Origin of the sequence: Rhodococcus sp. DMU2021 (genome assembly GCF_019641445.1) — a bacterium.
GTDB lineage: Bacteria > Actinomycetota > Actinomycetes > Mycobacteriales > Mycobacteriaceae > Rhodococcus > Rhodococcus pyridinivorans.
Map to the genome: position 1 here is coordinate 1 of NZ_JAIFKB010000003.1, position 230686 is coordinate 230686.

The following is a 230686-nucleotide window of genomic DNA, read 5'->3' on the forward strand; positions in this document are numbered from 1 at the left end:
CCTGAGCCAGGATCAAACTCTCCGTTGAAGACTCACAATCACCCCCAAAAAAGGGGCAATCAGTCAAAGACAAAAGAGTCAAATCACTAGCAAAAAAACTCAAACTAGCTCAAACACTGGACCACCGCAGACGGAAGAATGCGATGTCCAGCAACAACCACCCACAAAAGTGAAGTGGCCGCACCAAATATTATTTGGCACTGACATTCATCGGCACACTGTTGAGTTCTCAAAGAACACGCACACATCATCACGTTACCGGACACCTGTCCGGCTCGCTCCGAGGCAACCGTTCTAAGCTATCACGTCCGATTTCAGGGACGCAAATCGCTGCTTTCCCGTTCTCTTCTGTGAGAGCCGATCGATGCGACATCGAACATGCCTGTTTCCGAACCTCTCGGTCCGGCGGGCTGTTCGGTGTCGCTCGAACGACGACTAAGTTACGCCGACGCTAACGCGCCGTCAAATCCACTGGTCAGGGGCTCGCCAGCGTCGGCAAAGGCCTCAGTCGCGGACGACTCGCACACCGGCGAAGTTCCGCTTGCCCCGACGCAGGACGAGCCAGCGTCCGTGCAGCAGCTCTCCGTCGCGCGGGGTCCACTCCTCCGAGGCGATACGGACGTTGTTGACCGACGCGCCGCCTTCCTTGATGGTGCGACGCGCAGCTCCCTTGCTCTCGCACAGCCCCGACGCGACGAGCAGGTCGATGATCGTGTCCGGCTCGCCGGCGCGGAGCTCCGTCACGGACGCCTCGGTCAGGGCGGCCGCGAGCGTGGGCTCGTCCAGCTCGCCCAGCTCGCCTCGCCCGAAGAGGGCGCGGCTGGCCAACTCGACCGCTGCGGTGTTGTGCGCTCCGTGCACGAGCGTGGTCATCTCGGCAGCGAGTCGCTTCTGGGCCTCCCGTGCGTGCGGACGCTCCGTGGTGGCGGTCTCGAGTTCGGCGAGTTCGTCCTTGTCGAGAAAGGTGAACCAGCGCAGGTACTTCATGACGTCGGCGTCGGCAGCGTTGACGAAGTACTGGTACCAGGCGTACGGGCTCGTCATCTCCGGGTCGAGCCACAAGCTGCCACCACCGGTGGACTTGCCGAACTTCTTGCCGTCGGACGAGGTCACGAGCGGGACGGTCAAGGCGTGCACACTCTCGCCGTCGGTACGGCGGTTGAGCTCGACGCCGGCGATGATATTGCCCCACTGATCGGAACCGCCGACCTGAAGCGCACATCCGTACTCGCGGCGGAGCTGCACGTAGTCGTTGGCCTGCAGGAGCATGTAGCTGAACTCGGTGTACGAGATGCCGTCACCTTCGAGGCGGCGCTTGACGGTGTCGCGGGCGAGCATCACGTTGATCGAGAAGTGCTTCCCGATGTCGCGCAGGAAGTCGATCGCGGACAGCTTGCTGGTCCAGTCGAGGTTGTTCACGACCACGGCTCCCGTCGGGGAGTCGTCGAAGTCGACGAACCGCTCGAGCTGCCCACGGATCCGCCCTGCCCATTCGGCGACGGTGTCGGCGGAGTTCATGGTGCGCTCCCCCACGTCCCGCGGGTCACCGATCATGCCGGTCGCGCCACCTGCGAGAACGATGGGCCGATGGCCGGCGCGCTGGAAACGCTTGAGTGCGAGGAGCGGAACGAGGTGACCGGCGTGCAGGCTCGGGCCGGTCGGATCGAAACCGGCATAGAGGGTGATCGGACCCTTGTCGAGTTCGCCTCGAAGTGCGTCGAGATCGGTCGATTGCGCGATGAGCCCGCGCCAGGTCAGTTCGTCGAGAATGTGCTCAGTCACCGTTCGATCATCCCATCACGCTCGAGGCGCAGCGGGCGCGCGTGGGCTGCGCCGGTACGCGGAGACCCCGATCGCCCCGGGAACCCACAACCGCCACGGTCTGTCGGCCGCCACGCTGATCCCCACCCGCGGCCCCCGCGCGGCCTCCCCGACCAGCGGTTCGGCCGGGAGTTCCACCCGCACCCGAGCGTCGGAACCATCCACGTCGATGCCGTTGTCGGCCAGATCGAGACCGAGCGCAGCAGCGAGATTGCCCGGACCGCGCGCAAGGTTCGCGAACGGCGTGCCGGACGTGCGCCGGGAACGGACGGCCTGCTCCCCCGCGATCACCTCACCACCGCGCAACAGCACCGCCGCGGCGGTGCCGTCGGGACCGAGGGAGACGTTCGCGCAGAAGTGCAGTCCGTAACTGCGGTAAACGTACAGATGTCCCGCTGGTCCGAACATGACCGAATTGCGCGGGGTCGGTCCGCGGTACGAGTGCGCGGCCGGGTCCGGCCACGGTCCGTCCTCGGGGCCGCCGTAGGCCTCGACCTCCGTCAGCAGGACGGCGGTCTCCCCCACTCGGATGGTTGCTCCGAGCAGCGCTTCGGCAGCCTCGACCGGATCGAGTCTTTCGAGTTCGCCGCGGACGGATCGATGATTGCGGCTCAGTCGGTGCTCCATCCGGCGACACCGCGCGCGGTGAAGTCCTCGTGCTCGGCGTCGCTGACCTCGCGCGCCTCGTCGACGAGGAGGACGGGAATACCGCTCTCGATCGGATACGCCCGCCGCAGTCGCGGGTTGTACAGGACGGCGTCGTCGACGAGAAGCAACGGCCCCTTGTCCTCCGGACAGGCCAGAATGCTCAGCAACGTGGGATCGACAGCCACGGATGTCCTTTCGAAGGGCGGAACCGAACCGGACCCAGGCTACCGCGCCCCGGCGGGCGAACCGGCCGTGCCCGCCTTCCACGCCGTGGCCACGGCCTTGGTGAACCGCTTGTACGTCCCGGTGTCGGGGTTCAGGTACCAGGTACGGACGGTGGGCACGGGCAATCCCTGTTCGCGCAGACGATCGGCGGACGGGCGATAGGACGGGCCCAACGGGATGTCGGGCACGACGTGCACGAGATCGGGTCGCTCGTCGGCCGGGACCGAGTCGAACGCCGCAGTGATCTCCGCGGCCGTCGGTGCACGGTTGCCCCGCAGCGAGCAGCCGGCCACTGCGATGTCGCGACCTCCCACCGAGATGCCATAGGCGACGGCGAGATCGACACGCGGGATCGCTTCGAGCACGTCCGCCACGCTCTGGGTGAAAACCGGGCCGTGGAAGGTGGGAATCACCGTCCCCCGACTGTCGAGCAACCAGTAGTCGCCGTCGTCGTCGCGTCGGAACAGGTTGTCGGTGGGCACCCACACGTCGCCCGGTTCGAACACGCCGCGCATCACACCGGTGATTGCCGAGGCTGCGGGACCGGGTCTGCCGAGCAGCAGTCCGACCTCGCCGACCTGCGCCTCCCGCACGAAGCCGCGTTCGTCCTCCACGAGTCGGCCGACGCCGGCGTCGTAGGCAGCGAGGCGCACATCGGCGCTACCGGGCAACGGCCGGCCCTTCGAGCCGATCTTCGAACCGGAGACGTTCGCGAGCACGACGTCGCCCTCGGTCGACGCGTAGAACTCGAGAACCCGGGCGGGCTCAAACCGGTCGAGGGTGCGGCGCCACAGGCCCGGTGGCATGCCGGAACCGATGAACAACCGGATGGGATGGATGGCGTCGATGTGCAGCGACGGGCTGTCGAGCACCTCACGCATCATCGACCAGGTATAGGTGACGACGGTGACGCCGTAGCGGTGCACTTCGTCGCTGAAGAGCGACGGATTCAACCCGCGCGACAGTGCGATACGCGCCCCGCCCGCGAGCGCCCCGCCGAAACTGACCAGCAGACCGGACGAATGATGCAGGGGCGCAAGGCAGTACATGGTGTCACCGCGGCCGAGCGAGGCGGCGGTGGCGGTACCGAAGGCCGACAGCGCCCACCGGTAGTTGGTGACCCGCCGCACCGCGAGCGTGTCGCCACCACCGGAGAACAGGATGAATGCGAGTTCGCGCGCGAGTCCGGGATCGGGGACGTACCAGCCCGGCAATTGCACGGAGGAGATGTCGAGTCGTTCGAGATCGACGACGTCGGCGCCGGGCTCGACGTCGAGGTCGCGGACGTCGCCGCCGCCGAGGACCAGCACGGGAAGACCGGTCGCGACGGCCGCGTCGAGGTTCTCGGGATCGGCGACGATCTTTTCGACACCGCCCAGTCGCACGGCCTCGGCGATGTCCGGTCCCGGGGGGATGAGGGCGGAGACGGCGCCGAGGCGGGAGATCGCCGCGACCGCCGCCATTGCGCTGGGGCGCACGTCCATGAGGATGCCGACGTGCATCGCGGGACGGATGCCGTTGTCGGCGAGCCCGAGGACGACGTTGTCGATCCGCCGGTTGACGGCCTCGAAGGTGTAGACCCGGTCCTCGAAGATGAAGCACTCCCGCTTCGGCGACTTGCGGCCGATCTCGGCGAGCAGACCGCCGACGGAGATGCGGGTGCGCGGCTGGATCTGCCCGAGCCGCGCGAGGCGGGGAAGGGCGCGGGCGGCCTCCCCGGTGAGATCGCGTGCGCCGCGGACGGCACCGACCGCGATCCCCGCGAGCCCCTTGCCGAGATCGGTCCCGACGTCGGCGAGCGTTGCGGCCGTGTGCGTGATGCGGGATGCGACCGAGACGCCCGTGCCCTCGTCGGTGGGGTTCGGCACCGCCATCGGCGCGATGCCGACGGGCCGGTCCCCGACGCCCTCGCGCCACTGCACCCATTCCCCGACCGACGGCCACGTCTGCTGGCCGGCGACACTGCCCACGACGAGTCCGAAATGACCTGCGCGCAAGGTGTATTCGTAGACCTCCGCGCGGGGTGCGGCCTTGCGGATGCCGCGCACGGCGAGCGGTTGCCCGATGTCGTCGACCTCGCCGACGACTGCGAGGACGGGACAGGTGATCTCGGCGAGGCTCACGGCCCGGTCATTGATGACGAACCCACCGCTGACCATGCGGTTGTGGGCGATGAACTGGCGCAGTACCTCCGCGACGGCGGGACCGGACCACGCCACCCATCCCTCGGTGTCGAGGAATCGGCGCTGCGGCTCGCGCGGCAACAGCGCCTCCCGGTCGTGGAGCTGGAGCAGGAAGTCGATGCGCGATCGCAGCGTCTTGACCGGATCGAGCAGCTGGAAGCCGGTGCGCGCCATCCATCCGGTGATCGCGAGGCGGTTGAAGACGTGGTCGGCAAGGAAGTCGGCGGAGTGGGTCGCGACGATCTCCGGGATCCCGAACGGCAGGGCGGCGAGGGTGTCGACCGGGCTGCCGAAGGTGATCAGGCTCGCGATGCCGCGGCTGCGCCGATAGGCCGCGACCTGATAGCAGAACATGCCACCCTGCGAGTATCCGCCGAGATGCACGTCGCGACCGGTGTAGGCACGGACGCAGTCGACGACCTCGTCGAGGGCGAGGATGTGATCGGTGAGGGTGCGCTTCCAGCCGCCCTCCTCCTGGTCGGGCGATCCGAAGTCCACGACCCACGGATCGAGACCCGCTTCGTGGAGGCTGCCGACGGCGCCGGCGTCACGGGTGACGTCGTACACCTCGGCGGACACCATCATCGGTGGTACGAGAACGACGGGGATGCCCGTGGAGGCGGTGTCGGATTCGGGGAAGTACCGGCGGAGCCGGTACATGGAGGTGCGCTCGACGACCTGATAGGGCGACGACGACCGGCCGGGTTCGAGGCCACCGAAGCGCAGGACTTCGAGACCGTTCTGGGCAGTGGCGACGAGCCGTCGCACCGACTCGGTCACTACATCGGCGTCCAGTCCCACGGTCCGTTCCCCTTCTCGACGATGTATCCGCACCGGTCCCCGGCACCTGCGGTTCTACACCGGTACCCGCTGCATGCCGAGAGTATGTGCCAGCCTGCCACACGGCCCTCACCGTCCCGGGCAACTCGGGGTGTGCCCGGGACGGCAGGCGTGTCAGTCGCGAACCCGGTCGCGCAGTTGTGCCGCGGCGTCGCGCACGCGGCCGAGTTGCTCGGCCACCCGCACGCCCGCGGTGCCGCCGCGAGCGTCGCGCGAGGCGATGGAGCCTTCGACGGTGAGCACTTCCCGCACCTGCGGGGTCAGTGCCGGATCTACACCGGCCAACTCCTCGTCTGTGAGGTCCTCGAGGCCGGCTCCGCGGCCTTCGGCGACCCGCACGCACGCCCCGGCCGCCTCGTGGGCGACGCGGAACGGCACACCCTGGCGGACCATCCACTCGGCGATGTCGGTCGCGAGGGTGAATCCGGCGGGTGCGAGCTCGGCCATGCGCTCGGTGTGGAAGGTCAGCGTCGAGACGAGCCCTGCGATCGCCGGGAGCAGCAGCTCGAGCTGAGCGACGGAGTCGAAGACCGGCTCCTTGTCCTCCTGCAGGTCGCGGTTGTAGGCCAACGGCTGCGCTTTGAGCGTGGCCAGCAGACCGGTGAGGTTGCCGATGAGGCGACCGGCCTTACCGCGGGTGAGCTCGGAGACGTCCGGGTTCTTCTTCTGCGGCATGATCGACGACCCGGTCGACCATTCGTCCGCGAGGGTGACGTACCCGAACTCGGGGGTGCTCCACAGGATGATCTCCTCCGCCATGCGGGAGAGGTCGACGGCGATCTGCGCGAACACGAACGCCGCTTCTGCAGCGAAGTCGCGGGAGCTGGTGGCGTCGATCGAGTTGTCCGCCGCCGAGTCGAAGCCCAGGTCGGCCGCAATCGCGTCGGGGTCGAGACCGAGCGACGATCCGGCGAGCGCTCCCGACCCATACGGCGAGACCGCCGCGCGCTTGTCGAAGTCGCGTAACCGGTCGACGTCGCGCAGCAACGGATGCGCATGGGCGAGCAGGTGGTGCGCGAGCAGCACGGGCTGCGCCGCCTGCAGGTGCGTCTTGCCCGGCATGACGGCATCGGGGTGCGCCGCGGCCTGGTCGGCGATCGCATCGACCACATCGAGGACACCGTCGGCGATGCGCCGCGCGCTGTCGCGCAGCCACATGCGGAACAGCGTCGCGACCTGGTCGTTGCGGGAGCGGCCCGCGCGGAGCCGGCCGCCGACCTCGGGGCCGACCCGTTCGATGAGTCCCCGTTCGAGCGCGCCGTGCACGTCCTCGTCGGACTCGGCGGGGCCGAACGCACCGGAGGCCACATCGGCGGCGAGCCGGTCGAGGCCGTCGAGCATCGTGGCGAGGTCGTCGTCGGTGAGGAGTCCGGCACGGTGCAGAACCTTGGCGTGGGCCTGGGAGGCGCGCACGTCGTACGGGGCGAGCGCCCAGTCGAAGTGCGTGGACTTGCTCAGCGCCGCCATGGCGGCGGCCGGTCCGGATGCGAACCGGCCGCCCCACAGGGCACCTTCGTTGGTGCCGTGAGCCGTCATGACTACAGGCCCAGATCGCGCTTCGCGGCGACCTTCGACGACAGGCCGTGGATCTGCACGAAGCCCTTGGCGTTGGACTGGTCGAAGCTGTCACCCTCGTCGTAGGTGGCGAGGTTGAAGTCGTACAGCGACTCGGGGCTGCGACGGCCGTTGACGGTGATGTGTCCGCCGTGGAGCACCATGCGGATGTCGCCGGTGACGCGCTCCTGAGTGTTCTTGATGAAGGCGTCGAGGGCGGTCTTCAGCGGCGAGTACCACAGGCCGTCGTACACCAGCTCGCTCCAGCGCTCCTCGACGCGACGCTTGTAACGGCCGAGTTCGCGCTCGAGGGTGACGTGCTCGAGTTCCTGGTGCGCGGTGATGAGGGCGATGGCGCCGGGGGCCTCGTAGATCTCGCGGCTCTTGATGCCGACGAGGCGGTCCTCGACCATGTCGAGGCGGCCCACACCCTGAGCGCCGGCGCGACGGTTGAGTTCCTGGATGGCCTCGAGGACGGTGACGTGCTTGCCGTCGATCGCGACGGGGCGACCGGCCTCGAAGCTGATGATCAGCTCGTCGGGGGCCTGCCAGTGGGCGGTGGGGTCCTCGGTGTAGTCGTAGACGTCCTTGGTGGGGGCGTTCCACAGGTCCTCGAGGAAGCCGGTCTCGACGGCGCGGCCCCAGACGTTCTGGTCGATGGAGAACGGCGAACGCTTGGTGACGTTGATGGGCAGGCCGTTCTCCTCGGCGAAGGCGATGGCCTTCTCACGGGTCCAGGCGTAGTCGCGGACCGGTGCGATGACCTGGAGGTCGGGTGCGAGGGCGCCGAAGCCGACCTCGAAGCGGACCTGATCGTTGCCCTTGCCGGTGCAGCCGTGGGAGACGACGGTGCCACCGTGCTCGCGGGCGGCCTGCACGATGTGCTTGACGATCAGCGGGCGGCTGATGGCCGAGACGAGCGGGTAGCGATCCATGTAGAGCGCGTTGGCCTGGACGGTGGGCAGGCAGTACTCGTTGGCGAACTCGTCCTTGGCGTCGACGACGATCGATTCGACGGCACCGCAGTCGAGGGCGCGCTGACGCACGACCTCCATGTCCTCGCCACCCTGGCCGAGGTCGATGGCCACGGCGACGACCTCCTTGCCGGTCTCCTTACCGATCCAGCTGATGGCGACGGAGGTGTCCAGCCCGCCCGAATAGGCGAGTACGACGCGTTCGGCCATTGTCTTTGTGCTCCTTCGTATTTCGACGTGCGTCTATGAGTGGTAGGTCAGGCGAGTGATTCGATTTTCGCGGCCAGTTCGGCTCCCGTCGTCGGTTCGCGGGCGATGACCGCGATGGTGTCGTCGCCGGCGATCGTTCCGACCACCTCGGGTAATGATGCCCGATCGAGTGCACTGGCCAGATAGTGCGCCGCCCCCGGCGGGGTGCGCAGCACGGCGATGTTGCCGCTGGAGTCGGTGGACACCAGCAGTTCGCCGAGCAACCGGGACAGGCGGTCGGTGCCTCCGGTCACGCCGCGCACAGGGCTGCCGTCCTCCGGGACGACGTACACCCCGGCGCCCCCATCGGCCGCGCGGAGCTTGACGGCGCCGAGTTCCTCGAGGTCGCGGGACAGGGTGGCGGTGGACACCTCGATGCTGTCCTCGGCGAGGAGTGCGGCGAGTTCGGTGTGGCTGCGCACCGGGTGCGCGGCGAGCAGTGCGACTATGCGGGCCTGCCGCGCCGCGCGCGTCGGCGCGGTCGCCGCACTGTCCGCATGGTTCGCCGCGGTGCTCACGGTCAGCTCCGGCTCTGCTCGAGCAGCCACACCAGCAGGGCCTTCTGTGCGTGGAGGCGGTTCTCGGCTTCGTCCCACACCACAGACCGCGGTCCGTCGATGACCTCGGCGGTGATCTCCTTGCCGCGGTAGGCCGGCAGGCAGTGCAGCACGATCGCGTCGGTGTCGGCAAGGGAGACGAGGTCGTCGTTCAGCTGGAACGGCCGGAAGGGTGCCTCGCGATCCTTGCCGTCGTCCTCCTGCCCCATCGACACCCAGGTGTCGGTGACGAGCACATCGGCGCCGCTGGCTCCGGTACGCGGGTCGTCGGTGACGGTGACGCTGCCGCCGGTCTCCTCTGCCCGTGCGCGGCTCGCGTCGACGACCTGCGAGTCGGGGGTGAACCCGGCCGGGGACGCGATGGTCACGTGCATGCCGGCGGTGACGCCGCCGAGCATCAGCGAGTGCGCCATGTTGTTGGCGCCGTCGCCGAAGTAGGTCATCCGCAGGCCCGCGGTGGCGCCCTTGTTCTCGCGGATGGTCTGCAGGTCGGCGAGGACCTGGCAGGGGTGGAAAGTGTCGGTGAGCGCGTTGACGACGGGCACGGTCGAGTGCTCGGCGAGCGTCTCGATGCGGTCCTGGCCGTAGGTGCGCCACACGACCGCTTCGGTGAACCGGGAGAACATCCGGGCGGTGTCCTCGAGGGTCTCACCCTTCCCGATCTGGGTGGAGCCGGTGTCGACGACGACGGCGTGCCCGCCGAGTTGGGCGATGCCGGCGTCGAAGGAGAAGCGGGTGCGGGTGGAGGTCTTGTCGAACAGCACGGCGACGCTGAGGGGCCCTTCGAGGGGGCGGCGGGACAGCGGCGCCTTCTTCAGTTCGGTGGCGAGTTCGAGCACCTCGGTCTGTTCGGCCGGGGTGAGGTCGTCGTCGCGCAGGAAATGGCGGAGCACGGGTCGTCAGTTCCCTTCCCGGTCGGCGGTGTCGAGGACGGCGGGCAGCGCCGTCACGAAGCTCTCGGCCTGCTGTTCGGTGAGGATCAGCGGGGGCGCGAGGCGGATCACGTCCGGTGCGGCGGCGTTGACGAGGAAACCGGCCTCGCGGGCGGCGGTCTCGACGGCCGGCGCCTTCGCGGCGGTGAGGACGACACCGAGGAGCAGCCCGGAGCCGCGCACGTGCGAGACGAGCGGGTGCCCGAGTTCCTCGATGCCGGCGGCGAGGGTCTTCCCGACGGTGTTCACGTGGTCGAGCAGGTTCTGCTCGTCGATCGTGCGCAGCACCGCGAGGGCGGCCGCGGCGCACACCGGGTTGCCACCGAAGGTGGTGCCGTGCTTGCCGGGCCGGAACAGCTCGGCGGCCGGACCGGTGGCGAGGACCGCACCGATGGGCAGTCCGCCGCCGAGGCCCTTGGCGAGGGTCATCACATCGGGGGTGATGCCCGCTGCCTGGTGGGCGAAGAAGGTACCGGTGCGGGCGATACCGGTCTGGACTTCGTCGAGCACGAGCAGGGCGCCGCGTTCGGTGGTGATGCGACGCGCGCCGGCGAGATAACCCTCGGGCGGGACGACGACGCCGGATTCGCCCATGATCGGTTCGAGGAAGACGGCGGCGGTGTTCTCGTCCACCGCGGCCTCGAGGGCGTCGAGGTCGCCGTAGGGCACGAACTCGACGCCGGCGGGCATCGGTTCGAAGGGGGCGCGCTTGTCGGGCTGGCCGGTCAGGGCGAGGGCGCCCATGGTGCGGCCGTGGAAGGCCTTCTCGCACGCGACGATCCTCGGCCGTCCGGTGAGCCGGGCGATCTTGAAGGCCGCCTCGTTGGCCTCGGTGCCGGAATTGCAGAAGAAGGCGCGGCCCTCGTGACCGAAGCGATCGAGGAGCTTCTCGGCGAGTTCGAGCACCGGCGGCGAGGCGTACAGGTTCGACACGTGGCCGAGCTGGTTCAGCTGGGCGGTGACGGCCTCGATGATCGCCGGGTGGCGGTGGCCGAGGCTGTTGACGGCGATGCCGCCGAGCAGGTCGAGGTACTGCTTGCCGTCGGCGTCGGTGAGCACGGCACCGTCGCCCGCGACCAGCGCGACCTTGGGCACGCCGTAGTTGTTCATCAGCGAACCCGCCCAGCGCTGCTGGAGGTCGGACGTGCCGGTCATGCGGGGCCTTCCTTCTCGGAGGACGGCACCACCATGGTGCCGATGCCTTCTTCGGTGAACAGTTCGAGGAGCACGGAGTGCGGCTGGCGCCCGTCGATGACGTGCGCGGTGGGCACTCCCCCCTGAACGGCGCGCAGGCACGCCTCCATCTTCGGGACCATGCCGGAGTCGAGCGACGGCAGCAGCGCGGTAAGCGCGTCGGCGTCGATCCGCGAGGTGAGCGAGCTGCGGTCGGGCCAGTTCGTGTAGAGGCCTTCGACGTCGGTGAGCACGACCAGCTTCTCCGCGCCGAGCGCTGCGGCAAGGGCGGCCGCGGCGGTGTCGGCGTTGATGTTGTGCACCACGCCGTCGGCGTCGGGCGCGATCGTGGAGACGACGGGGATGCGCCCGGCGGCGATGAGGTCGAGCACCGCGCCGGGGTCGACGCTGGTGACGTCGCCGACGAGCCCGATGTCGGTGGCCTCGCCGTCGACGACGACCGTGCGGCGGGTCGCGGTGAACAGTCCGGCGTCCTCGCCGGAGGTGCCGACGGCGTAGGGGCCGTGGCTGTTGATCAGGCCGACGAGTTCGCGTCCGACCTGCCCGAAGAGCACCATCCGCACGACGTCCATGACCTCGGGGGTGGTGACACGGAAGCCGCCGCGGAATTCACCTGCGAGGCCGAGTCGCTCGAGCATGGCGTTGATCTGCGGGCCGCCGCCGTGCACGACGACGGGGTGGATGCCGACGGTGCGCAGGAACGCCATGTCGGCGGCGAAGGCGGTCTTGAGGGTGTCGTCGATCATGGCGTTGCCGCCGTACTTGACGACGACGATCTTGTCGCGGAACTTCTGCAGCCACGGCAGGGCCTCGGCGAGGACGAACGCCTTCTGGTGCGAGGTGAGGTCGGCGATCAGTGCGTCGGTCACGTCGTCTCCTGTGTTCGTTCCGGTCACGACGAGTACGCCGAGTTCTCTTCGACGTAGGCGTGCGAGAGGTCGGTGGTGCGGATGGACACCTGCGCGTTGCCGAGGCCGAGGTCGATGTCGAGTGCGATGTCGGCCGCGGACAGGTCGACCTCGCGGGCGCCGGGCGCACCGACACCGTCGATGCACACCGGGTTGCCGTTGAACGACACGGAGATCTTGTCGGGGTCGAGTTCGATCGGTGCGATGCCGATGGCGGCGAGCACGCGGCCCCAGTTTGGGTCGGAGCCGAACAGTGCGGTCTTGACGAGGCTGTCGCGGGCGACGGTGCGGGCACCGATCAGGGCGTCGGCCTCGCTGGCGGCGCCGCGGACGGTGACGGTGACCCGCTTGGTGACGCCCTCGGCGTCGGCCATCATCTGCTCGGCGAGGTCGTCGCACACGGCGAGGACGGCGGCGTTGAGCTCGTCCTGGCTCGGGGTGATCCCGCTCGCGCCGGAGGCCAGCAGCAGCACGGTGTCGTTGGTGGAGGTCGCGCCGTCGACGTCGAGGCGGTCGAAGGTGAGCCGGGACGCGTGGCGCAGCGCGGTGTCGAGCTGATCGGCGGTCGCGACGGCGTCGGTGGTGACCACGCACAGCATCGTCGCCAGGGCGGGGGCGAGCATGCCGGCGCCCTTGGCCATGCCGCCGACGTTCCACTTGTCGGCGTGGTGCAGGGCGGCCTGCTTGGGCACGGTGTCGGTGGTCATGATCGCGTAGGCGGCGTCGGTGCCACCGGAGATGCCTCCGGCGAGTTCGTGGACGATCTCCTGCACCCCGGAGAGCACCTTGTCCATCGGCAGACGGTCGCCGATCAGGCCGGTCGAGCACACGGCGACCTCACCGGCACCGGTCTCGGTGCCCCAGTTGCTCAAGGCGTTGGCGACGGCCTCGGCGGTGGCGTGGGTGTCCTGGAAACCACCGGCGCCGGTGCACGCGTTGGCGCCGCCGGAGTTGAGGATCACCGCGCGCAGGCTGCCGGACTTCAGTACCTGCTGGGACCACAGGACGGGGGCGGCCTTGACCTTGTTGGTGGTGAACACACCGGCGGCGGTGAGTTCGGGGCCCTCGTTGACCACGAGCGCGAGGTCCTGTCTGCCCGAGACCTTGATGCCGGCGGGGATGCCGGCGGCCCGGAAGCCGGCGGGACTGGTGACACCCTGGGTGCGGATCAGGCGTCCCCCGGCGATCTCGGTGGCGCCGGTGTAGACGTCGTCTGCGTACTTGTTCTCGGTCACGGAGCCACTCCCACGGTGGACAGGCCGGCGGTCTCGGGCAGGCCGAGTGCCAGGTTCATCGATTGCACGGCGGCACCGGCGGTGCCCTTGGTGAGGTTGTCGAGCGCGGCGACGACGATGAGCAGTCCGGCGTCGGTGTCGACGGTGACGGCGATCTGGACGGCGTTCGAGCCGACCACCGCGCCGGTGGCCGGTAGTGCGCCTTCCGGCAGCAGCTGCACGAACGGTTCGTCGGCGTAGGCCTTCTCGTAGACGGCGCGGGCCTCGGCGGCGGTCACCGTGGTCGGTGCGGTGCAGGTCGCGAGGATGCCGCGCGGCATGGGCGCGAGGATCGGGGTGAACGAGACCTTCACGTCGGTGTCGGCAAGAGCGGAGAGGTTCTGCTTGATCTCCGGGGTGTGCCGGTGGGCGCCGCCGACGCTGTAGGCGCGGACCGAGCCCATGACCTCGGAGCCGAGCAGGTCGACCTTCGGGGACTTCCCGGCGCCGGAGGTGCCGGAGACGGCCACGACGTTCACGACGGGTTCGACGATGCCGGCGGCGACGGCCGGTGCGAGTGCGAGCAAGGCGGAGGTCGGGTAGCAACCGGGGACCGCGATGCGGGTGGCGCCGACGAGGGCGTCGCGCTTGCCGGGCAGCTCGGGCATGCCGTAGGGCCAGGTGCCGGCGTGGTCGCTGCCGTACCAGCGCTGCCAGTCGGCGGCGTTCTCGAGCCGGAAGTCGGCGCCACAGTCGATGACGACGGTCGTCTCGGGCAGCTGCTCGGCGATCACGGCGGAGTGGCCGTGCGGCAGGCCGAGGAAGACGACGTCGTGCCCGAGCAGGGTGTCGATGTCGGTGGCGCCGAGCACGCGGTCGGCGAGCGGCAGCAGATGGGGATGGAACTCGCGCAGGGTAGCGCCCGCGTTACCCCCGGCGGTGAGCGCGCCGATGACGAGCGAGCCGTCCTGGTAGGCGGGGTGGCCGAGGAGCAGGCGCAGGATCTCGCCGCCCGCGTAGCCGCTGGCGCCGGCCACGGCGACCCGTAGCGGCGACTCGGAGGTGGCGGTGAAGTCCGGTGAAGTACCCATACGAATGATTATGCACCCTCATGCAAATCATTTCATAGGGGGTGTCCCTTTCGGAGGATTCACTCCGACCGCAACGACCGCCGGATCTCCGCGAGCCGGTCGGCAGCGGCCGCCTTGCGCTCCTCGTACTGCTCCTCGAGCGTGCGACCCGCACCCGTCGCGTGCGCGAGTTCCTCCGCGCCGAGCGCGGTCGCCGAACGCTGTTCGATCTTCTCACGCACCGATTCGAAGGTCGGCACCCCGTCCGCGGTGTATCCGGTGATCTCCTCGATCGTCGGTGCGCGGACCGGGCCGTCGACGGATCCGGTGTCGACGACACCCGGTTCGACGATCTCGGCGTCGTGGACCTGAGCGTCGTGGACGTCTTCCTCGCGTGGGGTCACGTCGGGATCGGGGCTCGGCTCGGGGTCGATCGGCGGCACGTCCGGGATGTCCGGGGCCGGGGGAATATCCGGCACTGTCGGCGTCTCCGGCCCGGCCGGGGTCACGTCGGGGACGGGCTGCTCCGGCTTGTCGGGCTCCTCGGGAGACGGCACCCGGCCGGCTTCGTCCTTGCTCATGCCTCCAGGCTACGTCGCCCGGCTGCCACTGAGTCCTCTTCGGCGCGAGCCAGCAGATACGCCTCGAGGGCCTCCCGGCTCGTGTACCGCAGGGGCACACCGAGTTCCTCACGCAACCGCCGGTTGTCGAGCACCGGACGGTACTGCAGGAAGGCGACCCGCTCCGGGCCGTGCTCGGTCGATCCCCACGCGCGCCCGATCCTCAGGGCGAACTTCAGGACCGCGCCGGGCACCGTGAGGGATTTGCGGTTCGTCATCGCGGCGATCTCGGGCACGGTGACCGTCGAGGTGCCGTGGGCGGGCGCCGACCTGGGGAAGCTGCCCGGCGTTGCGTCGATCCGCACCCACGTGGTCTCGGAGTGGTTCACCGAGGGCGGGGCGTGGCGGCTGAACGCGCTCGGTCCGGGAGAGCGAGGGGAACTGACGTCGGGCTCCCGGCGGGTGGGTGAGCGGCGCGGACGCACGACGATCTCCGCCACCGACCGCGCGATCCTGTCGGCGCTCGCGGTCGACGGCCGCACCCCGATGCGCACCCTCGCGGAGATCGCCGGGCACATCCTCGACCGGGCGGTCCGCAAGGTCACCACGGTCCCGCCCGAGGTGTGGCTGCCGGGCGGGGACGCGGGCGGCTCAGGCGCGTAGTTCGGCACCGACCGCGGTGGCCGCGGCGGCCACCGCTGCCTCGCGGGCGGCGCTGGCCTCGTCCTCGGTGAGGGTGCGATCGAGGGCGCGGAAGCGCAGCGCGAACGCGAGGGACTTGCGGTTCTCCCCCAGCTGGGCGCCCTGATAGACGTCGAACAGACGGATGTCCTCGAGCAGCTCGCCGCCACCCGAGCGCAGGGCGCTCTCGACGTCGGCGGCCGGCACATTCGCGTCGACCACGACCGCGACGTCCTGCAGGACCGCTGGGAACGGCGAGACCACCGGCGCCGGAAGCGATTCCACGATCGGTAACGCGTCGAGGTCGAGTTCGAAGGCGCACGTGCGTGCGGGCAGACCGGCCCGTTCGATCACCGCGGGATGCAGTTCACCGGCGTGGCCGACGACGACCCCGTCGACAAGCAGTTCGGCGCAGCGGCCGGGATGCCAGGGCAGGTACTGCGCGGCGCGGCGCTCGAGGCGCACCCCGGCGGCACGTGCCACGGTCTCCGCGGCGGCGAAGGCATCGAAGGCATCGGCGGCGCGTCCCGTGCCCCACGGCCCGGCCGGTTCGCGCAAACCGGCGAGCACACCACCGACGTGGACCGGCTGCTTCGGCAGCGACCCTTCGAGCAGGGCGATCTCGTCGTCGGTGGGACGACGGTCGACCGGGAGCGCGTCGACCGGCTTGGTCTCGGAAGTGGGATGCACGACCTGCGCGATTGCGTAGAGCGACAGGTCGCGCTGGCCGCGCGAGACGTTGCGGCCGAGGATCTCGAGCAGGCCCGGCAGCAGCGTGGTGGCCAGCTCCGGACGATCGGCTTCGAGGGGGTTGAGCACCTTGGTGGTCACCCGGCGCGGGTCGTCGGCGTCGAGCTTCCAGGTATCGAACACGCCGGCCGGCAGGAACACCGGGGCCAGGACCTCGACATAGCCGTCGTGGGCGAGCGCGCGGGAGACGGCGCGGCGGCGCTTCTGCGTGGCCGTGAGACCGCGGCCGGCGGGAGCGGTGGGCAGCACCGACGGGATCTGCTCGAGGCCTTCGAGGCGCAGCACCTCCTCGACCAGGTCGGCAGGCTGGCGCAGGTCGGGGCGCCAGGTCGGCGGGGTGACGACGAGCTGGCCGTGGCCGTCCTCGCCGACACCGACCTCGACCGCGCATCCGATCTGCGTGAGACGGCGGGCAGCGGTGCCGTTCGGGTAGCTCACCCCGGCCATGCGGTCGGGCAGGTCGATGTCCATGCGGATCGTCGGACTCTCGGTGGGCACGACGATGTCGGTGAGGGTCGACTCCACGCGGCCGCCGGCGATCTCGACGAGCAGGCTCGCGGCCCGGTCGAGCGCGGCGCGGGCCAGGGCCGGATCGACGGTGCGCTCGAAACGCTTGCCGGCCTCGCTGCTGACCTTGTGCCGACGGTTGCCGCGGAAGACGGCGAGCGGATCCCAGGTGGCGGCCTCGAGCAGCACGTCGGTGGTGCTGTCGCCGACCTCGGTGGTCGCGCCGCCCATGATGCCGGCGAGGGAGATCACCCCGGAGTCGTCGGTGATGACGACGTCCTCCGGATCGAGATCGCGCTCGACACCGTCGAGGGTGGTGAGCTTCTCCCCTGCCCGGGCGCGTCGCACGACCAGCTCACCCTGCAGGCTGGCGGCGTCGAAGGCGTGCAGCGGCTGGCCGAGTTCGAGCATGACGTAGTTGGTCACGTCGACGGCCGGGGAGATCGGGCGGACACCGGCGGTGTGCAGGCGGCGCTGCATCCACCACGGGGTGACGGCCTTCGGGTCGATGCCGGTGACGCGGCGTGCGGCAAACCGGGTGGCCTTCGTCTCGGACTCGAGCCGGATCGGGTAGGCCTCCCCGCCGTCGGACGGCAGTGCCGGCACGGCCGCGGGATCGGCGAATTCGAGGTCGAAGCCGCACGCGAGTTCGCGGGTGAGGCCGCGGACGGAGAAGCAGTATCCGCGGTCGGGGGTGATGTTCAGTTCGACGACGGTGTCGCCGAGACCGAGCAGATCGTTGGCGTCGGTGCCGGGTTCGGCCGTGCCGGGCTCGAGCACGAGGATGCCGGAGTGGTCCTTGCCGATGCCCAGCTCGGACAGCGAGCAGATCATGCCGTCGGAGATGTGCCCGTAGGTCTTGCGCGATGCGATGGCGAAGTCGCCGGGAAGCACGGCGCCGGGCAGGGCGGCGATGATGAGGTCGCCCTCGGCGAAGTTGCGGGCACCGCACACGATGCCGCGCGGTTCCTCCTCACCGACGTCAACCTTGCAGAAACGGATGGGCTTCTTGAACTCGGTGAGCTCGGTGATCTCCACGACCCGTCCGACGACGAGGTTGTCGATGCGGCCGAGGGTCTCGATGTCCTCGACCTCGAGTCCGACCCGGACGAATCCCGCGTCGAGTTCCTCGGCGGTGACGTTCCACTCCGGGGTGGCGCGCTGCAGGATCTCGGTCAGCCAGGACTGCGCTACTCGCACTTGTGCTCAGCTCTTTCGTTCGGTCGTCGGTCGGTGGAGTCGGTGTCGGGAGCGGGCTGTCAGCCCTGCACGCCGAACGGCAGGGTGAAGCGCACGTCGCCCTCGACGATGTCGCGCATGTCGGGGATGCCGTTGCGGAACTGCAGGGTGCGTTCGAGGCCCATTCCGAACGCGAACCCGGTGTACACGTCGGGGTCGATGCCCGAGGCCCGGAGCACATTGGGGTTGACCATGCCGCAGCCGCCCCACTCGACCCAGCCGGCGCCGCCCTTCTTGTTCGGGAACCACACGTCCACCTCGGCGGACGGTTCGGTGAACGGGAAGTAGTTCGGGCGCATCCGGGTGCGGGTCTCCGGCCCGAACAGCGCCCGCGCGAACGCGTCGAGGGTGCCGCGCAGGTGCGCCATGGTCAGGCCCTTGTCGACGGCGAGACCCTCGACCTGCGAGAAGACCGGGGTGTGGGTGGCGTCGAGTTCGTCGGTGCGGAAGGTGCGGCCGGGGCACACGACGTAGATCGGGATGTCGCGGTGCAGCATGGTGCGGACCTGCACGGGCGAGGTGTGGGTGCGCAGCACCTGCCGCGAACCCTCCGGGGCGATGTGGAAGGTGTCCTGCATCGTGCGCGCCGGATGGTCGGGCAGAAAGTTCAGGGCGTCGAAGTTGAAATGCTCGGTCTCGACCTCGGGGCCTTCGGCGACCTCCCAGCCCATCGCGACGAAGACGTCGGCGACCTCGTCGGAGATGATCGAGATCGGGTGGCGGGCGCCGAGCGCGCGGCGGGTCGCGGGAAGGGTGACGTCGACGGCTTCGGCGACGAGGACCGCGGCGTCGCGTTCGGCCTGCAGCACGGCCTTGCGGTCGTCGAAGGCGGCCTGCACGGTGGTGCGGTGGGCGTTGACCCGCTTGCCGGCGTCGGCGCGCTCGTTGCCGGGCAGCGAGCCGAGGGCGCGCTTGGCGAGGGAGATGGGCGCCTTGTCGCCGAGGTGGTCGATCTTCGCCTGGGCGAGTTCGTCGAGGTCGGTCGCAGCGGCGAACGCGTCGATCGCGGACTTCTCGGCGGCGGTGAGCGCGTCCTCGGTCAGGGCGCTCGGATCGACTGCCGGCGGGGTCCCGCCCTCTTTCTTGGCCACGACCGGTGCATCTCCTTCTTCGGACGAACGGGTGATCTCGGTGGTGCGGTCCGGGCCGGAGGCCGCGGCGCACCCGGGAAATCCTATGTGATGGGCCGAGCGGCCCGATGTTGTACCCGCGCGCTCGCATACAGGCAGATCGAGGCGGCGGTGGCGAGGTTGAGCGATTCGGCGCGTCCGCGGATGGGGATGCGGACGCGGTGGTCGGCGCGGGCGGCGACCTGCGGATCGAGTCCGTGGGCCTCGTTGCCGAACAGCCACGCGGTGGGCGCGGCGAGCAACTCGTCGGCGTCGTCGAGGTCGATCTCCCCGTCGGCGGCCGTCGCGAGGATCTGCACGCCGGCCTCGGCGAGCGTGGCCAGTACCCGGTCGGTGTCGCGTTCGCGCGCGACCGGCAGGTGGAAGATGCTGCCGGCCGAGGAGCGCACGCACTTGCCGTTGTGCGGGTCGACGCTGTCGCCGGCGAGGACCACGGCGTCGGCGCCGACGGCGTCGGAGACGCGGATGAGGGTGCCGGCGTTGCCGGGTTCGGCGACCGCGACGGGCACGGCCAGCAGCCGCGACCGCGGGGTCACCGCTTCGGCGAGCGGCACGTCGAGGGTGTCGCACACGGCGACGAGGCCGGGCGGGGTGACGGTGTCGGACAGCCGGGCGGCGGCCCGCTCGGTGACGATCCCCACGCGCACACCCTTGTGGCGTGCTTCGTCGACGACCGTCGCGTACCGGCCGGCGGCCGCCTCGGTGACGAATAGTTCGTGCACGCGTGCAGCGGCGAGCGCCTCGGTGACGGAGTTCTCACCCTCGGCGAGGAACCGCCCGGTCTTGCGACGCTCGGCGGTCCGGAGCAGTTTCACAGCAGAAACGACCCGTGGTGTGCGCTCGGTGAGCGTGTCCACGGGTCGTTCCTGGATGTTGTCGTAGCTCAGGGCAGCACTCAGGCAGCCGGAGCGTTGACGTCGGCCGGAAGGGCAGCCTTGGCGACGGCCACGAGGCCGGCGAAGGCTTCGGCGTCGGAGACGGCGAGCTCGGCGAGGATCTTGCGGTCCACCTCGACACCGGCGGCCTTAAGGCCCTGGATGAAGCGGTTGTAGGTGATGTCGTTGGCGCGGGCAGCAGCATTGATGCGGCTGATCCACAGCTTGCGGAAATCACCCTTGCGGGCGCGACGGTCGCGGTAGGCGTAGGTCAGCGAGTGAAGCTGCTGCTCCTTGGCCTTGCGGTACAGACGCGAGCGCTGTCCGCGGTAGCCCTTCGAGGCCTCGAGAATCGAACGACGCTTCTTCTGGGCGTTGACGGCCCTCTTCACGCGTGCCACTGGTTATGTGTCCTGTCAGAGTTCGGGGGACGAACGAGGTGTCCCCGGATGGATCGGTCGGAGAGGCTCAGAGCCCGAGCATGCGCTTGACGCGCGGAGCGTCGGCATCGGCGACGACGGCCTTGCCGTCGAGGCGACGCGTCACCCGCGAGGACTTGTGCTCGAGCAGGTGGCGGCGACCCGCCTTCTGGCGCAGGACCTTTCCGCTACCGGACACCTTGAATCGCTTCGCGGTGCCGCTGTGGGTCTTCGACTTGGGCATGGAGTCCTCAGTTCTTGTCGTGTGCGTACATCGGTGCTCACGGACAGCACCGGATGTGCTGCCTGAGCGGGCTAGTTGCTCGGGGCGTCGCCCGTCCCGGGAGCCGGCGCGGATGGCGCGGACTCCGTGGTCGGGGCAGCGGAGGCTGCCGGGCGCGGTGCGGCCTGCGCCGGTGCGGCCTGCGCGGCTTCCTGAGCCTTCGCACGGGTCTTCGCACCCTTGTGCGGGGCCAGCACCATGGTCATGTTCCGGCCGTCCTGCTTCGGACTGGTCTCGATGAAGCCGAGGTCGGCGACATCGGCGCCGAGGCGCTGCAGCAATCGGTATCCGAGTTCGGGGCGCGACTGCTCGCGGCCGCGGAACATGATCGTGACCTTGACCTTCGAACCGGCCTCGAGGAAGCGCACGACGTTGCGCTTCTTGGTCTCGTAATCGTGGTCGTCGATCTTCGGACGGAGCTTCTGCTCCTTGATCACGGTCTGCTGCTGGTTCTTGCGCGATTCGCGCGCCTTCTGCGCGGCTTCGTACTTGAACTTGCCGTAGTCCATGATTTTGCAGACCGGCGGCCGGGCGTCGGGCGCCACCTCGACAAGGTCGAGGTCGGCTTCGATTGCCAGGCGGAGGGCATCTTCAACACGCACGATTCCGACCTGTTCACCGCCGGGTCCGACGAGCCGGACTTCGGGAACTCGGATGCGTTCGTTGATGCGGGTCTCAGCGCTGATGGGGCCTCCTAGGTAGAGCGGTGTGGTCGGTTTGACCGCACCGCAGCACGTGGCCCTACTCCTCGACAAGAAGACCCCGCTGTGGTGCCGAGGCTCCACGCGGGGTCCGATACCGACCGGTCGACGGCACCCAGCTCACGCTGCGTGATCCGCACCGCCCGATGCAGGGCGGACATCCGGGCTTCTACACCCGGAGGACCGGACCTCTCAGCTGCATCGATGTGCCGCCAGAGGTGGGAGTCGGACTCCACTTTGCTGCCCACGGAGGATCACCGCGGGCGGTCGTGGGATCAAGTCTAACAAAAAGCCACGTCGACGACGAATCGGCGCGTCGGCGCCGCACCCGCACGGTCGGCGCCGAGCGGCGCGACCCTATGCTCGACGCTATGACGGATGCTCCCGAGACCCCCGATCAGGACGCTGCGGCGGAGGATGTGCGCGAACTCGCCGACATCCCGGCCGTCGAGGTGATCAGCCGCGCAGCCGTGATGCTCATGAGTTCGGCTGCCGAGAAGCTCGGTCTCGCTGACGAGGATCCCGACAGCAGCGCGCGACGTGACCTCGACGAGGCCCGCCGCGTGATTACCGCACTCGCCGGCCTGATCACCTCGTCGGTGGAATATCTCGGTCCGCACGCCGGCCCGCTGCGCGAAGGACTGCAGGCACTGCAGCGCGCCTTCCGCGAGGCGTCGGCGGTGCCCGACGAGCCCGGCAAGGGCCCGGGCGAGAAGTACACCGGCCCGGTCTACTGAGCCGAACCGGAGTCCCGCCCACTTCACGCTCCCCGGCTGCTTCACGAGCCACGAGATCGAGCCGCCCGCCTCTTCCGAGGCGGGCGGCTCGATTCGTCAGCTCGCGGCCGCCACCTTCTTCTTGGCGGTCTTCGCCTTCGTGGCCGACTTCGTAGCGGCAGTCTTGGTCGCGGTCGCCTTGGTCGCCTTCGTCGCGCGCTTGCGTACCGGCGCGGAAGCAGGTGCAGTGATCCGCCCGTCGAGGATCTCCGCAAGGAAGCGTCCGGTGTAGCTCTCCTCCACCGTGACCACCTCTTCCGGAGTGCCCTCCGCGACCACCGTGCCGCCACCGGAACCGCCCTCGGGACCCATGTCGATGATCCAGTCGGCGGTCTTGATGACATCGAGGTTGTGCTCGATGACGATCACGGTGTTGCCCTTGTCGACCAGACCGTTGATGACCCCGAGCAGCTTGCGGATGTCCTCGAAGTGCAGGCCCGTGGTGGGCTCGTCGAGGATGTACGCGGTGCGCCCGTTGGAACGCTTCTGCAGTTCGGCGGCGAGCTTGACGCGCTGCGCCTCACCGCCGGACAGGGTCGTCGCCGGCTGGCCCAGGCGCACGTAACCGAGACCGACCTCCGCCAGCGTGTTGAGGTAGCGGTGGATGGAGGTGACCGGCCGGAAGAACTCCGCCGCCTCCTCGATCGACATGTCGAGCACCTCGGCGATGGTCTTGCCCTTGTAATGCACCTCGAGCGTTTCGCGGTTGTAGCGGGCGCCGTGGCACACCTCGCACGGCACGTACACGTCGGGCAGGAAGTTCATCTCGATCTTCAACGTGCCGTCGCCCGAGCACGCCTCGCACCGCCCGCCCTTGACGTTGAACGAGAACCGACCCGGCTGGTAGCCGCGCACCTTCGCCTCGGTGGTGGAGGCGAACAGGCTGCGGATCTTGTCGAATACACCCGTGTAGGTCGCGGGGTTCGAGCGCGGGGTGCGGCCGATCGGCGACTGGTCGACCTGCACGAGCTTGTCGAGCTGGTCGAGTCCGTTGATGCGGGTGTGCCGTCCGGGAACCTGCCGCGCGCCGTTGAGCTTGTTGGCCATCACCGTCGCGAGAATGTCGTTGACGAGTGTCGACTTCCCGGAGCCGGAGACACCGGTGACGCACGTGAGGACGCCGAGTGGGAACGCCACGTCGATCTCGCGCAGATTGTTCTCGCGGGCGCCGACGACGGTGACCTGCCGGCCCTTGTCGATCGGCCGCCGGAGCGCGGGGATCTCGATCTCCTCGCGTCCGGACAGATAGGCGCCGGTGAGCGATTCCGGGTTGTCGAGCAGCTCCTTGTAAGTGCCGCTGTGGACGACCGTCCCGCCGTGCTCGCCCGCGCGCGGTCCGATGTCGACGACCCAGTCGGAGGCACGGACGGTGTCCTCGTCGTGCTCGACGACGATGAGCGTGTTGCCCAGATCGCGCAGTCGCGTGAGGGTATCGATGAGACGACGGTTGTCGCGCTGATGCAGACCGATCGACGGCTCGTCGAGCACGTACAGAACGCCGACGAGACCGGATCCGATCTGCGTGGCGAGACGGATGCGCTGTGCCTCACCACCGGAGAGGGTGCCCGCGGCGCGCGAGAGGGTGAGGTAGTCGAGTCCGACGTCGAGCAGGAAGCCGAGCCGGGCCTGGATCTCCTTGAGGACCTGCCCAGCGATGGCGGCCTCGCGGGCGCCGAGGACGAGACCGTCGAGGAAGCGTGCGCACTCGGCGATCGACAGGTCGCTCACCTCGGCAATGGACATCGCACCGAAGTCGCCCGCGCTGACCGTCACGGCCAGAATCTCGGGACGAAGGCGGGCACCGGCGCAGGCCGGGCACGGGATCTCCCGCATGTAGCCCTCGTAACGTTCCTTCGCCTGCTCGGACTCGGACTGCTCGAGACGGCGGTGCAGGAACGGCATGACGCCCTCGAACTCGGCGTAGTACGAACGGACGCGGCCGTAGCGGTTCTTGTAGCGCACGTGCACCTGCTCGGTGCTGCCCTCCAGCACGGCCTTGCGCACCTTGACGGGCAGTTTCCGCCACGGGGTGTCGATGTCGAATTCGAGGGCGTCGGCCAGGCCGGACAGCAGTCGGCCGAAGTATTCGGCGCTCTGGCCCATCGACCAGGGCGCGATCGCGCCGTCGGCCAGGCTCAGATCCGGGTCGGGCACGACGAGATCGGGATCGACCTCCTTGCGCACACCGAGACCCGCACACTCGGGGCACGCACCGTAGGGCGAGTTGAAGGAGAACGACCGCGGCTCGAGTTCGTCGATCGACAGCGGGTGCGCGTTCGGGCACGCCAGGTTCTCGGAGAACCGACGCTCGCGATCGGGGGCATCCTCCTCACGATCGACGAAGTCGAGCACGACGACACCCTCGGCGAGCCGCAGCGCGGTCTCGATGGAGTCGGTGAGTCGCTGCTGCGCGCTGGGCTTGACGGCGAGGCGGTCGACGACGACCTCGATGTCGTGCTTCTCCTGCTTCTTCAGCTTCGGCGGATCGGACAGCGGGTGGACGACCCCGTCGACACGCACGCGGGAGTAGCCCTGGACGGTCAGCTGCTCGAAGAGGTCGACGAACTCGCCCTTCCGGGTGCGCACGACGGGCGCGAGGACCTGGAAACGGGCCCCGGCCTCCATCTCCAGCACCTGGTCGACGATCTGCTGCGGCGTCTGCCGGGAGATCTGCTCGCCACAGACCGGGCAGTGCGGAGTGCCGGCCCGGGCGTACAGCAGACGCAGGTAGTCGTAGACCTCGGTGATGGTGCCCACGGTGGACCGCGGGTTGCGGTTGGTGGACTTCTGGTCGATCGACACCGCAGGCGACAGGCCCTCGATGAAGTCGACGTCCGGCTTGTCCATCTGACCGAGGAACTGGCGGGCGTAGGCCGACAACGACTCGACGTAGCGCCGCTGCCCCTCGGCGAAGATGGTGTCGAACGCGAGGCTCGACTTGCCCGAACCCGACAGCCCGGTGAACACGATCAGACTGTCGCGCGGCAGGTCCAGGTCGACACCACGCAGGTTGTGTTCCCGGGCTCCACGCACGATCAGGCGGTCTGCCACGCCACATCCTTCCTGTAGACAAGGCCGGAATTCGGCCCTCAGCCATGGTAGGCGCGGGTACCGACACGTTTCCGTGACGAACAACCGCGCGCCTCAGGCTCACGCGCGCGCACCCGAAGGTAGGTTTGGCTGCATGCCGCAGCAGCCCGTGATCATCGAAGACACCTACACCGGCGACGTCACTCCCGGCGGACCCGCGCAACGCCGAAGGATTCCCGGAGCGAGCATCGTCAAACTTGCCGTCGGCGAGATGAACAACAACACCTATCTCGTCACCGACGACGCCACCGGCAAGTCCGTCTTCATCGACGCCGCAAACGAACCCGACCGTCTCGTGCAGTTCCTCCGCGACAACGCGCCGGAGCTCGAGCTCATCGTCACCACCCATCAGCACTGGGATCACTGGCAGGGTCTCGAGCGGGTCGCCGCGGAGACCGGTGTGCCTACCGCCGCACATGAACTCGACGCCGATCCCCTGCCGGTGACGCCCGACCGGATCCTGGCCGAGGGCGACACCGTGCAGATCGGTGAGCTGAATCTCGAGGTGATCCACCTCTCAGGACACACTCCGGGGTCGGTTGCGTTGGTCCTCACGGAACGGGGCACGGGTCGTACGCACATCTTCACCGGCGATTCACTGTTCCCCGGCGGCGTCGGCAAGACCCCGAACGACGACGCCTTCCGATCGCTCCTCGGCGACGTCGAGTCCAAGATCTTCGACCGCTTCGACGACGAGACGATCTTCTACCCCGGACACGGCAAGGACTCGACCCTCGGAGCCGAACGTCCGCATCTCGGCGAGTGGCGCGAGCGGGGCTGGTGACGGTCCGTCTCGGTCCGCCTCGGGCCGGACGGCACTCGGTACGAGGCCTAGCCTGCGACGGCCGGATCTGTGACACCCGAGCGTGCTCGCACGACGTCTAGTCGGGGGCACCGTCCCTGTCGGCCGACCCTTCGCCCTTGCCCGCTCCGGCGGGTTCGTCCCTCGAGCGCTCGCCCGCCATATCCGCGAAGGCCGTTCCCGAGACCATCCCGTTCGTGCCCGGCACGACCGTGGTCGGCCGCGCTCCCGGTTCGTACATGCGGTCGATCTCCTCGGCCTTCTCCCTCGCCTGCCGTTTCTCTTCGTCGTCGAGCCGATCCCAGCGGGTCGGATTCTCCGCGTCGGTCATGTCCGGGCCCCCTTCCAGCACGCGGCAACGACCCGAGCGGGCCGCTTGTGCTGCGTCCGTTCCAGCGTGCGCCCCGTCGCAGAGGCGCGGAGGCCGAACGAGGATCGGAGTTCGCCGGAATCCTCCTGTGCTCCACTGCCGCGAGTACGCTCGAAAACCGGACGAGCTCGCACGAGCACGGAGGCCTGACACTGTGGCGGATCTCGTACTGGGGCCGGTGCTCAGGCACATCGGCGATACGGACGCCACGATCTGGGTGGAGACGTCCGAGCCGTGCACGGTGCATGTGCTCGGCAGTTCCGAACACACGTGGACCGTCGCGGGGCACCATTACGCGCTGGTCACCGTCCGAGACCTCGAACCCGGATCGGTGACGCCCTACGAGGTGGATCTCGACGGCCGGGTCGTGTGGCCGCCCGTCGGTGTTGCATCGCCGCTGATCAGGACCGCGGAAGACGACCCCGAGGAGTTAGTGCTCGCCTTCGGGTCGTGCCGGGTGGCCTCGGAGAGCGCGGAACCGACAGCCGTCCTCGGAAAGGACGCTCTCGTCGCCTACGCGCAGCGCATGCGTTCCCTACCGGTCGACGAATGGCCCGACGCGCTGTTGCTGCTGGGAGATCAGGTCTACGCCGACGAGCTGTCGGAGGAGATGAAGCGACGGGTCGGTGAGCGTCACGATCTGTCGGAACCGCCCGGAGACCAGGTACGCGACTTCGAGGAGTACACCTGGCTGTACAGCCGGTCGTGGTCCGAGGACAACGTCCGATGGCTGTTGTCGAACGTGCCGACCTCGATGATCTTCGACGATCACGACGTGCACGACGACTGGAACACCTCCTATTCGTGGCGCAGGGAGATGGAGGCCTCCGCGTGGTGGGAGGAACGCATCGTCGGGGCGTTGGCGTCGTACTGGATCTATCAGCATCTCGGTAACCTCGCTCCCTCGGAGCTGGACGAGGACCCGCTCTACGACCGGGTGCGGAACTGTGCCGGGGACGCCGAACCGATCTTGCGTGCGTTCGCGTCCGGCGCCGACGAGGAAGCCGACGGCAGTCCGGGAGTGCGATGGTCGTATCGCCGCGATTTCGGACCGGTGCGTCTGCTGGTGATCGATTCGCGGTGCGGGCGGGTGCTCGCGCCCGACCGGCGCGACATGGTGTCCGATCCAGAATTCGACTGGATCGAGGAGCAGACCGACGGCGACTACGACCACCTCCTGATCGGCACGTCGCTGCCGTGGCTCCTCCCCCGCACGATGCACGACCTCGAGGCGTGGGACGAGAAGCTCGCGTCCGGTGCGCGCGGTGACCGATGGGCGCGGTGGGCCGAGAAGCTCCGGCGCGCCGCCGATCTCGAACACTGGGCGGCCTTCCGCGATTCGTTCGAGCGACTCGCCCGTTTGTTGCTGGATGTCGCTGCCGGGCGTCGCGCCGAAACGTCCGGCTGCGCGCCCGCGACAATCTGTGTCCTTTCGGGCGACGTGCACCATGCCTACGCCGCCCGCGTCCGATTCGCGACGCCGACCGCCGGCACGGTGTACCAACTGACTTGTTCGCCCCTGCACAACCACGTCCCCGCAGCTGTCCGGGTCGCCTTCCGCGCCGCATGGGGACGCAAGGCGGAGCGCGTCGTGCGGTTGCTGCTCGGTCCGGTGACGGCCGTTCCCGAGACGTCGTTCTCGTGGTCGAAGATGGCAGGTCCGAGCTTCGGGAACCAGATCGCCACCCTGCGGACGCGAGGACGCGTCGCGCACCTGACCATCGAGCGCAGCGTCGACACCGCCTCGGGTCCGCACCTGTTCGAGACCGTCACGGATCTGCCGCTCACTACTGAGGATCGGCCGCCCGAGATTCCGACGTCCCGCGCGGCGAGTCGGCCGTCGAGGTGATGTCGGGGGCGCTCGTCGACGACGAAATTCGGGTTTTTTCGAGTTTCCGTATGGTCCGAAATATCGTTTCGTGCCCTTCGGCCCTGCTTCGTGCATATTCCCGTGACGCTTGGGGTACCTGTGTCAGGGTTTGGAAACACAGCCGACCACGGGAGGAACCACATGCTCGTCCGGAGAATTGCGCGGCCCATGCTCGCGTCCATCTTCATCGCCGGGGGTATCGACGCCCTGCGGAAGCCCGAGCCGAAAGCAGGTGCCGCGCAGCCCGGGCTCGATCAGGCTGTGAACGCCTTGCCGGCGTCGATCACCGACCGGCTTCCCAGCAATCCCGAGACTCTTGTCCAGATCAACGCCGCAGTGCAGATCGGCGCCGGGACCCTGTTCGCTCTCGGGAAAGCACCTCGTCTGTCCTCTCTCGCGCTGATCGGCAGCCTCGTGCCGACGACCGTCGCGGGCCATGACTTCTGGAACGTCGAGGACCCCGAGGCCCGCGCCCAGCAGCGCACCCAGCTCATCAAGAACGTGAGCCTGATCGGCGGTCTGCTCATCGCCGCCGTGGACACCGAGGGCAAGCCGTCGCTGGGCTGGCGGAGCCGTCGCGCCGCGCGTGCCGCGCAGAAGTCGGTGGCGGCTGCACTGCCGGGTCATTCCTCGGACGGTCACACGGCCGAAACGCTGCACACCGTCGCCGAGCGGGTCAAGACGCTGACGGAGGAAGCCGGCGAGCAGGGTGGACACATTCTCGAGATCGCCAAGGAACGTGCACCCGAACTCGCAGAGGCCGCACGCGAGCGGAGCAGCGGACTGCTCGAGGTCGCCCGCGACCGCGGTCCGGTGCTGACCGAACGGGCGCGCGATCGCAGCGCCGAGATCCTCGGTGTCGCGCGTGAGCGCGCCCCCGAGCTCGCCGAGGGCGCCCGTGAACGCGGCACCGAACTGCTCGGGCTGGCGCGCGAGCGCACCCCTGAGCTCGCCGACGTCGCCCGCAAGCGTGGCTCGAAGCTGTGGGACACCACGGTCGATCGCAGCTCGGAATGGGCGAAGCTCGCCGAGGAGCAGTCCGCGATCCTGAACGCTCGGGCTCACGTCGCCGCGGAGAAGGCCCGTCTGCGTGCCGAGGCCGCGCGCAAGCAGGGCACGAAGGCGGAGAAGAAGCTCACGAAGAACCTGAAGGCGCTCGAGAAGAGCATCGAGAAGAAGAAGTAGTCCGGTACGGCACCGTGGTGCGGGCGTGCGAGGGAATCGCACGCCCGCACTGCTGTGATCAGGCTTTCTGCCCGCTTTCCTCCTGCGGCGACTAGACTTCTCGGGCACTTTCGTCGACGCGTCACCCCTGCGGCGGCGAGCGATCTCGTCCTGTCTATCCCCGAGGAGTCCCTGTGCCGGTTGATGGCGCGTCCCATCCGGAGCTCGATCGCGAGCAGGCCTACGTGGCGATGCTCTACACGCATCTCGACGGTCTGCGCGACTACGCGAAGACCCGGCTGGCCCGCGTGCTGCGCGAGACCGGAGGCACCCCGCAGGCGCGCAGCGAACGCGAGTCGTACACCCACATGTACACCGAGGACATCGCGAAGTACGACGCCGCCGAGCACGGCTTGTGCTTCGGCCGCATCGATGTGCGGGACGACGGGACGGACACCTCCGGCCCCGTGACGGAGGACGGCGCGGAGACCCGCTACATCGGTCGCCTCGGCATCCTCGACGAGGACAACGACTACGAGTCGCTGCTGCTCGACTGGCGCGCACCCCAGGCCCGCCCGTTCTACCTCGCGACCCCCGCCGCTCCGGACGGTGTCGTGCTGCGCCGCCACATCCGCAGCCGCGGCCGCTCCGTCACCGCACTGCACGACGAGTACCTCGACCTCGACGCCGCGCTCGAGCACGCCGACACCCCGCCGGCCGGTGGCGTGGCCGGAGAATCGGCGCTGCTCGCCGCTCTGAACGCCGCGCGTACCGGGCAGATGCACGACATCGTGGCGACGATCCAGGCCGAGCAGGACGCGGTCATCCGGTCCGAGCATCGCAGTGTGCTCGTCGTCCAGGGTGGTCCGGGCACCGGCAAGACCGCGGTCGCGCTGCACCGCGCGGCCTACCTGCTCTACACCTACCGCAAGCAACTGGCCAAGAGCGGCGTGCTGATCGTGGGTCCGAACAGCCGCTTCCTCGACTACATCGGTCAGGTGCTGCCCTCGCTCGGTGAGACCGGCGTGCTGCTGTCGACGGTCGGGGATCTGTATCCGGGGGTCACGCCGACGATCGAGGACGATCCGATGGCCGGCGAACTGAAGGGCTCCCTGGACATGGTGAAGGTGCTCGAGAAGGCGGTCCGCGACCGGCAGGAGGTGCCCCGATCCCCCGTGCAGCTGAGTTTCGACACCTACGCGCTCACCCTCGACCGCACGATCGTGACCCGTGCGCGGGGTCGCGCCCGGTCGTCCCGTCGGCCGCACAACCTGGCCCGGCCGATCTTCGTGAACGGTGTGATCGATGCCCTCGCCGACCAGTTGGCCGGGATCATCGGATCGAACCCGCTCGGTGGCGCGAACCTGTTGAGCCGGGAGGACATCCACGACATCCGGTCCGAGATGCGTTCGGATCCCGACATCGTCGGTGCGATCGACGCGCTGTGGCCGGAACTGTCCCCGCAGCAGGTGCTCTCGGATCTGCTGGCCTCCCGCGACCGGATCGCGTCGGCGGCTCCGGCCCTGACCGACGAGCAGATCGATGCGCTGCACCGTCCCGATGCACCGGGACACTTCAGCGCCGCCGACGCTCCACTGCTCGACGAGCTCGCCGAACTGCTCGGGGTGGACGACGCCGCCGAACGCGAACGCGCGAAGCGGCGCTGGCGCAAGCAGATCGCCGACGCGCAGGGCGCACTCGACATCCTCACCGGTTCGGCACCGCAGGATCTCGAGGACGACCTCGATCCCGAACTGCTCATGGCGTACGACCTGATCGACGCCACCCAGCTCGCCGAACGACAGAACCACCGTCGTCACGAGACCACGGCGGAGCGGGCGGCCGGCGATCGCACCTGGACGTACGGTCATGTGATCGTCGACGAGGCGCAGGAGTTGTCGGCGATGGCGTGGCGAACGATCATGCGCCGCATCCCGAATCGCTGGATGACCCTGGTGGGCGACACCGCGCAGACCGGGGATCCGGCGGGAACCGAGTCGTGGCAGCAGATTCTCGAACCGTATGTCGCGAACCGGTGGAAGAAGACCGAACTGACGGTCAACTACCGCACGCCGGCGGAGATCATGCGGATCGCGCACGCGGTGCTTGCGGAGATCGATCCCGACCAGGTGCCGCCGCAGTCGGTGCGCGAGTCCGGTTTCGAGCCGTGGTCGCAGCACGTCGAGGCGGACGCGGTGCTCGCCACCGTGCAGGCAGCTCTCGAGGCGGAGACCGGCCCGGGTACGACTGCCGTGCTCGCCCCGGCGCGACTCGTGGGTGCGTGGGAGCACCTCGCGTCCGAGTCGGTCACGGTCGCGACCGTCAAGGAGGTCAAGGGACTCGAGTTCGACGCGGTGCTGCTCGTCGAACCTGCGGAGATTCTCACCGATTCCTCACGCGGGATGAACGACCTGTACGTGGCATTGACCCGCGCCACCCAGCGTCTCGGGGTGGTCCACTCGGAGGCGTTGCCGGAGGTGCTGGCCGGTATCGCCGGACCGACACGCTGCTGAACCGACACGGTTCGGCCGACACCGCCGAGCGGACCCCGGGACCGGCCACCGGACGGTACCGTCCTTCGGGGCAAGGAGATGGGACGGATCATCCGCGGAGGGAACGAACACGTGGCCTATCGGGCAGCGCACCACCGGATACGTCGAGCGGGGTGCGCTGCGATCGCGGCGCTGAGCGGGTTCTTCGTCTCCGCCGCGTGCGGATCGGTCACGCCGACCCAGGACGAGGCGCAGGCCGCGACGTCCACGACGTCGGTATCCCCTACCTCGTCGACGCCGCCCGACGCGCGTTTTCTGCGGGTGAAGGAGGCACTGGAGGCGTCCGGTCTGGTCGCCGACGTCACGGACGACACGGTGCTTGCGGTGGTGCGAGGGGTGTGCGACCAGTTGCGCGCGGGCGTGCCGGAGCACGACGTCCTCGTCACGCTCCGGCCGATCGCCGCCTACGCCGCGGGCGCCTCGGGTTCGCGCATGTCGGCGGACGACGCCGCCGCGCGCTATCTCGAAACCGCCCGCGAGGAGTACTGCTGATCCGTCAGCGGACCGTGTGCACTACCAGCACGTCGCACAGGGCCTTGCGGGCGACGTCCGAGGGGACGGAGCCGAGCAGCCGCCCGGTCAGCGTGTTGAGGCCGCGATTGCCGATGACGATGAGATCGGCTTCGACCTCCTCGACGAGCGTGAGGAGCGATTCGACAGGTGCACCGACGATGGGCCGCTCGGTGATCTTGCGGGCGCCGGCGACGGTTGCCTTCTCCCGTGCGGTGCGCAGGATCTCGTAGGTCGGTGCCGAGCCGGTGACCTGGTACGCCTCGTCGCGCAGCGCGTCGGCGGCCTGTGCGGTGTCCTTGGGGTCGGCCGGGTAGTAGGCGCAGGCGATCACCAGTTGGGCGCCCGCGTCGCCGGCCAGAGCAGCTGCCTTCTCCACGGCCCGATACGACGATTCGGAACCATCGGTTCCGACGACTATGGTCCGGTAGGCGCTCATTCATCCTCCATCGAGTGTGTGGTCCATCGACGCGGGCCGCCGATGCCGTCGTCGACGGAGGACACGCACGCTCCCCCGCCATACGCTGCGTCGACAGTAGCGGGATGGGCGGCCCGGGTGGGAGGTTTGGGTCTCATCCCACAATCAGGTTTGATGTTACCGCGCGTCACCGTAACGCGGGCCGAACAGGCCGGCAGGGAATACCTCGGCGTCGACGAAGGCGTCGCGCCACGGCAACGCGAGTTCGAGCAAACGTTCCACCCCCTCCTCACCGAGCGCAGTCCACGGCGCGACCGCCAGGTCGTCGGTGAGATCCTCGACGAGTTCGCGAACCTCGAAGCCCTCACCGGTGAGCTCGCCGCGCTTGTCGAGCAGGCCGCGCCCGCGCAATCCCTTCTCGGCGTCCGCCCACTCGTCCCGCGACCAGCCCCGCAGCTTCCGGGCCGGATCAGTGGCGAACCCGATACCGGTCGCCGTGTGGGTGACGAGCGCATCGAGCCCCGAAAGCCCTGCCGTCTGCAGGGCCGCGATATGACCGTCGCCGCGATACTCGCGCAGCAGGGTCAGGGCGTGCCACAGGCGCAGGTGCGCCTCCTCGGGCCAGGGCAGGTCGGCGTAGGCGGCGTAGAGCGGGCGACCGTCCGGGCCGGGAATCGCCCGCGCCGCGGTGGCCGCGAGGTCCGCCGCCTCGTTCATCTCCGCGGAGCCGAGTACGTCCTGCCCGAGGACCCGTCGATGGAGTGCGTCCAGAGCCCGCAACCGCGCCGCGATGATCGTGGCCGGCTCGGCCGTCTCCCACACTGCCGGGACGGCCGATGCCACCAGGCGGGGCGAGAAGCTGCAGAACGTCGCGGTCACGACCCCGGGGCCGACGGCACCCAGGGGTGCCGCGCGTCCACCGAAGTACTGCGCAGCCGGTCCGTCGACACCGAGCGCGGCGAGTTCACCCGCGATGTCCGGCGCGAAGTAGACGACCGAGTGCAGCAGCTCGAGTGCGCGGGCAGCACGCCCGGCGGAAGAGGGATCCATGGGAGTGGACCCTACCGAGTCGCCGGCGCCGATCGGGCCGGGCGACTACTTCAGACCCGCGGCGTCCATCCCGCGCAGTTCCTTCTTCAGATCGGAGATCTCGTCGCGAAGCCGTGCGGCCAGCTCGAACTGCAGGTCGCGGGCGGCCTGCATCATCTGGTCGGTGAGCTGCTGCACGAGATCGGCGAGCTCGGCGCGCGGCATCGTCGAGGTGTCGCGACCTTCCACGACACCGGAGCTGACGGCCCGTCCGGACTCGCCCTGGGCTCGGCGACCACGCGAAGCGTTGCGGCCGGAGCCGCCCACCTCGACGGCCTCGGTGTCCTCGGCCTCCTGATAGACCTGGTCGAGGATGTCGGCGATCTTCTTGCGCAGCGGCTTCGGATCGAGACCGTGTTCGGTGTTGTAGGCGATCTGCTTCTCGCGCCGCCGTTCGGTCTCCTCGATGGCCCGCGCCATCGAGTCGGTGATCTTGTCGGCGTACATGTGCACTTCACCCGAGACGTTGCGGGCCGCGCGGCCGATGGTCTGGATCAGCGAGGTCGTCGACCGTAGGAAGCCTTCCTTGTCGGCGTCGAGGATCGCCACCAACGACACCTCGGGGAGGTCGAGACCCTCGCGGAGCAGGTTGATGCCGACGAGCACGTCGTATTCGCCCAGGCGCAGTTGTCGCAGCAGTTCGACGCGGCGCAGGGTGTCGATGTCGGAGTGCAGATAGCGCACCCGGATACCGAGTTCGAGCAGGTAGTCGGTGAGGTCCTCGGCCATCTTCTTGGTGAGGGTGGTGACGAGGACGCGTTCGTCGCGCTCGGCACGTTCGCGGATCTCGTGCACGAGATCGTCGATCTGCCCCTTGGTGGGCTTGACGACGACCTGCGGGTCGACGAGGCCGGTGGGCCGGATGACCTGCTCGACGAACTCGCCACCTGTCTGTCCGAGCTCGTACGGGCCGGGGGTGGCCGACAGGTAGACCGTCTGCCCGATGCGGGCGGCGAACTCCTCCCAGGTCAGTGGCCGGTTGTCGACCGCCGACGGGAGACGGAAACCGAAGTCGACGAGGTTGCGCTTGCGCGACATGTCGCCCTCGTACATCGCACCGATCTGCGGCACGGTGACGTGCGACTCGTCGATGACCAGGAGGAAGTCCTCCGGGAAGTAATCGATGAGCGTCGCGGGCGCGGATCCGGCGGGGCGCCCGTCGATGTGGCGGGAGTAGTTCTCGATGCCGGAGCAGAAGCCGACCTGCCGGATCATCTCGATGTCGTACTGGGTGCGCATGCGCAGACGCTGCGCCTCGAGCAGCTTGCCGCGGTTCTCCAGATCGGCCAGGCGCTCCTCGAGCTCGGCCTCGATGCTCGCGACGGCGCGTTCCATGCGCTCGGGACCGGCGACGTAGTGGGTGGCCGGGAAGATGCGCAGGGAGTCGACCTTGCGCACGACGTCGCCGGTGAGCGGGTGCAGGTAGTACAGCGCGTCGATCTCGTCGCCGAAGAACTCGATCCGCACGGCGAGTTCCTCGTAGGCGGGGATGATGTCGACGGTGTCGCCCTTGACGCGGAACGATCCGCGGGTGAACGCCATGTCGTTGCGGGCGTACTGGACGTCGACGAGCAGGCGCAGCAGCGCGTCGCGCGGCACCTCCACACCGACCTCGAGCTGGATGGACCGGTCGAGATAGGACTGCGGGGTACCGAGACCGTAGATGCACGAGACGGACGCGACCACCACGACGTCGCGGCGGGACAGCAGCGACGAGGTGGCGGAGTGCCGCAGCCGCTCGACGTCGTCGTTGATCGACGAGTCCTTCTCGATGTAGGTGTCGGTCTGCGCGATGTACGCCTCGGGTTGGTAGTAGTCGTAGTACGAGACGAAGTACTCGACTGCGTTGTTGGGCAACATGTCTCGCAGCTCGTTGGCGAGCTGCGCGGCCAGGGTCTTGTTGGGCGCCATCACGAGGGTGGGTCGCTGGACGCGTTCGATGAGCCACGCGGTGGTGGCGGACTTGCCGGTACCGGTGGCACCGAGCAGGACGACGTCCTTCTCCCCCGCCCTCAGCCGGCGCTCGAGCTCGTCGATGGCGGCCGGCTGATCGCCGGCCGGTTCGTACTCGCTGACGACCTCGAAACGGGCCTCGGTGCGCTCGATCTCACCCACCGGCCGGAACTCGGAGTGTGCGACGACGGGATGCTCACTTGCGAACGCCATGGAATCCAGAGTAAGCGCTCCCACCGACACGCATCGCGGTCCTGCGTGCGGCGCGGTTCGCACGCTAGCGTGCATCCCGTGTCCGCGACCCCGCATCCCGTGAAGACCGAGATCTTCGACGTCGCCACGAAGACCAACATCGACCCCAAGGGCTTCGCGCGGGCTGTCGACGAGTACCGCGTCGAGGAGTGGGGGCTGTACATGGCGCGATCGTCCGACCACCCGCAGTTCCACTATCTCGAATCGTGGTTGCTGCCGGACCTGCGTCTGCGGGCCTCGATCTTCCATTTCACGCCGGGCAACGAACGCGACCAGGACCGCTACGTCGACGTCGGTGAGTTTCGGCGCGACGGCGACGTCTGGTACTCCCACGACCACTATCTCGACCTGATCGTCCGCACGGGCCGCGACACGACGGTCGAGGACATCGACGAACTGGTGGTCGCAGTCACCACCGGGATGATCGACGCGGCGGCGGCCGAGACGGCGATCGACACGGCACTGCGGGCGGTGGACGGCATCGCCGCGCACGGCCACGACCTCGACGCGTGGCTGCGGGAGCGGGGCGCGCCCGTCTCCTGGCGCTGACGCGCACCACCGCTGCGCAGGTGCCGTCACCTGCGCAGACAGCGGGGGCGCAGGAGCGAAAAAGTTACTGCCGCAAAGGACATGGTAATCTGCCCCGGCCGGCGAAGCAGTGCACCGAGAAGGCGACCATCGGGGCCGGCCCGGATCGCCCCTCCGCGTGCACATCACCCGACCGAGGACACCCCTCGCGCCGGCGGCGCGCGCCCGTGCAGCCCACGAGCGCCGACGAGAACGCCGCCGATCACTTCGTCGGCACACGCCCGGATCCGGGCGTGCCCTGCTGGAGCGGTATGCCGCGCCCGCCGGCCCGTGGCCGATCGGGCGCCCGACGCATGCCCACCGTCCGGCGGTGGATCGGACCGACGCCGCAGCGGAACCGACAGACAGGACGCGTGCAGCGCGCCCTGCGTTCCACTGCGCTCCGACGACCGCGGACGTGACGCGAACACGAAAGAGGTCGCAGTGAACGGCACCGAGCTCGTTCAGTTCAGCGCCGCGACGATCGTTGCCCTGCTCGTAATCTTCTACGGCGGAACGCTTCTCGTCTCCGCCCGAATCGGGAAGAAGGACGAGAACGCCGACGGCTACATGACCGCCGGCAACAAGGTCGGTTTCGGGGTGTCGGCGGCCAGCATGACCGCCACCTGGATCTGGGCGTCCTCGCTGTACGCGTCGGCGACCTCCGGATACACCTACGGCATCTCCGGCCCGATCCACTACGGGCTGTGGGGCGCGTTGATGATCCTGTTCATCTACCCCTTCGGGAAGCGCATCCGCGCGGTCGCCCCGAAAGCACACACCCTCGCCGAGGTCATGTTCGCCCGGCACGGGCGGTCGAGCCAGCTCATGCTGGCCGGTTCGAATCTCGTCGGCAGCCTCATCAGCCTGATGTCCAACTTCATCGCCGGCGGTGTGCTCATCTCGCTGATCTCGCCGTTCGGCTTCGTCCAGGGTGTCGTCTTCATCGCCGCCGGTGTGCTGCTCTACACCCTGTGGTCCGGCTTCCGAGCGTCCGTGCTCACCGACTTCATGCAGGTCGTGGCGATGCTCGGTGCGGTCGTTGTCATCATCCCGGCGGTCTTCTTCATCACCGGCTTCCCCGACGCGTTCGACGGTGGTTCCGGGAACCTCACCGACCAGCAGAGCGACTTCTTCTCCAGCGATGCCTTCCTGAACCAGGGCGCGCCGTACATCGCCGCCGTGCTCGCGTACGCCATCGGCAACCAGACGATCGCGCAGCGCCTGTTCGCGGTGCGGGAGGATCTCATCAAGCCCACCTTCGTCACCGCGACGATCGGCTACGGCGCCACCGTCATCGGCGTCGGCATGTTCGGTGTGCTCGCGCTGCACCTGGGCATCGACCCGATGGACGGCGACGTCAACAACATCGTGCCGCAGATGGTGGCGTCCTTCCTGCCCACGGCTCTGGTCGTCGTGTTCTTCGTCATGATCATCGGTGCGCTGTCGTCCACGGCCGATTCCGATCTGTCGGCGCTGTCGTCGATCGTCATGGCCGACATCTACGGCCAGAACATCGCCGGCGGCACCCGCAATGCCGATCCCAAGCGGATGCTCTTCATCGGGCGCGCCACGATGGTCGTCGCGACCGCAGCCGCCGTGGCGTTCGCGAGCATGAGATTGAGCATCCTCGACCTGCTCGTGTTCGTCGGCGCGCTCTGGGGTGCGCTGGTCTTCCCCGTCATCGCGAGCTTCTACTGGCACAAGGTCACCAACAAGGCGTTCACGACGTCGGTGCTCGTCGCCCTGGCAGCGTTCCTGCCGGTGCGTTTCGGGTGGTTCCCGATGGACGGGGTGCTCGCCTGGACGGTGGACATCGCATCGGTCGTCGGTGTCGGCGTGATCGCGGGTCTGATGGCATTCGGCTTCTTCGGACTCCGGGCCGCACGCGTCATCGGTGTCGTCGCCGCGGGGGTCGTGGCGCCCTTCGCGCTCGGCTCGGTCCACGACTACGCCGTGCTCAGCGCCTCGCTCGTCGCCTACGCGGTCAGCACGGTCGTGTGCTGGGCGATGTCCGTGAACTCCGACGAGAACTTCGACTTCGAGGTCATCGCGCAGCGTGTCGGTGACTTCGACGTGGCTGCGGACGACGTGACACCCGAAACCGACCCTGACTCCCCGAACGCCCCTGCCTCGGCGAACGTCCCTGCCTCGCCGAACGTCCCTGCCTCGGCGAAAACCCCTGCGTCCGAGACGGACGCCGCGGCGACCACTCCGGAGAAGGAGAACCGATGAGCACGCTCGCACTGACCGTCTACGTCCTGATCTGGCCCGTACTCGTCGCCGGTGTGCTGGCGGCGCTCTGCCGCGGGTTCTTCAAGGAGTGGCTGCAGGCCCGACGGGACGGCGAGGATCTGATCTGACCGTCACCGCAGGATTCCCTCCCGCACGGCTCGGAGGACCGCATTCGTGCGGTCCCGGGCGCCGAGCTCGAGCAGGATCGACGACACGTGGTTCTTCACGGTGCCCTCGGCCAGGAACAGCACGTCGGCGATCATGCGGTTGCCGAAGCCCTCGGCCATCAACCGCAGCACCTCGAGTTCACGTTCGGTCAACTCCTGCACGACCGGGGTGTCGTCGGGCTGTGGAGCGGAGCGGATCGCGCGCAGCAACCGGTCGGTGATCGAGGGGGCGACGAGCGTGCCACCCTCCTCGAGGGTCCGTACCGCACGGGCGAGTTGCTCGAGCGTGACGTCCTCGAGGAGATATCCCCGGGCTCCGGCACGTAGGGCCGCGAGCACGAGTTCGTCGTCGCCGAAGGTCGTGAGCACGAGCACCGGGACTTCGAGGCTGCGCTCGCGGAGACGGTCGATGGTCCACGAGCGGTACGTGGCCGAACTCTCGGGCTGCGGCCGGTGGAGAACGAGGCTCCCGAGAACGACTCGCTTCGTACGATGTCACAGCGCTTGGCCACCCAGTACGTGAAATTCGTCCGCTCCGAGGAGATAGGCTTGGGCGAGAACTGATCTCGCGGTATTGTCGACGGGTGGTCGACGCTGCCCCCGACGGCGTCGACCACTTCGGGCCGCGAAACGTTCGTAACTCCGCCGCCCGTCGAACCGAGTCTCGAATGCGCATGTGGGGCAATGTGACTGCTCGGGATGGCGAGGGGGCTCGATGGACGAAGCCGAGTTGATCGAGCGGTGCCGGGCAGGCGATCGGGCAGCGTTCGCCGAACTCGTCGCACCGTCACGGGAACGCGTGTGGGCGGTCTGCGTCCGGATCACAGGAAACCGGCACGACGCCGAAGATGCACTGCAGGATGCGCTGGTCGCGGCGTGGCAGAATCTCGGCAGATTCCGTGGCACAGCAGCATCCGGAACGTGGTTGTATCGCATCGCGAGCAATGCGGCGCTCGCTGTCGTGCGGACGCGACGTGGTGAGGTCCTCGACGAACGGCTCGGGGACGAATACGTCTCCGGGGAAACGCCTCTCGCCGAGAGCGTGGTCGACGGTGATGTGGTCCGGCGAGCTTTTCTCCTTCTCCCCGAACAGTTTCGGGTTGTCATCGTGTTGCGTGAGTATGCGCAGCTCGGTTACGCCGAGATCGCAACGCACCAGGGCGTGGGTGTGCAGACGGTGAAGAGCCGGATCAGGCGTGCCCGTATGCAACTCGCCGATCTACTGAGTCCGGAACTGCTCGGCGCCGAAGAGGTTGCCCTCCGACCGACGGTCGGGTACGCCGACACGGAGGGCACCGAACCGCCGAGGACAACCCGGAAGGATGAGCAATGACGCAGAGCGAACCGATTTCGTTGCCCCCGTCAAGGGAATCGCTGGGACTCGATCCGATGGACCGGATTCCCGAACTACCCGAGGACGCCTGGCGTCGGGTGCTCCATATCGCCACCGATCCCCTCACCCCTCGCATCGGAACCGAACTGGTTCCCGTCGAGGGAATCGATGAGAACGATATCGAGCACCCCGCCATCGACGACCTGCCGATCGAACAACTCGATGATCACGGCAACGACGAGCTGCCGAAGCCGGAATTCGTCGTCGACGCAACCGATCCCGACTCGAGGTAGCCGGCCCTGCAGAGATCCGGCCCGCATCATCGCAGTCCCATCCCGGTCGATCCGAGATCGGCGACCACCTCGTGCAGTGGTCGCCCGACCGGACCGACCGCCAGTAGACCTCGGATCGTCGCCGTGAGGACTATCGTCGAGAATCCTTCGTGGTCGAATTCCGGAAGGTCGCGATGGGCCTCACCCAAGCGTTCGTCGGTGCTCAGCCGTTCGGCGACGTCGTCGCGTTGCTGCCGGAGCCCCGAGATACGCTCGAGCTGCGCTTCCTCGGCGACCGCGAAGTTGATCGCGGCGCTCGCCACCGCACTCGCCAGTGCGACCGCGACGTCGGGTGTGTACCCGCGGCGCACGAGAGCCTCGACCTCGCTCACCATCAGCCGCTGCCCCGCTTCCCCACGCGGGAAGAGGGTCTGCATGTAGGTTCCCAGGCCCGCATGGGCAAGAACGAACGCGCGTAGCTGCAGACCGAACGACAGCAGGTGCCGTTCGATGTCGTGCTCCGGATCGTCATGCAGAACGAGATCGCCGAGCAGACTCTCCCCCCACGACGAGTTCGAGTCCCCAGCGACCGTCCACGTGGCGGTACAGCGCCGTTGTGGAGACGCCGAGTTCCGCGGCGACAGCGTTGAGGCTCAACTGTCGCAGCCCGATCGCTCGACCGACACGGATGATGTCCTCCATGTCGATCTTGCGTACACGTCTGCGGACGCCGGCCACCCCGCTCGTTCCTCCGGTCACCTTAAGTTAGACCCCATAACTTAAGGAACTATAGGTGTGGCTTCAGGGAACGACAAGTCGCCGATTCGTTCTCGGCGGGCTGCACCGGGCGAACGGCCCGGCGGCCGAGCTTCGCTCTCGCCGCGAACCTGCTCAGCGCGCATCCGCCGGCGGACGACCGAACCGGTCCGCGACGTCGGGGCTCACCCCAGGTGACGTCCGAGCAGTTCCCGGAAGGACGGCCCGTCCGTGCGGACCGCGTTTCCCGACACGCGCGGCCGTCCGGCGGGCACGGCGTCCGAGAACCCGCGGGGTGATCCCGTGCTGCGGGTGATCTGCTCGGCGAGTTCGTCCGCCGCCCTGCCGATCCGCCCCTTCAGTGCCGTGGCCGCCTCGCCTGTTCCGAAGTCGTCGGTGGTGGCGAAGACGCCGGTGGGCACGACGAGCGCACGCAGATAGCTCAGCAGCGGCCGCATCGCATGGTCGAGGACCAGTGAGTGTCGGGCGCTACCCGCGGTCGCGGCGAGCAACGTGGGCACACCGGTGAGCGTGTCCGGATCGAGCGCGTCGAAGAACATCTTGAACAGACCCGAGTAACCGGCGGCGAAGACCGGGGTCACCGCGATCAGGCCGTCGGCAGTCGCGAGTTGTTCACGGGCTCGTGCGACCGCTGCGGTAGGGACACCGGCGGTGAAGGTGGTGGCCAGATCCATCGCGAGGCTGCGTAATTCGATGACCTCGGTTTCCGCGTCGTCTCCGCGCGTGCCGACCGCGACACGAGTGGCCTCGGCGATGCGGTCGGCGAGCAGACGGGTGGTGGACGGCTCGGCCAGGCCACCGCTGACGACGACGATACGGCGGGTCATCGGGCGTCCACCTCTTCCGGCACGAGGTCGACGCGGGCCGGGATCACCTGACGGTGCGCCGAGTCGGCTCCCTGCGCGGCGAGCGTGCTGTGTGTGGGCGGGTCGGACGGCACGTGGGCGGGGCGGCGGCGTTCGAATTCCGCTCGCAGTACCGGCACGACCTCCCGGCCGAGGATCTCGATCTGCTCGAGCACGACGTCGAGCGGCAGGCCGGCGTGGTCCATGAGGAACAGCTGACGCTGATAGTCGCCGGCGTAGTCGGCGAAACCGAGCGTGCGTTCGACGACCTGCTCGGGTGTGCCGACGGTCAGCGGTGTCATCGTCGAGAAATCCTCGAGCGACGGGCCGTGGCCGTAGACGGGGGCGTTGTCGAAATAGGGACGGAAGATCCGTTTCGCCTCGGCCTCGGTCTCCGCCATGAACACCTGGCCACCGAGCCCGACGACGGCCTGGTCTGCGGCACCGTGACCGTACTGCTCGAACCGCTGCCGGTAAAGAGCAATCATCTGCTGGATGTGTTCCTTGTTCCAGAAGATGTTGTTGTGGAAGAAGCCGTCGCCGTAGAAGGCGGCCTGTTCCGCGATCTCGGACGAACGGATGGAACCGTGCCAGACGAAGGGCGGGGTGTCGTCGAGCGGCCACGGGGTGGAGGTGTAGCCGTGCAGCGGTGTGCGGAACTTGCCCTCCCAGTCGACGACGCGTTCGCGCCAGAGCCGTCGCAGCAGGTGGTAGTTCTCGATGGCGAGCGGGATGCCCTGCCGGATGTCCTTGCCGAACCACGGGTAGACCGGTCCGGTGTTCCCGCGTCCCATCATGAGGTCGACGCGGCCGCCGGACAGGTGCTGGAGCATCGCGAAGTCCTCGGCGATCTTCACCGGGTCGTTGGTGGTGATGAGGGTGGTCGCGGTCGAGAGGATGAGCTTCTCGGTCCTCGCGGCGATCCAGCCGAGCATCGTCGTCGGCGAGGACGGGACGAAGGGGGGATTGTGGTGCTCGCCGGACGCGAAGACGTCCAGGCCCACCTCCTCGGCCTTCAGCGCGATCTTCGTCATCGCGACGATGCGCTCATGTTCGGTGGGGACCCGGCCCGTCGTGGGGTCGCGCGTGACGTCGCCGATGGTGAAGATGCCGAACTGCACGGTCGAACCTCCGTCAAGTAGTTGAACTGTCAACTATTCTAACGGGCGGGTCGCCCGGAAGATTCCCGGGCGGGTCTCCGCCCGGGATCCGGACCCCCTAGGCCGACCAGCCGGTGCTCTCGGCCCACTCCCACGCGTGGTGATGCGCCCGGTCGAACCACGGCGCCTTGAGCGCTGCGTAGGTGGCCGCCGCCTCGGCACGATCCGTCTTCTGCGACGCCCCGACTGCGGCATCGGCCTTGAGGTCGGCGTACTCGCGCTTCGCGGTGTCGACCGCGGACAGCCAGTCGCGCAGTAGCAACGCGAACTGCTGGGCGGGCCAGCCGTCCACCCGGACCGCCACCCGCGCCGGACGGCCGGGATCGGCGCTGCCGTGCAACCGCATCTCCCACACCGCCGGGTCGGTCTCTCCCCCGGCCCCGTAGGACGGTTTCGGATCGTCGGTCACCACATGGTCGATGCGCGGGAAGCCCGCAGCAGCCAAGGCGGGTGCGAGCGCATCGGCTGCCGCGAGATCGCCGACGGTGATCTGCAGGTCGATGACGTCGACGCCGGCCAGACCGGGCACCGCGGTGGAGCCCACGTGGTCGATACGCTTCGCCGCGCCCCCGGCTGCGAGGGCCAGCCGGGCGACGAGCCGCTGCGCCTGCCGATGCCATTCCTCGCGCGCGGGCACGAGAACCGGAGCCGCCTCGACCACCACACCGGTGCGCAGATTTTTCTCGAACGGCACCAGGCGATCGTTCCACAGCGTCCGGACCTGCTCGACCAGCACCTGCTGATCACCGGTGTTGTCGAGCCACACGTCGGCGACCTCGCGTCGCTGTTCCTCCGTCGCCTGCGCCGCGATCCGCGCGCGGGCGTCCGTCTCGGGCATGCCGCGCAGTTCGACGAGACGCCGGATCCGCTCCGCCTCGTCGGCGTGCACGACGGCGACGAGGTGGAAGGCCGGCGCCATCCCGCCCTCGACGAGCAACGGGATATCCTGCACGACCACCGCGTCGTCGGGCGCAGCGGCGACCAGCTCGGCGGTGCGGCGCCCGACCCGGGGATGGGTGATGGCGTTGAGAACCGCGCGCGCGTCCTCGCTGGCGAACGCCTTCGCGGCGAGGGCAGGACGGTCGAGGGTGCCGTCGGGCTGCAGGATGTCCTCACCGAAGGCGTCCACGAGCTCGGCGAGGCCCTCGGAGCCGGGAGCGACGATCTCCCGGGCGACGACATCGGAGTCGACGATCACCGCCCCGAGTTCGACGAGCTCCTTGGCGACGGTCGACTTGCCCGCGCCGATTCCTCCGGTCAACCCCATTCGCAGCACGTTGCCCAGTCTCGCATCACTACGTCACCGAGGCACCTTCGCGGTCCCTACGAGGCCTCGCGCATCGTCAGCCCCGACAGCGCGAGGACATACTCGCCCGCCTGTTCGTCGAAGTCGACGGTGTACACCGTCGGGTAGTAGCCGGTCCGCCGGTAGGACGACGGTTGTTTCACGATCTCCCGCAGGGACGGCTTCGTCGCCAACCACTCCCGCGTCATCATCGGCTCGATGAAGATGAACTCCCCGTCCCACGATCCGTTGAGCAGCATCTCGGTGAACTCGAAGGAGCCGGGGATCACGTCGTCCGCGGTGTCTGTCCAGTGCATGCCCATGAACGGCACGGTGTTCTCGACGGGTGGACCGGGTGGTGGGATGTATCCCTCCGGAACGTACTCGGGTTCGGGGAGCCGCGCCGCGCGCGCCGCGAAATCGGGTGCGGCCGGGTCCACCTCGTGGTCGGCGTCCGTCGTGTAGAAGTGCATGTCGAAATGGGGCGCGCCGTAGAGGATCTCCGGGTCGTGCCCGTTCGGGTTCCAGCCCAGCATCACGTGGTCTGAACCGGTGTCCGGAGCACCCGCGGGAAGAGCCGGCATGAGCATCGTCGTGCCGACGCCCGGACCCTCGGGAAGGCCGGTGAGCACGGACTCCGACATCCGGATACCGACCTCGCGCGGTCTCCCGCCGTGATCGACGACGATATATGCGCGGGAGATTCCCTCCCCCAGTTCGTTTTCCGGCCCGTAGAGGGTGGTGACACCGTGGTCGTGCCCTGCCGTCTCCGCACCCTCGGCGGTCGGGACGGATCCGTCGCTGCAACCCGCGATGGTCAGAACGGTGCAGGTGGAGAAGGCGAGTGCGGTGATCGATCGAGAAGTGCGCATTGCCTGCCTTGCGTGAGTGGATGGGTTCGCGGTGGGAGGTGTCGGTCTCATCGGGGTCGGCGCACGACCTGCCCGACGCGCAGCACACCGTGGGTGTCGTGCTCGTCGGCGAGAGCGCCGAGCCAGTGCGTGGTGTCGTCGTCGTAGGTCCGCGCGATGCGGTCCGGATCCGAGGTGGCGGTGAAGTTGGGCAGCGACGTGCCCGTGGCCCACGGTGCCAGTGCCCGATCGATGACCTGGATGTGCGCGACGACGACGTCGGCCGAGGGTGGCGCGAGGACGCCGCTGACGAAGAGGGAGAAGGCGGCGTCGCGGTGGCAGAAGGCGCTGCGATGCCGTGGTTCACGTGCCAGCGCTCCGCCGAGGAGCCGCATCTCGATGATGGTCTGCGGCGAGTGGGAACCAGGTCCCGCCACCGAGAGCAATACGTCGATCGCGTCGTGCGTCAGTTCGCGTGTCAGCGCACTGTGTTCGTGGACGGGCATCGGGTCGACCGGGTCGGCGTGCACTGCTCCCAGTGCCGTGTACGGCAGGGTGCCGATGCCGTCGAGGATCGGGGTCGCGACCGTGCGCAGCGCGCCGAGGATCTCCTCGGACTCGGCTTCGCCGGCGACGCTCGCGAAACGGACGGCCACGGTGGCGCGACCGGCCAGCGGTTCCGGGACTCCCGGCAGCGGTGGCAGTTGAAGGAAGGCCAGCGAGGTCGAACTGTGCTCGGGCAGGCCAGCGCACAGGTCCAGCCAGGCGTGCGCCACCGCGTCCGCGTCGGCGCCGTCGAAATACAGCGCGCCACCGTAGAAGTGCGGCAGGAGCACGAGATCGATCTCCACCGCGGTGACGATCCCGAGGGTCGCCTTGCCGCCGCGCAGGCCCCAGAACAGTTCGGCGTGCTGTTCGGAAGTCACCCGGAGCAGGTCTCCGTCACCGGTGACGAGATCGAAGGCCAGCACGTGGTCGGAGGAGAGTCCGTAGGTGCGGACCAATGGGCCGATGCCCCCGCCGGTGAGGAAACCGGCCACGCCGACGTGGGGTGCCGATCCGGCGAGCGGGGCCAGGCCGTGGGGTGCGGCGGCGTCGACGACCTGCTGCCACACCAGGCCGGCGCCGAGACGGGCGGTGCGGGTGTCGGGGTCGATCGAGCATTCGGTGAGGCGGCCGGTGTGCACGAGCAGCACATCGTCGCCGAGTGGCACGGCGCCGTGACCGGTGCGCTGCACGGCCACCTTCAGGCCGTGTTCGCCCGCGAACCGGACGGTGGCGCTGACGTCGAGGGCGTTCTCGACCGCGATCACCGCGCGGGGACGGACCGGCACCGCCACGTTCCACGGGGTTGCGACGTCGTAGCCGGGTTCGCCCGGAAGGGAGATCGATCCGGTGACCGCGGTACGGAGAGCGTCGATGGGGTCGGTGCCGACGGTGGGCGTCCGCTGGTTCATGTGCACTTCCTTTCGTCGCACTGGATGGGGTGCGACGAAAGAGTGCCGGGACCGGCTTGGCGGCTTCTTGCGGTGGCGCGGGCCGCCGTCCAAGCGGTCGCCAGGAACCGGTCAGGTGGGGATCGAGCGGGCGTAGGCGGCGAGTCCGAGCATGCCGGTGTGGGCCGCTTCGTCGGCGATCGCGGCGATCTCCCGGCTGCGTTCGGGCGCGTCCGGCCGCAGTTGGGCACGCAGTAACCGGCACCGCAGCAGCGTCGGGGGGCTCGATGTGCGGGTCGCGAGGTCCTCGGCCCGATCCAGCAGCGCCGCGGCGTCGTCGGTGCGCCCGAGCAGTGCCTGCAGGCGTGCGCAGACCTCCGCCACCGAACCGATCACCCCGACCTGTCCCACCGTCGCGATGCGATCGGTGAACGGATCGAGGAGCTCGAGGAACATCTCGGCGTAGTCGACGAGGGCGAGGTCGGCGACGACGCGCGCGATGAGTGTGCGATGCCCGAGGGTCGTCCAGGTGAAGGGTGCGCCTTTTGCCGCCCATTGTTCGATGTCGCGGATCACCGTCCCGGTGTCCCGACGGGCGCCGGCGATCGCGATGCTCCAGGAATCCGGTTCCACGGTGCCGGGATCCGCGTCGGCGAGGGTGCCGTACTCCCATTCGAGGGTGTTGGTGGCGAGGTCGGAGCTGCCCGCCGTGTACAGCTCGGTCTGCAGGTGGAACTGAGTGGCGGTGTCGTAGTGGCGCCGGGTCTCGGCGAAGTCGCCGTGCCATGCCGCGAGCGTCGCTTCCATCCATCGTAGTTGTACGCGCAGCACGGGCAGACGCAGCAGATCGCAACCGGCGATGCCCAGGCGGACGTGGGACGTCGCGGCGTCGACGTCGCCGAGGTTCGTCAGTGTCATGCTCGCAACGGCGTGGGCGATCACCTCGTCGAACCGGGCCTGCTGGTGCGGCAGTGCGAGGAGTTCGTCGGTGAGCCGGGCGGATTCGCGGCTGTGTGTCGCGACCCCCGAGTAGAGGAGGATGCGGCCCAGCAAGGCGTCGGCGACGACGTCCGGGTCGGCGAGTTCGCGTGCGATCTCCAGCGCGGTGCGGCTCATCCCGTCGGGGACGGACGAATCGGGGTGATAGCAACTGCCCACGGCGAGCGCCGCGAGTACCCGTGCGTGCGCCGCGCGGTCGGCCGCGACGAACGGTTCGAGTGCGGCGAGGCGGTCGAGGACCGGTCCCGGATCCTTGCCGTAGGACACCCACGGCCATGCACCGGCTGCGCGCAGCAGCGCTGCGGCCAGGCGACCGGCCGTCGACGTTCGGCCGTCCCGGACCGCGTCGAGCAGGCCCGCGTCGACGACGTCGAGTACGGTCTGGCCGCGCCCCGCCCGGGCGAGTGCCTCGACACGCGCGACGAGCAGATCGTCGCGATCGCCCGGGGATCGTTCCGCGGCGGGCAGCAGGTCGAAGGCCCGGACGGCATCGTCCCACCAGCGTGCCGCCTCCTCCGAGTTCCATCTCTCGGTGGCCTCGCGGGCGGCGATGACGCAGGCGTCGAGCACGACGCGAGCGTCGACGAGCGGCAGTGCCGCCATGAGATGCCGGGCTCGTCTGCCGGCACGATCCGGGTCGCAGGAGTCTGCCAGGACCTCCGCGACGCGTGCGTGCATGCGTTGGCGGCGGAGGGCGGGAATCGCCGCGAGGACCTCGTCGCGGAGCAATCCGTGGGCGAAGGCGTACCCCCGCAGTCCCGGATCGGCGACGATGATGCGCTCGTCGGCGGCGTCGTCGAGGTAGTCGGCGAGGGTGTCGGGATCGAGGCGCGTCGCACCGGTGAGGATGTCCATCTCGATGGTGTCGCCGACGACCGCGGCCACCCGGAGCACCTGCAGCACGGCCGGTTCCACCGCGGCGAGCCGCCGCGCGAGGACCGACCGGACCGCCATGGGGATCCCACCGTCGAGGCGTTCGTCCCGGGGAAGTCGCGCGTATTCGGACACGAACAGCGGGTTGCCGCCGGTGCGTTCGGCGAGCAGGCGCGCCTCGTCGGAATCGAGCGGCGCGCCGCTCACATGCCCGGCCAGGGCGGCGACCTCGGGTTCGGCGAGCGCCGGGACGTCGATGTGCCGGTTACCCTCGCCGTGCAGCACGGCGTCCACGAACCGCTGGACGCCGGGGGTCGTCTCCGAGTCGCGGAGTGTGCACACGATCCAGACACCCCGCTTGTGCAGGGCTCCCACGAGGTACAGCAGGCAACGCAGAGAGGTCGGGTCGGCCCACTGGATGTCGTCGAGCACGATGGTGAAGACGGGAGTCTGCGTCGCGGCCGTTTCGACGACGCCCAGAACCCGTTCGTAGACCGCGAAGCGGGCTTCGTCGGACTCCACTCCGGTGGGCGGGATCAGGGTGGTGTCGGCGTCGACGCCGAGTTCGCGCAGGATGCGCCGGATCGGCCACCAGGCGGGTGCTCCGTCGTCCTCGAGACACCGCGCCCACACGGTATTCCCGCCGATCGCGGCGGTCCGGGCGTCGCATTCCTCGGCGAGGCGGGTCTTGCCGATACCGGCGGGCCCGGTGAGGACGACCAAGCGGGTGGCGCCGGAGCGGACCTCGTCGAGCATGCGGTCGAGGACGCCGGTCTCGGAGGTGCGTCCGACGAAGATGCGTCCGGGGCCCGGCGCCGGGGTGGGTACGGGAATGGTGGGCGCGGCCGGTGTCGGAACCTCCTCCGCGCCCGTCCATCCCGGGGTTCGGGGCCACGCGGCGAGTCCCGGTTCGTGCCGGAGGATCGCGCCCTGCAAGTCGGTGAGTTCGGTGCCGGGCCGCAACCCCAGCTCGGTGTCCAGCCTTGTCTCGTGGACGCGGAACTGTTCGAGTGCTTCCGACGAACGCCCCGCTCGGTGCAGGGCGAGCATGCGCAGCCAGCAGGTGCGGTCGCGGAACGGGAACTCGCTGCACAGTTCGGTGGCGTCGACGAGAGCGGGCGCGAGGCGACCGAGGGCGAGCAGTGCGGTGATCCGGGTCTCGCGGCATTCGGTGCGCACCTCGTCGAAGGATGCCGCCGCGACCTCCACCCAGTGTTCGTCGCGCAGGTCCTCGAGGAGATGCCCCCGCACGGAGTCGAGGGCACGGTCGGCGGTGTCGAGTGCGAACTCCCATTCCCCGTTCTCGGCATGCCGACGGGCGGTCTCGGCGTCGTCGAGGAAGCGGGCCAGGTCGACCGACTCGGCCGGGATATCGAGGACGTAGCCGGGCGGCTGGCGCACGATCGGGGAGGCCGCACCGCTCTCCCCTCTCAGCACCCTGCGCAGATTGGAGATGTACGCCTGGATACTCGCCATCGCACTGGCAGGCGCCTCGTCCTGCCACAGGGCGTCGATCAGCCGGTCGGTGGAGACCACCCGCCCCCGGTTGAGCAGCAGGACGGCGAGGACCGCTCGCTGCTTGCGCGGCCCGAGATCGACCTGCGACTCCGACGAGGGCACCGCCGGATCGGCCGTCGACGCGACCCGGACCACCTCCAGCGGTCCGAGCAGTCGGTACATCATGTGGTGAGCCCCCTCGACCCCGGCCGAACTACGCGATCGTTGCAGTGTAAGGAGGTTTTCGCCGGGTGCGCGGCGACTTCTCATCCCGTCACGGCCGGGAGTTCGACCGTGTCGCTCTCGGCGTCCCCGAACACCGGTGCGGTCTGCGGCCGGGGACGCAGGCAGACTGCACACACCACGGTTCCGAGAGCCGCAACGAACGCCGCCGCCACGAGCGCCCCCTGCAGGCCCGACACGAAGTCCTGCGGTGATCCGCCGGGCAACAGCGACTCGGCCGGCAGGAACATCCCGAGCACCGCGACGCCGACGGCGATGCCGGTCTGACGGAAAGCGTCGTTGATACCGGCCGCGAGACCGGAATGCGCCGCGGTGCTCTCCCCGAGGACGATCCCGCTCATCGCCGGGTTGAACACGCCGGCGGCCGCGCAGGCCACGACGAGTCCCGGCAGCAGTACGTACTTCGAACTGTCCGCCTCGGCGACCGTCATCATGAGCAACCCGACGGCGACGAGCGCCAGTGAGCACGACAACGAGACCCACACAGGGACGACACGATCGAGTTTCGCCGTCGCACCGGCGACGACGAACATGGCGACGGTCGCGGGCAGGTACACCAGCCCGGCCTGCACCGGCGACAGCAGCAGGACGTTCTGCAGATACAACGTGGTGTAGACGAATACCGCGAACAACGACGCCGAGATGGCGAAGGCCGCGACCTGCGCTCCGACGAAGGCCCGGTTGGCGAGCAGGTACGGGGGCAGCATCGGTTCGGCGGTGCGCATCTCGTGCGCGACGAAGGCGACGAGGGCACCGACAGCGAGCACGAAGGCGATGACGGCCTGCGCATCGGACCACCCGATCTCGTGGCCACGCAGCACGGCGAACACGAACGCCCCACCGATGCCTTGCACTGCCCGGGCGAGATCGAGGACCCAGATCGTCGGTGCGAGGGCGCACAGGAGCGAGGCGCCCGTGAACCAGACGAGGCCGACGACGAACACTTGGCGGCGGCCGCGACGATCGGCCCACGACCCGGCGCCGAGGACGGCTGTGGCCAGGGCGAGGGTGTAGGCGTCGATCACCCACTGCAGTGAACTGACGCCCGCGTCGAGGTCGACGGCGATCGACGGCAGTGCGGTGTTGACGACGGCGATGTCGAGCATGAGCATCGCCGTCGTCACGCACACCACCAGCAGCGTGATCCGTTTCGTCGCGGTACTTCTCGCGGGGGTCGGTGTGGTCATCGAGAATCCTTCCGTGTCGAGGTGTGTGGACCTCGGACATGGTGCGCCGCGTCGCTTGGGACGAACCGGGTGTACTTCTTGGACGGCCGAGAGAACCGTCGACGTCTCCCCTCGGAGGGGCGCCGGGGATCACACATCGATCACGGCGGGGTCACGAGGCGGTCGCAACGCCGCTCGGAAACTGGACACACCCCCTTCTACCTGGGGTAAATGCGGAGAATTCGACCGACTGTCCGATATCGTCGTTGCGAAGCATCCGTCCCGGCTCGTCCGGAGCATTCGAGAAGGCAGGCCATGCGATCCTCCACCTCAACCACAGGTCGGCATCGCCTCGGCATGGAAAACGGTGTTCACTGCATCCTCATCCCCGAGGTCGCTGCCGCCCTCGCCGAGCACCGGCGGAACTGGTTCACCGCGCTGCTGACGAACGCGCGCCACAGCCACGCCGCGATGCGCAAGCGAGCGACGGCCCTACCCGCGCAGTGGGCCACTCCCGCCGTGGGATGAGCTCGCCGTGAGTTGAGCACCTGCTATCGACGACACACGAAGACCGGCCCCCTCCGATTCGGAAGGGGGCCGGTCCCGTTGTGGCCCGGGAGCCCTTGTGCCACAGCAACAATGACCCCCCGGAACGCGGACGACCCCGCACCGAACAGTGCGGGGTCGTCCGTCGAAGCGCTGTATCAGGCGTTACCCGACAGCTTCTCGCGCAGAGCGGCGAGCTGGGCGTCGCTCGCGAGCGATCCACCGGTGGTCTCCGGAGCCGCCTCGGCACCCGACTCGGAGGAGTAGTTGCTACCGGACACGCCGGCCGCAGCCTCGGCGGCCTCGTCGGCAGCCATCTTCTCGATCTGAGCGGTGTGCATCTTGTGGCGACGCTCGGCCTCCGCGTAGCGGGACTCCCACTCCTCACGCTGCTTCTCGTAGCCCTCGAGCCATTCGTTGGTCTCGGGATCGAAGCCCTCGGGGAAGATGTAGTTGCCCTGCTCGTCGTAGCTGTCGGCCATGCCGTACTTCGACGGGTCGAACTCGGCCGTGTAGTCCTCGTTCGCCTGCTTCAGCGACAGCGAGATACGACGACGCTCGAGGTCGATGTCGATGACCTTGACCATCGCGTCGTCGCCGACAGCAACGACCTGGTCCGGGACCTCGACGTGGCGCTCGGCCAGCTCGGAGATGTGGACGAGGCCCTCGATGCCCTCCTCGACGCGGACGAACGCGCCGAACGGAACGAGCTTGGTGACCTTACCCGGCACGATCTGACCGATCGCGTGGGTGCGGGCGAACTGACGCCACGGATCTTCCTGCGTCGCCTTGAGCGACAGGGAGACGCGCTCGCGGTCGAGATCGACGTCGAGAACCTCGACGGTGACCTCGGTGCCGACCTCGACGACCTCGGACGGGTGATCGATGTGCTTCCAGGACAGCTCGGAGACGTGCACGAGGCCGTCGACACCGCCGAGATCGACGAAGGCGCCGAAATTGACGATGGAGGACACGACGCCCTTGCGGACCTGGCCCTTCTGGAGCTGGTGCAGGAACTCGCTGCGAACCTCGGACTGGGTCTGCTCGAGCCATGCGCGGCGCGACAGGACCACGTTGTTGCGGTTCTTGTCGAGCTCGATGATCTTGGCCTCGATCTCCTTGCCGACGTAAGGCTGGAGGTCGCGGACGCGTCGCATCTCGACGAGCGACGCGGGCAGGAAGCCACGCAGGCCGATGTCGAGGATCAGGCCGCCCTTGACGACCTCGATGACGGTGCCCTTGACGGCCTCGTCCTTCTCCTTGAGCTCCTCGATCGTGCCCCAGGCGCGCTCGTACTGAGCACGCTTCTTGGACAGGATCAGACGGCCTTCCTTGTCCTCCTTGGTGAGAACAAGAGCCTCGACCTCATCGCCCACCGACACGACCTCGTTGGGGTCGACATCGTGCTTGATGGAGAGCTCGCGGGACGGGATGACGCCTTCGGTCTTGTAACCGATGTCGAGCAGCACCTCGTCGCGGTCGACCTTGACGATGGTGCCCTCGACGATGTCGCCATCGTTGAAGTACTTGATCGTGGCGTCGATGGCGGCGAGGAAATCCTCGGCGGAGCCGATGTCGTTGACGGCTACCTGCGGCGAGGTGACGGTGGTGGAGGCCATGTGTTGAGTTGCTCCGGACGGGTTGATAGTCGGTTGGTCAAATTCGGTCGGGCACGTGAAACACCCACTGCGATACGGCGATGTGCGAGTCACGGCGAGTTCCTCGTTCGAGCCTGGGGCCGAACTGCGGACACTCGCGATCACCAGGCTACGCGCTTCGAGGGGACCCGGGCAAACCGATATCGGGACCGCTCCCCCGCACCCGATAGGCTCACACCCATGCCGGGCTCCGCGAACCCCCCTTTTCCAGACCTTTCGGGCGTCCCGGAGGGAACCGACGACGAGGCCGCGCGGCACGCGGACGCCGAGACGATCCTCGGCGAGACCCGACCCACCCGGACCCGCCTCGGCTCCCTCGAGAGCGAACGCGCGAACCGGGTCTGGTGGGACGCCGACACCGACGACTACCACCGCACGCACGGCGAGTTCCTGGGCGTGGACTCGGCCGCCGGGGAGTTCGTGTGGTGCCCGGAGGGCCTGCACGAGGGCGATGTGCAGTTGCTCGGCCCGGTTGCCGGACGCGACGTCCTCGAACTCGGGTGCGGTTCGGCGCCGTGCGCCCGCTGGATCGCCGGGCAGGGTGCCCGGGCGGTCGGGCTGGACATCTCCATGGGGATGCTGCAGCGCGGACGCGCGGCGATGACCGGTTCCGGCCCGACGGTTCCGCTCGTACAGGCCGGCGCCGAGAACCTGCCGTTCGCCGACGGAAGCTTCGACATCGTGTGCTCGGCGTTCGGCGCGGTGCCCTTCGTCGCCGATTCCGCCCGGGTGATGCGCGAAGTGGCGCGGGTGCTGCGACCCGGCGGACGGTGGGTGTTCTCCGTGAACCACCCGATGCGGTGGATCTTCCCCGACGATCCGGGCGAACAGGGCCTGGTCGCGATGTTCCCGTATTTCGACCGGACCCCCTACGTCGAGGTGGACGCGACGGGCCGGGCGACCTACGCCGAGCACCACCGCACCGTGGGCGACCGGGTGCGCGAACTCGTCGCCGCCGGCCTCGAGGTCTACGACATCGTCGAACCCGAGTGGCCCGAGCATCTCGACCGCGAGTGGGGACAGTGGAGCCCGCTGCGCGGTTCGATCTTCCCGGGCACCGCCATCTTCTGCAGCCGCAAACCCACCTGATCCCGACTCACAGCAGCCGGGACAGGAACTCCCGGGTCCGGCTCTCCTTCGGGTCGGCCAGCACCTGGCGGGGATCACCGGCCTCGACGACCACGCCGCTGTCCATGAACACGAGCCGATCGGCGACCTCCCGCGCGAAGCCCATCTCGTGCGTGACGACGACCATCGTCATGCCGCCGTCGGCGAGATCGCGCATCACCGCGAGCACCTCGCCGACGAGTTCGGGGTCGAGGGCCGAGGTGGGCTCGTCGAACAGCATGAGCTTGGGATCCATGGCGAGCGCGCGGGCGATCGCGACGCGCTGCTGCTGGCCGCCCGAGAGCTGCGCGGGATAGGCGTCGACCTTGTCGGCCAGCCCGACCCGCGCGAGCAGGTCCCGGGCCTTCTCCACCGCCTCGTCACGCTTGAGCTTCTTCACGAGGATCGGCGCCTCGATGATGTTCTCGAGCACGGTGCGGTGCGGGAACAGGTTGAAGTGCTGGAACACCATGCCGATGTCGCGGCGCTGCTTCGCGGCGGCCCGCGGGTGCAGTTCGTACAGTTTCGAACCCCGTTCGGCGTAACCGACGAGATCGCCGTCGACGTACAGGCGACCGGCGTCGACGCGTTCGAGGTGGTTGATGCACCGCAGGAAGGTCGACTTGCCGGATCCGGACGGACCGATCAGGCAGGTCACCTGGCCGCGCCCCACCTCGAGCGAGATGCCCTTGAGCACCTTGACGGCGCCGAAACTCTTGCAGACCCGGTCGGCCCGCACCATCGGCGTCTCGACGGACGTCATATGTGTTCCTCCCCCGGTGCGCCGGGCTTCGGCGTCGGCTTGCCGGCCTCGGCGACCGGTACGTTCTGTGCGTCGGCGAGTGCCTGCAGCTGACGGGCCGTGAGCTGCCGGCTCAGGCCCTTCGAGTAGTGCCGCTCGAGGTAGTACTGGCCGATCATGAGCAGGCTGGTGATCGCCAGGTACCAGGTCGCGGCGACGAGCAGCAGCGGGATCGGCTGGAAGTTCGCACCCGAGATGTCGCGGGCACGGCCATACAGCTCGAGGCTGTAGGGCACGGCGGCGACCAGCGAGGTGGTCTTGAGCATGCTGATCAGCTCGTTGCCGGTCGGCGGGATGATGACCCGCATCGCCTGCGGCAGGACGGTGCGGCGGATGGTCTGCGACCACGACATGCCGAGCGCCGTGGACGCCTCCAGCTGCCCCTCGGGCACGGAGGTGATGCCGGCGCGCACGATCTCCGCCATGTAGGCCGCCTCGTTGAGTGCCAGGCCGATGACGGCGAACAGGAACGCCGCGTTCAGACCCTGCACGTCGATGTGGACGAACTGGTGGACGAACGGGATCCCGAGGTCGATCTGCTTGTAGATCGACGGGAACAGTCCCCACAGCACGAGTTGGACGTACACCGGGGTACCGCGGAAGACCCACAGGTACAGCCACGCGACGGAACGCAGCACGGGATTCGGGGACAGACGCATCACCGCGAGCACCACGCCGAGGACGACGGCGATGGCCATGGCGAGCACCGTCAGCTGCACGGTCTTCCACGCGGCTGCGGTGATGCGGGCGTCGAACAGGTACCGGGCGTAGATGTCCCAGCGGTAGGCCTCGTTGGTGGCCGCTCCCCAGGCGAACAACCCGAGTGCGATCAGGACGATCGCGCCGGAGATCCATCGTCCGGGATGTCGCAGGGGTACTGCGCGTATCGGCTCCGGGTCGTCCGGTCGCGGTTCCGCGGATCTCGCGGACGTGGACTCGCTCATGGTTCCCTTTCTCAGCTCGTCGCGCCGTTGATCTGCGAGGCGGTGATCGCGCCGTCCTCCATGCCCCAGCGCGCGGTGATCTCGTCGTACGCACCGGAATCGATGAGGTACTGCACTGCCTGCTGCAGTACGGGACCGAACGGCGACCCCTTCGCGACGACGAATCCGTAGGGCGCGGCGTCGAAGACCTCACCGGCCGGTTCGAGTCGTTCCTCGCTGCGGGCGATGACGTACGCCGTGACCGGCGAGTCGGCGGACAGTGCGTCCACCCGGCCGAGGATGAGGGCATTGGCAGCCTCGTCCTGGCTGTCGTACTTGACCTTGTCGATGGGCGGCAGCCCGCGGGCGACGCATTCCTCGCTCTTCGCGGGGACCTCCTCGAGGTCCTCGATGGTGGTGGTCTGTACCGCCACCCGCAGTCCGCACGCGTTGTCGGGGTCGACGGATTCGCCGGTGCGCTGCGCCCACTGCACTCCGGCGCTGTAGTAGGTGACGAAGTCGACCGATTCCTCGCGTTCCTTCGTGTCGGTGAACGACGACGAGCCCATCTCGAAGGTGCCCGCCTGGACGGCCGGGATGATCCGGTCGAAGTCGGCTTCGTTGAGCACCGCCTCGAGTCCGAGGACGTCGCCGAGGGCGTGGACGAGTTCGACGCCGAAGCCGACGATGGTGCCGTCGTCGTCCTTGAACTCGTTGGGGGCGTACGGGACGTTCACCCCGACCTCGAGGGTGCCGCCGTCGGCGATGTCGGGCGGCAACTGCCTCGCGATGGCGTCGACCTTCTCGACGGTGACTCGGTCGCCGGGCGGCACGGTCGATTCGCTGTTCACCACGCACCCGGTCGCGAAGGCAAGCACCGCCGCTCCCGCCGCCAGCCTGCTCAGGGTCCGGACACGACGACGCCCCCACGAGATCACGCGGCGGGTGTGCACTGCTCGATTCACAGTCGCACAGTATCCAACCAGGGAGGGGTCCGAATGCAAACCCGAAGCTCAGGCTTCGAGGCGGGCGATGACGGCGGCGGTGAACTCGTCCGTCGACGCGGTGCCACCGAGGTCGGCGGTCGCGACACCCGCCGCGACGGTCGCGCGCACGGCGTCCTCGATGGCGCGGGCGGCCGCGGAGAATTCGATGTCCGCGCGTGCACCGACACGGTCGAGAAGCATGGCGGCGGAGAGGATCAGCGCGATCGGGTTGGCGCGGCCCTGCCCGGCGATGTCGGGTGCGGCGCCGTGCGCGGCCTGGGCCATGGCCTTGGTGCGCGACGCGTTGATCGACGCCGCGGTACCGAGCGAGCCGGACAGTTCGGCGGCGAGGTCGGACAGGATGTCGCCGAACATGTTCTCCGTCACGATCACGTCGAACTCGGCGCCGCGGCGGACGAGCAGCGCGGCCATCGCGTCGACGTGCTGGTCGTCGACAGTGACGCTCGGGTAGAGACGACCCACTTCCTGGCACACGTCCCGGAACAGGCCGGTCGTGCTGGCGAGCACGTTGGCCTTGTGCACGATGGTCACGCGCTTGCGGCGACGCGACGCGAGGTCGAAGGCGGTGTGCGCGATGCGTTCACAGGCGGCGCGGGTGATCACTCCGACCGCGAGTGCGATGTCGGGTGTGGGCATGAACTCGTCGCTGCCGACGGCCATGTTCCGGTCGGCGTAGAAACCCTCGGTGTTCTCCCGGACGACGACGAGATCCATCTTCGGTGACACCGACGCCGCTCCCGGCAGTGCGCACGCCGGCCGGATGTTCGCGTACAGGTCGAAGTGCTTGCGGATCCGACCGCCCGGAGTGAGCTGACCCCGGAACTCGGGTGGGTACGAGGCGCTGTCGTGCGGGCCGAGGATCCACGCGTCGAGCTCGGCGAGGGTGTCGAGGGTGACCTGCGGCAGCGGGCTGCCGTGCGTCTCGATCGCGGAGGCACCGACGGGCAGCGGCACCCAGTCGACCGCGACCCCGGCTGCCGCGACGGCGGTGTCGACGATCCTGCGGGTCGCCGGCACGATCTCGGGACCGATGCCGTCCCCCTCGAGAAGTCCGATGCGATGGGTCTGAAGCGTTGCGGTGTCGTCGGTCACCCGGTCATCATTGCCTACCGTGGTCCAGTCGGTGGAACTCCTCCTCGACGCCCCGCTCGACACGGCGGTGCGCGACGAGTGGACCCGGCTGCTCGACGCCGGCCTGCACAGTCAGGGACGCGTCCGTTCCGAATCCAACCGTCCGCACGTGACGCTGTTCGTCGCCCATGCCCTGCCGGACGAACTCGAGGACGCGCTGCGGGCCACCATCACGGTCCGGCGGATCACCCTCCGGCTCGGTGGCGTGGTGATCTTCGGTGGCCGGTACGCGACGCTCGCCCGCACGGTCGTGCCGTCGATCGAACTGCTCGAACTCCAGGCGCGGGTGTTCGAGGTGCTCTCGGAGTGCCCCGGCATCCCCGCACACATCCGGCCGGGCGAGTGGACGCCGCACGTCACCCTCGCACGGCGGGTGCCGGCCGCGCGCATCGGTACCGCGGTCCTGGCGGCGCAGACGCCGGAGCGGCAGCTGACCGGATCGAGTGCAGGAGTGCGGCGCTGGGACGGCGAGGCCAAGCGGGAGTGGCTGCTCACCTGAGCAGCGGGACGGTGCGCCGTTCAGAAACGGTAGTCGCCGAACTGCGTCACTTCCATATGGGTGTCGGGCGTGCGTCCGGTGAGGGCCAGCACGTCGAGGAGGAGAAAGACCGCCAGAAGTACGAGGACCAGCAGGATCATGCTTCGAGCCTGCCGCGCCGGGGTCCCACCCGACAGTGGCAGAGCCGTCGGAGAACATCGATTTTCTGCCACCACGGTGTCACACTGGGTTGCGTGTCCGGAACACCTGGAACCACCGGCCGGCTCGAGAAGGTGGTCGTCCCCGTCCTTCCCTACGTCGAGACCTTCGAACTCGGCGTGGCGTGCGAGGTGTTCGGCTTCGACCGCTCCGACGACGGCCTGCCGACCTACGACTTCCACCTCGTCGCCGCGACCTCCGATCCGGTGCGCACCCGCTTCGGCTACACCATCGAGGTGCCTCACAGGCTCGATCTCCTCGACGACGCCGACCTGATTCTCCTGCCAGCGGTGAACAGCGACGGCATCGCGCTCGACGACGGGCGCCTCGAACCGTTGTTCGCGAAACTGCGGGCCGCCGTCGACCGCGGCGCGCGCGTGGCGAGCATGTGCACCGGGGCGTTCATCCTCGGTGCGGCCGGGTTGCTCGACAGGCGTCGCTGCACGACCCACTGGATGCACGCCGACCGTCTCGCCCGGACCTATCCGACGGCGCAGGTCGACCGGGACGTGCTCTACGTCGACGACCATCCGGTCCTCACCGCCGCAGGCACCGCGGCCGGCATCGACCTGTGCCTGCACATCGTCCGCTCCGCCCAGGGAGCCCAGGTCGCCAACACGATCGCCCGGCGCATGGTGGTGCCACCGCACCGCGACGGTGGGCAGGCCCAGTACGTCGCGATGCCACTGCCCGAATGCAAGGACGAGTCGCTCGCGCCGTTGCTCGACTGGATGAGCGAGCACCTCGACCGGGAACTCCCGGTGGCCGCACTGGCGCAGAAGGCGCACATGTCGGCGCGGACCTTCGCGCGGCGGTTCGTCGCCGAGGTTGGGGTCACGCCCGCGCGCTGGCTCCGCGATCAGCGGGTCCTGGCCGCGCAGCGCCTGCTCGAGGAGACCGACCTTCCGATCGACGTGGTGGCCGACCGCGTCGGTTTCGGCACCGCTGCGGTGCTGCGCCAGCATTTCCTGCGCCTGCGGCAGACCACTCCGCAGGCCTACCGACGGACCTTCCGGCGGTCCGTCGAACCGGTCGGCGTGTGACGCGTCCCTCGATCGGCATCTCCCGACGACACCCCCGGATCGGACACGTCACGTAGCGTGGCAGAAGGAACCCCGTCACGACGCGTGACGGCGGGAACGAACGGGAAGAAACAGCGGCGGCCGGATGTTGGACCCGTCGACACGCCCGACCGAAAGGATTTCCGTGGCAACCAAGGCTCTCACCCAGCAGGACTTCGACGAGGTCGTCACGAGCAATGACATCGTGCTCGTGGACTTCTGGGCCGACTGGTGCGGCCCCTGCAAGCAGTTCGCGCCCACCTTCGAGGCATCGTCGGACAAGCATCCCGACGTCGTGCACGCGAAGGTCGACACCGAGGCCGAGCAGGCCATCGCGGCGGCGGCGAACATCCGCTCGATCCCCACGATCATGGCGTTCCGCGAAGGCATCCTCGTCTACAACCAGGCCGGTGCTCTTCCGCCCGCCGCTCTCGAGGATCTCGTCTCGCAGGTCAAGAGCCTCGACATGGACGATGTGCGCAAGCAGATCGCGGAGGCTGGCGCCGAGCAGAGCTGACCCACTCGTCGCGTCGACGGCGCCCGTCCCCGGTGATCCGGGGGCGGGCGCCGTCGTACGTACGGTGTGTGTACCTGCGGCCGGTGTCCCTGCGACTCGGTGTCCCCGCGACTCAGTGTCCCCGCGACTCAGTGCGCCGCGGCGTCCCAGCTGCGGCCGTAACCGACCGAGACCTCGAGCGGCACCGACAATTCGATGACGGAGTCCATCTTGTCGCGCACGAGCGCCTCGACCTGTTCGCGCTCGGCTTCGACCACTTCGAGCACGAGTTCGTCGTGCACCTGCAGCAGCATCCGCGACCGCAGTCCGGCCTCATTCAGCGCCTTCTGCACGTCGATCATCGCGACCTTGATGATGTCGGCGGCCGTGCCCTGGATGGGGGCGTTGAGCGCGGCGCGCTCGGCGATCTCCCGGCGCTGCCGGTTGTCGCTGTTGAGGTCGGGCAGGTACCGGCGGCGGCCGTAGAGGGTGGACGTGTAGCCGACCTTGCGGGCCTCCTCGACCACGTTGTAGAGGTAGTCGCGCACGCCGCCGAAGCGGGTGAAGTAGGCCTCCATCTGCTCGCGGGCCTCGTCGGTGGAGATCTTCAGCTGCTGGGCGAGACCGTAGGCGCTCAACCCGTAAGCGAGACCGTAGGACATCGCCTTGACGCGGCGACGCAGCTCCGGGGTGACCTCCTCGAGCGGCAGCCCGAACGCCCGCGACGCCACGAAGGTGTGCAGGTCCTCGCCCGTACGGAATGCCTCGATGAGCCCCTCGTCGGCCGACAGGTGCGCCATGATGCGCATCTCGATCTGGCTGTAGTCGGCGGTGAGCAGCACGTCGAATCCGTCGCCCACCACGAAACCGTCGCGGATCCGGTGACCGGCCTCGGTCCGCACCGGAATGTTCTGCAGGTTCGGCTCGGTCGACGAGAGCCGGCCCGTCGCCGCGACGGTCTGGTTGAAGGTGGTGTGGATGCGACCGTCGTCGGCGATGGACTTGATGAGTCCGTCGACGGTGGTCTTCATCTTGGTGTGCTCACGGTGCGCGAGCAGGTGTTCGAGGAAGGGATGGCCCGTCTTGTCGAACAGGTTCTGCAAGGCATCCGCGTCGGTGGTGTAGCCGGTCTTGGTCTTCTTCGTCTTCGGCATCTCGAGCTCGTCGAACAGCACCACCTGCAACTGTTTCGGCGAGCCGAGGTTGATCTGCTTGCCGATCACCTCGTAGGCGGCGTTCGCGGCGGCGGCGACCTGGGCCGCGAATTCGGACTGCAGGTCGTGCAGGTGCGCCGAGTCGACGGCGATGCCGGTGGCCTCGAGTTCTGCGAGGACCTCGAGCAGGGGCAGTTCCATCTCGGTGAGCAGGCGCACCGATTCGATCTCGCCGAGTTCGGTGTCGAGGGCCGCGGCGAGGTCGACGACGGCGCGCGCCGCGAGGATCTGCGCCTCGGCCGCTTGCGCGTCGGCGGCGTCCTCGTCGTCGAGCAACGAGAGTTGTTGCGCGCCGGTGTCTTCCACTCGCAGCTCACGCTTGAGGTAGCGCAGCGACAGATCGTCGAGCTTGAACGAGCGCTGGCCGGGCCGCACCAGATAGGCGGCGAGCGCGGTGTCGCTGGTGATGCCGGCGAGCGTCCAGCCGCGTCCGCGCAGCGCGTGGATGGCGAACTTCGCCTCGTGCACGCCCTTCTCCACGGCGGGGTTCGCGAGCCATGCGGCGAGGGCGTTCTCGTCCTCGGGCGTGAGCGCCACCGTGCTCACATAGGCGCCCTCACCGTCGGCCCCGGCGACGGCGATCGCGGTCGCGTCGCCTCCGTAGGGAGTGCCGGTGCCCACCACGGCGAGGCCATGACGTCGACCTGCCGGGGCGTGCTCGGCGAGCCAGTCGCCGAGGGCACCCGGCTCGACGATCCCGCCGCGCACCTCGAAGCCCTCCTCGGCCTCGGGCTCGGCCGACGAGAGCGTCTCGAACAGCCGGTCACGCAGCACCTTGAACTCGAGGTCGTCGAACAGGCGGTGGATGCGGTCGCGGTCCCACGGGGCGAGGGCGAGTTGTTCGGGGGTGTACGGCACGGCCACGTCGCGCACCATCTCGGTGAGCTGGCGGTTGAGCAACACGTTGGACAGGTTCTCGCGCAGCGCGTCGCCGGTCTTGCCGCGCACCTCGTCGACGCGGTCGACGAGTCCGCTCAGGCTTCCGTACTCGCGGATCCATTTCGCGGCGGTCTTCTCGCCTACGCCGGGGATGCCGGGCAGGTTGTCGCTCGGGTCGCCGCGCAGCGCCGCGAAGTCCGGATACTGCTGGGGGGTGAGTCCGTACTTCTCCTCCACCGCGTCGGGGGTGAAGCGCGTCAGGTCGGAGACGCCGCGCCGCGGATACAGCACCGTGATGTCGCCGTTGACGAGTTGGAGCGCGTCGCGGTCGCCGGTCACCACGAGCACCCGGAAGCCCTGGGCGTGCGCCTGCGTCGCGAGCGTGGCGATGATGTCGTCGGCCTCGTAGCCCTCGATCGCCATCACCGGGATCCCCATCGCGCCGAGGACGTCCTTGGTGAGGTCGATCTGCCCCTTGAAGTCGTCGGGTGCGGCGCTGCGCTGGGCCTTGTAGGCGGCGAACAGTTCGGCACGGAAGGTCTTGCGGCTGACGTCGAATGCCGCCGCGACGTGCGTGGGCTGCTCGTCGCGCAGCAGGTTGATGAGCATGGAGGTGAACCCGTAGACCGCGTTCGTGGTCTGCCCGCTGTGGGTCTTGAAGTTCTCGGCGGGCAGCGCGTAGAACGCGCGGAACGCGAGGGAATGGCCGTCGAGGAGCAGCAGGGTCGGGCGGTCGTCGGTGGCCGCGGTGGACGTCGCGGAAGTGGATGCACGGGTCACGCGTGCCAGTCTAGGGACCGAGGACGACAGCGTCGGCCACACCGCCCGACCAGCACCTCTCCGGTATGTGCGAACACTCGTTGTCCGAAGAAGCGAGACCGAAACGTCCGGGTGATCCAATTTTTCCCGTGGACGTGCGATCCAGCCGCTAGAGTCCCCTGTCACGACACCGTAGTCCGGCGTCATCGAGGTTGACGATGATGCCCCGGGCGCAGTGCCGCGCTCGATGACAGCGCACCCACCGGGAGGACCTGCGTGGCCCCTACCTCGGGATGTCGGCGACGACCGACCTCGACCCTCCACCGATCGGTCCGCGCCGCACTCGTCACGCTCGCGAGTGTCCTGTTCGTCCTCGTCGGCTCCGGCCTCTCCTCCGCCCAGGATCCGCCGGACCCACCCTCACCGCCCGCGAACACGGCACCGGCCGCACCCGACGAGGAATCCGCGGAGGGGGTGACCGTCCGCGGAACGCTCAACAATGCCGGCGAACGACTCGACGGTGTCGTCGTCCGTGCGACCACCGAGAGCGGCGAGGTGGTCACCGAGACGGAGTCCGCCGACGGTGGGCGCTGGGAACTCACCGTTCCGCCGGGCACGTACGTCTTCGAGGTCGACACCGAGAGCCTGCCCGACGACGTCACCGTCCAGACCTCGGTGACCCGCGATGTCGCTCCGGGACGGGCGAACACGGTGATTTTCTCGTTCGGGGAGGCGCGTAGCGGTTCGACGGTCGCGTGGGGCGAGACGCTGGTGCGCACGATCGTCGACGGTCTGCGTTTCGGTTTGGTCATCGCGATCGCCGGAGTGGGCCTCAGTCTGATCTTCGGCACGACCGGCCTGACGAACTTCGCCCACGGCGAGCTGGTCACCCTCGGGGCGGTCGCGGCGTGGATCTTCAATGTCACCCTCGGTGTCCAGCTGATACCGGCCACGATCCTGGCGGTGATCGTCGGCGTCATCATCGGCCTGCTCAACAACGCACTCATCTGGGCTCCGCTCCGGCGCCGCCACACGGGCCTGATCGCCCAGCTGGTGGTGTCGATCGGCCTCGCGATCTCGTTGCGCTATCTCATCCTGGCCTTCTACTCCGACCGCACCCAGCCGTTCGACGACTACCAGGCACAGCAGCAACTGGTGTGGGGGCCGATCGCGATCACCCCGGTCAACCTCGCGTGCATCGTGATCAGCCTGGTGGTGCTCGTCGGGGTCGCCCTGCTGCTGCAGCGCACCCGGATCGGCAAGGCGATGCGCGCGGTGGCCGACAACCGCGACCTCGCGGCATCGTCGGGGATCGACGTCGAACACGTCATCCGCTTCGTGTGGGGTCTCGGTGGCGGGCTCGCCGCGCTCGGCGGGGTGCTGTTCGGCCTGTCGGAACTCGGCGGGCGCGTGCAGTGGGAGATGGGCTTCAAGCTGCTCCTGCTGATGTTCGCCGGCATCATCCTCGGCGGCCTCGGCACCGCCTACGGCGCACTGGTCGGCTGCGTCGTGGTGGGACTGCTGGTCCAGTTGTCCACCCTCGTGATCAACCCGGACCTGAAGTACATCGGCGGTCTGCTCGTACTCATCGTCATCCTGGTTATCCGCCCCCAGGGCATCCTCGGCAGTCGGACAAGGATCGGTTGACCCATGGATATCGTGTCGGTACTCCAGGTTTCCTTCGCCCAGCTCATCGGCCCGTCGGCGATCTTCTACGCACTGCTCGCGATCGGCCTGAACCTGCACTACGGCTATGCAGGGCTGCTGAACTTCGGGCAGATCGGTTTCGCCCTCCTGGGCGGTTACGGCGTGGGCATCATGACCGTCACCTACGACCAGCCGTTGTGGGTGGGCATCCTCGTCGGCCTCGCACTGGCAGGTCTGCTCGCGCTCGTCCTCGGCATCCCCACCCTGCGGTTGCGGGCCGACTATCTCGCCATCGCGACGATCGCCGCGGCGGAGATCCTGCGGCTGATGTTCCGCTCGACCGCGTCCGACTCGGTGACCGGATCGACCCGCGGCCTGTGGGGTTTCGCCGACCCGTTCACGTCCCTGAGCCCGTTCGATTCGAGTCGCCAGTACAACCTGCTCGGTATGCGGTTCTACGGCGACGACCTGTGGGCGATGGTCGTCGGCTGGACCCTCGTGCTGTTGCTGTGCGGGCTGGTCTACCTCCTCTCCCACAGTCCGTGGGGGCGGGTCCTCGAGGCGGTGCGTGAGGACGAGGACGCTGCCCGCGCGCTCGGCAAGAACGTCTTCGCCTACAAGATGCAGGCCCTGGTACTCGGCGGCATGATCGGCGGTCTCGGCGGCGTCTTCAACGCCCTGCAGACCAAGTCGATCAACCCCGACTTCTACTCGACCGCGCAGACCTTCTTCGCGTTCGGCGCGCTGATCCTCGGGGGTGCGGGAACGGTCTTCGGACCGGTGCTCGGCGCCATGGTGTTCTGGTTCCTGCTCACCCTCCCGGATGCCTTCCTGCGTCAGGCGATCACCGGACCCGACCCGCTGCTCCCGCTCACCGAACAACAGGTCGGCGCGATGCGGTACGTGCTGCTCGGCGTCCTCATCGCGGTGATGATGGTCTTCCGGCCACAAGGCATCCTGGGAAGCAAGCGGAAGGTGCAACTCGATGCCTGACACGATCCGACCCGACCCGACACCACCGCGCACGGTCCTCGGCGCGGACGAACGCGCCGCGCTGTTCGCCGGCGTCGACCGCGCCCCCGGCGCCGCCAAACCCGACCCGATCCTCGTCGTCGACGATCTGTGCCGCACATTCGGAGGCCTCAAGGCCGTGGACGTGGCCCACCTCGAGATCCAGCGCTCGTGCATCACCGGCCTGATCGGCCCGAACGGCGCCGGCAAGACCACCCTGTTCAATCTCCTCACGGGCTTCGACCGGCCCGACACCGGCACCTGGGCGATGGACGGCGACGCGCTCGGCCGGCTCCATCCCCATCAGGTGGCGCGGCGCGGGATCGTGCGCACCTTCCAGCTCACCAAGGCGCTGTCGAAGATGACGGTCCTCGACAACGTCCGCCTCGGCGCCCGGCACCAGACCGGCGAGCGCATGGCCGGTGCACTGCTGCCGTGGACGTGGCACCGCCAGGAACGCGAGATCACCGCGCGCGCATACGAACTGCTCGACCGTTTCGGTCTGGCCGCGAAGGCCGACGACTTCGCCGGTTCACTGTCCGGCGGTCAACGCAAACTGCTCGAGATGGCCCGTGCGCTGATGACCGAACCGACCGTCGTCATGCTCGACGAGCCGATGGCCGGCGTCAATCCGGCGCTCACGCAGAATCTGCTGGGACACATCAAGACCCTGCGCGACGACGGGACGACCGTGGTATTCGTCGAGCACGACATGGACGTCATCCGCGACATCTCCGACTGGGTCGTGGTGATGGCGCAGGGTTCGGTGATCGCGGAGGCACCGCCGGACGCCCTGTCGTCCGATCCGGCCGTGGTCGACGCCTATCTCGGCAGTCACCACGACCAGGCACTCGAATTCGACGACGAGGGCAATCCCGTGGGCGCGACCGCCGAACTCGCCGACGCCCTCGCGGACGCGGAAGCGCAGACCCTCGAGGCCGGAGGCGACCTGTCCGATCCCGATTCGGCGTCGACCGACGCGACGGCCACGACCCTGGAGAAGCCTTGAGCGACAACATCACTCCTGCACTCACCGGGACGACGCCGGCGGAACGTGCCGCGACCCCGGAGGAACATGCGCGCCTGGCGACCGGAGCTCTCCTGCGCGCCGACGATCTCGTGGCCGGTTACTTCCCCGGGGTCGATATTCTGCGCGGTTGCAACTTCTACCTGCGCGACGGTGAGATCGTGGGCATCATCGGCCCGAACGGAGCCGGCAAGTCGACCCTGCTCAAGGCGTTGTTCGGCCTCATCCCCATCCGCAGCGGCACCGTCACGCTCGGCGGGGACGAGATCACCTCGGCGCCCGCACACATCCTGGTGCGCAAGGGGATCGGCTACGTGCCGCAGACGCAGAACGTGTTTCCCTCACTGACCATCGAGGAGAACCTCGAGATGGGGATCTATCTGCGTCCGAAGGACTTCGAGAAGCAGTTCGAGCGGGTGGCGTCGTTGTTCCCGTTGCTGTCCGAGCGCCGGAAGGTCAAGGCGGGAGCGCTCTCCGGTGGTGAGCGGCAGATGGTCGCGATGGGCCGCGCGCTGATGATGGAGCCGTCGGTGCTGCTCCTCGACGAGCCGTCGGCGGGACTGTCGCCGATGTTCCAGGACGAGGTCTTCATCCGCTGCAAGAAGATCAACGCGGCGGGGGTGTCGATCATCATGGTCGAGCAGAACGCGCGTCGCTGCCTGCAGATCTGCGATCGCGGATACGTTCTCGACCAGGGCCGCAACGCGTACACCGACACCGGCAGCAATCTCATGCACGACCCGAAGGTCGTCGAACTGTATCTCGGCACTCTCGCCGGCAGCCGGGAGAAGCGGAAGGGGTGACCGCCTACCGGCGATCACCCCTTCGCTCACGACCGGCGGGTCACTCACCCACCACGATGTAGTCCTCGGTGGTCAGGGTGTTGTCGGGACCGAACACGAGTCGGCCGTACGAGCCCACGCCGGGTTCGCCCGCGTCCACGAAGGTGAGTTCGCCGGTGGCACCGTCGTAGTCGATGTCCTGATCCGCACGGAGCAGGTCGAGGCACTGCTGGTAGCTGGTGCACTTCTCCCCGTCGCGGGTCACCGAGTTGATGTTCGCGGCGATGTCCACCCCGGCGGTCGACCCTGCCTGTTCCGCGGCCAGCGCCGAGACGATCACGGCGTCGTAGGACTCTCCGGCGTAGTTGAAGTCGATCAGACCCGGATCGACGCCGAGCAGTCGCTGCTGGAACTCCTCGCCGGTGTCGGTCAGCGGCGTGGTGCCGGCCATGCCGTCGAGCAGTCCTTCGGCGACGTTCTCGCCCAGCGCGTTCCCCATGTTGCCGTCGACACCGAAGACCGCCATGCCGTCGGACGGGCCGATACCCACCTCGTGCATGCGAGTGATGATCTTCGCCGACTCCTCGAAGCCGATGAGTGCCACAGCATCCGGTGCGAAGTTGGCCACCTGGTCGACCTCCGCGTTGAACGACTGCGCGTTGGGGTCGTAGATGATCTTCTGGATCTGGTCCTCCGGGATACCGGCGTCGACGAGGTTGGTCACGGTGTTCTCGGCGAGGCCGGTGCCGTACGGATCGTTCAGCGCCAGGATCGACACGCGCTGCGCCCCGTCCTCGGCGATCAGCTGCGCGAGCGCCTGCGCCTGGAGCACGTCGGTCGGGGCGGTGCGGAAGTACAACCCGCGGTCGGCGTAGCAGACGAACTGGTCGGAGGTGTTCGCCGGCGAGAACTGCACCACGCCGGCACTGACGATCTTGTCGATCACCTTGAGCGAGACCGACGACGAGGCGGCGCCGACGATCACCTGGGTGCCGTTGGCGAGATGTCGGTCGACGGTGGTGTTCGCGGTGTCGGTCGTCGTGTCCCCGGAATCGCCCGGGAACAGTTCGACCGGCTGGTCGAGAACACCGCCCGCGGCGTTGATGTCGTCGACGGCGAGCCGGACGGCAGCGACCTCGGGCGGTCCGAGGAAGGCGAGACTGCCGGTCTCGGGGAGAATCGTGCCGATCTTCAGCGGTCCCGTGGCGGGAGTCGCCCCTGCTGTGGCCTGCTGTGGTTCGCAGTCGGTCTCGACGGTCGTCGCGGCCGCCGACCCCTCGTCACCGGCCGACGTACCGGATGCCGAATCGTCGCTGTCCGAACCACACCCGGTGAGGGCGAGCGTCGCAGCACCGAGTACCGCTACGGCGCGGACCAGAGTCCGTCTTGCCATTCAACTCTCCTTCGAACGCCTGACACCGCATCCGGCGGATTCCGGATGTGGTCGAAACATAGCGGTCGGAAGCACCCCGCGAACCCGGCCGAAATCCTTGTGATACGACCGTTATCTGCGGGGCGGAGATTTGATGTGGCGGTAACGCGTCGGGCGCCGTGAGCACTCGAAACCGGTTCGCGCGGCTAGCCGGCGGTGTCGCTTCCGAGGGTCTCGAGGACGACCACCGCGACCTGCTTCATGGTGGTGCGGCGGTCCATCGCGGCGCGCTGGATCCAGCGGAACGCCTCCGGTTCGGTCATCGCATGCTTCTCCATGAGCAGTCCCTTGGCCCGGTCGACGAGCTTGCGGGTCTCGAATCGCTCGTTGAGCCCTTGCACCTCGCGCTCGAGCTCGCGCAGCTCGGCGAAGCGGCTGACGGCCACCTCGATGGCGGGCACGAGATCGCTCTTCGAGAACGGCTTGACGAGATACGCCATGGCGCCTGCGTCGCGGGCGCGTTCGACGAGTTCGCGCTGACTGAAGGCTGTGAGAATGACCACAGGGGCGATGCGCCGCTGTGCGATCTCCGAGGCGGCGTCGATGCCGTCGCGGCGCGGCATCTTGACGTCCATGATCACCAGGTCGGGCCGGAGTTCCTCGGCGAGTTCGACGGCACGCTGTCCGTCGCCGGCCTCACCGACCACCTCGTAGCCCTCCTCGCGCAGCATTTCGACGAGATCGAGCCTGATCAGGGCCTCGTCTTCCGCTACGACGACCCGACGAGGAGTTGGTGTGCTGTCGTGCGGCGCGGAGGTCATGGTCGGGCCTTCCCCTCGGTACTGGCGGTCCCCGGTGCAGGGTGGAACGTAAGAAGGGTACCGGTGCGCGCCCACTTCGCCCGATCCTCTACAGTGGTGTCCGCAACGCCCCCGTATCCCAATTGGCAGAGGAAACGGATTCAAAACCCGTCCAGTGTGAGTTCGAGTCTCACCGGGGGCACCACTTTTCGGTTCGCGCCACACGGCCGGAGCACGCCTTCCGCATCCCGCCGATTCCGGCTCCGCTGTCGTAATGTTCCGGCGTGAGTATCTGGGTTCCCGTCGTCGTTGCACTCGTCACCGGGGTGGTGTCGTGGGCGGCCGCACGTCTGTCGCGCGAGCTGTCCCGTCGAAACCTCCGGACCCGGATCGCAGCCGATCTGGCCATCTACAACGGACTCGGCGACGAGTTCCGGAAGCGCCCCCTGCGGGAGAGCGTCGATGCCCGGTTGTGGCAGCTCGCGGCCCAGTCGATGCCGTTGGCGCCGGGATCGCGTCCGAAGCCCAGGATCCGCCAGATCCTGGCCCTGATCGCAGTGGTGTTCGTCGCCGTCGGAGCGCTCGTGTTCGTGGAACTCGTCCTGGGCATCCGGGAGGGCGACTCGGCGCGGGTGGCGCTCGCACTGCTGGCAGGTGCCCTGGTCGGATTCTCGATTCCCGGCCTGTCCGCCGATCCGGCGGAGTTGCAGGAGCGGCAGCTCATCCGGGCGCTGCGGGAGCGACGGGCCATGGAACAGCTGCAAAACGGGCAGAGCTCCTCCGCAGGTACTCCCCCGGACCTGGCGGAGACCGCGTAGCTACGATTCTCCGGGTGACCGGTTACGACGAGTTCGACATGTTCGGGGGCCTCGACCCCGCGTCCCTGCCGCTGCGCCAGCAGCAGATCCTGGCCGCGATCCGCGACTGGATCGTTGCGCAGGGATCGTCGCCGAGCACCCGGCAGATCGCCGATTCGGTGGGTCTGCGGTCGACGTCGACGGTCTCGAAGCATCTGAAGAGCCTCGCGGACAAGGGTTTCCTCCGCCGCGGCACCGCTGTGGCGCGCCAGCTCGACGTGCGCCCCTTCCTCGGCTCGTCCGGCGGTGAACGCGCATCCGACGACACCGTGACCGTGCCGGTCGTCGGCGACATCGCCGCGGGCGCACCGATTCTCGCCGAGGAGCACACCGACGACCTGCTCACCCTCCCCCGCGGTCTGGTCGGCTCCGGCACGGTCTTCGCGCTTCGCGTGCGAGGCGACTCGATGGTCGACGCGGCGATCTGCGACGGCGACACAGTGGTGGTTCGGCGGCAGCACGAGGCCCACTCCGGTCAGATCGTCGCGGCGATGATCGACGGCGAGGCGACGGTCAAGGTGTACCGGCGCCGAGGCGGCCACGTCTACCTCGAACCCCGGAATTCCGCCTATCCCGTCCTCGACGGCGACGAGGCGGTGGTGCTGGGCACCGTCGTGTCCGTCATGCGCCGCATCTGATCCCTGCCGAGATCAGCCGCAGATCCGATCGGTGACGACCGGCGGTAGTCCGTCGAGGAGATCCTGCGCGAGCGGTCCGAGGAGCGGATCGCCGGCGAGCCAGCCCAGCGGCGGGCAGTCCTGCAGGCGAGGACCGGGTTCCGGTCCGGGCGGAACCCCTTCGGTGAATGCGCCGAGGACGTGCTCGGAGAGCTGCGCCGCCGATCCGTAGGTCGACGCCGCGACGGAGAAGTCGGGGCCGAACGAGGCGGAGGCGTGGAACGAGCGGTCGTCGCTCCAGCCCCATTTCGTGCCGACGACACCGGCGATCAGCGCCGTGCCGTAGTCCTGCGGATATCCGTCGGCGGCGGTGTCGTAGGCCGTGGCCATCGCGGCGAGCACCGGCGAACCGGGGTCGGTGCGCTTCTTCGTCTCGAGATAGGTGACCATGTCGTGCGTCGACGTGGTGCCGACACCCCAGTAGCCGGGCACGTGGGTGTCGGTGAGCCCGAACTCCGCCACGGTCGACGAGATCGCCTGGGGGTATTCCGCGTGCAGGCGGTCCGCGATCGCGTCGTTCGACGACCGGATCATCTCCGTCGCGTCGGCGTGATCCGCAGGATCGACGTAGGTGAAAACGTACTCGGCCGGATACATCTTGACGATCGACACGTCGGCGCGGGACTCGTGCTCGTTCGCAGTGCCGGCGCGCAGACCGGTCGGGGTGTGCGCGAACGAGATCTGGGTACTGCTCGGAGCAGCGATCGCGCCGGTGTCGTCCACGATCGGCACGGGCGCTGCGGAGGCGATGTGACCGCCGAGGGCGGTGAGGGCGGCTACGGCGAGGGCTGTCGCAATCGGGCGGTTACCCCGAAGCGGACGAGCAGTGACGGCCGCGACCTGCACGCGGCCGTTCCTGTCGGTGCCCGCCTCTACAGTTCGGTCGTCCGAGGATCGCTCCGGAACCAGCGACACGAAACGGATCCACCATGTCGATGCCCGCCACTCCGCCCACTCGTCGACCGTGTCGATCGTCTGTCCCGGTGCGCCCCGCTCGCGGACCGGGCTCCCGGGTGATCGCGTGCCGGACGACGATCCCGTTCGGGCGCGACAACGACGGCACGCCCGTCTCGTGGGATCTGTCCGCCGGACGGCACCTGCTGATCCGACGCGACGAGCGCCGCTCGTCGCCCAGCGTGTCGCTCGACCTGATCGCGATGACGACACTGACCGGCGGCACCCACGACCTGGTGGTCATCGATCCGCACCGTCGTCATCGCTGGCTCGGTGGCTCCGCCTCGCTCCCCACGGGGCCGTGTTGCTGGGCCACCACCACCGATCAGATCACCGACGTGGTCGCCGAACTCGATTCGCCGGTCGTCGACCCCCCGCGCGTGTTGCTCGTCGCCGATCTCGCCGCGACGGTCGCGGCGCTCGACGACGAGGGGCGCACCCGGCTCGCCCGGGTAGCCGTGGACGCACGCGAACACCAGTTGCTGCTCGTCGCCACCACCGCCGACACGAATCCCCGCTGGTATCCCGAGGGGCTGATCGACGCGTTCGACGACATCGTCGCGCGGCGGCGCGAGGAGAGTCCGTCCTTCGGCCTTCGCTGATCGCTCGATCGGCCGAGGAAGTTCTCGATACCCCGCAATGCTCGATTGACGCCGAGAAAGACCGATCGAGCTGCCACAATCGTTCTACGAACACCCTCCCGTAGCGACTCGGTGATCGTCACGGTGCGCGGAGGACGGATCGATGAACGTCGGCAAAGTGGTCATGCTGGTCGTCGGTATTCTCCTCGTGCTCCTCGGAGGCGCTGCCGCGGTCGGAGCGCTCATTCTGGGGTGGTTCTTCGTCGTCCAGCGCGCCGACGGTTTCATCACCGGTCCCGAGGGGACCCTCCGGACGCAGACGCACGCGTTGGTCTCCGAACGTCTCGACCTCGTCACCGACGATCAGAGCCCCACGGGTCTGCGCAGTGAGGACATCGGCCGGCTTCTGGTGCAGGCCACCGCACTCGATCCCGCATCGGCGGTGTTCGTCGGGATCGCTCCCGTCGGGGAGGTCGAGGCCTATCTCTCAGGGGTCGCCCACGCCGTCGTGACCGATCTGCGGTTCGAGCCGTTCGAGGTCACCTACCGTGACGTTCCCGGGGGCGACACTCCGGCTGCTCCTTACGCGCAACAGTTCTGGGTCGCATCGGCGGAAGGGACCGGCACCCAGCAAGTGGAATGGGATCTGCGCGACGGCACATGGACCGTGGTGGTGATGAACGCCGACGCATCCGCAGGGATCGGCGTGGACGTGCGCGCCGGGATCCACATCGACCTGCTCGGACCGGCCGTGCTCGCCCTGCTGATCCTCGGTCTGGTTCTTCTCGCCGTCGGTGTCCCTCTGCTGCTCGCCGGCGCGGTCGGACTCGGTCGGCACGGGCCTCCGCCGCCCAGTCCGGTGTCCGCTCCCGCTACCGGCGCCACTCCGGTCACCGCACCTTCGCACCCGGCGGCGGTGCCCTATCCGGTGCATCTGCGCGGCGATCTCGACGAACCGTTGTCGCGGTGGCTGTGGCTGGTGAAATGGCTGCTGGCGATCCCCCATTTCCTCGTGCTGTTCTTCCTGCACATCGCGTTCGTCGTGGCGACCTTCGCGGCCGGGATCGCGATCCTGTTCACCGGTCGTTATCCGCGCGCACTGTTCGACTTCGACGTCGGCGTGCTGCGGTGGACCTGGCGCGTCGCCTTCTACACCTATTCGGCGCTGGGCACCGACAGGTACCCGCCGTTCGGCCTGCACCGCACCGATTACCCGGCCGACTTCGACGTCGAGTATCCGGAACGGCTCTCCCGTGGGCTCGTCCTGATCAAGTGGTGGTTGCTCGCGATCCCCCATTACGTCGTACTGGCCGTGCTGGCCGGAGGATGGCTGGGCGGGTGGACCCTCGGTATCGCGGCCGGCGACGGCAGCGACGGTGCTACCGGGAACGGCATGTGGGCCTTCGGATCGCTGCTGGGCGTGCTGGTGTTGTTCGCCGCGATCGTGCTGCTGTTCACCGGCACCTATCCGCGATCGCTGTTCGACTTCGTCATGGGCATCAACCGGTGGCTGTACCGTGTGTGGGCGTATGCGGCACTGATGCGCGACGAATACCCGCCCTTCCGTCTGGACCAGGGCGCGCGCGAGCCGATCGAGCAGGTCTCCGTCACTCCCCCGGCCGGCCCGACCGGCACCGGTCAGCCCTGATCACGCGGTATATCGATGAGGCCTTCCCGGATCCTCTCCGTCCACGCGTCGACGTCGACCCAGTCCCGGGCATCGCCGTAGTGTCCGCCCATCAGCCGGAAGACGATCCGCCCGATTCCGGCCCAGTCGCCCGAAGCGATGGCACCGGCGAAGAAACGGTGATCACGCACATCGGTGATCGAACGGAGGTTCTGCACCGCCCGAGGTTCCGGCGTGACCCGTCGCAGATATGCCGCCACCCGGGGCGAGAGAATCGTGCTGGTCGCTCCGATCGACGAGACGGAGAACGCCCACACCGGTCGCCCTTCCGATTCGGTGCCCAGCCGATAGATCGCATCGGAAGCCTCGGGGAGCCACTGCCCGTTGTGGATCGCACTTCCGACGATCAGCGCCTCGTACGTTCGTACCGACGCGACATCGCCGAGCGCGCGCAGTTCCACGGCACCGCGGCTTTCCAGTCCCGCAGCGATGCGTTCGGCGATTCCCCGCGTCGACCCTCGAGCGGTCGCGTAGCCGATCAGGACGGACATGGCGGGGCCTTTCGGCAGTGGGTGATTGCGCCGGATGCAGTCTCCAGTGTGAGAAGCGGCGTGCACGGCACGTGAGGGTCTTCGGTCACTTCCTGCGGGCAGGTCGGGACCGTCGACTCTTGTGCGACCGACCGGTCCGAGCGTGTGCTGGCAGGGTCCCGAAACCGCAGGATCCCGGAAAAGCAGGGCCCGAAACGGCCGTGCCCGCAGCTCGGACAGGCACCGAGGTGATCGTGATAACAGCACACCACCCCATCGTCGCCGGAGTGGACGGATCGAGAGCGTCCCTGCAGGCCGTGGTCTGGGCAGCTCGCGAGGCGGAACGGTGCCGGCTCCCGTTGTCGCTGGTCACCATCGTGTCGGTCCGCAACACGTTCGGTGTCCCGATCGGCATGCCCGCCGGATTCTTCGAGTAGGAGGGATCCGAGGGACGCGACATGCTCCTCGATGCCGCCGAATACGCGCGCCGCGCGGTGCCCGAGGATGAGCTCGACATCGAGACCCACCTGTGCACCGATTCTCCGTCGCTCGAACTGGTGGACCGATCGAAGTCGGCGTCGATGGTCGTGGTCGGGGCCGGGGCCGGGGACAACCGGTTCGGCTGGGAGCGATTCGGTTCGGTCAGCCGCGCGGTGGTCACGCGTCCGGTGGTCGTCGGCGTCGACGGTTCGGAGCACAGTGTGCGCGGTGTCCGCCGCGTTCGAGGAGGCCTCGCTGCGCGGCACCGACGTGGTGGCAGCCCACGCGTGGTCCGACCTCGATGTGCGCGGTCCGTTCCGATTCCGGATCGAGTGGGACAGCGTGGAGAACAAAGGAGCGGGCACTGTTGTCCGAGAGTCTCGCCGGGCACGGCGAGGAGTTCCCCGACGTGCGGGTGCACCCGGTGGTGGTGCTGGACCAGCCCTCCCACTATCTGGCATCGCACGCTGCCGATGCGCAGTTGCTCGTTCTCGGCCGTCGTGGTCGAGGCGGGTTCCCGAACCTGATGCTGGGATCCACCACATGGGCGCTGCTGCACACGGTGACCTGGCCCGTGATGGTCGTCCCGTAGTGCGCGGCGCCCCTGACGAAGGACGGTTCCCCGCCGGTCATGCCCCGGCGCGCCGGGCGCGGTCGAGCAGGATGCGTTGTTCCGCTCGCGCCACCGTCCGTCTCGTCTGCGCCGCGGCGTCGGGCGCGACCGACACGGAGGTGATGCCGCGCCGCACGAGATGCTCGGCGAGGTCGGTGCTCGTCGACACGGCCTGACCGCACAACGACGTCGTCAGTCCCGCGGCCGAGGCCCGTTCGATGATGTGGTCGATCGCGTCGAGCACCGCGGGGTCGAGGGTGTCGAACAGGTCCTTGCACACCTCCGAGTCCCGGTCCACGCCGAGCATCAACTGCGTGAGGTCGTTGGTTCCGATGGACACGCCGTGGATGCCGAGCTTCGCGTATTCCGGCAACCAGTAGACGACCGACGGGACCTCGGCCATGATCCAGCGCTGCATGCGCTGGTCGGAACCGAGCGGATGCCGGTCGAGTTGGGCGAGGCAGTCCCGCAGCTCCCAGCGGGTGCGCACGAACGGGATCATCAGATGCACGTTCGGGTGTGTGCGCCGAACCCGGTGCAGCACATCGAGATCCAAGGAGAACAGTTCCGGATCCCGGATGTACCGGAAGCACCCGCGGTAACCGATCATCGGGTTCTCTTCGTGGGGTTCGACCTCCCCACCCTCGAGATCGGCGAATTCGTTGCTGCGCAGGTCGATCGCACGGTATACGACCGGACGCGGGGCGAATGCCGCCGCGATCCGCGCCAGGCCACCCGCCATCTTCTCCACGTACTCGTCGCGGCGTCCCTGCGCGATCATGTGCGAAGGGTGTTCGCCCGCGAGTGCTTCGGTGATCATGAACTCGGCACGGAGCAGACCGACGCCGTCGACATCGGTCGCGGCGACCGACTCCGCGGCATCCGGAGTCGCGAGATTGACGTAGACCGCTGTGGCCGTAACGGTTTCGGCGGCGACGGCCGACGCCGCAGACGCGGATACCGTCGCGACGGGCCGTTCCGCCGTGTGGACTGCGCCGTCGAACACCACACCGGCGTTGCCGTCGACGGTGATCAGTTGCCCGTCCTTCAGATCCTTGGTGGCGGTACGTGCACCGACCACGACGGGCTTGCCGAGTTCGCGTCCGACGATGGCCGCGTGGCAGGTGATACCACCACCGTCGGTGACGATGCCGCCGGCGCGGCGCAGAATCGGCAACCAGTCGGGTCTGGTCATCGGCGCCACGATGATCTCGCCGTCGCTCAGCTTCTTCCCGTCGACCAGTTCGTGGAGCACCCGCACTCGGCCGGTCGCCGTCCCGGGGCCGGCACCGAGACCGGTCAGCAACGGTCGCGCTTCGCCGTTTCCGGACGGGGCGGGCGCCGCCGGTTGATCGAGCGTGGTGATCGGGCGGGTCTGCACGATCCACAATTCGTCGTCCGCGAACGCGAACTCGAGGTCCTGGGGGCGCCCGTAGTGCTCCTCGACTCCGGCGGCCAGGCGCGCGACGCGCACGAGCTGATCGTCGTCGAGCACTCGGGTGCGGCGCGTGGGATCGACGGCGACGCGACTGTCCCCGCTGTCGGTGGAGGTGATGCGGAACTCCTGATGACCGAGACGCACGTCGAGCACCTCGAGGCCGTCCTTCGCGACGACATAGGTGTCGGGTTCGACCTGCCCGCCGACGACGACCTCTCCGAGACCGAGAGCTGCCTCGATGACGATGCGATCGAGTTCGCCCGTGCGCGGGTCGGCCGTGAAGGCCACGCCCGACAATTCGGACTTCACCATCACCTGGACCACCACCGCGATGGACGGCTCGTCGGTCACCCCGCGCAACCCTCGGTAGGTGCGGGCGCGTTCGGACCACAACGAGGCCCAGCACGCCTGCACCGCGCGGATCACCGCGTCCGGACCGATGACGTTCGTGTACGACTCGTGGATCCCGGCGAACGATGTGTCGGAGGCGTCCTCCGCGGGAGCCGACGACCGCACTGCAACCGGCGCGTCGGGACCGAGGCTCTCGTAGGCGGAGACGATCGCCGCGCGCATCCCGGCCGGGACGGTCGAACCCGTCACCAGGGCGGCGAGTTCCGCGGAGGTACGGATGAGGGTGGCGTCGTCGATATCGGGGTCGGGCACGGCCTCGGCGGCCAGTCGGGATCGGATGCCGGCTGCGTCCATCGCGTCGAGATAGGCGGCGGTGGTGACGGCAAACGCCGGCGGTACCGGAAAGCCTGCGCGGGTGAGCTCTCCGAGGTTCGCGGACTTGCCACCGACGGTCGGCGCGTCGGCGGCGCCCACCTCCGCGATCGGTCGGACCCACAGTTCGTGTTCGGTCATCGACGACTCCCCACACTCCCCGCCCGCGTCGACCTTCCGGGCCGGATCGGATACTCGGTCTTCCCATCGTCGCCCCGGCCCGATCGATACCGTAGGGGCAAAGGTCATCATTCCGGGACGGGGACGACCGTGGCCGATCCTCCGCGCACACCTGATCCGCGGGAGCGGAAACGGTTGATCCTGACCGCGATAGCGCGTCCGACGCTCACCGCCTTCGTGCTGGTCAGCGTTTACTTCGTGATTCCGGTCGAGCATGTCCGCAGCACGTCCGAGGTCCTGACCCTCGTCGGTGGTGGCACTGCGGTCCTGATGGTCGGCTGGTGGCAGATCCGCAGGATTCTCGCGTCCGAGTACCCGGCGGTCCAGGCCGTCGAGGCACTCACCACGATCGTGTCCGCCTATCTCGTGGTCTTCGCAACCCTTTACCTCCGCATGTCCGTGGCGCATCCGGACAACTTCACCGAACCACTGTCCCGCGTCGATGCCCTGTACTTCTGTCTGACGGTCTTCTCCACGGTGGGATTCGGGGACATCTCCGCTGTAACCGAGACCGCGCGAGCCGTCGTGTCGGTGCAGATGATCGCAAATCTGATCTTCCTGGCTCTCGGGATCCGATTGCTCACGGCCGCCGTGCAGTGGCGTCGTCGCAATCGCGGGGACGAGGAGTGACCGATCACGGGATCGACCTACGCGATTCGGCGTCCGGGTATTCCCCAACCGCTGCGCGGGGTGATCCTTGAAAGGACTCGACGTCCACTGGCAGATGTCGGAGGTCCGAGATGCTGAATGGGAACCGTCGTCGACAGCGTCATGTTGACCGCGAAAGCGCCTCGGAGTTCGCAAATCGGACAACAATTCTCACTTCGGCGGGAAATCGGGCGTCCGGACTTGGCGATATGGCCCGGTATCGCGTAGTAGTTGTGTCGCGTCATAAACTTGTGATGGGGGTCATGGTTTGACGCACATGTCGGCGGGGCAGCAGGGGGCCTCGCCACGAACTGCCCGGCGATCCGGGTGGAGGAAATGTGCCGATGCGTCCACCCATGTCGCCCACCGATTCGATGTTTCTCCTCGGGGAGTCCCGTGATCATCCGATGCATGTGGGCGGACTGATCCTTCTCCGGCCTCGTGAAGGCACGACCGCCGCGGATCTGGGAGCACTGTTCACCGCCGCCGCGGAGGACGGCGAGGTCGCTCCGCTGTGGCGTAAGCGCGCGGTCCGCTCCCTGGGCACCTTCGGCCAGTGGGCCTGAGAGGAAGACGGGAACTTCGACCTCCCCCACCACGTGCGACGCAATGCGTTGCCACAGCCCGGCGGGCTCGACGAACTGTGGGATCTCGTTTCTCGGCTGCACAGCACGCTGCTCGACCGGAGCCGACCCTTGTGGCAGATGCACATCATCGAGGGTCTGGCGGACGGGCGCCTGGCCGTCTACACCAAGATCCATCACGCCCTCGCCGACGGCGTGGGCGCGATGAAGTTGCTGCGCCGCGCCCTGAGTCCGGACTCCGAGCAGACCGGCATGCCGGCACCGTGGGCGCCCTTCGACGCGCCGAGCCGCTCCCACTCGTCCGGGACCGCGCTAGATCTTCCCGAAGCCGCCATGCAGGCGGTGCGGACGGCGACGTCCGAGGTCACCGGCTTCGTGCCCGCGCTGGCCGGCACCGTGAACAGGGCGCTGCGCGGCGGTGGCGGATCGCTGTCGCTCGCCGCGCCGAACACCATGATCAACGTGCCGATCTCCGGGACGCGCCGGTTTGACGCGCGCTCGTGGCCGCTGACCCGCCTGCGCGCTGTGTCGAGAGCGGCCGACGCGACCGTCAACGATGTCGTGCTGGCCATGTCGTCGGGAGCACTGCGCGCCTTCCTGAGCGAGCAGGGGGCGTTGCCCCACAAGTCGCTCGTGGCCATGGTCCCGGTGTGCCTGCGACCCGACAAAGATTGCGCCGGAAACGAACTCGGTGTCCTGATGGCTGATATGGGTACGGATCTCGCCGATCCGGCCGACCGGCTGGCCAGGGTGTCGGCATCGACGACGCAGGGCAAGGCCTCCATGCAGGGGATGTCCTCCCTGTCCCGGTTGGCGGCCAGTGCACTCGGCGTCGCGCCTCTGGCGGTGGGGATCCTCACCCGCAATCGTGCACTCCCGCGACCGCCCTTCAACGTCATCGTCTCGAACGTGCCGGGAGCTCCGGATCCGTTGTACTGGAAGGGCGCTCGCGTGGATGCGGTGTATCCACTGTCCGTGCCGGTCGACGGTCAGGCACTGAACATCACGTGCACGAGCACCGACGACGCGATCGCTTTCGGCCTGACCTCGTGCAGTCGCAGCCTGCCGCAGCTGCAGCCTCTGCTCGACCACTTCGATACCGCCCTCGGAGAGCTGGAGGACGCGTTCGACATCGTGCCGGTCGCCGACGAGACATCCGTCCGTGCGGGCTGACACCACGGAATAACGGCAGCACGCCGGTGCCCGAGTCGGACATCTGCCCCAGGAATCGCCGTCCCCGTGTGAGAAGGCGCTCTGCCGGAGCACTATCGACCGATAGCGGTGTATGGCCGGGACGCACCGACGCCCCGCACCGGAACTCGCGGCCCACTCCTCGCGGAGAGTAGGTCCGAATGCAGCAACTGACGCCGTTCTACGAGAAGGTCCAGACCCACTACGACCTGTCCGACGACTTCTTCGAACTGTTTCTCGACCCCACGCGCACGTACAGTTGCGCCTACTTCGAATGCGACGACATGAGCCTCGAGGAAGCTCAGATCGCAAAAGTCGATCTTGCTCTCCGTAAGTGCGATCTCCGGCCCGGGATGACGCTGCTGGATATCGGTTGCGGTTGGGGCTCGACGATGATGCGGGCGGCGGAGCGATACGACGTGCACGTCATCGGTCCGACGTTGAGCCGCAACCAGTACGAACACGTGTCCGGTCTGCTCTCGGGCATGGCCTCCGGAGGCCGTACCGCGGAAGTGCGTCTACAAGGCTGGGAAGAGTTCGACGAGTCGGTGGTCCGCATCGTCAGCATCGGAGCGTTCGAGCATTTCCGTCGACAGCGGTACGACACTTTCTTCGACCGCGCCTCTCGCATCCTGCCAGACGACGGCAGGATGCTGCTGCACACCATCGTGGGCCATTCCCGCGCCCAGTTCGAGGCGATGAAGGTGCCGGTTACCCGCGAGGACGCACTGTTCCTGCGGTTCATCATGAGGGAAATTTTCCCCGGAGGACAGCTCCCCGACCGGGATCTGGTCATCACCGGCGCACAACGCAACAGCTTCTGGGTGCAGAACATCGAGTCTCTGCAACCTCATTATGCTCGCACGCTCGACCTGTGGGCGCGAGCCCTCGAGGCGCGGCGCAACGACGCGGTGCGGATGGCCTCCGAGGAGGTCTACCAGCGATACATCAGGTACCTCACCGGGTGCGCCGCGAATTTCCGACGTCGCCTCATCGACGTCCAGCAGTTCACCCTCGTGAAGCAGCAGCACCGCTGAGGCTCGGTCCCGAGGGACCGGCGGCACAACGAAACCGGTGAGCCTGCACGCCGATCCGCTGCCCGGGTGGACAACGGATCAGCGAGGGGCAGATCAGTGCGAGCCGCGGCGCTTCTGCTGCAGCTTGGCGAGCATCTCCTTGGCCTTGCGCTGATTCTCGGGCTTGGCCGCTTCGCGTCGGGCGACCTGGATCGCCTTGACCACGGCGGCGCTCTTCATAGCCTTGCCGAACATTCCCATCGAGCACTCCTCCGCAGTGGCGTCACAACCTGTACCTCCACGATACGGATCCGCGGAAGGAACCACCCGTGCGCGTGATTCAGTTCGCCGCGTCGGCGATGCGACTGTTCGGCAGCCTCCAGTCCGGCCGCGGGAAGTGGCAGGTGTACCCGTTCGGGTAGTGCTGAAGATAGTCCTGGTGCTCGGGTTCGGCCTCCCAGAAGGTGCTCGCGGGAGTCACCTCGGTGACCACCGTGCCGGGCCACAGACCCGACGCCTCGACGTCGGCGATGGTGTCCACCGCGACCTGCTTCTGCTCGTCGTCGAGGTAGAAGATCGCAGAACGGTAGGACGCCCCGACGTCGTTGCCCTGCCGGTTCAGGGTGGTCGGATCGTGGATCTGGAAGAAGAACTCGAGCAGCGCCCGGTAGTCGGTCCGTGCGGGGTCGTAGACGATCTCGACGGACTCCGCGTGCCCCGGATGGTTGCGGTAGGTAGGGTGATCGTTCTGCCCACCGGTGTAGCCGACCCGCGTCGACACCACCCCGGGCTGTCTCCGGATCAGCTCCTCCATACCCCAGAAGCATCCGCCTGCCAGAATCGCGTTGCGTGTATCGGTCATTACGCCTCCTCGGGAGGTGGAACCGATACGACGGTCGCGACATTCCCTGCCCGCGCCCGCTCGTGGTCAGAGGACGAACACCGCCGCCCGTTCGGCGAGGTCGAGGACGGGTTGCGGCAGGATGCCGAGCAGCACCGTCGCCACCGCCGCGAACGCGATCGCCGCGCTCGTCGCCACGGTCGAGGTCGCGAGCCGCGGGGCGTCGTCGGTCGGGTCGGTGAAGAACATCAGCACGATCACCCGCACGTAGAAGTAGGCGGCGACCGCACTGACCAGCACACCGACGATCACGAGCGGAGCCGCACCGCCCTCGATCGCCGCACCGAAGACCGCGAACTTCGCGATGAACCCGCTGGTGAGCGGAATGCCCGCCAGCGACAGCAGGAACAGCGCGAACGCCCCGCCGAGCAACGGTGAGCGCCGCCCGACACCGGCCCAGCGCGACAGCTCCCACGTCTCGCCTTCCGGGTCGCGCACCAGCGTCACCACGGCGAACACACCGACCGTCCCGATCCCGTAGACGAGCAGATAGAACAGCGTCGACGACACCCCGGACGCGGTGCCGGCCACGACACCGGTGAGCACGAATCCGGTATGGCTGATCGCCGAGTACGCGAGCATGCGCTTGATGTCGTTCTGCGTCACCGCCAGAACCGCGCCGACGACCATCGTCGCGATCGCGACGGCCCACAGAATCGGCCGCCACTGGTCGGCGGAACCGGGAACCGCGACGTAGAGCACACGCAGCAGTGCACCGAAGGCGGCGATCTTCGTCGCGGCGGCCATGAACGCCGTCACGGGGGTCGGTGCCCCCTGGTAGACGTCCGGAGTCCACGAATGGAAGGGCACCGCCCCGATCTTGAAGAGCAACCCGACGGCCAGCAGACCCACCCCGACGAGCGCGGTGGTCTCGCTGCCCGCACCGGTGTCCATCGCCAGGGCGATCCCACCGAGGTGGACGGTCCCGGCGTAGCCGTAGAGCATCGCCACCCCGTACAGGAAGAACGCCGACGAGAACGCGCCCAGCAGGAAGTACTTCAGTGCTGCTTCCTGGGAGAGCAACCGCCGGCGCCGCGCCAGACCGCACAGCAGGTACAGCGGCAGCGACAGCACCTCGAGCGCGACGAACATCGTCAGCAAGTCGTTCGAGGCCGGGAACACGAGCATCCCGCCCACCGCGAACAGCAGGAGCGGGAAGACCTCGGTCCGTGCGCCGCCCGCCGCGAGCGCCTGCCGTTCGGCCGCGGTACCCGGAATCGCCGACGCCTGGGGCGCGAATGCGTCGAGATGCGCACCGGCCGCGGCGCGGGAAACTGATTGCGCGCGAACCTGTTCGATACTCCGTTCCGCGACGAGCGCAACCGACAACACCGCCACGATCAGGACCGATCCCTGCAGGAACAGCGCCGGTCCGTCGATCACGACCGCCCCCGACAGGGTGGTCGCACGGGTTCCCGCGAGCATCACCACGGCGACGAACGCCGCCACGAGCGCACCCGTCGTCAGGAGCACGTGGGCGAGGTAGCGTGCCGAGGTCGGCGCGAACGACTCGATCAGCACACCGACGACGGCGGCGGCGAAGACGATGAGGATCGGTGCGATCAGTCCGTAGTCGATCGCCGGGGCGGGAATTGATGCGGCTAGAACGACGATGCCCTCGGAGGGGTTCATTCGGCTTCACCTTCCTCGGAACCGTTCGCGGGAACACCACTCTCGGCGACGGGTCGCTCGGCGGGCACCACCGGTTCGGGCCGGGAGATGTCGATCGAGACGAGCGTGTCGTCGACCGCCGGGGTGATGACATCGAGCGCGGGTTTCGGATAGATCCCCAGAACGAGCAGCAACGCGATCAGCGGCGCGACCACCGCGACCTCACGAGGCACGAGATCGGAGAGCCTGCGGGCGTGTTCGGCACCGCCGTTCCCGTCGTCACCGTCGTCCCCACCGGGCAGGCGCACGGGTCCGCCCATCATGCGCTGGTAGAGCCACAGCACGTAGAGCGCGGACAGCACGAGCGCGAGTGTCGCGATCACCGCAGCCACCTGGTAGCGCGGATAGGTGCCGACGAAGACGAGGAACTCGCTGACGAACGGCGCGAGCCCGGGCAGGGACAGGGTCGCCAGTCCGGCGACGAGGAAGGTTCCGGCGAGGACCGGAGCGACCTTCTGCACCCCGCCATAGGCGGCGATGGTGCGGTCTCCGCGCCGCGAGACGAGGAAACCGGCAATGAGGAACAGTGCGGCCGTGGAGATCCCGTGGTTGACCATGTACAGCGTCGAGCCGGCCTGCCCCTGCGAGGTCAGCGCGAAGATGCCGAGGACGATGAACCCGAAGTGCGAGATGGAGGTGTAGGCGATCAGGCGCATCACGTCGGTCTGACCGATCGCGAGCACCGCGCCGTAGACGATGCCGATGACGGCGAGAGTCACCACGACCGGCGCGAAGGTCACCGAGGCGTCGGGGAAGAGCTGCAGGCAGTAGCGCAGCATGCCGAAGGTGCCGACTTTGTCGACCACTGCCATCATGAGCACCGCCGCGACCGGCGTGGTCCGCACCGCCGCGTCGGGTAGCCACCCGTGCAGCGGCCACAGTGGAGCCTTCACCGCGAAGGCGACGAGGAAACCGAAACACAGTGCGGCGAGCACGGCGGGGGTTGCGTCGAGATCACCGGCGACGGCGGCGGCGGTGACGGTCCGGACGTCGAAGGTGCCCACTCCCGCGGTCTCCCCCAGCCCGGATCGGGCGGTGACCACGTACAGGCCGATCAACGCGGCGAGCATCACCAGTCCGCCGAGCAGGTTGTACAGCAGGAACTTCACGGCGGCTCGTGCCCGGTCGGCACGCGGTGTCCCCGGCGACCCGAACCCGCCTATGAGGAAGTACATCGGGACGAGCATCGCCTCGAAGAAGACGTAGAACAGCAGGATGTCGAGGGCGGTGAACGACACGAGCACCATCGACTCGACGAGCAGGATCAGCGCCACATAGGTGTGCGCGGAGCGTGGGCGGGCCGCGCCGGCGTCCTCGTCGGCGGCGCGGTGATCGTGCCATCCGGCGGCCAGGAGCAACGGCACGAGCGCGGCGGTCAACAGGACCAGCACCAGGGCGATGCCGTCGACGCCGAGCCGGTAGCCGGCGCCGAACGAGGGGATCCAGTCGTGCGATTCGACGAACTGGAAACGCTCTCCCGCGCGGTCGAATCCGACGGCAACGATCACCGCGACCACCAGAACGGCGATCGACACCGTCAGGGCGATCGACCGGGTGGCGGAACCGAGGCGTGCGGGCAGGGCCGCGATCGCGGCGGCGCCGAGCAGCGGGAGCACCCACAGGATCGTCAACCAGGGAACGGTGGTCACCAGTACACCCCCATCACAGCGTCATCAGGACGAGCGCGCCGACCACGACGGTCGCGCCGGCGAACATGTACAACGCGTACGAACGGACGAAGCCGGTCTGCAGCCGGCGCAGTCCGCGCGAGAGCGCACCGATCCCGGTGGCGGCGCCGGTGACGGAGCCGTCGATGCCGGTGGATTCCACGCCGTCCAGGGCGCGCACCAGACCCTGACCGGGACGCATGAACACCGCTTCGTTCACGGCGTCGCCGTAGAGGTCGCGACGCGCGGCGACGGTCAGCGCCGACACCGCTTCGGGTGCCGTCGCCGGGACCGGTGCGCGCACGTACTGCCGGTAGGCGACGGCGACACCGGCGAGCACGACCGCCAGCGTGACGGTGGTGACGAGCCAGACGGGCAAACCACCTTCGTGATGGTCGTAGCCGACGACGGGTTCGAGCCAGTGCTGCAACGCGCCACCGAACACCAGCAGACCGCCGGCACCGACCGAGCCCATGGCGAGAGCGATCATCGGCCAGGTCATCGAGGCCGGCGACTCGTGCGGGACGGCGTCGGGCGCCCATCGCCGGTCGCCGAAGAAGGTCAGGATCATCACGCGGGTCATGTAGAAGGCGGTCAGTCCCGCACCGAGCAGCGCGACGACACCGAGCACGATGCCTTCGACACCGCCGGCGGCGAAGGCCACCTCGATGATCTTGTCCTTGGAGAAGAAGCCGGCGAACGGCGGGATCCCGATGATGGCGAGGTACCCCAGCCCGAAGGTGGCGAAGGTGATCGGCATGACCGCGCGCAGTCCGCCGTAGCGGCGCATGTCGGTCTCGTCGTTCATCGCGTGCATCACCGAGCCGGCGCCGAGGAACAGTCCGGCCTTGAAGAAGCCGTGGGTGAGCAGGTGCAGGATCGCGAAGGCGTACCCGGCGGGACCGAGACCGGCGGCGAGCACCATATAGCCGATCTGGCTCATCGTCGATGCCGCGAGCGCCTTCTTGATGTCGTCCTTGGCGCAGCCGATGATCGCGCCGAAGAGCAGCGTCGCTGCGCCGACGATCACCACCGCGAGTCGCGCGGCCGGTGCGGCGTCGAAGATCGCGTTCGCGCGGACCACGAGGTAGACACCGGCGGTGACCATGGTCGCGGCGTGGATGAGCGCGGAGACGGGGGTGGGGCCCTCCATGGCGTCGCCGAGCCACGACTGCAGCGGCAGCTGAGCGGATTTCGCGCACGCGGCCAGGAGCAGACACAGGCCGATCGCCGTCACCGTGCCTTCGGTCGCGGCGGGGACCGAGGCGAAGACGGTGTCGTAGTCGAGGCTGCCGAAGGTCGCGAACATGATCATGAGAGCGATGAGCAACCCCATGTCGCCGACGCGGTTGACGACGAACGCCTTCTTCGCGGCGGTCGCGGCGGTGGGCTTGTACTGCCAGAAGCCGATGAGCAGGTAGGAGGCGAGACCGACGCCCTCCCACCCGAGGTACAGGACGAGGAAGTTGTCGGCGAGGACGAGCACCAGCATCGCCGCGAGGAACAGGTTGAGATAGGCGAAGAACTTCCGGCGTTCCGGATCGTGCGCCATGTAGCCGATCGAGTAGAGGTGGATCAGCGAGCCCACGCCGGTGATGAGCAGTACGAAGCAGATCGACAGCGCGTCGAGCCGGAGGCCGAGATCGACCTGCAGCTCGCCGACCGGCACCCAGGTGAACACGGTCTGCTGTGCGAGCCGGGCGTTCGCGTCGAGTCCGAGCAGTCCGGCGAACATGACGGCTCCGACGACGAAGGAGGCGATCGCCGTGGCGCATCCGAGCAGATGTCCCCAGCGGTCGCTGCGCCGCCCGAGGAGCAGCAGTCCGAACGCGCCGGCCAGGGGCAGTGCCGGTATCGTCCACAGCGCCGAGTTCAGGAACGACGTCATGTCGCGTGTCCTCTCGGTTCGTCGTGAGCTCTCACACTCACCGTCCTCGTGGAATCGTCAGTACTTGAGCAGGTCGGCGTTGTCGACGGAGGCCGATCGCCTCGTCCGGAAGATGGTCACGATGATGGCGAGACCGACGACGACCTCGGCGGCCGCGACGACCATCGTGAAGAAGGCGAACACCTGTCCGTGGAGGTTGCCGTGCATCCGCGCGAAGGTGACGAAGGCCAGGTTGGCGGCGTTGAGCATCAGTTCGACGCACATGAATACGACGATGGCGTTGCGGCGGACGAGAACTCCCACTGCGCCGATGGTGAACAGCAGTGCGGACAGGTAGAGGTAGTTCTCAGGGTTCATCGCCGATCCTTCCTCGCGTCGTCACCGCCGGGTTCGCGCAGGCCGAGCTCGGTGTGGTCCCAGTCGCGGCCGATGCGGCCGAGCAGCTCACCGACCGACAGTTCGGAGAACGAGCCGTCCGGGAGCAGGGCCGGAACGTCGGCGGCGTTGTGGCGGGCGTAGACACCCGCAGCCGGCAGCGGAGTGACCCGTTCTCCTTCTCGGAACCGGCGTGCGGCGAGTTCGCGTTGGGTCTGCTTCGGCTGCAGACGTTCCCGGTGGGCGAGCACCATCGCCCCGACGGTGGCGGTGATGAGCAGCGCTCCGGTGAGTTCGAACGCCCAGACGTAGTCGATGAACAGCAGCACCGCGATAGCCTCGACGTTGCCGCCGGCGTTGGCGGCGTCGAGTCCCGCGAAGCCGGAGACCGCGGTGTTCCCGATGCCGCCGATGAGCATCACCGCGAATCCGATCGCCACGACGATCGCGAGAACGCGCTGGCCCTTGATCGTTTCGACGAGGGAATCGGACGAGTCGATGCCGACGAGCATGAGCACGAACAGGAACAGCATCATGACCGCGCCGGTGTAGACCACGACCTGCACCACACCGAGGAACACGGCGTCCTGCGCGATGTAGAAGACGGCGAGCACGATCATCGTCATGGCGAGGAACAGCGCCGAGTACACGGCCTTCGGGGCGACGACGACACCGAGCGCCCCGAGTACCGCGACGGCACCGAGGATCCAGAACTGCACGGCCTCCCCGGTGGAGGTCGTGGTGAGTTCGGCGGCGAGCAGGGCAGTGGTCACCGGCTCTCCTCCCCGTCGGCGGCGGACGCGTGTTCCGGGACGGGGATCGTGCCCCGGTAGTAGTCCTCGTCGGTGGCGCCGGGCGCCATGGGATGCGGAGGTGGCTGCATTCCGGGTTCGAGGGGGGCGAGCAGGCGGTCCTTCTCGTAGATCATGTCGGTGCGGTTGTCGGCGGCCATCTCGTACTCGTTCGTCATCGTCAGCGCGCGGGTCGGGCACGCCTCGATGCACAGTCCGCAGCCGATGCACCGCAGGTAGTTGATCTGGTAGACGCGCCCGTACCGTTCGCCGGGCGAGTACCGCTCCTCGTCGGTGTTGTCGGCGCCCTCGACGTGGATGGCGTCGGCCGGGCACGCCCACGCGCACAGTTCGCAGCCGATGCACTTCTCGAGTCCGTCCGGATACCGGTTGAGCTGGTGGCGTCCGTGATACCGGGGTGCGGTGGGTCTCTTCTGCTCCGGATACTGCTCGGTGTTGGGCTTCTTGAACATCGTCGTGAGCGTCACACCGAAACCGGCGAGCGGGCCGCGGAATTCGACCATCACGATCCTCCTGGGAGACGACCCGCCGGGGCGGGCGGACTCGATCGGGTGCTCGACCGAGCAGGTAGTGGCGGCACGGGGAAGCCCCCGGCCATGGCGTCGAATTCCGCGTCGACGTCGGCGGGTGGTTCTGTCGCCTGGGCGATGCGCCGGGTCCGCCGCCCCTGCAGGGTGAGGTAGGCGAACAACAGGGCGGTGGACAGCACCCCGGCGACGATGAGGCTCGCGGTGCCGGGCAGGACGTCGTCGGTGTCGAGGATGCGCAGCGCGGCCACGATCATCACCCACACCACCGAGACGGGGATGAGCAGTTTCCAACCCAGGGCCATGAACTGGTCGTAGCGCAGTCGCGGCAGGGTGCTGCGCAGCCACACGAAGACGAACAGCACGACCCACACCTTGATCACGAACCACAGCAGCGGCCACCAGCCCGAGTTCGCGCCGCTCCACAGCGTCAGCGGCCACGGCGCGTGCCAGCCACCGAGGAACAGCGTGGTCGCGAGCGCGGAGACGGTGACCATGTTGACGTACTCCGCGAGCATGAACATCGCGAATCGCAGCGACGAGTACTCGGTGTGGAAACCGCCCACCAGTTCGCCCTCGGCCTCGGGCAGGTCGAAGGGAGCGCGGTTGGTCTCCCCCACCATCGACACCGAATACACCAGGAAGGACGGCAGCAGCAGCACGACGAACCACAGGTCGTTCTGCGCGGCGACGATGCCCGAGGTCGACATCGTGCCCGCCTGCAGGAAGACCGCGGCGAACGCGAGTCCCATCGCGATCTCGTAGGAGATGACCTGCGCGGTCGAGCGGAGGCCACCGAGCAGCGGATAGGTCGAACCCGAGGCCCAGCCGGCGAGCACGATGCCGTAGACGCCGACGGAGGTGATCGCCAGGACGTAGAGCACCGCGACGGGAAGATCGGTGAGCTGCAACGGCGTCCGGTTCCCGAAGATCGACACCTCCGGCCCGAAGGGAATCACCGCGAACGCCATGAACGCCGGGGCCGTCGCGATGATCGGGGCGAGCATGTAGATCGGCTTGTCCACCCCGGTCGGGATGATGCCTTCCTTGAGGGCGAGCTTCAGGCCGTCGGCGACGGTCTGGAACAGTCCCTTCGGTCCCACCCGGTCGGGTCCGACCCGCATCTGCATCCGGGCCATGATCTTGCGTTCGGCGAGGATCATCACGAGCGTCGTCAGGACGAGGAACGCGAAGATCGCCACGGCCTTGACGACGACGAGCCACCACGGGTCGATGCCGAACATCGACAGATCCACGGGCTGGGCGATAACGCTCATCGCGGATCCTCCTCGTCCGATCCGGAACCCGTCGTGGCGGCGGCCCGGATCCGCACCACATCACCGGCGGTGACACCGAGATCGACGTGCACCATCGATCCCGGCGAGGCGGTGGGCAGCCAGACCACGCGGTCGGGCAGGTCGTCGACCACCAGCGGCAGAGTGATCGAGCCGCGCTCGGTGGAGACGGTGAGCGAATGATGTTCGGCGGCACCGATCTCCGCGGCTGTCGCGGCCGACAGCCGGGCGACGGGTTCGTGCGCCGTTCCGGCGAGGTGCGGTTCGTCGTCCTGCAACCGGCCCGCGTCGAGCAGCATCCGCCAGGTGGCCAGGACCGCTTCCCCGAGGACGGGACGTCGCGCAGGTCGCGGGGACACTTTCGGCGACTCGGGGACGGTGCCCGTCCATCGTCCGAGCTCGGCGAGTTCGTGGCGCAGGGTCTCGACGTCGTGGGGGCCGGGATCGTCGAGACCGGCGCCGAGGTCCATCGCGTCGGCGATCGCCGCGAGCACCCGGTGGTCGGGCAGTGCTCCGGTGTCGCGGAGCGCGATCGGGAAGGCACGTTCGCGTCCCTCCCAGTCGAGGAAGCTCCCGGCCTTCTCCACCACCGGCGCGACGGGGAAGACGACGTCGGCGCGGTCGGTCACCGCGCTGTGTCGCACTTCCAGACTCACGACGAATCCGGCGCCGTCGAGACCGGCGAGTGCGGCATCGGGTTCGGGCAGGTCGGCGGGGTCGATGCCGGCGACCACGAGCGCATCCACGTCACCCTCGGCGGCGGCGGCGAGGAGGGCGACGGTGTCGCGACCCGGTTCCGTCGGCAGGGTGTCGGCCGGGAGGCCCCACGCCGACTCGACGTCGCGCCTGGCCTGCGGGTCACCGACCGGACGGCCGCCGGGGAGAAGTGTCGGGAAGGCGCCGGCTTCGAGGGCTCCGCGATCACCGGCGCGGCGCGGGATCCACGCGAGGCGGGCTCCGGTCTCGTCGGCGAGGACGGCGGCGGCGGACAGCGTGCCGGGCGAGGCTGCTGCCCGCTCCCCCACCAGCACGATCGCACCGGGAGCCCGGAGCGCGGCCGCGGCGTCGGCGGATGCGCCGGTGCGGATCGCGTCGAGCGCGCGTGCCTCGTCGCCCGGGACGCACTGTTCGACCCGCCCCGACAGCTTGTGGACGCTGCGCGAGGCGAACGGTGCGATCGTGAAGACCTGCAGCCTGTTCCGCCGGACCGCCTTGCGCAGCCGCAGAAAGACGATCGGCGACTCCTCCTCCGGCTCGAATCCGACGAGGAGCACCGCGGGCGCGCGGTCGAGGTCGAGGTAGGTGACGTCGAGACGCCGTCCGGCGACCCTCGAGGCGAGGAAGTCCGTCTCCTCCTCCGACAGGGCTCGGCTACGGAAGTCGATGTCGTTGGTGCCGAGCGCCGTTCGCGCGAACTTCGCGTACGCGTAGGCGTCCTCGACGGTGAGTCGGCCACCGGTGAGGACTGCGGCTCTGCCGTGCGCCGCCGCCAGCCCGCGCGCAGCGACGCCGAGCGCCTCGATCCACGATGCGGGAACGAGCGCTCCGGTGTCGTCGCGGACGAGCGGCGTGGTGAGGCGGTCGTCGGCGGTGGCGTAGGTGAACGCCCAGCGTCCCTTGTCGCAGTTCCATTCCTCGTTGACCGCGGGGTCGTCCCCGGCGAGTCGGCGCAGCACGGCTCCACGACGATGGTCGGTGCGCTGGGCGCAGCCGCTCGCGCAGTGTTCGCACACACTCGGCGTGGAGACCAGATCGAACGGGCGGGCGCGAAACCGGTAGGCGGCGCCGGTGAGCGCGCCGACCGGACAGATCTGGACGGTGTTGCCGGAGAAGTACGACTCGAACGGTTCCTCGGTGTAGATACCGACCTGCTGCAGCGCCCCGCGGTCGAGCATGTCGACGAACCGGTCGCCCGCGATCTGGTCGGCGAAGCGGGTGCACCGCGCGCACAGCACGCACCGTTCGCGGTCGAGGAGCACCTGCGAGGAGATCGCGATGGGTTTCGGGTAGGTGCGTTTGGTGTCCTCGAAGCGGGACTCGGCGCGTCCGTTGGACATCGCCTGGTTCTGCAGCGGGCACTCGCCGCCCTTGTCGCATACCGGACAGTCGAGCGGATGGTTGATGAGCAGCAGTTCCATCACGCCGCGCTGGGCCTTGTCGGCCACCGGTGAGGTGAACTGGGTGCGCACGACCATCCCGTCGGTGACCACGGAGGTGCACGAGGCGAGCGGTTTGCGCTGGCCCTCGACCTCGACGAGGCACTGGCGGCACGCACCGACCGGTTCGAGCAGCGGGTGGTCGCAGAACCGCGGGATCTGGACCCCGATCAGTTCGGCGGCGCGGATCACGAGAGTGCCCTTGGGCACGGCGATCTCGGTGTCGTCGATGGTGACGTTCACGAGGTCGGTAGTCTCGGACTTCTCCGCACCGGCACCGGACACTGCGGTCATCGCTCGCCTCCTTCCGCGGGGGCGTCGGCGGCGAGCGTCGACAGGTGCGGGTCGAACGGGCAGCCGCCGTGCTCGAAGTGGGCGACGTATTCGTCGCGGAAGTACTTCAGCGACGACGTGATCGGGCTGGTCGCGCCGTCCCCGAGCGCGCAGAACGCCCGGCCGAGGATGTTGTCGGAGATGTCGAGCAGCTTCTCCAGGTCGGCTTCGGCGCCCCGGCCGTGTTCGAGCCGCTCGAGGATCTGCACGAGCCACCAGGTGCCCTCGCGGCAGGGGGTGCACTTGCCGCACGATTCGTGCGCGTAGAACTCGGTCCAGCGCAGCACCGTGCGGACGACGCAGGTGGTCTCGTCGAAGATCTGCAGGGCCCGGGTCCCGAGCATCGACCCGGCGGCGGCGACGTTCTCGTAGTCCAGGGGGACGTCGAGGTGTTCGTCGGTGAAGATCGGGGTCGACGAACCGCCGGGTGTCCAGAACTTGAGCCGGTGGCCGGCGCGCACACCCCCGGCGTAGCCGAGCAGCTCGCGCAGGGTGATGCCGAGCGGGGCCTCGTACTGGCCGGGGGTGGTGACGTGCCCGGAGAGCGAGAACATCGCGAATCCCGGTGATTTCTCGGTGCCCATCGAGCGGTACCAGTCCACACCGTTGCGGATGACGAGCGGGACGTTCGCGATGGATTCGACGTTGTTGACGACGGTCGGGCATGCGTACAGGCCGGCGACGGCGGGAAAGGGCGGGCGCAGGCGTGGTTGGCCGCGGCGGCCCTCGAGGGAGTCGAGCAGCGCCGTCTCCTCACCGCAGATGTATGCGCCCGCACCGGCGTGGACGACGAGTTCGAGGTCGTATCCGGAGCCGAGGATGTCGCGTCCGAGACAACCGGCCTCGTAGGCCTCGGCGACCGCCGCGTGCAGGCGCCGCAGCACCGGGACGGCTTCGCCGCGGAGATAGACGAACGCGTGCCGGGCGCGGATCGCGTAGGCGGCGATGATCACGCCTTCGACGAGGGCATGCGGGGTGGCCAGCATGAACGGGATGTCCTTGCAGGTGCCCGGTTCGGATTCGTCGGCGTTGACGACGAGATAGTGCGGCTTGTCGTCGCCCTGCGGGATGAACGACCACTTGGTGCCCGTGGAGAATCCGGCGCCGCCGCGACCGCGGATCCCGGAATCCTTGACTGCGACGATGACCGCATCCGGGTCCATGCCGAGCGCGATGGGCAGGGCTTCGTATCCACCGTGCCGCCGGTAGGCGTCGAGGGTCCACGCCTGTTCCTCGGCCCAATAACGGGTGAGTACGGGGGTCAGACCTGTCGGTGATTTCCCGACGGCGACGACGGCCTCGTCATTCTCCGGCGGTTCGGGTGCCCGCATGTCGTGCTTGCGGGCGACCTCGAGCCCGGCGAGGGAGGCCGGCCCGGCGGTACCGGCGGCCTCGAGCGCACCGGGCCGGTCGTCGGGGATCCCCGCGAGCAGGCGTGCGGTGTCGCGGAAGCTGCGCAGCGGGGCGCCGCGCGTCGGTGCGGGGGTGCCGCCGGCGAGCAGGTCGTCGACGAGTTCGATCGCGGACTCGATAGTGCGGTTGTCGAACAGTTCCCAGTCGACGGTCATCACGGGGGCGTAGTCGCACGCCGCGTTGCATTCGATGTGCTCGAGGGTGATCGCGCCGTCGGCGGTGGTCTCGTCGTGTCCGATGCCGAGCCGGGTGCACAGCGCGGAGAAGATCTCGTCGCCGCCCATCGTCGCGCACAACGCGTTCGTGCACACTCCGACGTGGTGGCGGCCGGTCGGCGAGCGGCGGTACATGGTGTAGAAGGTGGAGACGGCGGCGACCTCGGCGCCGGTGAGTCCGAGCCGCCGGGCGCAGAACTCGATGCCGGCCGGCGTGATGTAACCGTCCTCCGCCTGCACGAGGTGCAGCAGCGGCAGCAGCGCTGATCGTGGCTGCGGGTAGCGCGCGATGATCCGGTCGGCGTCGGCGTCGAGGCGGGCGCGCGCGTCGTCGGGATAGCGGCGCGGTGCGTCAGGTGGGGTGAGATAGGTGTCCTCGTCGGGTCGCGGCCCGAGCGGCACGAGGACGGGTTCGCGTCCGGCCGGTTCGGTCATCGGCACGGCGGCGGTGGTCTCGCTCGTGGCCGCGGTGCCGGTGGTCTCCGCGCCCGCAGCCCGCACGAATTCGGTGCTCATCGGTCCACTCCCCCCATCACCGGGTCGATGCTGGCGACGGCAGCGATCACGTCGGAGACCATGCCGCCCTCGCACATCGCCGCGACGGCCTGCAGATTCGTGAACGACGGGTCGCGGTAGTGCACGCGGTACGGGCGTGTGCCGCCGTCGCTGACCATGTGGACGCCGAGTTCGCCGCGTGGCGATTCGACGCCGATGTAGACCTGTCCCGCCGGGACACGTATGCCTTCGGTGACGAGCTTGAAGTGGTGGATCAGACCCTCCATCGACTCGCCCATGATGTGCCGGATGTGGTCGGGCGAGTTGCCGAGTCCGTCCGGTCCGAGCTGCAGTTCCGACGGCCAGGCGATCTTGCCGTCCTGGACCATCACCGGTCCGGGGCGGAGCCGGTCGAGGCACTGTTCGACGATCTTCAACGATTCGTGCATCTCCCCGATCCGGACGAGATAGCGCGCGTAGCAGTCGGATCCCTCTGCGGTGACGACGTCGAACTCGTAGGTCTCGTAGCCGCAGTAGGGTTCGGCGCGGCGCAGGTCGTAGGGCAGTCCGGTGGACCGTAGGATCGGTCCGGTGATCCCGAGGGCCATGCAGCCGGTGAGGTCGAGGCAGCCGATGTCGCGGGTGCGTGAGATGAAGATGGGGTTGTCGGTGAACAGGGCTTCGAGATCGGCGAGCCGGCCGGGTAGGAGGGCGAGCAGGTCGCGGATCATCGGCACGGCTTCGTCGGGCAAGTCCTGGGACAGTCCGCCGGGCCGGATGTAGGAGTGGTTCATCCGCAGTCCGGTGATCGTCTCGAAGACGTCGAGGATCAGTTCGCGTTCGCGGAAACCGAACAGCATCGGGGTGGTCGCGCCGAGTTCCATGCCACCGGTGGCCAGCGCCACCAGGTGCGAGGAGATGCGGTTGAGTTCCATGAGCATCACCCGCACGACCTGCGCGCGTTCGGGGACGAGATCCTCGATGCCGAGCAGCTTCTCGACGCCGAGGCAGTAGGCCGTCTCGTTGTGGAACGGGGCGAGGTAGTCCATGCGAGTGACGAAGGTGACGCCCTGCGTCCAGTTGCGGAATTCGAGGTTTTTCTCGATTCCGGTGTGCAGATAGCCGATTCCACATCGGGCCTCCGTGACGGTCTCGCCGTCGATCTCGAGGATCAGGCGCAACACTCCGTGGGTGGATGGGTGCTGGGGGCCCATGTTGACGACGATGTGGTCCTCGCCGCTGTCGCGTACGGCAGCGGTGATGCCGTCCCAGTCGCGTCCGACGGCGTCGAAGACGGTCTCGGTCGCGGGTTCGCTCGTCACGTGTACGCCCTCCGTTCGTCGGGTGGCGGGATCCGGGCGCCCTTGTATTCCACCGGGATGCCGCCGAGAGGGTAGTCCTTGCGTTGGGGATGTCCGTGCCAGTCGTCGGGCATCTCGATGCGGGTGAGCGCGGGGTGCCCGTCGAAGACGATTCCGAAGAAGTCGTAGGTCTCGCGCTCGTGCCAGTCGTTCGTCGGGTAGGTGCGGTAGAGCGAGGGGACGTACGGGTCGCTGTCGGGGATCGCGACCTCGAGCCGTATCCGACGGTTGTGGGTGATCGAGACGAGCGGATACACCGCGTGCAGTTCGCGGCCCGTCTCCTGCGGGTAATGCACCCCGCTGACCCCGAGGCACAGCTCGAAGCGGAGGTCCGCATGGTCGCGCAGGGTGCGGGCCACGAGCGGCAGATGTTCGCGGCGGACGAAGACGGTCAGCTGGTGGCGGTGCGCGACGACCTTCTCGACCGCCTGGGCATAGCCGACGCCGGTGTCGCCGGATCGCTCGTCGAGGACGTCCTCGAGCGTGTCGACGAGGTCGTCGAGGTACCCGCCGTAGGGTCGCTCGGTGCTGCCGGGCAGCGTCACCCGGCGCACGAGGCGGCCGTAGCCGCTGGTGTCACCGGATCCACGCACCCCGAACATGCCGCGTCGGACGGCGATCACCTCGTCGGCGCGGTCGTCGTGGTCGGATCCTGTCCGTTCGAGATCGGTCATCGCGGCGGCACCGTCAGTTCGATGAGGGGACGTTGGGCCAGGGCCGCTTCCTCGGCGGCGCGGATCGCCTCGGCCCGGTTCACACCCAGTGGCATCTGCGCGATCTTCTCGTGCAGCATGAGGATGGCGTGCAGGAGCATCTCGGGCCGGGGCGGGCAGCCCGGAAGGTAGATGTCGACGGGGACGACGTGGTCGACCCCCTGAACGATCGCGTAGTTGTTGAACATGCCGCCCGACGAGGCGCACACGCCCATCGCGAGCACCCACTTCGGTTCGACCATCTGGTCGTAGACGCGGCGCAGGGCGGGAGCCATCTTCTGGCTGACTCGGCCGGCGACGATCATGACGTCGGCCTGTCGCGGGGAGGCCCGGAAGGCCTCCATACCGAAGCGGGCGATGTCGTAGCGGCCACCGGCGGTGGCCATCATCTCGATGGCGCAGCACGCGAGCCCGAAGGACGCCGGCCACAAGGAGCCCTTGCGCGCGAAACCGGCCAGGGTCTCGACGGTGCTGAGCAGAAAACCGCTGGGGACCTTCTCCTCGATGCCCATCGCCCGTCACCTTCCCCGGAATCGGACCGGACGCCCGGTCGTTTGTCGTCCGCTCTCGTAACCCCTTCGCTGGCAGGACATCCCGTCGTACACGCGGGTCGTCAGTCCCATGTCAGGCCTCCTCGTTTCCACTCGTAGGCGTAGGCGACGAAGACGTTGAACATGAACAGCGCCATCGCCGCCAGACCGAAGACGCCGAGCGTGTCGAAATGGACCGCCCACGGGTACAGGAAGACGATCTCGATGTCGAAGATGATGAACAGCATCGCGGTGAGGTAGTACTTCACCGGGAAGCGACCACCTCCCACCGGCTGGGGTGTGGGGTCGATGCCGCACTCGTACGCATCGAGCTTGGCGCGGTTGTATCGGCTCGGGCCCGCGAGGCTCGCCACCGCGACGGAGAAGACCGCGAAGGCAAGCGCGATGCCACCGAGTACCAGGATCGGTACGTAAGCGTTCATGCGACCTCCGGTTGCTTGCGCGAATCCGGCCGCGGGTCTGCTCGTCGCCCGCGAACCCACCCCCGCCGTGCACCGGGCGGTTCCGTCCCGGCCCAGGGTTGTGAGTCACGGCACACACTAGTGCTGTTCGCGTCGGACTTGTCGCGATTTCACGCCCTCGATTCGGGGCGGCGTGTCGGGCTGCTCGACAACGGGAAGGAGGGTAGATTTTCCGGCCCCACATACGAGTTCGCGGCCGGGCGGTCGCGCGTCGGAAGGGTCAGGAGGGGCGGGAGCGAGGGGTGAGCAGCGCGAGGACCTGCCGGCCGAGCCGAATCGGGTCGACGGGATGACGCAGCACCACCTCGGCGCCCGACCAGCGGGCGAGCCATTCGTCGTCGGCCCGGGCGATCAACACGATGATCGGCGGGCACGAGTCGAGTTCGTCCTCGAGTTGTTTCGCGAGGCCCATGCCGCCCGCGGGGGCGGCCTCACCGTCGAGCACGGCGAGGGCGATGTCGCCGGCGTGCATGCGTTCGACGACGACCGGCGGTGTCGCGACCTCGACGTAGTCGAGTGGAGGCAGATCCGGGTGCAGCCGGGTACCGAGGGCATCACGAACCTGTTGCCGCACGGTCGCATCGTCGCTGTAGACGAGGATGCGCAGCGAGTCGGTCACGGGCAAGATGCTAACCGAGCACACCCGCCCGTCCGGGGAACCCGCGTGTCGCGGCGGTGCCGCGACGTCGGCGGGCCGGGACGAGCTCAGGATCCGCTACCGAGCGGATGCCACCGCTCGCGGATCTCGGGACGGATGGCCGTCTCCGTCTCGTCGTCGTGGATGATCGAGGCGGGCGCGATCATCAGGTGCGCCAGCACGATGCATGCGCCGGTGAGCATGGCGAATGCGGCACCGATCAGATACGACGCGGTGAACACCGCAGCCAGGAATCCGATCGTGAGCATTCCCGTGAGCGCGATGATCGCGAGAATCCGCCGGTTCGAGCGTGGCATCGAATCGGACCTCTTATCCGTGGATGCAACCATGAGTATCTCCGTTCCTCCCCGGAACGACGCATCCGGTACCCCCGCATCCACTCATCGTTCCCGGTCGACGAATCGTCGGTGATGAGCGAACCCCCGCGGTGGCCGAGTGCGGCCGTCCCCTTTCCCGCTCGGGGCGTGAGCGGTTTCGATAACAGAATACTATCAAATGTGACATCCGTCTCGTGATCTGTTTGTGGGACATCACGAAGTTGCGGACGGCCCGGAAATCTGCCGATAACCGTCATCCCCTTCAGAAGGTTAGGCTCACCTCTCGAACCGGTCCGATCAGTGAGAGGTATCCATGAAATTTCTGTCCCCGCGCCGCCTCGGGTCACGCGCGGTAGTCGCGCTCGCCGCCGCCGTCGCACTCACCGCCTGCTCGTCCGGCAGTGGCGACAACTCGAACGGTTCTCCGACGGGCGACTTCGAACCCGTCGCGATCGAGCACGCACTGGGCACCGCCGAGATCGACGCGCAGCCCGAAAGGGTCGTCACGCTCGGGATGGGTTCGGCCGAGACGGCGATCGCACTGGGTGTCACCCCAGTGGGGATGGAGGAATATCCCTGGGGCAGCGACGAAACCGGATATCTGCCCTGGATCCACGAGGAACTGACCGAACGCGGCGAGCCGCTGCCCGAGCAGTTCACCGGTGGCGCCGAGGTGGACGTCGAGGCGATCGCCCGACTCGCCCCGGACGTCATCCTCGCGCCGTGGTCGGGCATCACGCAGGAGCAGTACGACCTGCTGTCGGCGATCGCCCCGACCGTCGCCTACCCCGAACTGCCCTGGACGATCACCTGGCAGGACCAGATCGAGACCGTCGGCACCGCACTCGGCAGGCACGACGAGTCGCTGGATCTGATCACGGAGATCGACGACACCTTCGAACGCACCGCGGCGGAGCATCCCGAATACGCCGGGGTGACGTTCTCGTATATCTACAACACCGGCCCCAGCACGCTGGGCGTGTTCATGCCCGACGAGCAGCGCGTGGCGATGGTCCGCGGACTCGGGCTGACGGTCGACCCGGTCGCGGAGACGCTCGAGGAGACCGAGGGCACCGACTCGGCGGTCATCGGGCTCGAGAACGCCGGACTGCTGAAGGACTCGGATCTGATCTTCACGTTCTATTCCGACCCGGCGAACCGCGCGGAGATCGAATCGCAGGCCGTCTACCAGCAAATTCCGGCGATCGGGCGCGGCTCGCTCGTCGCGCCGGAGGAACAGCCGTTCGTCACGGGATCGTCGATGATCAATCCGCTCACCGTGCCGTGGTCGATCGACCGCTACGTCCCGCTCGTCGACGAGGCGATCGCGAAGCTCGACCGCTGAGCCGGACGCACCGGTGGTGCGCCCGGCTCTCGGGCGTCACCGCCGGTGCGCGAGCCTGCGGACCATGAGATCACCGATCGACTGCATGATCTGCACCATCACGATGAGGACGACCACCGCGAGCAACAGCACCGGCGTGTTGAACCGCTGGTAGCCGTAGACGATCGCGAAGTCGCCGAGACCGCCACCACCGATGACACCGGCCATGGCCGAATAGCCCACCAGCAGCACGAGGGTGAGGGTGGCACCGGCGATCAGCGGGGACAGTGCTTCGGGCAGCAGCACCTTGCGCACGATCTGCCCGTTGGTGGCCCCCATCGCCTGGGCCGCCTCGACCCGGCCCCGGGGCACCTCCCGCAGAGCGGATTCGACGATCCGGCCGAAGAACGGGATGGCACCGATGGTCAACGGCACGATCGCCGCGGTCGGCCCGATCGCGGTACCCACGATGAAGCGGGTGAACCCGATCAGCGCGATCAGCAGGATGAGGAAGGGCAGCGACCGGAAGAGGTTGACGATCACGCCGAGGACGGTGTTGAGCGTCCTGCGCGGCCACAGTCCGGACGGGGACGTCAACTGCAACACGATTCCGACCAGCACACCACCGACGACGGTGAGCACGAAGGACACCGCAACCATGTAGAGCGTCTCGAGGGTGGCTTCCCACACCTCCGGGAAGGCGTCGTACCACTGCAGTTTGTTCATCGCGCCTGCACCGTCATTCCGTGAGTCCCTCCAATTCGGCTTCCGTCCCCCACGCCAGGCTCAGATACGGGCGTTCGGCCACGAACCCCTCGATGAGTGCCCGATCGGTACCCGCCGTGAACCGAAGGCGCATCCGGCCCACGGTGACGCTGCCGACCTGTTCGACCCGGCCGCCGACCACAGCGATGTCGGCGTCGATCGCGCGGATCATCTCAGCGAGCCACGGTCCGTGCGCGGCATCACCGATCGCGGTGACCAGAGCCGTGTCGGCACCCGAACCCGTCGACGGGTCGGTGCCGACCGGGACGAGCGCATGCCCGAGCGCCGACTCGGGATCGGCGACGAGATCGACGATCCGGCCCGTCTCGACCACCTGTCCGGCGGCGAGCCGAGCTGCCGAGCTGCAGATCCGGCGCAGCACCCCGAGTTCGTGGGTGATCACCACGACCGTGACGCCCAGTCGTCTGTTCACCTCGGCGACGAGATCGAGGACCTGATCGGTGGTGTCCGGGTCCAGGGCGCTCGTGGCCTCGTCGCACAGCAGTACCTCGGGTTCGACGGCGAGTGCGCGGGCGATGCCCACGCGCTGCTGCTGTCCACCGGACAGCTGCGAGGGATAGCTCTCCCCCTTGCCGGCCAGGCCGACGAGATCGAGCAGCTCGAGCGCCCGCTTGCGGCGCTGTTCCTTGTCGATCCCCGCCACTTCGAGCGGGAATTCGACGTTCCGGATCACGGTGCGCGAGTGCAGTAGGTTGAACTGCTGGAAGACCGTCCCGATCCGGCGACGCGCCGCTCGCAGTTCCGCGCCGGACAGGGTCGACAGGTCGTCCCCGCCGAGCAGGATCCGTCCCGAGGTAGGCCGCTCGAGCAGGTTCAGACAGCGCAGAAGGGTGGACTTGCCGGATCCGGACGGGCCGACGATGCCGTAGATCTCGCCGTCGGGGATCTCGAGCGACACCCCTCGCAACGCCGCGACCTCCCCGGAGCGCCCGGCTCCGGGGAAGGTCTTGACGAGGTTCTCGACGACGATCATCAGTTCGTCGAGTGGACCGGCAGCACGGCGCCGGAGTAGGTCTCCTCGATCCAGGCAGCCGTCTCGGGCGACTCGAGGGCCTCGGCCAGCGCGGTCACTGCCGGGTCGTTCTCGTTCTCGGCCCGCACGACGAGCAGGTTGGAGAAGGGGTTGTTCTCGACCTCTTCGGTGACGATGGCGTCCTCGGCCGGGTTCAGGCCGGCTTCGAGCGCGTAATTGGAGTTGATCACGGCGGCGGTGATCTGCGCGTCGTCGAGCTGACGGGCGAGCTGCGGACGCTCGATGCTGACGAGGTTCAGGTTCTTCGGGTTGGCGGTGATGTTCGATTCGGTGACCACCGACAGGTCGGCCTCCTCGAAGGGCACGTCCATCTCGAGCAGACCGGCCGATTCGAGCAGGTACAGCGCGCGGGCGTAGTTGGTGGTGTCGCGCGGCACGGCGACGGTGTCGCCGTCCTTCAGCTCGTCGAGCGAGGCGATCTTGTTCGAGTAGAGGCCGATGGGCTCGAGGTGCACGTCGGCGACGGCGACGAGGTCGTCGATACCCTTCTGCTTCTGCCAGTCCGTCAGGTAGGGCTCGTGCTGGAAGAAGTTCGCGTCGACGTCACCGGCCTCGAGCAGTTCGTTGGGATCGACCTCCCCGGTGATCTCGACGATGTCGAGCTTGTAGTCGCCCAGCGCCCCGGTGCTCACGATCTGGTCGAGGATCTCGACGTGCGGGGTGGACGACGCCGAGATCCGGAGGGTGGTGTCGTCACCTTCGGACGACGAGCAGGCCGCGAGACCCGCAGCGAGGGTGAGCGCGGCGGACGCGACGACGATACGACGCAGTGACATCGGGTGGATACCTTCCGTTGGGAATGCGGGGACGTTGGAAATACGGGGACGGACAGATCGATTATCGGGGTGCGGCGAAGCGGGCGAGGAGATCCGCGTGAAAACGCTCCGCCACGTTCGGATGTGCCCGCAGGCGGGACTTGAGTGCGTTGAGGCCGTAGACGGCGTGCAGCGTGCCGCCGTGTGCGTCGGGGCCGACGCCGCGGGCGGCCGCGGCCAGATCTGCGGGCAACTCCACCGCCGGGAGTTCGCGGTCGAGACCGGGATTGAGGAAGAAGGGCAGCGACACCCGGTCGGTGCCCGCCGGGGGCGGCAGCACACGATGGACGGTCGCCTGGAGGTAACCGCCGGTGGCGACCTCGAGGAGTTCTCCGATGTTGACGATGAAATGCCCTGGGAGCGGGTCGATGTCGACCCAACGTCCGTCGCGTTCGACCTGGAAGCCGGTGCTGCCGGGTTCGGGATACAGCAACGTCAGCGCGCCGACGTCCTTGTGGCTGCCGACCCCTTGATCGGTGACCGAGCGGTCGTGCCCGGGATACCGCGCGATCTTCAGCAGCGGGTCGGGATCGGCGAAGGCGTCCTCGAAGTGATCGGCGGGGGCACCGAGGGATTCGGCCCATGCACCGAGCAGTCGGCGTCCGACGTTGCCGGCCTCGTCGATCCACCGCAGGGCCAGTTCGCGTAGTCGGGGGACCTGCTCGGGCCACAGATTGGGGCCGTGCAGCACCTCCCAGGGGCGGTCGGGGTCGACCTCGGCGACGGCATCGCGTTCCGGGCCGATGTCGAGTTGTTCGCGCCAGTCGACATAGCCCTGGGTGCGTTCGCCACCGACACGGGTGTAGCCGCGGAAGTGGGGCGAGCGGATGTTCTCGATCGCGAGCTTGTCCGCCTCGGGGAGGGCGAAGAATTCGCGTGCCGCCGCGACGAGCCCGTCGGCGAGCGCGGGCTCTATCCCGTGACCGGCGAGATGGAAGAACCCGATCTCGTGGGTGGCCTCCCGGAGGCGATCGAGCAGGGCGTTGCGTGTGGTGTCGTCGCCGTCGAGATCGGACAGATCGATGACGGGCAATACTGTCGAATCGGACATGATGTGCCTTTCGAACCGCATCGGATGCGAGGAATTCCCGGTCACCGCCGGATCGTCGGTCACAGCGGACTCAGGGGAATCGTGAGAGCAGTGCGAGCAGCCCCGACAGGGGTGATCAGCGGCAACGACAACACGCAGGAGCCACGGCGCTTCGAGCGCGTGTGCTCACAGTCTGCGCGTGAGTGTTGCCCATGTTCTCCTCCGATGAGGTCGCGTGCGACCTTCGACGACAGTGGCGCCACGACGTGGTCCTGATCAAGGCTAATCGCCGCCTGGACCACCCGGCAAATCATCCTCGACCGGCAGTGCGACACCATTGACAGCAGGCTGTCGTTTTGTCAGCATACTGTCATGACCGAAACAGTTCACGTCGCCGTGTACGACACCCTGGCGGACTGGGAGATCGGATACGTCACGCCACATATCGCAGATCCCGAATGGCAGCGCAGCCCCGGCCGGTACCGCGTCCGTACCGTCGGAGCCACGACGGAACCGGTCACGACCAAGGGCGGACTCCGCATCCTTCCCGACGCCGTGCTCGCAGACATCACGCCGGAGGACAGCGCGATGCTGATCCTCGCGGGCAACGACATCTGGCCGACCGACGCCTACGCCCCGTTCGTCGACAAGACCCGGCAATTCCTCGACGCCGGCGTTCCGGTGGCCGCGATCTGTGGCGCGACCGGAGCGCTCGCGGCTGCCGGCCTGCTCGACGAGCGGCCGCACACGAGCAACGCTCCAGAATTCCTGCAGAGCGTCGGATACGGTGGCGCCGATCTGTACCGGGACGAACCCGCGGTCACGGACGGCGATCTCATCACCGCGAGCGGCATCGCCCCGGTCGACTTCGCCCGCGCGATCTTCACCCGGCTCGACATGTACGAACCGCGCGTCCTCGACGCCTGGTACGCCCTCTACGGCGAGCGCGACCCGCGCGGCTACTACGAGCTCATGTCCTCCGGCTCGTGACGGAGCAGAACGCGGCCGAGCAGCACCCGGCGGAGGCCGAACTGCTCAGCGCGGCCGCACTGACGGCCTTCCGGCTCAACGGCCAGTTCTTCGCGCTGGCCGAGACCCTGGCGCGTCCGGTGGGCCTGACCGCGGCCTGGTGGCAGGTCCTCGGCGCGGTCTCCTCCGCTCCGCTGCCGGTGTCCGCGATCGCCCGCGAGATGGGCATCACCCGGCAGAGCGTGCAGCGCATCGCCGATCTCCTCGTCGACAAGGGCCTGGCGGAGTACCGGCCCAATCCGGCGCACCGTCGCGCCAAGCTCGTCGCGATGACACCGGCCGGTCGCGACGCGATCCGTGCCATCGGCCCCGCTCACGCCGACGCCGCGCGGGCACTGTGCGAGGAGACCGGATCCGAGAACCTGGCGCGGATCGTGGAGGGCATGCGCGCGCTGTCGGCCGCCCTCGACCGATCGGCCGATCAGCTCCCCGACGGACGACGCGGCGGGAAGTGACGGATGAGCCCTTCCTGCACGACGGTCGCGACGAGTTCGCCCTCGATGGTGAAGTAGCGTCCCGTCGCCATACCACGGGAACCGGCCGCTACCGGGGATTCCGTGGCGTACAGGTGCCATTCGTCGAAGCGGAGCGGACGGTGGAACCAGATCGAATGGTTGACCGTCGCCGCCACGATCCGGTCGAGTCCCCACGACAGGCCGTGCGTGGTGAGGATCGAATCGAGGACGGTCGTGTCGGACGCGTAGGCCAGCGTGGCGACGTGGAGCAGCGGATCGTCGGGCAGTTGCCCGTCGGCGCGCATCCACACGCGGTTGTGGCCGAGCTTCTCCCCCGTTCCCCGCAACACCCAGGCGGGGTCGTTGGCGTACCGCATGTCGATCGGCTTGAGCGCGCCGACGAAATGCGGCAACTGCTCCTCGAAGCCGCGCAGGCGTTCGCCGATCGGCGGAAGCGCTTCGGGCAGGGGAACATCGGGAACGGTCACCGAGTGTTCGAGGCCTTTGCCCCACCGCTGGAAGGCGGCGAGCATGACGAACAGTTCCTGGTCGTCCTGGTAGGCGGTGACCATCCGGTTCGCGAAGTCGCGGCCGTCCCGGTGGGTGACGACGTGGTAGTCGATGGGCCGCTTGACGTCGCCGCCCCGGATGAAATGGGCGTTGATCGCGTGCACAGGACGATCACCCACGGTGCGTCCGGCCGCAATGAGCGCCTGCGCGACGAGCTGACCGCCGAAGGTGCGGCTGCCGACCTGCTCGGGATGACCACCACGGAAGACGTTCTCCTCGACCTGCTCCAGATCGAGGAGGCCGAGGAGAACGTCGAGATCCGTTGTGTCCGACAGTGTCACCGGGTGTCTTTCTCACCCAACCGGTGCACGTGGATGAGGTTGGTCGAACCCGAGCGTCCCGGAGGCGCTCCGGCGACGATCACCACGAGGTCGCCGCGCTGGTACCGGCCCAGCGACAGCAACGCCGCGTCGACCTGTTCGACCATCTGGTCGGTGGTGTCGACCGGCTCGACCGAGAAGGTCTCGGTGCCCCACGTCAGCGCCAGCTGGTTGCGGATGTGCGGGACGGGCGTGAACGCGAGCAGCGGCAGCGGGGTGTGCAACCGCGCGAGTCGTCGCACGGTGTCGCCCGACTGGGTGAACGCGACGAGCGCCTTGGCGTCGAGACGCTCGCCGATGTCGCGGGCGGCGTACGAGATGACACCGCGCTTGGTGCGCGGAACGTGCGTCAGCGCAGGCACTTCCGTCGAATCCGACTCGACGGCGGCAATAATGCGCGCCATCGTGCGGACCGTTTCGACGGGGAACTTGCCGACGGAGGTCTCACCCGAGAGCATCACGGCGTCGGTGCCGTCGAGCACGGCGTTGGCCACGTCGGAGGCCTCGGCTCGAGTGGGACGCGAGTTCTCGATCATCGATTCGAGCATCTGCGTCGCGACGATGACGGGCTTGGCGTTCTCACGTGCTATCTGGATCGCGCGCTTCTGCACGAGCGGTACTTGCTCGAGCGGAAGTTCGACGCCGAGGTCGCCGCGCGCCACCATGACCGCGTCGAAGGCGAGGACCACGGCCTCGAGATTCTCGACGGCCTCGGGCTTCTCGAGCTTGGCGATCACCGGCACGTGCCGCCCGACACGGTCCATGACCTCGTGAACGAGTTCGACGTCGGCCGGCGACCGCACGAACGACAGGGCGATGAAGTCGACACCGAGGCGCAGTGCGAACTCGAGATCCTCGATGTCCTTCTCCGACATGGCCGGAACGGAGACGTTCATCCCCGGCAGGGAGACACCCTTGTTGTTGCTGACGGGTCCGCCCTCGATGACGCGACAGACGACGTCGTTGCCCTCGACCGCCTCGACGACGAGACCGACCTTGCCGTCGTCGACGAGCAACCGGTCGCCGGCGACGGCGTCCTGGGCGAGTTCCTTGTAGGTGGTCGAGACGCGGTCGTGGTCTCCGACCACGTCGTCGACGGTGATGCGGACCACTTCACCGTGTTCCCACACGGTGCGGTCCTCGGCGAATCGTCCGAGCCGGATCTTCGGCCCCTGGAGATCGGCGAGGATACCGACGGCGTGCCCGGAGGCCTCCGACGCAGCGCGGACCCGGTTGTAGTGGCCCTCGTGGTCGGCGTGTTCACCGTGGCTGAAATTCAGGCGGGCGACGTCCATTCCGGCGTCGACGAGATTCCGCAGGACATCGGGGTCGGCGGTGGCCGGCCCCATAGTGCAAACGATCTTGGTGCGTCGGGTCACGCTTCGAGCCTAGCCTCCGAGCCTGCGACCCTCCATCCCAGCACCCCGGTGCGTGTCGCCGGGGTGCCGATGGGACGGAGACGTCGGGATGTCACAGGCGACGGAGACGTCGGGATGTCACGGACGGAGCTGGCGTCCGTTCTTGTCGCGGACCTTGCCGGTGAGCATGAGGATGCCGTCGATCAGCGGCCAGATGCCCCCGATACCGCAGGTGAGCCACGTGACGGCGATCTGCGCGACCGCCGTGCCCGGCTGGTCGAGGTAGAAGCGTCCGGCACCGAAGGCGCCGAGCAGGATCCCCAGCACACCTGCGGTGACCTTGCTCTTGTCGGAGTACGGCTCGCCGGTGTAGGGATCGCGTCCGAAGGGCGCTGCGGCGTCGTGACCGTACGGGTTCGACGGGTCGGGGTAGCCGTAGGCGGGCATCACCCCGTAGCCGGGCGGCGGACCGTATCCCTGTCCGCTCTGCGGAGGCGGACCGTAACCCTGCCCGCCCTGCGGAGGCGGACCGTAACCCTGCCCGCCCTGCGGAGGCGGACCGTAACCCTGCCCGCCCTGCGGAGGCGGACCGTAACCCTGCCCGCCCTGCGGAGGCGGACCGTAACCCGGCTGCTGCGTTCCCTGCGGACCGGTGTACCGGCCCTGCGACGGGTCCTGCTGCGGGGACCCGATCGGGTAGTGCGGGTCGGGTGTCCCGTAGACCGGTCCGGTGCCGGTCTCGGGCCGGCCCTGATGCTCGCCGTAGGGGTAGTCGCCCGGGGACGGATAGTCGGACTCGTGCTCGGCCGGCGGCGGGTAGCTGGGCGTGGTCCCCCAGCCCGGTCCGTTGCCGACACCCGAGTAGGTGTCCCATCCCGGTCCCGGAGTGCCGGTGGCGCCACCGAGGGAGTCGAGTGTGGGCGGTTGAGCGGACAACGAGGCCTGCGCGGTGGCGTCGTAGTCGAACGCGCGTCCGAGATCGGGCGGCGGGGTGTGCTCGCTGTCCGAGGACCGCTCCGGCGTGTCGGCGCCGGAGGCGGACTCGCTCCGCTTCGTCAGGTCGGGCTGGGCAGGCTCCGTCTTGTCGGGCTCCGGCTTGGCAGGCTCCGAATCGGATGCTCCCGAAGCTTCCGGGTCCTGTCTGGTCACGAGTGATCCCCTTTGCTGTCTCCGGACGTCGCTTCGTCGACTCTACCGGCGGCGGACGACGAGCTGTCCGACTCCGCATCCGCCGACTCCGAAGTGGGCGCGGCCTCGTCTGCGGCCGCCCCGCCCTCGTCCTGTGCGGCCGGCTCTGCGTCCGCGTTCCCGGCGACCGGATTCAGCGTCGCAGGGTCCTCGCGGCCCTTACGTGCGAGGACGAAGTAGGCGACCGCAAGCACGAATACGATGCCCGAGGTGAACGAGTTGATCCGGATACCGGCGATCTGGGTCGCCGCATCGGTGCGCATCAGCTCGATCCAGAACCGGCCCGCGCAGTACCCGGCGACGTAGAGGGCGAACAGGCGTCCGTGACCGATCGTGAACTTTCGGTCGACGAACACCAACAGCAGCACGACGGCGAGGTTCCACAGCAGCTCGTAGAGGAAGGTCGGGTGCACGACGAAGGCCACCTCGCCGGTGGACACGCCGTCGACCAGCCCGGGCGCGACCTGACCTGCGTCGTTGCGCCGTTCGTAGATCTCGAGTCCCCACGCCACCGTGGTCTCGCGACCGTAGAGTTCCTGGTTGAACCAGTTGCCGAGGCGTCCGATGGCCTGCGCCAGCAGGATCGCCGGGGCGAGGGCGTCCCCGAAGGCCGGCAGCGGGATCCCCCGCCGACGGCACCCGATCCACGCACCGAGCGCACCGAAAGCGACCGCACCCCAGATGCCGAGGCCGCCCTCCCAGATCTTCAGGGCGTCGACCGGGTCGTTGCCGTCTCCGAAGTACTTCTGCCAGTCGGTGGCCACGTGGTAGAGCCGCCCACCGATCAGACCGAAGGGCACCGCCCACACGGCGATGTCGAGGACGGTGCCGGCCTGTCCGCCGCGTGCGACCCAGCGGCGGTCGCCCCACCAGATCGCCACGACGATCCCGACGATGATGCACAGGGCGTAGGCGCGGAGGGCGAACGGTCCGAGATACCAGACGCCCTGCGGCGGACTCGGCAGATAGGCCAGAACAGACGCAGTGGATGTCACGAGTGCACGTTAGCGGAGCGAACGCCCTTCGCGAGATCCCGAGTCAGTGCGAGCAACGCGTCGGGCCCTTCGGCGACGGCGGAGACCAGCGCCGAACCGACGATCACGCCGTCGGCGTAGCCCGCGATCTCCGCGGCCTGGGCACCGTTGCGCACACCGAGACCGACACCGACCGGGATGTCGGAGTGCGTGCGCACCCGGGCGACGATCTCCGGCGCGCGGTTGTCGACGCTGTCGCGGGCGCCGGTGACACCCATGGTCGAGGTGGCGTAGACGAAGCCGCGGCACTTGTCGAGGGTGGTCGCGAGGCGCTCGTTGGTCGACGACGGTGCGACCAGGAAGATCCTGCCGAGTCCGTACTTGTCGGCCGCGGCGATCCATTCTTCCGCCTCGTCCGGGACGAGGTCGGGCGTGATGATGCCGAGTCCACCCGCGGCCGCGAGGTCGCGCGCGAAGTTCTCGACGCCGTACTTGAGCACGAGGTTCCAGTAGGTCATCACGACCGCGGCGCCGCCGGCGGCGGTGATCGCCTCGACGGCCGGGAAGACGTCGCGGACCCGGACGCCGTTGGCGATCGCTTCGAACGCCGCGTTCTGGATGGTGGTGCCGTCCATGACCGGGTCGCTGTAGGGGATGCCGACCTCGATGAGATCGCAGCCGCCCTCGACGAGCGTCTTCATCGCCTCGACGGAGCGCTCGACGGTGGGATAGCCGACCGGCAGGTAACCGACCAGTGCGGCGCGGTTCTCGGCGCGGCAGGTCGCGAAGATCTCGGTCAGGCGTTCGTGCGGGGCGCTCACTGGGCTGCTCCTTCGGGGCCGGTCCGGTCGGCGGACTCGTCGGTCGGCAGGTAACCGAACCACTTGGCGGCGGTGTCGACGTCCTTGTCCCCGCGGCCGGAGAGGTTGACCAGGACGATGGCGCCCTTGCCGAGTTCGGGGCCGAGTTCGACGGCACCGGCGACGGCGTGGGCCGACTCGATAGCGGGGATGATGCCCTCGGTGCGGCACAGCAACGCGAAGGCCTCCATGGCCTCACTGTCGGTGACGGCGCGGTACTCGGCCCGGCCGGTGTCGGCGAGCCAGGCGTGTTCGGGGCCGACGCCGGGATAGTCGAGACCGGCGGAGATCGAATGCGATTCGATGGTCTGGCCGTCCTCGTTCTGCAACAGGTACGAGAACGCGCCGTGCAGGGCACCGTGAGTGCCGCCGCCGATGGTGGCGGCGTGCCGTCCGGTCTCCACCCCGTCTCCCCCGGCCTCGCAGCCGACGAGCTTGACGGACGGGTCGTCGATGAACGGGTGGAAGATGCCGATCGCGTTCGATCCGCCGCCGACGCAGGCGACGACGGCGTCGGGCAGGCGACCGGTGAGTTCGCGGATCTGTGCGCGGGCCTCGAGGCCGATGATGCGCTGGAAGTCGCGGACCATCGCCGGGAAGGGGTGCGGGCCGGCGGCGGTGCCGAAGCAGTAGTAGGTGTTGTCGGCGTTGGTGACCCAGTCGCGCATCGCCTCGTTGATCGCGTCCTTGAGGGTGCGCGAGCCGGTCTTGGCGGCGATGACCTCGGAGCCGAGCAGACGCATGCGCGCGACGTTGAGGGCCTGCCGTTCGGTGTCGACCTCGCCCATGTAGACGCGGCATTCGAGACCGAGCAGCGCGCATGCGGTGGCGGTGGCGACGCCGTGCTGGCCGGCGCCGGTCTCGGCGATCACGCGGGTCTTGCCCATGCGCTTGGCGAGCAGCACCTGCCCGAGCACGTTGTTGATCTTGTGCGAGCCGGTGTGGTTGAGATCCTCGCGCTTGAGGAAGATGCGCGCTCCGCCGGCGTGTTCGCTCAGGCGGGTGGCCTCGTAGACCGGGGACGGGCGGCCGGTGTAGTCGCGCTGCAGGCGGTCGAGTTCGGCCAGGAAGCCGGGATCGACGCGCTCCTTCTCGTAGGCAGCGGTGACCTCCTCGATCACCGCCATGAGCGCCTCGGGCACATAGCGGCCACCGAAGACTCCGAAATGGCCGCGGACGTCGGGTTCGTGCGCGGTCGGAGTGGCGAGAGCTTCGCTCATCGAGGGAAGCCCTCGGCCCTTGGCGGAAAGTGCGGAATCGTCTGCAGTCACGCGTCCAGTCTGCCCCACCACGCGACGCGGATCACGTGGGGGTCCGGACCTGCCGGGACGGTCAGCGTGCGGGCTTGGGGCACGACGGATGCGTGCCTACCGTCACCAGTTCGGCGACTGCCTGGCGCGGATCCCCACTGGTCACCAGTCCCTCTCCGACGAGCACCGCGTCGGCACCCGCGCCCGCGTACGCGAGCAGATCGGCCGGGCCGCGAACACCCGACTCGGCGATCTTGAGCACGTTGCTGGGCAGGCCCGGCGCGATGCGCGAGAAGGTCGTCTTGTCGACCTCGAGGGTCTTGAGGTTGCGGGCGTTGATCCCGATGACGGTGGCGCCCGCCTCGAGGGCACGGTCGGCCTCCTCCTCGGTGTGCGCCTCGACCAGCGCGGTCATGCCGAGCGACTCGACGCGGTCGATCAGCGCCGTCAGGACGGTCTGCTCGAGGGCCGCGACGATGAGGAGCACGATGTCGGCGCCGTGTGCCCGCGCCTCGTGGATCTGGTAGGGACCGACCACGAAATCCTTGCGCAGTACGGGAATACGGACAGCGCGACGGACGGCGTCGAGGTCGGCGAGACTGCCGTGGAATCGGCGTTCCTCGGTGAGAACGCTGATGGCGCGAGCGCCTCCGGACTCGTACGCTGCTGCGAGTTCGGCGGGATCGGCGATGTCGGCGAGAGCACCCTTCGAGGGGCTGGCACGCTTCACTTCGGCGATGACCGCGATGCCCGGTTCGCGCAGCGCGGCCTTGGCGTCGATCGGTGGGGGCGCGGCTGCGGCGGCAGCCTTGACGGACGCGAGATCGAGGGCCGCCTCACGGGCGGCGACGTCTGCTCGCACTCCTTCGAGAATCGAATCGAGAACTGTCATCGTGGCTCGAGTCCTTTCCCACCCTGCTCAATCCCGATGTGATCAAGCTCATCGGATCTGTCTAGAAGAGTAGTGAAGTGGTTTACAGCGGTCACCGGCGGGTGCCCGTATCACCCTCGCCACCGTCGTCGGTGGGATCCTCACCTGCGTCCAGTGCGTCCCACAGACCGCGTTCGGACAGGGGTTCATCGTTCTCGGCGCGCCGGGCGGCCGCCTCGCGACGTGCTGCCGGGGCGTCGTACTTCGACGACAGTCCGGCCGCCTCGCGCGGGGTGCGCCACAGCGTCACCGCCGCGGCGAGGGCCGCGACGGCGCCGACGATCGCAAGGACGGCGGGCAACGGATAGGTCTCGACGGCGGTCACGGTCGCGCGGTCGGGCAGCGCAGCGACACCGGCCGCGGTCTCGGGGTCTGCGTCGCCGGTGAGCAACCGGACGGCGGGGATCGCGGCGGCGACGGCGACGGCCGCGACCACGAGCGAGACGAGACGCAGCGCGAGTCCGCGCACCGCGAAGACGGCGGCGACCGCCGCGAGCAGCACGAGAGCGAGCGGGGTCAGTGCCGCCGCCCAGCGGCCACCCTCGAGGTCGTCGACGCGGTCGATCCCGAGTCCGTCGGACGAGACCGCGGTGACCCATGCCATTCGGCTCGACGCCCAGAACAGGGCCGCACCGACCCCGAGCAGCAGGGCGGCGATGACGGTCGGCCGGCGCCGGCGTCCGGTGGTGGGGCCGGCGTCCGGCGTCTCCGCGGTCACCGTGCGTCACCGCCGTAGGTGGTGAGGGTGGACGCGGCGGCCACGGCGGCGAGGGCGGACATGGCCTTGTTGCGGGCCTCGGTGTCCTCGGCCTCCGGGTCGGAGTCGGCGACGATGCCGGCACCCGCCTGCACGTAGGCGACGCCGTCCTTGACGAGCGCGGAGCGGATGGCGATGGCGGTGTCGGCGTCGCCTGCGAAATCGAGATAGCCGACGATGCCGCCGTAGATGCCGCGGCGGGTGGGTTCGAGTTCCTCGATCAGTTCCATCGCGCGCACCTTCGGCGCCCCCGACAGGGTCCCGGCGGGGAAACACGCCGTGACGGCGTCGAGGGCGTGTTTGCCCTCCGCGAGTCGCCCGGTGACCGTGGAGACGAGGTGCATCACGTGGCTGTACCGCTCGATGTGGCGGTAGTCGTGCACCTCGACGGTGCCCGGCGTGCACACCCGGCCGAGGTCGTTGCGGCCGAGATCGACGAGCATGAGGTGCTCGGCGTTCTCCTTCTCGTCGTGGACGAGGTCCTTCTCGAGCAGGATGTCCTCCTCCTCGTTCGCGCCGCGCCACCGGGTCCCTGCGATGGGATGGGTGGTGGCCATCCCGTCCGAAACCGTCACGAGCGCCTCCGGGCTCGATCCGACGATCGAGAAGGCCGTCTCACCGTCCGGGCCGGGGATGTGGAGCAGAAACATGTACGGGCTGGGGTTGGACGCGCGGAGCATCCGGTAGACGTCGATCGGCTCTGCGTCGCAGTCGATCTCGAAGCGCTGCGAGAGCACCACCTGGAAGGCCTCACCGGCCTCGATGTCGCCGATCAGTTTGCGGACGTCCGTGCAGAACGACTCGGTGGTGCGCTGGCGGCGGTAGTCGGGTTCGGGCCGCGAGTAGGTCGCGACGGTGGCCGGTGCGGGCGCGGCGAGGGCCGCGGTCATCCGGTCGAGGCGGGCGACGGCGTCGTCGTAGGCTTCGTCGACGCGCTCGTCGGAGCCGTCCCAGTTCACGGCGTTGGCGATGAGCCAGATCATGCCCTCGTGGTGGTCGACGGCCGCGAGGTCGGTGGCCAGCAGCATCACCATTTCGGGGATCTGCAGATCGTCCTCGGCGAGCGTCGGCAGCTTCTCGAGATGGCGGACGACGTCGTAGCCGAGATAACCGACCATGCCGCTGGTCAGGGGCGGCAGTCCGTGGATGCGGTCGGTGTGGAGCAACTGGAGGGTCTCGCCGAGGACGTCTACGGGGTTGCCACCCGTGGGCGCGCCGGCCGGGACGTTGCCGTACCAGGCAGCGTCGCCATCGACGACGGTCAGTGCGGCCGGGCTCCCGGCGCCGATGAACGACCACCGCGACCACGACCGGCCGTTCTCCGCCGACTCGAGCAGGAAGGTTCCGGGGCGGTCGGCCGCGAGCTTGCGGTAGGCCGACAGCGGGGTCTCCGCGTCCGCGAGCACCTTGCGGGTCACCGGGACCACGCGGTGCTCGGCGGCCAGCTGGCGGAACTGCTCGCGGGTGGTCGTCGAATCGGAACGGCCGCCACCCGAGGAGTCGGTGGTGGCTGCGGGAATGGTGGTGGGCTCGCCGGACATGCGCCCCATCATCCCAGGGACCTCGTCCGGCTCTGCAGCCGCCGTCAGGCGACCTGGAACGAGCGCTTGGCCAGGCCCATCCAGAAGCCGTCGACGACCTGGTCGATGCCGCGGCCGGGGGCGTCGGAGGCACCGAGGGTGACGAACAGCGGAGCGAAGTGCTCGACCGACGGATGCGCGTAGGGCATGCCCGGTGCGCGGTGCCGGAAGTCCAGCAGAGCGTCGACGTCGCCGCGCGCGAGTTGCTCGGCGGTCCAGTGGTCGAACTCCGACGACCAGCCCGGCGCGGCGGCCTCGGGCCGCGGGTCGCGCAGGAAGGGCAGACCGTGCGTGGTGAACCCGGACCCGATGATGAGTACGCCCTGCTCACGCAGCGGACGCAGCCGGGCGCCGAGGTGCAACAGCCGTTCCGGGTCGAGGGTGGGCAGGGAGATCTGCAGCACCGGGATGTCGGCGTCCGGGTACATGACGGTCAGCGGTACGTAGGCACCGTGGTCGAGTCCTCGGTTCGGCTGCTGCACCACCGGTTCGTCGTCGGGCATCAGTGCCGCGACCTGCCGGGCCAGTTCGGGCGCGCCGGGGCTGGTGTAGGTCACCTCGTAGAAGCGGCGCGGGAAGCCGCCGAAGTCGTACACGAGCGGGGTGCCGGTGATCGTCGACCCGATGGTCAGCGGAGCGGATTCCCAGTGCGCCGAGACCACGAGGATCGCTGTGGGTCGCGGCAGGTCGGCCGCCCAACGCTGCAGCTGCGAGACCCACAGTTCGCTGTCGACGAGCGGCGGGGCGCCGTGACTGAGGAACAGGGCGGGCGTGGTCGCGGAATCGATGGTCATGACATCCCCTCAAGTTGAAGCTTCAAGTATCATAGAGGAGAACCCGTCGCGCGGCCATTCCCATTCCCCGACCGGGTGCGACAGCGAAACCGAACGAGCGAGGAGCAGGCATGAGCAACGAGGACCCGCAGTGGCTCGATCCGGCGCAGCAGAACGCCTGGCGGGCGCTCGTCTCCGTCGTCACGCGACTGCCGGCCGCGCTCGACACCCAGATGCAACGCGACTCCGACATGACGCACTTCGAGTACTTCGTCCTCGCACTGCTCTCCGAGAACCCCGAGCGTCGACTGCGTCTCAACGCCCTCGCCGCCGAGGCCAACGCGTCGCTGTCGCGGCTCTCGCACGTCGTCACGCGCCTCGAGAAGCGCGGCTGGATTCGACGCGAACCCGTTCCGGGCAGTCGCGGTTCGTACGCAGTGCTCACCGATGCCGGCTACGACACAGTAGTCGAAGCGGCACCGAGCCACGTGAAGGCGGTGCGCAGGCTCGTGTTCGACGGCCTCGACGACAACCAGGTCCGCGAGCTCGCGCGTCTCGGTTCCGTTCTAGTCGAGCAGATCGACGAGGGGATCGCCGGCGGTATCGGCAAGGCCTGAGCCGTCCCACCGTCACGTGGTGGGGCGGCTCCTCGGTACGTCCCGGAACGACATGTTCGGGTCGTGGCTGCGCTCGTCCCGGACGGCACCGCTCGCGTCGGTGACCTCGTAACCGAGGGTGTTCAGCCGAGGGGAGTTCCACCCACACCCCAGTTCTCGCGGGGCACCTCGGTGATCGTCACCCACACCGACGACGGATTCTTGCCCGAGGCCTCGGCGTACGCGCGGGTCACTGCGGAGATCACCTCGGCCTTCTGCTCGTCGGACAGGCCCGGCGTCTGGCTGATCTGGATGAGAGGCATGCGGGCATTGTCGCAGCCCGCCGCACGACCCGCCGATCGGTCCCGGCTATTCGGCGATCTGCGGCGTTTCGAGCAGGACGTCGGTGTCGAAGCAGGTGTGCGTGCCGGTGTGGCAGGCGGCACCGACCTGGTCGACGACCAGCAACACCGTGTCGCCGTCGCAGTCGAGGCGCACCTCGTGCACGTACTGGGTGTGCCCGGACGTCTCGCCCTTGACCCAGTACTGCTGCCGCGACCGCGAGTAGTAGGTGGCCTTACGGGTCGCCAGGGTGCGGGCGAGCGCCTCGTCGTCCATCCACGCCATCATCAGCACGGCGCCGGTGGCCCGCTCCTGCACGACGGCGGCGAACAGACCGTCGTCGTTGCGCTTCAGCCGGGCGGCGATCGCCGGATTCAGGATGTCGCTGCTCATCGAACCGTGATCCCTTCCGCACGCATCGCGTCCTTGACCTCGCCGATCGTCAGCTCCCGGAAGTGGAAGACGCTCGCGGCGAGCACCGCGTCGGCACCGGCCTGCACGGCGGGCGCGAAATGCTCGACGGCTCCGGCGCCCCCGGAGGCGATGACGGGCACGTGCACGGCCCCGCGCACGGCCTCGATCATCTTCAGGTCGAATCCGTTCTTCGTGCCGTCGGCGTCCATCGAGTTGAGCAGGATCTCGCCGACGCCGAGTTCCTCGCCGCGCCGGGCCCACTCGACCGCGTCGATCCCCGTACCGCGGCGGCCGCCGTGCGTGGTGACCTCCCAGCCGCTCGGCGTCGGTTCCTGACCGGCGGGCACGGTGCGCGCGTCGACCGACAGCACGATGCACTGCGAGCCGAAGCGCTCGGACATCTCGCGCAGCACCTCGGGCCGGGCAATGGCCGCGGTGTTCACCGAAACCTTGTCGGCGCCGGCACGCAACAGACGGTCGACGTCCTCGACGGTGCGGACGCCACCTCCCACGGTGAGCGGGATGAACACCTGCTCGGCGGTGCGCGTGACGACGTCGAGCATGGTGCCGCGGTCACCGCTCGACGCGGTGACGTCGAGGAAGGTCAGTTCGTCGGCGCCCTGTTCGTTGTAGAGGGCGGCGAGCTCGACCGGATCACCCGCATCGCGCAGGTTCTCGAAGTTGACACCCTTGACCACCCGCCCCGCGTCCACGTCGAGGCACGGGATGACCCGCACGGCCAGCGTCATGTTCGATCTCCTTCGGAACCCAACTGCTCGGCCACGGACCGTTCCGTCGCCGACTGCACAATCTTCAGTATCTCGCCGTGTACTCCGGGCGCTGCAGCGACCACCGATCCGGACCCGATCCGCCAGGGCCGGCCCGCGAAGTCGGTGGCGATGCCACCGGCGGCCCGCACGAGTGCGACACCAGCGGCGTTGTCCCAGGGGTGGTGGCCGAACACGACGGCACCGCCGATCGCGCCTCCCGCGGTGAACGCGAGGTCGGCGCCGGTGGAGCCGTGCATCCGCAGCCGGGCGACGCGCCGGCTCAGCTCGGTGATGACGGCGAGACGCCGGGTGCCGGGTACCCGACCGCGACTGTCGATGTCGAAACTGCCGACCGCGATCATCACGTCCTCGAGCCGCGCCGGCTGCAGCGGTGCGGTGGGCTCGCCGTTCACGAGCAGCGGCCCGTCGGCGATTCCCGCGAAGCGCTGATTCGTCAGCGGCAGCCACGTGAGGCCGAGGATCGGTTCGCCGTCCTCGACGAGAGCGAGGAGGATCCCGGCCATCGGCAGCCCGGCGGAGTAGTTGATGGTGCCGTCGATCGGGTCGAGCAACCAGACGGTGCCCTCCCCCGCGGACGGGCCGCCGAACTCCTCACCGTGCACGGGGATACCGGTGCGCTCTGCGAGGGCACCGGAGATCCGCCGCTCGAGTTCGAGATCGAGATCGGTCGCGAAGTCGTTCGGTCCCTTGTCGACGGAGCGCGGCGCACCGTGCCCGGCGACGAACCGTTCCGCGACCTCGTCGAGTACACCGCTCGCGACGGCGAGCAGCCGGTTCAGGTCTGCGGGATCGGCCATGGGTCAGCGCGAGACGGCGTCGAGCGCCTCGGTCAACGTGAATCGGCCTGCGTAGAGCGCCTTTCCGATGATGGCGCCTTCGACGCCCTCCTCGGTGAGCGTCGCGATGGCACGCAGGTCGTCGACGGTCGAGACGCCGCCGGAGGCGACGACCGGAGAGTCGGTGGCCGCGCACACCTCGCGGAGCAGGTCGAGGTTGGGGCCGGAGAGGGTGCCGTCCTTGGTGACGTCGGTGACGACGTAGCGCGAGCAGCCGTCGCGTTCGAGGCGCTCGAGCACCTCCCACAGGTCGCCGCCGTCGGAGACCCAGCCGCGGCCGCGCAGTCGCCACTGGCCGTCGAGGAGCTTGACGTCGAGGCCCACGGCGATGCGGTCGCCGAACTCGCCGATGACGCGCGAGCACCACTCGGGATTCTCGATCGCGGCGGTGCCGAGGTTGACGCGGGCGCAGCCGGTCGCGAGGGCGGCGGCGAGGGTCTCGTCGTCGCGGATGCCGCCCGACAGCTCGACCTTCACGTCGAGTTCGCCGATGACCTCGGCGAGGAGGGCGCGGTTGTCGCCGCGACCGAACGCCGCGTCGAGGTCGACCATGTGCACCCATTCGGCGCCGGCGTTCTGCCATTCGAGGGCGGCGTCGCGGGGCGAACCGTAGCCGGTCTCGCTGCCCGCCTCTCCCTGAACGAGGCGAACTGCTTCACCGTTGACGACGTCGACTGCGGGCAAAAGGACCAGGCTCACTGCGTACACATTAGTGCCTGTACCTGTGACATCGCCAAACGCGTGGCCGGGGCGCCGGGAAAGCGCCGCGCGTCATGCCGACCGTGCTGCGTCGAGGGCCCGGCAGGTCGGGGTCGGACGGCCGGTGTACTCGTCGACGGACCCCTCGTACAGCACGGTTCCGCCGTGCCGTCCAGGTCCCGGCCCGAGGTCGACGATGTGGTCGGCGTGCCGGATCACGTCGAGGTGGTGTTCGATGACGACGACGGTGTGCCCTCGGTCGACGAGGTCGTCGAAGACGCACAGGAGGGTGCCGACGTCCTCGGCGTGCAGGCCGGTGGTCGGCTCGTCGAGGACGTAGAGGGTCGGCGTCTTCGCTCGTCCGAGTTCCTTGGCGATCTTCACCCGTTGACACTCGCCACCGGAGAGCGTGTCGAGCGACTGTCCGAGGCGGAGGTAGTCGAGGCCCACCCCGGCGAGCGCACTCAGTCGGTGCGCGATCTCCGCGTGCGGCAGTTCCTCGATGGCGCGACCGACGGTGAGGTCGTCGACATCGGCGATCGACAGGCCGTTCACGGTGTGCCCGAGCACCTCGGCGGTGAACCGGCGGCCGTGGCAGGTGTCGCAGACGACCTCGCGTCCGTCCATGAAGGCGAGGTCGATGTACACGACACCGGCCCCCGTGCAGGTCGGGCACGCACCCGCCGAGTTCGCGCTGAACAGGCTCGCCGGCACACCGTTGTGTTCGGCGAACATCCGCCGCAGGGTGGGTGCGATGCCGGCGTAGGTGATCGGGGTGGAGCGGCGATTGGTGCTCACCGGCCGCTGGTCGATCACCGTGGCGTCGTACTGATCGACGAGTTCGGCTGCGAGACTGGACTTTCCCGAACCAGCGACCCCGGTGAACACGGTGAGCACGCCGGTGGGGATCCGCACCGTCAGGTCGCGGAGGTTGTTGCGACACGCATCGGCGATCGTGAGACGACCGGTCGCCTCGCGGGCGGGGTGACCGCGGCCGATGTCGCGCCGCAGCGATCGGCCGGTGGGAGTGTCGGCCGTTCGGAGCCGGTCGAAAGTGCCCTGGAAGACGAGGCGACCACCGGACGAGCCCGCACCGGGACCGATCTCGATCACCTGGTCGGCCCGGGCCATCACGCTCGGGTCGTGTTCGACGACGAGGACGGTGTTGCCGCTGTCGCGGAGCCGTTCAAGGAGGTCGATCATCGTCTCCACGTCGGCGGGATGCAGACCGACCGTTGGTTCGTCGACGACATAGGTCATCTCCGTCAGGCTCGACCCGAGGTGCCGGACCAACTTGATCCGTTGCGATTCGCCGCCCGAGAGCGTGGTGGTCGCCCGGGCGAGCGCGAGATAGCCGAGGCCGATCGTCACCATCGCCTCGAGACGGCCCACCAGTGCGGACACCACAGGTGCGGCGCGCGAGTCGTCGATCGTGCGCACGAATTCGAGCAGCTCGATGATCTCGAGGCGGGACAGCTCCCCGATCGTGCGGCCGCGAAGGGTGACCGCCCGCGCGGCCGCGTTCAGCCGTTCTCCGGCGCAGTCCGGGCACGTCTCGGCGCGGGTGAAACGTCGGATGACGTCCTGTTTGCGTTCGGAGAGGTTGTCGGAGGTGTGCAGGTGGATGCGCTCGAACCTCTCGACGACGCCCTCGTATCCGTCCGGCGGTTTGTGGCCCAGCGCCGCTGCGGCCTCGCCGCCGTAGAGCAGTGCCTCCCGCTCGGCGGGCTTCCACTCGCGCAGGGGTGTGTCCGCGTCGAAGGAACCGATGTCGGCGTACTGGGAGTACCAGTACCCACCGTTGCCGAAGCCGGGCACCAGGATCGCGCCCTCGGCGAGGGACCTGTCGAGATCGAGGAACCGCTCGACGGCACTGACGACGATCTCGCCGAGCCCGGAGCAGGTCGGGCACATCCCGGTGGGGTCGTTGAACGAGAAGCGGTTCGACTCCCCGAGGACGGGTGTGCCCACACGGGAATACAGCAGCCGCAGATAGGTCCAGGTGTCGGTGATGGTGCCGACCGTCGAGCGGGCGTTGCCGCCGAGGCGGCGCTGGTCGACGACGATCACCGGCGTCAGACCGTCGATGTGGTCGACGTCGGGTCGTGTCCACTTCGGCAACCGATTGCGCGTGAACGGCGGGTACGTCTCGTTGAGCTGGTAGCCGGCCTCCGCGGCGATCGTGTCGAAGACGAGCGACGACTTCCCGGAGCCGGACACCCCGACGATCACCACGAGCCGGTTGCGCGGAACGATCAAATCGACGTCGGCCAGGTTGTGGGTGCGGACGCGACGGATCGTGATGGCGCGGCCTCGCACTGCCGCCTCGGTGGTCGTGACGGTAGTGGTCATGGATTCGACGCTACGACCGGTTGCGGCCGGATCCTGACCGCAACCGGTGGGAGGATGACGGTATGGCGGACGTCACCGAGCGGATGCTCGCGTTGTTGTCGATCCTGCAGACCGGACGCGCGATCGGCGGGGACGAGCTGGCCCGGCGGCTGCAGGTGAGCCGCCGGACGCTCCGCCGCGACGTCGACCGGCTGCGCGGCTACGGATATCCCGTCGAAACCCGCTCCGGGCCCGGCGGTTTCTACCGTCTCGCGTCGGGACGTTCGATGCCGCCGCTGGTGCTCGACGACGACGAGGCCGTCGCCGTGCTGCTGGGGCTCGGCGCTCTCGCCGCGACCGGGCCGGCCGAAGGCGGACTCGACGACGCTGCCACCCGCGCCTACGGCAAGCTCGACCAGTTCCTGCCCGCGCGGCTGCGCCCGCGGGTCGCGGCCGTCCGCAGCGCGGTGGAGACGAGTGCGCTGCAGGCGCCCAGCGTGTCGGCGGAGCTGCTCGGCACCGTGGCGGAGGCGATCGCGCAGTGCGACACGCTCACCTTCGACTATGTCGACGCGCAGGGCTCGCCGACCTCGCGCAGGGTCGAGCCGTACCGGCAGGTCCACCACCTGCTGCGGTGGTACCTCCTCGGATGGGACGTCGATCGCGAGGACTGGCGGGTCTTCCGCCTCGATCGTGTGCGCGACCTGCTCCGCACCGGCCGACGGTTCGCACCCCGCCGACTTCCCGCCGGGTCCGCCACGGAATACCTGCGGCAAGGACTCCGGCAGGGGCGGACACCGGTGCACCTGGACGTGGCGGCCTCGGCCACGCACGTCGCCGACGCGCTGAAGTACCAAGACGCCGAGATCCGGCCGACGGGTGACGACCGGACCGAGGTGCACCTCGCGGTCGAGTCGTGGCAGTGGCTCGTCCTCGCGCTCGCCACCCTCGACGCCGACGTCCGGATGCGCGCGGACCCGGAGATCGTCCGGGCCTGCGCGGTGTTCGCCGATCGTCTGCGCGCGGCGGCGCAGGACGCCGTCGTCCCCTCCGAGGACGGCGCGAGGTGAATCTGGGCGCGGCAGATCGATTTCGAGTTCCGCACAGCTGCGTTACGAAGCTCCTCGCGCGCCCGACCGGGGTTCGCTACCGCAACACGCCGGGCGAAATCCGGTTCGGCGCGTCAGCTTCCGGGGCGGTCGTCCTCGGCGGGACCGAAGGCGCGGCGGGCCGACCGCGTCGACACGACACCCATCGCCACGACGGCCACCACGATGCCGACGAGTGCGACGACCAGCCCGACGACCGGCGTGGGACGGACCGCCACGACGACGATCGCGGTGACGAGCAGCACGACGGTCGCCGTGCCGACGGACATCAGGGCGTGACGGCCGAAGGAGAAGTCTCCGCTCGACCGGCCGCGCCGCGGGTCGGTCACAACGAGTCGACCCAGTTCTGCAGCAGCTGCGCGCCGGCGTCGCCGGACTTCTCCGGGTGAAACTGGGTGGCCGACAGCGGACCGTTCTCCACGGCGGCGACGAACCGGCTGCCATGCTCGGCCCAGGTCACCTTCGGCGGGGCGAGACGCTCGGGAGCATCCAGTTCCCACGTGCGGGCGGCGTAGGTGTGGACGAAGTAGAAGCGGGTGTCGGCGTCCATGCCGGCGAAGAGCACCGAATTGGCGGGAGCCTCGACGGTGTTCCAGCCCATGTGCGGCAGCACCGGCGCGTCCAGACGCTCGACCGTGCCCGGCCACTCGCCGCAGCCCTCGGTCTCGATGCCGTGCTCGACGCCGCGTTCGAACAGGATCTGCATGCCGACGCAGATGCCGAGCACCGGGCGTCCGCCGGCGAGGCGGGTGCCGATGATCTTGTCTCCGCCGACGCTGCGCAGGCCCCTCATGCACGCGTCGAAGGCGCCGACGCCGGGGACGACGAGTCCGTCGGCGGCGAGCGCGATCTTCGGGTCGGCGGTGACCTCCACGTGCACGCCGGTACGGGCGACCGCCCGCGTGGCGGAGTGGAGATTGCCCGAGCCGTAGTCGAGGACGGCGACCGTGGTTGCGCTCATGATGTCGATTCTATGTGGTGGGACGGGGACGTTCCGACGGCCCGGCCAGTCGGGCCAGCAACGGCAGCGCCGGAACCAGGACGGCGGCCGCGGCGAAGGCCGCGGAGTATCCGGCCACGGCTGCCACCGCGCCGAGGGCGAACGACCCCGCACCCGTGCCGGCGTCGAAACCGATGTTCCAGGCGGCGCTCGCCGAGCCGGTGTTGCCGGCCCCGGCGCGCCTGAACGCGACGAGCAGCGCCTCGTTCTGCACGACACCGAAGCCGAAGCCGAAGGCGATCGCGGCGACGATCAGCAGTATCGCTCCCCCTCGGTCGTCGGCGACGAGTGCGAAGGGAATCATCGCCAGCCCCGCCAGGCCGAGACCGACGGGCAGCAATTTGCCGGCGCCGATCCGGTCGGCGACCGAACCGGCCGCGTACCGTCCGATCAGCGAGGCCGCGCTGAGCACGGCCAACGCCGCCGCGACGGGCAGACCGGCGACCGCGATACGCAACAGCGAGGTGAGACCGCCGTAGGCGATCGCACCCGCGCCGACCGCGACCAGCGGGAACAACAGCACGACCGGAGGCACTCGTCGCGCCGTCCGGGATTGTTTCGCGGTCAGCCGTGGCAGACGGATCGCGGCGAGCAGACCGGCGGACGAGATGATCGCGCCGAGCACGAACACCGGCGTGGTGGAGAACCGCTCGGCGATCGCCAGCCCGGCGGGCAGACCGATCGTCTGGGACGCGGCGATGGCGATGCCGAGCATGCCGGTGGCCCGGCCGAGCAATCGCGGCGGCGCGAGTTCGCCGACGAGGGCGGCCGCCGCCACGGTGATCATGCCGAAGCCGATACCGCGCAGCGCGGAGATCCCGAGCACGGCCGCCGGGGCCATCGACACGAGGAACAGCAGCGACGGCGGCCCTAGGAACAGGCAGCCGGCCACGAGCGTCGCGCGGTGACCGAACGCGCGCAACAGTCGCGGCATCGCGAGCTGGGTGAGGACGGTGGTGAACATGAACACCGCCGTCACCGACCCGGCGAGCATGTCGCTGCCGCCGGCCTCGGCGATCGCCCACGGCACGACCGGCAGCAGCAGCGAGAAGCCGCCGAAGGCCGCAGCGGACGTCGACCACGCCGGGATCAGACCACGAACGGTGAACAGTCCTTGTTGTTCCGCCACGTCAGAGCAGCCGGAAGACGCCCGCGGCGGCGGCCAGCACGGTCAGAGCCAGCAGCACACCCGCGAACAACGTGTTGCGCGCCTTCCACATCGACCACGTTCCGCCTGCCGCGAATCCGGCCACGATGAAGCACAGGTAGGTGAGGACGACATCCATATGTCAGAGACTGCCCTTCGTCGAAGGGATGCCGGTCACACGCGGGTCGGGTTCGACGGCCTCGCGCAGCGCGCGGGCGACCGCTTTGAACTCGGCCTCGGTGATGTGGTGCGGGTCGCGGCCGTAGAGCACCCGCACGTGCAGGGCGATGCGGGCGTGGAAGGCGAACGACTCGAACACGTGCCGGTTGATCACCGTCGAGTAGGGCACGCCGGGATATCCCCCGATCACCGAGTGCACCATGTAGTCGGGTTCACCGGTGAACACGCAGTAGGGACGGCCGGAGACGTCGACCGACGCGTGCGCGAGGGTCTCGTCCATCGGGATGAAGCAGTCGCCGAAGCGCCGGATGCCGCGCTTGTCGCCGAGGGCCTGACCGAAGGCCTGGCCGAGGACGATGGCGGTGTCCTCGACGGTGTGGTGGGCCTCGATCTCGATGTCGCCCTGCGCCTGCACGGTGAGATCGAACGAACCGTGCTGGCCGAGCGCGGTGAGCATGTGGTCGTAGAACGGGATCCCCGTGGAGATCTCGGTGCGGCCGGTCCCGTCGAGGTCGATCTCGACGGTGATGCTCGATTCCTTGGTGGTGCGTTCGACGCGCGCGATGCGGTCGCTCATCGGGTTTCCTCGATTTCCGTGGCCGCGAGCTTCTCGCTCACTCGCAGCAACTCGTCGTTCTCGTGGGTCAGGCCGATCGTGGTGCGCAGGTAGCCGGGGATCCCGACGTCGCGGATGAGTACACCCTCGTCGAGATACCGCTGCCAGGTGGCAGGGGCGTCCGCGAAGCGGCCGAACAGGATGAAGTTGGCGTCGGAGGGGATCACGTCGTAGCCGAACCGGGCGAGTTCGGCGGCGACGCGGTCGCGCTGGGCGGCCAGTTCCGCAACCGACGCGAGAGTTTCGGCGGCGTGCCGCAGGGCCGCACGCGCGGCGGCCTGGGTGATGACCGACAGGTGGTAGGGCAGGCGCACGAGCAGCAGCGCGTCGATCATCGCGGGGGCTGCGGCGAGATAGCCGAGCCGTCCACCGGCGAAGGCGAACGCCTTGCTCATCGTCCGCGAGACGACGATCTTCGTCGGGTACTCGTCGATCAGCGACAGAGCGCTCGGCTGCGAGGAGAACTCGACGTACGCCTCGTCGACGATCACGATGCCGGGGGCGGCGTCGAGGATCACCCGCAACTGGTCGAGCGGGATGCTGTGTCCCGTCGGGTTGTTGGGGCTGGTGACGAAGACGACGTCGGGCCGCCGCTCGCGCACGGCGGCGGCGGATGCGTCGACGTCGAGGGTGAAGTCGTCGCGCCGGTAGGTGGCCAGCCACTCGGTCTGGGTGCCGTCGGCGATGATCGGGTGCATCGAGTACGACGGCACGAAGCCCATCGACGTGCGCCCGGGGCCACCGAAGGCCTGCAGGAGCTGCTGCAGGATCTCGTTGGAACCGTTCGCGGCCCAGACGTTCTCGACGCCGAGGGCAACACCGGACGCCTTCGTCAGATAAGCGGCGAGGTCGGTGCGCAGCGCGACCGCGTCGCGGTCGGGATAGCGGTGCAGCTGCGTCGCCGCCTCACGCACGGCCTCGGCGACGTCGTCGACGAGCGCCTGCGTGGGCGGGTGCGGGTTCTCGTTGGTGTTGAGCTGGACGGGCACCGTCAGCTGCGGTGCACCGTAGGGCGACTTGCCGCGCAGATTCTCGCGCAACGGCAGGTCGGCGAGGGTGATGCGGGAGCCGGGGATCTGGGTCACTTCAGCGCCTCGAATCGCAGACGGACGGCTTCACCGTGGGCGGGCAGGTCCTCGGCGTTCGCGAGGGTGATGACGTGACCGGAGACGTCCTTCAGGGCCGCCTCGGTGTACTCGACGACGTGGATGCCGCGCAGGAAGGTCTGCACGCTCAGGCCCGACGAGTGCCGGGCGCAGCCGGCGGTGGGCAGCACGTGGTTCGATCCGGCGCAGTAGTCGCCGAGGGAGACCGGCGCCCACGGCCCGACGAAGATCGCGCCCGCCGACCGGACACGCGCGGCGACCTCGGAGGCGTTCTCGGTCTGGATCTCGAGGTGCTCGGCGGCGTAGGCGTTGACGACCTTCAGGCCCTGCTCGATGTCGTCGACGAGGACGATGCCGGACTGGCTGCCGGACAGCGCGGTGGTGACGCGCTCGCGGTGCTCGGTGAGCTCGAGCTGCGCGGCGAGCGCGGTATCGACGGCGTCGGCGAGGTCGGTGCTGGTGGTGACGAGCACCGAGGCGGCCATGACGTCGTGCTCGGCCTGACTGATCAGGTCGGCGGCGACGTGCACCGCGTCGGCGGTGTGGTCGGCGAGGATCGCGATCTCGGTGGGACCGGCCTCGGCGTCGATGCCGACGACCGCGCGGCACAGCCGCTTGGCGGCGGTGACGTAGATGTTGCCGGGGCCGGTGATCATGTCGACCGGGGCGAGTTCGGCGCCGTCGGTGTCGGTGCCGCCGTAGGACAGTAGTGCGACACCCTGTGCGCCGCCGACGGCCCACACCTCCTCGACGCCGAGCAGGGCCGCGGCGGCGAGGATCGTCGGGTGCGGCAGTCCGCCGAAGTTCTTCTGCGGCGGCGAGGCGATGACGAGCGATTCGACGCCGGCGGCCTGCGCCGGCACGACGTTCATCACGACCGACGACGGGTAGACCGCGTTGCCACCCGGCACGTAGAGGCCGACGCGTTCGACCGGCACCCAGCGTTCGGTGACGGTACCGCCGGGGACGACCTCGGTGGTGACGTCGGTGCGGCGCTGGGCCGCGTGCACGACGCGCGTGCGCGCGATGGCCTCCTCGAGAGCGGCACGGACGGCGGGGGCGAGTTCGGCCAGCGCGCGGCCGAGTTCCGCGGCGGGAACACGTACCGAGGCGGGGCGGACCCCGTCGAACTTCTCGCAGTAGTCGAGCGCGGCCTCGGCGCCGCGATCGCGGATGTCGTCGACGACGGGACGGACCTGATGGAGCACCGCGTCCACATCCACTCCGCCGCGGGGCAGTGCGCCCCTGAGCTCCGCAGTGGTGGGAGTACGACCGCGCAGGTCGGTGCGGGCAAGCATGAGGTGTCCTCTCTCGTCGAACAGGGGTCACCTTCTACTATCTCGCATCGAGTGGTGACGTTCGAAGTCGCGCCCGCGTGAGGATGCTCTCGACACGGATCACCGTGCTTATGCTGACGGCATGGACGAGGACGAGTCGCGCCCGAGCACGTTGGGCGAATTGATCCGCCGCCAGCGTGAGCTCGCAGAACTGCCCATGCGTCAACTCGCGGCGATGGTGGGCATTTCGAATCCGTACCTGTCGCAGATCGAGCGGAACCTGCGGGCGCCGAGCGAGCGTGTGCTGCAAGCGATCGCCGAACAGTTGCACCTGTCAGCGGACACCCTCGCGACCCACGCGCAGGCCGACGACGGAGCGGAGTCCGCGGTCCTGCGGGCGATCCGCGAGGATCCCGACCTGACCAATCCCCAACGGCGTTCGCTCGAGGAGATGTACGAGGCGTTCCGTGAGGTCACCGTCGCGCGCCGTCGGCGTGGTGGAGGACGCGAACCCGACGAGAAGTGAGCATTCTCACAATCGGTACCGAGTGCGTTCGTGCGCCACCCAGCGTCCGAGGTCAGCCCGATTTCGTCGCCTCATCGACGAACATGCAGGTAGCACGTACCTGGGGGTAAGGTGCGCACCTTTCTCGGCGACGTCACCATCGGCTCCGGACCATTCACCCAGTTCTGGAGTTGCTCGGTGCTCAACCATCTGCAGAAGAAGCTCACCTCCTCCCTCGACCCGATCGGGTGGGGACCGGCCGTCGCATCCGTCGCCGGCCGTGCAGTGAAGAATCCGCGGGCCGTGGCCGGCGCGACCACGGAGTACGCCACCCGCCTGGCGAACATCCCGGCAGCGGCGACACGCGTGTGGAACGCCGCCGATCCGCAGCCCCCGGTGCCGCTGGATTCGAAGGACCGCCGGTTCTCCGATGCCGCCTGGAAGGAGAACCCGGCCTACTTCTCGCTGCTGCAGAGCTATCTCGCCACCCGCGAGTACGTCGAGGATCTCGCCGACGCCGGCTCGGGCGATCCCGTGCAGGACGGCAAGGCCCGCCAGTTCGCGAACTTGATGTTCGACGCACTCGCCCCCTCGAACTTCCTCATCAACCCGGGTGTGCTCGTGCGCGCGCTCGACACCGGTGGCGCGAGCCTGTTCCGCGGCGCGAAGTACGCCATCGAGGACGTCGTGCACCGGAAGGGCCTGCCGCTCAAGGTCGACCGCGAGGCGTTCACCCTCGGCGAGAACATGGCCGCGACCCCCGGCAAGGTCGTCTTCCGCAACGACCTCATCGAGGTCATCCAGTACGCCCCCCAGACCGGTGAGGTGCACGAGATCCCGATCCTGGCGGCGCCACCGTGGATCAACAAGTACTACATCCTCGATCTCGCGCCGCAACGCAGCCTCATCGAGTGGGCCGTGCAGCACAACCGCACCGTGTTCGCGATCTCGTACCGCAACCCGGACGAGTCGATGCACGAGATCACGATGGACGACTACTACCGGCAGGGTGTCGCGGCGGCTCTCGACGCCGTCGAGGAGATCACCGGATCCTCGCGTATCGAGGTGCTGTCGATCTGCCTGGGCGGCGCGATGGCGGCGATGGCCGCGGCCCGCATGGGCAGGCTGGGCGACAAGCGGATCAGCGCGTTCACGATGCTCAACACACTCCTGGACTACAGCGAGGTCGGCGAGCTGGCACTGCTGACCGACCCGGCCACACTCGACCGCGTCGAGTTCCGGATGAGCAAGCAGGGCTTCCTCTCCGGCAACGAGATGGCCGGCAGCTTCGACATGATCCGCGCGCGCGATCTGATCTTCAACTACTGGGTGTCGCGGTGGATGAAGGGCGAGAAGCCCGCCGCCTTCGACATCCTCGCGTGGAACGAGGACAGCACCCGCATGCCGGCGAAGATGCACTCGCACTACCTGCGGTCGCTGTACGGCCGCAACGAGCTCGCGCGCGGCGTGTACGAGCTCGACGGCGAGGTCCTCGACCTGTCGGACATCACGTGCGACACCTATGTGGTGGGCGCGATCAACGACCACATCGTGCCGTGGACGTCATCGTATAAGGCCACGGGCCTGCTCGGCGGGTCGGTCCGGTACGTCCTGACCAGCGGCGGCCATGTGGCCGGCGCGGTCAATCCCCCCAACCCGAAGGCCTGGTTCGAGGCCGTCGGCGCGCCCGACGGCGAGAAGCTGCCGACGCTGCCCGAGGACCCGAAGGCGTGGTCGGAGAAGGCCACTCGCACCGCCGGGTCGTGGTGGGAGGACTGGACCGCATGGTCGACGAAGCGCGCCGGTGAGCTGGTCGCTCCCCCGGCGATGGGCAGCGCGCAGCATCCGCCGCGGTGCGATGCCCCGGGAACCTATGTCTTCGAGTGACGTTGCGCGTTAGCTATCATATTGCTAACCTGCTAACAGCGCTGATCCGAGCGCACCCCACAGGGGAAGCCCCGCTCCTGTCACGAGCGCCCACGGAAGGTACACACCATGACCGCACCGACCAAGACCACCGCCGCCAAGGCCACCGATGCCGCAGCCAAGGCGACCGAAGCCGCCACGAAGGCCGCCGCCGAGGCCACCGCAACGGCCCAGCAGTCGGCCGAGAAGCTGACCTCGACGGCCGCTGCGGTTGCCGACAAGGCCGCGACCGAGTTCACCAAGACCGTCGACGAGGCCACCGAGCGCTTCCAGGAGTTCAACGCGAAGTTCGTCGACGCCGCGAAGCAGAGCGGAAACCTCGGTGTCGACACCTACGAGAAGGCCGTCTCGAGCCTCCTGGATCTGCAGGAGAAGGTCGCCGACGCCACCCCCGTCGAGTGGGTCGCCGATCTCGCCAAGGCGCAGGTCTCCTTCGCTCGCGAGCTCACCACCACCGTCATGAGCACCGCTCGCGACCTGCTGAAGTAATCGTCGACTCACTCGATGCAGTCGATACCGAACACCCCATCAGCGGACGTTCTCCGGTGCAGTGCATGCTGACACTGACACCAGCCCGGATCGCCGCGGCCCCGTTTCGTCTCGGGACCGCGGCGATCGCCGGCTGGAGCGGCTATCTCGCCGGCCTCGTACGACGCGGCGCCACGCCGTGCACGCTGATCTCCGACGCGAACCGGTACAGCCGCGCCCTGACATCGGCCACGCCGCCGCGCTGGACCACGGACTGGCCGGTCGTGCGCCGGTGGCCCCTCGGAGGTCTGCGTGATTGCAGCACCTCCGACCCCGCACGCGACGAGATCCCGACGCTGCTGTTGCCGCCGCAGGCGGGCACCCATTCGTGCATCGTCGACCATTCCGCCGACCGCAGTCAGGTCGAAGCCCTCCGAGCCGGTGGCCTGACCCGCCTGCACTGTCTCGACTGGGCGCCCGCGACCCTCGCGACGGACGGCTGCTCGATCGACGAGCACCTGGCGGTCGTCGCCGAGGCCGTCGACCATCTCGGTGGCCGGGTGAACCTGATCGGCGACAGCCAGGGCGGGTGGCTCGGCACGGTCTACGCGGCGTTGCATCCCGAGCGCGTGCACTCGCTGACCGTGGCGGGAGCACCCATCGACTTCCACGTCGACCAGCCGGCGTTGTCGGTGCTGGCCCGCGCGCCCCACGGTGCCGCGGCCACAACGATCGACTTCTGGTACGGGGCGGCTCGGACCGTCGGAGTGCCGACCACCGATCCGATCGGTGAGATCGAACGAGCGATGACGCTGCTCGCCCTGCTCCACGATCCCGACGAAGTGGCGCGCTGGGAGGCCGAACGGCACTGGTTCACGTGGAAGCAGGAGATCCCTTCGGCCTTCCGCGCGTGGATAATGCGCCACCTGTTCGTGGGCAACGAACTCGTCGCCGGCAGCATGAAGGCCGAAGGACGCGTCGTCGATCTCGCGGCCGTCGACTGCCCGGTCCATCTGATCGCCGGCTCCGCCGACCCGATCGCGACTCCCCGGCAGGTCACCACGCTCGCGGAGTACGTATCGACCTCGCCGCAGAGGATCACCACCACCGTCGCCGACGCCGGTCACATCGGGCTGTTCATCGGCCGCCGCACCCTCACCGAAGTGTGGACGCCGCACGCCCGCCGTGTGGCGGCGACGTCCTGACTCATCCCGGGCCGTTCGGCGATGCGGCGCGCCGATTCTCGAAACGGCACGGTCAGTCGTTCCCGGCGTCGTCCTCCCCGCTCTCCTCGTCGTCGACCTCCACCCGGACGCCGAGGGCGGATTCCAGCGCCTCGAGTTCCTCGTCGAAGCGATCGAGCAGCCAGACGAGATCCGGGACCGTGCGACCGCACGCCGTGAGACCGAAGGCGATCTCGTCGTCGGTGCTCGTGCACGTGATGTTCAGCGCCTGCCCGTCGACGGGCACCGACAGCGGATACAACGCGTCGACGCGCGCACCGTTCCAGTACAACGGCGCATCGGGACCCGGCACGTTCGAGACGATCACGTTGAACGGCGGCCGCGGCAGCGCCCGGTTGCCGGTAAGTACTCCCACCGCCAGAGGCGCCACACCCACCGCGCTCGTCGCGAGACGACCGAGCTTCGACATCGAGTTCATCGCGTGCTTGCCCTCGATCATCGAACCACGCACGCGCGCAAGACGTTCTACCGGATCCACGCACTGCGTCCCGAGCGTGCACATGAGAATGCCGATCTCGTTGCCCGACGAGCTCCTGCTCTGACGCAACGAGACCGGGACCATCGCCACCAGCGAATCCTCCGGCAGCGCATCGTGTTCGGAGAGATACGCCCGCAACGCCCCACCGGACAGTTCGAGGACGACGTCGTTGAGCGTCGCGTCGGCCGCCTTGGCCGCCATTCGCAGTCGCTCGATCGGCCAGGATCGGGCCGCGAATCTGCGCGATCCGGAGATCTTCCGGTTGAGGATCGTGTTCGGAGCGCCCAGCGACAACGAACCACCGCGATTGTGCAGGGCACGGTCGACGGTGCCGACGAGCGCCGGAACCAGAGCGACCGCCTCGGACACGACGTTCACTGCATCGTTCACCGCACCGGTCGCCGCGCGGACGGCGGCGCCGGGGAACCCGATCGCGGTACCCATCACCGAGCGGCTCGACGACTGCGCGTCTGCGACCGCCCACGGGGCCGGCATGTCGGTGCGGCCCGGGTCGGTGCTGAGCGCACGGCGCAGCAGGCGCATCGCCCCCACTCCGTCGGCGACCGCGTGGTGGATCTTCACGTAGAGGGCGTAGCGACCGTCGGCCAGCCCTTCGATCAGGTGCATCTCCCACAACGGGCGGGTGCGGTCGAGCAGCGACGCGTGCAGGCGGGAGACGAGTTCCCACAGATCGTCCATCGTGCCCGGGGACGGCAGCGCGTTGAACCGGACGTGGTAGTCGATCGAGAAGCGCGGATCGTCCTCCCAGGCCCACTGCCCGAGGGTGAACAGCGAGCGGGTGGGCCGCTTGCGCCACAGCGGCCCGGCGGGTTCCTCCCGGGCGAGCGCCTCGGCGAACATCGACTTCAGGTCACTCGCGTCCTTGCCCTCCGGCGGCTGGAACAGCAGGAGACCGCCGACATGCATCGGGTGGTCGCGCGACTCGCCGAGCAGGAACATCGAGTCGGTCGGTGACATCGGTAACCGCATCGTGTTCTGTCTTCCTCCCCCACCCGGCACCGGCGACAACCGGAGCACCGCCCCTACGTGACCGGTACCGGCACGTCGATGTGCTGTCAGTTCTACCCCAGAAAGCGCACGTGCGGGGACCGTCTCACCGACGGATGTTCCGGTGGCGCGTCCGATTCATCCGTGCCGCGACCTGCGACCTACACGCTCACATGTCGAGGCCGAAGTCCAGGACGGTCACAGAGTGGGTGAGCGCACCCACCGCGAGGAAGTCGACGCCCGTGCGCGCGTAGTCCGCGGCGACATCGAGGGACAGGCCGCCGGAGGATTCGAGTCGTGTCTGCGGCGCGTGGGTGTTGCGCCGCTGCACCGCGATCTGCGTCTGCCACAGCGGGAAGTTGTCGAGCAGGATCAACTCGACGTTCTCGGCGAGCACCTCGTCGAACTGTTCGAGGGTGTCGACCTCCACCTCGCACGCGATGTCGGGGGCATGCTCGCGGACGGCTCGCAGCGCCGCGACCACCGAACCGGCCGCCGCGACATGGTTGTCCTTGATCAGCGCCTCGTCGCCGAGCCCCATGCGGTGGTTGACGCCGCCACCCATCCGCACCGCGTACTTCTGCAGCGCGCGCATTCCCGGCAGTGTCTTGCGGCTGTCGCGGATCTTCGCCTCGGTGCCCGTCACCGCATCGACCCAGTGCGAGGTCGCCGTCGCGATGCCCGACAGGTGACACAGGAGATTGAGCATCGTGCGCTCGGCGGTGAGCAGGCCGCGGGTCGGCGCCTCGACGGTCAGGACCGAATCCCCGGGCAGCACGCGCTCGCCGTCGGACCTGCGATCGAGCACGCGGTAGTGATCGGCGCCGATGACCTCGTCGAGGACGAGCAGACCGACATCGAGACCGGCGAGGGTGCCGGCCTGCCGCGCGACCACCGAGGCAGTGGCGACGGCGTCGGCGGGCACGGTGGCGTCGGTGGTGACGTCCGCTCCGTAGCGTAGATCCTCGTCGAGCGCCTTCCGGACCAGCTCGCGGGTCTCGGCGAGGTCGAGTCCGTCGGGCAGAGCGGTGGTCATCTCAGTTGACTCCTGTCAGTTCCGGTGTGGTGAAGGACAACTTGCCGTCATCGTCGATGCGCAGTTCGAGGCTGCGTGCCTGCGTCGGGTCGGTGTCCGGACGGTCGCTGCGGGTGTGGCATCCCCGCGATTCGGTGCGGCGCTGCGCCGCGAGCAGCAGGGCCCGCGCGGTGACGGTGAGGGCCGAGTCCTCGAGCCGATCGGCGTCGGTACAGCTTGCTGCGACGCTCATCCTGTCGAGTTCGACTGCGGCAGCGGCCAGTCCGTTCGCGTCGCGCACGACCAGCGCGTGCCGGGTCATGAGCTGCTGCAGCACCGTCCGATCACAGACGGCCGAGGCGACGGCGGGAATGCCGTCGGTCTCGACACGCGTTCCGGCCCGTTCGATCGCCGCGGCCATCCCCGCGCGCTCGCCGAGGACGAGCCCTTCGAGAAGGCTGTTGGAGGCGAGCCGGTTCGCGCCGTGCAGGCCGGTACGTGCCACCTCACCGGCCGCGTACAGACCGGGAATGCGGGTGCGGCCGTGCACATCGGTCACGACACCGCCGCACGAATAGTGCGCGGCGGGAGCGACCGGCAGCAGATCACGGGCCGGATCGAGACCGGCGTCGGCACACATCGCCGTGATGGTCGGAAAACGCGTGGCAAAGCCGTCGAGGTGACGGGCGTCGAGGTACACGTGATCCTCACCGAGTGCAGTGAGTCGCTCGGCGATGGCCCGCGAGACGACGTCTCGGGGTGCGAGGTCGCCGAGCGGATGCACACCCTCGGTGATCGATCGGCCGCGGGAGTCGACCAATCGTGCTCCCTCCCCGCGCACTGCTTCGCTGATGAGCGGCCGACGTCCGGTGCCGCCTTCCGCGAACAGCACGGTCGGGTGGAACTGGACGAATTCGAGGTCGGCGACACCGGCGCCGGCGGCCAGGGCCAGCGCGATGCCGTCGGCCGTGGCGCCGGGCGGATTCGTGCTGCACGCGTACAGCTGCCCGAGGCCACCGGTCGCGAGCAACACGGCCGGGGTGTGGACGACGCCGAACCCGCGCTCGTCGAGGACGAGCAGTCCGGTGACGCCCCGCGCATCGGTGAGGATCCGGGCGGCAGCGGCGCCGAACAGGACGGGCAGACCCGCCGCGCCGAGGGCGCGCTGGACCGCCGTGCCGAGGGCGCGCTGAACTTCGGCGCCGGTCGCGTCGCCACCGGCGTGGATGATGCGGCGGGTGCTGTGCCCACCCTCGCGGGTGCGGGCGATGTCGCCGTCTCCGGCGGTGTCGAACACCGCTCCGAGGTCACGCAGGGCGGTGACGGCGTCGGGGCCGGCGGTGACGATCGAGCGCACCGCGTCCTCGTCGCACAGTCCTCCGCCCGCGGCGAGGGTGTCGGCGACGTGGGCGTCGACGCTGTCGCCCACCGGCGCCACCACGGCGATGCCGCCCTGGGCGTACTGGGTGGCCGTGTCGGTGGGGCCCCCTTTGCTCACCATGAGCACCCGTGCGCCGCGCCGGGAGGCCGCGCGCGCGGCCGTGAGACCGGCGACGCCACCCCCGACGACCACCAGGTCGGCGTGGTCCTCCCACGCGACCGTGATGGCGGTGGTCACTCGCCGCTGCCCGGGTTGCCGATGGCGATCATGCGCTGCACCGACAGGCGTGCCCGCTCGGCGACGTCGGCTGCGACGTGGACCTCGTCGCGTCCCTCCTGCAGGCAGCGCAGCAGCGCGGCGGGCGTGATCATCTTCATGTAGGGGCACGACGCCCGGTCGTTGACCGCCTGGAAGTCGATGCCGGGCGCGGCCTTGCGGAGCTGGTGCAGCATGCCGACCTCGGTGGCGACGAGGACCTGCTTCGCGCCGGTCTCCCGGGCGGCGTCGATCATCCCGCCGGTGGACAGGATTCTGACCTTGTCGTCGGGCACGAAGCCCTCCCCGGCGAGATACAGCGCCGAGGTGGCGCAACCGCACTCGGGGTGGACGAACAGGTCGGCGTCGGGGTGCGCCTTGGCCTGCGCGGCGAGCTCGTCGCCGTTGATGCCCGCGTGCACGTGGCACTCCCCAGCCCAGATGTGCATGTTCTCGCGACCGGTGACGCGCTTGACATGGGCGCCGAGGAACTGGTCGGGCAGGAACAGCACCTCGCGGTCGGGGTCGATGGACGCGACGACGTCGACGGCGTTCGAGGACGTGCAGCAGATGTCGGTCAGGCCTTTGACCTCGGCGGTGGTGTTGACGTACGAGACCACCACGGCGTCGGGGTGGTCGGCCTTCCACTCGCGCAGCTGGTCGGCGGTGATCGAGTCGGCGAGCGAGCAGCCGGCGCGCTCGTCGGGGATGAGCACCGTCTTGTTCGGGCTGAGGATCTTCGCGGTCTCGGCCATGAAGTGCACGCCGCAGAAGACGATGGTGTCCTCCTCGGCCTCGGCGGCGATACGCGAGAGCGCGAGCGAGTCGCCGACGTGGTCGGCGACGTCCTGGATCGCGGGAAGCTGGTAGTTGTGCGCGAGCAGCGTGGCGTTGCGCTCACGGGCCAACCGGCGGACCTCCTCGGCCCACTCCGGCGTCGCCTCGACGCCCGTGTATCCGCCGGGGCCGTCGACGATGGTGGCGGCTCCCGCCCACTCGGTCGTGGTCATGGCCTAGCTCCTTCGAGGGTGTCATCCCGGCGGGTTCTACCGGAATTGCCGTATTCGAGGTTTTCGACTTAGGATCGAAAACATGACACATGGTAACACCCGTCACGAAGTGCTCATCGCCGTGTTCCAGGTTCGCCGCTTCCCGGACGCCTCGGGAGCCCTCCGCGAGGAGCCCGAACTCGGGGTGCTGCTGTGGCAGCGGGCCCTCGATCCGCAGGTCGGCACGTGGTCGCTCCCCGGCGGCCAACTACGCAACGACGAGGACCTCACGACGTCGGCGAGACGGCAACTGGCGGAGAAGGTCGACGTCCGCAAGGTCGCGCACCTCGAACAGCTGTCGGTCTTCTCCGACCCGGATCGGGTGCCGGGACCGCGCACGATCGCGTCGACCTATCTCGGTCTGATCCCCCTCACCTCGGATCCCCAGCTGCCGTCCGATACGGCCTGGCATCCGGTCTCGGACCTTCCCGCGATGTCCTTCGACCACGGGGTGATGGTGGCGAACGCCCATGCGCGCCTTGCCGCGAAGCTGTCGTACACGAACATCGCATTCGGCCTCGCACCGGCGGAGTTCTCGATGTCCACGCTGCGCGACATCTATTGCGCTGCATTGGGTTACGAGGTGGATGCCACCAATCTCCAACGGGTGCTGGCGCGCCGGAACGTGCTCACCCGCACCGGCAACACCGCACCGTCCGGCAAAGCGGGAGGTCGCCCCCCGGCGCTCTACCGCTTCACCGATTCCAGGCTGCGCGTGACGGACGAATTCGCCGCCCTGCGACCGCCGGTGTGAACCTCCCGGAGGAGATCAGAAAGGCCGTCCCATGATGACCTCGAGCAACTGCAGCGGCATCGTCAGGAAGGCCGACCCGACGAACAGCGCCGAGCGCAGCGGGTCGCCCGCCAGATAACCTTCGCGGATCCATTCCAGAACATCGACCGAACCCATGCTGCCCCTCCCCTGATCGTCATGTGATTCCGACGTGTTTGTCGGACAAGAGGAGTCGCGCGTTACATGCTCGAAGACGGGATGCCCTCGGCCGAGCGCGTCAGGCCGGCGAGGACGGTCTCGACCAGTGTGCGGACGTAGTCCTCCGACGGGGGTTCGCCGGTGGTCGACCATTTCTGGGCGACAGGCGCGAACAGCATGTCCACGGCGACACCGAGATCGAGGTCGTCCGGCAGTTGCCCCGCACTCTGCGCGGCCCGAAGCCTGGCCTTCTTCATCTCCCGCATCGGCGCGTCGAGGCGGTGTTCGTATTCCGCTGCGAGTTCGGGGTCTTCGAGTACCGCCACGGTCAACGCTCGCAGGGGGACGGCGAACGTCGGATCACGCAGCTCCGCCACGGTGGCCTGCAGCACCGCGACGAGGTCCGCGCGGAGGTCGCCGGTGTCGGGCAGCGCGGCCTCGTCTCCGGCATCGCCCTGCGTGTGTGCCAGATACGCGTCGAGGAGGACGGCTCCTTTCGACGGCCACCAGCGATAGATCGTCTGCTTCCCCACGCCGGCCCGGGCGGCGATCGCCTCGATACCGAGTTTCGAGTAGCCGACCTCGGCGACCAGGCCGAAAGCGGCATCGAGGATCGCTTTCCGCGAGGCGGGGTTCCGCCGGGAGTGTCCGGTTTCGGGGCGTGGGGGCATGGGACGACGATATCTCATCGAGACGAGACGTTGCGTCTTGACAGGCGTCCTCCGGAGGGTCATCCTCGAATGAACGAGACGGACCGTCTCGTCTCACTCAGGAGATATGCATTGAAGACCCAACCGACGACCGCGTCCCCCGCCACCCCCGGCGTCCGTCCCCGCACCTGGTTGATCACCGGCGCGAGCCGCGGCCTGGGCAGGGAGTTCGCCCGTGCGGCGCTGTCGAGAGGCGACAACGTCGTGGCCGTCTCCCGATCGATCGAATCGGCCGATCTCCCCCGGGATCCGGAACGTCTCCTCCGACTCCCGGCCGACGTCACCGATCGCACGGCGGTGTTCGCCGCTTTCGACACCGCCCGCGAGCATTTCGGAGGCCTCGACATCGTCGTCGACAACGCGGGCACCATGGCCTACGGATTCGTCGAGGAGTTCACCGAGGAGCAGGCGCGTGCACAGTTCGAGACGAACTTCTTCGGAGCGATGTGGGTCAGCCAGGCCGCCATGGCGGCCTTCCGGAGCCGAGGACGCGGGCATCTCGTGCAGATCTCGAGCATCGGGGGCGTACTGAGCGGGCCCGGCACAGGGCTGTACAGCGCGAGCAAGTTCGCCCTCGAAGGACTCAGTGAAGCCCTGGCCGTCGAGGCCGCGCATTTCGGCATCGACGTCACGATCGTCGAACCGGGCGGCTACCGGACCGATCTCTACACCACCATGACGGTGAGCACTCCGCGATCGGACTACGACTCGCTGCGAGCCGAGATCGAAAAGCAGAGCGCGTCCACGAGCATCGACAGCCACCCCGCCCTGGCCGCGCGGGCACTGCTCGAGGTCGTCGATGCCGACCGGCCACCTCGACGCATCGTCCTGGGCAATGCCGTCCTGGATGCGGCCGTGGCCGCCACCCGGGAGAAGATTGCCACCTGGCTCGAGTGGGAGTCGGTGAGCCGTGCCGCGGAAGATGCCGTACCGGCATTGGAATCCGTGAGTGGGGAGCGATCCGCGATCTAGAATGGGCAGATCGTGTGTCGGGCGGACCCCAGGTCAGGTGATCCCATGAACGTCGACGACATCTGGAACACCATCGACGAGCAGCGCGCACGAACTGCAGACCTGCTGGAACAACTGACCGAGGACGAGTGGCGCCGGCCGTCGCTGTGCGAGGGCTGGACCGTGCGCGACGTCGCCGCGCACCTCACGTTGCAGCAGCTCACCGTGGTCGATTTCGTCCGGATGGTCGTGCGTCATCGCGGCGGGGTGAACACGATCATCCGCGAGTCCTCTCGCGACCGTGCCCGGCGACCGACGCAGGAGTTGATCGCCGACCTCCGGGGAATGATCGGCTCCCGGCGGCACAATGTGGGCATCACCCCGCTCGAGGCCATGATCGATCTGCTCGTCCACGGTCAGGACATCGCGGTGCCGTTGCAGCGCGACCTGCCGATGCCACCGGATGCCGCGGCGGCGGGGGCCAGTCGGATGTGGTCCACCCGCGGCACCGGGAAGGCCCGGGTCTTCGCCGACGTCCCGCTCGACGGATTCCGTTTCAGCGCAACCGATACCGAGTGGTCCTCCGGTTCCGGACCCGAGGTGCGGGGACCGATCTCCGCGATCCTGCTGCTGCTCGCCGGCCGTCGTGCGGGGTTGTCCCGATTGGAGGGCGACGGCGCCGAGGAACTACGCCGGCGGGTCGCGCACGCGTGATGGGACGATGGGTGCCATGAGTGCCGACTCCCGCGTCCTGTGGACCATCGGCCACTGGACGTGTCCGCAGTCCGTCCTGCTCGACACGCTGACCTCGGCCGACATCGAACTCGTCGTCGACGTGCGGAAGATGCCCGGTTCGCGCCGCAGCCCGCAGTTCGACGCCGACGAGATGCCGTCCTGGCTCGACAGCGCCGGGATCGGCTATCTGCACCTCACCGAACTCGGTGGCAGGCGCCCCAAGCAGAAGGGCATCGATCCGGCCGTCAACGCGGGCTGGAAGAACGCGAGTTTCAAGAACTACGCCGATTACACCCTCACCGACGACTTCGAGGCCGGATTGGAGCGCCTTACCGAACTGGCCGAGCATCGGCACGTCGCGATCATGTGCGGCGAGCCGATGCCGTGGCGCTGTCACCGACTGTTGATCGCGAACACCCTCGCCGCACGGGGATGGACCGTCGTGCATCTCGTCAACAACGCGAAGCCGCGACAGCACGAACTGGGACAGTGGGGCGCGACGCCGTCGGTGGGTTCCGACGGGATCGTGACCTATCCTGCCGAAGAACGTGAGCTCCCGTAGCGTTCCGAGCCTCGCAGAGGCCCGCGTGCTCGCCCCGCCCGGGAGACAGCGACAACACGCATCATCCGAGATCCCGTGAGTAGTGCACGGCGAGGGCTTCCGCCCCCGACGGAGTGACGGTCCGGGTTCGGTCACCGCGGATGTAACCACACCGCTCGAGCACGCGCTGTGATGCTTCGTTCTCGGGGAGGGTGCGCGCGGTCAGGCGAAGTAATCCGCTGCGCCGCGCGAGCTCGGCCGCAAGTTCGAGTGCATCGGCAGCGAGCCCTTCCCCACGACCGTGCGGATGCAACCAGAATCCGACTTCTGCCTCCTCGTCGGCGATGTCGAACAACACCAGGCTACCGGCAAAGCGATCGGTCTCCGGATCGGCGATCGTCAGTACGGCCAGATCTCCGCGCTCCAGCCCGTGCCGAATCGCGCCGTCTATCAACGCTGCGACGGACGCTTCCGTATACGCCGGTTCGGGCAGGTGCGCGTACCGGCGCACGAGTGGATCTGCCGTCCCGGCGGCGTAGGCGGCCGCGTCGTCGCCGATCATCGCCCGCAGCTGTGCTCGGTCGTTGCGTAACGGCAGCAGTCGAGTATTCAGCATGCACACGAAGTTACATCGTTCGGTCGCCGTAACTTTCGCGAATCGGTCGCGCAGTCGGCCCGGCACGATCCGAGACGCGCCACGGTAGGTCAGCGTTGTTCGCTCATCACCGAGTCGACGGTCCCGTGGCGCGAGCACCGTGCCCACCACCCGTCCGGCGCGATCTGGACGATCATCCGGCGACCGCACTGCGCGCAGAAGCGCGGCGGTTCGAGCCCGAGTTGCACTGCTGTGGAACGGGTTCGGATCGTCCCGTCGACGATCGCTTCGCCGGTGAACGGATCGAACATCAGATCGTCTCGCCGAGGGCCTTGATCGGCATCTTGAGTTCGCCGAGCAGATCGAGGTCGGTCTCTGCCGGTCGGCCGAGCGTGGTGAGGTAGTTGCCGACGATGACGGCGTTGATCCCGCCGAGGATCCCCTTCTGCGCGCCGAGGTCGCCGAGCGTGATCTCGCGGCCACCGGCGAACCGGAGGATGGTGCGCGGCAACGCCAATCGGAAGGCCGCCACCGCCTTGAGCGCCTCGGTGGCGGGCAGCACCTCGAGATCCCCGAAAGGGGTGCCGGGGCGCGGATTGAGGAAATTCAGCGGCACCTCGTCGGGTTCGAGCGCCGCGAGGTCGGCTGCGAATTCGGCTCGCTGCTCGACGGTTTCACCCATTCCGAGGATGCCTCCGCAGCACACCTCCATACCCGCCTCGCGGACCATGCGCAGCGTCTCGAAGCGCTCCTCCCAGGTGTGGGTGGTGACGACATTCGGGAAGTGCGAGCGGGCGGTCTCGAGGTTGTGGTTGTAGCGGTGCACACCCATCGCGACGAGTCGGTCGACCTGTTCCTGGGTGAGCATGCCGAGCGAGCACGCGATCTGGATGTCGACCTCGTTGCGGATCGCCTCGATACCGGCCGCGACCTGCGCGAGGAGGCGTTCGTCGGGTCCGCGTACGGCCGCGACGATGCAGAACTCGGTGGCTCCGGTCTTGGCGGTCTGCTTCGCGGCCTCGACGAGCGACGGGATGTCGAGCCGGGCGGCCCGCACCGGGGAGGCGAACAGGCCGGACTGCGAGCAGAAATGGCAGTCCTCTGGGCAGCCACCGGTCTTGAGGCTGATGATCCCCTCGACCTCGACCTCCGGTCCGCACCACGCCATGCGCACGTCGTGGGCGACCGCCAGCAGGTCGTCGATGCGATCGTCCGGCAGCTGCAGGACCTCGAGGGTCTGGTCGCGGTCGAAACCGATGCCGCGACGGAGCACCTGGTCGCGAGCGATGTCGAGGATGTCGGTGCGGGCGGGCTCCTGGGTCACTGCCGTCTCCTGGGGTGGCGAGAACTTGAACATCGTTCAATTGAACAGCGTTCAGGTTAGGGCGAAGCGTCCGATAGTGTCAAAGGCACGAATCCTTCGGTTCGGATCCCCGGTGGCGCGGTACCGCCGCGGGCAGTGGGAGAAGCGGGAGCAGAAGAGCAGTGCAGTTGCGACGCGGCGACGTCCTCGACGGCGCCATGGCGATCCTCGACGAGTACGGGCTCGGCGACCTGACGATGCGCAAGCTCGCGTCGTCGCTCGGCGTCCAGCCCGGTGCGTTGTACTGGCACTTCCCGAACAAGCAGACCCTGCTCGGCGCCATGGCGGACCGCATCCTCGATGGTGTCGACGAGCCGCCCGCGAGCGATGTCTGGGACGACGCCCTCTCCGAGCTGGCGCACCGTTTCCGCGCCGCGCTGCTCGCCCATCGCGACGGCGCCGAACTCGTCGCCTCGAGCTACGCCTCCCGGCTGACCACTTCCCGGGCCCGCGACGCCTTCGTGGCCACCGCCGAACGTGCGGGTCTGTCCCGGGCGTACGCAGAACTGACCGGCTACGCGCTGCTGCACTACGTGCTCGGCCACACCGTCGACGAGCAGTCCCGCGCGCAACTCGAGCAACTCGGTGCGCTCACGCGCGCACCTCTCTCCCCCGATGTCGCGACCGAACAGCCGGCCGAGGCCGACGACGACCTGCTCGACGGCGACCCCGCCGTCCGGTTCGAATTCGGTCTGCGGTTGTTCGTCGACGGCATCCGCGCACGTCTGGAGACCCGTGCGACATCCTGATCCCGCCGTTCCTGTCGGACCCGTCTCCTACCTTCGACGCTCGTGACCGCCCCCTGGACCCTCCAGCAGATCAACGCCGTCGCGCCCGATCCGTCCTCGATGACGGCTGCGCGCGGCGTCGCCTCCGCATGGCTCGAGACCGGTCACGACACCACCGCCCTGTGGGGACTGTGCCGCGGACGCGGCACCACGCCGTACCGCACGGCGATCGACCCGAGCGCTCCCGCCTACACGTGCACGTGCCCGAGCCGGAAGCTGCCCTGCAAGCACGCCCTGTCACTGCTCGTGCGCTGGTCCGAGGGTGCCGTGCCGGCCGCGCAGGCGCCCGACTTCGTGACCGGATGGCTCGCCGCCCGCATCGCGTCCACCACACTTCCCGCACCGGCGGACGAGCCGGTCAAGGCGCCCGACCCTGCGACCGCCCGGCGTCGCGCCGAGCGGGTCGCGGCAGGACTCGACGACCTCGACCGCTGGCTCACCGACCGCATCCGGCACGGCCTCGGGGCGGTGGATCACGGCTACGACATCTACGAGGCGATCGCTGCCCGCATGGTGGATGCCCAGGCTCCCGGCGCGGCGTCGGCACTGCGCGCTCTGGCCGCCGTCGTGAACGACGAAACCGATTGGCCCGCCAGGCTGCTCGAAGAGTATGCGCGCCTGCACGTCATGGCCGTGGCGTACCGGCAGCGCGACGAGCTGCCGAGGCCGCTCCTGCGTGCGCTGCAGACCCATCTCGGTTTCGGCACCCGCAGCGAGGAGGTCCGCGCCGAACCGGCTGTGCGCGACCGCTGGCAGGTCCTCGCCGTGCGCGTCACCGAGGAGAGCCGGATGTTCAACCGCAAGACGTGGCTTCGGGGGAGGTCGAGCGGACGCTGGGCGATCCTGCTCGACTTCGCTCATGGCACAGCGCGTTTCGCCACGCCCCTCCCCTTCCCCGGTTCGCTGGTCGACGCCGATCTGCACTTCTACCCCGGCGCGGCCCCACTGCGAGCCGTACTCGGCCGGCAGCACGGGGAGACGGAGCCGTTCACGACCCTGCCCGCCACCGGACTCGACGCTGCGCTGGACGAGTACGCCCGCATGCGCGGAGCAGATCCGTGGTTGCGCACCTGGCCCGTCCTGCTCGACGCGGTCACTCCCACCGACAGCGAGGACGGCTGGTACGTCGTCGACCCGTCCGGACGGGCACTGCCGCTGGCCGGTGACGACGACAGCCGCTGGCGGCTGCACGCCGTCGCGGGAGGCCGTCCCGTGACGGTCTGCGGCGACTGGGACGGAACCGCTCTCGCTCCCGTCTCACTGTTCACCGGAGGACAGGTGATGACCTGGTGACCGCCTTGCCCGAATCGCTGACGGCCGCAGCACTTCTCGGAACGGCACGCTCCGCTCCGGAGTTCGGCGCGCTGCACACGGCCGGTGCCGCGGGCGAACTCGCCGGAGACCCCGCCGCGACACTGCTCGCCGCTGCCGCCCTGGAGGCGACCTTCCTCACCGCCGCGACCGTGCCGGTGATCCGCGAGCTGCCGTCGCCGGCCCCGGACGACGACCGTCCCGTCCTGCCCGGCGCGGCTGCTGAACGCCTGCGCGCGCTGCTCGCCGTCCGCTCCCCGCTACTCGACGAATGGTTCGAGGTGGCGGCCCGGCTCCGCGCGTCGCACGACATCGTGGTCGACCTGTTGATCGTCGCGACCACCGACGCGGTGCACCGCGACCGGCTGATCGCTCTCACCGGCGCCCGCGGGCGCTGGGTGGCCGCGCGCCACCCGGAATGGGCCGATCTGCTGCCACCCGACCCGCTCGACGACACGCCCTGGCACGTCGGTCCGCCCGCCCGGCGACGCCGATGGTTCGAGGTGCTCCGCGCACACGATCCGGCCGCGGCGACAGCCACGCTCGCGGCGTCATGGGGTGCGCAGACCGCCGCCCAGCGGGCCGAGCTCGTCGCCCTGCTCGCGGTCGGTCTCGGCCCGCACGACGAGGACCTGCTCGAGCGCGCCCTCGACGACCGTAGCCGCAAGGTTCGCGCCGTCGCGCTCGACCTTCTTCCCCGCCTCCCCGACTCCGCGTTCGCGCGACGCATGGCCGAACGAGTGCGGCAATGGCTGCTCGTCGACGGCTCGACCGTCACCCTCGCCGTCCCCGAACGGCCGGACGAGAGCGCACTCCGCGACGGTCTCTCCGACGGTCCGGCCCGCGATCTGCTGGTGGCGGCAGTCGCGGCCGCTCCGCTGTCGGTGTGGCGCGAGCACGTCGGAGACGGGGTGCTGCCGGAGTTCGACGTCGACGACGCCCTCCGCACGGCACTGACGAACGCGTGGGGCCGCGCGGCGGTCCGGCAACGCGACAGCGGATGGGCCGCGGCGTTGCTGCGACGCGACGGCACCGGCGACACATCGGTCGCCCGGGTCGTACCTCGCGACATCCTGCTCACGCACCTGCGCGAGGCGTCGCCGCCCGCGGTTCTCGACGACGCGTTGCTCGCCGCGCTCCCGGCGCCGTGGCCGCGCGATGTCGCCGAGAAGGTGCTCACCGCGCTGTACACGAAGCTGACGACCACCCGTCTGGTGCGCGACGTCCTGACGCTGCTCGCCCACCGGGCACCGTTCGAGCTGGCCGATCTGCTGGCCGACGCCGCGAACCGCACCGACGATCTCGGTCGCCTGCACCTGTTCGCGAGCGCAGCCGACACCCTGACCCTCCGCAAGACGATCCACGAGGAGCTGAGTTGACCGACTTCGAGTCGACCCCTGCAGTTGTCGGCACCGACGAGGCCGCGATGCCCGAGACGGGCACGTCCGAGACCGCCGGGTCCGGCACCGACCTGCTGCGCCCACACGCCGAGCAGCAGTACGCGCACGAACTCGCGGCGCTCGCGCGACTCGACGACCGGCTGCGCCCGCCGTCGTGGCAACTGTCCCCGTGGGCGGTGGTGACCTATCTGCTCGGCGGCGAACTGCCCGACGGCACCGTGATCACCCCGAAGTACGTCGGTCCGCGCCGGTTGATCGAGGTTGCCGTGGCGACCCTGGCGACCGACCGGGCACTGTTGCTGCTCGGTGTGCCGGGTACCGCGAAGACCTGGGTGTCGGAGCATCTCGCCGCCGCGATCAGCGGTTCGTCGACCCGGCTCGTGCAGGGAACGGCGGGTACGACCGAGGAGTCGGTGCGGTACGGCTGGAACTACGCGCGGTTGCTCGCCGAAGGGCCGAGCGCCGACGCGCTGGTCGCCTCCCCGGTCATGACCGCGATGCGCGACGGCGCCGTGGCACGGATCGAGGAACTCACCCGCATCCCCGCTGACGTGCAGGATGCGCTGATCACCGTCCTGTCGGAGAAGACGCTTCCCGTCCCCGAACTCGGCATCGAGGTGCAGGCGACGAAGGGGTTCAACGTCATCGCCACCGCCAACGATCGCGACCGCGGGGTCAACGACCTGTCGTCCGCGCTGCGTCGACGGTTCAACACCGTCGTGTTGCCGTTGCCGGCGAGCGAGGAGGACGAGGTCGCGATCGTCACCCGCCGCGTCGAACAGCTCGGCACCGCACTCGAACTTCCCACCGTGCCTGCGGCCGCGGAGGAGATCCGCCGCGTCGTCACGGTGTTCCGGGAGTTGCGCAGCGGCGTCACCACCGACGGCCGGACCAAGCTGAAGTCCCCGTCGGGCACGCTGTCCACCGCCGAGGCGATCTCGGTAGTCACGGGCGGCCTGGCGTTGTCGGCGCACTTCGGTGACGGGGTGCTTCGGCCCTCCGACGTTGCGGCCGGAATCCTGGGGTCGGTGGTCAAGGACCCTGTCTCCGATCGGGTGGTCTGGAACGAGTATCTCGAGGCCGTCGTCCGAGAACGCGGCGACTGGACCGACTTCTACCGGGCGTGCCGGGAGATCACCGGGTGACCGACGCTCTCTTCGACCGCGCGGATGCGCCCGCGGAGATCCGGGTCTTCGGGATCCGGCACCACGGGCCGGGTTCGGCGCGTGCGGTCCTGCAGGCACTCGCGGAGTTCGAACCCGACACCGTCCTCATCGAGGGTCCGTCGGACGCCGATCCGGTGCTCCCGCTCACCGTGGCCGACGACATGGTGCCGCCAGTGGCATTGCTGGCCTACGCACGCGACGAACCGGCGCGGGCGGCGTTCTGGCCGTTCGCGGCCTTCTCCCCCGAATGGCAGGCCCTGCGCTGGGCGTACCTGCACGATGCCGACGTGCGGTTCTGCGACCTTCCGGCGTCGATGTCGCTCGGCGCGGAGCGCGAGGTCGGCGACCGCGCGACCGACAACCTGCTCGGCATACTCGCCCGCGCCGGCGGATACTCCGACTTCGAGCAGTGGTGGGACGCGGTGGTAGAGCACGGCACCGCACAGGCCTTCGACGAGATCACGGACGCGATGCGCGCGCTGCGCGAGGATGTGGGGATCGACGACCACACCGCGCGACGCGAGGCGCACATGCGGCAGGTGCTGCGCGCGACGGTCAAGGCCGGGGCCCGCGCGATCGCCGTGGTGTGCGGGGCGATGCACGCACCCGCGCTGACCTGCCGGCTCGGACCGGCAGCGCCCGACGCGCGCCTGCTCAAGGGCATGCCCAAGGTCAAGACCACCCTCACGTGGGTGCCGTGGAGCCACTCCCGGTTGTCGCTGTCGTCGGGCTACGGCGCCGGCATCACCTCACCCGGCTGGTACCACCACCTGTTCACACAGCCCGCGGACACGACCGCACGCTGGTTCACCCGCGTGGCCCGTGTCCTGCGCGAGGAGGATCTACCCGTCTCGAGCGCCCACGTCATCGAGGCGACACGTCTCGCTGACACGCTCGCGGCGTTGCGCGGTCGCGCGGTGGCCGGACTCGACGAGGTCGTCGAGGCGACGCGGTCGGTGCTGTGCGACGGTGACGACGTCCTGCTCGGTCTCGTCTCCCGCCGGCTCGTCGTCGGTGAGGCACTCGGTTCCGTCTCCGAGGACACCCCCACCGTCCCGCTCGACACCGACCTGCAGCGGAATGCGAAGTCGTTGCGTCTCAAGCGGTCCGCCGAAGCCAGGCATCTCGATCTGGACCTGCGCCGGGAGATCGACGTCGCCCGGTCGCGACTGCTGCACCGCCTGGCGCTGCTCGGTATCGACTGGGGTAGACCGGCGGAGAGCGAGGTGCGCTCGACCGGCACCTTCCGCGAGACCTGGACGCTGCGGTGGGAACCGGAGTTGTCGGTGGCGATCGTCGAGGCGTCGCGGTGGGGCACGACGGTGGAATCCGCAGCGGGCGCCACAGTGGCCGACCGTGCCACTCGTTCCGGGATCGCGCTCGCCGACCTCACCGAACTGCTCGAACGGGCGTTGCTCGCCGACCTGCGGACCACGATCCCGTCGCTGGTGACGGCGATCGACGCGGCGGCTGCACTCGATCACGATGTGCTGCACCTGATGAGCGCCCTGCCGACCCTCGTGCGCACCGTCCGTTACGGCGATGTGCGGGGCACCGATCTGTCCTCCCTGGAACATGTCTGCGACGCCCTGCTCGCGCGTGTGTGCGCCGGTCTCCCGGCGGCGGTCACCGGTCTCGACCACGACGCCGCCGATGCACTGCGCACCGCGATCGACGACGTGCATCTCGCTCTCGCGCTGCGTGAGGACCCGACCGCGACCGTCCGATGGCTCGACACACTGACGTCGGTGAGCGATCGTGACGACATCGACGGTCTGCTCGTCGGCCGCACCACCCGGATGCTGCGCGACACCGGCCGACTCGGCGAGTACGAGGCGTCCGTGCGGGTCGCGCGAGCGTTGTCGGTGGGGTCATCGGCACCCGCGAAGGCGCGCTGGATCGACGGGTTCCTCGGCGGGGGCGGACTCCTGCTCGTCCACGACAGCGCACTGTTCGATCTCGTCGACGAGTGGATCAGCGGTCTCACCGACGACGATTTCGTCGACGTCCTGCCCGTCCTCCGGCGCACCTTCGGGTCGTTCGCCTTCGGTGAGCGACGCCTGCTCGGGCAGACGGTGCGGGGCGAACGCACCCGCCGCACGGAGGCACCGCCCGCCGTGGATCGCGGCCGGATCGCCCTGACCGCCACCGCGTCGATCCTGGGAGTGTCGGCATGACAACCGAATCCGGAGACACCGAACGTTTGCGCCGCTGGCGGCTCGCACTCGGCGAGGCCGCCGAGGACTCGACGGGCTCCCTGTCCTCGGCCGACGACAGCGCCATGGACGCCGCGCTCGCCGCGCTGTACGACACCGCGCCCGGCGACGGCACCGCACCGCGCACCGCAGGTCTCGGCGCGTCCGCGCCCCGGGTGGCGCGCTGGCTCGGCGACATCCGCACCTACTTCCCGACATCCGTCGTCCAGGTGATGCAGCGCGACGCGGTGGATCGGCTCGGGTTGACCCGGCTGCTCCTCGAACCCGAGATGCTCGAGGCCGTCGAACCGGACGTGCATCTCGTGGGCACGTTGCTGAGCCTGAACCGCGTGATGCCGGAGACCACCAAGGCGACGGCACGGACGGTCGTCGAGAAGGTCGTGCGCGAGATCGAGGCTCGCATCGCGCAGCACACCCGTGCCGCCGTCACGGGTGCGCTCGACCGGTCGTCGCGGACGTCGAACCCGAAACTCCGCGACATCGACTGGGATCGCACGATCCGCGCGAACCTGGCCCACTACCTGCCGGAGCATCGCACGGTGGTGCCCGAGAAGCTGGTGGGCTACGGGCGCCGCTCCCAGGCGGTGAAACGCGACGTGGTGCTCGCGGTGGACCAGTCCGGGTCGATGGCGTCGAGCGTGGTGTACGCGTCGGTGTTCGCGGCGGTCCTGGCGTCGATGCGGGCACTGCGCACCTCGTTGGTCGTCTTCGACACCGCGGTGGTGGACCTGACCGATAAGCTCGCCGACCCGGTGGACGTGCTGTTCGGCACCCAGCTCGGCGGCGGCACCGACATCAATCGGGCGATCGCCTACAGCAGGTCGCTGATCACGCGCCCGGCCGATTCGCTGTTCGTGCTCATCTCGGATCTGTACGAGGGCGGCATCCGCGCCGAGATGCTCTCGCGCATCCAGGAGATGCTCGCCGCGGGTGTGCAGGTCGTGGTGTTGCTGGCTCTGTCCGACGACGGGGCGCCGTCCTTCGACCGCGACAACGCGGCGGCACTCGCCGAACTCGGAGTTCCTGCCTTCGCGTGCACGCCCGACCGTTTCCCGGAACTGCTCGCCGTCGCGCTCGAGCGGGGTGACGTCGGACGCTGGTCGCAGTCGTTCTGACCGCCTGACCGACCCGGACTGCGTGAGGATCCGGGTTCAGTGGGCCGGTTTTTCCGACGAGTCGACCGCCTCGTCACCGTCCTCCTCGGCGTACCGTTCGAGCAGCGCGATCTCGGCCGAGCGTGAGGGGAACGCAAGGGCCACCAGCGCCGCTCCGACCAGCACGATCGCGATCGCGGCCGTGTAGGCGCGGGTGTCGCCGTCGAGGAAGGCCGACCGCGCGGCCTCGATGATCTGCTGCGCGTACTGCGGATAGTGCTCGGCGATCCCGACGGCACCCGCGAACGACTTCTCCAGTGCGGTCTCGGTCTGCTCGTCGACGGCCGTGGCCTGAGGACTCGCCGCGATCGTCGCGGCGAGGGAGGCCGAGTATCCGGCGGTGAGCAGGGCGCCGAGGATCGACTGGACGATCGCGCCACCGAGATCGCGTTGCAGATCGGCCGTGCCGGAGGCCATCCCGGCACGGGCGACCGGCACCGAGCCGGTGAGCGAATGCGAGGCCGGGGTACCGGCGAGACCGACACCGGCTCCGAGACACATGTATCCGAGGGCGATCACCCAGTAATGCGCGTCCTCGTCCCAGAGCATCAGTGCGACGACGAGTCCGGCCACGATCGCCACGTAACCGGACAGCAGCGTGAAACGGGAGCCGCGCGACCCGACGAGTTTCGCCGACTGCGGCGCCACCAGCACCATCACGAAAGCGGCGGGCAGCGCCGCCGATCCAGCTGCGAGAGTCGAGTAGCCGAGCACGTTCTGCAGGTACTGCTGACTGATGTACATCGTGCCCATCAGGGTGCCGAACACGATGATGCCCGCGACAGCCGCGACCCAGAACACGCGACGCCGGGCGACCCGCAGGTCGAACAGGGGGTTCGCCGCTCGCAGCTGGCGCATGACGAAGAGGATCACCGCGACGAGAGCGATCACGAGAGCGGACACCGCGATGGTCTCCATCCCGTCGACGGGCACGAAGTTGATGCCGAGGACGAGCGAGCCGACCAACACGATCGAGACCACACCGCCGAGATGATCGACCGGATCGGTCGATTCGTTGACGTGGCTGGGCACGAATATCCAGGTCAGGGCGAAAGCGATCAGCGCGAGCGGAATCGTCACCAGGAAAACCGAACCCCAGAAGAACTGTTCGAGCAGGGTGCCGGCGACGAGCGGGCCGAGCGCGGTCAGGCCACCACCGATCGACGACCACAACGCGATCGCGCGCGTGCGGGCTGCGCCCGACCACAGTGCGGTGATAAGGGCGAGAGTGGTGGGGAACGCCAGACCGGCGGAGAGACCGCCGAGCACCCGCGCCGCGAACAGCACCTCGGTGCTCGGCGCGAACCCGGCGACCGCCGATGCGGGAACCGACAATGCCATTCCGAGCAGGAGCATCGTCTTGCGTCCGTAACGGTCGCCGACGGCACCGAGGTAGAGCACGGACGCGGCGAGACCGACGGAATAGCCGACTGCGACGAGGTTGAGCTGGGTCTGGCTCGCGTCGAACGCCTTCCCGATCTCGGGCAGTGCCACGTTCGCGACGGCGAGGTTCAGGTTCGCCACGGCGGCGACGAGGATCAAGGAGGCCAGCACCGGTTTCGCCCGTGCCGGCCGACCGTCGTCAGGTCGGGTCACGGACACATAGTGCGCGCTCGAGCGGCTGCCCTGCGCGGTTTCCGGCGGGTTTTCACCTTCGGTCACCCCGCCGGGTTAGGATCGCCTCACTTGTTGTTCGACAGACTCGAGGCCCGTCATGACACGCCGATCCGCTGCGTTGCTCCGTTCCGCCGCTCTGTTCACGGCCACCGCGATCGTGCTGACCGCGTGCGGATCGTCCGACACGGAGTCCGACTCCGGTTCGGCACCGGCCGACGGCGCCTTCCCCGTCACGGTCGACACGAAGTTCGGGGAGGTCACCATCGAGTCCGCCCCCGAACGCGTCGCGGCTCTGGGCTGGGGCGACGCCGAAACTGCACTGGCACTCGGCGTTCAGCCGGTGGCGGCGAGTGACTGGCTCGCCTTCGGCGGCGACGGCGTGGGGCCGTGGGCGCAGGGGCTGTACGACTCGCCGCCGGAGCTCATCGGCACGATCGAGCCGTCCTTCGAGATGCTCGCGGCGCAGGAGCCCGATCTGATCCTCGACACCAAGAGTTCCGGTGAGCCGGCCCGCTACGAGACGCTGTCGGGGATCGCCCCGACCGTCGGCGGCCCGGAAGGCAGCGACGCCTACCTCACGTCGCTCGACGACCAGGTGGCCACCGTGGCAGCGGCGCTCGGTGTCCCGGACAAGGGTGCCGAACTGCTGTCGCAGATCGACGCGGATTTCGCGCAGGCCGCCGCCGACAATCCCGAGTTCGCGGGCAAGACCGTCACCGTCGCCTCCTACACGTCGGAGGGGTGGGGCGCCTACGTCGTCGGCGACTCGCGCGTCGACTTCATGACCGAGCTCGGCTTCGTGAACAATCCGCAGGTGCAGGCCGCGGCGACGGACGACTTCTTCATCACAGTCTCCGACGAGAACCTGGACATGCTCGACTCCGACCTGCTGATCGTGCTGCCGATCTACGTGCCGGCCGCCGAGGTGACCGACGATCCGGTCTTCCAGCAGATCCCGGCGGTGCGCGACGGCCGGTTCCTCGTGCTCGACAGCGATTCCCACATCTCCGCGGCGTTCTCGACGAACTCGGTGCTGTCGGTGCCGTTCGCGCTCGACGAGCTGGTTCCGCTGGTCGCCGAACGCGTGAACTGAGCCGGTCCCTGCGTCCGGCCCGGTCCCTGCTCCCTGCTCAGCGCCGGAACAGCTTGTTGCCGAGCCACACGATCGGGTCGTAGCGGCGGCCGGCGACGCGTTCCTTCATCGGGATCAGCGCGTTGTCGGTGATGTGGATGTTCTCCGGGCACACCTCGGTGCAGCACTTGGTGATGTTGCACATACCCAGGCCGTGCTCGTCCTGCGCGACGTCGCGCCGGTCGGCGACGTCGAGCGGGTGCATCTCGAGTTCCGCGATGCGCATGAGATAGCGGGGACCGGCGAAGACCTCCTTGTTCTCCTCGTGGTCGCGCACCACATGACAGACGTTCTGGCACAGATAGCATTCGATGCACTTGCGGAACTCCTGGGAGCGCTGCACGTCGACCTGCTGCATCCGGTACTCCCCCGGCGCCAGATCAGGAGGCGGCGCGAAAGCCGGTATCTCGCGTGCCTTGCGGTAGTTGAACGAGACATCGGTGACGAGATCTCGGATGATCGGGAAGGTGCGCATCGGGGTCACGGTGATCGTCGCGTCGGGATCGAACAGCGACATGCGGGTCATGCACGTCAGGCGCGGGCGACCGTCGACTTCCGCCGAACACGATCCGCACTTGCCCGCCTTGCAGTTCCAGCGCACGGCGAGATCCGGTGCCTGGGTGGCCTGCAGACGGTGCAGGATGTCGAGGACGACCTCCCCTTCGTTGACCTCGACGGTGTAGTCCCGCAGTTCCCCGCCGTCGGCGTCGCCCCGCCAGATCCTGAACGCCGCCTGGTGTCCCATCTCAACCCCTCCGTCCGGGATGATCCGCGAGTTCCTCGTCGGTGTAGTACTTCCCGAGTTCGTCGATGTCGAACAGCTCCAGCAGGTCGGGACGCATCGGTTGCTGCCGTTCGGCGGTGACCGTCACGGCGGGGACGAACGGGTCGCCGCCGTCCAGGCGACAGGCGAGCAGAGTGCGACGCCATTCGGAGTCCATCGACGGGTGGTCGTCGCGGGTATGTCCCCCGCGGCTCTCGGTGCGCTGCAACGCGGCCCGCGCGACGCACTCGCACACGAGGAGCATGTTCCGCAGGTCCAGGGCGAGATGCCAGCCCGGGTTGAACTGGCGGTGGCCCTCCACCGCGACGTTGCGGATCCGTGTGCGCAGGGTGTCGAGTTCGCGCAGGGCACGTTCGATCTCGTCCGCGCGCCGGATGATGCCCACGAGGTCCTGCATGACCTGCTGCAGGTCGGTGTGCAGGGTGTACGGGTTCTCGGCGCGATCGGTGTCGGCCGGATCGAAGGGCGAGAGCGCCGCACGGGCGGCGGCGTCGATGTCGGCGTCGCCGACGATCGGCCGCGAGGTGAGGCTCTGCACGTAGTCGGCGGCGCCGAGACCTGCCCGGCGACCGAAGACCAGCAGATCGGACAGCGAATTCCCGCCCAGCCGGTTCGATCCGTGCATGCCACCGGAACATTCCCCGGCGGCGAACAGCCCCGGGACTGCCGCAGCGGCGGTGTCGGGGTCGACCTCGATGCCGCCCATCACGTAGTGGCAGGTCGGGCCGACCTCCATGGCCTCGGCGGTGATGTCGACGTCGGCGAGTTCCTTGAACTGGTGATGCATCGACGGCAGGCGGCGCATGATCTCGTCGGCCGGCATCCGCGAGGCGATGTCGAGGAAGACTCCGCCGTGCGGAGTCCCCCGGCCGTCCTTGACCTCGGAGTTGATGGCGCGGGCGACCTCGTCGCGCGGGAGCAGGTCGGGCGTGCGGCGATTGTTCTCCTGGTCCTCGTACCAGCGGTCGGCCTCCTCCTCGGTCTCCGCGTACTGGCCTTTGAACACCGGCGGGATATAGGAGAACATGAACCGCTCCCCCTCGGAGTTCTTCAGCACTCCGCCGTCGCCTCGCACACCCTCGGTGACGAGGATGCCCTTCACGCTCGGCGGCCAGATCATCCCTGTCGGGTGGAACTGGACGAACTCCATGTTGATCAGGGTGGCGCCGGCACGCAGGGCGAGGGCGTGACCGTCGCCCGTGTACTCCCAGGAGTTCGACGTGACCTTCCACGACTTGCCGATACCACCGGTGGCGATGACGACCGCGGGCGCCTCGAACAACACGAAACGCCCGGTCTCGCGCCAGTATCCGAACGCACCGGCGATGCGTCCCTCGTCGTCCTTCAGCAGTTCGGTGATGGTGCATTCGGCGAAGACCCGCACCCGGGCCTCGTAGTCGCCGTGCTCGGCGTGGTCCGCCTGCTGCAGCGACACGATCTTCTGCTGCATCGTGCGGATGAGTTCGAGTCCGGTGCGGTCGCCGACGTGGGCGAGTCGCGGATAGGTGTGGCCGCCGAAGTTGCGCTGGCTGATCCGTCCGTCGGGGGTGCGGTCGAACAGCGCTCCGTAGGTCTCCAGCTCCCACACGCGGTCGGGGGCCTCGCGGGCGTGCAGTTCGGCCATCCGCCAGTTGTTGAGGAACTTGCCGCCGCGCATCGTGTCCTGGAAGTGCACCTGCCAGGAGTCGCGGGGGTTGGCATTGCCCATCGCGGCGGCACATCCGCCCTCGGCCATCACGGTGTGGGCCTTTCCGAACAGCGACTTGCACACCACGGCGACGGAGAAGCCGCGTTGCCGCGCCTCGATCACCGCGCGTAGCCCGGCGCCGCCTGCTCCGATCACGACGACGTCGACCTTGTGCCGTTCGACATCCACCATCCGTGTTCCCCCTCCTCCGGTGCGGCCGGTGTCGTGCCGTGCGCGTCAGCCGATGAACCGCAGATCGGCGATGGTGTCGCTCGCCACGAGCATGATGTAGAAGTCCGTGAGGATCAGGGTTCCCAGCGTGATCCACGCGAACTGCATGTGCCTGGTGTTGAGTTTCGAGACGAACGTCCAGATCCGGTAGCGCACGGGGTGTTTCGAGAAGTGCCGCAGCCTGCCTCCGGTGACGTGCCGGCAAGAGTGGCATGACAACGTGTAGCCCCAGAGCAGCACGACGTTGATCAGCAGGATCAGGTTGCCGAGTCCGATGCCGAACCCGCTCGGACCGCGGAAGGACAGGACGACGTCGTAGGTGTTGATCAGCGACACCACGAAGCCGGCGTAGAAGAAGTAGCGGTGCGAGTTCTGCAGGATCAGCGGGAACCGCGTCTCCCCGGTGTAGTGCCGGTGCGGTTCGGCGACCGCACACGCGGGCGGCGACAACCAGAACGATCGGTAGTAGGCCTTGCGGTAGTAGTAGCAGGTCAGCCGGAAGCCGAGGAGGAACGGCAACGACAGGAAGGCGAGCGGGATCCACATCGGGAGTTCGCCGACCCACGTGCCGAAATGGCGGGCGCCGTCCACGCAGGACGCGCTCACGCACGGCGAATAGAACGGCGTGAGGTAGTGGTAGTCCTCGACGTAGTAGGCGCTGCGCACGAACGAACGGATCGTCGCGTACACCACGAACACACCGAGACCGAGGACGGTGAGTGCGGGTGTCTGCCACCAGCGGTCGGTCCGCAGCGTCCGCGCGGTGATCCGTGCGCGGCCCTCGGATCGGACGCCGGTGGCCGGCTCACCGCGAGCCGCCGGCGTCGCCTCGGAGGTGCTCACCGCGAGCCGTGCAGCCCGCCGAGACCTTCGTCGTCCGTATCCGTTCCGCGGAACAACGAGTCGTCGTACGGCGTATCGGGAATCGGGATGCGTTGACCGAGGCTGTTGACGACCTCGCGCGGAGGATGTTCGGCGAAGTCGCGTATGTCGATGTCGAGACGTTCGACGTCGTTCGACAGCCTCTTCACCGGGGCTGCGTCCCCGTAGCGCGATCGTAGGGATCCGAGGCATTGGCGCAGGTGGGCGGCGGTGCGCTGAAGTTCCTGCAATTCGCTGATGGACATCCGTACCTCCGGGCCGAGCGGTCGACATGTCCCTTCCGTAGCGGGTATCGGCATGTCGCGCCGGCCGACACGATGGGAACAGGCCAGTTGCAATGTGGCATCCATCACAGTACAGCGGAAGATCCGCCCGCACGCCGTTTCGTCGGGAGCGGCAGATCCGACCACCGAGAGGCACGGGTGGCGAAGACGCGGGCGTCGAGAGCGCCGCTGCCGGCCGGGATCCTGCCCACGATGGGGACGCCGGTGACGTCGGGGAGGTCGTCGAGATTGCACTGCTCCGCCAGATCCGGTGCAGCAGGCCAGGATCCGACGATGACCCCCGGACATTCGATCCCCGCCGAGCGGAGCGCGGCCACGGTGAGCGCGGTGTGGTTGAGCGTGCCCAGTCCCGCGGCGGCGACGATCACCGCCGGCGCTCCGAGCGCGGCCGCGACGTCGGCGAGGGTGAAACCGCCCGCGCCGAGCCGGACGAGCAGACCTCCCGCCCCCTCGACCAGGGTGAGGTCGTACTCGGTGTCGAGAATCCGGACGGTGTCGACGATCTCCTCGAGGGTGAGCATCGGGCGTCCGCTGCGCCGCGCGGCGGTATCCGGTGCGAGCGGATCGGGATACCGCGCGAGTTCGACGAGCCGGACACGGTCCCCGGCCAGTCGCCGGATCTCCTGCAGGTCGCCCGGCCCGTCGTCCGTCACGCCCGTCTGGGCGGGTTTGCACACCGCGACCCGCAGTCCCGCGGCCACGGCGTTCGCGGCGAGTGCCGCGGTCGCGACGGTCTTGCCCACATCGGTCGACGTGCCGGTGACGACGAGGATGCTCACGCCCGGGCTCCCGCGAGGACGTCGGTGAGCACCTCGTCGACGAGGGCGCGTTCGTCGTCGGTGAGGTTCGCGCGTGCCGTCAGGCGCAGCCGCGAGGTACCGGCCGGAACCGAGGGCGGCCGGAAGCAGCCGACGTGCACGCCGCGGTCGCGGCACCGCGCCGCGGCGTCGGCGGCGACGCGCGGGTCGCCGAGGATCACCGACACCACGGCGGACGGCGGCGCCTCGACGCCCGTGAGACGAGCCAAGCGCCCGGCCTGCTCGAGCACGGCAGCGGCACGTGCGGGTTCGGCGCGCAGCACCTTCAGCGCACCCCGGGCGGCACCGACGGCGGCCGGGGCGAGTCCGGTGTCGAAGATGAAGGTGCGCGCGGTGTCCACGAGATGTTCCCGCACACGCCCGTCGGCGAGGACGGCTCCGCCCTGGGAGGCAAGGGATTTCGACAGCGTCGCGGTGACGACCACATCGGGCTCGCCGGCGAGGCCCACTTCGTGGACGAGTCCGCGGCCCCCCGCGCCGCGGACTCCTACCCCGTGGGCCTCGTCGACGAGGAGCAACGCGCCGTGCGCTCGGCAGACGCGATGCAGTTCCCGCAGCGGCGCGAGGTCGCCGTCGGTGCTGAACACCGAGTCGGTCAGGACGAGCGCGCGGGCCTCGGTGCGGGTCGCGAGGGCGTGCGCGACCGCGTCGACGTCGTTGTGCCGGGTGACGACGATCCTCGAGCGGGACAGCCGGCACGCATCGACGAGCGAGGCGTGACCACCGGCGTCGGAGACGATCAGTGCGTCCTTGCCACCGAGGGCGGCGACGGCACCGAGGTTCGCGGCGTATCCGCTCGAGAACACCAGGCCGCTGTCGGCCCCGACGAAGTCGGCGAGTTCGCGTTCGAGGAGTTCGTGTTCGGCGGTGGTGCCGGTGACCAGCCGCGATCCGGTGGCGCCGGCTCCCCATCGCCGCAGGGCAGCGGTCGCTCCCGCGAGGACCTCGGGATGGCGGGTCAGGCCGAGATAGTCGTTGGAGGCGAGGTCGACGACGGTCGTGCCGGGGGTTCGGACGACGGGGTCGCGGTGCAGGCCCGCTGCGCGTCGCGCCGCTGCGGTGTCGTCGAGCCACGCCAGGGCGGGATGTGCGGTCATGAGCGGTGACCATACTTGAACACCGTTCAAGTCGTCACGTCGGTCGGCTCGGGTCGTAGGCTCGGACGGTTCGGCAGACCCCGACGAACGGCATGGGAGGTGGTCGTCCACATCGAATCCCGGGACGGAACGACGATCGGATTCCGCAAGCTCGGGCAGGGTCCGGGTCTCGTCGTCGTGCACAGCAGCATCGCGACCGGGGACGAATGGTCGCGTATGGCATCCGCCCTGGCGGACCGCTTCACCGTCCATCTCGTGGACCGGCGCGATCGCGGGGTTCCTCACCGCCGTCCGCTGACCCCTTCGGTCACCGAGCATTCGCGCCGACGGCGGCGATCATCCCCGAGGTGATCGCCGCGAGATCGTCGGCCGAGCAGATGTAGGGCGGCATCGTGTAGACGAGATTGCGGAACGGCCGCAGCCACACCCCGGCCGCCACGGCGGCGTCGGTCGTCGCGCGCATGTCCACCGGATCGGTGAGTTCGATCACGCCGATGCCTCCGAGGACGCGGACGTCCGCGACCCCCGGCAACTCGCGTGCCGGCGCGAGTCCCTCCGTCAGTCCCGCGTTCACCGCCGCCACCTCGGCCCGCCAGTCGCGGGAGAGCAGCAGTTCGACCGCCGCGACGGCGACGGCGCACGCGAGCGGGTTGCCCATGAAGGTCGGGCCGTGCATCACACCGCCACCCTCCCCCGCGCTGATCGCTTCGGCGACGGCCCGCGTGCACAATGTCGCCGCGAGGGTCATGTATCCGCCGGTGAGTGCCTTACCCACGCACATCACGTCCGGGCTCACTTGCGCGTGGTCGGCGGCGAAGAGTTCGCCTGTGCGCCCGAAACCGGTCGCGATCTCGTCGAAGATCAGTACCAGTCCGTGCTCGTCGCACATCCTGCGCAGCTCGCGCAGATACCGCGGGTCGTGGAAGCGCATGCCGCCGGCGCCCTGGACGACCGGTTCGACCACGATCGCGGCGAGCTCGTCGACGTGCTCGAGCAGGATCGCCTCGAAGTGCGCGACGTAGTCGGGATCGAAACGGGCCGGTGGGGCGGGGGTGAAGACCTGCCGCGCGAGCATGTCGGTCCACAGTGCGTGCATGCCGCCCTCCGGATCGCACACGCTCATCGGGGCGAAGGTGTCGCCGTGGTAGCCGCCGCGCCAGGTGAGCAGGCGACGCCGTCCCGGCCTGCCGACGGCACGCTGGTACTGCACCGCCATCTTCACGGCCACCTCCACCGACACCGAGCCCGAGTCGGCGAGGAAGACGGTGTCGAGACCGGCGGGGGTGATGTCGACGAGCAGTTCCGCGAGCCGCGCGGCGGGCTCGTGGGTGAGGCCGCCGAACATCACGTGGCTCATCCGGTCGAGCTGATCGCGGACGGCCGCGTCGAGCACGGGATGCCCGTATCCGTGCACCGCGGCCCACCACGAACTCATGCCGTCGACCAGCTCACGACCGTCGGCGAGGACGATCCGAGTACCGTGGGCACGGTCGACCACCAACGATTCGGTGGTCGCCGGAAACGCGCCGTAGGGGTGCCAGAGGTGCCGAGCGTCGAGGGTGCGGATCCGCTCGACCGGGAGAGGAGAGTTGCCCACGCCCAAACTGTAGGCGGTTGGAGGTCGCCGCCCGCAGCCGCGTAGTCTGCCCGAGTTGCCGTGAACGACGCTCACGGAAATCGGCCGGTGCGTTCGTCGCCCGGTTCGCAGCACAGCCGAACACGTAAGACACCGGGGGTATCCGTCACATGTCCGTCCACACCTCGGGACCGGAACTCGAGAGTGGCGCGCGGACAGCAGGCAGGCGCCCCGCGCGTCGTGCCGACATCGACGGATTGCGCGGTCTCGCGATCGCGCTCGTGGTGATCTTCCACGTCTGGTTCGGTCGCGTCTCCGGTGGTGTCGACGTCTTCCTGGCGCTCTCCGGCTTCTTCTTCGTGGGCACGCTCCTGAGGACCGCCGACTCCTCGGCCCCGCTCGATCCGCGTCCCGTCCTGCGGCGGATCGGCCGGCGTCTGCTGCCTCCGCTCGTCGTTGTGCTCACCGCTGTCGCGGCCGCCACGGTGGTGCTGCGGCCGTTCACGCAGTGGCTCGAGGTGGCCGACCAGACCGGGGCGTCGCTGCTGTTCTTCCAGAACTGGTATCTCGCCCGCACGGCGAGCGACTATCTGGCCGCGGATCCGATGGTCAGCCCGCTCCAGCACCTGTGGTCGATCGCCGTGCAGGGCCAGTTCTACATCGCGGCGCTCGTGGTGGTGTTCGGCTTCGCGTGGCTGTTGCGGCGGATGTCGGAGCCTGTCCGCCTACCCCTGACGGTGCTGCTGGCCGCCCTCACCGCGGCGTCGCTGGCGTACGCGGTGCTCGCCGACCGGCCGCAGTCGTGGATGTACTACGACAGCGCCGCCCGTGCCTGGGAGCTGACTCTCGGCGGACTGCTGATGTGCCTGTCGCCGTGGCTGCGGGTTCCGCGCGCGCTGCGGATCGTGCTCGGTGCGCTCGGACTCGCGGTGCTGCTCGCGTGCGGCTTCGTCCTCGACGGCAACTCCCTCTTCCCCGGGCCGTGGGCGCTCGTCCCCGTCGGTGCGGCCATGGCGCTCGTCGTCGCGGGTATCCGCTCCGGCTCCGGCTCCGACTCCGAGCACGACACGCCGTCGGCGCGACTGCTGGCATCCGCGCCCATGGTGCGCCTCGGGGCGATCGCCTACGCGCTGTACCTGTGGCACTGGCCGATCCTCATCGGTTACCTGATCGTGCTCGGGCACCCGTCGGTCGGCCTGGTGGGCGGGCTCATCGTGATCGCCCTGTCGCTGTTGCTCGCCGAGGCGTCGACCCGGTGGTTCGAGGACCCCATCCGCCGCGTCGAACCCCCTCGGCCGTCCCGCACCGCGCTCGTGGGTCTCGTGACGGTCCTGGCCGTCACCCTCGTCGGGGCCGCGAACCTCTGGCACACCCACGTCGACCGTTCGACGGAGGCCCTCGAGGGCGTCGCCGCCCTGCCGACGGAGCTGTACCCCGGCGCTGCGGTGTTCGATCCCGCCGTCTCCACCGAGCCGCAACCGGTGCAACCGCCGCTGCTCGTCGCCCATCGCGACCTGCCTCCCGCGACGCTCGACAACTGCATCGCCCAGCACACCAATCGCGCACCGTTGACCTGTACCTACGGCGACCCGCTCGCGACCCGCCGCATGGTGATCGTCGGGGGGTCGCACTCGGAGCACTGGCTCGCTGCGCTCGACGCGCTCGGCATCGAACACGGTTTCCGCCTCGACACCTATCTCAAGGTCGGGTGTCCGCTCTCCGATCCCCTCGCCCCGCTCGTCGAGGAGTCCCCGACGGTCGAGTGCGACACATGGTCGACCGCCGTGCTCGCCGAACTGCGCGCGGATCCGCCCGACTACGTGTTCACCACGTCGACGCGCACCAAGGACCAAGGCGAAGGGCCGGGCGACTTCGTTCCGTTCTGGTACGTCGATCTGTGGGAGACGCTCGCCGACTACGGCATCCCGGTGGTGGCGATCCGCGACAACCCGTGGCTGTTCCGCGGCGATCTCGCCTATCGGGCCGCCGACTGCCTTGCGGGGGGCGGCACCGCGGAGACGTGCGGGGTGCCGCGCGAGGAGGCGCTGGACCCGATCGACCCGGCCGTCGCCGCATCCGCGCACCTGCCCACCGTGTCGCTGCTCGACCTGTCCGACAAGTTCTGCCGGCAGGATCTGTGCCGGGCGGTGGAGGGAAACATCCTCATCTATCGTGACGAGAACCACCTCACCACGACCTACGTCCGGACGCTGACGCCCGAGCTCGGCCGACAACTCGGTCCCGCCACCGGCTGGTGGTGACGCGCTCACCCGGTGCCGGGACCGCCGGAAGACTACTGTTGGCGGGCATGGAGACCACCGGAGCGAGCGCCAGCGACGAGATGCCCGAGCCCCTGGAAGTGTGGCCGGGATCCCATTATCCCCTCGGCGCGACCTACGACGGGGCGGGCACGAACTTTGCACTGTTCTCCGAGATCGCCGAGAAGGTCGAGCTGTGCCTGATCTCCCGTGACGGGACCGAGACCCGCATCCCGCTCGAGGAGGTGGACGGTTACGTCTGGCACGCCTACCTTCCGACGGTCTCCCCCGGCCAGCGTTACGGCTACCGCGTGCACGGTCCGTTCGATCCGGAGAACGGTCACCGGTGCGATCCGAGCAAGCTGCTCCTCGACCCGTACGGGAAGGCGTTCGACGGGTCGTTCGACGGCGACCCGTCGCTGTTCTCGTACCCGCTGCCCGGTGCCGAGCCCGTGGCCGACAGCGCCTCGGACGAGAGCACGGACGACACCGAGGACACCGACACCGAGGACACCGACACCGGCGACGCCGTGTCCACCGACGACGCCGAGCCCGAGGCGATCGCGACGGGGCAGACCTCCGACGCCGCCGCAGAGCTTCCCGGCCTGGATTCGCTGGGCCACACCATGACGACCGTGGTGATCAACCCGTTCTTCGATTGGGCGACGGATCGTCATCCCCGCCGCCCCTACAACGAGACGGTCATCTACGAGGCCCACGTCAAAGGCATGACGGCCACGCATCCGGACGTCCCCGAACACATGCGGGGCACCTACGCCGGTCTCGCGCACCCGGCGATCATCGACCATCTCCTCGATCTCGGCGTCACCGCGATCGAACTGATGCCCGTGCACCAGTTCATGCACGACCAGGTGCTGCTCGACCAGGGGCTGCGGAACTACTGGGGGTACAACACCTTCGGGTTCTTCGCGCCGCACGCCGAGTACTCGTCGTCGACCAAGCCGAGCGCCGTGGTCGCCGAGTTCAAGGCGATGGTGCGGGCCTTCCACGAGGCGGGCATCGAGGTGATCCTCGACGTGGTCTACAACCACACCGCCGAGGGGAACCATCTCGGTCCCACCATCTGCTTCCGCGGCATCGACAACGCCGCCTACTACCGCCTCGTCGACGACGACAAGGCCTACTACATGGACTACACGGGAACGGGCAACAGCCTCAACGCCCGTCACCCGCACACCCTGCAGCTGATCATGGACTCGCTGCGCTACTGGGTGACCGAGATGCACGTCGACGGCTTCCGGTTCGATCTCGCGTCGACCCTGGCGCGCGAGCTGCACGACGTCGACCGGCTGTCGGCCTTCTTCGATCTCGTCCAGCAGGATCCGGTGGTCTCGCAGGTCAAGCTCATCGCCGAGCCGTGGGATATCGGTGAGGGCGGTTACCAGGTGGGCAACTTCCCCGGTCAGTGGACGGAGTGGAACGGCAAGTACCGCGACACGGTCCGCGACTACTGGCGCGGCGAACCGGCCACCCTCGGCGAGTTCGCGTCGCGCCTGACCGGCTCGTCGGATCTGTACGAGGACACCGGCCGCCGTCCCGGCGCGTCGGTCAACTTCGTCACCGCCCACGACGGGTTCACCCTCGCGGATCTGGTGTCGTACAACGAGAAACACAATGATGCCAACGGCGAGGACAATCGCGACGGTGAGTCGCACAACCGGTCGTGGAACTGCGGTGTGGAAGGCCCCACGGACGATCCCGAGGTCCTCGCGCTGCGCGGGCGCCAGCAGCGCAACATGCTCGCGACGCTGATCCTGTCGCAGGGCACGCCGATGCTCGCCCACGGCGACGAGTTCGGTCGCACCCAGCAGGGCAACAACAACGTGTACTGCCAGGACAACGAACTCTCGTGGGTGGACTGGTCGCTCGCCGAGTCCAACGCCGACCTGGTCGCGTTCACCCGCAACGTGATCGCGCTGCGCACCGACCACCCTGTCTTCCGTCGTCGCAGGTTCTTCGAGGGCCGGCCCATCCGCAGCGGTGATCAGTCCCGCGACATCGCGTGGCGCACACCGGCCGGCGACGAGATGATGCCCGAGGACTGGGACAGCGGTTTCGGCAAGTCGCTCGCGGTCTTCCTCAACGGCGAGGGCATCCCCGAACCCGATCAGCGGGGGCAGCGCGTCGTCGACGACTCGTTCCTGATGTGCTTCAACGCCCATCACGAACCGATCGAGTTCGTCACCCCCGACGGCCCGCACGCCGAGGAATGGACGGTCGCGCTCGACACCGACGTTCCCGACGGTCTGCGCGAGGAGACGGTCGTCGCCGGTAAGCCGGTCGGGGTGCAGGCACGCTCGGTTCTGGTGCTCCGGAAGACCCGGTGACCACCGGCGGTACGGAGTCGGCAGGTGTGAACGGCGCCGGCGCGGGGAATACTGCGCCGGTGTTGTCCACCTACCGACTCCAGATGCGCGGCGACGAGTGCACCTTCGCCGACGCCGTCGCCCTGCTCGACTACCTCGACGCCCTGGGTGTCTCGCACGTCTACCTCTCCCCCGTCCTCAGCGCGACGATCGGGTCCACCCACGGATACGACGTGGTCGATCCCGGCACGGTCTCCGAGTCGCTCGGGGGACGCGAGGGTCTGGAACGGTTGTCGCGGGAGGCACGCGCACGGGGCATGGGGCTGGTCGTCGACATCGTCCCCAACCATGTCGGGGTGGCCGACCCACGTCAGAACGCGTGGTGGTGGGACGTCCTGAAGCACGGCTCCGGATCGCGCTACGCGTCGTTCTTCGATCTCGACCTCGCTGGTGACAACGGTGTGGACGGTCGGATCGCTCTGCCGGTGCTCGGATCGGACGACGCGGTGCAGGAGCTGACCGTCGACCGCTCCGGCGACGAGCCGATGCTCGCCTACTACGACAAGCGATTCCCGATCGCTCCCGGGACCGACGAGGGCACCGGTGAGGAGGTCCACGCGCGGCAGGCCTACCGGCTCGTGGCGTGGAACTCGGGGTTGATCGGATACCGCCGCTTCTTCACCGTCGACGATCTCGCCGCGGTGCGGGTGGAGGATCCCGCGGTGTTCGACGCGACGCACGAGCAGGTCGCGTCGTGGATCGCCGACGATCTGGTCGACGGGATCCGCGTCGACCATCCGGACGGTCTCGCCGATCCGTCCGGTTATCTCGCGCGCCTGCGCGAGGTGATCGGCCCCGAGCGGTGGCTCGTGATCGAGAAGATCCTCGGCGATGCCGAACCGCTGGATGCGACGCTGCCGGTGGACGGCACCACCGGCTACGACGCACTCGGCGAACTGTCGACGGTGTTCGTCGATCCGTCCGGCGAGTCGGAGCTGAACGCCCTGTCGCGCAGGTTCACCGGCGCCGAAGGCGACGCGCCGTGGCTGCACGCCCGCGAACACGACCTCAAACGATCGGTGCTCGGCAGCGGGCTCGCGCCGGAGGTGCGCCGCCTCGTGCGGGCGATCCGACGCGAGACCGGCGACACCGGCTGCGACGACGCGGCGCTGCGCGAGGCCGTGATGGCAGTCGCCGCACAGCTTCCCGTCTACCGCGCCGACTACGCGCCGCTCGCAACCCTGGTGCCGCGCATCGTCGGCGACCTCGCGCGGACGCAACCCGCGCTCGATCCTGCGCTCGCGGTGTTCGCCCGGGCGATGGCCCTCGGCGGTGAGGCCGCGTCCCGCTTCGGCCAGGTGTGCGGTGCCGCGACGGCCAAGGCGGTCGAGGACTGCCTGTTCTATCGGGCGGCGCGGCTGATCTCGCTGCAGGAGGTGGGCGGGCAACCCGGCCGTTTCTCGGCCACCCCGGCCGAGTTCCACCTCGCGTGGACCCAGCGGGCACGGCACTGGCCGCGGGCGATGACCACCCTGTCGACCCACGACACCAAACGCAGCGAGGACGTCCGGGCGCGGATCGGTGTGCTCTCGCAGGTCGCCGACGTGTGGTCCCGTCGGCTCGGGCAGTGGAACGAGTCGGCGCCCGCACCGGATCCGGCGATCGGACTGTTCCTGTGGCAGACCCTGTTCGGAGTCTGGCCGCTCGACGGAGTGGTGACCGACGAACTGCGCGAACGGGTACATGCCTACGCGCAGAAGGCGCTGCGCGAGAACGGAACCCGCACCACGTGGACCGAGGTCGACGAGGAATTCGAGACCGCGGTGGGCAGCTGGCTGGACGCGGTGATCGACGGACCGGTCGCGGGTGAGCTCACCGCTTTCGTGACCGAGGTCGAACCGCACGTCGCGGCCGTCTCGTGCGGCCAGAAACTGTTGCAACTGCTCGGCCCCGGCGTCCCCGACGTCTATCAGGGCACCGAACTGTGGGACGACTCGCTCGTCGATCCGGACAACCGGCGGCCGGTGGAGTTCGACGTCCGACGGCGGCTGCTCGACGCCCCTGATTCGGCGCCGGCGAAGTTCACGATCGTGCGCACCGCGCTCCGGTTGCGCCGCGAACGACCGGCGAGCTTCGTCGGTGGCGCGTACGTTCCGGTCCTCGCCACCGGCCCGGCCGCCGAGCACCTGCTCGCGTTCGGCCGCGGTCCGGCGTCGGACGACCTCGATGTCCTCGCGGTGGCTTCCCGCCGCACCGTGGCGCTGTCGCGTTCGGGGTGGAAGGACACGACCGTCGACCTGCCGGACGGCGATTGGTCGGATGCCTTGACCGGACGCTCCTTCACCGGTCGGGTGCGGGTGGCCGATCTGCTCGACTCCCAGCCGGTCGCAGCACTCGTCCGCGCGCGTTAGTCCTCGAGCGCGTCGAGCGCTTCCTCCGCGTCGAGCCGGCGCTGGGTGCGTCGCCGACTCCAGGCGAGAACCAGTCCTGCGAGGACGATGGCGACCGCCGCGCCGACGACGCGCCCCGCCCAGGTCGCGGCGTCGTTCTCGAAAGGATGGCTCTCGTAACGCAGGCGGAGGAAGATGCCGGCGACGCCGACGAGATAGAGCGCGGCGGCGGCGGCACTGCGGGGTCGCCACAGTTTCGCGGTGGCGTACAGGTCGACGTCGCGTTGCCGCGCGTACAACTGGGTCACGATCGACACGACGAACCAGGCCACGAGGATGCCCAGTGCCGTCCACGCCCCGGGCCGGCCGGCGAGCCACGGGAGCAGCGCCGCCGCCACCAGCGCGATCCACAGGGACAACTGGAATCCCACCGCCGATGCTTCGTTCCAGACGTCTCGCTGACGTTCGTCGCGGTAGAATTCGTCGTCCAGATCGCCGATGAAGCGCGCGGTTCTCACGAAGACCGTCATGAGGGCTCCTAGGTGGTGAGCGGGAACAGTTCCTCGACCGTGCTGTCGAGTCTGAGGGCGAGACGCAGGGCGAGGTACACGCTGGGCGCGTAGTCACCCTTCTCCGTCGAGACGATGCTCTGTCTGCTGACGCCGACCGCGTCGCCGAGCGCGGCCTGGGTGAGTCCCGCTTTCTTGCGGAATTCGCGGACCCGGTTGCTCCTCGGTGTGTCGGTCACACCAAAAGTAAACTCTGCTTGTCATTCCATGTCAAGCATTCTTGTCATTTTCGATTACCGAACCACCCCGGCACACCCGTCGGGCCGGACATGCAATCACCCCTCGGCGTAGTCGATCACGAAATGGAGAATTACATTCTCACGGTCGAAGGTTCCGTCACCGTTCCACCCTTCGGCGAATCATGCAACAATGCCGGGATTTCCGAGCAAGATCCGATCCCGACGAGGGGTGAATTCAGGATCGTCACCTACGGAATCCACGCGATACGCAGCAGTCCTTGGTTTACGTTCTCGAGCACGGAAGATCTAGTCCTCATCGCGAGCGCCGTCGCCGGCAGGACTTTGCGCAGTCAGAGAGAGGTTTCGATGAAGGCCGAAGACATGGTGATGATCAGCATCGACGACCACGTCGTCAACCAGTCCCGGACCGGCACCAGCTTCCTGCCGGCCGGCATGAGCCCGACGGACGTGTGGCGCAAGAACTTCCTCGCCTGCTACATCACCGAACCGAGCGGACTGAACAACCGTCACCGGCTCGGCGTCGACACCATCGCGTGGGAATGCGACTACCCGCACTCCGACTCGACGTGGCCGAACTCCCCCGAGATGCTCGAGGAGGAACTCGACGCATGCGAATGCACCGACGAGGAGATCGACAAGATCACCTTCGCCAACACCGCGAAGTTCTTCGACTGGGATCCCTTCGAGCACATCCCGCGTGAGGAGGCCACCGTCGACGCCCTGCGCGCCCGCGCCACCGACGTCGACATCAGCGAGACGTCCCAGGAGGAGTACCGCCGCCGTTACGAGCTCACCAACTCCGGCTCGTAGATTCCTGCTCCACAGGAGTCCACAACAGACGATGCCCGCCGATCCGGATCGGCGGGCATCGTCGCGTCTACGGTGTCGTGCCTACTGCGTCGCGTCTACGGTGTCGTGCCTACTGCGTCGTCACGGTCGGCTCACATCGGGTCCTTGCGCCACAACAGTGCGTGCAGGCACTCGACGGCCTCGGCGGGCGATTCGACGTCGAGCACTCCGGCGGCGGGCATCCGCCAACCGCCGATCGCGATGACCGGAACACCGATGCGGACCGCGAGCGCGATCTCGCTCATGGTGCCCCAGCTTCCACCCACCGCGATCAACGCGTCGCTGCTGCGCACGAGCAGCGCGTTGCGCATCTCTCCGAGGCCCGTGGGAACGGCCACCGTCAGATAGGGATTGCCCTCGGCACGGTCGTCTCCGGGCAGCAGGCCGAGGGTCGTCCCACCGGCTTCCACAGCGCCACGGCAGGCTGCCGCCATCACCCCACCGAGACCGCCGGTGACCACGACGGCCCGGCGTCCGGCGAGGAGTCCCCCGACCTGGCGGGCGAGGCGTCGCTGTTCGGGCGTGGCTTCACCCGGCCCCACGACCCCGACATAGCGCTGCGCATTCATGTCCGGCATTCTGCATCACGGAGCGCTCCGGAGCGCGCGGTCCGAGAACATCATTCACGCCCGGCATCGTCCGCTCCCGCTCTGACCGCCCCGAGGCCGGGCGATCGAGCCCATCGGGGGAGACTGTGGCCATGAGCAGAGCCGACCGCAGCACCGACACCCGCCCGGATTCCCCGTGCCCGTGCGGTCGCGGCGTTCCCCTGTCCGAATGCTGCGGGCCGCTGCTGGCCGGTGCGAGCGCGCCCACCGCCGAACGGCTGATGCGTTCGCGGTACACGGCATTCGCGACGCGCGACGCGGCGCACCTGCTGCGCACCTGGCACCCGTCCACACGTCCGCGCTCGATCGAGTTCGACCCCGGTCAGCGCTGGACCGGGCTCGAGGTCCTGCACATCACCGGAGGCGGATTCCTGCATACGACCGGCACGGTGGACTTCCGCGCGCACTGGACGGCGGACGGGGTGCCCGACTCGATGCGCGAGCACAGCCGGTTCGTGCGGGAGGACGGCGAGTGGCTCTACCTCGACGACTGCGGCGACGACTGAACCGACTCCGTCACGGCGCCGTTCGTCGCAACAGCGTCGCGCGCAGCGTTCCCGAGAGCCACTGACGGTACTGGTCGACGTCCCATCCGCGGTCTCGCCTCAGCAGCGCGTGCACCTGTGGGGAACTCAGGGTGAACAGGACATCGGCCGCGTGCTCGACGGTGACGTCCTCGCGCAGCCAGCCGGCATGTTCGAGTCCTTCCGCGAGGGTGCGGGCGTTCTCGGCCGTCGCCTTCGCGTCGTCCGCGGCGAAACGACGCATGTCGGGGTCCGCCCCCGATGATTCCACGGAGGTCATGAGCAGCCCGCCCGCGCGTTCGAGCATCGCGGTGCCGTAGCGGACCACCTGCTCGACCACGAGGTCGACGTGCGAGACCACGCCGCCGGCATGGGACGGTTCCGGATCTGTCGCCTCGCTCGCGCGCGGATCGCCGTCGCCGGCCACCGCGTGATCGAGCGCCTCGCGGAAGATCTCCGCCTTGCCGCCGGGGAAGGCGGTGAACACCGTCCGCACCGCCACACCCGCTTCGTCCGCGATGTTCTTGACGGTGGTGCTGACGTAGCCGTCGCGAACGAACAGCCGCGCCGCGGCGTCGCGGATCGTCTCGCGGGTTCGGCGGGCCGCTTCCTCCCGCAACGGCGAGGTGTACCGTCGGCGGGCTCGCTCGGGATTCGGGTTCACTCCCCCAGTATCGAGTGCATTGCAGCTGCAACAAAATTGACGCGCGGCAGGGTGGTACGCCGGTGGCGCCATCCCCTGCACCGACGCCTCCGACACGGCATGCTGGTCGAGTGCACACCTTCGAGGTCTGGGCTCCGATCCCGTCGTCCGTCCGACTGTTCGCCGACGGACGGTTCCACGACATGCAACGCGGCGACGACGGCTGGTGGCGCACCACCGTCGGCGTCGCTCCCGACACCCGATACGGTTTCGTGCTCGACGACGACACCGGGACGGTCCTTCCCGACCCGCGATCTCCGCGGCAGCCGGAGGGCGTGCACGAGCCGTCGCAGCTCCACGTGCTCGACGAGACGAAGTGGACCGACCACGGCTGGACCGGCCGGCAACTGACAGGAAGCATCGTCTACGAGATGCACGTGGGGACCTTCACCCCCGAGGGCACACTCGACTCGGCGATCGACCGTCTCGACGAACTCGTGGACCTCGGTGTCGAGTTCGTCGAACTCATGCCGCTCAACGCGTTCAACGGCACCCACGGATGGGGCTACGACGGCGTGCTCTGGTACGCGGTGCACGAACCCTACGGTGGCCCCGATGCCCTGCAGCGTTTCGTCGACGCCGCCCACGCGCGCGGACTGGCGGTGGCACTCGACGTCGTCTACAACCATCTCGGTCCGTCGGGGAACTATCTGGGCCGCTTCGGTCCCTATCTCTCCGCGGCCCCGGGAATCTGGGGCGACAACATCAACCTCGACGGTCCCGGATCCGGGGAGGTGCGCCGGTACATCCTCGACAATGCGCTGCGCTGGTTCCGCGACTTCCACATCGACGCCCTCCGGCTCGACGCCGTGCACGCGCTGATCGACCACACCGCCACACACCTCCTCGAGGAACTGTCGGTCGAGACGTTCCGCCTGTCCGCCCATCTCGGCCGCCCCCTGTCGTTGATCGCCGAATCGGACCTCAACGATCCGAAGCTGATCACTCCCCGGCCCGGCGGTGGATACGGACTGCACGCGCAGTGGGCCGACGACGTCCACCACGCGATCCACGCGGCGGTGTCCGGTGAACGGCAGGGCTACTACGGCGACTTCGGTTCGCTGGACTGCCTCGCGTACACGCTCGGGCACGGCTTCTTCCACGCCGGGACGTATTCGAGCTTCCGCGGCCGGGTCCACGGGCGCCCGCTCGACACCCGGCGCACGCCGGCGAGCGGTCTGGTCGCCTACACCTGCACGCACGATCAGGTCGGCAACCGGGCGCTCGGCGACCGGCCGGGTGCCTATCTCGAGCCCGGTCAGCTCGCCCTCAAGGCGGCGCTCGTGCTCACGTCCCCGTTCACGCCGATGTTGTTCATGGGCGAGGAGTGGGGTGCGAGCACACCCTTCCGGTACTTCACGTCGCATCCCGAACCGGAACTCGCCGCGGCCGTGGTCGAGGGTCGCCGGCGCGAGTTCGCCGAACACGGCTGGGACGCCGCCGACGTACCCGACCCGCAGGCTCCGGAGACCTTCATCGGCTCGAAGCTGCGCTGGGACGAACGCGACGAGGGCGGGCACGCCCGGTTGCTGGAGTGCTACCGCGCGCTCATCGCGCTCCGGCGGGACCGTGCCGAGCTCACCGATCCCTGGCTCGAGCACGTGCACGTGACGTACGACGAGGACGAGAAATGGCTCGTCGTGCACCGCGGGGCGCTGCGCGTGGCGTGCAATCTCGGACCCGACCCCGTCACCGTGCCGGTCGGCGGGAAACCACTGCTCTGGTGGGACGAACCGGTGGTCAACCGTACCGAGTCCGCAGTGTTGATCCCGGGCTGGTCCTTCGCGATCCTGGAGGCTCCCGAGATGCACCGCCGATAACGTTCGTCAGGCGAAAAAAGTCGTTGATTATGCCACGAGTGGGCGAGTACCGTCTCAAGTACCTTCGAATTCTCGAGGTGAATCACCATGCAACCCAAGAAGATTCTGGCGAGTGTATTCCTCAGCACCGCCCTCGTCCTCGCTCCCGCCGGAGTCGCATCGGCGACCCCCACCGTCGACACAGCACCCGGGATCGTGAATGTCAGCGGAGGACACGACGACCACGGAAAGTACGACCACCACGATCACGACAAGAACTACAACCATCACGACAAGAAGTACGACCGCGACCATCACCGGAACCACTACTGGCGGCCCGACTGCTATTGGTGGGGCCCATGGCTGGTGTGCAATCGCTGGTGACCGCACACCAACCGTGACGTGACCGGGCCACCCGGTTACGTCAGATAACGGTAGGCCGGCGACCCCGGCTCGAGTCGCTGCGCGTCGATCGGCGACGCGTCCATGCGATTGAGCAGAGCCGAAAGGTCTTCCGCGGCACCCAGTTCGATACCGACGAGGGCAGCGCCGGTCTCCCGGTTGTTGCGCTTGACGTACTCGAACAGGGTGATGTCGTCGTCCGGTCCGAGGACTTCGTCCAGGAACCGCCGCAGTGCGCCGGGCTCCTGGGGGAAGTCCACGAGGAAATAGTGTTTGAGCCCGCGGTGGACGAGCGACCGCTCGATGATCTCACCGTAGCGTGAGACGTCATTGTTGCCGCCCGACACCAGGCACACCACGTTCGCTCCGGGCTGCACCGAGATCGACTCGAGGGCAGCGACCGACAGGGCGCCGGCGGGCTCGGCGATGATGCCCTCGTTCTGGTACAGATCGAGCATCGTGGTGCACAGCGCACCCTCGTCGATCTGGGTCATCCCGAACGGGGCCCGGCCGAGCCCCTCCCGGCGCAGCGTAGCCACGAGCGGCAGGCTCGAATGGGACACGACCTCGGCACCGAGTTCGGAGACCACGGCGTAGGGGACGTCGCCGATCCGCTTGACCGCAGCGCCGTCGACGAACGGCTCGACCTCCGGCAGCGTGACGGGACCGCCCGCGACCAGCGCGGCGGTCATCGACGCTGCACCCGCCGGCTCGACGCCGACGATCGACGTGCGTGGGGACCGCTCGCGCAGATAGGCGGCGACACCGGCGATGAGGCCGCCCCCGCCCACGGGGACGAGCACGACGTCGAGATCGCCGTCGAGCTGTTCGAGGACCTCGCGCGCGATGGTGCCCTGCCCGGCAGCGGTGCGGGCGTCGTCGAAGGGCGGGATCATCGTCGCACCGGTGCGGATCGCATCGTCGGCTGCCGCTGCGGCCGCGGCGTCGAAGGTGTCGCCGACACCGATGAGTTCGACGCTGTCGCCGCCGTGGACACGGATCCGATCGCGCTTCTGCTTGGGAGTGCGGGTGGGCACGTAGATCCGGCCCTGGATTCCCATCACCCGGCACGCGTAGGCGACACCCTGCGCGTGATTACCGGCGCTGGCCGTGACGACGCCCGCGGCGCGCTCGGCCGCGTCGAGCTGCGCCATGGCGTTGTACGCCCCACGGAGCTTGAAGGACCGCACCCGGGTGAGGTCCTCCCGCTTGAGGTAGACGTTGGCGCCTACGAGCGCCGAGAGTCGAGGGCTGCGCTCGAGCGGCGTTGGGTCGACCGCCTCCGAAATTCGCTCGGCAGCCGCATCGATGTCGGCCGCGCGGGGCACGGCGGTCAGAGTCATCGGTTCTGCTGTTCGCGAAGTGGAGGTCACCCGTCAATGCTGCCACTCCCCCGATTCGACCACCACGGCGGGATCCGCATCGAGGGGGTAGCAGCACAGTCCGTCCGAGCGTGCTCGGTCTACGGGCCTTCGACCGGTTCGAGAACGAAGACGGGGATCTCGCGGTCGGTCTTCTCCTGGTACTCCGCGTAGGGCGGGAACGCCTCGACGGCACGTTCCCACCACTGCGCCTTCTCCTCGCCGTGGACCTCGCGGGCGGTCATGTCCCACACCTCGGTGCGGTCCCTGACCTCGACGTGCGGGTTCGCGACGATGTTGTGGTACCAAACGGGATGCTTCGGTGCACCGCCGAGCGAGGCGACAGCGGCGTACCTACCCTCGTGCTCGACCCGCATGAGAGGGATCTTGCGGAGCTTGCCGGACTTGGCGCCGACCGTGGTCAGGATGATGACCGGTCGACCCTGGAGGGTGGTGCCGCGGGTTCCGCCCGACGACTCGTACTCCTCGACCTGCTTGGCGCTCCATTCGACGGGACTCGGTTCGTACTCTCCGTGCAGTGGCATACCGACCAGTCAACACAATCGTTGTAGCAGTCGCCGCCCGATCGTCGAGTTCGGTGGCCCGAACTCTTCCCTGCGCCTATCCTGAAGAAAGAATTCTGCCCGGCCTACAGTCGCTCGGCCTACAGGAGGTGCACCGCGATGTCCGTGCTCGACCCCCGGATACACCGTGAGCGCACCGACGGTGTGGACATCGCCGGCACGATCTGGCCCCTGTACAAGCTCGAAGCACTCGCGGCCGGTCTCCTGACCCTGCTCGTGGTCCTCGTCGTCACCACCAGCGCCCAGAGCGCCGTCATCGGTGCCGCTGCGGTCACCGTCGTCGTGTGGTGGGTCCGCAGGATCCAGCAGCACGCACTCCGTTCCTAGACGCACCGGCCGACCCCGGCTTCCCGCGCGGCGCTCACCGAAGGGCTCGTGCCGCGCGGCGGACCGCTAGGTCGCCAGGCAGCCCGGCCCGAGCAGGGCCTTGAGGTCGCCCATGAGCGCCGACGACGCTTCGACCCGCAGGCTGTCGTCGAGCTTGAGGACGGTGACCTTGCTGCCGGTGATGAGCCGCACGTGCACGTCGGACGAACCGGGATGGCGCGTGAGCACATTCTTGAGGGCACCGACCTTGTCGGGGGTGCACAACCGGGTGGGCATCGACACCGAGACCGGCTTCGCGACGCCGATCTGCGACAGGTCGGGGACGGCGAGATCGTTGGCGATCAGGGAGATCCGGTCGTCACGGATCGACACCCGGGCCTTGACCAGCACCACCGAGTCCTCCACGACGTCCATGCCGTAGACGGCGTAGGACTGTGGGAAGAACAGCACCTCGATGCCACCGGTGAGGTCCTCGAGCTGCGCGGACGCCCAGGCGAGACCGTTCTTGTTGATGCGCCGGTTCACCGAGGCGAGGATGCCGCCGACGGTGACCTGGCTGCCGTCCTTGAGCGCGCCTTCGAGGATCGCGGGGATCTGGGTGTCGGCCTGGGACGCGAGGACGTGCTCGACGCCGTTGAGCGGGTGCCCGGAGACGTACAGGCCGAGCATCTCCCGTTCGAGGGCGAGGCGGTGCTTGGTGTCCCATTCCTCCTCGGGGATGCGGACGTTGAACACCGCGGCGACGGACTCGTCGGCGTCGTCGCCGCCGAACAGGTCGAACTGGCCGATGGCCTCGGCCTTCTTCGTGCTCATCACCGCGTCGATCGCGTCGGCGTGGACGAGCATCAATCCCTTGCGCGGGTGTCCGAGCGAGTCGAATGCACCTGCCTTGATGAGGGATTCGGTGACCTTCTTCGAACACGCGACGGTGTCGATCTTGTTGAGATAGTCGGAGAAGTCGGTGTAGCGGCCCTTCTCCTCCCGCCCCTTGATGATCGAGGCGACCACGTTCGTGCCGACGTTGCGGACGGCGCCGAGGCCGAACCGGATGTCCTCACCCACCGACATGAAGTTGGTGTGCGACTCGTTGACGTCCGGCGGCAGCACCGTGATGCCCATCTTGCGGCAGTCGGACAGATAGACCGCGGCCTTGTCCTTGTCGTCGCCGACGGAGGTGAGCAGACCGGCCATGTACTCGGCCGGGTAGTTCGCCTTGAGGTAGGCGGTCCAGAACGAGACCAGGCCGTAGCCGGCGGCGTGCGACTTGTTGAACGCGTAACCGGCGAAGGGCAGAACGGTGTCCCACAGCGCGGTGATCGCCGCCTGCGAGAAGCCGTTGTCCTTCATGCCCTGCGCGAAGCCGTCGTAGGCCTCGTCGAGGATCTCCTTCTTTTTCTTACCCATCGCGCGACGCAGCAGGTCTGCCTGTCCGAGCGAGTAACCGGCCACCTTCTGAGCGATCTGCATGATCTGCTCCTGGTAGACGATCAGGCCGTAGGTGTCGGCGAGGATCTCCTTCAGCGGTTCCTCGAGCTCGGGGTGGATCGGCTTGACCTCTTGCCGCCCGTTCTTGCGGTCGGCGTAGTCGTTGTGCGCGTTCATGCCCATCGGGCCGGGGCGGTACAGCGCGAGCACCGCGACGATGTCCTCGAAGCCGGTGGGCTGCATGCGGCGCAGCAGGTCGCGCATGGCGCTGCCGTCGAGCTGGAACACGCCGAGCGTGTCGCCACGCGCGAGCAGTTCGTAGGTCGCCGGATCCTCCAGCGGGAGGGTGTCGAGGTCGAGATCGATCCCGCGGTTGACCTTGATGTTCTCGATCGCGTCGCCGATGACGGTGAGGTTGCGCAGACCGAGGAAGTCCATCTTCAGCAGGCCGATGGCCTCGCAGGACGGATAATCCCAGCCCGTGATGATCGCGCCGTCCTGCGCGCGCTTCCACAGCGGGATCGCGTCCATGAGCGGCTCGGACGACATGATCACCGCGCAGGCGTGGACGCCGGCGTTGCGGATCAGGCCCTCGAGCCCGAGCGCAGTGTCGTAGATCTTCTTGATGTCCGGGTTGGACTCGATCAGCTGACGAACCTCGGCAGCTTCCTTGTACCGCTCGTGACTCGGATCGGTGATACCCGAGACCGGGATGTCCTTCGCCATGATCGGCGGCGGAAGTGCCTTGGTGATCTGGTCGGCGATCGCGAATCCGGGCTGGCCGAACTGCACTCGCGCGGAGTCCTTGATCGCCGCCTTCGTCTTGATGGTGCCGAACGTGATGACCTGGGCGACCTTGTCGTTGCCCCACCGCTCGGTGGCGTAGCGCACCATCTCACCGCGGCGACGATCGTCGAAGTCGATATCGATATCGGGCATCGACACGCGCTCGGGGTTGAGAAACCGCTCGAACAGCAGACCGTGCGGGATCGGGTCGATGTTGGTGATGCCCATCGCGTAGGCGACGAGCGAACCGGCGGCCGAACCACGGCCGGGGCCGACGCGGATGCCGACCTCGCGGGCGTGGTTGATGAGGTCGCCGACGACGAGGAAGTAGGCGGGGAAGCCCATCTGATTGATGACGCTGATCTCGTACTCGGCGCGCTCGACGTACTCGCGGGGCGGGCCGGCGGGGAAGCGACGGTCGAGGCCGCGCATGACCTCCTTGTGCAACCAGCTCGCCTGCGTCTCCCCTTCCGGCACCGGGAAGATCGGCATCCGGTCGCGGTGGGTCCACACGTCCTCGTAGGACTGCACGCGCTCGGCGATGAGCAGCGTGTTGTCGCACGCACCCGGCACCTCGCGGTCCCACTGCTCGCGCATCTCCTGCGCCGACTTGAGGTAATAGCCGTCGCCGTCGAACTTGAACCGGGTGGGATCGGAGAGGGTCTTACCGGTCTGGATGCACAGCAGCGCCTCGTGGTTCGCGGCCGCATCCTTGGTGACGTAGTGGCAGTCGTTGGTCACCAGCGGCGGGATGTCGAGCTTGCGGCCGATCTCGATCAGACCCTCGCGCACACGACGCTCGATGGACAGGCCGTGGTCCATCAGCTCGAGGAAGAAGTTGTCCTTGCCCCAGATCTCCTGCCACTTCGCGGCGGCTTCGAGCGCTTCGCGCTCGTGGCCGAGGCGCAGGCGCGTCTGGATCTCGCCCGACGGGCAGCCGGTCGTGGCGATGATGCCCTCGTGATGGTGGGCGATGAGCTCTTCGTCCATACGGGCCCACTTGCCGAGCTGACCCTCGATCGATGCGAGGGAGGACAGCTTGAACAGGTTCCGCAGGCCCGTCGAGTTCTCGGCGACCATCGTCATGTGGGTGTAGGCACCCGAGCCGGAGACGTCGTCGGACTTCTGGCCGGGATCACCCCACTGCACACGCTTGGTGGAGAAGCGCGACTCCGGCGCGACGTACGCCTCGATGCCGATGATCGGCTTGATGCCGAACTTCTTGGCGACGTTGTAGAACTCGCTGGCGCCGTACATGTTTCCGTGGTCGGTCATGCCCACGGCCGGCATCCCCAGCCGTTCGGCCTCCTTGAACAACGGTCCGACCTTCGCGGCACCGTCGAGCATCGAGTACTCGGTGTGGGTGTGCAGATGAACGAACGAGTCAGCCACGCGTGCCTCTCCCGGGATGTCTGTGGGCAGAGACGAGTCTAAGCCGCGCGAGGCTCCGCAGTGACCACGGCACGCTGACGACGGGCCCGCACGAGCGCGTCCGTGCTGTACACCGCCAGGGCGATCCAGATCAGGACGAAACCGATCCACCGCGAGGCGGGCATGTCCTCCCCGAGCACCACCACACCCCACGTCATCTGCAGGCTCGGCGTGAGGTACTGCAGCATGCCGAGTGTCGCGAGCGGGACCCGTTGTGCGGCCGCGCCGAAGAGCAGCAGCGGCACTGCGGTCACCAGCCCCGCCGATACGAGCAGGGCCGTGTGATCCACGCCGTGCCCGAGGAAGGTGCCGGTGCCGGTCACCGCGAGGAAGATCACGTACCCGAGCGCCAACGGGGCCGCGACGATCCCCTCCCCTGTCAGGGACGTGCGCGGATCGAGCGGCACGATCTTCTTGATCACCCCGTAGGACGCGAAGGACAGCGCCAGGGTCAGGGCGATGATCGGTGGTCTGCCGTAGTCGACGGTGATGACCACCACCGCGCACACCGCGAGCACCAGCGCCGCGATCTGCGCCGGCCGCAATCGTTCCCGGAAGAACAGGACACCGAACACCACGCTGACGAGCGGGTTGATGAAGTAGCCGAGTGCGGTCTCCACGACCCGGCCCGAGACGACGCCGTAGATGTAGACGCCCCAGTTGACCGCGATCGCGGTGGACGCCGCGGCGACCAGGCCCCAGGTGCGGGCCGACAGGCCGCGCAGGGTGCCGAGGCGTCCCATGACGCCCAGTACGATCAGCATGAGCACGAGGGTCCACAGCACGCGGTGCGCGAGGATCTCGACGGCGCCGGCGGGTTCGAGCAGACCGAAGTAGGCGGGGAACAGTCCCCACAATCCGTAGGCACCCAGACCGCACAGCACCCCGGTGCGCACGATGTTCCGCTGCCCCGAGTCGTTCCGATCCTCCGAGTCGCTCACCGGCTCACCCTACGGCTCCGCCGGTGCGCTGTCGTTCCGAGACACTGTCGTTCCGAGACACTGTCGTTCCGAGACACTGTCGTTCCGAGACACTTTCGTTCCGAGACGGGATCCACCGCACCGTCACACCTCCCCGTCGTCCGGGCCGGGCACGACCGTCTCGACGTGGGTGGGCAGCAGCGGGGTCACCGCGAAGCGTCCCGCGATCGCGTCTGCGGGCAGGACCTCCACGGCCCGCACGTCCGGGGCGTCGGCGACGGCCCGGAACTGTGAGGGAGTGCCACGGAGCACCGCCGCGACGACGCAGTCGCAGCCGTCGGCGAGCCGCTGCGCGGAGACCGCCCCGACCCGCGCGGCGCGTTCGGTCCCGAACTCCACCAGGCTCAGCCGGCCCGCGGCGACCGAGGGGGCACGACGTACCGCCTCCGAGTTCTCCGGCACCGCGACCGGCACCAGTGGTGTCTGGACGCGGTCGATCGGCACACGGAACAGCACCTGCGCCACGCGCACCTCGTCGGTGAGTTCGACGACCCGGTCGATGCCGACGGCGTCGGTGAACGACACCAGTCCCCAGTGCTCGAGGTCTCCGTCCGCTTCGGCCTCGGTCAGGCTGTCCGCGGCCCGTGTCAGATAGTCGGCGACCGCTTCCCCGTTGTCGGGACCGAGGGTGTCGCTGCCGACCGGGGCCGGCCGCGGCGGTGAGGTCCACCCGGCGACGAGCACGGCGACGACGAGAACGACGACCGCCGCCCAGGGCAGGACGCGTCCCATCGGTCAGGCGTTGCGCAACACGGCGAGCGCGTGTTCGAGATCCGGCGGGTACTTGCTGGTGATCTCGACCCAGTGCCCACGCGTGGGGTGCGAGAACCCGAGGGTGCACGCGTGCAGCCACTGCCGTTCGAGACCGAGACGCGCCGCGAGACGTGGGTCGGCTCCGTAGGTGAGGTCGCCACAGCAGGGGTGACGCAGTGCCGAGAAGTGCACCCGGATCTGATGGGTGCGGCCGGTCTCGAGATGGATGTCGAGCAGGCTCGCGGCCTGGAACGCCTCGATCGTGTCGTAGTGCGTCACGCTGGGTTTGCCGTCGGCGGTGACCGTGAACTTCCAGTCGCTGCTGCGGTGGCGGCCGATCGGTGCGTCGATGGTGCCGCTGCTCGGGTCGGGATGCCCCTGGACGAGCGCGTGGTACCGCTTGTCGACCGTGCGTTCCTTGAAGGCGCGCTTGAGGACGGTGTAGGCGCGTTCGGACGTCGCGACCACCATGACGCCGGAGGTGCCCACGTCGAGCCGGTGCACGATGCCCTGGCGTTCGTGGGCGCCGGACGTGGAGATCCGGTAGCCGGCGGCGGCGAGGCCGCCGATCACAGTCGGTCCGGTCCAGCCGACGCTCGCGTGGGCGGCGACACCCACGGGCTTGTCGACCGCGACGATGTCGTCGTCGGCGTAGAGGATCTCCATGCCCTCGACGGGCTGGGCCTCGATGGTCAGGGGGCGGGGCGGCTCGGGCAGTTCCACCTCGAGCCAGGAGCCTGCGGACAATCGGTCGGACTTGCCCACCGCCGCGCCGTCGACCACGACGGCGCCCTCCTCGGTGAGCATGGCGACCACGGTCCGGGACAGACCGAGCAGGCGCGCGAGGCCTGCATCGACACGCATCCCGTCGAGCCCGTCGGGTACGGGCATCGCGCGGGTTTCCCTCACTGGTGTGATTCCTTTCTCGTTTCGTCCGCACCCGGCGCTGCGTCCCGGCCCTTCGAGGCACTACCGTCGGGTTCGACGCCGAAGACGGTCAAGGCCACGAGCAGGATCGCTCCGCACACGATGGCCGAGTCGGCGACGTTGAACACCGGCCACCATCCGAACGACACGAAGTCGACGACGTGGCCCTGCAGCGGTCCGGGCGAGCGGAACAGACGGTCGGTGAGATTGCCGAGCGCTCCCCCGAGGACGAGGGCGAGGCCGAGCGCCCACCACCTCGATCTCAGGGTCCGGCCGATCTTCACGACGCCGACGACGACGGCGATCGCGACCAGCGTGAGCAACCAGGTCATGCCCGTGGCCATGGAGAACGCGGCACCGGGATTGCGGACGAGTGTCAGGGTGACCGTGTCGCCGACGATCGAGATCGGATCGGCTGGGTCGATGTAGTGGACGGCGAGCACCTTCGTCACCAGATCCGCGACGTAGACGACGAGCGCCACGAGCAGCAGCGGCCGCAGCATGCGCCGGCCGACGGAGGGAGACGGCTCGTCGGCACGACCGGGAACCGGCGTCTCCGCGTCGCGGTCGGGTCGGGAAGCTTCGTTCGTCACCGCTCCATCATCCCCTACCGGACGACCGCGGCGGTTCCCCCTCCCGTCGTGGCTACCCTGGGTGGCGTGCCTGCGCTGTCCAGATTCCCCCGCTCGGGGCCGTGTGCCCTCGCGGCTGTGCTGTCCCTCTCCGCTCTCGTCGCCGGTTGCGGTGGTCCTTCGGACGGCGCGCCCGCCGTCACGGCGGCGACATCGACGGAGGTGACGGTGCCGGTGTCGGCGGTGACCACGACAGTGCTCGACCCCGGTGCCGAACCCCGATCGGTGGTGCGGCTCGTACCGGAGGCCGGGGTGCAGCAGGGCGTCGTCCTCACCACCCGGTCCGAGGTCTTCCAGCGCGTCGGCGACGACCCGCAGCAGGACTTCTCCACTCCCGAGCTGACCCTTCCGCTCTCGGCGACGGTCGAGCGGGCGGTCTCCGACGAGGACCCGAGCACCGTGGTCGACATCACCGTCGGATCGGCGACGTCGCCGGACGAGACGCTCGGATCGGCACTGTCCGATGCCGAGGGTTCCGGAGCCGGACTGACGATCGGCCCCACCGGCGCGATCAGTGCGCTGCGCCTCGAGCCCACTCCCGATGCGGCGAATATCGCACGGTCGGCGATCGAGCAGGCCTTCTACCAGGCCGTCTATCGCATCGTCTCGTTCCCGGAGGAAGCCGTCGGGGTGGGCGCGGTGTGGGAGATCCACCAGCAGGTGATGAGCGCGGGCATCACCCTCGACCAGGTCGGGACGGCGACGCTCGTCGAGCGGGAGGACGACCGCATCACGGTCGACGTGAAGATTGAACAGACACCGCGCGAGTCCACCTGGGTGCTGCCGAACGGGCAGGGCCGTCTCGACATCGAGCAGTACACGATGGCCGGTGAGGGGTCGATGACGATCGACGCGTCGCTCCCCCTGCCCGTCGGCGGGGAACTGACGGTGCGCGGCGATCAGACCTACGTCGAGCCGGACGGCGGAACGCGCCTGTCGCAGTCGCAGGTCGACCGGGTGGGCTGGAACACCCCGGATCAGTAGTCCGGGAGACGGACGAACGCCGACGGCCGGCGCGGATGATCCGCGCCGGCCGTCGGTTCGTTCGGGACGAGTACTACATCACACGCAGGCCGGGGACTGCAGCTGCGCCATGTTGATGACGATGGAGCACGCGTAGTCCTTCGACACCTTCCAGGTGTCGTCCTCGGCGACGAAGTCGACCGTGCCGAAGGACGGCTGGTCGCTGCCCGCGAGCGCCATCTCGACACCGGCGGTGATCGTGCCGTTCTCGTTGTCGGTCACGTCGACGACGTTGACCTGCACACCGGCGTCGTTGGCCGCCTGGGCGACCATGTTGATCAGCTCCGGATCCTCCTCGGCACCCTGAACCAGGTCGGTCTTCTCGGCGGCCGGGACGCTCAGGTCGAATGCGCGCGCGAGGTCGGCGTTGAGCTCCTCGACGGTGGGCACCGGCGGGTAGTCGACGGCCGGAGCCGCGGCGGTCGTGGTCGTGCTGGTCTTCGCGGTCGTCTCGGAGGAGCTACCGCTGTCGTCCGAGCTGCAGGCGGACATCGTGAGGGCGGCGGCGAGCGCCACGGTGGCGACGGTGATCTTGCGAAGCTTCAACTTCTCGTCCTTCTCGTTCGGTCGTGCACGATGTGTTCGTCGTGCTCGGTCATCCGGCAGCGGATCGCCCGCAAGAGTACCCGGCGGTAGTAAGAAGACCATGAGGGCGCCGGGAACATGTTTCAGTTCAGGCTCGCGAGCGGGTCGGCGACGGTGAGGTCGGGATCGTTCTCGTCGAGCGTCCGCGCTGGTCCCGGACCCGTGCTGCGTGTCTCGAAGCGGACGGTGACCACGCCGTGGCCCGCGCCCTGCACCCATCCGTTCCCGAATTCGGGATGGCAGACGTCGGCGCCCGGCGTCCACCGGGTGGCCGGCCCGCTCGCCACGACGCGCTCCTCGTCGTCCTCCTCGGCCGGTCCGATCTCCTCGGTCGTCGTCCGGTCGAGTTCGGGGAACAGGCTGTCCTGCGCGATCGCGGACAGACCCGCATAACCCACCCCGACGAGCCGGACGGGGCCGATCTCGAGGGGATCGAGCGCGAGGCGCTGGGCGGCGGCGGTGAGCACCTGCACGTCCTCGGTGGCGTAGGGCAGGGTCGACGACCGGGTGAGCACCGACATGTCGGCCTTGCGCAGCTTGAGCACCACCGTGCGGGCGGCACGCCCGTCCTTGCGCAGGCGTGTGTGCGCGGCGGTCGCGGACGCGGCGATCGCCCGCCGCAGTCCGGGCATCGCGACGATGTCCGTGGGAAAGGTGGTCTCGGCGCTGACCTGTTTCGCCTCGGCGCGTTCGGCGACGGGCCGGTCGTCGAATCCGTTGGCGAGCCGGTGCAATCCCGGTCCGATGGTGCCGCCGAGGATCGACGCGGCCTCGGCGACGGGCAGCGCCGCGAGATCGCCGATGGTCTCGATACCGAGTCGCCGCAACCGGTCCTCGGCCACCGGACCGATCCCCCACAGCTTGCGCACCGGCAGGTTGTGCAGCAACGGAAGCTCGCCTTCGGGCCGGACGACGAGCAGCCCGTCCGGTTTCGCGAGACCGGACCCGATCTTCGCGATCTGCTTACCCGATCCTGCTCCGATGGAGGCGACGAGACCCGTTTTCTCCCTGACGTGTTCGCGTAGCTCCGCACAGAAGCGTTCGACCTCGTCGGCGTCGGCGCCGGCCAGTTCGAGAGGTTCGGCGAACGCCTCGTCGAGCGAGAGGGTCTCGAGAATGGGGATCCGGGCGCGCAGGGTGTCGAAGACGAGTCCGCTCAGTTCGCGGTACAGGATTCCGCGCGGAGGCAGCACGACCGCCGCCGGTCCGACGAGGCGCCGTGCCCGGCTCATCGGCATGGCCGAGCGCGCACCGTAGACGCGAGCCTCGTAGCTCGCGCCGGCCACCACCCCGCGGGCACCGAGCCCACCGACGAGGACCGGCCGGCCCCGCAGGGTCGGCCGGGTCAACTGCTCGGCGGACGCGAAGAACGCGTCGAGATCCAGGTGCAACACCCAGCGCCGACTCACGGAAGCGGGCACGTGTCGAGACTAGTGCGCCGCACCCACACGTCCGGCGGGAGGCCGCAGACCGGTGCTTCCGGAAGGACGCTCGATCCTCCCGGAAGCACCGGCCCGGTCACGCCTTGACGATGGACGCGCGGGTTCCCTCGCCGAGTTCGATCGCCTCGCCCTCGGGGGCACCGAGTTCGAAGGTCGTGGCGAGGATCTCGCCGGCGATCAGATCCCGGTGGCGGGCAGCCCATTCGGCGCGTTCGGCGGGAACCTCGAACCGCACCGAGATGCGGTCGGAGACCTCCAGGCCGAGGTTGCGGCGCGCGTCCTGGAACTCGCGGATGCGGTCCTTGGCCCAGCCCTCGGCCTCGAGTTCCTCGGTGACGGCCGTGTCGAGGACCACCAGGCCGTTGCCACCCGGCAGCGCGGCGGTGGATTCCGGCTCGGCCGCGACCAGACGGCTGGTGTACTCCTCGGGCAGCAGGGCGATGCCGGCCGCGGTGACCGTGCCGTCCTCCGCCTGCGTCCAGTCTCCCGCCTTGACGGCCTTGATGACCGTCTGCACGTCCTTGCCGAGACGCGGACCGGCGGCACGCGCGTTGACGACCACCTCGAACCGGCCGTGGGCCTCGACGTCGTCGGTGGTCACGACCCGCTTGACGTTGACCTCGTCCTTGATGAGATCGACGAACGGATCGAGATGCGACGAACCAGGCGTCGCCACCGTCACCTCGGGCAGCGGCAGCCGCACGCGCAGCTTCTGGGCCTTGCGCAGCGACAGCACGGTCGAGCACACCCCGCGCACCTCGTCCATCGCCGCGACGAGCGCGGGATCCGAGGGCAGGTCGTCGGCCGCCGGCCAGTCCGCCAGGTGCACCGACCGACCACCGGTCAGACCCCGCCAGATCACCTCGGACGCCATCGGCAGCAGCGGCGCGGCCAGGCGCGTGACGACCTCGAGCACCGTGTGGAGGGTGTCGATCGCGTCGGTGTCCTCGTCCCAGAACCGGTTCCGCGAGCGGCGCACGTACCAGTTGGTCAGCGCGTCGCAGAAGGTGCGCAGCTCGTCGCACGCGCCGGCGATGTCGACGGTCTCGAGTGCCTCGGTGATGACGTCGCGGGTCTGCGCGAGCTTGGCGAGGATGTACCGGTCGAGCACGTTCGTCGAATCGGTCCGCCAGGTGCCCGGCTTCGACGCGTACAGCTGGAGGAAGCTCCACGCGTTCCACAGCGGCAGCAGCGCCTGCCGCACGCCCTCGCGAATACCCTGTTCGGTGACGACGAGGTTGCCGCCGCGCAGGATCGGCGAGGACATGAGGAACCAGCGCATCGCGTCGGAACCGTCGCGGGCGAAGACCTCGTTGACGTCGGGATAGTTGCCCTTCGACTTGCTCATCTTCAGGCCGTCGTCGCCGAGAACGATGCCGTGGGCGGCAACGCATTTGAAGGCGGGACGGTCGAACAACGCGGTGGCCAGGACGTGAAGCGTGTAGAACCAGCCGCGGGTCTGGCCGTTGTACTCGACGATGAAGTCGCCCGGGTAGTGCGTGTCGAACCAGTCGCGGTTCTCGAAGGGATAGTGCACCTGGGCGAACGGCATCGAGCCGGACTCGAACCAGCAGTCGAGGACCTCGGGGACGCGACGCATGGTCGACTTCCCGGTCGGGTCGTCGGGATTCGGCCGGGTGAGTTCGTCGATCATCGGCCGGTGCAGGTCGGTGGGCCGCACGCCGAAGTCGCGTTCGAGTTCGTCGAGCGAACCGTAGACGTCGACACGCGGGTACTCCGGGTCGTCCGAGATCCACACCGGGATCGGGCTGCCCCAGTAGCGGTTACGGCTGATGTTCCAGTCGCGGGCACCTTCGAGCCACTTGCCGAACTGACCGTCGCGGATGTGCTCGGGCACCCACGTGATCTGCTGGTTGAGCTCGACCATGCGGTCGCGGAAACGGGTGACGGCGACGAACCATGACGGCACCGCCATGTAGATCAACGGCTGACCCGACCGCCACGAGTGCGGGTAGGAGTGCTCGATGGTCTCGTGCCGCACAAGCTTTCCGGCGGCCTTGAGGTCCTTGATGATGGCCGGGTTGGCGTCGAAGACCTGCAGACCCTCGTACGGCGGCACCATCGAGGTGAACTTGCCGCCCGGATCGAGCGGCTGTACGAGCTCGATGCCGTTGCGCTGGCAGTACTCCATGTCCTCTTCACCGAAAGCCGGTGCGAGGTGGACGATTCCGGTGCCGGACTCGGTGGTGACGTAGTCGGCGGCGATCACCCGGTGGGCGTTCTCGCGGCCGGTGAAGAAGTCGAAGGGCGGCTCGTAGGCGAGACCGACGAGGTCGGTGCCGCGGTAACGGCCGAGCACCTCGGGCTCCTCGCCGAGTTCGCGGGCGTAGTGGCCGAGACGATCCTGCGCGAGCAGGTAGGTCTTGTCGTCGGCCCCGCGCACGGCGACATACTCGATCTCGGGGTGCACCGCGATCGCGAGGTTGGACGGCAGGGTCCACGGCGTGGTGGTCCAGATGAGCGCGCACGCGCCGTCGAGTTCGGAGCCGGGGGCGCGCAGCACCATCTCGACGGTGACCGCCGGGTCCTGACGCATCTTGTAGGCGTCGTCGAGACGGGTCTCCTGGTTCGACAGCGGCGTCTGCTCGTACCAACTGTAGGGCAGCACGCGGAAGCCCTGGTAGATCAGGCCCTTCTCGTACAGCGACTTGAACGCCCACATGACCGACTCCATGAAGTCGAGGTCGAGGGTCTTGTAGTCGTTGTCGAAGTCGACCCAGCGTGCCTGGCGGGTGACGTAGTCGCGCCACTCACCGGTATAGCGCAGCACCGACTGCTTGCAGTAGGCGTTGAACTCGGCCACGCCCATCGAGTCGATCTCGGACTTGTCCTTGATGCCGAGCTGCTTCTCCGCCTCGAGCTCGGCGGGCAGGCCGTGGCAGTCCCAGCCGAAGCGACGGTCGACCTTCTTGCCGAGCATGGTCTGGAAACGCGGGACGACGTCCTTGACGTAGCCGGTGAGCAGGTGCCCGTAGTGCGGGAGTCCGTTCGCGAAGGGCGGGCCGTCGTAGAAGACGAACTCGTCGGCGCCGTCGCGGTTGCGCAGCGAGGCCTCGAAGGTGCCGTCGGAGGCCCACTGTGCGAGCACACATTCTTCGAGCGCCGGGAAGTCGACACCCGAATCGCGCGGCAGGTCGTAGTCGACGCGCGGATATCCGGCAGTACTGCCGGCGGTTGCTGCGGTGGGATCCGGTGCAGCGTGGTTCTCGGTCACAGCGTGGCTCCTCCGTGCCTGGATACGTCTCGGCACGGGGACGATCGCCGTGCGCGTGCACGGCCACCGCGGTACCACCCCGCTTGCTCGTCCCGGGGGACGGCCACTCGTTCGGGCTGTGACGGGCCCACCCGTCCGGTTCTACTGGGCGACCGGCAAGGTCGCCGTTCTTCCGGAGGCTCCCCGGTGATGGCCGGATCGACGCCGCCCGCGATCGCGGGATCGAGCTTCACGCTCGGTGATGCATATTGTAGGACGCTTCAGCGATCCGAAGAATTCCGGTCGCCGCGACGCCGGCGCGATGCACGCCGACCGGGACGTCCGCCCGAGGCTCCGGCCTGCCCGACGGAACGGGGATCGGCCCACTCACCTTCGGCCGAACTCCGTCCGCCGAGCGTGCTCGCCAGCAGGAGCACCGCTCCCACGACGCACACCGCGATACAACCCCATGCCCAGAGCACCGAACCGGTCATCAACGCGATCACGAGAAGACCGAATCCGACAGCTGCGAGTACCAGCGTGACGACGAGCACGACGCTCCTCCTCTACCGAGGTACAGCACCAGGCCGTACAGCACCAGCCGGAGAGACCGTCGGTCAGCTGTTGCCCTTCGCGAAGGACGACGATCCGAACGACGACGACGAGTTGGACTGGTTGAACACTTCCTGTCCACCGTCCACCGGAACGGCGGAACCGCGCTGCTCGAGCTCTTCGAGCTGCGACTCCAGATAGGACTTCAGGCGCACCCGGTATTCACGCTCGAACGTCTTGAGCCGCTCGATGCGCTCCTCCAGCACCGAACGCTGCTGGTTGATCGTGGCCATGATCTCGGTGTGCTTCTTCTCCGCGTCCGCCTGCAGCGCGTCGGCCTTCTCCTTGGCCTGACGCAGCTGGGTCTCCGAACGGGTGCGGGCATCGGCGAGCATCGCGTCGGACTTCTGCCGCGCGTCGGCGATCATCGCCTCGCTGCGGGTGCGGGCGTCGGAGACGAGCTGCTCGGAGTTGGTCCGAGCGTTGCGCACGAGCTCCTCGGCCTCGGCCTTGGCGTCGCCTGTGAGGCGGTCGGCCATCTCCTGCGCGAGCCCGAGGACCTTGGCGGCCTGCATGCTCGCGTCGCCGCTCGACGGCGCAGCGGCGACCGGGACGGGTGCCGGAGCCGGCGCCGGGGCGGGTTCCGGCTTGGGTGTCTCGACGACACGCGCGGGTTCGGGTTTGGACGGGGCCGCCGGCGCGGACGACGACGCGCTGCGCGGCGCCTTCTTGGCTTCGGCAAGCTCCTGGTCGAGTTCGGCGACCCGCTGACGCAGGTCGGCGTTCTCCTCGATGAGGTTCGTCAACTCCTGCTCGACGAGATCGAGGAAGGCGTCGACCTCGTCCTCGTTGTAACCACGCTTCCCGATCGGAGGCTTGCTGAACGCGACATTGTGCACATCAGCTGGTGTCAGCGGCATGGAAGGATCCCTTCACGCGTCGAGTAAGCGGTCAAGCAGGCGTTCTGAGTAATCGACAGTGCGTTACGCGTATCAAAACCCACTGTATATGGCACTCCATTGTGGCACACGGCAGCTCCGGGACGGCTCGACCCGACGTCCGACGCAGGCATCATGCTGCGCCGCCCCTGGGCAGGAATGCCATGAGGAAATACACGATGAACAGCAAGACCATGATGGACAGATCGAGCCGTACACCACCGAGATTGAGCGGCGGAATCAGTCTCCGCAGCAGCTTCACCGGCGGATCCGTGACCGTGAAGATCGCCTCGAGAACGACGACCACGAAGCCGGACGGCTTCCACTCCCGCGCGAAGGTTCTGATGAACTCGACGATGATCCGTCCGATCAGCAGAAGCCAGAAGATGAACAGCAGGAACCACAGCACCTCGAAAACGGCCACCTGCCCACAATGCCCGACGATGACGGGTCGATCAAAACCGAAACGCCCGGCCTGCAGTGATCTGCATCATGGCCGGGCGTGTCGGAACGCTCGAGGGACGGCGACGGGCATGCCGCGACGGACGTGCCGGGTGCACGCCCGCGCAGCGCGCGTCGACTACTGCTGGTTGTAGAAGCCGGTCTCGGCGATACGCCGCCGTTCCTCGGCGGAGACGTCGATGTCGGCGGGCGAGAGCAGGAAGACCTTCGTGGCCACCTTGTCGAACGAACCGCGCAGCGCGAAGGCGAGCCCGGCCGCGAAGTCGACGAGTCGCTTGGCGTCGGCGTTGCTCATCTCGACGAGGTCCATGATGACCGGCGTTCCGTCGCGGAAACGCTCACCGATCGTGCGCGCCTCGCTGTAGTCGCGGGGGCGCAACGTGGTGATCTTGGACAACGGACCTCCCTCGTCGAAGAGCGCACCACGCCGGGGCTCGGCGCGCTCGAGCCGGCTCTCCGCCGTCAGTGGTGCACGGCTGGGAACCGCGCGGGCCGGGGTGGGCGCCGGACGGGGACTGCGAGCGGTGATGGGTTCGACCCGCGGACGCGGTGCCGGCTCGTACCGGTCGAACTCGTCGTGCTCGAACTCGCGAACCGGTTCCTCGCGGTGCGACGGGGCGTACTCGTCGCGATGCGACGGCGCGTAGCCGCCATAAGTGGCCTCGCCGTAGTCGCGATCACGGTCGCGGCGGCCACTCGCCGGATCGTCGAGGTACTCGTCCTCGTAATCCTCGAGCGGCACCATCCCGAAGTACGCCTTGAACTTGTGGAGTGTGCTCATCGATCGCCTTTCCCTCGCGCGGCGGATGTCATTCAGGCTAACGGTCGATACCCCAAGACCGCCGTTCCGACACGCACGCACGTCGAACCCCATCGAACCGCGTGCTCGAGGTCACCCGACATGCCCGCGGACAGCTCCACCGCCGCCGGGTGGTCCTGCAGCAACCGTGCATGCATGGCGTGAAGCTGCTCGAATGCCCGCTCGGGCTCCCACCCGAGCGGCGGCACTCCCATCAAGCCTCCGAGTTCGAGGACCTCGGACGCGGCGACCGCCTCGGCGAGGGCGGGAAGATCCTCGGCGACCACGCCGCCGCGCTCCCGGTCGCCGTCGAGGCTGACCTGCAGCAGTGCCCGCAGCGGTACGGTGCGTTCGCCGGTGTCGAGGGCGGCCCGCGCCCCCTTCTCGAAGGCCTGCACGAGACGGAGACTGTCGACCGAGTGCACCGTGTGCGCCCAACGGGCGACGGCACGGGCCTTGTTGCGCTGCACCCGACCGATCATGTGCCACTCGACCGGCGCGTCGACGCTCTCCCGGAACACGGCGATCTTCGCGCTCGCCTCCTGCTCGCGGGACTCGCCGAAGCGTTCGCATCCCAGCTCGTGGAGGAGCACGGCGTCGGAGGCGGGAAAGAACTTGGTGACAGTCAGCAACGCGACGTCCGACGGATCGCGTCCGGCGGCGCGCGCCGCGGCGTCGAGCCGCTCGCGTACGGCGGCGAGACGTCCGGCGAGTTCGTCGCGCCGCTCCTCGGAGGTGGGGCTCACGCCGTTCCCTCCTCGCCGGCCTCCTCGAGCCAGACGACCGAGGCGAACCGCCCCGTGGGTGCCGAACGCCGGTGGCTGAACAGCGAGGTGTCCTCGATCGTGCAGCGCGGATCCTCCACCACGGCGGTCACGCCGTGATCGGCGAGCTGGCGGCGCAGTCCGGCACGCAGGTCGAGTCCGGGAGTACCGCGGTTCGTGCGGGTCGCGCTGCCGGGCAGGTGTGCCTCGACATCGGCTCTCATCGCCGCGGGCACCTCGTACTGCCGGCCACTCGCGGCCGGTCCGAGCAGCGCACCGATGCGATCGGGGCGGGCGCCGAGATCGACCATGACGTCGAGCACGCGCGGGAGGATCCCGATGCGCGCCCCCACCCGGCCGGCGTGCACCGCGGCGATCACCCCGGCCACCTCGTCGGACAGCAGGATCGACACGCAGTCGGCGCTGAGGGTCACGAGCGCGAGCCCGGTCTCGCGGGTGACGAGCGCATCGGTGGCGGGAACGGGTTCGGACACCGGCCCGTCGACCACGGTGACGTTGCGGCTGTGGATCTGTTCCATCCAGACGAACCGCTCGGGCGGCAACCCGATGACGGACGCGAGCCGCCGCCGGTTGGCAGCGACTGCGGCCGGGTCGTCACCGACGTGATCGGCGAGGTTGAAACTGTCGTACGGAGCTGCGGACACCCCGCCGGCTCGTGTGGTCACGACCCGGCGGGCGCGCAGCAGGCGGTGCGGAGCCGTCAACGGCGCATGAAGATCGGCACGTCGACGTCGTCGTCACCGTCGTCGTCGATGTCCACGCTGCGGGGTGCGTTGCCGCCTCCGGCCGGCGGCTGGCTGCCGACGGGGGGCTGCTCGCGCACGGGGGTGGTTTCGACGGTCTCGCGCTCGGGACGGCCGAGTTCGCCGGCGCGCGCGACGCCGATCGCACCGGGCCGACCGGCCGGCTGCTGCTGCTGCTGCTGAGGCTGAGGCTGCTGTTGCGCCTGCCCCTGCTGCTGCTGGCCGACCTCGACGGGACGGCGGGCAGGCGTTCCGCCCTCGAAGCCCGCGGCGATGACGGTCACGCGGACCTCGTCGCCGAGCGAGTCGTCGATGACCGTGCCGAAGATGATGTTGGCGTCGATGTGCGCGGCCTCCTGCACGAGCGAGGCAGCCTCGTTGATCTCGAACAGGCCGAGATCGGATCCGCCGGCGATCGACAGCAGCACGCCGCGCGCGCCTTCCATCGACGCCTCGAGCAGCGGCGAGTTGATCGCGGCCTCCGCGGCCTTGATCGCACGCCCCTCGCCGCGCGACGAGCCGATGCCCATCAACGCGGAGCCGGCACCCGACATGACGCCCTTCACGTCGGCGAAGTCGACGTTGATCAGACCCGGTGTGGTGATGAGGTCGGTGATGCCCTGGACACCGTTGAGGAGCACCTCGTCGGCGGAGCGGAAGGCGTCCATGAGACTGACGGCGGCGTCGCCGAGCTGGAGGAGCCGGTCGTTGGGGATGACGATGAGCGTGTCGCAGGACTCGCGCAGCGTCTGGATGCCGGTGTCGGCCTGACTGCCGCGGCGCTTGCCCTCGAACGAGAACGGACGCGTGACGACACCGACGGTGAGCGCGCCGAGCTTGCGGGCGATGCTCGCGACGACGGGAGCGCCGCCGGTACCGGTTCCACCACCCTCGCCTGCGGTCACGAAGACCATGTCGGCGCCCTTGAGTACTTCTTCGATCTCGTCCTTGTGATCCTCGGCGGCCTTGCGGCCGACCTCCGGGTCTGCGCCGGCGCCGAGTCCGCGGGTCAGTTCGCGGCCGACGTCGAGCTTGACGTCGGCATCCGACATGAGCAGGGCTTGCGCGTCGGTGTTGACGGCAATGAACTCGACTCCCTTGAGTCCCTGCTCGATCATGCGGTTGACCGCGTTCACGCCGCCACCGCCGATACCGACGACCTTGATTACGGCGAGGTAGTTGTGCGGGGGCGTCATGTGCTCTCGCCTTCCTGAAGTTCCGGGTGGTGCATGGTGTCCGGGTTGGTGCTGGGTCTGGGTCCGACTCGATGTCGGTCACGTCCGCCGGTCGGGCGGACGGCTCCGCAGCGCGCTGCCCCGACAAACCCTCAACCACAGCTTGAAGGTTATGTCAAGTAACGCGACTGTCCGAAACGCTATGGCACGGGTACCGAGATTAGCCAGTAGACGCGCCGGACACGCCGGACGAATTTCGTCGATCCCTCACCTCACCGTCGGCAGGTCGGGACTCGCCACGTCGAATCGCTCCCCCGGCTGTGTCAGCAGCGGGCCGACGACCGCCGCCTTCCGCTCGGAACGATCGGTTCCACCCCACACCACGACACGCCCGTCGGTGAGGACGATCGAGATGTCGGACGGGGAGGGCGCTTCGACCGTCTCCACCTGCACGCGCAGGTCGGGCGGTAACTTGTCGAGCACCTCCACGGCGGCGCGGGTCGCGGGATCGCCGGTGCCCGGCGTCGGAGTGACGAGACGGGGAGTGAACATCGGAGGCGGCTCGACCGCGAAGTCCACTCCCTCGATGTCGACAGAGTGGGTGCCGTCGGGGGCGTCGAAGAAGACCATCGCCTCGCGCTCGGTCACTGTCACCCGGACGGTGGAGGGATAGACCCGCTGGACCCGGGCCGACGCCGCACGCGGAATCGTCGCGACCCGCTGGGCCGCCGCGGCCGTGTCGACCCGGAGCAGCGGCGTGCCCTCGGCGACCGCGAGCGCGTCGACCACCTCGTCGTAGGTGACGACCTCGATCCCGTCCACCTCGATCACCCGCACGGACAGCAACGGCGACAGCCACGCCACCGCGATGGCGCCGAGGAACACCGCGACGACAGCCGCCCCTAGCAGTACCGTCCGCAGGCGCACCGACCGCCCGGACGGGCGACGGGCAGTGCTGCGTTCGCGGGCTTCATCGGGCTCACGCGGTTCGCGTGACGGTCGTCCGCGACGGCGGCGCGACGAGACGGCGGCGGGCGTCACGAGCTGATCGGTCCCGGTCCGGAACCGCCGGGTGCGCGGAATCCGCCGGGCTCGGGAGCCGCCCCGGCCGGACGGAAGCGACCCGGTTTGCTGTGGAGCGCGTCGAGGATCTGGCGGCCCAGCATCGTGACGTCACCGGCACCCATCGTGATCACAACATCACCCGGCCGGGTCAGACGCGCGACCTGCCGCGGCACCGCGGACAGATTCGGCTGGTAGTGCACAGGCTTGCTCACCGCCCGCGCGACCAGCGCACCGCTCACACCCGGGATCGGTTCCTCCCGGGCGCCGTAGACGTCGAGCACCACAACCTCGTCGGCGAGGTCGAGAGCCTGCCCGAACTCGGTGGCGAACGCCTCGGTGCGCGAGTAGAGATGCGGCTGGAAGACGACGATCACGCGGGGCCGTTCGGTGCCGGTCTCGGTGTAGCGCAGCGGCTCTCCCGCCACGAGTTCGGCCGCGGCCGCAAGGACCGCGCGGACCTCGGTGGGATGGTGGGCGTAGTCGTCGAACACCCGCACACCGTGTTCGCGGCCGGTGTACTGGAACCGCCGGTGCACACCACCGAAACCGGCGAGGCCTTCCAGCGCCTCGTCGACCTGCGCTCCGGCTTCGAGCGCGGCGAGCAGCGCGGCGAGAGCATTGAGCGCCATGTGCCGGCCGGGGACGGACAGTCGCACGGTGCGCGGCGAATCCTCACCCGCGAGGTGGAACTCGGCGACGCCGCCGACATCCTTGGCCTCCCAGCCGAGCAGCCGCACCCCGACGGGAACGCCGCGGTGGTCGCCCACGGTGCCGATGACGTCGGCGGTGCCGTAACCCTGCACCCGCAGGTCGTCGCGGCCGAGGGCGACGACGCGCTCGGCGAGGGCCGCCGAGCCGGGGTCGTCGAGGCAGACGACGAGCAGGCCGCCGGGGGCGATGCGGGCGACGAACTCGTCGAAGACCGCCGTGTACGCCTCCGGCGTGCCGAAGTAGTCGAGGTGATCGGCCTCGATGTTCGTGACGATCACGGTGTTCGGGTCGTACTGCAGCAGCGAGCCGTCGCTCTCGTCGGCTTCGGCGACGAAGACGTCCCCGCTGCCGTGGTGGGCGTTGGTCCCGGATTCGTTGAGTTCACCGCCCACCGCGAAGGACGGATCGAGGCCGCAGTGCTGCAGCGCGACGACGAGCATCGACGTCGTGGAGGTCTTGCCGTGGGTGCCGGAGACCAGGAAGGTGCGGTTCCCTCGCATCAGCGAGGCGAGGACCGCGGGTCGCAACAGGATCGGGATGCCCCGCTCGCGGGCGGCGACCAGTTCGGGATTGTCCTTCGGGATAGCCGCGAACGTTGTGACCAGGGCGGTAGGACCACCCTCCAGCAGGTCGAGAGCCTCGGCGGCGTGGCCGATGCGGACCTGCGCGCCGCGGGCCCGCAGCGCGAGCACACCGCGGCTCTCCTTCGCGTCGGAACCCGATACCTGTCCCCCACGGGCGAGCAGGATCCGGGCGATGCCCGACATCCCGGCACCGCCGATACCGACCATGTGCACCCGCTCGAGTTCGGCGGGTAACTGCGCACTCATCGTTCACTCCTGTTCGGTTCCACTCCGGCAACCTCGAGCACTATGCGCGCCATCTCGTCTGCGGCGCTGCGGTGACCAGCGGCCGCGGCGCTGCGCCCCATCTCCACGAGTCTCCGCTCGTCGCCGAGCAGCGACACCACTTCCGTGGCGACATAGTCCGAAGTCAGGTCGCCGTCGGCGACGATCCTGCCACCGCCGGCCTCGACGACGGGGCGGGCGTTGAGTTCCTGTTCACCATTCCCGTGCGGGAGCGGCACGTACACGGCGGGCAGACCCACCGCCGAGACCTCCGCGACCGTCATGGCCCCGGACCGGCAGACCACCGCATCGGCGGCGGAGTACGCGAGGTCCATCCGTTCGAGATAGGGCACGGTGACGTACGGGGCGCGGGCGTGACCGACATGGGCGGGGATGTCCACGGTGTTCTTCGGTCCGTGCGCGTGCAGCACCGCGATGCCGGCCTCCGCGAGTGCCGAGGACGCGCCGGACACGGCCTCGTTCAGCGAGCGTGCACCCTGCGACCCACCGAAGACGAGCAGCACGGGTACGTCGTCGGGCAGACCGAAGTGCCGGCGTGCCTCCGCGCGCAGCCCGGCGCGGTCGAGACCCGTGATCGACGAGCGGACCGGGATCCCCACGATCTGCGCGTCACCGCGCCGGACGATTCCCGAGCGCGGGACGGCGGCGAGCACGCGCTCGGCCCGCAGGGCACCGATGCGATTGGCGATGCCCGCACTGGCATTGGCCTCGTGGACGACGACCGGGATGCGCCGGCGTCGACGCAGCGGACCGGCTCCGGCCGCGAGATAGGCGGGCAACGCCACGTACCCGCCGAAACCGACGACGACGTCGGCGCCGACCTCGTCGAGGATCTGCCTGGTACGGCGCACCGACGAGACGACCCGGCCGGGAAGTCTCAGCAGGTCCACCGTCGGCTTGCGGGGCAGCGGCACCGGTGGGATGAGTTCGAGGGGATATCCGCGGCGCGGCACCAGCGTCGTCTCGAGTCCCCGTTCGGTGCCGATAGCGGTGATCCGCGCGTCAGGCACGAGTGCGCGAACGGCGTCGGCCACCGCGAGTGCCGGTTCGATATGACCGGCCGTGCCGCCTCCGGCCACCACCACCGACAGTGCCGGCCTCTCCCCACTCACCTACGGTTCCCTCTCTCTCCGCTTCGTCCGTTCGATCCGCGTGTCGTGCGGTTCGTCTGCTGCCGGCCGCGAGCCGGTTCGCGTGCAGGTTGTGCACGCCGGGCCCGGCCGGTCCCCTCCCGGGGTTCCGTCCGGCCTGCCGATGTCCGGCGGTCCGTCGCGGCTCCCCGTTGCCGCTCGTTCGGTGCGGGGGACTGCCGCTTGCGCGATCCCCCACCTTTCGACGCGGGGCGGGCACTGCGCTCGGGCGCCGCGGCCCGCGCTCGCGGCTGTCGTGCTGCGACCGTACGCGCCGCCGAGGAGCGACCGGCCCGGTAGGCCTCCGGCTTGCGCAGGCGCAGCAGCCGCGCGAACCGGCCGTCCTGACCCGCGTGCAGCGCGGCGATGGCCTCGGGTTCGTGTCTGGCTGCGTTGGCGATCAGGCCGAACATCAGCAGGGTGGTGGCCGTCGAGGTACCACCGGCCGACACGAGCGGCAACTGCAGGCCGGTCACGGGCAGCAGTCCCACGACGTAGCCGATGTTGATGAAGGCCTGGCCGATGATCCACGTCGTCGCCGTCGCAGTGAACAGGCGCAGGAAGGGGTCGGCCGAGCGCATCGCGATCCGCAGTCCGACATAGGCGAACAGACCGAACAGGCCGATGACGGCCACTCCACCGAGGAAGCCCAGTTCCTCACCGATGATCGCGAAGATGAAGTCGTTGTGGGCGTTGGGCAGATAACTCCACTTCGCGCGGCTCTGACCGAGCCCGCGACCCCACAGGCCGCCGTCCGCGAGGGAGAACTTCGCCTGTCGCGCCTGGTAACCGGCACCCTGCGGGTCGTCGCCGGGGTTGAAGAAGGCCCGCACACGCTGCGAGCGATAGCCGGCCGTCAAGGCCAGGATCACCGCGAGTGTGGCGGCCGTGCCGACGATCCCGAGGAACACCTTGAGCGGCAGTCCCGCGAACCACAACAGGGCGATCACGATGATCACGATCGAGACGGTGGTGCCGAGGTCGGGCTGGAGCACGATCAGGCCGGTCACGAGCAGGGCGGCCGGGACGAGCGGGACGAGCATCTCGCGCAGCGTCGAGTTCTCCCCACGCCGGGAGGCGAGCAGGTGCGCACCCCACACGGCAAGGGTGATCTTGGCGATCTCCGCCGGCTGCAACGAGATACCGGCGATGACGAACCACCCCCGGGTGCCCTGCGAGACCGTACCGATGCCCGGTATGAGCACGAGCACGAGCAGCACGACCGAGAACGCGAACGCCGGGAAGGCGAAGCGTCGCATCACCCGGACCGGGATCTGCAGCGCGATGTAGAAGATCACCATGCCCAGGACGGCGAAGATCGCCTGGGAGGTGAACAATCCGTAGGCCGATCCCGCCGCGGCCACCGCGCCGACGCTCGACGACGACAGCACCATGACGAGGCCGAGCACGGTGAGCAGGACGGCGATCGTCACCACGAGATGGAAGGACGCGAGCGGTCGCGCCATCCAGGCCCCGAACCGGCCGCGTACTCCGACCACCGGCTCGTCGGTGTTCGCCCCTGCTCGGGTCGCTCCTGCCCGAGGGGTCACGGTTGCGTCCCGCCCCCGCGGAGTTCCTCGACCGCGGACGCGAAACTCCGGCCGCGCTCCGCGTAATCGGCGAACATGTCGAGCGATGCCGCGGCCGGGGCGAGCAGCACCGTCTCCCCCGGCGAGGCGAGTGCGGCCGCTTCCCGGACCACCACGCGCATCGCGGCAGGACCGTCGGCGCCCGGTGCCACGGCCCTCCTCACCGAAGACGTGTCGGTCTCGCTCGTCGCATCGGTCATCGCTTCATCGTCGCCCGTGTCCACGACGACGACCGGGACCTGCGGGGCGTGTCGCGCCAGCGCGTCGGCGATGTCGCCGGCGTCGCGGCCGAGCAGCACGGCTCCGGACAGTCGCGGCGCAACCTCGGCGACCAGGTCGTCCACGCGGGCGCCCTTGAGCAGACCACCGGCGATCCACACCACGCGGTCGCGGGCGAGCAGCGAACTACGGGCCGCGTGCGGATTGGTCGCCTTCGAATCGTCGATGTACTCGACGCCGTCGACCTGCCCGACCGGCGCGGCGCGGTGCGGACCGACGCGGTGCCGTCGCAGGCCGTCGTGCACCGCCGAGGCGGGCACGTCGATGGCCCGGGCGAGGGCTGCGGCCGCGAGTGCGTCGGACAGTCCGGCGGGGCCGGGCGGCGTCACGTCGTCCACCCGGGCGAGCACGGCGGAATCGGCGAACGCCCGGTCGACGAGCAGTTCGCCGCTGATCCCGAGTTCGCCTTCCTGGGGATAGCCCAGGGTGAAGCCCACGGTGACCACGGCACGGGACCGGTCGCCGAGACCACCGGCGATCGGGTCGTCGAGACCGATGACCCCGACGGCGCCGGTGAGCGCACCGAGTTTGGCCTCGATGTAGTTCTCGATGCCGCCGTGCCAGTCGAGATGGTCCTCGGCGATGTTGAGCACGACGCCGGCCTCGGGCCGAACCGAGGGCGCCCAGTGCAGCTGGAAGGACGACAACTCGACGGCGAGTACGTCGGCCCGCGGTTCGTCGCGGCGCAGGGCGTCGAGCACGGGAAGACCGATGTTGCCGCACGCGACGCTGCCGAGGCCGGAGGCCTCGAGGATCGCGTGCAGCATCATGGTCGTAGTGGTCTTGCCGTTCGTCCCGGTGACGGCCAGCCACCGACGGGCCGGTCCGTAGACCTCGGCGCGGTCGATGCGCCAGGACAGTTCGATGTCGCCCCAGATGGGGATCGCCGCGCCGGCCGCGCGCGAGAGCAGCGGGGCGTCGGGCGGGAATCCGGGACTCGTGACCACCAGGGCGAACTCGCGCAGCGCAGCGGGGTCGTCGACGAGACTGTCGAGGTCGACCGTCCGGGCGCCGAGCGCCGCGCACTCGGCCAGTGCCCGCTCGTTGCGGTCGGTGACGGTGACGTGGGCGCCGAGATCGGTAAGGGGTTCGATCGTCGCGCGGCCGGACACCCCTGCCCCGGCGACGAGCACCGCCCGTCCTCTGAGCCGTTCGAGTTCGTCGTTCACGGTCAGTCCCCGATCGCCGCGAGGTATTCGCTGTAGAAGAGGGCCAGACCGATCGCCGAGGCGATGGCGGCGAGCAACCAGAACCGGATGATCACCGTGGTCTCGGCCCATCCGCCGAGTTCGAAGTGATGGTGGAAGGGTGCCATCCGGAACACCCGCCTGCGGCTGGACCGGAAGACCGCGACCTGGATGACCACCGAGGCGGCCTCCGCGACGAACAGCGCGCCGATGACCACCATGAGCAGCTCGGTGCGGGTCGTGATGGACAGACCGGCCAGCATGCCGCCGAGGGCGAGCGAGCCCGTGTCGCCCATGAAGATCTTGGCCGGTGCGGCGTTCCACCACAGGAAGCCGATGCAGGCGGCGGCGCCGGCGGCGCACAGCAACGCGAGATCGAGCGGATCACGGACGTCGTAGCACCCGGCGGTCGGCTCCACGGCGCACGCGTTGCGGTACTGCCAGAAGGTGATGATGACGTAGGCGCCGAGCACCAGCGCCATCGAACCCGCAGCGAGACCGTCGAGGCCGTCGGTGAGGTTCACCGCGTTCGACCACGCGCTGACCAGCAGATAGACGAACAGGATGAACACGATCGAGCCCATCGAGACCGTGGCGATGTCGCGCACGTAGGACAGATCGGTGCTCGCCGGGGTGAGACCGTCCGCATTGCGGAACTGCAGCGCGAGGATGCCGAAGCCCACCGCGACGACCAGCTGGCCGACCAGCTTGGCCGTCTTGTTCAGACCGAGATTGCGCTGCTTGCGAATCTTGATGAAGTCGTCGAGGAAGCCGACGCCGCCGAGCGCCGTCGTCAGGCCGAGCACGAGCAGACCCGAGGCCGTGGGACCTTCCGCGTCGTATCCCGTACCGATGAGATGCGACCCCCAGTAACCGGCCCACAGACCGGCGAGGATCGCGACGCCGCCCATGGTGGGGGTGCCGCGCTTGGACTGGTGGCTCTGCGGGCCCTCGACCCGGATCTCCTGCCCGAAGCCCTGCCGGGAGAACATCTTGATCAGGAGGGGGGTGAGCAGGATCGAGACTGCGAGCGCGATGCCCGCCGCGAACAGGATCTGTCTCACCGGGCGTCCTCCGTCCCCACAGCAGCGTCGTTGTCTCCGGCACCGGGGTCGTCCGCGAGGACGGCCTCGGCGACGGTCCACAGTCCCACGGACTGCGATGCCTTCACGAGCACGATGTCGCCCGGTTGCAGTTCGTCGCGCAACAACGCGATCGCGGCGTCGGCATCGGGTACGTGGCTCGCTTCCTCACCCCACGATCCTTCCATCACGGCGCCCTGGAACAGACCCCGGACCGGCCGCGTGGCACCGACGGCGATGATGCGGGTGACGTCGAGGCGCACGGCGAGGCGTCCGATGGCGTCGTGGGCGACGACGGCGTCGTCCCCGAGCTCGGCCATCTCCCCCAGCACCGCGAAGGTGCGCCGGCGATCCGGACCGGACCGCGCCATGGTGACCAGGGCCTTCACGGCTGCGCGCATGGAATCGGGATTGGCGTTGTAGGCGTCGTCGATGACGGTCACCCCGTCGGATCGGGTGTGCACCGCCATGCGGTGCGCCGAGACGGGACCCGCCGTCGCGAGCGCCTCGGCGGCCTGCTCGACCGTCGCACCGCACTCCACGGCGACGGCGATCGCCGACAGGGCGTTGCCGATCTGGTGTTCGCCGTGCACGGCGAGCCGCACGGGCACGCGCCGCTCCTGTCCGTCGGCGCCGGGGACGACGGCGGTGAAGGAGGCACGCGCCTGGTCGTCGAGGTGGATGTCCTCGGCGCGATAGGCGGCACCGGACCCGGTCCCGACGGTCACCACACGACCGGTGGTGCGGGTCGCCATCTTCGACACGAGGGTGTCGTCGGCGTTGAGGATCGCCACTCCCCCCTCGGCGGCGCTGGGCAGCGCCTCGACGAGTTCGCCCTTCGTCTCGGCGATGACCTCCTGCGAGCCGAACTCGCCGAGGTGTGCGGTACCGACGTTGAGCACGACACCGATCCGCGGCGGGGCGATGCGGCTCAGGGTCGCGATGTGCCCGGGGCCCCGCGCCGACTTCTCGAGGACGAGGAACCGGGTGGATTCGGTGGCGCGCAGCGCGGTCCAGGGGTGGCCGAGTTCGTTGTTGAACGAGCCGGGCGGGGCGACGACCTCACCGAGCGGTGCGAGCACGGCGGCGATCATGTCCTTCGTGGACGTCTTGCCCGCCGAACCGGTGACACCGACAACGGTGAGGCCGGCGCCGGTGAGCGTGTCCACCACGGTGCGGGCGAGCTTCGCGAGGCCGGCGAGCACGGCCGCGCCGGATCCGTCGCTGTCGTGTTCGAGCGCGAGGGTGTTGGTCTCGGTCGGCGGGATGGGCGGCACGACGATGGCGGGCACACCCACCGGCCGTGCGGCCAGGACCGCGACCGCACCGGCGGCGACGGCGGCCGCGGCGTGATCGTGCCCGTCCGAGCGCGCACCGGGCAGCGCCAGGAACAGGCCGCCGGGACCGATCCGTCGCGAGTCGAACTCGACGGAACCGGTCACCTCGGCGGACGGATCGTCGACGTCGTGCAGGGTGCCCCCGACGACCTCCGCGATCCGAGCCAGTGTCATCGGGATCATGCCTTGCCTCCGTGATGCGAACCGCCCGCAGCAGGCGGATGGTCACCGTCGGGTCCTGCGGTCCGGTACTTGTCGAGAGCTGCGCCGAGGACCTCGCGGTCGTCGAAGGGGTGCTTCACTCCGTCGATCTCCTGCCCCGTCTCGTGGCCCTTGCCGGCGACGAGGACGACGTCGCCCGGGCGGGCCCACGCGACCGCGGCGTCGATCGCCGCGGCGCGATCGCCGATCTCGAGGATCTCGCCGCGTTCGGCCGCCGGGACGGAGTGTGCACCGTCGAGGACGGCCGCGCGGATGGCGGCGGGGCTCTCGGTTCGTGGGTTGTCGTCGGTCACGACCACCAGATCGGCGGCCCGCGCCGCGACCTCGCCCATGATCGGCCGCTTCGTCCGGTCGCGGTCGCCGCCCGCACCGACGACGACGGCGATGCGTCCCTCGGTCGCGGCGCGCAGGGTTCCGATGACCGCTTCGAGCGCCGCGGGCTTGTGGGCGTAGTCGACGACGGCGAGGAAGTCCTGACCGCGCTCGACCCGTTCGACCCGGCCGGGCACCGCGACATCGGCGATACCGCGGATCGCGGCGTCGATGTCGGCGCCCACCTCGGCGCAAAGCGCTACGGCGAGAGCGGCGTTGGTGACGTTGTAGCGGCCCGGCAGGCCGACGGTGGCGCGGCGGGCGATCCCGTCCGGACCGGTCAGGGTGAACTGCTGCACTCCCGTCTCTTCGGGGACCTCGTCGGTGACCGTCCAATCGGCCGCGGCGCCGGCAGCGTCACCGTCGCCACCTGCGGTGACCGTGCGGACTGCGGTCGCGTCGTCGCGGCCCGCGCGCGCGACCTCGGCCATGCGACGTCCCCACACGTCGTCGGTGCACACCACCGCGCGGCGGGCCCGGACCGGCGAGTCCTCGGCGAACAGCCGGGCCTTCGCGCCGAAGTAGTCGTCGAGGTCCTTGTGGAAGTCGAGATGGTCCTGGGACAGGTTGGTGAACCCGCCGACGGCGAACTCGGTGGCGTCCACGCGACCGAGTGCGAGGGCATGGCTGGAAACCTCCATCACGACCGTGTCGACACCGCGTTCGCGCATGACGGCGAACAGGGCGTGCAGCTGCGGCGCCTCGGGTGTCGTGAGGGTGCTCGGCACGCGAATGCCTTCGATCCGGGTCTCCACGGTCCCGACGAGACCGACGACGCGTCCGGCCGCGACGAGGCCTGCCTCGACGAGATAGGACGTCGTGGTCTTACCGGACGTGCCCGTGATGCCGATGACCTGCATGCTCCGGGAGGGGTGTCCGTAGACGGTGGCCGACGCCGCCCCCAGCGCGACACGCGGTTCGGGATGGACGAGGACCGCGACCGAATCGGAGGTGGCCTCGGCGACGAGGTCGCGACCGGCCTCGTCGGTCAGCACGGCGACCGCTCCGCGTTCGAGCGCGGTGCCCGCGTAGGAGGCGCCGTGGGCGCGCGCGCCGGGCAGCGCGGCGAAGACGTCGCCGGGGCGGATGCCCTGGGCGCGCAGGTCGATGCCGGTGATCGCGGCCGCGCGGGCCGCATCCTCTCCGGCGGCTGCATTGACGATCTCGACGCGCGCCCCGATGGCGTCGGCGAGAACCGAGATCTGCGTCATCGGTGGGTGCTCGGGTCTCCGCCCCTCCTCCGGAGGAGCCGGATCCGGACTCGATGGCACAGGCACCAGTTTCCTCTCGCTTCGCTGCAGCTCGTCTGCAGGCACTCCGACGGATGTTTCCGGGTTCGTTCCCGATCCGCTCTCGGCGACGACCGTCGTGTCACGTTACCGACCTGTCAGCCTACCGAGGCGCCACGGTCACCTCGTCAGTCGACCTGGAGGATCAACTTGCTCTCCGGTTCGGCCGACAGCGGCACGCCGTCGCGCTGCAGCAACCACGACGCGATGTTGCGGAACAGCGGCGCGGCCGATTGGCCCCCGCTGCCGTCGGAGCTGCGGGTCGGGGCGTCGAGCATGATGCCCACGACATAGCGCGGATCGTCGGACGGAGCGATGCCGGCGAAGGTGATCCAGTAGTCGGAGTTCGAGTAACACTTGCAGTTCTGGTCGATCTGCTGGGCGGTACCCGTCTTGCCCGAGATCTGATAGCCCTCGATGGCGGCGCCCGCACCGGTGCCCTGCTGGTTGCCGGTATCGGACTGGACGACGGAACGGAACATGTCGCGCACCGTCGCGGCGGTCTGCGGGCTCACCACCCGCACCGGATCGGGACGGGGCGTCTCGGTGCGCGTGCCGTCCGGCGCGATGGTCGCGCGCACGACCCGCGGCGGGACACGTTCCCCGTCGTTCGCGATGGTCTGGTAGATCGCGGTCATCTGCAGCAGGGTCATCGACAGACCCTGGCCGATGGGCAGGTTCGCGAAGGTGCCACCCGACCACTGCTCACGGCTGGGCAGCAGACCCGCGGATTCGCCGGGCAGGCCGACATCGGTGCGCTGGCCGAGACCGAACAGTCGCAGCATCTCGGCGAAGCGGTCCTCACCGATCCGCTCGGCGAGCATGAGCGTGCCGACGTTCGACGACTTCCCGAACACACCCGTCGTGGTATACGGCACGACCCCGTGATCCCAGGCGTCCTTGACGGTCGCGCCGGCCATGGTGATCGTGCCGGGGACCTGCAGGACCTCGTCGGGGCGGGTCAGACCGTCCTCGATCGCCGCGGCCGCGGTGATGATCTTGTTCACGGACCCGGGTTCGAACGGCGAACTGACCGCGAGGTTGCCCTGTTCGGCGTCGGGCGGGTTGTTCGCGACACCGATCGACGGGTCGAAGGTGCTGTCGTTCGACATGGCGAGCACTTCGCCGGTGTGCGCGTCGAGCACCACAGCGGAGGCGTTCTTCGCCCCGGACAGGTCCTTCGCGCGCTGGACCTCCTGCTGCACGTGGTACTGCAGGTCGTTGTCGATCGTGAGCTCGACGGAGGAACCGTCGACGGCGGGCTGACGGTCGCGCCAGCTGCCCGGGATGACGGCGCCGTCGGATCCACGGTCGTAGGTGGACGAACCGTCGGTACCCGCCAGCACGGCGTCCATCGACGCTTCGAGCCCGATCAGGCCGTGTCCGTCCCAGCCGGTCGCGCCGACGAGATTGGCGGCGAGCGATCCGCCCGGATACAGACGGATGTCCTGACGCTCGGTGCCGACCTTGTCGTACTCGTCGACGATCTCCGCCGCGACCCCCGGATCGACGCCGCGGGCGAGGTAGACGAAGGTCTCGTCGCTCTCGAGCATCTCGAGCACGTCCTTCTCCGGCGCCGCAGCGCCGAGCGCCTCGTGGACCGCCGACGCGACGCCCTCGAGATATTCGGAGACCTCGGGCCGGGACGGGTCCTTCGCACGTTCCTCCTCGAGTTCCTTGCGCACCCGCACGGGTTGGAAGGTCAGCGCCTTCGCTTCCATGGTGTACGCGAGCGGTTCCCCGTTGCGATCGGCGATGGTGCCGCGGGTCGCGGGTTCGACGAGTCGGGTGGTGCGCTGGCTGGCGGCTTCGGCGGACAGTGTGGGGGCCTGGACGAGCTGCACGGACAACAACTGGGCGACGGCTACGCCCAGAATGCCGAACATGCCGATCCGGCCCCACTTGTTGCGGAACGCGAAACTCGTCCGGTCGCGCTGCTTGCGATCGCGCGGCGCGGGCATTCGAGCGCGGCCGCCGCGCGTCGCCGGGGTGGAACGTCGCTGCGGTGCACGCCGAGGGGTGGAGCGGTTGTTCACCGAGGCCCGCCCTCGGGTTCCGTCGGCACGGCCTGGACTGGTGCTTCGGGCGCCGCCTCACGGGGCGCTTCGGATTGCGGCAGTTCGCTCACGGGTACCGATTGTCCTGCCGCGGGCGGTACAGGTGCGGCACCCTCGACATCCGGCGTGGCGGCCGCGGGAGCTTCCGCCGCGGGTACCGGCACGGGAGCCGGTGCCGGTTCCTCGCCCACCGGGCGGCCGTCGGCCGATGGCGCGGCCCGACGCGTGCCCTCGGTGTCGGTGCGCGGCCGGGGTTCCTCGCTCACGTCACCGAGCGGCCGCGGGGTCTCCGCCCCGGCGCTGCCGGCCAGCGGGGTCTGGACGCGGGCGTCCTCTCGGGCGGGCGGATCCAGCGGGACCGGCGGGGCACCCTGGGCCGGAACCGGATCGCCCACCACCTGCACCGAACCGTCCGGAGCGACGACGATCCGCGCGACCTGCCCGGTGGGGATCATCCCCAGTTCCGCCGCGGCGACCGCGAGCGCGGGAGCCGACTCGGCCGTGGCGACGTCGCGCTGGAGCACCGCCCGCTTCTGGGCGAGCTCCTCGTTGAGGGACCGCGCCGCGCTGAGCTCGTAGGAGTCTTCGGTCGCCCGGGTGGTCAGCAACAGCGTCACGGCCATGCCCACGCCCAGGAGCCCGATGATGGTGGCGACGAACGGGATCCGGGTGCGGACACGTCCGGCACCCGTCGTGCGCCCGCGGGTCTGCACCTGTTCGACCCCGAGCTGCGCTGCGCGCTGCGACCGTCGCTGATAGGCACGCTGCGCTGCGGTCGATCGCCCCGGGTTCCGGCGCTGCGGGGGTGCCACCTGTACGGTCATCGGTTACCTCCTGGCGATTCGTTCTGCAGCACGCAGGCGGACGGGCGCCGAACGTGGGTTGGCCTCGATCTCGTCGTCCGTTGCCCGCTCCGCACCGCGGGTGAGGATGCGCAGTTCCGGTCCCATCCCGGGCAGTTCGACCGGAAGCCCTTCGGGACTGCGGGACTTCGCACGCGGTGTCAGTTCCTGCTTGACGACCTTGTCCTCGAGCGACTGGTAGGACATGAAGACGATCCGGCCGCCCACCGCGAGAGCGTCGAGAGCGTCGGGGATCGCGGTGCGCAACGAGTCGAGCTCCGCGTTGACCTCGACCCGCAACGCCTGGAAGGTGCGCTTGGCCGGGTGACCACCGGTACGGCGGGTCGCCGCCGGGATCGTGCGGTACAGCAGTTCGACGAGTTCGCCGCTCGTCCGGAAGGGAGTCTTGGCCCGGGTCCGCACGATCTCGGAGGCGATCCTGCCGGCGAAGCGCTCCTCGCCGTAGGTGCTCAGGATGCGAGCGAGGTCGCCGTGACTGTAGGTGTTGAGGACATCGGCCGCGGTGATGCCGGTGGTGGCATCCATCCGCATGTCGAGCGGGGCGTCCTTGGAATAGGCGAAACCGCGCTCCGCCTCGTCGAGCTGCATCGAGGACACGCCGAGATCGAACAGGGCGGCGTGGACCGAGCCGTACCGGTCGAGGCCGACGCTCTCGAGCGCGTCGGCGATCCCGTCGTAGCGGGTGTGGACGAAGTCTGTGCGGTCGGAGAACCGTGCGAGTCGCTCGCGGGCGATCGCCAGTGCGTCGGTATCACGGTCGAGGCCGACGAGCCGCAGCCTCGGGTAGATCGTCAGGAAGTGTTCGGAGTGCCCCCCGAGACCGAGTGTCGCGTCGACGTAGACCGCGCCCTCGCCGTCGGGACCGACGCTCTCGATGGCCGGACCGAGAAGGTCGACGGCGCGCTGGAGCATGACGGGCACGTGGCCGAATTCCGCCGCAGATGTCACATCGGCACCGGTGGCCTCATCCGTACCATCGACGGATTCGTGCTCGCCGTCCACCATGTGTCCTCCGGAATCCTGCTCGGGCCGCTTACGGTCTGTCGGGTACTCGTCGGGTGGACGGTGGTATGCCTCGTGCCTGCCTGTCGCTCGTCTCGATACCGTGCTCGCCGCCACGGGGGTGGATACGGAAGACGGCGAATGCCTCGAGGTCTCTGTCCGAGTCCGAAGAGACCTGACGCCGGGGAAGTGCGTCAGGGCCCTCCGGTCCGTACCTGGCGCTGGGGAAGTGCGTCAGGGCCGGCACATCGGGCAGAGGCCTCGCGGCACTCGCCGCGCAGCCCGAGCCGTGGTTACAAGATGTCGCGTAGTGCTTCGTCTCTCGCTTCCGAGAAGTCTTCTTCGTGCTCGGCGAGGTAGGTCTCCCATGCCGTCGCGTCCCAAATCTCGAGGTACCTGACCGAACCGATCACCACGCAGTCCTTGGTGAGACCGGCGTACTTGCGGTGAGCTGACGACAGCGTGATCCGGCCTTGTGAGTCGGGTCGCTGCTCCTCCGTTCCCGACGCGAGACTCCGCAGGAACGCACGTGCCTGAGGGTTGCTCCGTGAGGCACTCGCAGCGCGTTCGGCCAGAGCGGCGAACTCGTCGCGAGGGAACACGGTGAGGCTGTGATCCTGCCCCTTCGTGATCATCAACCCTCCCGCCAGCTCGTCTCGGTACTTCGCCGGCAATGTCAGCCGGCCCTTGTCGTCCAACTTCGGGGTGTAGGTACCGAGGAACACTCGGCGCCTCCCCGCTGCCGGACGGATGCTTCGCGCGACAGGACACCTTGTCCCGCCGCGCCCCACATTACCCCACTTTGCCCCACCGGAAACGGATTACTGCCGCCCGGCCGCGCGTGTTGTCGTCACATTCCCAGCTCAGAGCAGGTGGCGGAAAATGGGGACACGCGCTCGCGTGACGACGACGGATCCACCGCTGTCGGCGCCCCGACGATCCGCCCCACCGGCGGAGCGAGGGCCGAGCAATCGGCGACCAGGGAAAACACTGCGGCCGGAGCCGAGGTGGGAGGCGGTGGGGAGACGGAGATTGCGCGAGTGGGGCGCGGTGGTGGAGGGGCGGAGAGGCGGACGACGCCGGGTCGGTGAAAGGTCTGCAGACGAACGACGACGGCACGACCCGTGGGTCGCGCCGTCGTCGGTACACCTGATGGTCGAGGAGGTCAGTCCTGCTCGAAACGCCTCCGGAACCGCTCTTCCATGCGGTTGGTGAAGCCACCACCCGAGGACTTCTTGCCGCCGCGGGAACTTCGACCGGACTTTCCGGAACCGGAACTACCGCCCGTCGCCCCGGGAGTCGACGGCCGACGACCGCCGAGGAGCAACAAGACTCCGGCGGCGAACATCACGAGGAACCCGAGCAGACTGATGATCGGGAAGCCGCCCGGCTTGAGCGGCAGGGCAACGCCGGCGATCAGCAGCGTCAGGCCCAACACGAACAATGCGCCGGCCTGTAGCCGCCGCCGGTTCGACGCCATCCCCAACCGGCTGCCACGCACGGTCGAGGCGAACTTGGGATCCTCAGCATAGAGCGCGCTCTCGATCTGATCGAGCATGCGCTGCTCGTGCTCGGAGAGTGGCACGGTACCTCCCCCGGCACTAAACGGTGGCCACCGGATCCGTGGGGCGAATCCGGTGGGGGGCCGTCCGTACGGCCGCCTGAGTCAATAATACGAGCAGATGTCGCTGTGGACCACAAACTCCACACGTGAGTTCGATCCCGTCGTCGGCGAAGGCCCTCGTGAAGGGGCGAAAGTCACCCACCGACACCGACCTCCGGCTCTGCTTCGGCGTCGAGATAGCCCTCCACATCGTGCAGGAAGTGGCCCACCTCGTCGTAGAAGGCACCGGATTCGTCGGCTCCCACCGCCTGCGCGACCCCCGCCTCGACCGCGGTGCGGGTGGCGGAGCGATCGGCGAAGTAGTCGGCCCAGACGGCGAAGGACTCGTCGGCGCGCGCCATGAGTGCCCATGCGTTGCGCGTCGCGGGTCGGCGGGGCCGGATCCCGGAGCGCAGCTCCGCGGCCGCGACCACCGCACCGGCACCGCGCAGCGCCGCCAGGTAGGCGAGGCGGAACCGCTCGCCCGGATCGCCGGCACCGGCGGCACCGGAAAGCAGATCGTCGGCCTTGCGCAGCAGCGTCGCCGCGCGCGCCGAGGTGGCATGGTCGATGCATGCGGACGGCCCGAGTGTGGGAGACGTTCGGCGCGGGCCTCGACTCGCGACCTGACCGTTGGCCATGTTCACGCACCTCCTCGGCGTGGTCTCACCACTCGTTACAACGAGCGGTATCCGGTGGCATTCCCGCCGAAACGCCGAGGAACGGAGATCACTGTCCTCGAGTGAGGCCCGACACGGACGCCGAGCGGGAGACCCCAGGGTGATCCGGGGATGTTCGCTTCCCTCGAACATCCCCGGATCACCGATGTCGAACATGCGTTCGACGTATTCAATATAGCTGGACCCACCGACAACCCGTCAAGAGAAAGCGGCCACGTCATCCCGAACGATCAGCGAGACCCGAGCACCTCCGACGCACCGCGAGCCACCCGAACGAGTCACGCATGAACACCGATCCCTGCCAGGACGCCCCGATCCTCACCGAGCTCTCCCCCGCGGACTTCCGTGCGCACCTGCCCTCGCTGCTGACCGTCTACGTCGCGGCGATGCGATATCCCCGAGGCACGGAGTACCACCGCGCGCCGATGTGGTCCGAGCATTCGGCCCGCGCGGGTTGGCAGGCGTTCGCCGCGAGCCTCCCCGAGGATCCGGACACCGTCGTCGGGATCGCGTACGGCTACCGGGGCGACACCCGCCAGTGGTGGCACCAGCAGGTGCGCGCCGGCATGCGCCATTCCGGACGGTCCCCCGAGGAGATCGATCGCGTTCTCTCCGACTACTTCGAGCTCACCGAACTGCACGTCCGACCCGACATGCAGGGACGCCGCATCGGTGAACTGCTCCTGTCGGCGCTGCTGCGGGAACGCACGGAAGCGGCCGTACTGCTGTCGACACCCGAGGTGCCGGGCGAGGACAACCGGGCGTGGCGGCTGTACCGTCGGTTCGGATTCCAGGACGTCGTCCGCCGGTTCGTCTTCACCGGCGACGCCCGCCCGTTCGCGGTCCTCGGCAGGAGCCTGCCCCTCGAGCCGGACCTCGTTCCGCACCACCATCACACGATCGGCGATCCGGACGGAAGCGGTACCCCATGAACGCCACACTCGACGTCGTCGTCGTCGGCTCGGGCCACAACGCCCTGGTCTCCGCGTGTTATCTCGCCCGCGACGGATGGTCGGTGGAGGTTCTCGAACGCGACACCGTGCCGGGCGGCGCCGTCTCCACCGTCGAACGTTTCCCCGGATATGCCGTCGACCGCGGCTCCTCGGCGCACATCATGGTGCGCCATTCCGGGATCGTCGAGGAACTCGATCTCGCCGCCCACGGCCTGCGCTACATCGACTGCGACCCGTGGGCGTACGCGCCGCCCCCGGCGGACTCCGACCGTCCCGGCATCGTCTTCCACCGCGATCTCGACCGGACCTGCGCCTCCGTCGAGGCCGCCTGCGGACGCCGCGAGGCCGACGCGTACCGCCGCTTCGTGCAGGACTGGGGCCCGCGCAGCGCGGCGGTGATGACGTCGTTCACCCGTCCCCCGACCGGCCGGCACCTGCTGTCCTCGTTCTGGGGACTCGACGCGGGTGAGGGTGGCAGCGCCCTGTCCCGCCGGTTCCTCACCACCGGCGACAGCCTGCTCGACGAGTACTTCGACGACGAACCCCTCAAGGCGGCCCTCGCCTGGTTCGGCGCGCAGTCCGGCCCGCCCATGTCCGAACCCGGCACCGCGGCGATGGTGGGCTTCGCCGCCCTCATGCACACCCTTCCCCCGGGTCGCGCGATCGGCGGAAGCGGTGCGCTCACCCAGGCCCTGCTGTCGCGGCTGCGGTCCGATGGCGGCACGGTGACCTGCGGCGACGCCGCCACCGAGATCCGCCGGACCGGCGATCTGTGGACCGTGCGCACCGAATCGGGACGCTCGGTGCAAGCCCGCAGGGTCGTCGCCGGATGCCACGTGCTGACCACGCTGGATCTGCTCGACCGCGGCGGATACGACCGCGACCGGCTCGAGGGCTGGCGTCGCAGCATGCGGGTCGGTCCGGGCATCGGCATGGTCCTGCGCCTCGGCACCGACTCGCTGCCCCGCTACCGCGGCTGCGACGAGCCCGAATCGACGACCTCCGGTCTGCAACTGCTCGTCGACGACCGCGCCCACCTGCGCGCCGCGCACGGTGCCGCGATGGCGGGAGACCTGCCCCCGCGACCCACCGTCCTCGCGATGAGCTTCTCCGCCCTCGACCCGACGATCGCACCCGACGGCAAGCACCAGATCACGCTGTGGTCCCAGTGGCATCCGTACGCGCTGCGCGGCGGACGTCGCTGGGCGGACATCGCCGGCGCCGAGACCGACCGCATTCTCGCCGAGATGGAGACGCGCTCTCCCGGCTTCACCGCGAGCGTGGAGCACTGCCACGTGCAGACCCCGGCGGACATCGAGAGCGAACTCGGCCTGCTCGGCGGGAACGTCATGCACGTGGAGATGTCGCTGGACCAGATGTTCCTGTGGCGTCCGCTGCCGGAGCTGTCCGGCTACCGGGTGCCCGACGCGCCCGGCCTCTATCTCACCGGCGCCTCGACCCATCCCGGTGGTGGAGTCTCCGGTGCGAGCGGCCGCAACGCCGCCCGGGTCGCCCTCGCCGACGCCAAGGGCAGTCTCGTGGACCGCGTGAAGGGCTGGGTGTCGCGGTGACCGACACCCGCGTCCCCGCACCGCCCCGACCGGCCCGGTGGCGGACGGTCCTTCCGATCGTCCCGGCCGTCGCCGCGGTCCTCGCCCAGATCGCCTATCCCCTCACCGAGGGCGGCGCCCGGGACGCCGCGACCGTCGCGGTCGTCACGCTGCTCACCGCCGCCTGCCTCGTCCACGCCGCGTTGAACCGCGGCATCACCTTCGCCGTCGTTCTGTTCGTCAGCTCGGCGGGCATCGGGTATCTGTCCGAGGTGGTCGGCACAATGACCGGCTATCCCTACGGCTGCTACAGCTACGTCACCGACAGGCTCGGGCCGGCCGCACTCGACGTCCCGCTGGTGGTGCCGCTGGCGTGGTCGGCGGGCCTGTACCCCGTCTGGTGCGTGGCCTCCCGCCTCGTCCGCAACGGTCCCGGCAGGGTCGCGGCGGTCACCGTCGGCATGCTGGGCTGGGATCTCTATCTCGACCCCCAGATGGTGGCGGACGGGCACTGGTCGTGGTGCAACGCCGGCGGCCTGCCCGGGATCGAGCACATCCCGCTCACCAACTACGCGGGCTGGCTCCTCGTCGCCGCGATCATGGCGACCGTACTCGTGCTCGTCGACTCCCGCTCGGACCGTGCCGACGCGCCCCGGCACGACGCCGTGCCGATTGCGCTGTTCCTGTGGACGTGGCTCGGTTCGGCCCTCGCCCACAGCGTATTCCTCGACGCTCCCCAACTCGGCTACTCCGCGGTTTACGGGCTGGTCGTCATGGGGGTACTGGGTCTTCCCCTGCTGGTCTCACTCGTCCGGTCGTGGCGCGCAAGCGTGTCCGGTCCCGGGCGGGACGAGGCACGACTCGCCGCGAGCGACCCGAAGAACCGACGAGGATGACCGTGCCTGGCACCATGTTCTCCGTGCAGTCGTCCATCCTGTCCGTCCGCCGTCGTGTCGTCGCGGTCGTGGGGCTCGTGCTCCTCGGCCTACCGCTCCTCACCGGCTGCCTGCGCGTGCAGGCGACGATGGGGATCTCCTCCGACGACCGTGTGTCGGGGCAGATCGTCGCCGCGACCATCCCCGCCGACGAGAACGATCCCGGCCCCGAACTCACCGCTCCCTCGGCCCTGGCCGGGAAGGTGCGGGTGCAGGAGTACTCGCAGGACGGCTACGTCGGGAGCCAGGTCTTCTTCAACGACCTCACCTTCGGCGACGTCCAGCAGCTCGCCACGATGTCCGATCAGAGCGCCGGCATGTTCCAGCTCAACCTGCAGCGCTCGGGCGATCTGGTGGCACTGAACGGACGTGTGGATCTCGAGTCCGCTCCCACCCAGGGCACCGACGTGCAGTTCACCATCGCGTTCCCCGCCCGGGTGGCGACCACCAACGGCACCCGCGAGTCGGATTCGGTCGTGACCTGGAAGATTCCGGCCGGCGAGGTGAGCACCCTCCGCGCGGAGGTGCGCTACGCCGATCCCAACACGCGCGGTTTCGCGGGCTGGGCCGGAATCATGGCCGGCGGCGCCTTCGGTGTCACGCTGATCATCGCCGGCGCGGCCTGGTTCACCCGCAATCCCGCGCCGCAGTGGTCGTCGGCGAACGGGACGCGGTCCTGACCCGCCTTCCGCGCGACCCGTCCCCCGGTCTCACGCGACTCGTCGCCGGTGGCGCTCTCGTCGCCTCCTACGGCGCGGCCGTTGCCGTCGCGAACCGGGTCTCGCTCCCTCGTCTCGTGCCGGGACCGGTGGTCGACGAGCAGGTCACCGTCGTCGTCCCGGCCCGCGACGAGGCGCCCCGCATCGCCGCGATCGTCTCCGACCTGCGGGCACAGACAGGACTGCACGCCCTGCGCGTGGTGATCCTCGACGACGACTCGTCCGACGGCACCGCCGACCTGGCCACGGCCGCGGCCGAGGGCGACGAGCGCATCACCGTCGTCCGATCGACACAGCCACCGCCCGAAGGATGGACCGGGAAGGCGGCCGCGTGCGCCGCAGCCGTCGCCCACGCCGGATCGACTACCGACAGCGGCATCGTCGTGTTCGTCGACGCGGACGTCCGGCTCGCACCCGACGCGCTCGCCGCCGCCGTCGCTCTGCTGCGCCACCAGGACGCCGCGCTCGTCTCACCGTTCCCGTACCAGCTCACCGGATCGGCGCTCGAACGGCTCGTGCAGCCCCTGCTGTTCTGGTCGTGGTTCTCGTTGCTGCCCGTCGCGGTCTCGCACCGCACCCACCGGCCGTCGATGGCGGTCGCGTGCGGACAGTTCCTCGTCTTCGACGCGCGCGCCTACGCGGCGATCGGCGGGCACGCCGCGGTCGCGGCGAGTCCCACGGAGGATCTGGATCTGGCCCGGACACTGCGTCGCGCCGGACTGCCTACGACGGTCGCGACCGCGGGCGGACTGGCGTCGTGCCGGATGTACGACGGAGCCCGCCCGCTGATCGGCGGTTACACCCGCTGGCTGTGGTCGGCGTTCGGATCCCCGGTCGGGGCGGCCGCGGTGGTCGCGCTGTATCTCCTCGCCTACTTCGTGCCCCCGGCCGCGGCGCTTCTCGGCGGGGGACGGACGCGACGCTGGGGCGTGGCCGGTGCCACCGCGGGCGTGACGTCACGCCTTCTCGCGCGCGTCACCGAGCGGGGAGGACGCCGACACCCGGACGCTCCGGACCGTCCCGTCGACGATCTGCTGGACGCCGCGGCGCACCCGGCATCGGTCCTGGCGGTCGGTGCGCTCACGGCGTCGTCGATCCGGGCACGGCGCAGCGGACGCGCGGCGTGGAAGGCCCGCGTCCTGCCCTGACCCCGAACCGGCGCGGGCCGGATGTCAGGCCGGCTGCACCGCGGCGGGAGCTTCGAGTTCGTAGCCGAGGCGGTCGAGCACCTCGCCGGTCGCGCGGGCGAAGTTGAGCGTGATGAAGTGCAGGCACGGCGCACCCTCGGAGATCAGCCGCTCGCACATCTCCGTCGCCACCTCGATACCCACCTCGCGCACCGCGGCGCGGTTCTCCTCCGGACCGTCGCCTGCCGCGCGCCGCAGCCGCTCCTCGAGAACGGGCGGCAGGTGCGAACCCGACAGTTCGAGGCTGCGCCGCGCCGAGCGCAGCGACGTGATGGGCATGATCTCGGGGATGATCGGCTTGAGCCCCTGCTCGGCGTCGCAGGCCACGACCCGGTCGCGCAGCCTCAGGTAGTGCTCGACGTCGAAGAACATCTGGGTGATCGAGTACTCGGCACCCGCACGGAGCTTCTGCACGAGATAGCGGGTGTCGTGATCGAGGTCCGGGGACCGGTGGTGTCCTTCGGGGAACGACGCGACGCCCACGTGGAAGTCGCCGAGCTCGCGCACCAGACGCACGAGCTCGTCGGCGTATTCGAGACCTTCGGGGTGCTTTTCCCACTCGCCGAGCGGGTTGCCCGGCGGGTCACCGCGCAGCGCGAGGATGTTGGTGATGCCGCGGTCGGCGTAGGCGCCGACCATCGCGCGCAGTTCGTCGATGCTGTGCCCGACGGCCGTGAGGTGCGCGACCGGCAGGAGGGTGGTCTCCTCGGCGAGGCGTCCGGTGACCCGGACCGTACGGTCGCGGGTGGAGCCCCCGGCGCCGTAGGTCATCGATACGAAGGCCGGGCCGAGACGTTCGAACGTCCGCACGGCGCGCCACAGTCGTCCCTCGGCCTCGGCGTCGCGAGGCGGGGAGAACTCGACGGAGAACGGAATGCGGCCCGAACGCGCGGACCCGAGACGGTCCACGATCGACGGGGTCCGAGAAATCCCGCCGTCCTCGGTTGCCCTGACGAAGTCGCTTGTCACCGGTCCAGCATAGGTGGCGCCCCCGGCGCGGTCGCTACCGGCGACGACCCGACTGTGCGGATAGGCTGGTCGCGGCACCTCCGGCTCACCCGCCTCCGAGGTGCCGTCACCCATCGACCTGGAGGTTTCGTCCTGTCTACCGGCGCCGTTCACCTGTCTGCCGAGCAGCTCCCCCATCGGGTGGAGGACTCCCTCCGGCAGTTCTTCACCTCACGCTCCGACCTGGTCGACTCGGTGGGCAATGGATACCGGCAGGCCGTCGACACGCTCGAGGCATTCGTGCTGCGCGGCGGCAAGCGGGTGCGTCCGCGTTTCGCCTGGACGGGCTGGCTCGGCGCCGGTGGTGACCCGACCGGGCCGGACGCCGAGGCGGTCCTGCAGGTGTGCTCCGCGCTCGAGCTCGTGCAGGCCGCGGCGCTCGTCCACGACGACATCATCGATGCCTCCACCACGCGCCGCGGATTCCCCACCGTGCACGTCGAGTTCACCGAGCAGCACCGGAAGGCCGGCTGGCACGGCAGGCCGGAGCAGTTCGGCGAGTCGGTCGCGATCCTGCTCGGCGACCTCGCCCTGGTCTGGGCCGACGACATGCTGCACTCGGCGGGGCTCGACCCCGCGACCGTCGCGCGCGTGGTCCCGGCCTGGACCGCGATGCGCACCGAAGTGCTCGGCGGGCAGTACCTCGACATCGCCAACGAAGTGGCGGCGGACGAATCGGTGGAGGCCGCTACGCGGGTCAACCGGTTCAAGACCGCGGCGTACACGATCGAACGCCCCCTGCACATCGGCGCTGCCCTCGCCGGCGCCGACGACGACCTCATCGCCGCATACCGCCGCTTCGGCACCGACATCGGCCTGGCGTTCCAGCTGCGCGACGACCTGCTCGGTGTCTTCGGCGACCCCAAGGTCACCGGCAAGCCTTCGGGCGACGACCTGCGCTCGGGCAAGAGGACCGTCCTGTACGCGCTGGCACTGGAGACGGCCGATGCCTCCGATCCGGCCGCGGCCGAGCTGCTGCGCACCTCGATCGGGACCGATCTGTCCGACGCGCAGGTCGAGCACCTCCGCTCGCTGCTCGTCGATCTCGGCGCGGTCGCCCGAATCGAGGACCGCATCTCGGAACTGACCGACAGCGCGTTCGAGGCGCTCGAGGCGTCCGGCGCCACCGAGGAGGGCAAGGCCCTTCTGCGCGAGTCGGCGGTCGCGGCGACGCGACGGGTGGCGTGAGGGCGGTGCGGACCGTTCCCGGCGCCGACCGGGTCGTCGTGGTCGGTGCCGGTCTCGCCGGTCTGTCGGCGGCACTGTACCTGCGCGGCGCCGGTAAGGACGTCACGGTGCTCGAACGCGCCGACGACGTCGGCGGCCGGGTCGGCAGCTATCACGGCCCGGGCTACGAGATCGACAACGGCGCCACCGTGCTGACGATGCCCGAGTTGATCGACGACGCGCTCGCCGCGGTGGGCACCGACCGCAACTCCGTCCGGCCGGCCCTGCGCACCCGGCGACTGTCCCCCGCCTACCACGCGCGGTTCGCCGACGGCACCTCGATCGACGTGCACTCCGACCCCGACGCCATGGTCGCGGAGATCTCACGGGTGTGCGGTCCCGACGAGGCACGCCGCTATCTGGGGTTGCGCGCGTGGCTCGCCGACATCTTCGACGCCGAGTTCGACCGCTTCATGGACGCGAGTTTCGACTCGCCGCTCGACCTGGTCTCGTCCCCGGCGGCGCTGCGCGATCTGGCGCGTCTGCTCCGACTGGGCGGGTTCGGCAGGCTCGGCGCGCAGGTGAACCGCAGGGTCACCGACCCGCGCCTGCGCCGCGTCTTCACCTTCCAGGCGCTGTACGCGGGGGTCGCTCCGGCACGGGCCCTCGCCGTCTACGGGGCCATCGCCCACATGGACACGTCGCTGGGCGTGTACGCGGTGGACGGCGGCATGCGGTCGGTCGCCCGCGCGATGGCCGCGGCGTTCGTCGAGGCCGGCGGACGGCTCGAACTCGGCCGAGAGGTGACCTCCCTCGACCTCTCCGCCGGTCGGGTCGACGGTGTCCGCACCCGCGACGGACAGCGCTTCCCGTGCGACGCGGCCGTCCTGACCCCCGACACCCCGGTGGTCGACGGATTGCTGCCGCGCCGACGGTGCCGCCGCACGCTGGCCGCGCCGTCGGCCGTCGTGCTGCACGGGTCGATCCCCACCGGGGTGACCCGTGGCTGGGCGGCGCAACACCACCACGTGATCGATTTCGGCGGGGAGTGGGACCGCACCTTCGCGGAGATCACCCGCAGCCGCGGACGCGGCCGGCCGATGTCGGATCCCTCGCTGCTCATCACGCGACCGGCACTGTCCGATCCCGGCCTGCGATTCACCCGTGAGGGCGTCGAGCACGAACCGTTGTCGGTGCTGGCGCCATGCCCGAACCTCGACAGCGCTCCGCTCGCCTGGGCCGAGCTCGCGGTGCCCTATCGCAACGAACTGCTCGACGTCCTCGACCGCCGCGGATACGGCGGCATCACGGACGGTTTCCGCGTCGACCACATCGACACGCCGGCCACCTGGCACGCTCGTGGCATGCAGGCGGGCAGCCCGTTCTCGAGCGCTCACGTCTTCCGGCAGACGGGACCGTTCCGGCGCCGCAACCTCGATCCGGCCGTTCCCGGCGTGGTGCTCGCGGGGTCGGCGACGGTGCCGGGCGTCGGTGTCCCCACCGTGCTGTTGTCCGGAAGGCTCGCCGCCGAACGGCTCGGTGTTCCGCGAAGGCGGTGACACCGGGCGCACCACGCTCCGCGTCTCCACTAAACTGTCCTCGTTCGCCAGCTATCTGCGCGCCGCGCATCCACACGTCCACGGGGGAGGAACCGTACCGATGTCGTCCCCTGCCTCGCCCGACGCCGAGCCGCAGACCTCGCCCGCGCCGGAGGGGACGGCCGCACCGGCGGGTGAGCGTCCGAAGCACGCATTCCTGAGGAGTCCCGCCGGCCATGCCGCGCTGCTCGGCGCGTGGGGCGCGGTACTCATGACCTTCGGCAGTTTCGGATCGGGCAGTGTCCGGCGGATCGACCCGCTGCTCGAGGACATCTATCTGTCGTGGCTGCGGTTCGGCCACGGCCAGTTGCTCTCGCGGATCATCCTGTGGGTCGGTGTGCTCCTCATGATCGCAGCGTGGGTGCGCGTCGGCCGGGCGACCCTCGCCGGCCACGTCACGGTGCGCGATCTGTGGACGGTGCTGCCCGCGTGGACCGCTCCCCTGCTGGTCGCGACACCGATGTTCAGCCGCGACGCCTACTCCTACCTCGCGCAGGGCGCACTGCTGCGCGACGGTTTCGACCCGTACGAGGTGGGCCCGGTCGTCAATCCGGGCGTCCTGCTCGACAACGTCAGCAATGTGTGGACAACGACGACCACGCCCTACGGGCCTGTCCACCTGCTGCTCGGTGCGGGCATCACGTCCATCACCGACGACAACGTGGTGACGGGCACCTGGCTGTGGCGCCTGACCATGCTTCCCGGCCTGGCACTCATGGCGTGGGCCGTGCCGAAACTCGCCCGTCGCATGGGCGGAAATCCCGCGATTGCCCTGTGGCTCGCAGTGCTGAACCCGCTCGTACTGATCCACCTCGTCGGCGGTGTGCACAACGAGCTGCTGATGGTCGGTCTCATGATCGCCGGCATCGTGTTCGTGCTCGAGGGCCGGCACCTCGGCGGCATCGCCCTGGTCTCCCTCGGCGCCGCGATCAAGGCCACCGCAGGATTGGCACTGCCCTTCCTGGTGTGGGTGTGGATGATCCACGAACGCGATCGTGCGCTTGCCGAGGGACGCGAACCGGCAGCGCCCGTGCGCCTGTTCGCCAAGGCCGTCGGCCTGGGACTGGGGGTCTTCGCCGCGGTCTTCGGTGGCACCTCGCTGCTCGCCGGTGTCGGCATCGGCTGGCTCACCGCCCTGTCCGGCTCGTCGAAGATCATCAACTGGCTGTCTCTGCCGACGATGATGGCGCACGCCGTCACCTGGGTCACTCCGTGGCGGCTCGGATCGGTCCTCGACATCACACGCATGCTCTGCGCGATCGCGCTGGTGGTTATCCTCGTGTGGGCGTGGTGGCGCTTCCGCCGCACCGAGCGCGACGCGATCTTCGGGATCGTCGTGGCGCTGACTGCGGTGACCCTGCTGTCGCCCGCCGCGCTGCCCTGGTACTACTCCTGGCCGCTCGCCGTCGCCGCCGCCTTCGCGATGTCGCCCCGGGTGCTCATGGTGCTCGTCGCACTGTCGACATGGCTGATGTTGATCTTCAACCCCGACGGGTCGATCGGGATGTACAACATCGCGCACGTCGCGCTCGCGGTGTTCGCCTCGATCGTCGCGGCCCTTTCGCTGGTCACCTACGACCCGCTGCGCCTGCGGTTACGACCTCGACCGGCATCACCCGCCGGCGCTGCCCTGGACGACCGTGCCTGAGCGCCCCACGGGGATCGCGGCCGACGATCTCACCCGGGCCTACGCCTACTGCGCCGAGCTCACCGCCGAACACGGACGCACCTACAACCTCGCGACCCGGCTGCTGCCCGCCTCGCGACGACACGCCGTGCACGCGCTCTACGGCTTCGCCCGACACGTCGACGACATCGTCGACGTCACCGCCGTGGACGACCCGGAGGCCGCGATCCGTGGTGTCGACGACGCGCACAGCCGTCTGCACGCCGCACTCGCGGGCGCTCCCGGCCCGCTCGACCACACCGGTCTCGTGGTCCGCGCGCTTGCCGACACGATCGGGCAGTACCGCATCCCGATCGACTATTTCGAGGCGTTCATCCGATCCATGCGCATGGACGTGCCCGGCACGCCCGAGTTCCGGCCCCGCTACGGGACCATGGAGGAACTGCGCGAGTACATGTACGGCTCGGCGGCGGTGATCGGTCTCGAACTGCTGCCGATCCTCGACGTCGACGATCCGGCCGCCCCGCCCGCCGCAGCCGCGCTCGGGGCGGCGTTCCAGCTCACCAACTTCATCCGCGACGTGGGCGAGGACCTCGAACGCGGACGTCTCTACATCCCGCTCGAACTGTGGTCGGCCTTCGGGGTCGACATCGACCTGCTGCAGGAATGCCGGCGCACCGGCGCGATGGACCCGAGGGTCCGGCGGGCACTCGCCCACGCGGTCGCGCTGACCCGCGCCGAATATCGCAAAGCCGAACCCGGGCTGGAGGTACTCCCCGACCGGATCCGGCCGGGTATCCGCGCAGCCTTCACGCTCTACGGGCGGATTCTCGACGAGGTCGAACGCAGCGGGTTCCGGGTGCTCGACCGGCGCGCGACGGTTCCGCGCCGCACGCGCGCCGCGGTCATGATCACCGAGTACGTCGCCGGCTCACTGCTCCGGAAGCGGTAACGACGCCCCGGAGACTCAGAAGGCGAGCGCCTGCGCCCGCCGCACGACCTCGCGCGCGGACTGCGTGTGCATCGCGGCCACAGGGCATCCACCGGGAAGAGAATCGTCCTCGGCGAAGAGCCACCGCAGGATCTCGTCGTCCTCGTAACCGCCGTCGTGCAGCACCGCGATCAGGCCCGGAAGACCCTTGAGAACGTTTCCTTCCTCGTCGAGAAAGGCCTCGGGCAGGACCGGCACGCGGTCGCGCTTGAACGCCAGCAGCTGCCGGTCGCGCACCATCTGGTGTACGCGGGAGGTGGCGACGCCGAGGCTCTTGGCTACGTCGACGAGCTGCACCACGGGCACGGAGCGGTCGAGAACGTCGTCGCAGTAAGGGATTGCACTCACCCCACCACGTTATCGCTGCGGCCGCGCAGGCAGCTACGCGGCTACCGTCCACGGGAGCTGGCTACGATCGACGGGGACGAAATCGCTCCGCACACGCGGAGCCGGAGCTTCGTCACGTCGATACCTCGAAGGCCCGGGTACCGGCGTCCCACCATCACGCACGAGACACGGGGGTACACCGGGTGACCGCTGGAGGCGACCGACTGGTCGGCGTCGTGCTCGACCGGCGTTATCGCATCGAATCGCAGATCGCGCGGGGCGGCATGTCGACCGTCTACCGCGGCACCGACATGCGTCTCGACCGTCCCGTCGCCGTGAAGATCATGGATCCGCAGTTCGCGGCCGATCCCCAATTCCTGGCACGGTTCGAGTTCGAGGCCAGATCCGTCGCGCGATTGACGCATCCCGGGCTCGTCGCGGTCTACGACCAGGGCCAGGACGGCGATCACGTCTTCCTCGTGATGGAGCTCGTCGAGGGCGGCACCCTGCGCGAGCTGCTGCGCGAACGCGGGCCGATGCCGCCGCACGCCGCGGCCGCCGTGGCCGCACCGGTCCTCGGAGCCCTGGCCGTCGCCCACCGGGCGGGTCTCGTGCACCGCGACATCAAGCCCGAGAACATCCTCATCTCCGGCAACGGTGAGGTGAAGATCGCCGACTTCGGGCTCGTCCGGGCGGTCGCCGCCGCGACCACCACCTCGCGCAGCGTGATCCTCGGCACCGCGGCGTACCTGTCTCCGGAGCAGGTGACCATCGGCAGCGCCGACGCGCGTAGCGACGTCTACTCCGCCGGTGTGCTCGTGTACGAGATGCTCACCGGCCGCACTCCCTTCACCGGCGACACGTCCCTGTCGGTGGCGTACCAGCGCGTGGAGAAGGACGTGCCGGATCCGAGTTCGGCCATCGACGGGGTTCCTCCCGAACTGGACGCCTTCGTCCGCCGGGCCACCGAACGCGAACCGACGGAACGCTACGCCGACGCGCAGGTGATGGCCGTCGCGCTCGGCGAGATATGCGACACGCTCGATCTCCCCCGCTACCGGGTTCCGGCTCCGAGACGATCCGCGGTGCGGACGCCACCCGTGGTGGATCCCGATGCCGCGGCACCGACCCGCACCATCGACGGCGCCGCTTCCGGGCCTGCCGATCCTGCTCCGGCGACGACGGTGCTTACCGGCTCGGCCGCGAACTCGCATGCTCCGACGACCGTGCAGACCGCCGTGCCGGCCACGCCCGGCCCGAATGCACCGGCCACGCGCCCGCACCCGACCCGGGTCGCGACCCGCACCCATCCGCGTCCCGACACCGAACCGGTGGCGCCCCCGCCCGACTACGCCGTCGACCGCCGCCGTCAGCGCCGGTCCGCCGCCGGTTGGATCGCCGCGATCATCGTGCTCGCGTTGTTCATGGGGATCGCCGGGTGGTGGCTCGGCGCCGGCCGGCTCAGCGACGTCCCGACCGTGCTGGGACTCGACAAGGCGGCGGCCGTGTCCGCGATCGAGACGGCCGGATTGTCCAGCGAGATCCGGGGCGAGTACTCCGACGACGTTCCCGTCGACACCGTCCTCGGCACCGACCCCACCGCGGGCTCACGCGTGCCCGACGGCGACACGATCGCGTTGCTCGTGTCGCTCGGCAGACCCACCGTCCCGTCCATTCCCGGCGCCGGTGAGAGATCCATCGTCGAGGACGAACTGCGGAGCCGCACCTTCGAACCGGTCGAGGGCGGTACCGCGTTCAGCACCACGGTGCCCGAGGGCGGAGTGGCCGCGCTCGACCCCGCGCCCGGCACCGTCCTGCCCGTGGGGTCCGAGGTCGCGCTTGTGATCAGCAAGGGATCGCCGCCCGTGACCCTGCCCGATCTGACCGGGCGCCCGGTCGACGAGGCGCGTCGCATCCTCGACGAGGCAGGCCTGACCGTCGGGGACATCCGTGAGGTCTTCGACGCCGATGTCGACGAGGGGCGGGTCATCGGCACCGACCCGGAGGAGGGCGAAGACGTCAGCGCCGGCGGAACCGTCACCCTCCTTGTATCCAATGCAGTGAAGGTGCCGTCGATGTTGGGACGCTCGGTGGGCTCGGCCCGCGACGAGCTCACCCGCCTCGGATTCGAGGTCGAGGTGCGGCAACTCGGCGACTCCGACCGCTCGGTCGTGATCGGCCAGAATCCCGGGGCGGGGCGGAGAGCAGAACAGGGCAGCACGGTCACGCTGACCGCACTGCCCTGATCCGACCGCCTGTCCCCTACCCGCGGAGCATCTCCACTGCGATCAACCGCGGAGCATCTCCACTGCGATCAACCGCGGAGCATCTCCGCGACCAGGAACGCGAGTTCGATCGACTGCTGCGTGTTCAGCCGCGGATCGCACGCCGTCTCGTAGCGACCGTGCAGGTCGAGATCGGAGATGTCCTGGGCACCGCCGAGGCACTCGGTGACGTCCTCACCGGTGAGCTCGACGTGGATGCCACCCGGATGCGTGCCCAGCGCGCGATGCACCTCGAAGAAGCCCTGCACCTCGTCGACGATGCGGTCGAAGTGACGGGTCTTGTAGCCGGTGGACGCCTCGTGTGTGTTGCCGTGCATCGGGTCGCACTGCCAGATCACCTTGTGACCGGAGGCCTCGACGCGCTCGATGATGCCGGGCAGCAGATCGCGGACCTTCGAGTGACCCATCCGGGAGATCAGGGTCAGTCGGCCCGGCGTGTTGTGCGGATCCAGGCGCTCGACGTACTCGACGGCCATCTCCGGGGTGGTCGACGGACCGATCTTCAGACCGATCGGGTTCGACAGCAGTTCCGCGAACGCGATGTGCGCGCCGTCGAGCTGGCGGGTGCGATCACCGATCCACAGGAAGTGGGCCGACAGGTCGTACAGGCGCGGCTTGTCGCCCGAGTTGTCGAGGCGCAGCATCGCGCGCTCGTAGTCGAGGACGAGAGCCTCGTGGCTGGCATAGATCGTCGCCGCGCGCAGATTCGGGTCGATGACACCGCAAGCGTCCATGAATCGCAGACCACGATCGATCTCGGAGGCGAGCGCCTCGTAGCGGGCACCGGCGGGCGAGGCCGAGACGAAGGCCCGGTTCCAGTCGTGCACGCGGTGCAGGTCGGCCTCACCGGCGGCGGTGACGGCACGCACGAGGTTCATCGCGGCGCTCGCGTTCGCGTAGGCGCGCACGAGGCGCGACGGATCGTGCCTGCGCACCTCGGCATCGGCGACCAGCGAGTTGACCATGTCGCCGCGGTAGGACGGCAGACCGAGCGCGTCGGTGTCGGACGAACGCGGCTTGGCGTACTGGCCGGCGATCCGCGCGACCTTCACGACCGGCGTCGACGCACCGTAGGTCAGCACCACCGCCATCTGCAGCAGCGTGCGGATGTTGCCCTTGATGTGCGGCTCGGTGTTGTCCGCGAACGTCTCGGCGCAGTCGCCACCCTGGAGGAGGAAGGCCTCACCCCGAGCGACGGCGGCGAGCTGGTTCTGCAGCTCCTCGACCTCGCGGGGCACGGTGATGGGAGGCACGCTCTCGAGCACGGTGCGCATCGCCGCGGCCTGTTCCTCGGGCCAGCTGGGCTGCTGCAGCGCCGGCTTTGCAAGCGCCGCGTCGAGGTTGGCACGCAGCTCCTCGGGCAACGGGGGAAGTTCGGGCAAGCGGTCGATCGGCACGTCGACAGTCCAGTTCACCCGTCCAGGATATGGCGTGACGGCCGGAAGCGGCGCAGCACCCCGTTACCCGCGTCACCGCGACCGGCGAGCAACCTCGATCGCTTCGAACTTTGCGAGGTTGTGGCGGGCGTCGGCGAGGGCGTCGTGGTTGTCGTCCGGCGCCGGGGGCAGGGGCGGTGAGCCCGAGTCCTCCCAATACTGCCGGAGCTCGCGGGTGAAGCGGGGCAGGACGTCCGGGAGTTCGGGCATGGTGCCCCACAGCTGGACGAGCACGACGTGGTCGTAGGCTCCGATCCACGCCCACAGTTCGGGCCGGATGCCCGGTCGTGGCACGAGGAACTTCAGCAAGTCGTCGCGGATCCTCGATCGCGACTTCCAGGCGGG

At 69.0% G+C, this 230686-nt stretch carries 214 protein-coding genes, 1 tRNA gene and 1 pseudogene (1 of these 216 cut by a window edge); 70 read left to right on the top strand and 146 right to left on the bottom strand.

From position 1 onward, the window contains the following. Positions 1 to 504: 504 nt before the first annotated feature. The 14 genes from tyrS to K3M35_RS06045 form a co-directional block, all read right to left on the bottom strand. On the bottom strand, positions 505 to 1782 hold the full coding sequence (gene tyrS, locus K3M35_RS05980) for a tyrosine--tRNA ligase (protein ID WP_064060178.1): 1278 nt from the start codon (positions 1780 to 1782) through the stop codon (positions 505 to 507). 15 nt (positions 1783 to 1797) lie between these two features. Then, on the bottom strand, positions 1798 to 2448 hold the full coding sequence (locus tag K3M35_RS05985; protein ID WP_064060177.1) for a DNA-3-methyladenine glycosylase: 651 nt from the start codon (positions 2446 to 2448) through the stop codon (positions 1798 to 1800). Then, positions 2433 to 2654 carry a Trm112 family protein gene (locus tag K3M35_RS05990; RefSeq protein WP_039584036.1) on the bottom strand — a complete coding sequence of 74 codons (222 nt, stop codon included), beginning with the start codon at positions 2652 to 2654 and terminating at the stop codon, positions 2433 to 2435. Before K3M35_RS05990 ends, K3M35_RS05985 begins: the two co-directional genes overlap by 16 nt. A 39-nt stretch (positions 2655 to 2693) precedes the next feature. Next, positions 2694 to 5678, bottom strand: coding sequence for an AMP-binding protein (locus K3M35_RS05995; RefSeq protein WP_219129144.1), 2985 nt, complete (start codon positions 5676 to 5678; stop codon positions 2694 to 2696). A gap of 153 nt (positions 5679 to 5831) precedes the next feature. After that, positions 5832 to 7253 carry an argininosuccinate lyase gene (gene argH / locus K3M35_RS06000; RefSeq protein WP_006554816.1) on the bottom strand — a complete coding sequence of 474 codons (1422 nt, stop codon included), beginning with the start codon at positions 7251 to 7253 and terminating at the stop codon, positions 5832 to 5834. Positions 7254 to 7255: 2 nt separating this feature from the next. Next, entirely contained in the window at positions 7256 to 8455 is a 1200-nt protein-coding gene (locus K3M35_RS06005) for an argininosuccinate synthase (protein ID WP_006554815.1), read from the bottom strand. A gap of 47 nt (positions 8456 to 8502) precedes the next feature. Then, a complete protein-coding gene (locus K3M35_RS06010) occupies positions 8503 to 9012 on the bottom strand; it encodes an arginine repressor (RefSeq protein ID WP_019289632.1) in 510 nt (169 codons plus the stop codon). A gap of 2 nt (positions 9013 to 9014) precedes the next feature. Beyond that, on the bottom strand, positions 9015 to 9944 hold the full coding sequence (gene argF, locus K3M35_RS06015) for an ornithine carbamoyltransferase (RefSeq protein ID WP_064060175.1): 930 nt from the start codon (positions 9942 to 9944) through the stop codon (positions 9015 to 9017). Positions 9945 to 9950: 6 nt separating this feature from the next. After that, positions 9951 to 11138, bottom strand: coding sequence for an acetylornithine transaminase (locus tag K3M35_RS06020; protein WP_033097677.1), 1188 nt, complete (start codon positions 11136 to 11138; stop codon positions 9951 to 9953). Then, on the bottom strand, positions 11135 to 12073 hold the full coding sequence (gene argB / locus K3M35_RS06025; protein WP_220666151.1) for an acetylglutamate kinase: 939 nt from the start codon (positions 12071 to 12073) through the stop codon (positions 11135 to 11137). The genes K3M35_RS06020 and argB overlap by 4 nt, the downstream gene beginning before the upstream one ends. Beyond that, positions 12070 to 13320: a bifunctional glutamate N-acetyltransferase/amino-acid acetyltransferase ArgJ gene (gene argJ / locus K3M35_RS06030; protein ID WP_064060174.1), complete on the bottom strand. Its 1251-nt coding sequence runs from the start codon at positions 13318 to 13320 to the stop codon at positions 12070 to 12072. The genes argB and argJ overlap by 4 nt, the downstream gene beginning before the upstream one ends. Continuing rightward, positions 13317 to 14390 (bottom strand): N-acetyl-gamma-glutamyl-phosphate reductase, encoded by a 1074-nt coding sequence (gene argC / locus K3M35_RS06035; protein WP_033097675.1) that lies wholly within the window; start codon positions 14388 to 14390, stop codon positions 13317 to 13319. Before argC ends, argJ begins: the two co-directional genes overlap by 4 nt. A gap of 59 nt (positions 14391 to 14449) precedes the next feature. Beyond that, complete coding sequence (locus K3M35_RS06040; RefSeq protein WP_006553971.1) at positions 14450 to 14950, bottom strand: PspA/IM30 family protein; 501 nt, start codon at positions 14948 to 14950, stop codon at positions 14450 to 14452. Then, positions 14947 to 15207: a hypothetical protein gene (locus K3M35_RS06045; RefSeq protein WP_174556237.1), complete on the bottom strand. Its 261-nt coding sequence runs from the start codon at positions 15205 to 15207 to the stop codon at positions 14947 to 14949. Before K3M35_RS06045 ends, K3M35_RS06040 begins: the two co-directional genes overlap by 4 nt. Between K3M35_RS06045 and K3M35_RS06050 the strand changes: the two genes are divergently transcribed. Beyond that, on the top strand, positions 15194 to 15592 hold the full coding sequence (locus K3M35_RS06050) for an AsnC family protein (RefSeq protein WP_019289638.1): 399 nt from the start codon (positions 15194 to 15196) through the stop codon (positions 15590 to 15592). The genes K3M35_RS06045 and K3M35_RS06050 overlap by 14 nt on opposite strands. Here the strand turns inward: K3M35_RS06050 and pheT are convergent. The 6 genes from pheT to infC form a co-directional block, all read right to left on the bottom strand. Further along, entirely contained in the window at positions 15581 to 18067 is a 2487-nt protein-coding gene (gene pheT / locus K3M35_RS06055; RefSeq protein WP_064060171.1) for a phenylalanine--tRNA ligase subunit beta, read from the bottom strand. The two genes, K3M35_RS06050 and pheT, sit on opposite strands and share 12 nt — an antisense overlap. Before the next feature lie 59 nt (positions 18068 to 18126). Then, complete coding sequence (gene pheS / locus K3M35_RS06060; RefSeq protein WP_024101130.1) at positions 18127 to 19197, bottom strand: phenylalanine--tRNA ligase subunit alpha; 1071 nt, start codon at positions 19195 to 19197, stop codon at positions 18127 to 18129. Between the two features lie 83 nt (positions 19198 to 19280). Then, entirely contained in the window at positions 19281 to 20093 is an 813-nt protein-coding gene (locus K3M35_RS06065; protein ID WP_006553976.1) for an RNA methyltransferase, read from the bottom strand. A 38-nt stretch (positions 20094 to 20131) separates the two neighbouring features. Beyond that, entirely contained in the window at positions 20132 to 20512 is a 381-nt protein-coding gene (gene rplT / locus K3M35_RS06070; protein ID WP_006553977.1) for a 50S ribosomal protein L20, read from the bottom strand. Between the two features lie 67 nt (positions 20513 to 20579). Further along, complete coding sequence (gene rpmI, locus K3M35_RS06075) at positions 20580 to 20774, bottom strand: 50S ribosomal protein L35 (protein ID WP_006553978.1); 195 nt, start codon at positions 20772 to 20774, stop codon at positions 20580 to 20582. 71 nt (positions 20775 to 20845) lie between these two features. Beyond that, the gene (infC, locus tag K3M35_RS06080; RefSeq protein WP_033097706.1) at positions 20846 to 21568 is read right to left on the bottom strand and encodes a translation initiation factor IF-3; all 723 of its coding nucleotides are present in this window, start codon (positions 21566 to 21568) and stop codon (positions 20846 to 20848) included. A 317-nt stretch (positions 21569 to 21885) separates the two neighbouring features. Here infC and K3M35_RS06085 point away from each other — a divergent pair, with 317 nt between their 5' ends. Further along, the gene (locus K3M35_RS06085; RefSeq protein WP_016692782.1) at positions 21886 to 22251 is read left to right on the top strand and encodes a DUF1844 domain-containing protein; all 366 of its coding nucleotides are present in this window, start codon (positions 21886 to 21888) and stop codon (positions 22249 to 22251) included. A 96-nt stretch (positions 22252 to 22347) separates the two neighbouring features. Here the strand turns inward: K3M35_RS06085 and uvrA are convergent, their stop codons facing one another. Next, positions 22348 to 25341, bottom strand: coding sequence for an excinuclease ABC subunit UvrA (uvrA, locus tag K3M35_RS06090; RefSeq protein WP_006553981.1), 2994 nt, complete (start codon positions 25339 to 25341; stop codon positions 22348 to 22350). 133 nt (positions 25342 to 25474) lie between these two features. Between uvrA and K3M35_RS06095 the strand changes: the two genes are divergently transcribed. Continuing rightward, on the top strand, positions 25475 to 26164 hold the full coding sequence (locus K3M35_RS06095) for an MBL fold metallo-hydrolase (protein WP_220666152.1): 690 nt from the start codon (positions 25475 to 25477) through the stop codon (positions 26162 to 26164). Positions 26165 to 26261: 97 nt separating this feature from the next. Here the strand turns inward: K3M35_RS06095 and K3M35_RS06100 are convergent, their stop codons facing one another. Continuing rightward, entirely contained in the window at positions 26262 to 26513 is a 252-nt protein-coding gene (locus K3M35_RS06100; RefSeq protein ID WP_024101154.1) for a hypothetical protein, read from the bottom strand. A 193-nt stretch (positions 26514 to 26706) separates the two neighbouring features. Between K3M35_RS06100 and K3M35_RS06105 the strand changes: the two genes are divergently transcribed. From K3M35_RS06105 to K3M35_RS06120, 4 genes are all read left to right on the top strand, one after another. Then, positions 26707 to 28401 carry an alkaline phosphatase D family protein gene (locus tag K3M35_RS06105; protein WP_220666153.1) on the top strand — a complete coding sequence of 565 codons (1695 nt, stop codon included), beginning with the start codon at positions 26707 to 26709 and terminating at the stop codon, positions 28399 to 28401. A 162-nt stretch (positions 28402 to 28563) separates the two neighbouring features. Then, positions 28564 to 29607 (top strand): DoxX family protein, encoded by a 1044-nt coding sequence (locus K3M35_RS06110; protein WP_220666154.1) that lies wholly within the window; start codon positions 28564 to 28566, stop codon positions 29605 to 29607. Between the two features lie 173 nt (positions 29608 to 29780). After that, entirely contained in the window at positions 29781 to 32099 is a 2319-nt protein-coding gene (locus tag K3M35_RS06115) for an ATP-binding domain-containing protein (RefSeq protein ID WP_374107752.1), read from the top strand. 111 nt (positions 32100 to 32210) lie between these two features. After that, positions 32211 to 32630, top strand: coding sequence for a DUF732 domain-containing protein (locus K3M35_RS06120; RefSeq protein WP_037216868.1), 420 nt, complete (start codon positions 32211 to 32213; stop codon positions 32628 to 32630). 4 nt (positions 32631 to 32634) lie between these two features. On the opposite strand, the gene K3M35_RS06125 is transcribed toward K3M35_RS06120, so the two are convergent. The 3 genes from K3M35_RS06125 to uvrB form a co-directional block, all read right to left on the bottom strand. Next, positions 32635 to 33087, bottom strand: a complete 453-nt coding sequence (locus K3M35_RS06125) for a universal stress protein (protein WP_006553987.1) — start codon at positions 33085 to 33087, stop codon at positions 32635 to 32637. 156 nt (positions 33088 to 33243) lie between these two features. After that, on the bottom strand, positions 33244 to 34116 hold the full coding sequence (locus K3M35_RS06130) for a hypothetical protein (RefSeq protein ID WP_220666155.1): 873 nt from the start codon (positions 34114 to 34116) through the stop codon (positions 33244 to 33246). Positions 34117 to 34161: 45 nt separating this feature from the next. Then, on the bottom strand, positions 34162 to 36321 hold the full coding sequence (gene uvrB / locus K3M35_RS06135) for an excinuclease ABC subunit UvrB (protein WP_019289647.1): 2160 nt from the start codon (positions 36319 to 36321) through the stop codon (positions 34162 to 34164). A gap of 69 nt (positions 36322 to 36390) precedes the next feature. Between uvrB and K3M35_RS06140 the strand changes: the two genes are divergently transcribed. From K3M35_RS06140 to K3M35_RS06150, 3 genes are all read left to right on the top strand, one after another. Next, complete coding sequence (locus tag K3M35_RS06140) at positions 36391 to 36909, top strand: DUF402 domain-containing protein (protein ID WP_037216870.1); 519 nt, start codon at positions 36391 to 36393, stop codon at positions 36907 to 36909. A gap of 462 nt (positions 36910 to 37371) precedes the next feature. Further along, complete coding sequence (locus K3M35_RS06145) at positions 37372 to 39162, top strand: sodium:solute symporter family protein (RefSeq protein WP_220666156.1); 1791 nt, start codon at positions 37372 to 37374, stop codon at positions 39160 to 39162. Beyond that, the gene (locus K3M35_RS06150) at positions 39159 to 39290 is read left to right on the top strand and encodes a putative transporter small subunit (protein WP_006553992.1); all 132 of its coding nucleotides are present in this window, start codon (positions 39159 to 39161) and stop codon (positions 39288 to 39290) included. Before K3M35_RS06145 ends, K3M35_RS06150 begins: the two co-directional genes overlap by 4 nt. Positions 39291 to 39293: 3 nt before the next feature. Here K3M35_RS06150 and K3M35_RS26610 read toward each other — a convergent pair whose 3' ends face one another. Beyond that, positions 39294 to 39704, bottom strand: coding sequence for a response regulator transcription factor (locus tag K3M35_RS26610; RefSeq protein ID WP_232238098.1), 411 nt, complete (start codon positions 39702 to 39704; stop codon positions 39294 to 39296). Positions 39705 to 40044: 340 nt separating this feature from the next. Here K3M35_RS26610 and K3M35_RS06160 point away from each other — a divergent pair, with 340 nt between their 5' ends. Both K3M35_RS06160 and K3M35_RS06165 read left to right on the top strand, forming a co-directional pair. Next, positions 40045 to 40662: an RNA polymerase sigma factor gene (locus K3M35_RS06160; protein ID WP_064060165.1), complete on the top strand. Its 618-nt coding sequence runs from the start codon at positions 40045 to 40047 to the stop codon at positions 40660 to 40662. Next, positions 40659 to 40955: a hypothetical protein gene (locus K3M35_RS06165; RefSeq protein WP_033097668.1), complete on the top strand. Its 297-nt coding sequence runs from the start codon at positions 40659 to 40661 to the stop codon at positions 40953 to 40955. The genes K3M35_RS06160 and K3M35_RS06165 overlap by 4 nt, the downstream gene beginning before the upstream one ends. A 26-nt stretch (positions 40956 to 40981) precedes the next feature. On the opposite strand, the gene K3M35_RS26070 is transcribed toward K3M35_RS06165, so the two are convergent. From K3M35_RS26070 to K3M35_RS06205, 9 genes are all read right to left on the bottom strand, one after another. Then, a complete protein-coding gene (locus tag K3M35_RS26070) occupies positions 40982 to 41371 on the bottom strand; it encodes a hypothetical protein (RefSeq protein WP_259443682.1) in 390 nt (129 codons plus the stop codon). Positions 41372 to 41462: 91 nt separating this feature from the next. After that, positions 41463 to 41672 (bottom strand): hypothetical protein, encoded by a 210-nt coding sequence (locus K3M35_RS26075; RefSeq protein WP_308257060.1) that lies wholly within the window; start codon positions 41670 to 41672, stop codon positions 41463 to 41465. A 203-nt stretch (positions 41673 to 41875) separates the two neighbouring features. Further along, entirely contained in the window at positions 41876 to 42538 is a 663-nt protein-coding gene (locus K3M35_RS06175) for an FMN reductase (RefSeq protein ID WP_217579723.1), read from the bottom strand. Next, a complete protein-coding gene (locus K3M35_RS06180; RefSeq protein ID WP_019289657.1) occupies positions 42535 to 43677 on the bottom strand; it encodes an LLM class flavin-dependent oxidoreductase in 1143 nt (380 codons plus the stop codon). The genes K3M35_RS06175 and K3M35_RS06180 overlap by 4 nt, the downstream gene beginning before the upstream one ends. Positions 43678 to 43774: 97 nt before the next feature. Continuing rightward, on the bottom strand, positions 43775 to 44992 hold the full coding sequence (coaE, locus tag K3M35_RS06185; protein WP_220666157.1) for a dephospho-CoA kinase: 1218 nt from the start codon (positions 44990 to 44992) through the stop codon (positions 43775 to 43777). Between the two features lie 47 nt (positions 44993 to 45039). Further along, entirely contained in the window at positions 45040 to 45873 is an 834-nt protein-coding gene (locus K3M35_RS06190) for a DUF5602 domain-containing protein (RefSeq protein ID WP_064060160.1), read from the bottom strand. A gap of 47 nt (positions 45874 to 45920) precedes the next feature. Continuing rightward, a complete protein-coding gene (locus tag K3M35_RS06195) occupies positions 45921 to 47309 on the bottom strand; it encodes an FAD-binding oxidoreductase (RefSeq protein ID WP_217579720.1) in 1389 nt (462 codons plus the stop codon). Positions 47310 to 47420: 111 nt separating this feature from the next. Next, positions 47421 to 50843 (bottom strand): BTAD domain-containing putative transcriptional regulator, encoded by a 3423-nt coding sequence (locus K3M35_RS06200; protein WP_220666158.1) that lies wholly within the window; start codon positions 50841 to 50843, stop codon positions 47421 to 47423. A gap of 80 nt (positions 50844 to 50923) precedes the next feature. After that, positions 50924 to 52087 (bottom strand): MFS transporter, encoded by a 1164-nt coding sequence (locus K3M35_RS06205; RefSeq protein ID WP_220666159.1) that lies wholly within the window; start codon positions 52085 to 52087, stop codon positions 50924 to 50926. A gap of 294 nt (positions 52088 to 52381) precedes the next feature. Between K3M35_RS06205 and K3M35_RS06210 the strand changes: the two genes are divergently transcribed. Continuing rightward, positions 52382 to 52594: a hypothetical protein gene (locus tag K3M35_RS06210; protein WP_016934979.1), complete on the top strand. Its 213-nt coding sequence runs from the start codon at positions 52382 to 52384 to the stop codon at positions 52592 to 52594. Positions 52595 to 52770: 176 nt separating this feature from the next. On the opposite strand, the gene rpsA is transcribed toward K3M35_RS06210, so the two are convergent. Further along, on the bottom strand, positions 52771 to 54231 hold the full coding sequence (gene rpsA, locus K3M35_RS06215) for a 30S ribosomal protein S1 (RefSeq protein ID WP_006554003.1): 1461 nt from the start codon (positions 54229 to 54231) through the stop codon (positions 52771 to 52773). A 219-nt stretch (positions 54232 to 54450) separates the two neighbouring features. Here rpsA and K3M35_RS06220 point away from each other — a divergent pair, with 219 nt between their 5' ends. After that, on the top strand, positions 54451 to 55359 hold the full coding sequence (locus K3M35_RS06220; protein ID WP_006554004.1) for a class I SAM-dependent methyltransferase: 909 nt from the start codon (positions 54451 to 54453) through the stop codon (positions 55357 to 55359). Positions 55360 to 55366: 7 nt separating this feature from the next. On the opposite strand, the gene K3M35_RS06225 is transcribed toward K3M35_RS06220, so the two are convergent. From K3M35_RS06225 to K3M35_RS06240, 4 genes are all read right to left on the bottom strand, one after another. Next, a complete protein-coding gene (locus K3M35_RS06225) occupies positions 55367 to 56140 on the bottom strand; it encodes an amino acid ABC transporter ATP-binding protein (RefSeq protein WP_308257061.1) in 774 nt (257 codons plus the stop codon). Next, positions 56137 to 57123 carry an amino acid ABC transporter permease gene (locus K3M35_RS06230; RefSeq protein WP_006554006.1) on the bottom strand — a complete coding sequence of 329 codons (987 nt, stop codon included), beginning with the start codon at positions 57121 to 57123 and terminating at the stop codon, positions 56137 to 56139. Before K3M35_RS06230 ends, K3M35_RS06225 begins: the two co-directional genes overlap by 4 nt. Before the next feature lie 11 nt (positions 57124 to 57134). Then, positions 57135 to 58007, bottom strand: coding sequence for an ABC transporter substrate-binding protein (locus K3M35_RS06235; protein ID WP_170318567.1), 873 nt, complete (start codon positions 58005 to 58007; stop codon positions 57135 to 57137). Positions 58008 to 58115: 108 nt separating this feature from the next. After that, the gene (locus K3M35_RS06240) at positions 58116 to 59201 is read right to left on the bottom strand and encodes an isocitrate/isopropylmalate dehydrogenase family protein (protein ID WP_220666160.1); all 1086 of its coding nucleotides are present in this window, start codon (positions 59199 to 59201) and stop codon (positions 58116 to 58118) included. Between the two features lie 19 nt (positions 59202 to 59220). Between K3M35_RS06240 and K3M35_RS06245 the strand changes: the two genes are divergently transcribed. From K3M35_RS06245 to trxA, 3 genes are all read left to right on the top strand, one after another. Continuing rightward, on the top strand, positions 59221 to 59739 hold the full coding sequence (locus K3M35_RS06245) for a 2'-5' RNA ligase family protein (protein ID WP_033097659.1): 519 nt from the start codon (positions 59221 to 59223) through the stop codon (positions 59737 to 59739). A gap of 233 nt (positions 59740 to 59972) precedes the next feature. Further along, positions 59973 to 60980: a GlxA family transcriptional regulator gene (locus tag K3M35_RS06250; RefSeq protein ID WP_170318564.1), complete on the top strand. Its 1008-nt coding sequence runs from the start codon at positions 59973 to 59975 to the stop codon at positions 60978 to 60980. 163 nt (positions 60981 to 61143) lie between these two features. After that, positions 61144 to 61515: a thioredoxin gene (gene trxA, locus K3M35_RS06255; protein WP_220666161.1), complete on the top strand. Its 372-nt coding sequence runs from the start codon at positions 61144 to 61146 to the stop codon at positions 61513 to 61515. Positions 61516 to 61643: 128 nt separating this feature from the next. Here trxA and polA read toward each other — a convergent pair whose 3' ends face one another. Beyond that, positions 61644 to 64367 carry a DNA polymerase I gene (polA, locus tag K3M35_RS06260; RefSeq protein WP_220666162.1) on the bottom strand — a complete coding sequence of 908 codons (2724 nt, stop codon included), beginning with the start codon at positions 64365 to 64367 and terminating at the stop codon, positions 61644 to 61646. Between the two features lie 255 nt (positions 64368 to 64622). On the opposite strand from polA, the gene K3M35_RS06265 reads away from it, so the two are divergent. Genes K3M35_RS06265 through K3M35_RS06280 form a run of 4 tightly spaced genes read left to right on the top strand, consistent with a single transcriptional unit; the run spans position 64623 to position 68834 of the window. Beyond that, the gene (locus K3M35_RS06265; RefSeq protein WP_200358135.1) at positions 64623 to 65993 is read left to right on the top strand and encodes a branched-chain amino acid ABC transporter permease; all 1371 of its coding nucleotides are present in this window, start codon (positions 64623 to 64625) and stop codon (positions 65991 to 65993) included. 3 nt (positions 65994 to 65996) lie between these two features. Next, complete coding sequence (locus tag K3M35_RS06270; protein WP_220666163.1) at positions 65997 to 66986, top strand: branched-chain amino acid ABC transporter permease; 990 nt, start codon at positions 65997 to 65999, stop codon at positions 66984 to 66986. After that, a complete protein-coding gene (locus K3M35_RS06275) occupies positions 66979 to 68013 on the top strand; it encodes an ABC transporter ATP-binding protein (RefSeq protein ID WP_138843449.1) in 1035 nt (344 codons plus the stop codon). Before K3M35_RS06270 ends, K3M35_RS06275 begins: the two co-directional genes overlap by 8 nt. Beyond that, the gene (locus K3M35_RS06280) at positions 68010 to 68834 is read left to right on the top strand and encodes an ABC transporter ATP-binding protein (RefSeq protein WP_006554016.1); all 825 of its coding nucleotides are present in this window, start codon (positions 68010 to 68012) and stop codon (positions 68832 to 68834) included. Before K3M35_RS06275 ends, K3M35_RS06280 begins: the two co-directional genes overlap by 4 nt. Positions 68835 to 68874: 40 nt before the next feature. Here K3M35_RS06280 and K3M35_RS06285 read toward each other — a convergent pair whose 3' ends face one another. Both K3M35_RS06285 and K3M35_RS06290 read right to left on the bottom strand, forming a co-directional pair. Next, positions 68875 to 70206: an ABC transporter substrate-binding protein gene (locus K3M35_RS06285; RefSeq protein WP_019289674.1), complete on the bottom strand. Its 1332-nt coding sequence runs from the start codon at positions 70204 to 70206 to the stop codon at positions 68875 to 68877. 185 nt (positions 70207 to 70391) lie between these two features. Further along, on the bottom strand, positions 70392 to 71006 hold the full coding sequence (locus K3M35_RS06290; protein ID WP_064060151.1) for an ANTAR domain-containing response regulator: 615 nt from the start codon (positions 71004 to 71006) through the stop codon (positions 70392 to 70394). A gap of 107 nt (positions 71007 to 71113) precedes the next feature. Here K3M35_RS06290 and K3M35_RS06295 point away from each other — a divergent pair. The 3 genes from K3M35_RS06295 (at position 71114) to lexA (ending at position 72480) form a co-directional block, all read left to right on the top strand. Further along, a tRNA-Leu gene (locus tag K3M35_RS06295) sits at positions 71114 to 71190 on the top strand. 79 nt (positions 71191 to 71269) lie between these two features. Then, a complete protein-coding gene (locus K3M35_RS06300) occupies positions 71270 to 71803 on the top strand; it encodes a hypothetical protein (RefSeq protein WP_064060150.1) in 534 nt (177 codons plus the stop codon). Positions 71804 to 71817: 14 nt separating this feature from the next. After that, positions 71818 to 72480: a transcriptional repressor LexA gene (gene lexA / locus K3M35_RS06305; protein WP_064060149.1), complete on the top strand. Its 663-nt coding sequence runs from the start codon at positions 71818 to 71820 to the stop codon at positions 72478 to 72480. A gap of 12 nt (positions 72481 to 72492) precedes the next feature. Here lexA and K3M35_RS06310 read toward each other — a convergent pair whose 3' ends face one another. Next, positions 72493 to 73365 (bottom strand): hypothetical protein, encoded by an 873-nt coding sequence (locus K3M35_RS06310; protein ID WP_220666164.1) that lies wholly within the window; start codon positions 73363 to 73365, stop codon positions 72493 to 72495. Between the two features lie 137 nt (positions 73366 to 73502). On the opposite strand from K3M35_RS06310, the gene K3M35_RS06315 reads away from it, so the two are divergent. Beyond that, entirely contained in the window at positions 73503 to 74075 is a 573-nt protein-coding gene (locus K3M35_RS06315; protein WP_006554022.1) for a hypothetical protein, read from the top strand. A 142-nt stretch (positions 74076 to 74217) separates the two neighbouring features. Continuing rightward, complete coding sequence (locus K3M35_RS06320) at positions 74218 to 75702, top strand: DUF4389 domain-containing protein (RefSeq protein ID WP_220666165.1); 1485 nt, start codon at positions 74218 to 74220, stop codon at positions 75700 to 75702. Here the strand turns inward: K3M35_RS06320 and K3M35_RS06325 are convergent. Continuing rightward, entirely contained in the window at positions 75693 to 76232 is a 540-nt protein-coding gene (locus K3M35_RS06325) for a flavodoxin domain-containing protein (RefSeq protein ID WP_006554024.1), read from the bottom strand. The genes K3M35_RS06320 and K3M35_RS06325 overlap by 10 nt on opposite strands. 233 nt (positions 76233 to 76465) lie before the next feature. On the opposite strand from K3M35_RS06325, the gene K3M35_RS26615 reads away from it, so the two are divergent. Together K3M35_RS26615 and K3M35_RS26620 are read left to right on the top strand one after the other, a co-directional pair. After that, positions 76466 to 76648, top strand: a complete 183-nt coding sequence (locus K3M35_RS26615; protein WP_308257062.1) for a universal stress protein — start codon at positions 76466 to 76468, stop codon at positions 76646 to 76648. A 410-nt stretch (positions 76649 to 77058) separates the two neighbouring features. Next, positions 77059 to 77283, top strand: coding sequence for a universal stress protein (locus tag K3M35_RS26620; protein ID WP_307718225.1), 225 nt, complete (start codon positions 77059 to 77061; stop codon positions 77281 to 77283). A gap of 37 nt (positions 77284 to 77320) precedes the next feature. Here the strand turns inward: K3M35_RS26620 and ppsA are convergent, their stop codons facing one another. Beyond that, positions 77321 to 79606 carry a phosphoenolpyruvate synthase gene (ppsA, locus tag K3M35_RS06335; protein WP_064062001.1) on the bottom strand — a complete coding sequence of 762 codons (2286 nt, stop codon included), beginning with the start codon at positions 79604 to 79606 and terminating at the stop codon, positions 77321 to 77323. A 129-nt stretch (positions 79607 to 79735) separates the two neighbouring features. Here ppsA and K3M35_RS06340 point away from each other — a divergent pair, with 129 nt between their 5' ends. The 3 genes and pseudogenes from K3M35_RS06340 (at position 79736) to K3M35_RS06350 (ending at position 83105) form a co-directional block, all read left to right on the top strand. Next, the gene (locus tag K3M35_RS06340; protein ID WP_006554027.1) at positions 79736 to 80275 is read left to right on the top strand and encodes a potassium channel family protein; all 540 of its coding nucleotides are present in this window, start codon (positions 79736 to 79738) and stop codon (positions 80273 to 80275) included. A 374-nt stretch (positions 80276 to 80649) separates the two neighbouring features. After that, positions 80650 to 82050, top strand: a pseudogene (locus K3M35_RS06345) (wax ester/triacylglycerol synthase family O-acyltransferase). 179 nt (positions 82051 to 82229) lie between these two features. Next, entirely contained in the window at positions 82230 to 83105 is an 876-nt protein-coding gene (locus K3M35_RS06350; protein WP_064062000.1) for a cyclopropane mycolic acid synthase family methyltransferase, read from the top strand. Between the two features lie 93 nt (positions 83106 to 83198). Here the strand turns inward: K3M35_RS06350 and K3M35_RS06355 are convergent, their stop codons facing one another. From K3M35_RS06355 to K3M35_RS06435, 17 genes are all read right to left on the bottom strand, one after another. After that, positions 83199 to 83339 carry a hypothetical protein gene (locus K3M35_RS06355; protein ID WP_162273084.1) on the bottom strand — a complete coding sequence of 47 codons (141 nt, stop codon included), beginning with the start codon at positions 83337 to 83339 and terminating at the stop codon, positions 83199 to 83201. A gap of 85 nt (positions 83340 to 83424) precedes the next feature. Continuing rightward, on the bottom strand, positions 83425 to 83946 hold the full coding sequence (gene msrA, locus K3M35_RS06360; protein ID WP_006554031.1) for a peptide-methionine (S)-S-oxide reductase MsrA: 522 nt from the start codon (positions 83944 to 83946) through the stop codon (positions 83425 to 83427). A 66-nt stretch (positions 83947 to 84012) separates the two neighbouring features. Continuing rightward, the gene (gene nuoN / locus K3M35_RS06365) at positions 84013 to 85617 is read right to left on the bottom strand and encodes an NADH-quinone oxidoreductase subunit NuoN (protein WP_220666166.1); all 1605 of its coding nucleotides are present in this window, start codon (positions 85615 to 85617) and stop codon (positions 84013 to 84015) included. After that, on the bottom strand, positions 85614 to 87305 hold the full coding sequence (locus tag K3M35_RS06370) for an NADH-quinone oxidoreductase subunit M (RefSeq protein WP_064061998.1): 1692 nt from the start codon (positions 87303 to 87305) through the stop codon (positions 85614 to 85616). Before K3M35_RS06370 ends, nuoN begins: the two co-directional genes overlap by 4 nt. A gap of 13 nt (positions 87306 to 87318) precedes the next feature. Continuing rightward, positions 87319 to 89211, bottom strand: a complete 1893-nt coding sequence (gene nuoL, locus K3M35_RS06375) for an NADH-quinone oxidoreductase subunit L (RefSeq protein WP_064061997.1) — start codon at positions 89209 to 89211, stop codon at positions 87319 to 87321. A 57-nt stretch (positions 89212 to 89268) separates the two neighbouring features. Next, on the bottom strand, positions 89269 to 89568 hold the full coding sequence (gene nuoK / locus K3M35_RS06380) for an NADH-quinone oxidoreductase subunit NuoK (RefSeq protein ID WP_016935375.1): 300 nt from the start codon (positions 89566 to 89568) through the stop codon (positions 89269 to 89271). Beyond that, complete coding sequence (locus tag K3M35_RS06385) at positions 89565 to 90359, bottom strand: NADH-quinone oxidoreductase subunit J (RefSeq protein WP_220666167.1); 795 nt, start codon at positions 90357 to 90359, stop codon at positions 89565 to 89567. The genes nuoK and K3M35_RS06385 overlap by 4 nt, the downstream gene beginning before the upstream one ends. Further along, the gene (gene nuoI, locus K3M35_RS06390; protein ID WP_064061995.1) at positions 90356 to 90901 is read right to left on the bottom strand and encodes an NADH-quinone oxidoreductase subunit NuoI; all 546 of its coding nucleotides are present in this window, start codon (positions 90899 to 90901) and stop codon (positions 90356 to 90358) included. The genes K3M35_RS06385 and nuoI overlap by 4 nt, the downstream gene beginning before the upstream one ends. Further along, positions 90901 to 92202: an NADH-quinone oxidoreductase subunit NuoH gene (gene nuoH / locus K3M35_RS06395; RefSeq protein WP_064061994.1), complete on the bottom strand. Its 1302-nt coding sequence runs from the start codon at positions 92200 to 92202 to the stop codon at positions 90901 to 90903. Before nuoH ends, nuoI begins: the two co-directional genes overlap by 1 nt. Next, the gene (locus K3M35_RS06400) at positions 92199 to 94670 is read right to left on the bottom strand and encodes an NADH-quinone oxidoreductase subunit G (protein ID WP_064061993.1); all 2472 of its coding nucleotides are present in this window, start codon (positions 94668 to 94670) and stop codon (positions 92199 to 92201) included. Before K3M35_RS06400 ends, nuoH begins: the two co-directional genes overlap by 4 nt. Then, positions 94667 to 96853 carry an NADH-quinone oxidoreductase subunit NuoF gene (gene nuoF, locus K3M35_RS06405; RefSeq protein WP_072740440.1) on the bottom strand — a complete coding sequence of 729 codons (2187 nt, stop codon included), beginning with the start codon at positions 96851 to 96853 and terminating at the stop codon, positions 94667 to 94669. Before nuoF ends, K3M35_RS06400 begins: the two co-directional genes overlap by 4 nt. Then, positions 96850 to 98154 carry an NADH-quinone oxidoreductase subunit D gene (locus K3M35_RS06410; RefSeq protein ID WP_006554041.1) on the bottom strand — a complete coding sequence of 435 codons (1305 nt, stop codon included), beginning with the start codon at positions 98152 to 98154 and terminating at the stop codon, positions 96850 to 96852. The genes nuoF and K3M35_RS06410 overlap by 4 nt, the downstream gene beginning before the upstream one ends. Next, positions 98151 to 98867: an NADH-quinone oxidoreductase subunit C gene (locus K3M35_RS06415; RefSeq protein ID WP_006554042.1), complete on the bottom strand. Its 717-nt coding sequence runs from the start codon at positions 98865 to 98867 to the stop codon at positions 98151 to 98153. Before K3M35_RS06415 ends, K3M35_RS06410 begins: the two co-directional genes overlap by 4 nt. Continuing rightward, complete coding sequence (locus K3M35_RS06420) at positions 98864 to 99418, bottom strand: NADH-quinone oxidoreductase subunit B family protein (RefSeq protein ID WP_006554043.1); 555 nt, start codon at positions 99416 to 99418, stop codon at positions 98864 to 98866. Before K3M35_RS06420 ends, K3M35_RS06415 begins: the two co-directional genes overlap by 4 nt. A 101-nt stretch (positions 99419 to 99519) precedes the next feature. Further along, positions 99520 to 99879 carry an NADH-quinone oxidoreductase subunit A gene (locus K3M35_RS06425; protein ID WP_064061992.1) on the bottom strand — a complete coding sequence of 120 codons (360 nt, stop codon included), beginning with the start codon at positions 99877 to 99879 and terminating at the stop codon, positions 99520 to 99522. A 259-nt stretch (positions 99880 to 100138) separates the two neighbouring features. Beyond that, positions 100139 to 100543, bottom strand: a complete 405-nt coding sequence (locus tag K3M35_RS06430) for a response regulator transcription factor (protein ID WP_081263534.1) — start codon at positions 100541 to 100543, stop codon at positions 100139 to 100141. A gap of 80 nt (positions 100544 to 100623) precedes the next feature. Then, positions 100624 to 100872, bottom strand: coding sequence for a hypothetical protein (locus K3M35_RS06435; RefSeq protein ID WP_231412743.1), 249 nt, complete (start codon positions 100870 to 100872; stop codon positions 100624 to 100626). Between the two features lie 334 nt (positions 100873 to 101206). On the opposite strand from K3M35_RS06435, the gene K3M35_RS06440 reads away from it, so the two are divergent. After that, positions 101207 to 102238, top strand: a complete 1032-nt coding sequence (locus K3M35_RS06440; RefSeq protein ID WP_064061990.1) for an iron-siderophore ABC transporter substrate-binding protein — start codon at positions 101207 to 101209, stop codon at positions 102236 to 102238. A gap of 36 nt (positions 102239 to 102274) precedes the next feature. Here the strand turns inward: K3M35_RS06440 and K3M35_RS06445 are convergent, their stop codons facing one another. The 4 genes from K3M35_RS06445 to K3M35_RS06460 all read right to left on the bottom strand — a co-directional run bounded on the left by K3M35_RS06445 (position 102275) and on the right by K3M35_RS06460 (position 105902). Beyond that, positions 102275 to 102943, bottom strand: coding sequence for a methionine ABC transporter permease (locus tag K3M35_RS06445; protein WP_006554049.1), 669 nt, complete (start codon positions 102941 to 102943; stop codon positions 102275 to 102277). 13 nt (positions 102944 to 102956) lie between these two features. Continuing rightward, complete coding sequence (locus K3M35_RS06450) at positions 102957 to 103976, bottom strand: methionine ABC transporter ATP-binding protein (protein WP_006554050.1); 1020 nt, start codon at positions 103974 to 103976, stop codon at positions 102957 to 102959. Further along, positions 103976 to 104812 carry a MetQ/NlpA family ABC transporter substrate-binding protein gene (locus tag K3M35_RS06455; RefSeq protein ID WP_019289697.1) on the bottom strand — a complete coding sequence of 279 codons (837 nt, stop codon included), beginning with the start codon at positions 104810 to 104812 and terminating at the stop codon, positions 103976 to 103978. The genes K3M35_RS06450 and K3M35_RS06455 overlap by 1 nt, the downstream gene beginning before the upstream one ends. A gap of 61 nt (positions 104813 to 104873) precedes the next feature. Continuing rightward, on the bottom strand, positions 104874 to 105902 hold the full coding sequence (locus tag K3M35_RS06460; protein ID WP_064062003.1) for an isopenicillin N synthase family oxygenase: 1029 nt from the start codon (positions 105900 to 105902) through the stop codon (positions 104874 to 104876). A gap of 351 nt (positions 105903 to 106253) precedes the next feature. Between K3M35_RS06460 and K3M35_RS06465 the strand changes: the two genes are divergently transcribed. Together K3M35_RS06465 and K3M35_RS06470 are read left to right on the top strand one after the other, a co-directional pair. Beyond that, positions 106254 to 106871, top strand: coding sequence for a DJ-1/PfpI family protein (locus tag K3M35_RS06465; protein WP_019289699.1), 618 nt, complete (start codon positions 106254 to 106256; stop codon positions 106869 to 106871). Further along, positions 106868 to 107365: a MarR family winged helix-turn-helix transcriptional regulator gene (locus K3M35_RS06470; protein ID WP_024101204.1), complete on the top strand. Its 498-nt coding sequence runs from the start codon at positions 106868 to 106870 to the stop codon at positions 107363 to 107365. The genes K3M35_RS06465 and K3M35_RS06470 overlap by 4 nt, the downstream gene beginning before the upstream one ends. Here the strand turns inward: K3M35_RS06470 and K3M35_RS06475 are convergent. From K3M35_RS06475 to K3M35_RS06520, 10 genes are all read right to left on the bottom strand, one after another. After that, on the bottom strand, positions 107332 to 108216 hold the full coding sequence (locus K3M35_RS06475) for an acyl-CoA thioesterase II (RefSeq protein WP_006554055.1): 885 nt from the start codon (positions 108214 to 108216) through the stop codon (positions 107332 to 107334). The two genes, K3M35_RS06470 and K3M35_RS06475, sit on opposite strands and share 34 nt — an antisense overlap. Then, entirely contained in the window at positions 108213 to 109634 is a 1422-nt protein-coding gene (gene pyk / locus K3M35_RS06480; protein ID WP_006554056.1) for a pyruvate kinase, read from the bottom strand. The genes K3M35_RS06475 and pyk overlap by 4 nt, the downstream gene beginning before the upstream one ends. Before the next feature lie 117 nt (positions 109635 to 109751). Beyond that, entirely contained in the window at positions 109752 to 110762 is a 1011-nt protein-coding gene (locus K3M35_RS06485; RefSeq protein ID WP_220666168.1) for a TM2 domain-containing protein, read from the bottom strand. Further along, positions 110759 to 111796 carry a prolipoprotein diacylglyceryl transferase gene (lgt, locus tag K3M35_RS06490; protein WP_039585217.1) on the bottom strand — a complete coding sequence of 346 codons (1038 nt, stop codon included), beginning with the start codon at positions 111794 to 111796 and terminating at the stop codon, positions 110759 to 110761. The genes K3M35_RS06485 and lgt overlap by 4 nt, the downstream gene beginning before the upstream one ends. Further along, positions 111793 to 112596 carry a tryptophan synthase subunit alpha gene (gene trpA, locus K3M35_RS06495; protein WP_006554059.1) on the bottom strand — a complete coding sequence of 268 codons (804 nt, stop codon included), beginning with the start codon at positions 112594 to 112596 and terminating at the stop codon, positions 111793 to 111795. The genes lgt and trpA overlap by 4 nt, the downstream gene beginning before the upstream one ends. Then, on the bottom strand, positions 112593 to 113855 hold the full coding sequence (trpB, locus tag K3M35_RS06500; protein ID WP_006554060.1) for a tryptophan synthase subunit beta: 1263 nt from the start codon (positions 113853 to 113855) through the stop codon (positions 112593 to 112595). The genes trpA and trpB overlap by 4 nt, the downstream gene beginning before the upstream one ends. A gap of 112 nt (positions 113856 to 113967) precedes the next feature. Next, positions 113968 to 114777, bottom strand: a complete 810-nt coding sequence (gene trpC, locus K3M35_RS06505) for an indole-3-glycerol phosphate synthase TrpC (RefSeq protein ID WP_016696041.1) — start codon at positions 114775 to 114777, stop codon at positions 113968 to 113970. Between the two features lie 91 nt (positions 114778 to 114868). Beyond that, the gene (locus K3M35_RS06510) at positions 114869 to 115534 is read right to left on the bottom strand and encodes a TIGR02234 family membrane protein (RefSeq protein ID WP_064062087.1); all 666 of its coding nucleotides are present in this window, start codon (positions 115532 to 115534) and stop codon (positions 114869 to 114871) included. After that, entirely contained in the window at positions 115531 to 117114 is a 1584-nt protein-coding gene (locus K3M35_RS06515; protein ID WP_175538126.1) for an anthranilate synthase component I, read from the bottom strand. Before K3M35_RS06515 ends, K3M35_RS06510 begins: the two co-directional genes overlap by 4 nt. Positions 117115 to 117158: 44 nt before the next feature. Continuing rightward, positions 117159 to 117947, bottom strand: a complete 789-nt coding sequence (locus K3M35_RS06520) for a dioxygenase (protein ID WP_024101209.1) — start codon at positions 117945 to 117947, stop codon at positions 117159 to 117161. A 110-nt stretch (positions 117948 to 118057) separates the two neighbouring features. On the opposite strand from K3M35_RS06520, the gene K3M35_RS06525 reads away from it, so the two are divergent. Further along, the gene (locus K3M35_RS06525) at positions 118058 to 118543 is read left to right on the top strand and encodes a MarR family winged helix-turn-helix transcriptional regulator (RefSeq protein WP_064062085.1); all 486 of its coding nucleotides are present in this window, start codon (positions 118058 to 118060) and stop codon (positions 118541 to 118543) included. 122 nt (positions 118544 to 118665) lie between these two features. Here K3M35_RS06525 and K3M35_RS06530 read toward each other — a convergent pair whose 3' ends face one another. The 6 genes from K3M35_RS06530 to K3M35_RS06555 form a co-directional block, all read right to left on the bottom strand. After that, the gene (locus K3M35_RS06530; RefSeq protein ID WP_016935788.1) at positions 118666 to 118845 is read right to left on the bottom strand and encodes a 4-oxalocrotonate tautomerase family protein; all 180 of its coding nucleotides are present in this window, start codon (positions 118843 to 118845) and stop codon (positions 118666 to 118668) included. Between the two features lie 46 nt (positions 118846 to 118891). Then, the gene (hisI, locus tag K3M35_RS06535) at positions 118892 to 119257 is read right to left on the bottom strand and encodes a phosphoribosyl-AMP cyclohydrolase (protein ID WP_016935787.1); all 366 of its coding nucleotides are present in this window, start codon (positions 119255 to 119257) and stop codon (positions 118892 to 118894) included. Next, complete coding sequence (gene hisF / locus K3M35_RS06540; protein ID WP_006554068.1) at positions 119254 to 120027, bottom strand: imidazole glycerol phosphate synthase subunit HisF; 774 nt, start codon at positions 120025 to 120027, stop codon at positions 119254 to 119256. The genes hisI and hisF overlap by 4 nt, the downstream gene beginning before the upstream one ends. Next, positions 120024 to 120866: an inositol monophosphatase gene (locus K3M35_RS06545; protein ID WP_064062084.1), complete on the bottom strand. Its 843-nt coding sequence runs from the start codon at positions 120864 to 120866 to the stop codon at positions 120024 to 120026. Before K3M35_RS06545 ends, hisF begins: the two co-directional genes overlap by 4 nt. 3 nt (positions 120867 to 120869) lie before the next feature. Continuing rightward, entirely contained in the window at positions 120870 to 121604 is a 735-nt protein-coding gene (gene priA, locus K3M35_RS06550) for a bifunctional 1-(5-phosphoribosyl)-5-((5-phosphoribosylamino)methylideneamino)imidazole-4-carboxamide isomerase/phosphoribosylanthranilate isomerase PriA (protein ID WP_064062083.1), read from the bottom strand. 72 nt (positions 121605 to 121676) lie between these two features. Further along, the gene (locus K3M35_RS06555; RefSeq protein WP_220666169.1) at positions 121677 to 123956 is read right to left on the bottom strand and encodes an excinuclease ABC subunit UvrA; all 2280 of its coding nucleotides are present in this window, start codon (positions 123954 to 123956) and stop codon (positions 121677 to 121679) included. 62 nt (positions 123957 to 124018) lie between these two features. On the opposite strand from K3M35_RS06555, the gene K3M35_RS06560 reads away from it, so the two are divergent. After that, positions 124019 to 125005 (top strand): YafY family protein, encoded by a 987-nt coding sequence (locus K3M35_RS06560; RefSeq protein ID WP_220666170.1) that lies wholly within the window; start codon positions 124019 to 124021, stop codon positions 125003 to 125005. A gap of 113 nt (positions 125006 to 125118) precedes the next feature. On the opposite strand, the gene K3M35_RS06565 is transcribed toward K3M35_RS06560, so the two are convergent. From K3M35_RS06565 to hisD, 7 genes are read right to left on the bottom strand one after another with little or no spacing between them, the layout of a single operon-like run. Then, the gene (locus tag K3M35_RS06565) at positions 125119 to 125373 is read right to left on the bottom strand and encodes a hypothetical protein (protein WP_220666171.1); all 255 of its coding nucleotides are present in this window, start codon (positions 125371 to 125373) and stop codon (positions 125119 to 125121) included. Next, complete coding sequence (hisH, locus tag K3M35_RS06570) at positions 125370 to 126005, bottom strand: imidazole glycerol phosphate synthase subunit HisH (RefSeq protein ID WP_220666172.1); 636 nt, start codon at positions 126003 to 126005, stop codon at positions 125370 to 125372. Before hisH ends, K3M35_RS06565 begins: the two co-directional genes overlap by 4 nt. A gap of 10 nt (positions 126006 to 126015) precedes the next feature. Next, positions 126016 to 127173 carry an MFS transporter gene (locus K3M35_RS06575; RefSeq protein WP_220666173.1) on the bottom strand — a complete coding sequence of 386 codons (1158 nt, stop codon included), beginning with the start codon at positions 127171 to 127173 and terminating at the stop codon, positions 126016 to 126018. 1 nt (position 127174) lies between these two features. Beyond that, entirely contained in the window at positions 127175 to 127330 is a 156-nt protein-coding gene (locus K3M35_RS06580; protein WP_016696019.1) for a hypothetical protein, read from the bottom strand. Between the two features lie 3 nt (positions 127331 to 127333). Continuing rightward, a complete protein-coding gene (gene hisB / locus K3M35_RS06585) occupies positions 127334 to 127948 on the bottom strand; it encodes an imidazoleglycerol-phosphate dehydratase HisB (RefSeq protein WP_006554074.1) in 615 nt (204 codons plus the stop codon). Next, entirely contained in the window at positions 127945 to 129072 is a 1128-nt protein-coding gene (locus K3M35_RS06590) for a histidinol-phosphate transaminase (protein ID WP_220666174.1), read from the bottom strand. Before K3M35_RS06590 ends, hisB begins: the two co-directional genes overlap by 4 nt. Then, the gene (hisD, locus tag K3M35_RS06595) at positions 129069 to 130391 is read right to left on the bottom strand and encodes a histidinol dehydrogenase (protein WP_006554076.1); all 1323 of its coding nucleotides are present in this window, start codon (positions 130389 to 130391) and stop codon (positions 129069 to 129071) included. The genes K3M35_RS06590 and hisD overlap by 4 nt, the downstream gene beginning before the upstream one ends. Positions 130392 to 130512: 121 nt before the next feature. Here hisD and K3M35_RS06600 point away from each other — a divergent pair, with 121 nt between their 5' ends. The 4 genes from K3M35_RS06600 to K3M35_RS06615 all read left to right on the top strand — a co-directional run bounded on the left by K3M35_RS06600 (position 130513) and on the right by K3M35_RS06615 (position 134474). Further along, positions 130513 to 130896 carry a helix-turn-helix domain-containing protein gene (locus K3M35_RS06600; RefSeq protein WP_006554077.1) on the top strand — a complete coding sequence of 128 codons (384 nt, stop codon included), beginning with the start codon at positions 130513 to 130515 and terminating at the stop codon, positions 130894 to 130896. A 111-nt stretch (positions 130897 to 131007) separates the two neighbouring features. Beyond that, on the top strand, positions 131008 to 132762 hold the full coding sequence (locus K3M35_RS06605; RefSeq protein WP_308257063.1) for an alpha/beta fold hydrolase: 1755 nt from the start codon (positions 131008 to 131010) through the stop codon (positions 132760 to 132762). A gap of 108 nt (positions 132763 to 132870) precedes the next feature. Further along, entirely contained in the window at positions 132871 to 133290 is a 420-nt protein-coding gene (locus K3M35_RS06610) for a hypothetical protein (protein ID WP_220666175.1), read from the top strand. 65 nt (positions 133291 to 133355) lie between these two features. Then, positions 133356 to 134474 carry an alpha/beta fold hydrolase gene (locus K3M35_RS06615; protein ID WP_220666176.1) on the top strand — a complete coding sequence of 373 codons (1119 nt, stop codon included), beginning with the start codon at positions 133356 to 133358 and terminating at the stop codon, positions 134472 to 134474. 52 nt (positions 134475 to 134526) lie between these two features. Here K3M35_RS06615 and K3M35_RS06620 read toward each other — a convergent pair whose 3' ends face one another. The 4 genes from K3M35_RS06620 to nadA form a co-directional block, all read right to left on the bottom strand. After that, positions 134527 to 135969, bottom strand: a complete 1443-nt coding sequence (locus K3M35_RS06620; protein WP_259443686.1) for a wax ester/triacylglycerol synthase family O-acyltransferase — start codon at positions 135967 to 135969, stop codon at positions 134527 to 134529. A gap of 199 nt (positions 135970 to 136168) precedes the next feature. Continuing rightward, positions 136169 to 137035 (bottom strand): carboxylating nicotinate-nucleotide diphosphorylase, encoded by an 867-nt coding sequence (gene nadC / locus K3M35_RS06625; RefSeq protein ID WP_064061493.1) that lies wholly within the window; start codon positions 137033 to 137035, stop codon positions 136169 to 136171. Position 137036: 1 nt separating this feature from the next. Then, entirely contained in the window at positions 137037 to 138632 is a 1596-nt protein-coding gene (locus tag K3M35_RS06630) for an L-aspartate oxidase (protein WP_064061494.1), read from the bottom strand. Next, on the bottom strand, positions 138629 to 139660 hold the full coding sequence (nadA, locus tag K3M35_RS06635) for a quinolinate synthase NadA (RefSeq protein WP_019289717.1): 1032 nt from the start codon (positions 139658 to 139660) through the stop codon (positions 138629 to 138631). The genes K3M35_RS06630 and nadA overlap by 4 nt, the downstream gene beginning before the upstream one ends. Before the next feature lie 82 nt (positions 139661 to 139742). Here nadA and K3M35_RS06640 point away from each other — a divergent pair, with 82 nt between their 5' ends. Continuing rightward, positions 139743 to 140453, top strand: a complete 711-nt coding sequence (locus K3M35_RS06640) for an NUDIX domain-containing protein (protein WP_033097632.1) — start codon at positions 139743 to 139745, stop codon at positions 140451 to 140453. A gap of 15 nt (positions 140454 to 140468) precedes the next feature. Here K3M35_RS06640 and K3M35_RS06645 read toward each other — a convergent pair whose 3' ends face one another. Together K3M35_RS06645 and K3M35_RS06650 are read right to left on the bottom strand one after the other, a co-directional pair. Next, positions 140469 to 140609 (bottom strand): hypothetical protein, encoded by a 141-nt coding sequence (locus K3M35_RS06645; protein ID WP_006554085.1) that lies wholly within the window; start codon positions 140607 to 140609, stop codon positions 140469 to 140471. Between the two features lie 62 nt (positions 140610 to 140671). Beyond that, positions 140672 to 141301: a TetR/AcrR family transcriptional regulator gene (locus K3M35_RS06650; protein ID WP_220666178.1), complete on the bottom strand. Its 630-nt coding sequence runs from the start codon at positions 141299 to 141301 to the stop codon at positions 140672 to 140674. A 111-nt stretch (positions 141302 to 141412) separates the two neighbouring features. On the opposite strand from K3M35_RS06650, the gene K3M35_RS06655 reads away from it, so the two are divergent. Genes K3M35_RS06655 through K3M35_RS06665 form a run of 3 tightly spaced genes read left to right on the top strand, consistent with a single transcriptional unit; the run spans position 141413 to position 143588 of the window. Further along, entirely contained in the window at positions 141413 to 142312 is a 900-nt protein-coding gene (locus K3M35_RS06655) for an SDR family NAD(P)-dependent oxidoreductase (RefSeq protein ID WP_064061496.1), read from the top strand. A gap of 45 nt (positions 142313 to 142357) precedes the next feature. Continuing rightward, entirely contained in the window at positions 142358 to 143005 is a 648-nt protein-coding gene (locus K3M35_RS06660; RefSeq protein ID WP_220666179.1) for a maleylpyruvate isomerase family mycothiol-dependent enzyme, read from the top strand. 16 nt (positions 143006 to 143021) lie between these two features. After that, entirely contained in the window at positions 143022 to 143588 is a 567-nt protein-coding gene (locus tag K3M35_RS06665) for a DUF488 family protein (RefSeq protein WP_217579697.1), read from the top strand. 61 nt (positions 143589 to 143649) lie between these two features. On the opposite strand, the gene K3M35_RS06670 is transcribed toward K3M35_RS06665, so the two are convergent. The 3 genes from K3M35_RS06670 to bioB form a co-directional block, all read right to left on the bottom strand. Then, a complete protein-coding gene (locus K3M35_RS06670; protein ID WP_064061498.1) occupies positions 143650 to 144183 on the bottom strand; it encodes a GNAT family N-acetyltransferase in 534 nt (177 codons plus the stop codon). An 89-nt stretch (positions 144184 to 144272) separates the two neighbouring features. Further along, positions 144273 to 144473, bottom strand: a complete 201-nt coding sequence (locus tag K3M35_RS06675) for a hypothetical protein (RefSeq protein WP_006554091.1) — start codon at positions 144471 to 144473, stop codon at positions 144273 to 144275. Next, positions 144473 to 145486 (bottom strand): biotin synthase BioB, encoded by a 1014-nt coding sequence (gene bioB / locus K3M35_RS06680; protein ID WP_064061499.1) that lies wholly within the window; start codon positions 145484 to 145486, stop codon positions 144473 to 144475. The genes K3M35_RS06675 and bioB overlap by 1 nt, the downstream gene beginning before the upstream one ends. 161 nt (positions 145487 to 145647) lie before the next feature. Here bioB and K3M35_RS06685 point away from each other — a divergent pair, with 161 nt between their 5' ends. The 6 genes from K3M35_RS06685 to K3M35_RS06710 are packed head-to-tail and all read left to right on the top strand — an operon-like array spanning position 145648 to position 153521. Next, positions 145648 to 146274 (top strand): TetR/AcrR family transcriptional regulator C-terminal domain-containing protein, encoded by a 627-nt coding sequence (locus K3M35_RS06685; RefSeq protein ID WP_064061500.1) that lies wholly within the window; start codon positions 145648 to 145650, stop codon positions 146272 to 146274. A 42-nt stretch (positions 146275 to 146316) separates the two neighbouring features. Next, positions 146317 to 147606 carry an SWIM zinc finger family protein gene (locus K3M35_RS06690; RefSeq protein WP_064061501.1) on the top strand — a complete coding sequence of 430 codons (1290 nt, stop codon included), beginning with the start codon at positions 146317 to 146319 and terminating at the stop codon, positions 147604 to 147606. Next, the gene (locus K3M35_RS06695) at positions 147603 to 149003 is read left to right on the top strand and encodes a DUF5691 domain-containing protein (RefSeq protein WP_064061502.1); all 1401 of its coding nucleotides are present in this window, start codon (positions 147603 to 147605) and stop codon (positions 149001 to 149003) included. Before K3M35_RS06690 ends, K3M35_RS06695 begins: the two co-directional genes overlap by 4 nt. Positions 149004 to 149050: 47 nt before the next feature. After that, positions 149051 to 150169 carry an AAA family ATPase gene (locus K3M35_RS06700; RefSeq protein WP_039585252.1) on the top strand — a complete coding sequence of 373 codons (1119 nt, stop codon included), beginning with the start codon at positions 149051 to 149053 and terminating at the stop codon, positions 150167 to 150169. Next, positions 150166 to 152367 (top strand): DUF5682 family protein, encoded by a 2202-nt coding sequence (locus tag K3M35_RS06705; RefSeq protein WP_220666180.1) that lies wholly within the window; start codon positions 150166 to 150168, stop codon positions 152365 to 152367. Before K3M35_RS06700 ends, K3M35_RS06705 begins: the two co-directional genes overlap by 4 nt. Further along, complete coding sequence (locus tag K3M35_RS06710; protein ID WP_064061504.1) at positions 152364 to 153521, top strand: VWA domain-containing protein; 1158 nt, start codon at positions 152364 to 152366, stop codon at positions 153519 to 153521. Before K3M35_RS06705 ends, K3M35_RS06710 begins: the two co-directional genes overlap by 4 nt. A 36-nt stretch (positions 153522 to 153557) precedes the next feature. Here the strand turns inward: K3M35_RS06710 and K3M35_RS06715 are convergent, their stop codons facing one another. Further along, a complete protein-coding gene (locus tag K3M35_RS06715; RefSeq protein WP_374107755.1) occupies positions 153558 to 155162 on the bottom strand; it encodes an MFS transporter in 1605 nt (534 codons plus the stop codon). 112 nt (positions 155163 to 155274) lie between these two features. Between K3M35_RS06715 and K3M35_RS06720 the strand changes: the two genes are divergently transcribed. Continuing rightward, a complete protein-coding gene (locus K3M35_RS06720) occupies positions 155275 to 156270 on the top strand; it encodes an iron-siderophore ABC transporter substrate-binding protein (protein ID WP_220666182.1) in 996 nt (331 codons plus the stop codon). A gap of 37 nt (positions 156271 to 156307) precedes the next feature. On the opposite strand, the gene K3M35_RS06725 is transcribed toward K3M35_RS06720, so the two are convergent. From K3M35_RS06725 to K3M35_RS06755, 7 genes are all read right to left on the bottom strand, one after another. Further along, complete coding sequence (locus K3M35_RS06725; protein ID WP_033097626.1) at positions 156308 to 157054, bottom strand: succinate dehydrogenase/fumarate reductase iron-sulfur subunit; 747 nt, start codon at positions 157052 to 157054, stop codon at positions 156308 to 156310. A 1-nt stretch (position 157055) separates the two neighbouring features. Next, entirely contained in the window at positions 157056 to 158972 is a 1917-nt protein-coding gene (locus K3M35_RS06730) for a fumarate reductase/succinate dehydrogenase flavoprotein subunit (protein WP_064061507.1), read from the bottom strand. Positions 158973 to 159017: 45 nt separating this feature from the next. Then, on the bottom strand, positions 159018 to 159854 hold the full coding sequence (locus tag K3M35_RS06735) for a hypothetical protein (RefSeq protein WP_006554103.1): 837 nt from the start codon (positions 159852 to 159854) through the stop codon (positions 159018 to 159020). Then, positions 159851 to 160138: a hypothetical protein gene (locus K3M35_RS06740; RefSeq protein WP_024101240.1), complete on the bottom strand. Its 288-nt coding sequence runs from the start codon at positions 160136 to 160138 to the stop codon at positions 159851 to 159853. Before K3M35_RS06740 ends, K3M35_RS06735 begins: the two co-directional genes overlap by 4 nt. Positions 160139 to 160242: 104 nt before the next feature. Then, on the bottom strand, positions 160243 to 160956 hold the full coding sequence (gene bioD, locus K3M35_RS06745; protein ID WP_006554105.1) for a dethiobiotin synthase: 714 nt from the start codon (positions 160954 to 160956) through the stop codon (positions 160243 to 160245). Beyond that, positions 160953 to 162092 carry an 8-amino-7-oxononanoate synthase gene (locus tag K3M35_RS06750; protein ID WP_064061509.1) on the bottom strand — a complete coding sequence of 380 codons (1140 nt, stop codon included), beginning with the start codon at positions 162090 to 162092 and terminating at the stop codon, positions 160953 to 160955. Before K3M35_RS06750 ends, bioD begins: the two co-directional genes overlap by 4 nt. 307 nt (positions 162093 to 162399) lie before the next feature. Continuing rightward, a complete protein-coding gene (locus tag K3M35_RS06755) occupies positions 162400 to 163689 on the bottom strand; it encodes an adenosylmethionine--8-amino-7-oxononanoate transaminase (RefSeq protein ID WP_064061510.1) in 1290 nt (429 codons plus the stop codon). Between the two features lie 149 nt (positions 163690 to 163838). Here K3M35_RS06755 and K3M35_RS06760 point away from each other — a divergent pair, with 149 nt between their 5' ends. The 3 genes from K3M35_RS06760 to treY are packed head-to-tail and all read left to right on the top strand — an operon-like array spanning position 163839 to position 170664. Further along, positions 163839 to 165929: an acyltransferase family protein gene (locus K3M35_RS06760; RefSeq protein ID WP_220666183.1), complete on the top strand. Its 2091-nt coding sequence runs from the start codon at positions 163839 to 163841 to the stop codon at positions 165927 to 165929. Positions 165930 to 165976: 47 nt separating this feature from the next. Then, positions 165977 to 168274, top strand: a complete 2298-nt coding sequence (gene glgX / locus K3M35_RS06765) for a glycogen debranching protein GlgX (protein WP_220666184.1) — start codon at positions 165977 to 165979, stop codon at positions 168272 to 168274. Continuing rightward, positions 168271 to 170664 (top strand): malto-oligosyltrehalose synthase, encoded by a 2394-nt coding sequence (treY, locus tag K3M35_RS06770; RefSeq protein WP_072740437.1) that lies wholly within the window; start codon positions 168271 to 168273, stop codon positions 170662 to 170664. The genes glgX and treY overlap by 4 nt, the downstream gene beginning before the upstream one ends. On the opposite strand, the gene K3M35_RS06775 is transcribed toward treY, so the two are convergent. Beyond that, complete coding sequence (locus K3M35_RS06775; RefSeq protein WP_064061512.1) at positions 170661 to 171173, bottom strand: hypothetical protein; 513 nt, start codon at positions 171171 to 171173, stop codon at positions 170661 to 170663. The two genes, treY and K3M35_RS06775, sit on opposite strands and share 4 nt — an antisense overlap. Positions 171174 to 171181: 8 nt before the next feature. After that, positions 171182 to 171391 (bottom strand): helix-turn-helix transcriptional regulator, encoded by a 210-nt coding sequence (locus K3M35_RS06780; RefSeq protein WP_019289735.1) that lies wholly within the window; start codon positions 171389 to 171391, stop codon positions 171182 to 171184. Positions 171392 to 171757: 366 nt separating this feature from the next. On the opposite strand from K3M35_RS06780, the gene K3M35_RS06785 reads away from it, so the two are divergent. Further along, positions 171758 to 172222, top strand: a complete 465-nt coding sequence (locus K3M35_RS06785) for a hypothetical protein (protein ID WP_235367100.1) — start codon at positions 171758 to 171760, stop codon at positions 172220 to 172222. Between the two features lie 131 nt (positions 172223 to 172353). On the opposite strand, the gene K3M35_RS06790 is transcribed toward K3M35_RS06785, so the two are convergent. Further along, positions 172354 to 172839: a TIGR00725 family protein gene (locus K3M35_RS06790; RefSeq protein WP_006554113.1), complete on the bottom strand. Its 486-nt coding sequence runs from the start codon at positions 172837 to 172839 to the stop codon at positions 172354 to 172356. Between the two features lie 122 nt (positions 172840 to 172961). On the opposite strand from K3M35_RS06790, the gene K3M35_RS06795 reads away from it, so the two are divergent. Beyond that, positions 172962 to 173375: a YchJ family protein gene (locus K3M35_RS06795; protein WP_033097615.1), complete on the top strand. Its 414-nt coding sequence runs from the start codon at positions 172962 to 172964 to the stop codon at positions 173373 to 173375. A 10-nt stretch (positions 173376 to 173385) separates the two neighbouring features. Here the strand turns inward: K3M35_RS06795 and K3M35_RS06800 are convergent, their stop codons facing one another. Next, complete coding sequence (locus K3M35_RS06800; protein WP_006554115.1) at positions 173386 to 174057, bottom strand: TetR/AcrR family transcriptional regulator; 672 nt, start codon at positions 174055 to 174057, stop codon at positions 173386 to 173388. A gap of 110 nt (positions 174058 to 174167) precedes the next feature. Here K3M35_RS06800 and treZ point away from each other — a divergent pair, with 110 nt between their 5' ends. Together treZ and K3M35_RS06810 are read left to right on the top strand one after the other, a co-directional pair. After that, the gene (gene treZ, locus K3M35_RS06805; protein ID WP_220666185.1) at positions 174168 to 175916 is read left to right on the top strand and encodes a malto-oligosyltrehalose trehalohydrolase; all 1749 of its coding nucleotides are present in this window, start codon (positions 174168 to 174170) and stop codon (positions 175914 to 175916) included. Positions 175917 to 176003: 87 nt separating this feature from the next. Next, positions 176004 to 176279, top strand: a complete 276-nt coding sequence (locus K3M35_RS06810; protein ID WP_019289739.1) for a hypothetical protein — start codon at positions 176004 to 176006, stop codon at positions 176277 to 176279. Positions 176280 to 176314: 35 nt separating this feature from the next. Here K3M35_RS06810 and ilvA read toward each other — a convergent pair whose 3' ends face one another. Then, positions 176315 to 177640 carry a threonine ammonia-lyase IlvA gene (gene ilvA, locus K3M35_RS06815; protein WP_064061514.1) on the bottom strand — a complete coding sequence of 442 codons (1326 nt, stop codon included), beginning with the start codon at positions 177638 to 177640 and terminating at the stop codon, positions 176315 to 176317. A gap of 119 nt (positions 177641 to 177759) precedes the next feature. Next, positions 177760 to 178203, bottom strand: coding sequence for a nitroreductase family deazaflavin-dependent oxidoreductase (locus K3M35_RS06820; protein ID WP_006554119.1), 444 nt, complete (start codon positions 178201 to 178203; stop codon positions 177760 to 177762). Positions 178204 to 178341: 138 nt separating this feature from the next. Between K3M35_RS06820 and K3M35_RS06825 the strand changes: the two genes are divergently transcribed. Then, entirely contained in the window at positions 178342 to 178569 is a 228-nt protein-coding gene (locus K3M35_RS06825) for a hypothetical protein (protein WP_006554120.1), read from the top strand. A 66-nt stretch (positions 178570 to 178635) separates the two neighbouring features. Here the strand turns inward: K3M35_RS06825 and dnaE are convergent, their stop codons facing one another. The 5 genes from dnaE to lspA all read right to left on the bottom strand — a co-directional run bounded on the left by dnaE (position 178636) and on the right by lspA (position 185464). Then, complete coding sequence (gene dnaE / locus K3M35_RS06830) at positions 178636 to 182172, bottom strand: DNA polymerase III subunit alpha (protein WP_019289741.1); 3537 nt, start codon at positions 182170 to 182172, stop codon at positions 178636 to 178638. A 38-nt stretch (positions 182173 to 182210) separates the two neighbouring features. Continuing rightward, complete coding sequence (gene rarD / locus K3M35_RS06835) at positions 182211 to 183152, bottom strand: EamA family transporter RarD (protein WP_371850684.1); 942 nt, start codon at positions 183150 to 183152, stop codon at positions 182211 to 182213. A 123-nt stretch (positions 183153 to 183275) separates the two neighbouring features. Continuing rightward, entirely contained in the window at positions 183276 to 183923 is a 648-nt protein-coding gene (locus K3M35_RS06840; protein ID WP_064061515.1) for a hypothetical protein, read from the bottom strand. Between the two features lie 3 nt (positions 183924 to 183926). Then, positions 183927 to 184835 (bottom strand): RluA family pseudouridine synthase, encoded by a 909-nt coding sequence (locus tag K3M35_RS06845; protein ID WP_170318568.1) that lies wholly within the window; start codon positions 184833 to 184835, stop codon positions 183927 to 183929. Between the two features lie 14 nt (positions 184836 to 184849). Further along, positions 184850 to 185464, bottom strand: a complete 615-nt coding sequence (gene lspA / locus K3M35_RS06850) for a signal peptidase II (RefSeq protein WP_220666186.1) — start codon at positions 185462 to 185464, stop codon at positions 184850 to 184852. Positions 185465 to 185530: 66 nt separating this feature from the next. On the opposite strand from lspA, the gene K3M35_RS06855 reads away from it, so the two are divergent. Beyond that, positions 185531 to 186487, top strand: a complete 957-nt coding sequence (locus tag K3M35_RS06855) for a hypothetical protein (protein WP_254707523.1) — start codon at positions 185531 to 185533, stop codon at positions 186485 to 186487. A 78-nt stretch (positions 186488 to 186565) separates the two neighbouring features. Here the strand turns inward: K3M35_RS06855 and K3M35_RS06860 are convergent, their stop codons facing one another. The 24 genes from K3M35_RS06860 to K3M35_RS06975 all read right to left on the bottom strand — a co-directional run bounded on the left by K3M35_RS06860 (position 186566) and on the right by K3M35_RS06975 (position 214519). After that, positions 186566 to 187072 carry a hypothetical protein gene (locus tag K3M35_RS06860; RefSeq protein WP_064061517.1) on the bottom strand — a complete coding sequence of 169 codons (507 nt, stop codon included), beginning with the start codon at positions 187070 to 187072 and terminating at the stop codon, positions 186566 to 186568. A gap of 122 nt (positions 187073 to 187194) precedes the next feature. After that, positions 187195 to 188505, bottom strand: coding sequence for a DNA polymerase IV (locus K3M35_RS06865; RefSeq protein WP_064061518.1), 1311 nt, complete (start codon positions 188503 to 188505; stop codon positions 187195 to 187197). A 124-nt stretch (positions 188506 to 188629) separates the two neighbouring features. Then, a complete protein-coding gene (gene ileS / locus K3M35_RS06870) occupies positions 188630 to 191788 on the bottom strand; it encodes an isoleucine--tRNA ligase (protein ID WP_064061519.1) in 3159 nt (1052 codons plus the stop codon). Between the two features lie 260 nt (positions 191789 to 192048). After that, entirely contained in the window at positions 192049 to 192321 is a 273-nt protein-coding gene (locus K3M35_RS06875) for a hypothetical protein (RefSeq protein ID WP_006554130.1), read from the bottom strand. Positions 192322 to 192384: 63 nt separating this feature from the next. Continuing rightward, positions 192385 to 193239 carry a DivIVA domain-containing protein gene (locus tag K3M35_RS06880; RefSeq protein ID WP_006554131.1) on the bottom strand — a complete coding sequence of 285 codons (855 nt, stop codon included), beginning with the start codon at positions 193237 to 193239 and terminating at the stop codon, positions 192385 to 192387. A 151-nt stretch (positions 193240 to 193390) separates the two neighbouring features. Further along, positions 193391 to 193681, bottom strand: a complete 291-nt coding sequence (locus tag K3M35_RS06885) for a YggT family protein (protein ID WP_006554132.1) — start codon at positions 193679 to 193681, stop codon at positions 193391 to 193393. Between the two features lie 156 nt (positions 193682 to 193837). Further along, positions 193838 to 194500, bottom strand: coding sequence for a cell division protein SepF (locus K3M35_RS06890; RefSeq protein ID WP_006554133.1), 663 nt, complete (start codon positions 194498 to 194500; stop codon positions 193838 to 193840). Positions 194501 to 194532: 32 nt separating this feature from the next. Continuing rightward, a complete protein-coding gene (locus K3M35_RS06895) occupies positions 194533 to 195264 on the bottom strand; it encodes a YggS family pyridoxal phosphate-dependent enzyme (protein ID WP_064061520.1) in 732 nt (243 codons plus the stop codon). Further along, positions 195261 to 196007, bottom strand: coding sequence for a peptidoglycan editing factor PgeF (pgeF, locus tag K3M35_RS06900; protein ID WP_016691805.1), 747 nt, complete (start codon positions 196005 to 196007; stop codon positions 195261 to 195263). Before pgeF ends, K3M35_RS06895 begins: the two co-directional genes overlap by 4 nt. Then, on the bottom strand, positions 196004 to 197242 hold the full coding sequence (gene ftsZ / locus K3M35_RS06905; RefSeq protein ID WP_064061521.1) for a cell division protein FtsZ: 1239 nt from the start codon (positions 197240 to 197242) through the stop codon (positions 196004 to 196006). Before ftsZ ends, pgeF begins: the two co-directional genes overlap by 4 nt. A gap of 246 nt (positions 197243 to 197488) precedes the next feature. Next, positions 197489 to 198262 carry a cell division protein FtsQ/DivIB gene (locus tag K3M35_RS06910; RefSeq protein ID WP_006554137.1) on the bottom strand — a complete coding sequence of 258 codons (774 nt, stop codon included), beginning with the start codon at positions 198260 to 198262 and terminating at the stop codon, positions 197489 to 197491. Then, entirely contained in the window at positions 198259 to 199827 is a 1569-nt protein-coding gene (gene murC, locus K3M35_RS06915) for a UDP-N-acetylmuramate--L-alanine ligase (RefSeq protein ID WP_064061522.1), read from the bottom strand. Before murC ends, K3M35_RS06910 begins: the two co-directional genes overlap by 4 nt. After that, on the bottom strand, positions 199824 to 200978 hold the full coding sequence (murG, locus tag K3M35_RS06920) for an undecaprenyldiphospho-muramoylpentapeptide beta-N-acetylglucosaminyltransferase (RefSeq protein WP_033097602.1): 1155 nt from the start codon (positions 200976 to 200978) through the stop codon (positions 199824 to 199826). The genes murC and murG overlap by 4 nt, the downstream gene beginning before the upstream one ends. Next, positions 200975 to 202462 (bottom strand): putative lipid II flippase FtsW, encoded by a 1488-nt coding sequence (gene ftsW, locus K3M35_RS06925; protein ID WP_050993496.1) that lies wholly within the window; start codon positions 202460 to 202462, stop codon positions 200975 to 200977. Before ftsW ends, murG begins: the two co-directional genes overlap by 4 nt. Positions 202463 to 202542: 80 nt before the next feature. After that, on the bottom strand, positions 202543 to 204033 hold the full coding sequence (murD, locus tag K3M35_RS06930; RefSeq protein WP_024101270.1) for a UDP-N-acetylmuramoyl-L-alanine--D-glutamate ligase: 1491 nt from the start codon (positions 204031 to 204033) through the stop codon (positions 202543 to 202545). A 2-nt stretch (positions 204034 to 204035) separates the two neighbouring features. Further along, positions 204036 to 205115 (bottom strand): phospho-N-acetylmuramoyl-pentapeptide-transferase, encoded by a 1080-nt coding sequence (gene mraY, locus K3M35_RS06935; RefSeq protein WP_006554142.1) that lies wholly within the window; start codon positions 205113 to 205115, stop codon positions 204036 to 204038. After that, positions 205112 to 206653, bottom strand: coding sequence for a UDP-N-acetylmuramoyl-tripeptide--D-alanyl-D-alanine ligase (gene murF, locus K3M35_RS06940; RefSeq protein WP_064061524.1), 1542 nt, complete (start codon positions 206651 to 206653; stop codon positions 205112 to 205114). Before murF ends, mraY begins: the two co-directional genes overlap by 4 nt. Further along, on the bottom strand, positions 206650 to 208275 hold the full coding sequence (locus K3M35_RS06945; RefSeq protein WP_220666187.1) for a UDP-N-acetylmuramoyl-L-alanyl-D-glutamate--2,6-diaminopimelate ligase: 1626 nt from the start codon (positions 208273 to 208275) through the stop codon (positions 206650 to 206652). Before K3M35_RS06945 ends, murF begins: the two co-directional genes overlap by 4 nt. Positions 208276 to 208481: 206 nt before the next feature. Next, the gene (locus K3M35_RS06950; protein ID WP_006554145.1) at positions 208482 to 210314 is read right to left on the bottom strand and encodes a penicillin-binding protein 2; all 1833 of its coding nucleotides are present in this window, start codon (positions 210312 to 210314) and stop codon (positions 208482 to 208484) included. A gap of 71 nt (positions 210315 to 210385) precedes the next feature. Further along, complete coding sequence (locus tag K3M35_RS06955) at positions 210386 to 211234, bottom strand: hypothetical protein (protein WP_019289758.1); 849 nt, start codon at positions 211232 to 211234, stop codon at positions 210386 to 210388. Positions 211235 to 211237: 3 nt separating this feature from the next. Further along, positions 211238 to 212278 carry a 16S rRNA (cytosine(1402)-N(4))-methyltransferase RsmH gene (gene rsmH / locus K3M35_RS06960; RefSeq protein ID WP_024101273.1) on the bottom strand — a complete coding sequence of 347 codons (1041 nt, stop codon included), beginning with the start codon at positions 212276 to 212278 and terminating at the stop codon, positions 211238 to 211240. A gap of 290 nt (positions 212279 to 212568) precedes the next feature. Further along, a complete protein-coding gene (mraZ, locus tag K3M35_RS06965) occupies positions 212569 to 213000 on the bottom strand; it encodes a division/cell wall cluster transcriptional repressor MraZ (RefSeq protein WP_006554148.1) in 432 nt (143 codons plus the stop codon). 440 nt (positions 213001 to 213440) lie between these two features. After that, positions 213441 to 213860, bottom strand: a complete 420-nt coding sequence (locus K3M35_RS06970) for a DUF3040 domain-containing protein (protein WP_024101274.1) — start codon at positions 213858 to 213860, stop codon at positions 213441 to 213443. A 173-nt stretch (positions 213861 to 214033) separates the two neighbouring features. Further along, entirely contained in the window at positions 214034 to 214519 is a 486-nt protein-coding gene (locus K3M35_RS06975) for an SAV_6107 family HEPN domain-containing protein (protein ID WP_006554150.1), read from the bottom strand. Between the two features lie 323 nt (positions 214520 to 214842). On the opposite strand from K3M35_RS06975, the gene K3M35_RS06980 reads away from it, so the two are divergent. From K3M35_RS06980 to K3M35_RS07000, 5 genes are read left to right on the top strand one after another with little or no spacing between them, the layout of a single operon-like run. Continuing rightward, on the top strand, positions 214843 to 215490 hold the full coding sequence (locus tag K3M35_RS06980) for a GNAT family N-acetyltransferase (protein ID WP_220666188.1): 648 nt from the start codon (positions 214843 to 214845) through the stop codon (positions 215488 to 215490). Further along, the gene (locus K3M35_RS06985) at positions 215487 to 217082 is read left to right on the top strand and encodes an NAD(P)/FAD-dependent oxidoreductase (RefSeq protein ID WP_138843575.1); all 1596 of its coding nucleotides are present in this window, start codon (positions 215487 to 215489) and stop codon (positions 217080 to 217082) included. The genes K3M35_RS06980 and K3M35_RS06985 overlap by 4 nt, the downstream gene beginning before the upstream one ends. Further along, complete coding sequence (locus K3M35_RS06990; RefSeq protein ID WP_006554153.1) at positions 217079 to 217957, top strand: carotenoid biosynthesis protein; 879 nt, start codon at positions 217079 to 217081, stop codon at positions 217955 to 217957. The genes K3M35_RS06985 and K3M35_RS06990 overlap by 4 nt, the downstream gene beginning before the upstream one ends. After that, complete coding sequence (locus K3M35_RS06995; protein ID WP_006554154.1) at positions 217954 to 218676, top strand: DUF3153 domain-containing protein; 723 nt, start codon at positions 217954 to 217956, stop codon at positions 218674 to 218676. Before K3M35_RS06990 ends, K3M35_RS06995 begins: the two co-directional genes overlap by 4 nt. Beyond that, a complete protein-coding gene (locus tag K3M35_RS07000; RefSeq protein WP_220666189.1) occupies positions 218646 to 219863 on the top strand; it encodes a glycosyltransferase family 2 protein in 1218 nt (405 codons plus the stop codon). The genes K3M35_RS06995 and K3M35_RS07000 overlap by 31 nt, the downstream gene beginning before the upstream one ends. A gap of 24 nt (positions 219864 to 219887) precedes the next feature. Here K3M35_RS07000 and metF read toward each other — a convergent pair whose 3' ends face one another. Beyond that, positions 219888 to 220832 (bottom strand): methylenetetrahydrofolate reductase [NAD(P)H], encoded by a 945-nt coding sequence (gene metF, locus K3M35_RS07005; RefSeq protein WP_170318569.1) that lies wholly within the window; start codon positions 220830 to 220832, stop codon positions 219888 to 219890. 219 nt (positions 220833 to 221051) lie between these two features. Between metF and K3M35_RS07010 the strand changes: the two genes are divergently transcribed. From K3M35_RS07010 to K3M35_RS07025, 4 genes are all read left to right on the top strand, one after another. Continuing rightward, positions 221052 to 222098 carry a polyprenyl synthetase family protein gene (locus tag K3M35_RS07010; RefSeq protein ID WP_220666190.1) on the top strand — a complete coding sequence of 349 codons (1047 nt, stop codon included), beginning with the start codon at positions 221052 to 221054 and terminating at the stop codon, positions 222096 to 222098. Positions 222099 to 222103: 5 nt separating this feature from the next. Then, positions 222104 to 223636, top strand: coding sequence for a phytoene desaturase family protein (crtI, locus tag K3M35_RS07015; protein ID WP_024101282.1), 1533 nt, complete (start codon positions 222104 to 222106; stop codon positions 223634 to 223636). A 100-nt stretch (positions 223637 to 223736) separates the two neighbouring features. Next, complete coding sequence (locus K3M35_RS07020) at positions 223737 to 225323, top strand: alpha-(1->6)-mannopyranosyltransferase A (RefSeq protein ID WP_220666191.1); 1587 nt, start codon at positions 223737 to 223739, stop codon at positions 225321 to 225323. Beyond that, the gene (locus K3M35_RS07025; RefSeq protein ID WP_019289765.1) at positions 225316 to 226254 is read left to right on the top strand and encodes a phytoene/squalene synthase family protein; all 939 of its coding nucleotides are present in this window, start codon (positions 225316 to 225318) and stop codon (positions 226252 to 226254) included. The genes K3M35_RS07020 and K3M35_RS07025 overlap by 8 nt, the downstream gene beginning before the upstream one ends. A gap of 15 nt (positions 226255 to 226269) precedes the next feature. On the opposite strand, the gene K3M35_RS07030 is transcribed toward K3M35_RS07025, so the two are convergent. Next, on the bottom strand, positions 226270 to 226641 hold the full coding sequence (locus K3M35_RS07030; RefSeq protein WP_024101284.1) for an Rv2175c family DNA-binding protein: 372 nt from the start codon (positions 226639 to 226641) through the stop codon (positions 226270 to 226272). Between the two features lie 182 nt (positions 226642 to 226823). Here K3M35_RS07030 and pknB point away from each other — a divergent pair, with 182 nt between their 5' ends. Further along, a complete protein-coding gene (pknB, locus tag K3M35_RS07035; RefSeq protein WP_220666192.1) occupies positions 226824 to 228866 on the top strand; it encodes a Stk1 family PASTA domain-containing Ser/Thr kinase in 2043 nt (680 codons plus the stop codon). A 68-nt stretch (positions 228867 to 228934) separates the two neighbouring features. Here the strand turns inward: pknB and K3M35_RS07040 are convergent, their stop codons facing one another. Then, entirely contained in the window at positions 228935 to 230320 is a 1386-nt protein-coding gene (locus K3M35_RS07040) for a class II 3-deoxy-7-phosphoheptulonate synthase (RefSeq protein ID WP_006554163.1), read from the bottom strand. A gap of 54 nt (positions 230321 to 230374) precedes the next feature. Then, positions 230375 to 230686, bottom strand: partial view of a polyadenylate-specific 3'-exoribonuclease AS gene (locus tag K3M35_RS07045; protein WP_006554164.1) — the 3' portion only. The gene runs 180 nt beyond the window's last position; 312 of the gene's 492 nt are visible here — the last part of the coding sequence; the start codon falls outside the window, past its right edge — the gene reads right to left on this strand; its stop codon occupies positions 230375 to 230377.

Bases quoted from the DNA above. Each gene is read 5' to 3' on its own strand.
- K3M35_RS06175 (WP_217579723.1), bottom strand. From the start codon at position 42,538: ATGACCCGCCGTATCGTCGTCGTCAGCGGTGGCCTGGCCGAGCCGTCC.
- K3M35_RS06730 (WP_064061507.1), bottom strand. From the start codon at position 158,972: ATGGTGGATGTCGAACGGCACAAGGTCGACGTCGTCGTGATCGGAGCA.
- K3M35_RS06555 (WP_220666169.1), bottom strand. From the start codon at position 123,956: ATGACCACTACCGTCACGACCACCGAGGCGGCAGTGCGAGGCCGCGCC.
- K3M35_RS06160 (WP_064060165.1), top strand. From the start codon at position 40,045: ATGGACGAAGCCGAGTTGATCGAGCGGTGCCGGGCAGGCGATCGGGCA.
- trpB (WP_006554060.1), bottom strand. From the start codon at position 113,855: ATGAGCGAAGCTCTCGCCACTCCGACCGCGCACGAACCCGACGTCCGC.
- K3M35_RS06110 (WP_220666154.1), top strand. From the start codon at position 28,564: ATGCTCGTCCGGAGAATTGCGCGGCCCATGCTCGCGTCCATCTTCATC.
- K3M35_RS06580 (WP_016696019.1), bottom strand. From the start codon at position 127,330: ATGGATGTCGTCCTCACCTACCTGTGCTTCATCGTGGCCGGATTCGCG.
- nadA (WP_019289717.1), bottom strand. From the start codon at position 139,660: ATGACCACGACCGAGTGGGCGGGAGCCGCCACCATCGTCGACGGCCCC.
- K3M35_RS06450 (WP_006554050.1), bottom strand. From the start codon at position 103,976: ATGATCGTCGTCGAGAACCTCGTCAAGACCTTCCCCGGAGCCGGGCGC.
- rpmI (WP_006553978.1), bottom strand. From the start codon at position 20,774: ATGCCCAAGTCGAAGACCCACAGCGGCACCGCGAAGCGATTCAAGGTG.
- K3M35_RS06400 (WP_064061993.1), bottom strand. From the start codon at position 94,670: ATGACCGCAGTGTCCGGTGCCGGTGCGGAGAAGTCCGAGACTACCGAC.
- K3M35_RS06820 (WP_006554119.1), bottom strand. From the start codon at position 178,203: ATGCCACTGCACGGAGAGTACGAACCGAGTCCCGTCGAATGGAGCGCC.
- K3M35_RS06190 (WP_064060160.1), bottom strand. From the start codon at position 45,873: ATGCGCACTTCTCGATCGATCACCGCACTCGCCTTCTCCACCTGCACC.
- K3M35_RS06210 (WP_016934979.1), top strand. From the start codon at position 52,382: ATGCGATCCTCCACCTCAACCACAGGTCGGCATCGCCTCGGCATGGAA.
- argC (WP_033097675.1), bottom strand. From the start codon at position 14,390: ATGGGTACTTCACCGGACTTCACCGCCACCTCCGAGTCGCCGCTACGG.
- K3M35_RS06675 (WP_006554091.1), bottom strand. From the start codon at position 144,473: ATGTTCGATCCGTTCACCGGCGAAGCGATCGTCGACGGGACGATCCGA.
- K3M35_RS06100 (WP_024101154.1), bottom strand. From the start codon at position 26,513: ATGACCGACGCGGAGAATCCGACCCGCTGGGATCGGCTCGACGACGAA.
- K3M35_RS06720 (WP_220666182.1), top strand. From the start codon at position 155,275: ATGACACGCCGATCCGCTGCGTTGCTCCGTTCCGCCGCTCTGTTCACG.
- K3M35_RS06130 (WP_220666155.1), bottom strand. From the start codon at position 34,116: ATGGATCCCTCTTCCGCCGGGCGTGCTGCCCGCGCACTCGAGCTGCTG.
- K3M35_RS06515 (WP_175538126.1), bottom strand. From the start codon at position 117,114: ATGTCCGGCGAGCCCACCACCATTCCCGCAGCCACCACCGACTCCTCG.
- K3M35_RS06040 (WP_006553971.1), bottom strand. From the start codon at position 14,950: ATGAGCAAGGACGAAGCCGGCCGGGTGCCGTCTCCCGAGGAGCCCGAC.
- murC (WP_064061522.1), bottom strand. From the start codon at position 199,827: ATGAGTGCGCAGTTACCCGCCGAACTCGAGCGGGTGCACATGGTCGGT.
- ftsZ (WP_064061521.1), bottom strand. From the start codon at position 197,242: ATGACGCCCCCGCACAACTACCTCGCCGTAATCAAGGTCGTCGGTATC.
- K3M35_RS06890 (WP_006554133.1), bottom strand. From the start codon at position 194,500: ATGAGCACACTCCACAAGTTCAAGGCGTACTTCGGGATGGTGCCGCTC.
- K3M35_RS06775 (WP_064061512.1), bottom strand. From the start codon at position 171,173: ATGACGGTCTTCGTGAGAACCGCGCGCTTCATCGGCGATCTGGACGAC.
- hisH (WP_220666172.1), bottom strand. From the start codon at position 126,005: ATGAGCGCAACCACGGTCGCCGTCCTCGACTACGGCTCGGGCAATCTC.
- K3M35_RS06225 (WP_308257061.1), bottom strand. From the start codon at position 56,140: ATGACGTCCGTCGAGACGCCGATGGTGCGGGCCGACCGGGTCTGCAAG.
- glgX (WP_220666184.1), top strand. From the start codon at position 165,977: ATGGAGACCACCGGAGCGAGCGCCAGCGACGAGATGCCCGAGCCCCTG.
- K3M35_RS06350 (WP_064062000.1), top strand. From the start codon at position 82,230: ATGCAGCAACTGACGCCGTTCTACGAGAAGGTCCAGACCCACTACGAC.
- nuoL (WP_064061997.1), bottom strand. From the start codon at position 89,211: ATGACGTCGTTCCTGAACTCGGCGCTGTGGACGATACCGGCACTGCCC.
- K3M35_RS06710 (WP_064061504.1), top strand. From the start codon at position 152,364: ATGACAACCGAATCCGGAGACACCGAACGTTTGCGCCGCTGGCGGCTC.
- nuoK (WP_016935375.1), bottom strand. From the start codon at position 89,568: ATGAACCCTGAGAACTACCTCTACCTGTCCGCACTGCTGTTCACCATC.
- K3M35_RS06950 (WP_006554145.1), bottom strand. From the start codon at position 210,314: ATGCCCGCGCCGCGCGATCGCAAGCAGCGCGACCGGACGAGTTTCGCG.
- hisB (WP_006554074.1), bottom strand. From the start codon at position 127,948: ATGAGCGACCGCATCGCGCGCGTCGAACGCACCACCAAGGAATCGAGC.
- K3M35_RS06420 (WP_006554043.1), bottom strand. From the start codon at position 99,418: ATGGGCATCGAGGAGAAGGTCCCCAGCGGTTTTCTGCTCAGCACCGTC.
- hisF (WP_006554068.1), bottom strand. From the start codon at position 120,027: ATGACGCTGGCCGTGCGGGTCATCCCGTGCCTCGACGTGGACGCGGGG.
- K3M35_RS06700 (WP_039585252.1), top strand. From the start codon at position 149,051: ATGCCCGAGACGGGCACGTCCGAGACCGCCGGGTCCGGCACCGACCTG.
- msrA (WP_006554031.1), bottom strand. From the start codon at position 83,946: ATGACCGATACACGCAACGCGATTCTGGCAGGCGGATGCTTCTGGGGT.
- K3M35_RS06725 (WP_033097626.1), bottom strand. From the start codon at position 157,054: ATGGGACACCAGGCGGCGTTCAGGATCTGGCGGGGCGACGCCGACGGC.
- K3M35_RS06660 (WP_220666179.1), top strand. From the start codon at position 142,358: ATGAACGTCGACGACATCTGGAACACCATCGACGAGCAGCGCGCACGA.
- K3M35_RS06640 (WP_033097632.1), top strand. From the start codon at position 139,743: ATGACACATGGTAACACCCGTCACGAAGTGCTCATCGCCGTGTTCCAG.
- nuoF (WP_072740440.1), bottom strand. From the start codon at position 96,853: ATGAGCACCGAATTCGTGCGGGCTGCGGGCGCGGAGACCACCGGCACC.
- K3M35_RS06275 (WP_138843449.1), top strand. From the start codon at position 66,979: ATGCCTGACACGATCCGACCCGACCCGACACCACCGCGCACGGTCCTC.
- K3M35_RS06195 (WP_217579720.1), bottom strand. From the start codon at position 47,309: ATGAACCAGCGGACGCCCACCGTCGGCACCGACCCCATCGACGCTCTC.
- K3M35_RS06980 (WP_220666188.1), top strand. From the start codon at position 214,843: ATGAACACCGATCCCTGCCAGGACGCCCCGATCCTCACCGAGCTCTCC.
- K3M35_RS06520 (WP_024101209.1), bottom strand. From the start codon at position 117,947: ATGACCATCGATTCCGCGACCACGCCCGCCCTGTTCCTCAGTCACGGC.
- K3M35_RS06545 (WP_064062084.1), bottom strand. From the start codon at position 120,866: ATGGCCGATCCCGCAGACCTGAACCGGCTGCTCGCCGTCGCGAGCGGT.
- K3M35_RS06985 (WP_138843575.1), top strand. From the start codon at position 215,487: ATGAACGCCACACTCGACGTCGTCGTCGTCGGCTCGGGCCACAACGCC.
- K3M35_RS06445 (WP_006554049.1), bottom strand. From the start codon at position 102,943: ATGAACAAACTGCAGTGGTACGACGCCTTCCCGGAGGTGTGGGAAGCC.
- K3M35_RS06795 (WP_033097615.1), top strand. From the start codon at position 172,962: ATGAGCAGAGCCGACCGCAGCACCGACACCCGCCCGGATTCCCCGTGC.
- hisD (WP_006554076.1), bottom strand. From the start codon at position 130,391: ATGCTTGCCCGCACCGACCTGCGCGGTCGTACTCCCACCACTGCGGAG.
- K3M35_RS06460 (WP_064062003.1), bottom strand. From the start codon at position 105,902: ATGTCCGATTCGACAGTATTGCCCGTCATCGATCTGTCCGATCTCGAC.
- ftsW (WP_050993496.1), bottom strand. From the start codon at position 202,462: ATGGCGCGACCGCTCGCGTCCTTCCATCTCGTGGTGACGATCGCCGTC.
- K3M35_RS06020 (WP_033097677.1), bottom strand. From the start codon at position 11,138: ATGACCGGCACGTCCGACCTCCAGCAGCGCTGGGCGGGTTCGCTGATG.
- trpC (WP_016696041.1), bottom strand. From the start codon at position 114,777: ATGACAGTTCTCGATTCGATTCTCGAAGGAGTGCGAGCAGACGTCGCC.
- K3M35_RS06455 (WP_019289697.1), bottom strand. From the start codon at position 104,812: ATGTCACTGCGTCGTATCGTCGTCGCGTCCGCCGCGCTCACCCTCGCT.
- K3M35_RS06610 (WP_220666175.1), top strand. From the start codon at position 132,871: ATGACCGCACCGACCAAGACCACCGCCGCCAAGGCCACCGATGCCGCA.
- K3M35_RS07020 (WP_220666191.1), top strand. From the start codon at position 223,737: ATGTCGTCCCCTGCCTCGCCCGACGCCGAGCCGCAGACCTCGCCCGCG.
- uvrB (WP_019289647.1), bottom strand. From the start codon at position 36,321: ATGGCGTTCGCAAGTGAGCATCCCGTCGTCGCACACTCCGAGTTCCGG.
- K3M35_RS06465 (WP_019289699.1), top strand. From the start codon at position 106,254: ATGACCGAAACAGTTCACGTCGCCGTGTACGACACCCTGGCGGACTGG.
- K3M35_RS06645 (WP_006554085.1), bottom strand. From the start codon at position 140,609: ATGGGTTCGGTCGATGTTCTGGAATGGATCCGCGAAGGTTATCTGGCG.
- K3M35_RS06615 (WP_220666176.1), top strand. From the start codon at position 133,356: ATGCTGACACTGACACCAGCCCGGATCGCCGCGGCCCCGTTTCGTCTC.
- nuoN (WP_220666166.1), bottom strand. From the start codon at position 85,617: ATGAACCCCTCCGAGGGCATCGTCGTTCTAGCCGCATCAATTCCCGCC.
- argH (WP_006554816.1), bottom strand. From the start codon at position 7,253: ATGACGGCTCACGGCACCAACGAAGGTGCCCTGTGGGGCGGCCGGTTC.
- K3M35_RS06785 (WP_235367100.1), top strand. From the start codon at position 171,758: ATGAAGGCCGAAGACATGGTGATGATCAGCATCGACGACCACGTCGTC.
- K3M35_RS06995 (WP_006554154.1), top strand. From the start codon at position 217,954: ATGACCGTGCCTGGCACCATGTTCTCCGTGCAGTCGTCCATCCTGTCC.
- hisI (WP_016935787.1), bottom strand. From the start codon at position 119,257: ATGAGCAGCGACATCCTGAATCCGGCGATCGCCGCCCGGCTGAAGCGC.
- K3M35_RS06125 (WP_006553987.1), bottom strand. From the start codon at position 33,087: ATGAGCGCCTACCGGACCATAGTCGTCGGAACCGATGGTTCCGAATCG.
- K3M35_RS06270 (WP_220666163.1), top strand. From the start codon at position 65,997: ATGGATATCGTGTCGGTACTCCAGGTTTCCTTCGCCCAGCTCATCGGC.
- K3M35_RS06045 (WP_174556237.1), bottom strand. From the start codon at position 15,207: ATGACGAACCGCAAATCCCTCACGGTGCCCGGCGCGGTCCTGAAGTTC.
- K3M35_RS06005 (WP_006554815.1), bottom strand. From the start codon at position 8,455: ATGGCCGAACGCGTCGTACTCGCCTATTCGGGCGGGCTGGACACCTCC.
- K3M35_RS06085 (WP_016692782.1), top strand. From the start codon at position 21,886: ATGACGGATGCTCCCGAGACCCCCGATCAGGACGCTGCGGCGGAGGAT.
- ppsA (WP_064062001.1), bottom strand. From the start codon at position 79,606: ATGACCGAACACGAACTGTGGGTCCGACCGATCGCGGAGGTGGGCGCC.
- K3M35_RS06740 (WP_024101240.1), bottom strand. From the start codon at position 160,138: ATGTCCATCAGCGAATTGCAGGAACTTCAGCGCACCGCCGCCCACCTG.
- K3M35_RS06840 (WP_064061515.1), bottom strand. From the start codon at position 183,923: ATGGGACGCGTCCTGCCCTGGGCGGCGGTCGTCGTTCTCGTCGTCGCC.
- K3M35_RS06095 (WP_220666152.1), top strand. From the start codon at position 25,475: ATGCCGCAGCAGCCCGTGATCATCGAAGACACCTACACCGGCGACGTC.
- K3M35_RS06600 (WP_006554077.1), top strand. From the start codon at position 130,513: ATGGACGAGGACGAGTCGCGCCCGAGCACGTTGGGCGAATTGATCCGC.
- K3M35_RS05985 (WP_064060177.1), bottom strand. From the start codon at position 2,448: ATGGAGCACCGACTGAGCCGCAATCATCGATCCGTCCGCGGCGAACTC.
- K3M35_RS06810 (WP_019289739.1), top strand. From the start codon at position 176,004: ATGCAACCCAAGAAGATTCTGGCGAGTGTATTCCTCAGCACCGCCCTC.
- K3M35_RS06650 (WP_220666178.1), bottom strand. From the start codon at position 141,301: ATGCCCCCACGCCCCGAAACCGGACACTCCCGGCGGAACCCCGCCTCG.
- K3M35_RS06415 (WP_006554042.1), bottom strand. From the start codon at position 98,867: ATGACCGATCTCGAACGGACAGGATCCGACCACGACGACCGCGCCGAC.
- K3M35_RS06525 (WP_064062085.1), top strand. From the start codon at position 118,058: ATGAGCAACGAGGACCCGCAGTGGCTCGATCCGGCGCAGCAGAACGCC.
- K3M35_RS06825 (WP_006554120.1), top strand. From the start codon at position 178,342: ATGTCCGTGCTCGACCCCCGGATACACCGTGAGCGCACCGACGGTGTG.
- nuoI (WP_064061995.1), bottom strand. From the start codon at position 90,901: ATGGTCGAATTCCGCGGCCCGCTCGCCGGTTTCGGTGTGACGCTCACG.
- K3M35_RS06440 (WP_064061990.1), top strand. From the start codon at position 101,207: ATGAAATTTCTGTCCCCGCGCCGCCTCGGGTCACGCGCGGTAGTCGCG.
- K3M35_RS06150 (WP_006553992.1), top strand. From the start codon at position 39,159: ATGAGCACGCTCGCACTGACCGTCTACGTCCTGATCTGGCCCGTACTC.
- K3M35_RS06955 (WP_019289758.1), bottom strand. From the start codon at position 211,234: ATGACCGTACAGGTGGCACCCCCGCAGCGCCGGAACCCGGGGCGATCG.
- K3M35_RS06290 (WP_064060151.1), bottom strand. From the start codon at position 71,006: ATGACCTCCGCGCCGCACGACAGCACACCAACTCCTCGTCGGGTCGTC.
- K3M35_RS06320 (WP_220666165.1), top strand. From the start codon at position 74,218: ATGAACGTCGGCAAAGTGGTCATGCTGGTCGTCGGTATTCTCCTCGTG.
- K3M35_RS06530 (WP_016935788.1), bottom strand. From the start codon at position 118,845: ATGCCTCTCATCCAGATCAGCCAGACGCCGGGCCTGTCCGACGAGCAG.
- rpsA (WP_006554003.1), bottom strand. From the start codon at position 54,231: ATGGCCTCCACCACCGTCACCTCGCCGCAGGTAGCCGTCAACGACATC.
- K3M35_RS06230 (WP_006554006.1), bottom strand. From the start codon at position 57,123: ATGAGCGAGTCCACGTCCGCGAGATCCGCGGAACCGCGACCGGACGAC.
- K3M35_RS06760 (WP_220666183.1), top strand. From the start codon at position 163,839: ATGTCCGTCCACACCTCGGGACCGGAACTCGAGAGTGGCGCGCGGACA.
- K3M35_RS06975 (WP_006554150.1), bottom strand. From the start codon at position 214,519: ATGGCCAACGGTCAGGTCGCGAGTCGAGGCCCGCGCCGAACGTCTCCC.
- nuoH (WP_064061994.1), bottom strand. From the start codon at position 92,202: ATGAGCGTTATCGCCCAGCCCGTGGATCTGTCGATGTTCGGCATCGAC.
- K3M35_RS06880 (WP_006554131.1), bottom strand. From the start codon at position 193,239: ATGCCGCTGACACCAGCTGATGTGCACAATGTCGCGTTCAGCAAGCCT.
- K3M35_RS06620 (WP_259443686.1), bottom strand. From the start codon at position 135,969: ATGTCACCGACCGACTCGATGTTCCTGCTCGGCGAGTCGCGCGACCAC.
- K3M35_RS06285 (WP_019289674.1), bottom strand. From the start codon at position 70,206: ATGGCAAGACGGACTCTGGTCCGCGCCGTAGCGGTACTCGGTGCTGCG.
- K3M35_RS06435 (WP_231412743.1), bottom strand. From the start codon at position 100,872: ATGCCACGCTCGAACCGGCGGATTCTCGCGATCATCGCGCTCACGGGA.
- murF (WP_064061524.1), bottom strand. From the start codon at position 206,653: ATGATCCCGATGACACTGGCTCGGATCGCGGAGGTCGTCGGGGGCACC.
- K3M35_RS06790 (WP_006554113.1), bottom strand. From the start codon at position 172,839: ATGCCGGACATGAATGCGCAGCGCTATGTCGGGGTCGTGGGGCCGGGT.
- K3M35_RS06845 (WP_170318568.1), bottom strand. From the start codon at position 184,835: ATGCCCGTACCCGACGGGCTCGACGGGATGCGTGTCGATGCAGGCCTC.
- K3M35_RS26070 (WP_259443682.1), bottom strand. From the start codon at position 41,371: ATGCAGACCCTCTTCCCGCGTGGGGAAGCGGGGCAGCGGCTGATGGTG.
- K3M35_RS06325 (WP_006554024.1), bottom strand. From the start codon at position 76,232: ATGTCCGTCCTGATCGGCTACGCGACCGCTCGAGGGTCGACGCGGGGA.
- K3M35_RS06220 (WP_006554004.1), top strand. From the start codon at position 54,451: ATGCCGGGCTCCGCGAACCCCCCTTTTCCAGACCTTTCGGGCGTCCCG.
- K3M35_RS06200 (WP_220666158.1), bottom strand. From the start codon at position 50,843: ATGATGTACCGACTGCTCGGACCGCTGGAGGTGGTCCGGGTCGCGTCG.
- rsmH (WP_024101273.1), bottom strand. From the start codon at position 212,278: ATGGTGGACGGCGAGCACGAATCCGTCGATGGTACGGATGAGGCCACC.
- K3M35_RS06355 (WP_162273084.1), bottom strand. From the start codon at position 83,339: ATGTTCGGCAAGGCTATGAAGAGCGCCGCCGTGGTCAAGGCGATCCAG.
- K3M35_RS06750 (WP_064061509.1), bottom strand. From the start codon at position 162,092: ATGACCGCACATCCCGCCCTGGCGTGGCTCGACGACACCGCAGCGGCG.
- K3M35_RS06560 (WP_220666170.1), top strand. From the start codon at position 124,019: ATGGCGGACGTCACCGAGCGGATGCTCGCGTTGTTGTCGATCCTGCAG.
- K3M35_RS06205 (WP_220666159.1), bottom strand. From the start codon at position 52,087: ATGACCACACCGACCCCCGCGAGAAGTACCGCGACGAAACGGATCACG.
- K3M35_RS06425 (WP_064061992.1), bottom strand. From the start codon at position 99,879: ATGAACGCTTACGTACCGATCCTGGTACTCGGTGGCATCGCGCTTGCC.
- K3M35_RS06670 (WP_064061498.1), bottom strand. From the start codon at position 144,183: ATGCTGAATACTCGACTGCTGCCGTTACGCAACGACCGAGCACAGCTG.
- K3M35_RS06945 (WP_220666187.1), bottom strand. From the start codon at position 208,275: ATGACGCAGATCTCGGTTCTCGCCGACGCCATCGGGGCGCGCGTCGAG.
- ilvA (WP_064061514.1), bottom strand. From the start codon at position 177,640: ATGACTCTGACCGCCGTGCCCCGCGCGGCCGACATCGATGCGGCTGCC.
- K3M35_RS06165 (WP_033097668.1), top strand. From the start codon at position 40,659: ATGACGCAGAGCGAACCGATTTCGTTGCCCCCGTCAAGGGAATCGCTG.
- K3M35_RS06665 (WP_217579697.1), top strand. From the start codon at position 143,022: ATGAGTGCCGACTCCCGCGTCCTGTGGACCATCGGCCACTGGACGTGT.
- nadC (WP_064061493.1), bottom strand. From the start codon at position 137,035: ATGACCACCGCTCTGCCCGACGGACTCGACCTCGCCGAGACCCGCGAG.